This window comes from Desulfobaculum senezii (assembly GCF_054657395.1).
In genome coordinates, this window is record NZ_BAAHYU010000003.1 from 576,716 (window position 1) to 807,401 (window position 230,686).

General features: G+C 61.5%; 194 protein-coding genes and 1 tRNA gene (2 of these 195 cut by a window edge). 118 read left to right on the top strand and 77 right to left on the bottom strand.

What is annotated here, in order from left to right:
• Window positions 1–58 carry the end of a hypothetical protein gene (locus tag ACYQ2T_RS11655; RefSeq protein WP_459900744.1) on the top strand. Its footprint begins 143 nt before the window's first position, so the window shows 58 of its 201 coding nt (coding positions 144–201); the start codon falls outside the window, past its left edge; its stop codon occupies window positions 56–58.
• Between the two features lie 96 nt (window positions 59–154).
• Entirely contained in the window at window positions 155–1,801 is a 1,647-nt protein-coding gene (locus ACYQ2T_RS11660) for a Na/Pi cotransporter family protein (RefSeq protein WP_459900746.1), read from the top strand.
• A gap of 359 nt (window positions 1,802–2,160) precedes the next feature.
• Here ACYQ2T_RS11660 and ACYQ2T_RS11665 read toward each other — a convergent pair whose 3' ends face one another.
• Window positions 2,161–3,138, bottom strand: coding sequence for a glycosyltransferase family 2 protein (locus ACYQ2T_RS11665; RefSeq protein ID WP_459900748.1), 978 nt, complete (start codon window positions 3,136–3,138; stop codon window positions 2,161–2,163).
• Between the two features lie 237 nt (window positions 3,139–3,375).
• Between ACYQ2T_RS11665 and ACYQ2T_RS11670 the strand changes: the two genes are divergently transcribed.
• From ACYQ2T_RS11670 to ACYQ2T_RS11685, 4 genes are all read left to right on the top strand, one after another.
• Entirely contained in the window at window positions 3,376–4,530 is a 1,155-nt protein-coding gene (locus ACYQ2T_RS11670; protein WP_459900750.1) for an MFS transporter, read from the top strand.
• Window positions 4,531–4,807: 277 nt separating this feature from the next.
• Window positions 4,808–5,293: a periplasmic heavy metal sensor gene (locus tag ACYQ2T_RS11675; RefSeq protein ID WP_459900752.1), complete on the top strand. Its 486-nt coding sequence runs from the start codon at window positions 4,808–4,810 to the stop codon at window positions 5,291–5,293.
• Between the two features lie 106 nt (window positions 5,294–5,399).
• A complete protein-coding gene (locus ACYQ2T_RS11680; protein ID WP_459900754.1) occupies window positions 5,400–7,202 on the top strand; it encodes a two-component system sensor histidine kinase NtrB in 1,803 nt (600 codons plus the stop codon).
• Complete coding sequence (locus ACYQ2T_RS11685) at window positions 7,195–8,661, top strand: sigma-54-dependent transcriptional regulator (protein ID WP_459900756.1); 1,467 nt, start codon at window positions 7,195–7,197, stop codon at window positions 8,659–8,661. Before ACYQ2T_RS11680 ends, ACYQ2T_RS11685 begins: the two co-directional genes overlap by 8 nt.
• Window positions 8,662–8,894: 233 nt before the next feature.
• Here the strand turns inward: ACYQ2T_RS11685 and ACYQ2T_RS11690 are convergent, their stop codons facing one another.
• From ACYQ2T_RS11690 to ACYQ2T_RS11730, 9 genes are all read right to left on the bottom strand, one after another.
• On the bottom strand, window positions 8,895–9,245 hold the full coding sequence (locus ACYQ2T_RS11690) for a ferredoxin-thioredoxin reductase catalytic domain-containing protein (RefSeq protein ID WP_459900758.1): 351 nt from the start codon (window positions 9,243–9,245) through the stop codon (window positions 8,895–8,897).
• 2 nt (window positions 9,246–9,247) lie between these two features.
• Window positions 9,248–9,502: a glutaredoxin family protein gene (locus ACYQ2T_RS11695; protein ID WP_404843623.1), complete on the bottom strand. Its 255-nt coding sequence runs from the start codon at window positions 9,500–9,502 to the stop codon at window positions 9,248–9,250.
• 114 nt (window positions 9,503–9,616) lie between these two features.
• Window positions 9,617–10,501, bottom strand: a complete 885-nt coding sequence (locus tag ACYQ2T_RS11700; protein ID WP_459900760.1) for an amino acid ABC transporter permease — start codon at window positions 10,499–10,501, stop codon at window positions 9,617–9,619.
• A gap of 54 nt (window positions 10,502–10,555) precedes the next feature.
• Entirely contained in the window at window positions 10,556–11,389 is an 834-nt protein-coding gene (locus ACYQ2T_RS11705) for a transporter substrate-binding domain-containing protein (protein WP_459900762.1), read from the bottom strand.
• A gap of 32 nt (window positions 11,390–11,421) precedes the next feature.
• Window positions 11,422–12,147: an amino acid ABC transporter ATP-binding protein gene (locus ACYQ2T_RS11710; RefSeq protein ID WP_459901625.1), complete on the bottom strand. Its 726-nt coding sequence runs from the start codon at window positions 12,145–12,147 to the stop codon at window positions 11,422–11,424.
• 46 nt (window positions 12,148–12,193) lie between these two features.
• On the bottom strand, window positions 12,194–13,009 hold the full coding sequence (locus tag ACYQ2T_RS11715; protein WP_459900763.1) for an amino acid ABC transporter permease: 816 nt from the start codon (window positions 13,007–13,009) through the stop codon (window positions 12,194–12,196).
• Between the two features lie 337 nt (window positions 13,010–13,346).
• The gene (locus tag ACYQ2T_RS11720; RefSeq protein WP_459900764.1) at window positions 13,347–14,120 is read right to left on the bottom strand and encodes a glycosyltransferase family 2 protein; all 774 of its coding nucleotides are present in this window, start codon (window positions 14,118–14,120) and stop codon (window positions 13,347–13,349) included.
• Window positions 14,121–14,210: 90 nt separating this feature from the next.
• Window positions 14,211–14,876 carry a dTMP kinase gene (gene tmk, locus ACYQ2T_RS11725; RefSeq protein ID WP_459900766.1) on the bottom strand — a complete coding sequence of 222 codons (666 nt, stop codon included), beginning with the start codon at window positions 14,874–14,876 and terminating at the stop codon, window positions 14,211–14,213.
• The gene (locus ACYQ2T_RS11730; protein ID WP_459900768.1) at window positions 14,852–15,883 is read right to left on the bottom strand and encodes a 3'-5' exoribonuclease YhaM family protein; all 1,032 of its coding nucleotides are present in this window, start codon (window positions 15,881–15,883) and stop codon (window positions 14,852–14,854) included. Before ACYQ2T_RS11730 ends, tmk begins: the two co-directional genes overlap by 25 nt.
• A gap of 396 nt (window positions 15,884–16,279) precedes the next feature.
• On the opposite strand from ACYQ2T_RS11730, the gene surE reads away from it, so the two are divergent.
• The 4 genes from surE (at window position 16,280) to ACYQ2T_RS11750 (ending at window position 20,632) form a co-directional block, all read left to right on the top strand.
• Entirely contained in the window at window positions 16,280–17,038 is a 759-nt protein-coding gene (gene surE, locus ACYQ2T_RS11735) for a 5'/3'-nucleotidase SurE (protein ID WP_459900769.1), read from the top strand.
• Between the two features lie 194 nt (window positions 17,039–17,232).
• A complete protein-coding gene (gene fba, locus ACYQ2T_RS11740) occupies window positions 17,233–18,156 on the top strand; it encodes a class II fructose-1,6-bisphosphate aldolase (RefSeq protein ID WP_459900770.1) in 924 nt (307 codons plus the stop codon).
• An 18-nt stretch (window positions 18,157–18,174) separates the two neighbouring features.
• Window positions 18,175–19,176: a type I glyceraldehyde-3-phosphate dehydrogenase gene (gap, locus tag ACYQ2T_RS11745; protein ID WP_459900771.1), complete on the top strand. Its 1,002-nt coding sequence runs from the start codon at window positions 18,175–18,177 to the stop codon at window positions 19,174–19,176.
• A 520-nt stretch (window positions 19,177–19,696) separates the two neighbouring features.
• A complete protein-coding gene (locus ACYQ2T_RS11750) occupies window positions 19,697–20,632 on the top strand; it encodes an IS110 family RNA-guided transposase (RefSeq protein WP_459898185.1) in 936 nt (311 codons plus the stop codon).
• 298 nt (window positions 20,633–20,930) lie between these two features.
• Here the strand turns inward: ACYQ2T_RS11750 and ACYQ2T_RS11755 are convergent, their stop codons facing one another.
• A complete protein-coding gene (locus tag ACYQ2T_RS11755) occupies window positions 20,931–21,554 on the bottom strand; it encodes a YigZ family protein (RefSeq protein ID WP_459900772.1) in 624 nt (207 codons plus the stop codon).
• Window positions 21,555–21,644: 90 nt separating this feature from the next.
• Here ACYQ2T_RS11755 and ACYQ2T_RS11760 point away from each other — a divergent pair, with 90 nt between their 5' ends.
• Window positions 21,645–23,552 carry a molybdopterin-dependent oxidoreductase gene (locus tag ACYQ2T_RS11760; RefSeq protein WP_459900774.1) on the top strand — a complete coding sequence of 636 codons (1,908 nt, stop codon included), beginning with the start codon at window positions 21,645–21,647 and terminating at the stop codon, window positions 23,550–23,552.
• Window positions 23,553–23,697: 145 nt separating this feature from the next.
• On the opposite strand, the gene ACYQ2T_RS11765 is transcribed toward ACYQ2T_RS11760, so the two are convergent.
• The 3 genes from ACYQ2T_RS11765 to ACYQ2T_RS11775 are packed head-to-tail and all read right to left on the bottom strand — an operon-like array spanning window position 23,698 to window position 28,077.
• Entirely contained in the window at window positions 23,698–25,707 is a 2,010-nt protein-coding gene (locus tag ACYQ2T_RS11765) for an ATP-binding protein (RefSeq protein ID WP_459900775.1), read from the bottom strand.
• A gap of 17 nt (window positions 25,708–25,724) precedes the next feature.
• A complete protein-coding gene (locus ACYQ2T_RS11770; protein ID WP_459900777.1) occupies window positions 25,725–26,870 on the bottom strand; it encodes an ABC transporter substrate-binding protein in 1,146 nt (381 codons plus the stop codon).
• Window positions 26,871–26,925: 55 nt separating this feature from the next.
• On the bottom strand, window positions 26,926–28,077 hold the full coding sequence (locus tag ACYQ2T_RS11775) for an ABC transporter substrate-binding protein (protein ID WP_459900778.1): 1,152 nt from the start codon (window positions 28,075–28,077) through the stop codon (window positions 26,926–26,928).
• 366 nt (window positions 28,078–28,443) lie between these two features.
• Between ACYQ2T_RS11775 and dnaE the strand changes: the two genes are divergently transcribed.
• The 16 genes from dnaE (at window position 28,444) to ACYQ2T_RS11855 (ending at window position 49,959) form a co-directional block, all read left to right on the top strand.
• On the top strand, window positions 28,444–31,896 hold the full coding sequence (dnaE, locus tag ACYQ2T_RS11780; RefSeq protein ID WP_459900779.1) for a DNA polymerase III subunit alpha: 3,453 nt from the start codon (window positions 28,444–28,446) through the stop codon (window positions 31,894–31,896).
• 39 nt (window positions 31,897–31,935) lie between these two features.
• Window positions 31,936–32,331 (top strand): 6-carboxytetrahydropterin synthase QueD, encoded by a 396-nt coding sequence (gene queD / locus ACYQ2T_RS11785; protein ID WP_459900780.1) that lies wholly within the window; start codon window positions 31,936–31,938, stop codon window positions 32,329–32,331.
• Between the two features lie 2 nt (window positions 32,332–32,333).
• Window positions 32,334–32,798 (top strand): D-aminoacyl-tRNA deacylase, encoded by a 465-nt coding sequence (gene dtd, locus ACYQ2T_RS11790; RefSeq protein ID WP_459900782.1) that lies wholly within the window; start codon window positions 32,334–32,336, stop codon window positions 32,796–32,798.
• Between the two features lie 20 nt (window positions 32,799–32,818).
• Window positions 32,819–34,420, top strand: a complete 1,602-nt coding sequence (locus tag ACYQ2T_RS11795; protein ID WP_459900783.1) for an ATP-binding SpoIIE family protein phosphatase — start codon at window positions 32,819–32,821, stop codon at window positions 34,418–34,420.
• Window positions 34,402–34,743, top strand: a complete 342-nt coding sequence (locus tag ACYQ2T_RS11800; RefSeq protein WP_459900784.1) for an STAS domain-containing protein — start codon at window positions 34,402–34,404, stop codon at window positions 34,741–34,743. Before ACYQ2T_RS11795 ends, ACYQ2T_RS11800 begins: the two co-directional genes overlap by 19 nt.
• Window positions 34,744–34,770: 27 nt before the next feature.
• Complete coding sequence (locus ACYQ2T_RS11805) at window positions 34,771–35,883, top strand: flagellar assembly protein A (RefSeq protein WP_459900785.1); 1,113 nt, start codon at window positions 34,771–34,773, stop codon at window positions 35,881–35,883.
• A 13-nt stretch (window positions 35,884–35,896) separates the two neighbouring features.
• Window positions 35,897–36,655: a motility protein A gene (locus tag ACYQ2T_RS11810; RefSeq protein ID WP_404843602.1), complete on the top strand. Its 759-nt coding sequence runs from the start codon at window positions 35,897–35,899 to the stop codon at window positions 36,653–36,655.
• Window positions 36,656–36,661: 6 nt separating this feature from the next.
• Window positions 36,662–37,408 (top strand): OmpA family protein, encoded by a 747-nt coding sequence (locus tag ACYQ2T_RS11815; protein WP_459900786.1) that lies wholly within the window; start codon window positions 36,662–36,664, stop codon window positions 37,406–37,408.
• 3 nt (window positions 37,409–37,411) lie between these two features.
• Window positions 37,412–39,112: a CgeB family protein gene (locus ACYQ2T_RS11820; RefSeq protein ID WP_459900788.1), complete on the top strand. Its 1,701-nt coding sequence runs from the start codon at window positions 37,412–37,414 to the stop codon at window positions 39,110–39,112.
• A 6-nt stretch (window positions 39,113–39,118) separates the two neighbouring features.
• Window positions 39,119–40,570, top strand: coding sequence for a glycosyltransferase family 9 protein (locus tag ACYQ2T_RS11825; protein WP_459900789.1), 1,452 nt, complete (start codon window positions 39,119–39,121; stop codon window positions 40,568–40,570).
• Window positions 40,571–40,599: 29 nt separating this feature from the next.
• On the top strand, window positions 40,600–41,394 hold the full coding sequence (locus ACYQ2T_RS11830; protein ID WP_459900790.1) for a LytR/AlgR family response regulator transcription factor: 795 nt from the start codon (window positions 40,600–40,602) through the stop codon (window positions 41,392–41,394).
• A gap of 131 nt (window positions 41,395–41,525) precedes the next feature.
• Window positions 41,526–43,235: a LytS/YhcK type 5TM receptor domain-containing protein gene (locus tag ACYQ2T_RS11835; RefSeq protein WP_459900791.1), complete on the top strand. Its 1,710-nt coding sequence runs from the start codon at window positions 41,526–41,528 to the stop codon at window positions 43,233–43,235.
• 380 nt (window positions 43,236–43,615) lie between these two features.
• Complete coding sequence (locus ACYQ2T_RS11840) at window positions 43,616–45,052, top strand: carbon starvation CstA family protein (RefSeq protein ID WP_459900793.1); 1,437 nt, start codon at window positions 43,616–43,618, stop codon at window positions 45,050–45,052.
• A gap of 317 nt (window positions 45,053–45,369) precedes the next feature.
• Window positions 45,370–47,520 (top strand): flagellar hook-length control protein FliK, encoded by a 2,151-nt coding sequence (locus tag ACYQ2T_RS11845; RefSeq protein ID WP_459900794.1) that lies wholly within the window; start codon window positions 45,370–45,372, stop codon window positions 47,518–47,520.
• A gap of 21 nt (window positions 47,521–47,541) precedes the next feature.
• Entirely contained in the window at window positions 47,542–48,291 is a 750-nt protein-coding gene (locus ACYQ2T_RS11850) for a flagellar hook assembly protein FlgD (RefSeq protein WP_459900795.1), read from the top strand.
• Between the two features lie 12 nt (window positions 48,292–48,303).
• Complete coding sequence (locus tag ACYQ2T_RS11855) at window positions 48,304–49,959, top strand: flagellar hook protein FlgE (RefSeq protein ID WP_459900796.1); 1,656 nt, start codon at window positions 48,304–48,306, stop codon at window positions 49,957–49,959.
• Between the two features lie 137 nt (window positions 49,960–50,096).
• On the opposite strand, the gene ACYQ2T_RS11860 is transcribed toward ACYQ2T_RS11855, so the two are convergent.
• Window positions 50,097–50,480, bottom strand: a complete 384-nt coding sequence (locus ACYQ2T_RS11860; RefSeq protein WP_459900798.1) for a flagellar protein FlaG — start codon at window positions 50,478–50,480, stop codon at window positions 50,097–50,099.
• A gap of 348 nt (window positions 50,481–50,828) precedes the next feature.
• Here ACYQ2T_RS11860 and ACYQ2T_RS11865 point away from each other — a divergent pair, with 348 nt between their 5' ends.
• Window positions 50,829–51,740, top strand: coding sequence for a flagellin N-terminal helical domain-containing protein (locus tag ACYQ2T_RS11865; RefSeq protein WP_459900800.1), 912 nt, complete (start codon window positions 50,829–50,831; stop codon window positions 51,738–51,740).
• A 99-nt stretch (window positions 51,741–51,839) separates the two neighbouring features.
• On the opposite strand, the gene rnc is transcribed toward ACYQ2T_RS11865, so the two are convergent.
• Entirely contained in the window at window positions 51,840–52,550 is a 711-nt protein-coding gene (gene rnc, locus ACYQ2T_RS11870) for a ribonuclease III (protein ID WP_404844110.1), read from the bottom strand.
• A 24-nt stretch (window positions 52,551–52,574) separates the two neighbouring features.
• Here rnc and acs point away from each other — a divergent pair, with 24 nt between their 5' ends.
• Window positions 52,575–54,680, top strand: coding sequence for an acetate--CoA ligase alpha subunit (acs, locus tag ACYQ2T_RS11875; protein WP_459900801.1), 2,106 nt, complete (start codon window positions 52,575–52,577; stop codon window positions 54,678–54,680).
• 62 nt (window positions 54,681–54,742) lie between these two features.
• The gene (locus ACYQ2T_RS11880) at window positions 54,743–55,804 is read left to right on the top strand and encodes a phosphotransacetylase family protein (RefSeq protein ID WP_459900802.1); all 1,062 of its coding nucleotides are present in this window, start codon (window positions 54,743–54,745) and stop codon (window positions 55,802–55,804) included.
• A gap of 135 nt (window positions 55,805–55,939) precedes the next feature.
• On the opposite strand, the gene ACYQ2T_RS11885 is transcribed toward ACYQ2T_RS11880, so the two are convergent.
• Window positions 55,940–57,496: a flagellar hook protein FlgE gene (locus ACYQ2T_RS11885; protein WP_459900803.1), complete on the bottom strand. Its 1,557-nt coding sequence runs from the start codon at window positions 57,494–57,496 to the stop codon at window positions 55,940–55,942.
• Window positions 57,497–58,012: 516 nt separating this feature from the next.
• On the opposite strand from ACYQ2T_RS11885, the gene ACYQ2T_RS11890 reads away from it, so the two are divergent.
• Complete coding sequence (locus ACYQ2T_RS11890) at window positions 58,013–59,983, top strand: methyl-accepting chemotaxis protein (protein WP_459900805.1); 1,971 nt, start codon at window positions 58,013–58,015, stop codon at window positions 59,981–59,983.
• An 82-nt stretch (window positions 59,984–60,065) separates the two neighbouring features.
• On the opposite strand, the gene rnhA is transcribed toward ACYQ2T_RS11890, so the two are convergent.
• From rnhA to ACYQ2T_RS11930, 8 genes are all read right to left on the bottom strand, one after another.
• The gene (rnhA, locus tag ACYQ2T_RS11895) at window positions 60,066–60,548 is read right to left on the bottom strand and encodes a ribonuclease HI (protein WP_404843586.1); all 483 of its coding nucleotides are present in this window, start codon (window positions 60,546–60,548) and stop codon (window positions 60,066–60,068) included.
• Window positions 60,549–60,557: 9 nt separating this feature from the next.
• Window positions 60,558–61,067, bottom strand: coding sequence for a hypothetical protein (locus tag ACYQ2T_RS11900; RefSeq protein ID WP_459900806.1), 510 nt, complete (start codon window positions 61,065–61,067; stop codon window positions 60,558–60,560).
• Between the two features lie 111 nt (window positions 61,068–61,178).
• Window positions 61,179–62,426, bottom strand: a complete 1,248-nt coding sequence (locus ACYQ2T_RS11905) for an ABC transporter permease (protein ID WP_404843584.1) — start codon at window positions 62,424–62,426, stop codon at window positions 61,179–61,181.
• Window positions 62,410–63,093, bottom strand: a complete 684-nt coding sequence (locus ACYQ2T_RS11910; protein ID WP_459900808.1) for an ABC transporter ATP-binding protein — start codon at window positions 63,091–63,093, stop codon at window positions 62,410–62,412. The genes ACYQ2T_RS11905 and ACYQ2T_RS11910 overlap by 17 nt, the downstream gene beginning before the upstream one ends.
• Complete coding sequence (locus ACYQ2T_RS11915; RefSeq protein WP_459900810.1) at window positions 63,094–64,329, bottom strand: efflux RND transporter periplasmic adaptor subunit; 1,236 nt, start codon at window positions 64,327–64,329, stop codon at window positions 63,094–63,096.
• 47 nt (window positions 64,330–64,376) lie between these two features.
• Window positions 64,377–66,128 carry an aldehyde ferredoxin oxidoreductase N-terminal domain-containing protein gene (locus tag ACYQ2T_RS11920; protein WP_459900811.1) on the bottom strand — a complete coding sequence of 584 codons (1,752 nt, stop codon included), beginning with the start codon at window positions 66,126–66,128 and terminating at the stop codon, window positions 64,377–64,379.
• Complete coding sequence (locus tag ACYQ2T_RS11925) at window positions 66,121–66,576, bottom strand: 4Fe-4S binding protein (protein ID WP_404843580.1); 456 nt, start codon at window positions 66,574–66,576, stop codon at window positions 66,121–66,123. The genes ACYQ2T_RS11920 and ACYQ2T_RS11925 overlap by 8 nt, the downstream gene beginning before the upstream one ends.
• A 60-nt stretch (window positions 66,577–66,636) precedes the next feature.
• Window positions 66,637–68,004 carry a phosphomannomutase/phosphoglucomutase gene (locus ACYQ2T_RS11930; protein ID WP_459900813.1) on the bottom strand — a complete coding sequence of 456 codons (1,368 nt, stop codon included), beginning with the start codon at window positions 68,002–68,004 and terminating at the stop codon, window positions 66,637–66,639.
• A 215-nt stretch (window positions 68,005–68,219) separates the two neighbouring features.
• On the opposite strand from ACYQ2T_RS11930, the gene hflK reads away from it, so the two are divergent.
• The 5 genes from hflK to ACYQ2T_RS11955 all read left to right on the top strand — a co-directional run bounded on the left by hflK (window position 68,220) and on the right by ACYQ2T_RS11955 (window position 73,586).
• Window positions 68,220–69,299 carry an FtsH protease activity modulator HflK gene (hflK, locus tag ACYQ2T_RS11935; RefSeq protein WP_459900815.1) on the top strand — a complete coding sequence of 360 codons (1,080 nt, stop codon included), beginning with the start codon at window positions 68,220–68,222 and terminating at the stop codon, window positions 69,297–69,299.
• Window positions 69,300–70,151, top strand: coding sequence for a protease modulator HflC (gene hflC / locus ACYQ2T_RS11940; protein ID WP_459900816.1), 852 nt, complete (start codon window positions 69,300–69,302; stop codon window positions 70,149–70,151).
• Between the two features lie 758 nt (window positions 70,152–70,909).
• Window positions 70,910–71,632, top strand: a complete 723-nt coding sequence (locus tag ACYQ2T_RS11945) for a LexA family transcriptional regulator (protein WP_404843576.1) — start codon at window positions 70,910–70,912, stop codon at window positions 71,630–71,632.
• 223 nt (window positions 71,633–71,855) lie between these two features.
• Complete coding sequence (locus ACYQ2T_RS11950; protein ID WP_459900817.1) at window positions 71,856–72,809, top strand: hypothetical protein; 954 nt, start codon at window positions 71,856–71,858, stop codon at window positions 72,807–72,809.
• A gap of 66 nt (window positions 72,810–72,875) precedes the next feature.
• Entirely contained in the window at window positions 72,876–73,586 is a 711-nt protein-coding gene (locus ACYQ2T_RS11955) for an aspartate/glutamate racemase family protein (RefSeq protein WP_459900818.1), read from the top strand.
• 81 nt (window positions 73,587–73,667) lie between these two features.
• Here the strand turns inward: ACYQ2T_RS11955 and ACYQ2T_RS11960 are convergent, their stop codons facing one another.
• The 4 genes from ACYQ2T_RS11960 to ACYQ2T_RS11975 form a co-directional block, all read right to left on the bottom strand.
• A complete protein-coding gene (locus ACYQ2T_RS11960) occupies window positions 73,668–74,807 on the bottom strand; it encodes a hypothetical protein (protein ID WP_459900819.1) in 1,140 nt (379 codons plus the stop codon).
• Window positions 74,808–74,850: 43 nt separating this feature from the next.
• Window positions 74,851–75,120, bottom strand: a complete 270-nt coding sequence (locus tag ACYQ2T_RS11965; RefSeq protein WP_459900821.1) for a cysteine-rich small domain-containing protein — start codon at window positions 75,118–75,120, stop codon at window positions 74,851–74,853.
• On the bottom strand, window positions 75,110–76,468 hold the full coding sequence (locus tag ACYQ2T_RS11970; protein WP_459900823.1) for a YhjD/YihY/BrkB family envelope integrity protein: 1,359 nt from the start codon (window positions 76,466–76,468) through the stop codon (window positions 75,110–75,112). The genes ACYQ2T_RS11965 and ACYQ2T_RS11970 overlap by 11 nt, the downstream gene beginning before the upstream one ends.
• Window positions 76,469–76,604: 136 nt before the next feature.
• Window positions 76,605–77,159 (bottom strand): HDIG domain-containing metalloprotein, encoded by a 555-nt coding sequence (locus ACYQ2T_RS11975; RefSeq protein WP_459900825.1) that lies wholly within the window; start codon window positions 77,157–77,159, stop codon window positions 76,605–76,607.
• Between the two features lie 180 nt (window positions 77,160–77,339).
• Here ACYQ2T_RS11975 and ACYQ2T_RS11980 point away from each other — a divergent pair, with 180 nt between their 5' ends.
• Window positions 77,340–78,629 carry a VgrG-related protein gene (locus ACYQ2T_RS11980; RefSeq protein ID WP_459900827.1) on the top strand — a complete coding sequence of 430 codons (1,290 nt, stop codon included), beginning with the start codon at window positions 77,340–77,342 and terminating at the stop codon, window positions 78,627–78,629.
• Between the two features lie 372 nt (window positions 78,630–79,001).
• On the opposite strand, the gene ACYQ2T_RS11985 is transcribed toward ACYQ2T_RS11980, so the two are convergent.
• Together ACYQ2T_RS11985 and ACYQ2T_RS11990 are read right to left on the bottom strand one after the other, a co-directional pair.
• Entirely contained in the window at window positions 79,002–80,045 is a 1,044-nt protein-coding gene (locus tag ACYQ2T_RS11985; protein WP_459900829.1) for an HDOD domain-containing protein, read from the bottom strand.
• 74 nt (window positions 80,046–80,119) lie between these two features.
• Complete coding sequence (locus tag ACYQ2T_RS11990; RefSeq protein ID WP_459900831.1) at window positions 80,120–80,893, bottom strand: SDR family NAD(P)-dependent oxidoreductase; 774 nt, start codon at window positions 80,891–80,893, stop codon at window positions 80,120–80,122.
• Window positions 80,894–80,978: 85 nt separating this feature from the next.
• On the opposite strand from ACYQ2T_RS11990, the gene ACYQ2T_RS11995 reads away from it, so the two are divergent.
• Window positions 80,979–83,870: an insulinase family protein gene (locus ACYQ2T_RS11995; protein ID WP_459900833.1), complete on the top strand. Its 2,892-nt coding sequence runs from the start codon at window positions 80,979–80,981 to the stop codon at window positions 83,868–83,870.
• 79 nt (window positions 83,871–83,949) lie between these two features.
• On the opposite strand, the gene ACYQ2T_RS12000 is transcribed toward ACYQ2T_RS11995, so the two are convergent.
• Window positions 83,950–84,591: a cyclase family protein gene (locus ACYQ2T_RS12000; protein WP_459900835.1), complete on the bottom strand. Its 642-nt coding sequence runs from the start codon at window positions 84,589–84,591 to the stop codon at window positions 83,950–83,952.
• 85 nt (window positions 84,592–84,676) lie between these two features.
• On the opposite strand from ACYQ2T_RS12000, the gene ACYQ2T_RS12005 reads away from it, so the two are divergent.
• Entirely contained in the window at window positions 84,677–85,123 is a 447-nt protein-coding gene (locus tag ACYQ2T_RS12005) for a Fur family transcriptional regulator (protein ID WP_404843564.1), read from the top strand.
• Window positions 85,124–85,285: 162 nt separating this feature from the next.
• Here ACYQ2T_RS12005 and ACYQ2T_RS12010 read toward each other — a convergent pair whose 3' ends face one another.
• The 5 genes from ACYQ2T_RS12010 to ACYQ2T_RS12030 all read right to left on the bottom strand — a co-directional run bounded on the left by ACYQ2T_RS12010 (window position 85,286) and on the right by ACYQ2T_RS12030 (window position 90,261).
• A complete protein-coding gene (locus ACYQ2T_RS12010; RefSeq protein WP_459900837.1) occupies window positions 85,286–85,783 on the bottom strand; it encodes an RrF2 family transcriptional regulator in 498 nt (165 codons plus the stop codon).
• A gap of 323 nt (window positions 85,784–86,106) precedes the next feature.
• A complete protein-coding gene (gene feoB / locus ACYQ2T_RS12015; RefSeq protein WP_459900839.1) occupies window positions 86,107–88,296 on the bottom strand; it encodes a ferrous iron transport protein B in 2,190 nt (729 codons plus the stop codon).
• Window positions 88,297–88,299: 3 nt separating this feature from the next.
• Window positions 88,300–88,539: a FeoA family protein gene (locus tag ACYQ2T_RS12020; RefSeq protein ID WP_404843561.1), complete on the bottom strand. Its 240-nt coding sequence runs from the start codon at window positions 88,537–88,539 to the stop codon at window positions 88,300–88,302.
• Between the two features lie 212 nt (window positions 88,540–88,751).
• Window positions 88,752–89,036: a FeoA family protein gene (locus tag ACYQ2T_RS12025; RefSeq protein WP_459900841.1), complete on the bottom strand. Its 285-nt coding sequence runs from the start codon at window positions 89,034–89,036 to the stop codon at window positions 88,752–88,754.
• A 103-nt stretch (window positions 89,037–89,139) separates the two neighbouring features.
• Window positions 89,140–90,261, bottom strand: coding sequence for an AMIN domain-containing protein (locus tag ACYQ2T_RS12030; protein ID WP_459900842.1), 1,122 nt, complete (start codon window positions 90,259–90,261; stop codon window positions 89,140–89,142).
• A 380-nt stretch (window positions 90,262–90,641) separates the two neighbouring features.
• On the opposite strand from ACYQ2T_RS12030, the gene ACYQ2T_RS12035 reads away from it, so the two are divergent.
• The 4 genes from ACYQ2T_RS12035 to ACYQ2T_RS12050 all read left to right on the top strand — a co-directional run bounded on the left by ACYQ2T_RS12035 (window position 90,642) and on the right by ACYQ2T_RS12050 (window position 94,151).
• Window positions 90,642–90,732, top strand: a tRNA-Ser gene (locus ACYQ2T_RS12035).
• Window positions 90,733–90,852: 120 nt separating this feature from the next.
• Window positions 90,853–92,601 (top strand): DUF6538 domain-containing protein, encoded by a 1,749-nt coding sequence (locus ACYQ2T_RS12040; RefSeq protein WP_459900843.1) that lies wholly within the window; start codon window positions 90,853–90,855, stop codon window positions 92,599–92,601.
• 299 nt (window positions 92,602–92,900) lie between these two features.
• On the top strand, window positions 92,901–93,257 hold the full coding sequence (locus tag ACYQ2T_RS12045) for a hypothetical protein (protein ID WP_459900845.1): 357 nt from the start codon (window positions 92,901–92,903) through the stop codon (window positions 93,255–93,257).
• Window positions 93,258–93,407: 150 nt separating this feature from the next.
• Window positions 93,408–94,151, top strand: coding sequence for a hypothetical protein (locus tag ACYQ2T_RS12050; RefSeq protein WP_459900847.1), 744 nt, complete (start codon window positions 93,408–93,410; stop codon window positions 94,149–94,151).
• Between the two features lie 180 nt (window positions 94,152–94,331).
• Here the strand turns inward: ACYQ2T_RS12050 and ACYQ2T_RS12055 are convergent, their stop codons facing one another.
• The 6 genes from ACYQ2T_RS12055 to ACYQ2T_RS12080 form a co-directional block, all read right to left on the bottom strand.
• Complete coding sequence (locus ACYQ2T_RS12055) at window positions 94,332–94,961, bottom strand: recombinase family protein (RefSeq protein ID WP_459900849.1); 630 nt, start codon at window positions 94,959–94,961, stop codon at window positions 94,332–94,334.
• A 1,287-nt stretch (window positions 94,962–96,248) separates the two neighbouring features.
• The gene (locus ACYQ2T_RS12060) at window positions 96,249–96,476 is read right to left on the bottom strand and encodes a hypothetical protein (RefSeq protein ID WP_459900851.1); all 228 of its coding nucleotides are present in this window, start codon (window positions 96,474–96,476) and stop codon (window positions 96,249–96,251) included.
• 1,702 nt (window positions 96,477–98,178) lie between these two features.
• A complete protein-coding gene (locus tag ACYQ2T_RS12065) occupies window positions 98,179–100,755 on the bottom strand; it encodes a putative bifunctional diguanylate cyclase/phosphodiesterase (protein WP_459900853.1) in 2,577 nt (858 codons plus the stop codon).
• 86 nt (window positions 100,756–100,841) lie between these two features.
• Window positions 100,842–101,243: a hypothetical protein gene (locus ACYQ2T_RS12070; RefSeq protein WP_459900855.1), complete on the bottom strand. Its 402-nt coding sequence runs from the start codon at window positions 101,241–101,243 to the stop codon at window positions 100,842–100,844.
• Between the two features lie 43 nt (window positions 101,244–101,286).
• Window positions 101,287–101,625, bottom strand: coding sequence for a hypothetical protein (locus ACYQ2T_RS12075; protein WP_459900856.1), 339 nt, complete (start codon window positions 101,623–101,625; stop codon window positions 101,287–101,289).
• 563 nt (window positions 101,626–102,188) lie between these two features.
• Window positions 102,189–102,443 (bottom strand): hypothetical protein, encoded by a 255-nt coding sequence (locus tag ACYQ2T_RS12080; RefSeq protein WP_404843556.1) that lies wholly within the window; start codon window positions 102,441–102,443, stop codon window positions 102,189–102,191.
• Window positions 102,444–102,551: 108 nt separating this feature from the next.
• Here ACYQ2T_RS12080 and ACYQ2T_RS12085 point away from each other — a divergent pair, with 108 nt between their 5' ends.
• The 16 genes from ACYQ2T_RS12085 (at window position 102,552) to ACYQ2T_RS12160 (ending at window position 115,893) form a co-directional block, all read left to right on the top strand.
• Complete coding sequence (locus tag ACYQ2T_RS12085) at window positions 102,552–103,016, top strand: hypothetical protein (protein WP_459900858.1); 465 nt, start codon at window positions 102,552–102,554, stop codon at window positions 103,014–103,016.
• A 60-nt stretch (window positions 103,017–103,076) separates the two neighbouring features.
• A complete protein-coding gene (locus ACYQ2T_RS12090) occupies window positions 103,077–103,508 on the top strand; it encodes a DUF5675 family protein (RefSeq protein ID WP_459900859.1) in 432 nt (143 codons plus the stop codon).
• Between the two features lie 600 nt (window positions 103,509–104,108).
• A complete protein-coding gene (locus ACYQ2T_RS12095) occupies window positions 104,109–104,528 on the top strand; it encodes a terminase small subunit (protein ID WP_459900861.1) in 420 nt (139 codons plus the stop codon).
• Window positions 104,525–106,057 (top strand): terminase large subunit, encoded by a 1,533-nt coding sequence (locus ACYQ2T_RS12100; RefSeq protein WP_459900863.1) that lies wholly within the window; start codon window positions 104,525–104,527, stop codon window positions 106,055–106,057. The genes ACYQ2T_RS12095 and ACYQ2T_RS12100 overlap by 4 nt, the downstream gene beginning before the upstream one ends.
• 38 nt (window positions 106,058–106,095) lie before the next feature.
• Entirely contained in the window at window positions 106,096–106,317 is a 222-nt protein-coding gene (locus ACYQ2T_RS12105) for a hypothetical protein (RefSeq protein ID WP_404843551.1), read from the top strand.
• Window positions 106,318–106,319: 2 nt separating this feature from the next.
• On the top strand, window positions 106,320–108,047 hold the full coding sequence (locus ACYQ2T_RS12110) for a portal protein (RefSeq protein ID WP_459900865.1): 1,728 nt from the start codon (window positions 106,320–106,322) through the stop codon (window positions 108,045–108,047).
• Window positions 108,044–108,292: a hypothetical protein gene (locus ACYQ2T_RS12115; RefSeq protein ID WP_404843549.1), complete on the top strand. Its 249-nt coding sequence runs from the start codon at window positions 108,044–108,046 to the stop codon at window positions 108,290–108,292. Before ACYQ2T_RS12110 ends, ACYQ2T_RS12115 begins: the two co-directional genes overlap by 4 nt.
• Window positions 108,289–109,080 carry a hypothetical protein gene (locus tag ACYQ2T_RS12120; RefSeq protein WP_459900866.1) on the top strand — a complete coding sequence of 264 codons (792 nt, stop codon included), beginning with the start codon at window positions 108,289–108,291 and terminating at the stop codon, window positions 109,078–109,080. The genes ACYQ2T_RS12115 and ACYQ2T_RS12120 overlap by 4 nt, the downstream gene beginning before the upstream one ends.
• Before the next feature lie 79 nt (window positions 109,081–109,159).
• Complete coding sequence (locus ACYQ2T_RS12125) at window positions 109,160–110,074, top strand: major capsid protein (RefSeq protein ID WP_459900867.1); 915 nt, start codon at window positions 109,160–109,162, stop codon at window positions 110,072–110,074.
• A gap of 8 nt (window positions 110,075–110,082) precedes the next feature.
• Window positions 110,083–110,469: a hypothetical protein gene (locus ACYQ2T_RS12130; RefSeq protein ID WP_459900869.1), complete on the top strand. Its 387-nt coding sequence runs from the start codon at window positions 110,083–110,085 to the stop codon at window positions 110,467–110,469.
• An 83-nt stretch (window positions 110,470–110,552) separates the two neighbouring features.
• Window positions 110,553–110,885 (top strand): hypothetical protein, encoded by a 333-nt coding sequence (locus ACYQ2T_RS12135; RefSeq protein ID WP_459900870.1) that lies wholly within the window; start codon window positions 110,553–110,555, stop codon window positions 110,883–110,885.
• 2 nt (window positions 110,886–110,887) lie between these two features.
• Window positions 110,888–111,448, top strand: a complete 561-nt coding sequence (locus tag ACYQ2T_RS12140; protein WP_459900871.1) for a phage connector family protein — start codon at window positions 110,888–110,890, stop codon at window positions 111,446–111,448.
• The gene (locus tag ACYQ2T_RS12145; RefSeq protein WP_459900873.1) at window positions 111,442–113,541 is read left to right on the top strand and encodes a phage tail protein; all 2,100 of its coding nucleotides are present in this window, start codon (window positions 111,442–111,444) and stop codon (window positions 113,539–113,541) included. The genes ACYQ2T_RS12140 and ACYQ2T_RS12145 overlap by 7 nt, the downstream gene beginning before the upstream one ends.
• Before the next feature lies 1 nt (window position 113,542).
• Window positions 113,543–114,004 (top strand): hypothetical protein, encoded by a 462-nt coding sequence (locus tag ACYQ2T_RS12150; protein ID WP_459900874.1) that lies wholly within the window; start codon window positions 113,543–113,545, stop codon window positions 114,002–114,004.
• Window positions 113,995–114,471, top strand: coding sequence for a hypothetical protein (locus ACYQ2T_RS12155; RefSeq protein WP_459900876.1), 477 nt, complete (start codon window positions 113,995–113,997; stop codon window positions 114,469–114,471). The genes ACYQ2T_RS12150 and ACYQ2T_RS12155 overlap by 10 nt, the downstream gene beginning before the upstream one ends.
• Window positions 114,472–114,528: 57 nt before the next feature.
• Complete coding sequence (locus tag ACYQ2T_RS12160) at window positions 114,529–115,893, top strand: hypothetical protein (protein WP_459900878.1); 1,365 nt, start codon at window positions 114,529–114,531, stop codon at window positions 115,891–115,893.
• A 41-nt stretch (window positions 115,894–115,934) separates the two neighbouring features.
• Here ACYQ2T_RS12160 and ACYQ2T_RS12165 read toward each other — a convergent pair whose 3' ends face one another.
• The 4 genes from ACYQ2T_RS12165 to ACYQ2T_RS12180 form a co-directional block, all read right to left on the bottom strand.
• Window positions 115,935–116,537, bottom strand: a complete 603-nt coding sequence (locus tag ACYQ2T_RS12165) for a MarC family protein (protein ID WP_404843539.1) — start codon at window positions 116,535–116,537, stop codon at window positions 115,935–115,937.
• 512 nt (window positions 116,538–117,049) lie between these two features.
• Entirely contained in the window at window positions 117,050–117,763 is a 714-nt protein-coding gene (locus ACYQ2T_RS12170; protein WP_459900879.1) for a hypothetical protein, read from the bottom strand.
• 96 nt (window positions 117,764–117,859) lie between these two features.
• Window positions 117,860–119,152 carry a (Fe-S)-binding protein gene (locus tag ACYQ2T_RS12175; protein ID WP_459900881.1) on the bottom strand — a complete coding sequence of 431 codons (1,293 nt, stop codon included), beginning with the start codon at window positions 119,150–119,152 and terminating at the stop codon, window positions 117,860–117,862.
• On the bottom strand, window positions 119,145–120,023 hold the full coding sequence (locus tag ACYQ2T_RS12180; protein ID WP_459900883.1) for a DeoR/GlpR family DNA-binding transcription regulator: 879 nt from the start codon (window positions 120,021–120,023) through the stop codon (window positions 119,145–119,147). The genes ACYQ2T_RS12175 and ACYQ2T_RS12180 overlap by 8 nt, the downstream gene beginning before the upstream one ends.
• 219 nt (window positions 120,024–120,242) lie before the next feature.
• Between ACYQ2T_RS12180 and glpA the strand changes: the two genes are divergently transcribed.
• From glpA to glpK, 9 genes are all read left to right on the top strand, one after another.
• Window positions 120,243–121,844 (top strand): anaerobic glycerol-3-phosphate dehydrogenase subunit A, encoded by a 1,602-nt coding sequence (gene glpA / locus ACYQ2T_RS12185; RefSeq protein ID WP_459900884.1) that lies wholly within the window; start codon window positions 120,243–120,245, stop codon window positions 121,842–121,844.
• Complete coding sequence (gene glpB / locus ACYQ2T_RS12190) at window positions 121,834–123,111, top strand: glycerol-3-phosphate dehydrogenase subunit GlpB (RefSeq protein WP_459900886.1); 1,278 nt, start codon at window positions 121,834–121,836, stop codon at window positions 123,109–123,111. The genes glpA and glpB overlap by 11 nt, the downstream gene beginning before the upstream one ends.
• Window positions 123,112–123,166: 55 nt before the next feature.
• Window positions 123,167–124,270 carry an ABC transporter ATP-binding protein gene (locus ACYQ2T_RS12195; protein WP_459900887.1) on the top strand — a complete coding sequence of 368 codons (1,104 nt, stop codon included), beginning with the start codon at window positions 123,167–123,169 and terminating at the stop codon, window positions 124,268–124,270.
• A 15-nt stretch (window positions 124,271–124,285) separates the two neighbouring features.
• Window positions 124,286–125,392, top strand: coding sequence for an ABC transporter ATP-binding protein (locus ACYQ2T_RS12200; protein ID WP_404843532.1), 1,107 nt, complete (start codon window positions 124,286–124,288; stop codon window positions 125,390–125,392).
• 93 nt (window positions 125,393–125,485) lie between these two features.
• Window positions 125,486–126,343, top strand: a complete 858-nt coding sequence (locus ACYQ2T_RS12205) for a carbohydrate ABC transporter permease (protein WP_459900889.1) — start codon at window positions 125,486–125,488, stop codon at window positions 126,341–126,343.
• A complete protein-coding gene (locus ACYQ2T_RS12210) occupies window positions 126,340–127,143 on the top strand; it encodes a carbohydrate ABC transporter permease (protein WP_459900891.1) in 804 nt (267 codons plus the stop codon). Before ACYQ2T_RS12205 ends, ACYQ2T_RS12210 begins: the two co-directional genes overlap by 4 nt.
• Window positions 127,144–127,146: 3 nt before the next feature.
• Window positions 127,147–127,446, top strand: a complete 300-nt coding sequence (locus ACYQ2T_RS12215; RefSeq protein WP_459900893.1) for a DUF2160 domain-containing protein — start codon at window positions 127,147–127,149, stop codon at window positions 127,444–127,446.
• Between the two features lie 154 nt (window positions 127,447–127,600).
• Window positions 127,601–129,310, top strand: coding sequence for an ABC transporter substrate-binding protein (locus ACYQ2T_RS12220; RefSeq protein ID WP_404843529.1), 1,710 nt, complete (start codon window positions 127,601–127,603; stop codon window positions 129,308–129,310).
• Between the two features lie 135 nt (window positions 129,311–129,445).
• A complete protein-coding gene (glpK, locus tag ACYQ2T_RS12225; protein ID WP_459900894.1) occupies window positions 129,446–130,957 on the top strand; it encodes a glycerol kinase GlpK in 1,512 nt (503 codons plus the stop codon).
• A 513-nt stretch (window positions 130,958–131,470) separates the two neighbouring features.
• On the opposite strand, the gene ACYQ2T_RS12230 is transcribed toward glpK, so the two are convergent.
• The 6 genes from ACYQ2T_RS12230 to ACYQ2T_RS12255 all read right to left on the bottom strand — a co-directional run bounded on the left by ACYQ2T_RS12230 (window position 131,471) and on the right by ACYQ2T_RS12255 (window position 138,811).
• The gene (locus ACYQ2T_RS12230) at window positions 131,471–132,682 is read right to left on the bottom strand and encodes a type IV pilus twitching motility protein PilT (protein WP_459900895.1); all 1,212 of its coding nucleotides are present in this window, start codon (window positions 132,680–132,682) and stop codon (window positions 131,471–131,473) included.
• A gap of 24 nt (window positions 132,683–132,706) precedes the next feature.
• Window positions 132,707–133,630, bottom strand: coding sequence for a hypothetical protein (locus tag ACYQ2T_RS12235; RefSeq protein ID WP_459900897.1), 924 nt, complete (start codon window positions 133,628–133,630; stop codon window positions 132,707–132,709).
• 25 nt (window positions 133,631–133,655) lie between these two features.
• Window positions 133,656–136,808 (bottom strand): CFI-box-CTERM domain-containing protein, encoded by a 3,153-nt coding sequence (locus ACYQ2T_RS12240; protein WP_459900899.1) that lies wholly within the window; start codon window positions 136,806–136,808, stop codon window positions 133,656–133,658.
• A 9-nt stretch (window positions 136,809–136,817) separates the two neighbouring features.
• Window positions 136,818–137,261: a type IV pilus modification PilV family protein gene (locus ACYQ2T_RS12245; protein WP_459900901.1), complete on the bottom strand. Its 444-nt coding sequence runs from the start codon at window positions 137,259–137,261 to the stop codon at window positions 136,818–136,820.
• Window positions 137,258–137,752: a prepilin-type N-terminal cleavage/methylation domain-containing protein gene (locus tag ACYQ2T_RS12250; protein ID WP_459900902.1), complete on the bottom strand. Its 495-nt coding sequence runs from the start codon at window positions 137,750–137,752 to the stop codon at window positions 137,258–137,260. Before ACYQ2T_RS12250 ends, ACYQ2T_RS12245 begins: the two co-directional genes overlap by 4 nt.
• A gap of 168 nt (window positions 137,753–137,920) precedes the next feature.
• Window positions 137,921–138,811: a DsbA family protein gene (locus ACYQ2T_RS12255; RefSeq protein ID WP_459900904.1), complete on the bottom strand. Its 891-nt coding sequence runs from the start codon at window positions 138,809–138,811 to the stop codon at window positions 137,921–137,923.
• A 419-nt stretch (window positions 138,812–139,230) separates the two neighbouring features.
• Between ACYQ2T_RS12255 and ACYQ2T_RS12260 the strand changes: the two genes are divergently transcribed.
• Complete coding sequence (locus ACYQ2T_RS12260) at window positions 139,231–139,653, top strand: type IV pilin protein (RefSeq protein WP_459900906.1); 423 nt, start codon at window positions 139,231–139,233, stop codon at window positions 139,651–139,653.
• Window positions 139,654–140,482: 829 nt separating this feature from the next.
• Here ACYQ2T_RS12260 and ACYQ2T_RS12265 read toward each other — a convergent pair.
• Genes ACYQ2T_RS12265 through ACYQ2T_RS12300 form a run of 8 tightly spaced genes read right to left on the bottom strand, consistent with a single transcriptional unit; the run spans window position 140,483 to window position 151,114 of the window.
• Window positions 140,483–141,805, bottom strand: a complete 1,323-nt coding sequence (locus ACYQ2T_RS12265) for a sigma-54 interaction domain-containing protein (protein ID WP_459900907.1) — start codon at window positions 141,803–141,805, stop codon at window positions 140,483–140,485.
• A 4-nt stretch (window positions 141,806–141,809) separates the two neighbouring features.
• Window positions 141,810–143,027 carry a type II secretion system F family protein gene (locus tag ACYQ2T_RS12270; RefSeq protein ID WP_459900909.1) on the bottom strand — a complete coding sequence of 406 codons (1,218 nt, stop codon included), beginning with the start codon at window positions 143,025–143,027 and terminating at the stop codon, window positions 141,810–141,812.
• Window positions 143,028–143,041: 14 nt separating this feature from the next.
• Window positions 143,042–144,754, bottom strand: coding sequence for a GspE/PulE family protein (locus ACYQ2T_RS12275; protein WP_459900911.1), 1,713 nt, complete (start codon window positions 144,752–144,754; stop codon window positions 143,042–143,044).
• A 47-nt stretch (window positions 144,755–144,801) separates the two neighbouring features.
• Entirely contained in the window at window positions 144,802–146,430 is a 1,629-nt protein-coding gene (locus ACYQ2T_RS12280) for an AAA family ATPase (protein WP_459900912.1), read from the bottom strand.
• Between the two features lie 27 nt (window positions 146,431–146,457).
• Window positions 146,458–148,101, bottom strand: coding sequence for a type IV pilus secretin PilQ (gene pilQ / locus ACYQ2T_RS12285; protein ID WP_459900914.1), 1,644 nt, complete (start codon window positions 148,099–148,101; stop codon window positions 146,458–146,460).
• Window positions 148,076–148,627, bottom strand: coding sequence for a hypothetical protein (locus ACYQ2T_RS12290; RefSeq protein WP_404843514.1), 552 nt, complete (start codon window positions 148,625–148,627; stop codon window positions 148,076–148,078). The genes pilQ and ACYQ2T_RS12290 overlap by 26 nt, the downstream gene beginning before the upstream one ends.
• Before the next feature lie 21 nt (window positions 148,628–148,648).
• Entirely contained in the window at window positions 148,649–149,182 is a 534-nt protein-coding gene (locus tag ACYQ2T_RS12295) for a hypothetical protein (protein ID WP_459900915.1), read from the bottom strand.
• Window positions 149,183–149,188: 6 nt separating this feature from the next.
• Window positions 149,189–151,114 carry a hypothetical protein gene (locus ACYQ2T_RS12300; RefSeq protein WP_459900917.1) on the bottom strand — a complete coding sequence of 642 codons (1,926 nt, stop codon included), beginning with the start codon at window positions 151,112–151,114 and terminating at the stop codon, window positions 149,189–149,191.
• Between the two features lie 660 nt (window positions 151,115–151,774).
• Between ACYQ2T_RS12300 and ACYQ2T_RS12305 the strand changes: the two genes are divergently transcribed.
• The 12 genes from ACYQ2T_RS12305 (at window position 151,775) to ACYQ2T_RS12360 (ending at window position 172,957) form a co-directional block, all read left to right on the top strand.
• On the top strand, window positions 151,775–154,426 hold the full coding sequence (locus ACYQ2T_RS12305) for an ATP-binding protein (RefSeq protein WP_459900919.1): 2,652 nt from the start codon (window positions 151,775–151,777) through the stop codon (window positions 154,424–154,426).
• Complete coding sequence (locus ACYQ2T_RS12310; RefSeq protein WP_459900920.1) at window positions 154,416–155,882, top strand: sigma-54-dependent transcriptional regulator; 1,467 nt, start codon at window positions 154,416–154,418, stop codon at window positions 155,880–155,882. The genes ACYQ2T_RS12305 and ACYQ2T_RS12310 overlap by 11 nt, the downstream gene beginning before the upstream one ends.
• Window positions 155,883–156,291: 409 nt before the next feature.
• The gene (gene nifJ / locus ACYQ2T_RS12315; protein ID WP_459900921.1) at window positions 156,292–159,948 is read left to right on the top strand and encodes a pyruvate:ferredoxin (flavodoxin) oxidoreductase; all 3,657 of its coding nucleotides are present in this window, start codon (window positions 156,292–156,294) and stop codon (window positions 159,946–159,948) included.
• Window positions 159,949–161,060: 1,112 nt separating this feature from the next.
• Window positions 161,061–162,773 (top strand): L-lactate permease, encoded by a 1,713-nt coding sequence (locus ACYQ2T_RS12320; protein WP_459900923.1) that lies wholly within the window; start codon window positions 161,061–161,063, stop codon window positions 162,771–162,773.
• A gap of 136 nt (window positions 162,774–162,909) precedes the next feature.
• Window positions 162,910–164,289: an FAD-binding oxidoreductase gene (locus tag ACYQ2T_RS12325; RefSeq protein WP_459900925.1), complete on the top strand. Its 1,380-nt coding sequence runs from the start codon at window positions 162,910–162,912 to the stop codon at window positions 164,287–164,289.
• Window positions 164,290–164,293: 4 nt separating this feature from the next.
• A complete protein-coding gene (locus ACYQ2T_RS12330) occupies window positions 164,294–165,589 on the top strand; it encodes a (Fe-S)-binding protein (protein ID WP_404843506.1) in 1,296 nt (431 codons plus the stop codon).
• A gap of 54 nt (window positions 165,590–165,643) precedes the next feature.
• Entirely contained in the window at window positions 165,644–167,758 is a 2,115-nt protein-coding gene (gene pta / locus ACYQ2T_RS12335) for a phosphate acetyltransferase (protein WP_459900927.1), read from the top strand.
• Window positions 167,759–167,785: 27 nt separating this feature from the next.
• The gene (locus ACYQ2T_RS12340) at window positions 167,786–169,003 is read left to right on the top strand and encodes an acetate kinase (protein WP_459900929.1); all 1,218 of its coding nucleotides are present in this window, start codon (window positions 167,786–167,788) and stop codon (window positions 169,001–169,003) included.
• Window positions 169,004–169,125: 122 nt separating this feature from the next.
• On the top strand, window positions 169,126–169,752 hold the full coding sequence (locus ACYQ2T_RS12345; protein ID WP_459900930.1) for a LutC/YkgG family protein: 627 nt from the start codon (window positions 169,126–169,128) through the stop codon (window positions 169,750–169,752).
• A gap of 1 nt (window position 169,753) precedes the next feature.
• The gene (gene ldhH, locus ACYQ2T_RS12350) at window positions 169,754–171,913 is read left to right on the top strand and encodes an L-lactate dehydrogenase (quinone) large subunit LdhH (RefSeq protein ID WP_459900931.1); all 2,160 of its coding nucleotides are present in this window, start codon (window positions 169,754–169,756) and stop codon (window positions 171,911–171,913) included.
• Window positions 171,914–172,122: 209 nt separating this feature from the next.
• Window positions 172,123–172,617: an acyl-CoA thioesterase gene (locus ACYQ2T_RS12355; protein WP_404844108.1), complete on the top strand. Its 495-nt coding sequence runs from the start codon at window positions 172,123–172,125 to the stop codon at window positions 172,615–172,617.
• A gap of 34 nt (window positions 172,618–172,651) precedes the next feature.
• A complete protein-coding gene (locus ACYQ2T_RS12360; protein ID WP_404843501.1) occupies window positions 172,652–172,957 on the top strand; it encodes a Dabb family protein in 306 nt (101 codons plus the stop codon).
• 86 nt (window positions 172,958–173,043) lie between these two features.
• Here ACYQ2T_RS12360 and ACYQ2T_RS12365 read toward each other — a convergent pair whose 3' ends face one another.
• Together ACYQ2T_RS12365 and ACYQ2T_RS12370 are read right to left on the bottom strand one after the other, a co-directional pair.
• Entirely contained in the window at window positions 173,044–173,823 is a 780-nt protein-coding gene (locus ACYQ2T_RS12365) for a hypothetical protein (protein ID WP_459900932.1), read from the bottom strand.
• 163 nt (window positions 173,824–173,986) lie between these two features.
• Window positions 173,987–174,448 carry a YbhB/YbcL family Raf kinase inhibitor-like protein gene (locus ACYQ2T_RS12370; RefSeq protein WP_459900933.1) on the bottom strand — a complete coding sequence of 154 codons (462 nt, stop codon included), beginning with the start codon at window positions 174,446–174,448 and terminating at the stop codon, window positions 173,987–173,989.
• Between the two features lie 347 nt (window positions 174,449–174,795).
• Between ACYQ2T_RS12370 and ACYQ2T_RS12375 the strand changes: the two genes are divergently transcribed.
• Window positions 174,796–176,994, top strand: coding sequence for a sensor domain-containing protein (locus tag ACYQ2T_RS12375; protein ID WP_459900934.1), 2,199 nt, complete (start codon window positions 174,796–174,798; stop codon window positions 176,992–176,994).
• A gap of 115 nt (window positions 176,995–177,109) precedes the next feature.
• Here ACYQ2T_RS12375 and ACYQ2T_RS12380 read toward each other — a convergent pair whose 3' ends face one another.
• The 4 genes from ACYQ2T_RS12380 to ACYQ2T_RS12395 all read right to left on the bottom strand — a co-directional run bounded on the left by ACYQ2T_RS12380 (window position 177,110) and on the right by ACYQ2T_RS12395 (window position 181,406).
• Window positions 177,110–178,087, bottom strand: coding sequence for a mechanosensitive ion channel family protein (locus ACYQ2T_RS12380; protein ID WP_459900935.1), 978 nt, complete (start codon window positions 178,085–178,087; stop codon window positions 177,110–177,112).
• A gap of 172 nt (window positions 178,088–178,259) precedes the next feature.
• Complete coding sequence (folD, locus tag ACYQ2T_RS12385) at window positions 178,260–179,120, bottom strand: bifunctional methylenetetrahydrofolate dehydrogenase/methenyltetrahydrofolate cyclohydrolase FolD (protein WP_459900937.1); 861 nt, start codon at window positions 179,118–179,120, stop codon at window positions 178,260–178,262.
• A 104-nt stretch (window positions 179,121–179,224) separates the two neighbouring features.
• On the bottom strand, window positions 179,225–180,517 hold the full coding sequence (eno, locus tag ACYQ2T_RS12390; protein ID WP_459900939.1) for a phosphopyruvate hydratase: 1,293 nt from the start codon (window positions 180,515–180,517) through the stop codon (window positions 179,225–179,227).
• Between the two features lie 91 nt (window positions 180,518–180,608).
• Window positions 180,609–181,406 carry a type III pantothenate kinase gene (locus tag ACYQ2T_RS12395; RefSeq protein ID WP_459900940.1) on the bottom strand — a complete coding sequence of 266 codons (798 nt, stop codon included), beginning with the start codon at window positions 181,404–181,406 and terminating at the stop codon, window positions 180,609–180,611.
• Between the two features lie 206 nt (window positions 181,407–181,612).
• Between ACYQ2T_RS12395 and ACYQ2T_RS12400 the strand changes: the two genes are divergently transcribed.
• The 20 genes from ACYQ2T_RS12400 to ACYQ2T_RS12495 all read left to right on the top strand — a co-directional run bounded on the left by ACYQ2T_RS12400 (window position 181,613) and on the right by ACYQ2T_RS12495 (window position 199,280).
• Window positions 181,613–182,680: a hypothetical protein gene (locus ACYQ2T_RS12400; RefSeq protein WP_459900942.1), complete on the top strand. Its 1,068-nt coding sequence runs from the start codon at window positions 181,613–181,615 to the stop codon at window positions 182,678–182,680.
• Window position 182,681: 1 nt separating this feature from the next.
• Entirely contained in the window at window positions 182,682–185,330 is a 2,649-nt protein-coding gene (locus ACYQ2T_RS12405; RefSeq protein ID WP_459900944.1) for a cytochrome ubiquinol oxidase subunit I, read from the top strand.
• Window positions 185,331–185,626: 296 nt separating this feature from the next.
• Window positions 185,627–187,159, top strand: coding sequence for a signal recognition particle protein (gene ffh / locus ACYQ2T_RS12410; RefSeq protein ID WP_404843491.1), 1,533 nt, complete (start codon window positions 185,627–185,629; stop codon window positions 187,157–187,159).
• Window positions 187,160–187,291: 132 nt separating this feature from the next.
• Window positions 187,292–187,540: a 30S ribosomal protein S16 gene (gene rpsP, locus ACYQ2T_RS12415; protein WP_404843490.1), complete on the top strand. Its 249-nt coding sequence runs from the start codon at window positions 187,292–187,294 to the stop codon at window positions 187,538–187,540.
• 72 nt (window positions 187,541–187,612) lie between these two features.
• Window positions 187,613–187,846, top strand: coding sequence for a KH domain-containing protein (locus tag ACYQ2T_RS12420; protein WP_404843489.1), 234 nt, complete (start codon window positions 187,613–187,615; stop codon window positions 187,844–187,846).
• A gap of 90 nt (window positions 187,847–187,936) precedes the next feature.
• Window positions 187,937–188,578 carry a ribosome maturation factor RimM gene (gene rimM / locus ACYQ2T_RS12425; protein ID WP_459900947.1) on the top strand — a complete coding sequence of 214 codons (642 nt, stop codon included), beginning with the start codon at window positions 187,937–187,939 and terminating at the stop codon, window positions 188,576–188,578.
• 51 nt (window positions 188,579–188,629) lie between these two features.
• Window positions 188,630–189,919, top strand: coding sequence for a tRNA (guanosine(37)-N1)-methyltransferase TrmD (gene trmD / locus ACYQ2T_RS12430; protein ID WP_459900949.1), 1,290 nt, complete (start codon window positions 188,630–188,632; stop codon window positions 189,917–189,919).
• Between the two features lie 42 nt (window positions 189,920–189,961).
• Window positions 189,962–190,312: a 50S ribosomal protein L19 gene (gene rplS / locus ACYQ2T_RS12435; RefSeq protein WP_404843486.1), complete on the top strand. Its 351-nt coding sequence runs from the start codon at window positions 189,962–189,964 to the stop codon at window positions 190,310–190,312.
• Window positions 190,313–190,375: 63 nt separating this feature from the next.
• Window positions 190,376–191,014 (top strand): ribonuclease HII, encoded by a 639-nt coding sequence (locus ACYQ2T_RS12440; protein ID WP_404843485.1) that lies wholly within the window; start codon window positions 190,376–190,378, stop codon window positions 191,012–191,014.
• On the top strand, window positions 190,996–191,391 hold the full coding sequence (locus ACYQ2T_RS12445; protein ID WP_459900951.1) for a YraN family protein: 396 nt from the start codon (window positions 190,996–190,998) through the stop codon (window positions 191,389–191,391). The genes ACYQ2T_RS12440 and ACYQ2T_RS12445 overlap by 19 nt, the downstream gene beginning before the upstream one ends.
• Window positions 191,392–191,472: 81 nt before the next feature.
• Window positions 191,473–192,357 (top strand): 16S rRNA (cytidine(1402)-2'-O)-methyltransferase, encoded by an 885-nt coding sequence (rsmI, locus tag ACYQ2T_RS12450; protein WP_459900952.1) that lies wholly within the window; start codon window positions 191,473–191,475, stop codon window positions 192,355–192,357.
• Window positions 192,358–192,366: 9 nt separating this feature from the next.
• Window positions 192,367–193,188: a PTS system mannose/fructose/sorbose family transporter subunit IID gene (locus ACYQ2T_RS12455; RefSeq protein ID WP_459900954.1), complete on the top strand. Its 822-nt coding sequence runs from the start codon at window positions 192,367–192,369 to the stop codon at window positions 193,186–193,188.
• A gap of 63 nt (window positions 193,189–193,251) precedes the next feature.
• On the top strand, window positions 193,252–193,551 hold the full coding sequence (locus ACYQ2T_RS12460; protein ID WP_459900956.1) for an HPr family phosphocarrier protein: 300 nt from the start codon (window positions 193,252–193,254) through the stop codon (window positions 193,549–193,551).
• Window positions 193,551–195,332 (top strand): phosphoenolpyruvate--protein phosphotransferase, encoded by a 1,782-nt coding sequence (gene ptsP, locus ACYQ2T_RS12465; RefSeq protein WP_404843480.1) that lies wholly within the window; start codon window positions 193,551–193,553, stop codon window positions 195,330–195,332. The genes ACYQ2T_RS12460 and ptsP overlap by 1 nt, the downstream gene beginning before the upstream one ends.
• Window positions 195,333–195,336: 4 nt before the next feature.
• Window positions 195,337–195,807, top strand: a complete 471-nt coding sequence (gene smpB, locus ACYQ2T_RS12470; protein WP_404843479.1) for an SsrA-binding protein SmpB — start codon at window positions 195,337–195,339, stop codon at window positions 195,805–195,807.
• 146 nt (window positions 195,808–195,953) lie between these two features.
• The gene (locus tag ACYQ2T_RS12475; protein ID WP_459900959.1) at window positions 195,954–197,321 is read left to right on the top strand and encodes an FAD-binding oxidoreductase; all 1,368 of its coding nucleotides are present in this window, start codon (window positions 195,954–195,956) and stop codon (window positions 197,319–197,321) included.
• Between the two features lie 205 nt (window positions 197,322–197,526).
• The gene (locus tag ACYQ2T_RS12480; protein WP_459900961.1) at window positions 197,527–197,973 is read left to right on the top strand and encodes a hypothetical protein; all 447 of its coding nucleotides are present in this window, start codon (window positions 197,527–197,529) and stop codon (window positions 197,971–197,973) included.
• Between the two features lie 27 nt (window positions 197,974–198,000).
• Complete coding sequence (locus tag ACYQ2T_RS12485) at window positions 198,001–198,441, top strand: hypothetical protein (RefSeq protein ID WP_459900963.1); 441 nt, start codon at window positions 198,001–198,003, stop codon at window positions 198,439–198,441.
• A gap of 114 nt (window positions 198,442–198,555) precedes the next feature.
• Window positions 198,556–198,831: a hypothetical protein gene (locus ACYQ2T_RS12490; RefSeq protein ID WP_459900965.1), complete on the top strand. Its 276-nt coding sequence runs from the start codon at window positions 198,556–198,558 to the stop codon at window positions 198,829–198,831.
• Complete coding sequence (locus ACYQ2T_RS12495; protein WP_459900966.1) at window positions 198,828–199,280, top strand: hypothetical protein; 453 nt, start codon at window positions 198,828–198,830, stop codon at window positions 199,278–199,280. The genes ACYQ2T_RS12490 and ACYQ2T_RS12495 overlap by 4 nt, the downstream gene beginning before the upstream one ends.
• Here ACYQ2T_RS12495 and ACYQ2T_RS12500 read toward each other — a convergent pair.
• Entirely contained in the window at window positions 199,252–200,145 is an 894-nt protein-coding gene (locus ACYQ2T_RS12500; protein ID WP_459900968.1) for a DMT family transporter, read from the bottom strand. The genes ACYQ2T_RS12495 and ACYQ2T_RS12500 overlap by 29 nt on opposite strands.
• A 204-nt stretch (window positions 200,146–200,349) precedes the next feature.
• On the opposite strand from ACYQ2T_RS12500, the gene ACYQ2T_RS12505 reads away from it, so the two are divergent.
• The 4 genes from ACYQ2T_RS12505 to ACYQ2T_RS12520 all read left to right on the top strand — a co-directional run bounded on the left by ACYQ2T_RS12505 (window position 200,350) and on the right by ACYQ2T_RS12520 (window position 206,101).
• Window positions 200,350–201,546 carry a (Fe-S)-binding protein gene (locus ACYQ2T_RS12505; protein WP_459900970.1) on the top strand — a complete coding sequence of 399 codons (1,197 nt, stop codon included), beginning with the start codon at window positions 200,350–200,352 and terminating at the stop codon, window positions 201,544–201,546.
• Between the two features lie 46 nt (window positions 201,547–201,592).
• Window positions 201,593–204,112, top strand: coding sequence for a preprotein translocase subunit SecA (gene secA, locus ACYQ2T_RS12510; RefSeq protein ID WP_459900972.1), 2,520 nt, complete (start codon window positions 201,593–201,595; stop codon window positions 204,110–204,112).
• A 140-nt stretch (window positions 204,113–204,252) separates the two neighbouring features.
• Complete coding sequence (gene argJ, locus ACYQ2T_RS12515; protein WP_459900974.1) at window positions 204,253–205,431, top strand: bifunctional glutamate N-acetyltransferase/amino-acid acetyltransferase ArgJ; 1,179 nt, start codon at window positions 204,253–204,255, stop codon at window positions 205,429–205,431.
• A 22-nt stretch (window positions 205,432–205,453) separates the two neighbouring features.
• Entirely contained in the window at window positions 205,454–206,101 is a 648-nt protein-coding gene (locus tag ACYQ2T_RS12520; protein ID WP_459900976.1) for an HD domain-containing protein, read from the top strand.
• Window positions 206,102–206,154: 53 nt separating this feature from the next.
• Here ACYQ2T_RS12520 and ACYQ2T_RS12525 read toward each other — a convergent pair whose 3' ends face one another.
• Together ACYQ2T_RS12525 and ACYQ2T_RS12530 are read right to left on the bottom strand one after the other, a co-directional pair.
• Complete coding sequence (locus tag ACYQ2T_RS12525) at window positions 206,155–208,248, bottom strand: PocR ligand-binding domain-containing protein (protein ID WP_459900978.1); 2,094 nt, start codon at window positions 208,246–208,248, stop codon at window positions 206,155–206,157.
• 75 nt (window positions 208,249–208,323) lie between these two features.
• Window positions 208,324–209,631, bottom strand: coding sequence for an HD domain-containing phosphohydrolase (locus ACYQ2T_RS12530; protein WP_459900979.1), 1,308 nt, complete (start codon window positions 209,629–209,631; stop codon window positions 208,324–208,326).
• Between the two features lie 196 nt (window positions 209,632–209,827).
• Between ACYQ2T_RS12530 and ACYQ2T_RS12535 the strand changes: the two genes are divergently transcribed.
• From ACYQ2T_RS12535 to ACYQ2T_RS12555, 5 genes are all read left to right on the top strand, one after another.
• Window positions 209,828–210,598: an MlaE family ABC transporter permease gene (locus tag ACYQ2T_RS12535; RefSeq protein ID WP_404843466.1), complete on the top strand. Its 771-nt coding sequence runs from the start codon at window positions 209,828–209,830 to the stop codon at window positions 210,596–210,598.
• A gap of 6 nt (window positions 210,599–210,604) precedes the next feature.
• Window positions 210,605–211,360: an ABC transporter ATP-binding protein gene (locus ACYQ2T_RS12540; protein ID WP_459900980.1), complete on the top strand. Its 756-nt coding sequence runs from the start codon at window positions 210,605–210,607 to the stop codon at window positions 211,358–211,360.
• A gap of 46 nt (window positions 211,361–211,406) precedes the next feature.
• A complete protein-coding gene (locus tag ACYQ2T_RS12545; RefSeq protein WP_459900982.1) occupies window positions 211,407–212,924 on the top strand; it encodes an MlaD family protein in 1,518 nt (505 codons plus the stop codon).
• A 1-nt stretch (window position 212,925) separates the two neighbouring features.
• Entirely contained in the window at window positions 212,926–213,450 is a 525-nt protein-coding gene (locus tag ACYQ2T_RS12550; protein WP_459900984.1) for a metallophosphoesterase family protein, read from the top strand.
• Between the two features lie 90 nt (window positions 213,451–213,540).
• On the top strand, window positions 213,541–214,956 hold the full coding sequence (locus ACYQ2T_RS12555; RefSeq protein ID WP_459900986.1) for an aspartate ammonia-lyase: 1,416 nt from the start codon (window positions 213,541–213,543) through the stop codon (window positions 214,954–214,956).
• A 548-nt stretch (window positions 214,957–215,504) separates the two neighbouring features.
• Here ACYQ2T_RS12555 and ACYQ2T_RS12560 read toward each other — a convergent pair.
• From ACYQ2T_RS12560 to ACYQ2T_RS12585, 6 genes are all read right to left on the bottom strand, one after another.
• Window positions 215,505–216,386, bottom strand: coding sequence for a flagellin N-terminal helical domain-containing protein (locus ACYQ2T_RS12560; protein WP_459900987.1), 882 nt, complete (start codon window positions 216,384–216,386; stop codon window positions 215,505–215,507).
• 472 nt (window positions 216,387–216,858) lie between these two features.
• On the bottom strand, window positions 216,859–218,028 hold the full coding sequence (gene hemW, locus ACYQ2T_RS12565; RefSeq protein ID WP_459900988.1) for a radical SAM family heme chaperone HemW: 1,170 nt from the start codon (window positions 218,026–218,028) through the stop codon (window positions 216,859–216,861).
• A 90-nt stretch (window positions 218,029–218,118) separates the two neighbouring features.
• On the bottom strand, window positions 218,119–218,565 hold the full coding sequence (locus ACYQ2T_RS12570; protein WP_459900990.1) for a hypothetical protein: 447 nt from the start codon (window positions 218,563–218,565) through the stop codon (window positions 218,119–218,121).
• Window positions 218,566–218,568: 3 nt separating this feature from the next.
• Window positions 218,569–219,123 carry an epoxyqueuosine reductase QueH gene (locus tag ACYQ2T_RS12575; protein WP_459900992.1) on the bottom strand — a complete coding sequence of 185 codons (555 nt, stop codon included), beginning with the start codon at window positions 219,121–219,123 and terminating at the stop codon, window positions 218,569–218,571.
• A gap of 66 nt (window positions 219,124–219,189) precedes the next feature.
• Window positions 219,190–220,644 (bottom strand): Rne/Rng family ribonuclease, encoded by a 1,455-nt coding sequence (locus tag ACYQ2T_RS12580; protein ID WP_459900994.1) that lies wholly within the window; start codon window positions 220,642–220,644, stop codon window positions 219,190–219,192.
• A gap of 56 nt (window positions 220,645–220,700) precedes the next feature.
• Entirely contained in the window at window positions 220,701–221,696 is a 996-nt protein-coding gene (locus tag ACYQ2T_RS12585; RefSeq protein WP_459900995.1) for a radical SAM protein, read from the bottom strand.
• Between the two features lie 100 nt (window positions 221,697–221,796).
• On the opposite strand from ACYQ2T_RS12585, the gene ACYQ2T_RS12590 reads away from it, so the two are divergent.
• From ACYQ2T_RS12590 to ACYQ2T_RS12620, 7 genes are all read left to right on the top strand, one after another.
• On the top strand, window positions 221,797–222,741 hold the full coding sequence (locus tag ACYQ2T_RS12590; protein ID WP_459900998.1) for a tRNA (adenine-N1)-methyltransferase: 945 nt from the start codon (window positions 221,797–221,799) through the stop codon (window positions 222,739–222,741).
• Window positions 222,742–222,956: 215 nt separating this feature from the next.
• The gene (locus ACYQ2T_RS12595; RefSeq protein WP_404843454.1) at window positions 222,957–224,222 is read left to right on the top strand and encodes a phenylacetate--CoA ligase family protein; all 1,266 of its coding nucleotides are present in this window, start codon (window positions 222,957–222,959) and stop codon (window positions 224,220–224,222) included.
• Between the two features lie 14 nt (window positions 224,223–224,236).
• Window positions 224,237–225,466, top strand: a complete 1,230-nt coding sequence (locus ACYQ2T_RS12600; protein ID WP_459901000.1) for a ChaN family lipoprotein — start codon at window positions 224,237–224,239, stop codon at window positions 225,464–225,466.
• 6 nt (window positions 225,467–225,472) lie between these two features.
• The gene (mutM, locus tag ACYQ2T_RS12605) at window positions 225,473–226,315 is read left to right on the top strand and encodes a bifunctional DNA-formamidopyrimidine glycosylase/DNA-(apurinic or apyrimidinic site) lyase (RefSeq protein ID WP_459901002.1); all 843 of its coding nucleotides are present in this window, start codon (window positions 225,473–225,475) and stop codon (window positions 226,313–226,315) included.
• 18 nt (window positions 226,316–226,333) lie between these two features.
• Window positions 226,334–227,860 carry a murein biosynthesis integral membrane protein MurJ gene (gene murJ, locus ACYQ2T_RS12610; protein ID WP_459901004.1) on the top strand — a complete coding sequence of 509 codons (1,527 nt, stop codon included), beginning with the start codon at window positions 226,334–226,336 and terminating at the stop codon, window positions 227,858–227,860.
• Between the two features lie 57 nt (window positions 227,861–227,917).
• Window positions 227,918–229,132 carry a phosphoserine phosphatase SerB gene (serB, locus tag ACYQ2T_RS12615; RefSeq protein WP_459901006.1) on the top strand — a complete coding sequence of 405 codons (1,215 nt, stop codon included), beginning with the start codon at window positions 227,918–227,920 and terminating at the stop codon, window positions 229,130–229,132.
• 3 nt (window positions 229,133–229,135) lie between these two features.
• Window positions 229,136–229,918: a tRNA1(Val) (adenine(37)-N6)-methyltransferase gene (locus tag ACYQ2T_RS12620; RefSeq protein ID WP_459901008.1), complete on the top strand. Its 783-nt coding sequence runs from the start codon at window positions 229,136–229,138 to the stop codon at window positions 229,916–229,918.
• 76 nt (window positions 229,919–229,994) lie between these two features.
• On the opposite strand, the gene ACYQ2T_RS12625 is transcribed toward ACYQ2T_RS12620, so the two are convergent.
• On the bottom strand, window positions 229,995–230,686 hold the 3' portion of the coding sequence (locus ACYQ2T_RS12625) for a M48 family metallopeptidase (RefSeq protein WP_459901010.1). 178 nt of this gene lie beyond the right edge of the window; the window shows 692 of its 870 coding nt (coding positions 179–870); its start codon lies beyond the right edge, outside the window; its stop codon occupies window positions 229,995–229,997.

The following is a 230,686-nucleotide window of genomic DNA, read 5'->3' on the forward strand; positions in this document are numbered from 1 at the left end:
GGACGGCACCTGCGAACGCCCCCAAGAGCGCGAGATGGACCTGCCCACGCCGTGGTAGGCTGAAAATCCGTCCTTTTCCCCGGCACGCGTCTCATCTATACTCTCGCGGCGAATCGACACTTCTTGCGTGACATTCGGCCATATAGGGAGGCGCATGAACACAACGGACCTCATTACTCTCGCTGGCGGGCTTGGCCTGCTCCTCTTGGGCATGAAGCTCATGACGGACGGTCTCAAGCTCGCCGCAGGCGGCTTTTTGCGCCGCGCTCTTACTGCATCCACCAAAACGCCGCTTCGCGGCATCCTTTCCGGCTTTGTCATGACATCCGCCGTGCAGTCGTCGTCGGCGGTGACCGTGGCGGCCATCGGCTTTGTCAACGCGGGCATTATGGCCCTGACGCATTGCGTGTGGGTGGTGTATGGCAGCAACGTTGGCACCACAACCACGGCGTGGCTGGTGGCGATGCTGGGCCTGAAGGTCAGCATCAAGGCCCTTGCCCTGCCGCTTATCGCCGTCGGCACCGCGCTATGGATTGCCGGCTCGGTGTCCCGCCGCGCCGCTCTTGGCGAGGCCCTTGCCGGGTTTGGTCTCTTTTTCCTTGGCATTGAATATCTGCAAGGCGCCTTTCTGGACCTTGGGACCTCCTTTGACCTGACGAGTATCGCTCTGCCGGGGCTGGCCGGGTACGCCGCCTTTGCCGCGGTGGGCTTTGCGCTGACGTGCCTTATGCAGTCGTCCAGCGCCACGATGGCGTTGGTGCTGACGGCTACGGCTGGGGGGATGATTCCTATTGAGCAGGCGGCCGCTGCGGTCATTGGCGCCAATGTGGGCACCACCAGCACCGCCGCCCTTGCCGTCATTGGAGCAACGCCGCAGGCGCGGCGTGTGGCGGCGTTGCATATGGTCTTCAACCTGCTGACGGGGTGTGTGGCTATTGCGCTGCTGCCCGTGTTGGTGGACAGCATCATTTCCGCGCGCGCCGCCCTTGGCATGGATGCGGAGCCGGCGTCGGTGTTGGCGCTGTTCCACTCGGTGTTCAATGTGCTTGGCGTGCTGGTGATGGTGCCTATTACGCCTGCTTTGGTGCGCTTTTTGGAGAATCGCTTCCGCACCGCGGAGGAGGACGAAGGGCGCCCGTGCTACCTTGACCGCAACACCCTGAGCACCCCTGCGGTGGCCGTTGGCGCGCTGGGCAAGGAGACGGAGCGCATGGCCGACATCGCCCGCCGGGTGATGCATAGCGCGCTCAACTGCACCACGGGCCATTGCCGCGAGGTGGACCGAAGCCGCGCCATTATGGACAAACTGCACGCGGCCATTGCGGACTTTGCCACGCGGGTGTCCAAGGCCGGACTGTCGCAGCGCGCGGCGGAGGTGGTGCCGGATATTTTGCGCTCCGCGCGGTACTTTGCCATGGCGGGAGAGCAGGCGCAGGAGGCCGTGGCCATTGTGGGCCAGCTGGAAGACCTGGAAGGCGCTTCTGTGCAGCCGCTGTGGCTGGACGTTTTGGAGCAGGCGCAGTCCATTATCCTGCACGCCGACCCCGTGGATGAACGCTACGACGAGCGGCGGCTCCTTGCGAGGGAGCGCGAATTCGAGACGCGGTATCAGGAACTGAAGCTTGCGCTACTGGACGCCGGAGCGCGGGCGGGCATTGGCATTCCGGTGATGGTGGCGCATTTGGACTATATGTCCTGCGTGCACCGGATGGTGGATCAGGTGGTGAAGGGCGCGTGCCAGCTCAGCGAGGTGCGCGCCGCCTCCGTGGTGCGCAAGGCCCGGTCTGCGATGAAGGGGTAGCGCCCGGCTCCTCAGCGGCGCCAAGCTGCGCCTGCGCGCTGCGCCCGTTCGTGCCGCGGTCTTGAGCGCGGGCTGTGGGCGCTTGGCGCTGCGTTATGGGCCGCGTGCGCCTTACCTTTCAGACTGGGGGAGCCACGGCATGCGTGTCCCGCCGCCGGGTGGGGCGTCTCCCACGCCGAACGGTCTGGGGTCTGCGTCCGGACGCGGGGCGTTGGCGGTAAGCCCCCCCTGCAACGCCCCAGCGTGGCCACGAAAAAGCCCCCTTTCGGGGGCTGTGTGTCCGGGGCGGGCGGATTTTTGGAAAGTGTGCCGCATCTCCCCTCCCGAAGATCCGCACCGCCAGTCTCTGGTTATCGCCGTCAACTCAGAAGACGGAGTTCACGGTCCCTCATGAGTTTGCGCAGCTTGAGGTTGCGCGTTCCCGGCAGCCTTGGGGACAGGTCGTTGCTGTCCTTATAGGCCGGGTTTTCATCCAGAAATGTCATGTGCCACCAGATGTCATCCATGCTGATGTGCCGGCGCAGGTAGGCTTCTGATTCCATGTGGCTGAAGTGGTGCACCACGGCGTTGGTGATGACGGCGGCTTGGAGCTTTTGCGAAGCCAGCGCGCTGTTGATGATGTATTCCTCCACGCGGTGGTTGCCCTGCACGGTTTTGAGCGGCATGGGCAGGATGAGGTCCATCAGCCGCCGGTCGTAGATGACGCATTCCGTGGACAGCCGCGGGACGTAGGAGAATTCTGGGCGCTTCAGGTTCAGGAACTTTTCCTCAAAGCCGTCAAAGAGTACCTTTTCCCACAGAAAGCGGTGCAGGATGGCGTTGTGCGCCACGCTGGTGCCCGGCAGGCGCGAGCGCTCGCGCTGGTAGTGGGCGCGCAGGGCGCGGTCCATCACTTGCCGCCCGGTCACGCTCACGGGCGCCACGGTGGAGGCCAGCACCACGCGGGGGTGGTTCTTGTGCATCTTGTACGCGGCGATGAGCCGTTCCAGCCAGCGGGGCGTGACAAAGACGTCCTCGTACATCTTGATGATGACGTCGTCGATGTGGCGGGCCATGATGATGTTTTGCATAGCGACCACGGCCGGCACGTAGCCCCGCGGCGTGGTGTACACGTCAATGACGCCGGGGTGGCGCTGCTGAAAGGACTTGATGAGCAGGGAGTGCTCGTCCGAAACATCGTTGGCGAGGATATAAATCTTCTTGAAGCGGGAGAGGTCGGTGTACAGCTCAAGGCACTTCAGGCACAGGACAAAGCAATCCATGCGGTGCGATGTGATGAGCATCAGCACTGGATGGACGTCTCTCGCCCTTGGGGTGATGTCGATAATCTGTGCCATGTGCCCGCTCCCGGCGGCCTACGGTGAATCACGCTGACAAAAAGGGTGGAGTCTGCCTCTTTGTCAAATATGTGATCGGCCGTTACGGAAAATTTCTTTAGGGAAAAAATTGGAGCGGAATGAAAAAAATCCGGAGGGGTGTTCAACTGGTTGGAACACTACACGAATCCGGTGGAAAAAAATAGTGCTTTGGGAGAGAAATGTGCGTTCTTCCCCCTGCATGATGAGGTGCTTTGCATGAACATGTCTCCTTCTGCCCGTCGTCTGTACATATTCCTGATGATACTCACCCTTGCAGGTGCGGTGGGCTTGCAGGGCTGGCGGACGCTGGTCAACAACTTCGCCGTTGATGTGGTGGGTGTTGATGGTCTGGAAATGGGCATTATCCAGTCCATTCGAGAGGTTCCGGGATTTTTGGCCTTTCTGGTGGTGTATCTGCTGCTGTTTATTACGGAGCGGCGGCTTGCGGCATTTTCCATAGCCGTGGTGGGCCTTGGTGTGGCGCTGACGGGCTTTTTCCCCACCACGTGGGGATTGGTGGCCACCACGCTCATCATGTCCTTTGGCTTTCATTACTTTGAAACGGTGAATCAGTCCCTGACGTTGCAGCATTATGACCTTGCCACCGCGCCGCTGGTGTCCGGGCGGCTCAAGGGGTTGACCTCGGTGGGCAACCTTGCCGTGGGCGGGGCGATTTTTGTTTTGGCCGAGGTGTGGGACTACCCCATGCTCTTTGCCGGAGTGGGCTTGGTGGTTGTGGTGGCAGGCCTTGGGGCGCTCTTTGTCCCCATTGCCGACGTGGAGGCGCGCCCGCAGCGCAAGGGCATGCTCCTGCGCAAAAAGTACTGGCTGTATTACCTGCTGACCTTTTTCGCCGGAGCGCGGCGGCAGATTTTTGTGGCCTTCTCCGTGTTCCTGATGGTGGAGCGCCTTGGGTTTACCGTGCAGGAAGTGACGGCGCTGTTCATCTTCAACAACGTGGTGAACTGGTTTGTCTCGCCGCGCATTGGCCGCGCCATCAACCGCTTTGGCGAGCGCGCCGTGCTGAGTGTGGAGTACGCGACGCTTATTGTGGTTTTTGCCGCCTACGGCGTGGTGGAAAGCAAAATGGTGGTCGCCATCCTGTATATTCTGGACCACGTGGTGTTCAACTGCTCCATCGCCATCAGGACCTACTTTCAGAAAATTGCGGACCGCGAGGACATTGCGCCCAGCATGGCTGTGGGCTTTACCATCAACCATGTGGCGGCGGTGGTTATTCCGTTTTGCGCCGGGGCGGTGTGGCTGCTGCACCCCTCGTGGGTGTTCTTTAGCGGGGCGGTTTTGGCGGCGGTTTCGCTGGGATTTGTGCAGTGCATCCGCATTCCCAAAGCCGAAGACGGCGCCGCTTAGGCTGACCACAATGCCGCGCCCGGCAGGGGTTTTGGGCGCGGCCGTGGCGGCGGGGCCGTAGGGCAGTGGCAGAATGTGCACATGCCGGCGGTAGGGATTGCACAAGTGCACGCCCTTGCACAAAGTGCACTGATGTGGTGCAATCAACTTGCACAACGGCAGAGTGGCGGGTGAAGGCTTTTCGCGTAATTGCTTGAAAAGATTGCAATTTCAGTTTTGGCACGCCTCGTGCTTTAACTTAAGAAAACGCAAAAGCCCCAAACAAGGAGCACAAGCTATGACGAAGAAGAACACCACCATCGCAGCATTTGTCGCGGTAGCGGTTTTGACCCTCGCCGCTGTGGCATACGCCGGACCGCATCACGGACAGATGCGCGGCCAGATGGGCGGCCACGGCTGGGGACAGGGGTACTGCGGCCAGGGCTATCAGGCACTGAGCCCCGAACAGCAGCAGAAGGCCGACGCCATCGCGCAGCAGTTCTATCAGGACACCAAGCCCCTGCGCGAGCAGATGTACGCCAAGCGCGCCGAGCTGGAAGCTCTACTGGCCAGCCCCAATGCCGACCAGAGCCGTATCGACGCCGTGACCAAGGACATCGCCAATCTGCGCAGCCAGCTTTTTGAAAAGCGCGTGAAGTTCCGCCAGCAGATGGGTAACGAAACCGGCATCCGTATGCCCATGGGCCGCGGCTACGGCCACGGCGGCTACCACCGCGGTGGTGGCGGTGGCGGCTACTACGGCAACTGCCCCGCTCTCGACTAGCCCCGAACCTTCGCCACGTGGCGGAGGACAACATTACAGCCCCTCCTCATAGCGTCCCCGGGGTCGGTACAGACTGGCCCCGGGGTTGTTATTACAGGATGACCCAATGGAACTTGGTCTCCGGTCAAACAAGGATTCGAATCCCCTCCTCGTCGCCGCCATCGCCCTTGTGGTGCTTGGTCTCGGCATCAGCTACGTCACGTGGCACAATCTTCGCCAGCAGCGCGAAACCATCAACGAACACATGTTTTTGTCCTCCCGCGTAATCCTGCGTGGGATCGAGACAAGCCTCATGCGCGAAATGCGCGGGCACAGGCGGCACGGCATGCGCGGCATGATGCAGCAGCAACAGCCCCTGCCCAGCATCAAGCCGCAGGTGGTGGAGATGCTCTCGGACCTCGTGAATCAGAGCGAGGTGGAATTCCTGTCCCTGTACGCCCAAAATGGACGCATGCTGCTGTCCGTTGGCGCGGAGGGGCTCAATTATCCGGAGATTCCCGGCCACGGGTGGGATGTGCTGCAATCCACCGGCGAGTGGCAGGCCTTCTACTCCGGAGACAAACGCAATATTTTCGTGGCGGCCCTGCGCTCGCGCCGTGGCCTTGGCCAGCTGTGCGAGATGGATTCCGGCATGGGCACTGCCGGAGTTGGCGTGCCGTACCTCGTTGTGGGGCTGGATGCCACGCGCCATTTGCAGCAGTTTAAGAAATTTCGCTCCACGGCCATGTATCAGACGCTGTACGTGCTGCTGGTGGCCCTCTTTTTGTGGGGGCTGGCCATTGCCTACCTGCGCCGCCGCGACCAGGGCCGCCGTCTGAACCGTTTGGAGCGCTTCCACTCCCGGCTGCTGGACACCATGCCCGACGGCCTTGTCACCCTTGATGACGACGGTCTCATCCGCGCCGCCAACCCGGCGGCGGAGAACATCCTTGAGGTGGAGGGCAAAAAGCGCCTTGTCGGGCGCATGTGGACGGACCTGCCCCTGCGCAGCGCAGGGGGCCGCGACATTTCCGCGCAGGACAAGTGCGGCTCCGGGCGCACATGGGTGCAGTACGAGTATGCCGGACGCAGCCTTGAAGTGCTGTGCCTGCCCATTCCGCCCTCGGAGCGCGGCGCGGACGAAGCCAGTGAGCGCTTGGTGCTGGTGCGCGACAGAACGGAAATCAAGGCCCTTGAGGACGACCTTGTGGAGGTGCGTCATCTTGCGGCGGTGGGCCGCCTTGCCGCCGGATTGGCGCATGAAATCCGCAATCCCCTGAGCGCCCTGCGCGGCTTTGCCCAGTTCTTTGCGGACAAGCTGCGCGGCCAATCGCCCGAGGAGCAGTACGCCGACACTATGGTCCGCGAGGCGGACCGTTTGGACAAGGTGGTCTCGGACCTGCTGTTCCTGTCGCGCCCGCGGACGCCGGAGCGCTCCGCTGTGGACATGCAGCAGCTGACGGTGGACCTGCGGCATCTGCTGTCGCGCGATTTTGAGCTGCGCGGGGCGGAGTTTGGCACCCAGCTGAGCGATGCGCCCGTCCATGCCGACCCGGACATGCTGAAGCAGGCGCTGCTGAACCTTGTCATTAATAGCCTCAACGCCGTGCCGGACGCCGCCTCTGGCGAGACGGGCCGCGTGGAGGTTGCCACTTATCAGGAAGGCAACGCCACCATTGTGGCGGTGCGCGACAATGGCCACGGGATGACCGATGAAGACCGCGAGCACGCCCTTGAGCCGTTTTTTACCTCCCGCAAGGAGGGGACGGGCCTTGGACTCGCCATTGTGCACCGCATCATGCGCGCCCATGGCGGGCAGGTGTCCCTTGTCTCCACCACGGACGAGCGCGTGCATGGCACCGAGGTGCGCCTGAGCTTTCCGCTGGTCATTGAAGAAGAACGCTTAGACGGAGTCGACAACGATGCGTGAATATGGGGAAGCCAGAAGGGTTCTCGTCGTGGATGACGAGCCGGCTCTTCGCCTGCTTGTGGGCGCTGTTTTGCGCGATGCGGGCTGGCACGTCATGGAGGCCGAAAGCGCCGAGGATGCCCTTGGCATGTTGCCCGATGCCGGACCGGACGTGGTCCTGCTGGACATGCGCATGCCCGGTATGGACGGCCTGGAGGCTCTTGGCGCCATCCGCGCCGCCGTGCCCGGTGTGCCGGTGGTGATGCTGACGGCCTACGGGACCGTCGGGTCCGCCGTTGATGCCATGAAAAAGGGTGCCTTCGACTATCTGACCAAACCCGCGGATAATGAGGAACTCAAGGCCGTTCTCGACAAGGCGTGGGACTACTCCCGCCTTGTGGCCGAAAACCGCGAGCTGCGGCAGGAGACGGGCATCAGCGAGGGCTTCATCGGCCAAACGCCGCAGATGGAGCGCGTGCGCGACCTTATCAGCCAGACCGGTCCCACCGAGGCCACGGTCCTCGTCATGGGCGAATCCGGCACCGGTAAGGAACTGGTGGCCGCGGCCCTGCACGACGTCAGCGCCCGCGCCAAAGGCCCGCTTATTAAGGTCAACTGCGCGGCGCTGCCCGGCGATTTGCTGGAGAGTGAACTCTTTGGCTACGTGAAGGGCGCCTTTACCGGCGCGACCCGCGATAAACCCGGCCGTTTTCAGTTGGCCTCGGGCGGGACGCTGCTGCTGGATGAAATAGGCGAGATGCCCCTTGAGCTGCAGGCCAAATTACTGCGCGCCTTGCAGGAGCGCATTGTGGAACCCCTTGGCGCTGTGGGCGCCGTGCCCGTGGACGTACGCATCGTGGCCGCGACCAACCGTGACCTTGCCGCCGAGGTGGCGGCGGGGCGCTTCCGTGAAGATTTATATTACCGCCTGAACGTGCTGGAGATTCGCATCCCCCCCTTGCGTGAGCGCATGGATGACATGCCGCTGCTTGTGGCGCACCTGCTGGAAAAGCTGGGGCGCAAAAACCGCAAGCAGATGCGCGAGGTTAGCCCCCGTTTTCTGGAGGTGCTGTCGCACTACGCGTGGCCCGGAAACGTGCGCGAGCTGGAAAACGCCCTTGAACGCGCCCTCGTGCTGTCGCGTACCGATTCCCTGCGTGAGGAGGACCTGCCCCCGCAGGTGCGCGCCGGTGGCACGCCGGAAGGCATGCAGCCTGTTGCCGCGCCCACGCCCGCCGCGCGCGGTGTGATGAGCGCCGCGGCCATGGACGCCGCCCAGCCTGCGCCCCGGCCTGCAGAAGACGCGTCCGGCTTTGGCCGTCCCGGTCCCACGTCCCTTGACGATGCGGAAAAGCAAGCCCTTGTGGAAGCGTTGGAGGCCCACGGCGGCCACAGGCAGAAGACGGCGGACGCCCTTGGCATCAGCCGCCGCACCCTGCAGTACAAATTGCGCAAGTACGGATTGACCCGGCGCGCCTAGCAGGCGCGCTAATGCGCATTGGGGCGCAGAGATGACGGCCGCTCCTTGCCCCCGCATCTTTCCCCGCCGCGCGGGCAGTGAAGGCCACCCGCAACAGGGGCCTGCATGGGCAGAACAGCCTGAATGGTTTTTGACAGGCGCGCGGAAGCCGCGCCGAATCTGCGCAGGAAGACGATAGAACAAAGCGCCCGGTCCATATGGACCGGGCGCTTTTGCATTGCGAAAGGGCGCGGTTAGTCGTCCACGCCAAGGGCGGCGAGGAGCTTTTCCGGCGGGCGGCGTTCGGGCACGGTTTTGTGGGGGACGGTGCCGTCAATCCATGCCTTGGAGACGTACAGCCCGCAGTAGCATGAGCCGTATTCCTCAACGTCCGGGTCGCGGTAGACGCAGGGACAGATGATGTCGCGGTCCGCATCAAAGCCGCCGCTGGCCAATCTGCACGGACAGGCCATGTACCCGTAGCGGTCACGGTTATCCAGCAGGCTTTGCAGCAGGGGCATGGTCATGTCCATGTCCGGGTTGAAGTAAAATCCCTTGGCCTCCTGAATGGGCCCGAGGCGGGAGAAGAGTTCCTTGGCATCCATAATCAGACTCCGAGCAGGTCTTTGAGCTTGTCCTTGCGGAAGCCGACGACGACCTTGTCGCCGTCGATGACGATAGTGGGAAAGGAGACGGCGGGGTTGTGGCTGCGGACCTCGTCGATGCACTTGGTGCGCTCTTCGCCCTTGAGGTCGTCAACGTGGATGCAGTCGTATTCAACGCCGCATTCATCAAGAAATTCTTTTGTTTTTCGGCAGTGGACGCAAGTCGTAAGCGCGTAGACCTTGACGTGGCTGGCCATTGAAACCTCCGTGCCCGAAGCATGTGTGCGGTGTCGCAACGTGGGGGCGGTTGATGTCAGGTTGTCCTTCTTGTGTAAAAGCTTGCCAGTAGAAGGTCAATGGGGGACGCCGGGCTAGGCCAGTCCGCGTCTGGCACGCCGCTCCACCTTGGCCGCAAGCACGGAGCAGGTGCTGGTCAGCAGCAGGTACAGCACCGTCACGGTAATCCACGTTTCAAAGGTCATATACGTGGCGGCCATAAGCTCCATACCCTGAAAGGTCAGCTCCTGAATGGAAATGATGGAGACGATGGCGGAGTCCTTGATAGTGGAGATAAACTGCCCGGTCAGCGGCGGCACAATGCGCGACAGGGCCTGCGGCAAAATGACGCGGCGCATGCGCTGCCAGCGCGACAGCCCAAGGGCGTAGGCGGCCTCGTACTGCCCGCGCTCCACAGACTGGATGCCCGAGCGCACGTGCTCCGTAATGTAGGCGCCCTCGTACACCGCAAGGGTCATAAGCCCGGACAGAAAGGCCGAAAAGCGGTTCACCGGGGCGGCGGTGAAGGCAATAACGCCCTGCGCCCAGTCCGGTGCGGCGCGCACAAGGCTGTCCACATGCAGCGCCATGAGCAGCTGGTCCGACAGAAAAAAATAAAAGATGAACACCAGCACAAGGGGCGGCGTATTGCGCACAAGACCGACGTAGACCTTGCCCGTCAGCCGCCAAAACAGGCTGTGGCTGGTGCGCGCCAGCCCCATGGCCGTGCCGATGATGGTGGCAAACAGCATGGTCCACAGGCTGAGGCGGATTGTGGTGAGCAGTCCCTGCGTCAGTAGGCCGGGCACCCAGCCCTCCTGCGCGTCGTGGCGCAAGAGAAACTGGCCGATGCGCTCCCAGTGCCATTCGTAGTCGAGGCGGGTTTCAATGCGCCAGCCCATGTAGGCCACGCCGGCGGCGATAAGCGCCAGCAGAATGACGTCAAGGACGCCGAAGCGGGTGGATTTTTCTGGAATCACGGTGATGCTTTTGTGCGGATGGCGCGCCGCCGCCGAAGCGGCGGCGCGGGATGGCTACTGGAGCTGGTCCTGCCAGTCCATGGTGTTGAACCAGTAGTACTGGCGCTCCTGAATCCAGCCCTCGGCGCGGACCACGCGAATCCAGCTGTCGAGGAAGTTCAGGATGTCGATGTCGCCCTTGCGTACGGCAATGCCGTTGGGTTCGTTGGTGAAGGGCTCCTCAAAGGGCATGTAGAGCTTGTTCGGGTGTTTGATGGCTTCCTGCGCGGGCAGGGGGGCCATGCTCACAAAGGCGTCGGCGCGGCCGTTCAGGAGCTCCTGCACGGCCTGCGGCTCCTTGTTGAACAGCTTCATGCGGGCGTTTGGCATGTATTTCTTGGCGGCCTTGGCAGCCGTGGTGCCCTTGCGCGCGGCGATGGTGATGTCCTTGGAGTTGAAGTCCTCAAGGGCGGTGAGGCCCGGTGCGTTCTTTTTGTGCGCCACGATGGACATGCCCGTGCTGTAGTAGGGGATGGTGAAGTTCACCTTCACAGCGCGGTCCGGGCGGATGCTCATGCCGCCGATGAGCAGGTCGAACTTGCCGGCGAGCAGGGCGGGGATGATGCCGTCCCACGAGGTGGGTACAAATTCCACGTCCACGCCCATGTCCTTGGCGAGGCGGCGGGCCACGTCGATTTCAAAGCCGATGAATGTTCCGGTTTTATCCTTCATGGCCCATGGCACAAAGGTGTCCATGCCCACGCGCAGGGTGCCGCGCTTTTGGATGGTGGTCAGGGTGCTCTCCTCGGTGAGCTGCCGGGAGGTGTCCCCCGCGTGTGCCGCCACGGCAAACAGCAGAAGGACAAGGGCCATGAGGACCGCGCAGATGCTTTTGGCTTGGGTGTTCATCAGGGTCTCCTTTGCGGTGATGTGGTGCCGGACTACAGAATTTGGCTGAGGAACAGGCGGGTGCGTTCCTCGCGCGGGGTATCGAAGAAGACGTCGGTGGAGGCCTCCTCCACGATGCGTCCATCCTCCATAAAGATGATGCGGTCGCCCACCTCGCGGGCAAAGCCCATTTCGTGGGTGACGACAACCATGGTCATGCCTTCGCGGGCGAGGTCGCGCATGACTTCAAGCACCTCGCCGATCATTTCGGGGTCCAGGGCGCTTGTGGCTTCGTCAAAGAGCATGACGCCCGGATGCATGGCCAGGGCGCGGGCAATGGCCACGCGCTGCTGCTGGCCGCCGGAGAGCTGCGCCGGATAGCTGTCGCCCCGGTCGCCAAGCCCTACCCGCGTGAGCAGGTCCATGCTGGTTTGGGTGGCGTCGGCGTCGGATTTGCGGCGGACAAGGGTTTGGGCAAGGTTCACATTCTCCAGCACCGTCAGGTGCGGGAACAGATTAAAGGACTGAAAGACCATGCCCACGTCCTGCCGGATGGCGTCGCGGTTTTTCCGGTCGCCATTCAGGGGAATGCCGTCGATGACGATGTGGCCCTCGTCAATGTCCTCCAGCCCGTTGAGGCAGCGCAGCAGGGTGGACTTGCCCGACCCGGACGGACCGATGATGACGACCATTTCACTGCGCATAACGCTGAGGCTGACGCCCTGCAGGGCGCGCACGCCGTTGGGAAAGGTCTTGGACACGCCGTCCACGGTGATGATGGGCGACTCGTCCTGTGCGCCGCGTTTGGCGGATTGTGTGGAGGTATCAATGAGCATGGGGCTCCTCGCTATACAGCCGGCGTTCAAGGACGGAGGCGACCCACGACAGGCTGATGGTGACGGCCAGATAGATGGCGGCCACAGTGAACCAGATTTCGAAGGTCAAAAACGAATCCGCAATGACGAGCTGGCCCTGCTGGGTTAGCTCGTACACCGCAATGGTGCTGGCGAGGGCGGAGTCCTTGACGAGGGACACGGCAACGCCCGTCAGCGGTGGCAGAATGCGGCGGATGGCCTGCGGCAGAATGATTTTACGGTAGGTGTCAAAGCGTGACAGGCCAAGGCTGTATGCGGCCTCCCACTGTCCGATTTGCACGGACTGGATGCCCGCGCGGAAAATTTCCGATGCATAGGCTCCCTCAAAAAGGGACAGCGTGAGCACAGCGGCGGTAAAGGCCGAGATGTCCAGTACAGGAGCAATGACGAAATAGATGAAAAACAGCTGGATGAGCAGCGGTGTGTTGCGGATAAGCTCCACGTACCCCTGCGCCACCACGCGCCCCATAAAGGAATCCGACAGGCGCAGTACGGCGGCGGTCAGCCCAAAGACAAGGGTCAGGCCAAGGCTGAGGCCCGTAATCTGGAGCGTGACCCACAGCCCCTGAAGGAGCGGCCCCGGGGTGAAGGTGCCCCCGGAGAAGGAATACAGATAGCGCGGCACAAGGTACCACTGCCACTGGTACCCCAGCCCGCCTTCGCCAAGGAACAAAAGCCACAGGATAAAGGCCCCAAGGCCAAGGAACTTGGCGATGTCGATGGCGGAGCGCCGCAGGGTTGGTCTGGTGAGGGTGGCCGTGGTCATGCCTGCGTCCCCCTGCGTTGCGGCGGGGACAGGCGGGGCATGATGCTGGCGGAAAGAGAGAAGGCATGCCGCCCGCACGCGCCGGGGCGCGGCGCATGCAAACGTGGTGCGGACAAAGGGCGGAGCAGGGCGGCGGGGGAAGGCATGGGCTAGTGCTCCGTGTCCGCTATGGCGCACAGTTCACCGCCGGGGCCGTAAAAGACCACGGACGTCTGTGGCGCGTACTGCAAGCGCTGTGTCTGGCGGGTTCGCATGATGGGCATCCTTTCGGTATCGGCTTTTCAGCGTAGCAGAACCTGAGGCATTTGCAAACGCGGGGGCGCGTGTCCCCCGGCATCTACCCGCTATGGTCGTCCGGCGTGGGTGGGCAGGAGCGCTCCACCAGTTTCATATACTTGTGGAAGGCATAAATAAAGGCGTGCACGCCCAGCACCAGCCCCGCGCGTCCGTCGCGGAAGCCCTGCTTAAGGATGTACTGCTTCAGGAACTTGCCAAAGGCATGGGCCAGCGCCGTGCCGACACCGGCGCGGCGGCCCTTGGCCTGCATCTCGCGCGCGGCAAGGGAGGTGTAGCTGTTGATCTTGTCCAGATGCTCGGCAAGGTCGGCGTAGGGGTAGTGGATGATGTCGCCCTCAAGGGGGCGCGTCGCGGCCGTGGGGTGGAACTCCTCGTGTGGGAGCATGCCGCGGATTTCCACGCTGTCCAGCCGGAAAACGCGCAGCAGGCGGTCAGGATACCAGCCGCTGTGCATGATGAAGCGGTCCAGATACCACGAGCGGCGCGGGCACCAGAAGCCCCCCGCGCCCTGCGGGTCGGCAAGGGCGCTGAGGACGGAGGTACGCAGCTCCGGCGAAAGGAATTCGTCCTGATCAAGGGTGATAATCCATGGCGATTCCACCTGCTCAAAGGCAAAGCGGAACTGCGGGATGGTGCCTTCCCAGTCGCGGTGCAGAATGTCCGCCCCCGCGGCTTTGGCGATATCGAGGGTGGCGTCGGTGCTGCCGGAGTCCACCACCAAAAGCCTGTCGCAAAAGTCGAGGCTGGCAAGGGTCTTGGCGAGCCACTTCTCGCCGTTGAAGGTCAAGATAACGCCGGTGATGTTTTGGTTCATGCGTGCTTTTGGGGGATGCCGCGCCGGCGTGGGGGTGCCACGCCGACGGGCAGTGAAAAAGTGTTCGTGAAGGGCCGCCGCGCGGAGGCGCTAAAAGTCCGGGGCCTCGGCTTCGCTGTCGTCGCCTGCCAGCTTTGCTTCAATGATGGCGATGGCGTCGGCCACCACGGCATCCAGCGGCTGAGAGGCATCCACAATGCGGAAGCGCTTGCGGTGCAGGGCGGCCAGCGTCAGGTAGCCTTCACGCACGGTGTTGTGAAAGTTCAGGCTTTCGGCCTCAAAGCGGCCCTCGGTGTCGCACTTCTGCTCCTGCATATTGCGCGAAACCGCGCGGCCAAGGCCGACCTCGGCGGGCAGGTCGAAGAGCAGGGTCAGGTCCGGCCACATGCCGGAGACGGCCACATCGTTGAAGCTGTGCAGCTGCTTGGGGTCCAGCCCGCGGCCGTAGCCCTGATACGCCACGGTGGAGTCGGCGTAGCGGTCCGAAATGACAATCTTGCCCGCTTCAACGGCAGGGCGGATGACCGTGGAGACATGCTGGGCGCGGTCCGCAAGGTAGAGGAACAGCTCGCTCGGGCCGGTCAGGTCCGTGCTCTCGATGTCGAGGAGCAGCTTGCGCAGTTCGCGGCCGATGCGGCTGCCGCCGGGTTCGCGGGTCAGCAGGACCTCGCGCCCTGTTTCCTCCAGATGCTTCTGGACGGCGCGCAGCACACTGGATTTGCCGGAGCCTTCTATCCCTTCAAAGGTAACAAACATAGCTGGTTGCTTTCCTCTTTGTCGCACTCGGGGCGCGGCTTTGGCGTGTGAAATGGGCGGTAGACGGGGCGCGACAGAGCACGCAGATACTGGCTCCAGCCGGTTTCGCCGTCGGGGATGTCTTCCAGAGCGCCGGAGACGGTGTTCATCTTGGCGTCCATGTTGTCCGCAAAATGCAGGGCAAAGGCCTCGGCTGTCTTGGGCCGCTTGGGCGAGCCGAATTCCAGCTCGCCATGGTGGCTGAGAATCAGATGCTTCAGGTGTATCTTCAGCTCCGGCTCAAGGTCCTTGGCCTTCAAGAGGAACGGTTCCAGAACGTCCAGCCCCAGCTGGATGTGGCCCAGAAGCCGCCCCATGTCTGTATGCTCCCGCGCGGGGCCTTCCGCGTATTCCCACGCCTTGCCAAGGTCGTGGAAAATGGCGGCGGCTAGCAGTACCTGCCGGTCCAGATTGGGGTACAGGTCGCAGTAGCTCATGCACAGGTTGCACACGGCAAGGGTATGCTCCAGCAGTCCGCCCGCGTAGGCGTGGTGGATGCTGATGGCGCCGGGAGCCTTCATGATGCGCGATTTGACCTCGGGCGCGGTGAGCACCTTGCGGCACAGGGTGCGCCACGGCTTGTGCTCCAAGTGGCGTTTACACAGGCGCTCGATGTCCGCCAGCATGTCTTCCGGCTCGCGCTCGCTGGAGGGGATAAAGTCGCCAATGCGCAGGCCCTCGGCGTCGGGGTCGAGGATTTTGACGGCATCGGCCACAACCTGCGGTTGGTCGCGGTAGGTGCCGACCTGCCCGCGGATGCGGACAACCATCCCGGCGGCAAGTTCCGGACAGTTTTGGCTGTGCGGCGAAAAAATCTTGGCGGGAACCTCTCCGGAGTTGTCGGCGAGCGTCAGGCCCCAGAAGGGACCGTTTTTTGCCTGCCCGAGTCGGGCTTCCGTCAGGACGAACACGTCGTCCACCGTCTGACCGGGGGAGAGGTCGTGCACGAAGGTCTGCTTTCGGGTCATGGTTCCGTCTTGTCGTGTCAAGGTGTCTCTCTATAGGGAGCGGCCCCGCTTTGGCTGTGCGGCCGCGTCATAGTCAATTGCGGCGGACGGCTGTCCCCACAGCACCGAGGCATAGCAGAGTCCCCGCGGGGGCGCAATGTGCGCGCCCGCCGCGCGCGGCGCATCGCGCCGGAGTTTTGGGCGTTTTTGTGGCTGGGGTCCTCAGCTTTGGCGGCGCTGTTTCGCCGCGTTCTTTTGCCAGCACAGGCCCACGCCGGTCCCTGCGTTTCACACCGGGATGAGGGGATTTCCCCTTGGGCGTTGCGGGTCATCTGCGCTTGGGCTATCGTCGGCTGGACTGCGTCGGCGCAGCCGCGCCGACGGCCATCCGTTCACGTTTAACCGACCAAAAAATCCATGAATATTCTTCTTACCAACGACGACGGCATTCAGGCCCCCGGCCTCCGGGCCATCTACAAGGCGCTTTTGGACGCCGGGCACACCGTGCAGGTTGTGGCCCCCGTGTCCGAGCAGTCCGCCGTTGGACACGCCATTACCATCGCCATGCCCCTTAAAGTAAAAAACTTCAGGGAAAACGGCTTCAAAGGCATTGGCGTCTACGGCACCCCCGCAGACTGCGTCAAGCTGGGTCTGACCACGCTCCTCAGCGGCCAGCGCCCCGACCTTGTGGTCTCCGGCATCAACAGCGGCTGCAACGTTGGCGTGGATATCATCTACTCCGGCACCGTCAGCGCCGCCACCGAAGGCGTGCTGGAGGGCATCCGCGCCATTGCCGTGTCCTACGACGATTGGACGCCGCAGGATATGACCGGGCAGGCCAAATGGGCCGCAGACTTCATTGGCCGTACCGACTGGGACGCCCTGCCGCCGGATGTTCTGCTGAACCTGAATCTACCCAAAGGCCCCATCGAAGAGGCCAAGGAACTTGTCCTCTGCCCGCAGACCAGAACCTCCTACCGCGACTGGTATCAGGAGCGGCATGACCCGCGCGGCAGCGCCTACTACTGGCTGGAAGGCGAAATCCCCCACGAGCGCGTTGGTCCGGAGACGGACCGCGGCAAGCTGAGCGAAGGGCACATCACCCTGACGCCCCTGCAATTTCGTCTGACTGACGAGGCATTGCTCAAGCAGCTGGATGCCCTTGGCGTTCGTTGACAGCAAGCCCCTGACGGGACTATATAATAGTGGTTTCACAGTCAGTCCGCCCGGACCGGTAGACCGGTCCGGGTGGGTTTGTAGTGCGCAAGGCAGGGCAGTGTCCCACTGCTGACACGGCAAAAGAGCCTGAAAAAGCAGACGGTTGCCCGTACCCATATCTTTTATCAAAACAGGATACCGAGGAGGACTTCATGCCACTTACCGGACCCAAGGAGATGTTCGAGAAGGCGTATGCTGGTGGTCACGCCGTTGGCGCTTTCAACGTGAACAACATGGAGATCATTCAGGGCATCATCGCCGCGGCCGAGGAGGAGCGCGCCCCGCTTATTCTCCAGGTCTCCGCCGGGGCACGAAAGTACGCCAGCCAAGTGTACCTGATGAAGCTGGTCGAGGCCGCGCTTGTTGAGTCCGACCTGCCCATCTGCGTGCATCTGGACCACGGCGCCGACTTCGATATCTGCAAGGCCTGCATCGACGGCGGCTTCACCTCCGTGATGATCGACGGCTCGCATCTGCCCTTTGAAGAAAATATCGCCGTCACCAAAAAGGTTGTCGAATACGCCCACGACAAGGGCGTGTGGGTCGAGGCCGAACTCGGCCGTCTGGCCGGCATCGAAGAGCATGTTGTCTCCGAGGAAAACGTCTACACCGAGCCTGATCAGGCCGTGGAATTCGTTGAGCGCACCGGGTGTGACTCCCTCGCCATCGCCATCGGCACCAGCCACGGCGCATATAAGTTCAAGGGCGAGCCGCGCCTCGACTTTGAGCGCCTGGAGACCATCACCAACATGCTGCCCAAGTACCCGCTGGTGCTCCACGGCTCCTCGTCCGTGCCGCAGGAATTTCTCGACATGGCCAATGCCTTCGGCGGCGAAATCCCCGGCGCCAAGGGTGTGCCCGAGGACCTGCTGCGCAAGGCCGCCAAGTACGGCGTCTGCAAGATCAATATCGACACCGATATCCGCCTTGCCATGACCGCCGTCATCCGTAAGACCCTCACCGAGCAGCCCGCTGTGTTCGACCCCCGTAAGTACCTTGGCGCCGCACGACAGGCCGTTAAGGACATGGTGCAGCACAAGATTAAGAACGTGCTCGGCTCTTCCAACGCCATCTAAGCTGAGAAGGATTATACAATGGCAGTTAAAGTCGGTATCAACGGTTTTGGCCGTATTGGCCGTTTTCTTACCCGCCTCATCGCCAAGGATGAGAATCTCGAACTGGCAATGATCAACGCCCGTGCGGACAACGAGTCCCTCGCGCATCTGCTGAAGTACGACTCCGTCCACGGACGTTACGACGGTGAAATCGTCGCCAACGAAGAGGGCTTCGTCATCGACGGCCAGCAGGTGAAGGTCACCCGCCACGCCATCGGCGAGTGGACCTGGAGCGACTGCGACGTCGATATCGTCGTGGAAACCACCGGCCGCGTGAAAGACGGCAAAGGTCTCGCCGAGCACATCGCGTGCGGCGCAAAGAAAGTCATCATCGGTGCCCCCGGCAAGGACGTGGACCTCACCGTCGTGCCCGGCGTCAACGACGACCTCTACGACCCCGCACAGCACAACGTGCTGTCCAACGCCTCCTGCACCACCAACTGCATGGCCCCCGCCACCAAGGTGCTGAACGACACCTTCGGCATCAAGCACGGCCTGATGACCACCATCCACTCCTACACCATGAGCCAGCGCATCCTCGACGGCTCCCACAAGGACCTGCGCCGCGCCCGCGCCGCAGGGATGAGCATCATCCCCACCACCACCGGTGCCGCCAAGGCCGTGACCGCCGTCATCCCCGAGCTCAAAGGCAAGCTCGACGGCATGTCCATGCGCGTGCCCACCCCCAACGTCTCCCTCGTGGACCTCGTTGTGGAAGTGGAGAAGGACGTCACCGTCGAAGAAGTCAACGCCGCCCTCAAGGCCGCCGCTGAAGGCCCCATGAAAGGCAACATGGGCTTCTCCGAAGAACCCCTCGTCTCCATCGACTACGTGTCCAGCTCCTACGGCGGTATCGTCGACTCCCTGCTGACCTCCGTCATGGACAAGCGCATGGTGAAACTCATCATCTGGTACGACAACGAAGGCGGCTACTCCAACCAGCTCCTTCGCTTCATCCGCCGCGTCGCCAAAGACCTGTAAAAGGTCACCGCGCACCGCCGCGAATGAACGAGAATTCAAAAGGGAGGCTCCCCAAAGGAGCCTCCCTTTTTTTGCGTTTTGTGGGGGAATGTGTGGGTGGGGTCTGTGGTAGGTGGTTTGGCAGGGGCTATTTTTGCCTCCGGCGGGTTAAGGACTACCGTCCTTAACGATCCTGCGTGCGCACGTGCCGGCTGCCTTTTTCTGTGGCGGTCGTCACCCCTGTGGTGCTCTCGTCCGTGGAGAAGGGGGAAGAAGGCGGTCGGCCGGTGGGTGTGGTTTGGCAGGGGCTATTTTTGCCTCCGGCGGGTTAAGGACTACCGTCCTTGTATATTGACCCTCAAGCCGAAGGCGGAGAAAAAAGGAAGCCGCCTCCATGACTGGCATGAAGGCGGCTGTTGCGGCAGACCGTACGTCCTTGAGTAATGAGCTCGTTGTTAAGCTGGGTCGCCGCAATATGTAGTACAAACTCGAATGATTGTTAGAGCACAAAGCTCGAATTTGCAAGGAAGAGTGAACTACGATGAAACGCACCATGGGCATTGACGTATCGAAGGCCAAGCTTGATGTCGCCATTTCTGGTGACGACAGCACGTCCACTGTTGAAAATACCCCTTCGGGTTTTCAGCAAATCGTTGAGACGGCAGAAGCGCATAATGTTGAGCTCGTCATCGTGGAAGCGACAGGTGGATATGAGTCTGACGCCGCAGATTTTTTGATGGAGCAAGGCATTCCCGTCGCTGTTGTGAATCCTCGCCGTGTGCGTGACTTTGCCCGGAGCCTCGGAGTGTTGGCGAAGACGGATCGTATTGATGCTCTTGTTCTTGTTCAGTTTGGGGAAGTCGTCCCTGTCCGGGAAAATCAAAAAGTCCGGGCAACTCAGCGCAAGCTGGAAACTCTAGTTAACCGTCGTCGGCAGGTCGTCGAAATCCTTTCCCGGGAGCGCGTTCGCTTGCAGCGAGCTTCGTCTGATGTGCGCCCTTATATTGAAGACGTCATTGCTACTCTAAGAACGCAAGAAAAGAGTTTGTCACTTGAAATCAAGAAACACATTCTCAGTGACAAAGATTTTAGCGATAAGGCAACGTTGCTTGAAACCACGAAAGGGATTTCGTCAGTAACCTCTGCGACTCTTCTTGCTTTCTTTCCTGAGTTGGGGACGTTAACGCCGAAGCAAGCAGCTTCTCTAGCAGGCCTGGCACCATTCAACAGGGATAGCGGCAAGAAAACGGGGCAACGTTGCGTTTGGGGAGGACGAATAAAAGTACGTAGCGCCCTTTACATGAGCGCAATCTCAGCGACTGTCTGGAACCCTGCAATTCGAGCCTTCTACCAGCGTCTTTGCGATGCGGGCAAACCTAAAAAGGTCGCCCTCACTGCCTGTGCAAGGAAGCTTCTCGTGATTTGCAATGCGATTTTACGGACGGGAAAACCTTGGGATCCTGCACTTAACGCTTGATTGCCAATACGATTGCTTAACGATCCTGCGTGCGCACGTGCCGGTTGCCTTTGTCTGTGGCGGTCGTCACCCCTGTGATGCTCTCGTCCGCGTGGATGGGTGAGATTTTTTTGGGGGGGGAGGTGTGTGAAGGGCGGTGAGAATCCCTGTTGGGGACGTGTACGAAGAAAAAGGGAGAAGGCAAAAGGACCCGCCCGCCCACCCCTATTTTTCGGGCGGCTTCCGCCCGAAAAATCCTGGGGATTCTCAAGGGTGTCACACCCTTGAGCCGCCGGAGGCCCTCTTTTTCTTGCTCTTCCTACTCTCCTTTCACCTCATGAATCCGCGCGGTGCCGTCGGTGAGTTCGGTGGTGTATTCTTGCAGGGCTTGGGCGTTGTCTTTGGGGAGGGTGAGGGTGAAGGTGGCGTCACGGGCGTAGGTTTCGTTGTCGATGGTTGCTTCGAAGGTTGGCAGGGCGCGTTTGAAGAGGGTGATGTGCTTGTAGTCGATGCTGATGCTGAGGCGCACGGCATCGAAGCGCCGTGTTGTGGGCAGGGAGTCGAGGGCGAGTTGCACCATGCTGGAGTAGGCGCGCACGAGGCCGCCGGTGCCGAGCTTGATACCGCCGAAGTAGCGGGTGACCACGGCGGCTATTTCGCCGACGCCGGAGTGCATGAGCACGTTCAGCATGGGCCGTCCGGCGGTGCCGGAGGGTTCGCCGTCGTCGGAGCAGCCGACAAAGGCGGAGTCGCCGGCGGGTCCGGCGTTGAAGGCCCAGCAGTTGTGGTTGGCGTCGGGGTGCTGGGCTTTGATGTCGGCGATGAAGGCGCGTGCTTCGTCCACGGTGGTCACGTGGGCGATGGTGGTGATGAAGCGGCTGCGCTTAATGGAATCCTCGGCGCTGTGGCGGGGGATGGCGGGTATGGCGTATTCCTGTGACATGGGTGGATGCATACCGGGATGCGCGCGGAAGTGCAATCGGGGGCGCTTGGGGCTTTGACGAGTGCGGCTGACCTGGGCTAACGAGGCAGGATGAAGAACGAACGATGCATCACGGCGTGTACATTGGACTGTCCCGATACGTGTTCCCTTGTGGCGCAGCGGGACGAGGACGGGGCGATACGCCTCCGGGGCAATCCTGATCACCCTTTCACGCGCGGCTTTATGTGCAGCAAGACGCAGCGCTTTGGCGAGCGCCTGACGCATGGCGAGCGCATTACGCAGCCATTGGTCCGCGAGGGCGGCAATTATTGGCCTGTGACGTGGGACGAAGCGTTTTCGCTTATTGCGCGGCGTGTGAACAAGCTGCGGCGCACTCCGGAGTCCATCCTGCATGTGCGCGGCTTTGGCTACCGCGGGGTGCTGGCGGATGCATCGAAGTATTTTTTCCGCTCGCTCGGGGCGTCGGCCACCAGCGGTTCTGTGTGTGATGAAGCGGGCATTGCCGCGTGCGAGCAGGACTTTGGCGAGCTGGCGCAGAATGCGCCGGATGACCTGTTGCGTGCCCGGCGCATTGTGAACTGGGGGCGTGATTTATCGCGGAGTTCCGTGCACTTGGCGGCGCTGGTGCGTCAGGCGAAGAAGGGCGGCGCGCAGGTGCTGACCATTTCGCCGGGCGGCGATGGCAACGGGGACTTTTCCGACGCGTTGGTGCGCATCCGGCCGGGGACGGACCGCTTCCTTGCGGCGGCGCTGTGCAAGGGGCTGATGGAGCACGGCGTGGACGCGGCGGTGGCGCGCGGGTGCGCCAATCTGGACGCCCTGTCGCGCGGGCTGGAACGCTGGACCGTGGCGGAATTGCTGGCGCGGTGCGAGGTTACGCCCAGCGACTACGCGGAACTGCTGCGGTGGTACGTGGAAGAGGGGCCGACGGCAACGCTGATTGGCTGGGGCCTGCAACGCTACGTGCACGGCGGCGAGAATGTGCGGTTTATTAATGCGGTTGCCCTGCTCTCGGGGAATATTGGCGTGTCCGGGGGCGGGAGCTATTATGGCATTTCCTCCAGCAGAAATTTTGTGAAGTGGGCAAAGGCCGCGGGAACGCCGCCGCGCAAGCTGCCCATCCATGACCTTGGCCGCGCCATCCTGCGGGCGGACCCGCCTGTGGAAATGATATGGGTGGACGGCATGAACCCTGTGAATCAGATTCCGGCTGGCGATGTCCTTGAGGAGGCGTTCGGCAAGTGCGGGTTTGTCGTGGTGGTGGAGTCGTTCTTTACGGACACGGCGCTGCGGGCGGATTTGATTTTGCCGTGCGCGCTGATGATGGAGCGCGAGGACGTGGTTGGCTCGTCCATGCACAACTATGTGAACTGGTCGGCCAAATGCTTTGACCCGCCGGGAGAGGCGCGGTGCGACTGGGATATCTATGCCGAGCTTGGCCGTAGGCTCGAGAAGCCCATCCACCTGCCGGACCCGGAAGAGGTCTTGAAAACGGCGCTGGATTCGCCGTCCCTTGGAGTGACGCCGGATGCACTGCGTGAGCGCGGCTTTGTTGAGGGGCGGTGGCCCAAGGTCGCGTTCGAGGGGCTGACGTTCAGCCACGCGGACGGCCTGTACCGCTTCCCCGAGCATCTGCACGAGGAGCCGGCCGTGGACGCGGAGTACCCCAGCCAACTGCTGACGTTGGTCAGCAAGCGCGCCATCCACTCGCAGATTCCCTTTGACGAGGACCCGGAAGCGCCGGAGGCGTTCGTCTCGCCGCAGAATCCGGAACTCCGGGGGCTGGACCTTGAGCGCCAGGTGTACGTAGCCACGGCGCGCGGACGCGTGGCAGTGCGCGTGCGGCTGGACGAGAGCCTGCACCCGGGGGTGATTGTGGTGCGCCGTGGCGGCTGGATGCGCCACCAGCGGTGCCTGAATCCGCTTATTACGCCGAGTGAAACCGACCTTGGCGGCGGCACCGCATACTACAGCCAGCGCGTGCGGCTGGAGAATTAACGCGGCGCGTCTGCGCGCATAAGTTGATGTTCAGGGGCGGCCCTTCCTGCGGGAGGGGCCGCCTTCTTTTGTGGGACGGGGCGGTGCGTTAAAACGACAAAAGATTCAAGATTTGAGAAGGCGCGCCGATGCGGGGGGGGACGGGCTAGGCCCGGTGGGCAAGGTTGCCTTCGCCGGTTTGGCGCTCGCCAAGGGGCAGGCGGATGATGAAACAGGCGCCGTGGCCGGGTTCGGAGCGCACGTGGAATTCGCCGCCGTGGTTCTGGGTGATGATGAAGTACGATACGGACAGGCCAAGGCCTGTGCCCACACCCGGGGGCTTGGTCGTGTAGAACGGCTCAAAGATGCGCTTTTGCAGGGCGGTGTCCATGCCGGGGCCGTTATCCTGCACCTCGATGACGGCCATGGTGCGTTCCTTTTTTGTGCGCACGGTAATTTGGGGCGGCGCGCCGTTTGTGCCGTGGATGGCCATGGCCTGTGTGGCGTTGCGCAGTATGTTCAGCAGAACCTGCTCGATTTCGGTGCGGATGCAGACCACGTCGGGCAGGCCGTCGGCGTGCTCGCGCACGATGTCCACTTTGCGGAAGTCGTACTTTTTTTTCATGTCGTAGTCGTTGGCGGCAAGCTCGATGGTGTCGGCGACGATGTCCTCCAGCCGTGCGGGGAGCATGCGCGATTCGCTCTTCCGGCTGAAGTCCAACATGTTGGAGACGATGCGCGCCGCGCGCTTGCCTGCATCGCGGATGCCGGTGAGCATGCGGAAGATTTTGCGGCGCTCCATATACTCGCGCACGGTGTCCAGCGTGGTTCCGGATTCGTCCGCCGCGCGGATGTTGGCGGGCAGGTCCGGCGACAGGCGGCGCTCGACGTTTTGCACGCCTTGGAGGATGGCCCCAAGGGGATTGTTGATTTCGTGCGCCATGCCTGCGGCCAAGCCGCCAACGGAGAGCATCTTCTCCGTCTGAATCATCATTTCCTCAATGCGGACGCGGTCTGTGACGTCGTCCACGCGGATGACCGCGCCGGCCTCGCGGCTGGAGAGCAGGGGATAGATGGCGATATCCTCGTAGCATTCTTCGCCATCCACGGTGTGGGGGCGACGGCGCATGACATAGGGCGACCCTTCGTTGATGGCGGCAAGGACGTTGCTCATCTCTGGCGCAAGGCGGGGGAGCACTTCGGCAAGGGGGGAGCCGATGGCCTGTATGGGGGAGAGGCCTGTGTCGTCCGTGGCGCGGCGGTTCCACTGGTTGACGACGCCCTCTGGCGTCACGCTGACGAGGATGGAGGGCATGGAGTCAAAGACGCTGGTCAGGCGCTGTTGCAGGCGTTTTGCTTCCTGCTCGGCCTTGCGGCGGTCGGCTATTTCGTTGCGCAGGGCGGCGTTGCGCTCGCGCAGTTCGGAGTTTTTGGCGTCGATTTCTTCGTACGAGGCCGCAAGTTGGTCGGACATATGGTTGAACGCCGTGCCCAGCTCGCCGATTTCATCGTTGCTGGTGATGGCGACACGGTGGCTAAAGTCGCCCCGGCGCGTTTCGTCAATGGCGTCGCGCAGGTCGTGGATGGGGTGGATGATGGTGCGGATCATGCTGAGGTTGAGGACGATAACCATCACAATCAAAATGCCGGAGATGAGGAGCAGGATGTTGCGGTGCGCGGCGGCAAGGGCGGTTTCCACCTCCTGCAGGGAGTAGGTGAGCGCGATGACGCCAAGGCTGGTGCCAATGATGCGGATATCGCGCGCAAAGTACAGTGCGCTGGTGTCCTGCCACTGCGTGCGGCGGGTGATGGCGCTGTTTTGAACCTTGATAAGGTCCTCGGCGGGCAGCTTGTTCACGCCGCTGCGTTCGGGTTGGTGCGTGCTGACAAGAAGCTGCCCGGACGCATCGAAGATGGAGACCTCCAGCATTCCCGGTACATCAAGAATTTGGTTGATGCGCAGGTCCAGCGCCCGGATGCGGCCTTCAAAAAGTTCGTTGGCGAGGGGTTCGAGGTCGCGCTGGACGAGGGTTTCCAGCAGCAGGCTGACGTTTTCGATGGTGGTGGCGATGCGTTTGTTGTTGAGGTCGGTGAGCACGGCTGTGGAGACCACAGCGATGAAGACCACGGTGGCGGCGATGGTGATGTTGAGTTTGTTCTTTAACGTCAGCCGCATGGATTGGTCCGGTGTGCTCAGGGTTTTCTGGGGGGAATACTCTTTATGTACTCTATCGTTTTATTGCGCCCCACGCCAAGCAGAACGGCGCCTTTGATAGGGCTGCCGTGGCTGCTGAAGGTGATGGGCCCGGTGGCCCCGGGGTAGGCGATGGTGGAGGCGAGGGCTGTGCGGATGGCGGCGGGGTTGCAGCTGCCGGCGCGGCGGACGGCATCGGCAAACAGGCCCACGGCGTCATAGGTGATGATGTGGGCGCCGTTGATGCGGGCGGCGGCCTCCGCACCTCGCGCGGCGGTAAAGCGCGCCAGCATGGCGCGGCTGGCCGGAATGGGCACCTGTGGATGCCAGTGCGAGATAAAATAATGCCGCCGGGAAAGGTCCGTGCTGAAGGTGCTTGATTGAAAGAGGTTGGACCAGCCATCCCCGCCGATGAAGGTGGCGGTAAGGCCCATGCCTTCGGCCTGGTTAAGGATAAGGGCCGCATCGCGGGAGTGGCCGGGGACGAAGACAATGTCAGGGTGGTGGGCTTTGATTGCCTTAAGCTGTGCGGAAAAATTCGCCGTATCCATGAGGTATTCACCGCGGTGGACGATACGTCCTCCGGCGCGCTTGAATTGGGCGCTGAAGTGCTCCGCCATGCCGGTGCTGTAGGGCGTGCTGATATTGGTGAGAATGGCGGCTGTTTTTGCCCCAAGGGTGGTACGGGCGACATCGGCGGCAAGGGCGGCCTGGAAGCTGTCCAAAAAACCTGCCTGAAAAATAAAGTCGCCAATGCGCGATATTCCGTCGCTGGTGGCGGCTGCGGCAATCATGGGCACCCCGGCCTTTTGCAGCACGCGGGCCATGGCGTAGGCTTGTGAGCTCCAAAACGGCCCCACCACGGCGCAGACGCCGTCCTGTATGGCGCGCTCTGCCGCGGCGCGGGCACCAAGGGCGGAGCTGCGGTTGTCATATTCCAGCAGAACAACGCGTCGGCCAAGCAGGCCGCCTTGGTCGTTGATTTCTTCTACGGCAAATCGAGCAAGGGTGTAGTTTTGGACATTGGGATTGGCGGCAAGGCCCGTCTTGGCGAACACCGCGCCCAGCAAAATGGGGCCGTCCTGCGCGGCAAAGGCGGGGCAGGAGAGCGTCAGGAAGACGAACCAAATACACAGAGAGCGCATCAGGGTGTTCCTCTGGTTACGAATCGTTTGAGAGTCCCCGGCTGCGTGGCGGGGACTACTGGGGCGCCCCGTCAAAGCCGGAGAGCGTTTTCTTGTAGATGAGGCGTGTTGGAGTCAGTTCAAGGACGACGGCGTCCTTGTGGGGGCTGCCGTCCTCCATGTAGTCAAAGCGTCCGGTGACGCCGACAAAGTCCGTGGTGGCGGCAAGGGCGTCGCGCACGGCCTTGGGGTCGGTGCTTCCGGCCCGCCCGATAGCGCGGACCAGCAGGTTGAGCGTGTCGTAAGCGAGAACGTTTCCGGCTTCCAGTTCGGTGCCGTGCGGCGCGTAGGGCGATGCGGCATAGGCCTTTATGAAGGTCTTGCTTTGGGGGATGGGAGCGTCGGCGTGCCAATGGGAGATGCAGTAGGCCGTGATGGTGTTGTCGAACTCCAGCGGCAATTTATACATCGGTCCCCACGAGTCGCCGCCAAGGAATATTTTGGTGATGCCCATGCGTGCGGCCTGGGCGATGGCCGCCGCCGAGTCGCGGGGATAGCCGGGCATAAAGATGACGTCGGCTTCTGTGGCGTTGAGCGCCGAGAGCTGTGGGGTAAAATTGCGGGTGGAGGAATGGTACTCGCCGGTGTAGATGATGGAGCCGCCGCCATGCAGAAAGTTGGCGCCAAAGGACTTGGCAAGGCCGATGCTGTAGGCGTTGCTCACATTGACGAGGAGGGCCGCGCGTCTTGCGCCAAGGTCCTCAAGGGCAAAACGCGCGGCAACGCGTCCCTGAAAGGCGTCCGTAAAGCAGGCGCGGAAGATGAAATCCCCGGTTTGCGTAACGGCGTCTGCCGTGGCGGAGGTCGCCACCATGGGAATCTCCGCCCGCTGGAGGATTTGCGCGGCGGCAAGGGCGTGCGAGCTCCACGATGGCCCTATAACGGCTGCGACATCGGTCAAAATGGCTTGCTCTGCCATAAGGACGGAGCCAATGGACGTACTCTGATTGTCCAGCTCAACCAATTCCACAGGGCGGCCCAGTACGCCGCCTGCGGCGTTGATGCGGGCCACCCCGAAGCGCAGCGCGCCAAAGCTGGGCAAGTTGCTGATGGCGGCTTGCCCTGTTTTGGCAAGAATAACGCCGATGCGGACGGAGTCATGGGCGCGGGCATGCGCGGTGGGAAGAAACAAGGCCAAAAGGCACAAAATGATGAAAATGCCGCGCATTATTGCCCCTTGCTGAAAGGTGAAAGGGGAACCGCCGTGAGCGAGGGGAGGAGGCAACGTGACGAGGGCAGGGGGGCGTGTTCCAGCCTCCACAATGACAAAGCCACGGCCCGAAGGCAAGGCGCAAGCCCGCCCAAGGGCGAAAAGCCGTGCGCAGCAGGCGTTGGCGGGGTATGGAAAATTGCACGGCGCGGAATTGGCGCGGCGGGGTGCGCCGCTGTAATGGCTTGAATTCAATGGTGAAAAAGGAGGGGTGTCCAGTAACGCCCCGGCAAAGCGGGTGTTTGTTGCCGGGGGCGTTTTCTGCTACCTCATGGCCGTACACAATCCACCAACGATCACAAATTTTCAGAGATACATATATCGATGTCCGATTTCGTCCATTTGCATTGCCACACGGAGTTCAGTCTTCTTGATGGCGCCATACGCCTCGGCGACTTGTGCTCCAAGGCCATAGAGTTTGGTATGCCCGCCGCCGCGGTGACCGACCACGGCAACATGTTCGCCGCCGCCAAGTTTTTTCAGGAAGCCAAAAAAAAGGGTGTGAAGCCCATCATTGGCTGTGAGGTCTATGTCTCCAAGGGGCCGCACACCAATGTCGAAGGGGCGGACGCGAAGAAGCGCTACCACTTGGTGCTCCTTGCGCAGAACCTTGTGGGCTATCACAATCTGTCCAAAATCGTCTCCGAGGGCTACCTGCGCGGCTTTTATTACAAGCCCCGCGTCAGCCATGAAATCCTCAAAAAGTACAGCGAGGGCATCATCGCCCTGTCCGCCTGCCTGCAGGGCGAGGTGGTCCAGCATGTGCTCCACGAGGGCATGGACAAGGCCATCGAAACGGCGCAGCTGTACGAAAACATTTTCCCCAACCGCTTTTATATTGAGCTTCAGGCCAATGGCCTGAAAGAGCAGGACCACGCCAACACCCTGCTGCGCGAGTTGGCAGGGCACACCAAGCTACCGCTGGTGGCCACCAACGACTGCCACTACCTCACTGCGCAGGACCACGAGGCGCACGACATCCTGCTGTGCGTGCAGACCAACGCCTGCGTCAGCGATGAAAAGCGCATGCGCATCAACACGGACAAGCTGTATTTCCGTCCGCCGTCCGAGATGAAGGCCGCCTTTGCGGACTGTCCGGAGGCCATTGAAAATACGGTGCGCATTGCCGAGCAGTGCAACGTGGAAATCCGCATGGGCAAGTACTTCTTCCCCGTGTACGATGTGCCGCCCGGCAAGAGTCTGGACGACCAGATGTGCGACATGGCGCGCGACGGCCTGCGCGAGCGTCTGGAGAACCTGCCCTACGAGGTGGACGAGAAGGTCTATTGGGACCGCCTTGAGATGGAGCTGGGCGTCATCATGGAGATGGGCTTCCCCGGCTACTTCCTCATCGTGCAGGACTTTATCAACTGGGCCAAGCGCAACCGCATTCCCGTTGGGCCGGGCCGTGGGTCGGCGGCGGGGTCCATTGTGGCCTACGCCCTGCGCATCACCAACCTTGACCCCATGCCGTACAATTTGCTGTTCGAGCGCTTCTTGAACATCGAGCGCGTGTCCATGCCTGATATCGACGTGGACTTCTGCGAACGCCGGCGCGGCGAGGTCATCAAGTACGTGGGCGACAAGTACGGCCACGACGCTGTGGCGCAGATTACCACCTTCGGCACCATGAAGGCCAAGGCCGTCATCCGCGACGTGGGCCGCGCCCTTGGCCTGTCCTTCCCCGAGGTCAACGAGATCGCCAAGCTCATCCCCGAAGACCTCAAGATGACCATCGACAAGGCGCTGGACATGGAGCCGGAGCTGCCGGAACGCATGGAGAACGACTCCCGCGTTGCCAAGCTCATTGACATTTCGCGCCGCCTTGAGGGCATGCACCGCCACGCGTCCACCCACGCGGCGGGCGTGGTTATCTCCGACGGACCCATGTGGGACTATCTGCCGGTGTACAAGGGCAAAAAGGGCGAAGTTGTGGCCCAGTTCGACATGAAAAATGTCGAAAAGGTGGGCCTTGTGAAGTTCGACTTCCTTGGTCTGCGCACCATGACGGTGATTCAGGACGCCGTGGACATCATTGCCGAGCGCGGCAAGGAGCCGCCGGACCTTGATACCCTGGGCCTTGATGACCAGGAGACCTTTGACCTGTACGCCCGCGGCGACACGGACGGCATTTTTCAGGTGGAATCCGACGGCATGCGCAAGTACCTGCGTATGCTAAAGCCCAGCTGTTTTGAGGACGTTATCGCCATGCTCGCCCTGTACCGTCCGGGACCGCTGAGTTCCGGCATGGTTGAGGAGTTCATCAAGCGTAAGCACGGCGAGGTGGAGGTCGTGTATCCGCTGCCGGAGCTGGAGCCGGTGCTGCAGGATACCTACGGCGTCATCGTCTATCAGGAACAGGTCATGAAGATTGCGCAGGTGGTTGCCGGCTACACCCTTGGCGGCGCTGACCTGCTCCGCCGCGCCATGGGTAAAAAGAACGCCGAAGCCATGGCCGAACAGCGCGAAATCTTCAACAAGGGCGCGCTGGAAAAGGGCGTTTCCGCCGAGAAGGCCACCGAAATCTTTGACCTGATGGAAATGTTCGCGGCCTACGGCTTCAACAAGTCGCACTCCGCGGCCTATGCGCTCATTTCCTACCACACGGCCTACCTCAAGGCGCACTACCCGACGGAATTCATGGCCGCCATGATTACCTCGGAAGTGAACAACACGGACAAGGTGCTGAAATACATCGCCTCGTGCCGTGATATGGAAATTGAGGTGCTGCCGCCGGACGTGAACAGCTCCATGCGCCACTTTACCGTGCCGGCCGACGGGCAGGTGCGGTACGGTCTGGCGGGCATCAAGAACGTTGGCGACGAAGCCATCCGCGAGATTGTGGACGCCCGTCAGGAGGGTGGCCCCTTCAAGAGCATGCTGGACCTGTGCGAGCGGGTGAATCTGCGCAAGGTCACCAAGCGCGTGCTGGAGAATCTCATCAAGGCCGGCGCCATGGACGGCTTTGACGTGCCGCGCGCGGGTCTTATGGACGCGCTGGACCGGGTGGTCTCCGTGGCGCAGAAAAAGGCCAAGGACAAGAACTCCGGCCAGATGTCCCTGATGGCTGTGGCTGGCATGGAAATGCCCGCCCTGCCCGGAACGGGCATCCATACCGACGGCCCGCCCATTGAGGAATGGCCCGACGATGAAAAGCTGAAGCTGGAAAAGGACGCCCTCGGCCTCTATCTGTCCAGCCATCCGCTGCTTTCCTTCCGCCATGAGCTTGCGCGCATGCGCCTGCCTAGCCTGCTTCAGGTGGCGGATTATGGTCCCGGCGCGGAAGTGCGCACGGCGTTTTTGGTAACGGGCCGCAAGGAACACATTACCCAAAAGGGCGGCAAGATGGCCTTTTTGGAGGTGGAGGACCTGACCGGTTCGGGCGAGGCCGTGGTCTTCCCCGAGGCCTACGCCAAAAACCGCGAAATGCTGGACTCCGAGCAGCCGCTTCTCTTCATCGGCAAGGTCAGTGACCGCGACGGCGGCCCGCAGGAAGAGGAAGGCGTGCCCAAGCGCGCCAAGCTTATCCTTGATGAGGTCAAGCTCCTTGCCGACGCCTTGGCGGGCAATCAGGAGCCTGTGATGCTGGTCATGGAGGCCGAACGCCTTACCGAGGATGGCCGCAAGCGCCTGAAGGACGTGCTGGCGCAGCACACCGGGCGCATCCCTGTGCAGATGCTGCTGCGCGTGGACCAGTACGAGTGCAAGCTTCAGCTGGGTCCCAAGTACAGTGTGACGCCCACCCGTGAATTTTGGAAGGATGTCGAGGCGCTGTAGCCCGGCACTCCCGACGACGAGAAAAAGGAACCAGACGATATGACGACGCAGAAAACTGGCAAGTGGCGCCTGACCGTGCGCACGGACTTTGCCGCGGCCCATCAGCTCCGCCACTATGAAGGCAAGTGCGAGCGTATGCACGGCCACAACTTTGGCGTTGAGGCCGTTGTGGAAGGCGGCGCTCTGCAGCCCAAGACTGAAATGCTCATCGACTTCAAGGTGCTCAAGACCATGCTGAAGGACATCCTTTCCGGGCTGGACCATTGCCACCTGAACGAGCATCCGGCGTTTACCGAGCACAATCCGTCCTCGGAGAACATCGCCCGCTTTATCTACAAGGAGATGGAGCAGCGCCTTGAGGGCAGCGGCGTGTGCATGAAGAGCATCACCGTCAGCGAAAAGCCCGCCCAGTCCGCGACGTACTTCGAGGAGTAGCCATGCGCCTGCATCTGCAACGTGTGCGAAACGCCAGCGTGGTCGTGGATGGCGAGACCGTGGGCGAGATTGGCGAAGGCCTGCTGGCCCTTGTTGGCCTCAGCCGCGACGACGGCCCGGACCTGCCGGGGACGCGTACCTGGAAGACCATGCTCGGCAAAATGCTGGACCTGCGCATCTTCCCCGACGAGGCGGACAAGCTGAACCTGTCCCTGCGTGACTATGGGGGCGAGATTTTGCTGGTGTCGCAGTTTACCCTGTACGCCGATTGCCGCAAGGGCCGCCGTCCGTCGTTTCACCTTGCGGCGCAGGGTGATAATGCCCTACAGTTGTATGAGCGACTTGTGTCCGATGTGCGCGGCATGCTCCCCGGCAAAGTGCAGGAGGGCCGCTTTGGCGCCATGATGGACGTGAGCCTGACCAACTGGGGACCGGTGACCATTTTGCTGGACAGCGAGGAGTTTTAGAGACGGTCCGGGAGGCCGCATTGGACGAACATACCGGTGGTGATGCCATACGCGTCCTCGTCATTGAGGATGAGGAGGACCTGCGAACCTCGCTGCGCGAGATGCTGGCGAACTTCGCCTACGCCGTAGAGGTGGCCGCCGATGGCGTGGAAGGCCTTGTGCGCTACACCGCGTTTCGTCCGCACATCATCCTGCTGGACATGAATATGCCTCGCCTTGATGGGTTTGGGGTTATCCGCCGCATCCGCGAAACCTACGGCGACGACGAGGTCAACATCACCATGATGACCTCGGCCAAGGCGCCGGAAAGTAAGATGCGGGCCTTTGGTTCCGGCGCCAACGACTTTTTGTACAAGCCCTTTGACCGCGCCGAGCTTTTGGCCCGCGTGGGCGTTGGCGCGCGGCAAGTGCGCCTGACGCGCCGCCTGCGCCGCGCGCGTGATGAAATGGGGCGCGAAATCGCCCACGTGGCGTCCCTGCAGGAGCGTCTGCTGCCGCAGGGCGATTCCACCGCACATTGCGCCGCCTGCGCGGACCTGCCCGGGGTGCACGTCTCCAATGTGTACCGCCCCTCTGGCCGCGCCAGTGGCGATTATTTTGACTACTTTACCACCCACGACGGCCTGTTGCGCGTGGTGGTGGCGGATGTGTCGGGGCATGGCGCGCGTGCGGCGTTTATCATGGGCATTGTGCGCACGCTGTTTCGCGTTTCGCGCGAGAGCGGGATGACGCTGGAGGACACCTTCGAGCAGATTAACCGCCACCTGTGCGACATCATCGGCAGCGAAGAGGATTTCGTCACGGTTTTGGCCGTGGACCTTGATGTGGAGGGGCAGTCGCTGTCCTATATCAACGCCGGACATTGTCCGGCATTTTTGCGCCACGGCGACAATGTTGACGAGTTGCCCGCCACGGCCAGCGTTCTTGGCTTTTTCCGTACTATGCCCTTTGCCGAGACGCGCCGGGATTTGCCGCCTTCCGGTGGCCTGCTGCTCTACACAGACGGGTTTTATGACTTTGAGCAGCTGGATGGCGGGTTTTTTGATTTTGACGCCTTTCGCGATGTGGTCCGGTACGTCACGTGCATGCGTGGCGATGTGCCGGAACTATTGCAGGCGCAGATAGCGCGCCGCAGCGGCAACGCCGCCACATGGCGCGACGACGCCACCGCCCTGTGGGTGGAGTTTGGCGTGCACGGCAAGGAGAAATTGTTCACCTGCAGCGCGAATCCTGAGGCCTCGCGGGCGTTGGTGAAGGATGCCATGCAGGAGCTTGCCGCTGTTTTGCATGACGGCAGTCTGTTGTATGATATGGAATTGGCGCTGACCGAGGCCTGCGCCAACGTGGTGGAGCACGCCTACTCCGGCACCGAGCCGGAGGGGGTTGCCGTGAGTGTGCGTATAGACCATGGCTCCGCCGTGGAGATGGACGTGATCGACACCGGCCAAGGATTTGAGCCGTCCGCCAAGGAGGACGTGCCACAGCCGCAGGCCGAATGCGGACGGGGACTGTACATTATGCGCAAGGTCATGGACGAGGTGCGCATTTGCTCCGGTCCGGGCAAGACCCTTGTGACGCTGAGGAAAACCATAGGGAAGGACGCATGGAAAACCTACAGATAGAAAAACGCAACAAGGCCGTGCTGGTGACCTGTTTCGGCGAGATTACCCTTGATGTGACGCCGCGCCTGCGGGAACGCATTGAGGCCGAACTTGGTGGTGGCGGGTACAGCTTCCTTGTGCTGGACCTGTCGGAGGTGCGGTTTATCGACAGCTCCGGCATTGGTTTTTTGGTGGCGCTGTCCACCCGCATTGAGGAGCAGGACAAGTCCTTCTACCTGCTGCGTCCGGGCGCTCAGGTGCTGAAAACACTGGAACTTGTTCAGCTGAAACGCTACTTCAAGATTCTGCGAAGCGACGAGGAACTTGCGGCACTGACCATCTAGCGACACCGGAACCAACAGGCAACGCCTATGCCGTACTATTTGCTGCATCATTTCGACCCAACATTCGACTATCAGAATTTGAAGCCACGGCAGCTTTCCGACGGCAATGTGGATTTCTACAACCTTGGCTACGTGCAAAACGTCCGCACCGGAGACCTGCTTGCCGAGTGGTGCGACGAGCCGCTGGACGACGACTCGGGCGTCATCCAATGCGTGTACGATGAGAAGGTTTTTCCCGCCGGAAAAAACACCGTCGTCGATCCGGAGAACCCGGACAGACTGCTTGCGGCGGCGGATGGTTACGTCTTTTACATGGACGGCTTCATCACCGTAAAGCGCACCCTTAATGTGCGCCGTGACGTTGATTTCCACACAGGCAAGATTTTCTTCCTCGGCAATGTTATCGTGCATGGCAGTGTGCGTTCGGGCTTTGGCGTGCAAGGCGTCAACGTCATGGTGAAGGACATTGTGGAGGGGGCCAGCATCCGCGCGGAGAATTCCATAGTCGCCGAGACGGGCATCAAAGGCGGCGGCAAGGCTGTGCTGCGGGCCAAGAACAATGTGCGCGCAGCCTTTGTGGAGAACGCCCAAATCCTTGCCGGCAAGTGCCTGCTGGTGGACGGCGCGTGTATGCACAGCGACGTCTACTCCGTGGGGCAGCTTGCGGTGAAGGGCATGCTTGTTGGCGGCAAGGCTGTCAGCTCGCGCATCATCTATGTGGAGGACCAGCTTGGTGGCGGTCTGTCCACGGAAACGGTGCTTATTGTGGGGTACGACGCCGCGCTGCTGCACAGGGTGAACGTGCTGCGGCAGAAAATCATCGCCCTGAACGCCAGCATTGAGGAAAGCCGCCTCAAGCTCAAAAAACGCCATAACCTGCGCAGCGGCACGTTCCCCGAACTTGCCAAGCAGGAAGATAAGCTCGAACGGCTCAAGGAGCGCCACCGCGCCGTGTGGAACGACATCAACAAGGTGCGCAACCTGGAGTCGTGCCGGGTGCTTGTGCCCGGCCGCGTGCGTCCGGGGGTGGAAATCAACATCGGCGAGGCGCGGTACGTGGTTCGTGATTATATGGAAAATGTGTGCTTTCGGTACCGGGACTATGAAGTGATCGTCGAATCGCCAGCATTGCAGAAATAAGGTCTGATCATCAATGGATATAGGAACTCTTCTTGGACTTCTGGCCGGTATGGGCCTCATCGTCGGCTCTATCATGTTTGGGGGCGGCGCAATCGGCGGCTTCCTCGACGTGCCGTCCGTGCTGGTCGTTGTGGGTGGTACCATGGCGACGGCGTTCATCATGTTCCCCATGAAGGTCGTCTTTGGCTCCTTCAAGGTGGCTATGAAGGCCTTTTTTGCCAAAAGTTCCGACGCGTCGGCCATGATTGACCAGTTGGTCATGCTGGCGGAAAAGGCGCGTAAGGAATCCCTTGTGGCGCTGGAAAAAGTAGCCATCGAGGATGAATTTATCAAAAAGGGCATCCTGCTGGTGGCCGACGGCACCGAGGAGTCCCTTGTCCGCGCGGTGATGGATACCGAAATTTCCTTCATGAAGCAGCGCCACAGGCAGGGGCAGGGCGTGTTTAAGGGGATGGGCACCATGGCTCCGGCCTTTGGTATGATTGGTACCCTTATCGGTCTGGTGAAGATGCTCCAGAATCTGTCCGACCCGGCCTCCATTGGTCCGGCCATGGCGGTTGCGTTGTTGACGACCTTCTATGGCGCGGTGCTGGCCAACGTGATTTTTCTGCCCATTGCCAAAAAGCTGGAGGAGCGCTCGCAGGAGGAGTCGCTGTACATGGAAATTGCCATGGAGGGCGTGATATCCATCCTGCACGGCGAGCACCCGCAGATTGTGCGCGAAAAGCTCCTTGCCTTCCTGTCTCCCGCCATGCGCGGGGCCGATAAGTAGGACGCCATGGCCGACGCTGTAAACGCACCAAAACGCAAGGACGAAGAGCCGCAGGAAGAGGGGTTGCCGGCATGGCTGGCGACCTTTGCGGACATGATGACGCTGCTGCTGTGCTTCTTCGTGCTTATGTTGTCCTTTGCCAATCAGGACCTTGCGAACTTCCGCACCCTGATGGGCTCCATCCGCGACGCCTTCGGCGTGCAGCAAAAGCGCCCCGAGGCAACCTTTGCCGCCTATTCCCCAACGCGGCTTGAGAGTAAGGGCGTCAAGCTCAATCAGGAGCAGCGCGTGGTGCTGGACCTGACCATGCAGCTGCGGGCCATGATTGAGGACGACACCGAGCTGAAGCGCTCCACCGGCGTCACTGCCGAGCGCGAGGGCGTGCTGGTGCGTGTGGAGACGGCCTTTCTCTTTGCCCCGGGCAAGGCCGAACTGCGCCCCGGCGCGGAAAAAATGCTTGAGAATGTTTTGAAGATTATGAAGGAGCATAACTTTAACTGTGTTATCCGCGGGCACACCGATGACCGCGAGGAAGCAGGCTCCATCTACCCCTCCAACTGGGAACTCTCCTCGGCGCGCGCCGCAGCCGCACTACGCTGGCTGGTGGAGAAGGGCGGCGTGGCCCCCCGCCGGCTCAAGGCCGTGGGCTACGCCGGAACGCGCCCCCTTGTGCCCAACGACAGGGCCGAGGACCGGGCGCGCAACCGCCGCGTCGAATTCCTCCTGCACAGACCTGATAACGAAGCCTGGTAAGCCATGCCCCACTCGGAACCGCTCTACACAGCCGAGGCCGTCCGCGACGGCGAGGCCCTTGTCGATGTCCGCATCCGAAAGGATTCCCGTGAATTTTCCCTGTTTGGCCGCAGCCCCCGCGAGATGGAGGAGCGCGTTGTCGCGTCCTATGACGGCGGGCGCTCGCTCCCTGTCCTTGTGGGCAGTGGCGCGGGCTATGCCTTGCGGCGACTGCTTGCCGCAACGGACGGCCCCGTTGCCGTGGTGGACCGCGAGGCGCCGATTCAGGACCTCACTGGCCTGCGCGCGCAGTACGCGGGGAACGACCGCGTGCTGTGGGTAGACGCCCCGGACGTGGACACCGCCCTTGGCGCACTGACCCGCTGGCAGATGCAGGAGGGCGGCGCGCCCCTCGCGCCCTTGCCCCTGCCTGCCTACCGCCGGCTGGACCGCGCCTTTTACGGCGAGGTGGCCGAGCGCCTGCAGGCCAGCGCGTCCTATGACTTTTGGGCCAAGGCGGACTACCCCAAGTTCCAAAGCTGGCCGCCGCGCGTTTTGTACCTCACCAGCGATTATTTTCTTGTGGGCGAACTGGTGCGCGCCAGCGAGCGCCTTGGCACCCCGCACTATTTTTTGAATATTGGCTCCAGCGAGACGGGCTGCACGGACTTCGTGAAGATGCTCCTCAAGGTGGTGGTGGAGTTCAAGCCGGACTTTGTGTTCACCATCAATCACCTTGGCGTGGACCGCGAGGGCGTGCTGGTGGACCTGCTGCAGCGGCTGAAGCTGCCGCTGGCCTCGTGGTTTGTGGATAATCCGCACCTTATCCTCTACATGTACAAGCGCCTTGTCAGCGACTGGACGGCCATCTTTACGTGGGATGCGGACAATGTTGCCTCCCTGCGGCAACTGGGCTTTGAGCATGTGCGCTATCTGCCGCTGGCGACGGACGCCACCCGGTTTACTCCGCCAAAGCGTCCCCTGCCCGCAGGGCATGAGTGGGCCTCGCGCGTGTCCTTTGTGGGCAACTCCATGGTCTACAAGGTGGGGCACAGGATGAAGGCGGGCAAGTTTCCGCGGGAGCTGCTGGTCAGCTACCGCAAGGTGGCCGCAGGGTTTGGCGAAAGCGACGAGCGCAGCGTCAGCGCGTACCTGCGCGCCCAGCATCCGGACCTCGCCACCGTGTTTGACGCCTTGCCCGACGACGAAAACCGCCTGACCTACGAGACCATGATTACGTGGGAGGCCACGCGGCAGTACCGTCGCTCCTGCGTCGCGGCGACGTTGCCGTTCAATCCGCTCATCGTGGGCGACGACGGCTGGCTGCGGACCTTCGACGACGAGGGTGAAGGCTGGCGCTGGCACGATACCCTCAGCTACTACGACGATTTGCCGGACTTTTACCCCCTCTCCGAAGTCAACTTCAACTGCACCAGCAAGCAGATGAAGGGCGCGGTGAACCAGCGCATCTTTGACGCGCCCGCCGCCGGAGCCTTTGTCCTGACGGACCAGCGCGACCAGATGGACGCCCTCTTTGAGCCGGGGCGCGAAATCGCGTCCTATGCCTCGCCGGAGGAAGCCACGGACCACATCGCCTACTATCTGGAGCATCCCGAGGAGCGCCAGCGCATTATCGCCAATGCCCGCAAGCGCATCCTTGCCGAACATACCTACGAGCACCGCCTCGAAGCGCTCTTTACCGCCATGCGCGACATCTACGGGTAGGGCGGCATGGCGGAGCAGAAAAAGCCAATCCTCGTGCTGCAAACCCTGCGCATGGGCGACCTTGTCATGTCCTTTCCCCTCATGCTGTGGCTGTCGCGGCAGTATCCCGGTCATCCGGTGTGGGTGGCCGCCGAGGAGATGTTCTCGCGCCATATTATGCCCATTGGTCCCAATGTGGTGTACTTTGGCTGGGATGACGCGGCCCTGCGCCATTTGCGCCAGCAGAGCTTCCATCTGGTGGTCAACCTCAGCTACGACGCCCGCGCCGCGCGCCTTGCCCATGACCTGCGCGCCGACGAGACCCTTGGCCCCGTGCAGAGTGCGGACGGCTCGCACTATGTACGCGGGGCGTGGCAGCTGTACCGGACCACGCTTGTTGGCGGCAACCGGCACAATCTTTTCCATTGGGCGGACCTGAACGCGCTGGACTGCGTGCCGACGTCCCTGATGGGGAGCACGCATTGGCCCGCCCCCCGGACCCTGACGCCCGAGTCCCAGCGCACGGTTGGCCTCTTTCTTGGTGCCAGCGACGCGCTGAAGCGTCCGGACGCGGCGTTTTGGATTCGTCTTGCCCGCCATCTGCTGGACCGGGGCATGCGCCCCATCCTGCTTGGCGGTCCGGCGGAAAAGGCCCTTGCCGCGGAGGTCGCCAAGGGCTTGCCCGCAACGCTTTTGAACCTTGCGGGAACGCTGTCGCTGTCCGAGCTTGTTTACACCGGTCAGGCCATGGGACTGCTTATCACGCCGGACACCGGCCCGATGCACCTTGCCGCGTGGAGCGGCCTGCGGACGCTGAATCTGTCCATGGGCAACGTGAGCGCGTGGGAGACCGGCCCGTATCAGCCCGGGCACTACGTGGTGCGCCGACGCATGAGCTGTGTGGGATGCTGGGAATGCACACGGCCCGGCCCGTGCTGCAAGGATGGCATGCGGGCGCGGGATATTGCGGTCATTGCCCACCGCATTGCCACACGCGGCGGCGCAAGGCTGGACAGCCTGCGCTTTGCCGGGCTGGAGGTGCTGCGCACGGCGCATACGGCGGACGGCCTGTACGACCTGCGTCCGGTTTTGAAGGACCATACGCCCACCACGCGTGAGCTGGTCAGCCGCTTTTGGCGGGCCTTTTGGGGCGAGCGCTTCGGGGCGTGGGATGACGGACGAGCGGCGCGTGCGTATGCTGAGCTTGCCGCTGCGGCCCCGCGCGTGCGCGAAGCTATGGCCGCGTCCGTTGTGGGCTTTAGCCGCGACCTTGGTCCGGCACTGCGGGACGGCGCGCGCCTTGATGCAGGCTTCTGGAAGGCCTCCATCCCCGCGATGCTGCCCCTGCGCAGTTGGTGCCAGATGCACCTTGCCAACAGCGACTGGTCGCGTCCGGCCTTCCGGGAGTGTTTGGAGGCCGCAGAGCACCTTATTGCGCTGGATGAACCGTACAGAAGCCGCGCAGACGCGGCGCGGTAACTGAGACTCGCCAACGCGTGGAGCAGACGATGACGGATATGAAGCACATTCGGGTTGTCATAGTGGACGATGAGCCGCCCGCGCGGGACGAGCTGGCCTATCTGGTGTCCCAGTTCGAGGATGTTCAGGTGGTGGGCGAGGCCGCTTCGGCCACGGAGGCAGTGGCGCTCATCGAGGCCGAAGAGCCGGACGTGGTGTTTTTGGACATCGAGATGCCCGGGCGGAACGGCTTTCACGTTGTGGCCGAAACCATGCACATGGAGCCGCGGCCCTTGTTCGTTTTTGCGACGGCCTTTGACGAATACGCCATCCGCGCCTTTGAGGCCAACGCGGTGGACTATCTGCTCAAGCCTGTCTCCGAGGAGCGCCTTGAGCAGTGTCTGGAGCGTGTGCGCGAGCGTACGGGCGAGGCCGGAGCCGAAGCTGCGGGCGAGGTGCAGCGCAATCTGGAACGCGTGCTGGAGGGCATGGGCCTGTCCCAGCAGTTGACGCGCATTGCACTGGAGCAGGGCGGACGCGTGGTGCTGGTGGCCCCGGAGGACGTGGTGCTCATCCGCGCCGACGGCAAAAAGGTGGTGGCGCATACCAGAGCGCTCAGCGCCCCATGCCACGGCGGCATGACCCTCGACAGGCTGGAGTCGCGCCTTGAAAACCATTCCTTTTACCGCGTCAACCGCAGCGTTCTGGTGAATTTGTCCCATGTGCGCGAGTTCTCGCCGTGGTTCCACGGCAAGTACAATATCGTCCTTGACGACGCCGAGGGCACCGAGGTGACGGTGAGCCGCGCGCGTGTGGCGGGCTTCAAGGAGCGCCTCGGGCTGTAGGGCCTGCCTTTTTCCTGTGTTTTCGGGCCGGTGTCCACGGCCTTGCGCGCGGCGCGCCGGTGGTGGTATTCCTGCCTTCCGGTGCGGGACGCGTGTGTCCCCCTGCCCAACGTTTTTCCCGGAGCAAATCTATGACAATCGGAGTCCTTCTCTTCTCCCTTGTGGAGCGGTTCGGGCTCATCATTGCCGCTGCCTTTTTGCTGCTGCACTTCAACCCCGTCCGCCAGATGGGGCTGAAGCATCCCGGCAAGGCCAACCGGGTGTTCCAGATTCTGCTGTTCGGCGCGTTCGGCATCATGGGCACCTACAGCGGTAACATGGTGTTCAACAGCGTAGCCAATCTGCGCGCCATGAGCGTGGTTCCGGCCGGGTTGTTTGGCGGGCCGCTTGTGGGCATGGCCGCCGGGCTGATTGCGGGCGGACACCGCATTCTCATCGACGTGGGCGGGTTTTCGGCGCTGCCGTGCGGGCTGGCCACCATCATTGAGGGGACGGTGGCGGGCTTTATGGCGACGCGCCTTGGCGAGCGCCGCCTCGACTGGCGCTACGCCGCGGGCATCGCCTTTGCGGGCGAGGTGCTCCACATGACCCTCATCCTCATCATTTCGCGGCCCTTCCACAGCGCTGTGGAACTGGTGGAACTCATCGCCCTGCCCATGATTTTGGTGAATACCATCGGCGCGGGGCTGTTTGTACAGACCATCAAGCTCCTCTCCCGCCACCGTGAGAAGAGCGACTCCAGCACCGCCCACGATATTCTTTCCATCGCCAACCACACCGTGGGGCATCTGCGCACGGGCCTGAATCCCGACGCCGCCAACGCCACGGCAAAGATTATCTACGAGCGTGTGGGCGTGGCCGCTGTCGCCATTACGGATACGGACAACGTGCTTGCCCACGTGGGCGAAGGTGCGGACCACCACCTGCCCGGACGCGCCATCAGAACGCAGTCCACGCGCGAGGTACTGCATACGGGCACTCCCGTGTACCAACAGCGGGCCGGGAGCATCGGGTGCGACCATAAAAACTGTCCCTTCCGCTCCGGCATCATCGTGCCCCTGCAAAAGGGCGGGCGTATCGTGGGAACCCTCAAGTTTTACGGCAGCCGCCGCGCCATGCTGGACGAGGTGCGTTTTGAGCTGGCCAAGGGCCTTGCCCAGCTGTTTTCCACCCAGCTGGAGCTGGAGGATATCCAGATTCAGTCCCAGCTGCGGGCCAATGCGGAAATCCGCCACTTGCAGGCCCAGATTAACCCGCACTTTCTGTTCAATTCCCTCAACACCATCGCCTCGTTTTGCCGCACCAGCCCGGAGCGCGCGCGGGAACTGCTCAAGAATCTTGCCAGCTTTATGCGCAAGAATCTCGACTCGCGCGGGTTTGTGGGCCTTGACGAAGAGGTGGAGCAGGTGCGCTCGTACCTGACCATTGAGCAGGCGCGCTTTGGCGAGCGCGTGCGGGCGGAGATTGATATTGCGGACGAGTGCTACCAGTGGCGCGTACCGTCGCTGCTTATTCAGCCGCTGGTGGAGAATTCCATCCGCCACGGCATCTCCCGCAAGGAGGAGGGCGGCCTTGTACGGCTTGTCGCCCGTGTGGAGGGGGACGAGCTTGTGGTCACCGTGGAGGACGACGGTCTTGGCATGTCCGCAGAAAAGGCGGCCAAGGTCTTGGCAGGCGGGCTTGGTTCCCGTCGCGATTCCATTGGCCTGTCCAACTGCAACAACCGCTTGGAGCAGCTTTTTGGCGTGCGCTATCGCCTGCGTATTGCCAGCAGTCCCGGCAAGGGCACCGTGGTGAGCTTCCGCATTCCCCGGTGCAGCGAGACCGTGGCCAACACCTAGCGGTCCCGCCATAGTGTCCGCCGCCTAGTGCGGCGGCCCAAAGCGCCCCGGTTGCGCCTTCCCGTTGGGGAAGGGCCGCCGGGGCGCTTGGCGTTGGTTGCATGGTGACCGGGCGGCGCGTTGCATGGTTGCGGCCCCGGCGCGCTGCGCGGAGCGGATGGGCAACGAGGCCCGTATGACGGGAGTCGACGTGCTTTTCTGGCCCCGCTGTGACGCCTGCGTGAAACGGCCGTGCATTTCATTCCCGGCTGCGTGCAGTTCAGCCCCTCGAAGCGACACTTCGCGCTTTGGGTCTTGCGCCTTTTTTCACTGGTTGTAGAAGGAGAGCGTAAGAAGAAACCCCCGGCGCGGCCGGTGCGAGATGCTTTGAGGAGGCAACTATGCTGTTCTTTTTCGCGTGTTTGATCGCCCTTATTGTGGGCTACTTTACCTACGGCAAGATTGTGGACCGTATTATGGGTCCCGATCCGAACCGCACCACTCCTGCCTACACCAAGCAGGATGGCGTGGACTTCATGCCCCTTCCCAAGTGGAAGCTCATTTTTATTCAGGTGCTGGATATCGCGGGCATCGGCCCCATCTTCGGCCCCATCCTCGGCGCCCTGTACGGCCCGGTGGCGCTTGTGTGGATCGTCATCGGCTGTATCTTCGCCGGCGCTGTGCATGACTACTTCAGCGGCATGCTCTCCGTGCGCAACGGTGGCGCCAGCGTGCCGGAGATTGTGGGCGAATACATGGGCATGACCGCCCGTCAGGTCATGCGCGTGTTCTCCGTTGTGCTCCTGATGCTGGTTGGCGTGGTGTTCGTCCTCGCCCCGGCCAAGCTGCTCACGGGCCTGACCGGCTACAACACCGGCATCTTCGTGGCGTGTATTTTCGCGTACTACTTCCTCGCCACCATCCTGCCCATCGATAAGATTATCGGCCGCCTGTACCCCGCCATGGGTCTGCTGCTGCTGGTGATGACGGCTTCCCTGTGTGTAGCCCTCTTTGTCGGCGACTACACCATTCTGCCGAACCTCGACATTACCGCGAACCTGCACCCCGGTGGCAAGCCCGTGTGGCCGCTGCTGTTCATCACGCTGTCCTGCGGCGCGATTTCCGGCTTCCACTCCACGCAGTCTCCGCTGATGGCGCGCTGCGTGAAGAACGAGCGCGAAGGCCGCTCCGTGTTCTACGGCGCAATGATTATTGAAGGCATCATCGGCCTCATCTGGGCCACCCTTGGCATGTCCTTCTACAACTCCCCCGAGGCTCTGAGCGCCGTTATCGCCGCTGGCAGCCCCTCCGCCGTTGTTGACGAAGTGTCCCGTACACTGCTCGGCCCGGTGGGCGGCTTCCTCGCCGTTATCGCCGTTATCGTGCTGCCCATCACCTCTGGCGACACCGCCTTCCGCAGCACCCGTCTCATCCTTGCGGAAGCCTTTAAGGTGGACCAGGCAGAAGTTGCCAAGCGTCTGATGATCGCCGTGCCGCTGTTCGCCCTCGGCTACATCATCTCCACGCAGAACTTCTCCACCATCTGGCGCTACTTTGGCTTCTCCAACCAGACGCTGGCCATGCTGGTGCTGTGGTCTGCCGCGGTCTTCCTCGTGAAGAGCGGTAAGCTCCACTGGATTGCCACCATCCCGGCAACCTTCATGACCGCCGTGTCCGCCACCTTTATCCTGCAGGCGAAGATTGGCTTCAATCTGCCTCTGGATGTGGCCTACATCGGTGGCGCTGTCATCGCCGTGGCCGCCCTGATTCTCTTCCTCGTGAAGTACTGCTTCGGCAAGGGCGCGCAGCTGGCCGCCGCTGGCAAGTCCGGCAACTAGAACGTGACGACGTTCTGATTCCATAGCTCGCAGGGCACCGCGCCCTCCGCCTCTCATAAGGCCGCCGTTCCACGGAACGGCGGCCTTTTTTGCGTGGTGCTTCGGGGGATTGCGGCGCGGGGGCGGCATGCGCTCCTCTGCGCGGTGCCCGTGCAGGCAAACTGTTCCAACTGCCCGGTCTTGTGGAGGATCCTGCCGCGGGATGCGGTGGCTATGGGCGGCAATATCTGCCTCTGTACGTGATCTAACATCTTGAAATCATATGTTTTAAGCATTTGGCACGCACCTTGTAACATAGGGGGCGAGGTACACGACATATGCAGATATTTCCTTCCATGAGTGATTTGGCAAACGACGTCTTCGGGACCGACGCCCAGCTCAAAGCGAGCTACGAGCGACGCCCCGGGGACTTTGCCAGTTATTTCGATACACAGATGTCCCAATACGACGCCTTTGCTCTGGACCGCATGGAGCGCGGTTTGACGGAGTCCGTTGGCAATCACCTGTACGAGGAAGGGCGCAGCCTTGATTCCTTTGCCAGCGACGAGGACCTGCGCCGCTCGCGCGAGGCCGCGCAGTATGCCGCCATGGACGCCCGGGCGCTGATGAGCGCTGGCGAGGCCTTTGCCGGTGGCGGCTCCCGCGCCTCGGGCGGCAAGGATGCCGTGGTGCTTCTGCAGGCGCTGGCCGGTGCTGGCACGGAAAAGGGCGTGGGCAAGGGCAAGGCAGGGCTGCTTGGCTTGCTGGGCAAAGGCGGCGCGGAAAAGCTTTCGGACATCAAGAGTCTGAAGGTGACGCGGGAAGACTTTGCCGACCTGAAGGACGACCTGAAGGCCCTTGGGCTGACGAACAGGGAAATCCGCGCCCTTGGCGACAAAATTGCCAGTGACGCCGGCGTCACGTGGGGACAGCTTGTCTCCGCACTGGCGTCGCGCCTTGGCGCGCTGAACTCCGCCGTGGTGAAGCTCTCCGCCGATGAATCCCGCCAACTCCAAAGCCTGTTCCAGAAGATGGGCTTTACGCCCGGCGCGGCCGAGGGGCTGGTGGGTGACCTGACGCAGGGCAAGTTCTCCAGCGTGTGGAAGCAGGTGTCGGACAAGCTGGCCTCGGTTCCGGCCGGGACGCAGATTGATGTTTCCAGCAGCGAATTGCAGCTGCTTGGGCAGGTGGTGAAGCTGTCGGAAAAGGGCATAGCCCGCCTGAAGTCGCTGATTGGCGATAAGCAGAACGTTACACTCACTGCCGACGGACTGCGTCAGGTTATGGCGCAGCTCAAGTCGGAGGTGGCCGCGGACGTGAAGGGCGACACTCTCACCGCCGGAAAGATGCAGGAATCTCTTGGCGCTGTTTTGGAGAAGGCCCTTGAGCGTGCGGAGCATGCCAAGCTGGCCGATGCCGGAACGGACAATGACGCCAGAAACAAGAAGGTTCTGGCTGAGCATGAGCGGCGCACCCGCGCCGCCGAAGGGGACAAGGCCGCCAAGGCAGGCGCAGACGGCGATGAAAGCGTCGCCGAGCGCGTCCTGAAGGCTGACCCCAAGAACGTGGACGGCAAGAAGGCCGCCGCAGCCGCGGCGGGCAAGGGCGCAGAAGCCTCGACCAAGGCCGACCACAGCGGCAAGACCACAGTGTCTGCCGACGACGCGGCACGGACCGCTCAGGACAAGGACGTCAAGAGCGCCGTTCTCGCGGGCAAGAATGCTGATGCTGGCAAGGACGCCGGTGTTCGATCCGCCACGGAAGGCAAGGCTGGTCATGGAAAGACCGGTTCGGACAGCGGCGCGGGCCGATACGGCGGCGAGGGCTTTTCAGGAGGAAAGGACTCGGGTGCCGGAGCCAGCGCTGGCGAGCGGAATCCATGGATGGATTTTCTCGGCAAGGTGAAGACCGATGGCAACGGTGCGGAGCAGGCCTTTGTCGCCAACGAGGCCATGAAGGCCGCGGAAGCGACCAAGAACCTGCTCAAGGCCGAAACCGTTGGAAGCGGGGAGAGCGCCTTTAATAAGGAGCTGTCTTCCCGCCTGATGCGTCAGGTGGAAAACGCCATGCTGCGGAATCTGTCAGGAGGACGGAAGCAGATGACGTTGAAGCTGGACGCCGCTGACCTTGGCAAGCTCAACGTGGTGCTGTCGGTTCGGGACAAGGAAGTCTCTGCCGTCATCCGTGTTGATTCGCACGAGGCCAGCAAGGTGCTGGGCGATCAGATGGCCCACCTGCGGCAGACTTTGCAGCAGCAGGGCCTTCGGGTGCAGAAGCTGGAGGTGCAGACCCAGCTTGCCGGTGACCAGTTCGGCCAGAATTGGCAGGGCGCCGGACACCACAATACTGCACAACAACAGAAGAATTCCGGACAGTTACGTGGAATGTGGAAGAGCCTCCAAGATGGCGGCGAAGGATTGGCCCGGGAAATGCAAAATACCATGCATCAGGTAAATAATTCCCAGGGCGGATTGGATATTTTCGCCTAGTCATACACGAGGTTACAGATCATGCAGCAGTACGACGCAGGAAACATCATCGGCAGAGCGGAATCGGAACTCTACGATACCAGAAAGTTCACCGGTAAGTCCGAACTGGACAAGGAGGACTTCCTTACCCTGCTGGTTGCCCAGCTGCAGCATCAGGATCCGCTGAACCCCATGGACGACAAGGAATTCACCTCGCAGCTCGCACAGTTCTCGAACCTTGAGCAGCTCCAGTCCATCAACAAGGGCGTTTCCTCACTGTCCCAGCAGACCATCCATCAGGAAATGGTCAACGCCGCCAACTTCATTGGCAGGGAAGTCAGGGCCCTTGGCGACAACCTGAGCATCCGCGAGGATGGTTCGGTCAGTACAATGTACTACGCCCTCAAGAACGAGGCGCAGAACGTGTACATGAACATTTTCGACAAGGACAACAACATCATCCGCACCGTCCAGCTTGGTGCACAGGCGGCGGGCGAGCACGAATTCCAGTGGGATGGAAAGGACTGGAAGGGCAAGGATCTGCCGGAAGGCCTCTACTACGTCGCCCTGGCGGCAGAGGGCAAGGACGGCGAAGCCATCATGACCCAGACGGAAGTTTCCGGACGAGTGGAAGGCGTGCAGTACTCCAACGGGCAGAACTACCTGCGCCTGTCGGACGGTCGAGTAGTCGGATTCAACTTTGTGAAGGAAGTCGTGGAGTCTGGAACTGATACGGACGGAGACCAGGACGGTTCCGACACCGGTCAGGACGGCTCCGCAGATGACGAATAAGGAGGTTCGGTAATGGGTCTGTCATCATCCATGTGGACAGGTGTGTCGGGTTTGCAGGCACACGGTGAGAAGATGGGCGTCATTGGCAACAATATCGCCAACGTCAACACCGTGGGCTTCAAAGGCTCCCGGATGCATTTTGAAGATTTCATCAGTCAGGACATCAATACCGCCGCAGGCATAGGCCAGATTGGCCGAGGCGTTGGCATCGGCGCCATCTACGCCGACTACGGTCAGGGCGGTTTTGAGACCACCACCGAGGCGACGGACCTTGCCATTGGCGGCGAGGGCTTCTTCAAGGTGAAGGTCAAAAACGAGGACACCAACTACTACACCCGGGCGGGCAACTTCCGCTTCGACAAGGACGGCTACCTTGTCGACCCCCACGGCTACGTGCTGCAGGGCTGGGAGATTCCGCAGACTTCAAACACCACCATCGCTACGGGCCTGACCACGGGCAGCTCGTCCTCCACATCGAACATTAAGGGTACCGGTGCGCCCAAGGACATCCGCCTTGAGGACTTCACCGCCAAGCCCAAGGCGACTGAAAACATCAACATGATTGTGAACGTTGATGGAACTGGCGGACAGGACAACTCCACCCTCGCCTCGGACCCGTTCTTCAGTATGTTCAGCAACTGGGACGGACAGGCCGAAGTGCCGCTGGCCGACTCGCAGTACACCTACCAGAGCACCATCAAGGTCTATGACGAAGGCGGCACCGCGCATGAGCTGACCGTCTACTTCGACCAGGTGTCCGTTGGCGCCGACGATGGCAAGCAGTACTGGGAATACATGGTCACCGTGCCGCCCAGCGAAGATGGCCGCGTGTTTGACAGCGTGGACATGGACACGACGTCTGCCGCAGGCGTTATGATGATTGGCTCCTTGACCTTCGACTCCGCTGGTCAGCTCAAGGGCCAGAGCGCATTCACGCTCAATTCCAGCGCATCCGATCCCGGCGACAAGGATTTGGGCAACTGGCAGCCCGCGAAGTTTAACACAGATGGGCAACCTATCTTTGCGCCAAACTTCACCAATCAGCCTGGTGGGAGTGACATCAACAACTCCAACGCGCATCCCGTTGCGGTGAACTTTGGCCTGACCAACAACAGCCCGAGTGGCGGCACAGATCCTGCTGACAATCCTGGGTGGGATACGGTCAATACGACATTCTCTAATGCCGGGGAAATTGGCAACAATGTAGACAATCTGCCGGACTTTGCTGATGTGGAGGTCAACTCCAAGGCGTCCACCAGCTTCTCCGGCTCCAGCTCCACCGAGTTCCAGTCGCAGGACGGCTACACATTCGGCTTCCTGCAGAACGTCTCCGTGGACCGTGACGGCATCCTTACCGGCAGGTACTCCAACGGCGAAGTGCTGGAACTCTACCAGATCACGCTCTACGACTTTGTGAACCCGTGGGGCCTGAGGCGCGACGGTTCCAACCTCTTCGCGCAGACGAGAGAGTCCGGCGAAGCCGCCGCAGGACCGGCCAATGCCAACGGCTACGGCAGCATCGCGTCCAACTCGCTGGAACAGTCCAACGTGGACCTTGCCAAGGAGTTCGTGACCATGATCTCCACGGAGCGCGGCTTCCAGGCCAACTCCAAGGTCATCACCACCACGGACAACATGATGCAGACTGTTATCATGATGAAGCGCTAACGCAGCGCAGCATACAACCGATCTCCTTCACTCACAGTCGGCCGGGGCACTGCCCGGTCCCGGCCGACGCCCGAAAAAAACGCCCCCGGCACATTCTGCCGGGGGCTTTTGCGTTGTGTGGGAGGCGGCGGACGCGCTTAAAGCGAGCGGTCGAAAAAGCTGTGCGATAGCTCCTTGATGGACGCGGCAAGGCGCAGCACTTCATCAGCGGGCACCTTGCGGATGACCTTTTGGCCCGAGGCGTCGCGCACTTCGGCCTGCATTTCGCCGGTTTCCGTATTGATGTGGAATTTCAGGTCCACGCCAACGTTTTCGGCAAAGCGCTCCATGGGTTCAAGTACCTCGCGCGCCGCCTGAACGGACTGCTTGCGTGAGGTTTGCGCCTGCGTTTCCTTTGTGGGCGCCTGCGTGGGCGCGGCGTCGTCCTGCCGCGCGTCCGGGCGGTGCTGCGCCGGGCGAAGCTGCGTGCCGCTGCTGCCGTAGGCCTCTGCTGCCGTAATGTGGATGTTCTTGATGTTCATGGTCCACCTCCCTTTCCATGTTCCGGAAGCTGTTCCGGAAAGAAAAGGTCCTCAGTTGTCACATCGGCACACTGCGGGGGGGGCTTTAGGGGGTATTGTGGCGTGTTTTGCAGGCGTGGCGGGCCCGCGGGCGGGAACCAGGTGGGAATTATCTGCAACTTCACCGCCTTGCCAGGGGCAGAGCGGCGTCAGGGAGATGACCTGAAAAGGGAAAAAAAATCCCGAAATGACGATTTTTTGCGGAAAAACGGTGGAGAAGAAAAGTTAAGTCACTGGTTTTGTTGGAGAAAAGTGTTTTGGCACAGGGGGTGCTTAATACTAGGCAAGCCAAAACAAGGAGGTTTTGCAATGTCTTTGGTCATAAATCACAATCTGATGGCCATGAACGCGGCCAGAAATCTGAATCACAGCTACGGTCAGCTGGCGACATCCACCCGCCGTCTGTCCTCTGGTCTTCGCGTGGGTACTGCTGCTGACGACGCCGCAGGCCTTGCCATCCGCGAGCTGATGCGCTCCGACGTGTCCACTCTGCATCAGGGCGTGCGTAACGCCAACGATGCCATCTCCATGGTGCAGACCGCCGACGGCGCGCTGCAGGTCATCGATGAAAAGCTCATCCGCATGAAAGAGCTTGCCGAACAGGCCGCCACCGGTACCTACAACTCCGACCAGCGTCTGATCATCGACTCCGAGTATCAGGCCATGGCGTCGGAAATTACCCGTATCGCCAACGCGACGGACTTCAACCAGGTGCACCTGCTGGACGGTACCCTTACCGGTGGGATTCCCGATGACCACGATGGTTCCGGACTCCAGCCTTCCGGTCCCATGAAGATCCACTTCGGTACGGGCAACGATTCGTCCGAGGACTACTACTTTATTTCCATCGGTGGTGCCACGGCCAGCCACTTTGGCCTTGGTTCCGGCGCGGACACTTCCAATCCCGCGGGTAACACCATTTCCACCCAGTCCTTGGCGCAGGCTTCCTTGGAAGCTCTGGACGCCGCCATCGTGTCCAAGGACAAGATCAGGGCCAACCTCGGTGCGTTGCAGAACCGCTTGGAGAACACCATCTCCAACCTGCAGATTCAGGCCGAGAACCTGCAGTCCGCCGAATCCCGCATCTCCGACGTGGACGTTGCCACCGAGATGACGGAATTTGTGCGCCACCAGATTCTCACCCAGTCCGCAGTCGCCATGCTGGCACAGGCCAACAGCCTGCCGCGTATGGCTATGCAGCTCATCGGCGGCGGCGCGTAAGTCGGCCGCATCCGGCGGCGCGTTGGCGCATGTGGCCATCTGTTGCCGGACCAAAGACGTATGCCGGGGAGGCTGTACGGCCTCCCCGGGATATGCGTCTTATTTTTTCTTCGTCTCTTCCTTTTCCTGCAAAAACTCCAGAGCCTTGGTCGCTGCATTCTGCTCGGCCTTTTTGACGCTGGTTCCCTCGGAGGAGAGCACCGTGCCGTCGGGCAGGGTGACCTGCACCACAAAGGTCTTGGCATGCTCCGGCCCCACGCTGTCGGCCAGCGCGTACACCGGGCGCTCCTTAAAGAGCTTTTGCGTGAGTTCCTGCAGCCTGCTTTTGGCGTCCTTCACCCGTCGCACGTCGCAGTGCTCGGGCCAGCGGTTTTCCAGCATGGTGTTGACCACGGCTTTGGCCGGGTCGTAGCCACCATCAAGAAAAACCGCACCAAGGATGGCTTCCACAGCGTCGGAGAGCAGGGAGTCCCTGTCCCGTCCGCCTTGCATTTCCTCGCCTTTTCCAAGCCGCAGTATGCGGTCCAGCTCCAATTCTCGCGCAACTTCAGCCAGTGCGGGTTCACTCACCAGCTTGGCGCGCAGACGCGTCATTTGACCTTCAGGCGCTTCGGGAAATTTTGCAAAAAGCATTTCCGAAGTGCTAAGCTCCAATACCGCGTCCCCGAGGAATTCCAGCCGTTCATTGTCTTCTGTATCGTTGCCGTGTTCATTGGCGTACGAACTGTGCGTCAACGCTGTTTGCAGAAGCTTGACTTGTGAAAATCGATAGGAAATAGTCGTTTGCAGTGTTTCGAGGTCCTGTTTCATCATGTTCTCCACATGTAGGTCGTCATGCCCGAGCACAATCTTGAAGCGCTATTCACGCCTGCGGCCGTTGCGGTTATTGGTGCATCGGCTACGCCGGGCAAGGTTGGTCACAGTGTTGTGGCCAATCTGGTGGAGGCCGGATACCAGGGGAAAATTTTCCCGGTCAACCCCAAGGGGGGCGAGGTTCTCGGCCTGCCTGTGGTTCAGGACATCGCGTCCTTGCCTTCGCCGCTTGATCTGGCCGTGGTCTGCATTCCACCCCGTGGCGTGACGGATGCCGTGCGGCAGCTGGCCCAGCTACCGGTGCGCGCCGTCATTGTCATCACTGCGGGCTTTAAGGAGACCGGCCGGGAAGGGTACTACCTTGAACAGGAACTCACGTCCATTGCCCGCGAGAAGAATATCGCGCTGCTTGGGCCAAACTGTCTTGGACTCAATAACACTGCCTGCGGCCTGAACGCTACCTTTGCCGCGGGGCAACCCCGGCAGGGGAATATCGCCTTTTTTTCGCAGTCCGGGGCGCTGTGCACCGCCATTCTCGACTGGGCCCTTGGCGAGAATATTGGCTTTTCTTCGTTTATCAGCCTTGGCAACAAGGCTGTGCTGGACGAGTCCGACATGCTGGAGCACATGCGCGACGACGCGCAGACCAACGTTATTCTTGGGTACATGGAGAGCGTGGACGACGGGGTGCGCTTTATGCGGGTGGCGCGCGAGGTCACGCGCGAGAAGCCCGTCATCGTCATCAAGTCCGGCACCACGGCGGCGGGGGCCAAGGCGGCCTCCAGCCACACCGGAGCCATGGCCGGGTCCGAGCAGGCCTATGCCGCGGCCTTTGCACAGTCCGGCATCATGCGCGCGCGGGATGTGGCCACGCTGTTCAATTTGGCGCAGGCCTTTTCCATGCAGCCCCTGCCGGAAGGGCCGAACCTGTGCATCGTAACAAATTCCGGCGGCCCCGGCATTATGGCCGCCGACGCCTGCGAGCGGAGCAATCTGCTTATCAGTCCGCTGTCCGCCGCTACGGTGGAGCGCCTGGGGACGTTTTTGCCGCCCTTTGCCTCCTTTTACAATCCCGTAGACATCATTGGCGACGCGGACGCCGAGCGCTACAGAAAAACCCTGGAGGCCGTGGCGCAGGATGAGCTTGTCCACGCCGTGCTTGTGCTGCTGACGCCAACGGCCTCGGCGCAGATTGAGGAGACGGCAAGGGCCGTGGCGGATGTGGCCGCCACCAGCGACAAGCCCGTGTTTGCCTGCTTTATGGGGCAGGAGCGCGTGGGGCCGGGGCGGGAGCTTCTGCTGAAGGCCGGGGTGCCGTGCTATGGTTTTCCTGAGCCAGCCATCCACAGCATTGAGACCATGTACCGCCACGCCATGTGGAAGGCGCGCCCCAAGGCGCTGGAGATGAGCATTATCCGCGACGCGACCCGCGCGGCGGAGGTGGTGGACAAGGCCCGCCGCCGTGGGTGTGTGGAGATTGTGGAATTTCAGGCGCAGGAATTGTTGAAGGCCTACGGTCTGCCCCTGCCGGAGACGGAGCTTGCCCGGACCTCGGAGGAAGCCGTAGCCGTTGCCGAGCGCATCGGCTATCCCGTTGTGGTGAAAATCGCCTCGCCGCAGATTTCGCACAAGAGCGATGTGGGCGGCGTGCGCGTTGGCCTTGCCGACGCCGGGGCGGTGCGCGGGGCCTTCATGGACGTGACGTCGCGGGCCCAGCGCCTGCGCAAGGACGCGTTCATCTCGGGCTGTCTGGTCCAGGCCATGGCCCCCAAGGGGGCCAAGGAGGTCATTGTGGGCTTTAAGCGCGACCCGCAGTTTGGCCCGCTGGTGATGTTTGGCCTTGGCGGGGTGTATGTGGAAGTGCTGAAGGATATCGCCTTCCGCCTTGCGCCGCTGTCCAAGACCGACGCCCACGATATGATACGCGAAATCCGATCCTACCCCCTGCTGCGCGGCGTACGCGGGGAGGCTCCGGTGGATTTTGGCGCCATAGAGGATATCCTGCTGACTATGTCTCAGCTTGCGGTGGACATCCCGGACATTTTCGAGGCCGAGTTCAACCCCATACTGGTGGACAACAATGGAGCGACGGTGGCGGATGTGCGCGTCACCCTGTGCACCAATTGATGGGCCGGCCATACACGAAGCAGCAAACGACAACAGGCCATACGAACGATGAGGAGGACACAATGTCAGGCATCTACATAGGCTCGACCTCCGGGTTTTCCGGCAAGAACATGGTCGTGATGGGGCTCGGCCTGAAGCTGCAAAAGGACGGCTACAGCGTCGGCTACATGAAGCCCGTCGGGGCCATGCCCACCGAGATTGACGGCAAACCCTGCGACGAGGACGCCTATTTCGTGCAGGACATTCTGGGCCTGAAGGACGACCCCGCAGACGTCACCCCCGTGCTGGTGACGCAGGATTTTAAGGTCCGCGCCTTTTCCGGCGAATGCGGCGACCTGATGGGCGACATTGAGGCCGCCTACAAACGCGTCAGCGCCGGGCACGATGTGACCATTGTTGCTGGCTCGGGCAGCATGTACTCGGGCAAATATTGCGACGTGGACGCCATCAATGTGGTCAAACGCCTTGGCCTGAAGACCATCATCATCGACAGGTATCAGGAAGAATTGAAGTACGACTACCTGATGGCCATGCGCGAGGCCCTTGGCGAGTCGCTCCTTGGCGTTATCCTGAACGACATTCCGCCGTCCTTTATGGACGAGGTGGAAGGCATGCTGCGCCCCTGTTTGGAGCGTGCGGGCGTGCGCGTTTTGGGCGTTATTCCCAAAGACCCGCTCATGGGCGCCATCAAGGTGTCCGACCTTGCGGAGCGCCTTGGGGGCAAGGTGATTTCCGCGCAGAACAAGGCGGACAAGGTGGTGGAGAATTTCCTCATCGGCACCATGCAGGTGGAGAACTTCATGACCCACTTCCGCAAAAACAAGAACTCCGCCATCATCGTTGGTGGCGACAGGTCCGACGTGCAGCTTGTGGCCCTTGAGGGCAACTGCCCTTGCCTTGTGCTCACCGGCAATCTGTACCCCAACGACATCATCCTCACCCGTTCCGAGGTGCTGGAGGTGCCCATCGTCATCGTGCGCGAGGATACCTATTCCGTGGCGAAAAAGATGGAAAGCATCCTCTCGCGCCACAAACTGCGCGACATCATCAAAATCCGTCAGGGCGCGCAGTTGGTGAGTTCCAGCATTGATTACGAATTCTTTAAGTCCTCACTTGGTTTATAGCCAGACGGCCTTTTGTCAGAGTGGAGACGGGGCGTCCCCTTGGGGGCGCTCCGTTTTTTTATGGCACAAAACACGACCGCCCCCACAGCAGCAGAGTGCGGTGGGGGCGGTCTTTTTCGCTGTGCGCTTGAAAGATTAGCGCTTCATGTTGATGAGCATCTCCAAAATGGAGTCCGAGGTGGTGATGACCTTGGAGTTGGCCTGGAAGCCGCGCTCCGTGGAAATCATCTTCACGAACTGGTCGGCCATGTCCACGTTGGAGGTCTCCAGCGTGCGTTCTGAAAGGACGCCGAAGTTGGCTTCGCCGGGCGTCCCTTCGACGGCTTCGCCGGAGTCCTGCGTGGCGCTGAAGTGGTTGGCGCCTTCGCGCCTCAGGCCCCATTCATTGGTAAAGGTGAACAGGGAGAACTGGAACAGGTCCTTGTTTACGCCGTTGGAGAAGTTGCCGACCATCACGCCGCTGCGGTCCACGCTGATGCTGGAGAGGAAGCCCTCGGCGTAGCCGTCCTGCGCCTTGGTAATGGTGGAACTGGTGCCCATGAAGTTGGTCGTCGGCCTGCTGGCCGGGGTGGCCCCGGTCATGGTGGGCAGCAGGGACGCGTCGGTCCCGATGTCCGCCGCCGAGGCGATTGTTCCGCTGTCAAAGCCCGTGCCTGTCAGGCCAAGGTCAAGACTGATGGTGCTTGGCCCGGAGGTTACCGTGGCCCCGGTTTCGTCGGCGCTGAGGAAAGTCATGTCGAAGGTGGGCGCGCCATCTTCGGAGACGCCTGCCGGAGTCCAGTTGGCGGGGTCGTTGGCGTCGCCTGTGCCGCTGTAGTTGAAGGCCGACATGCCCTTCAACTGGCCCGAGGAGTCAAAGGTCAGGGTGCCAGCCATGGCAAGGCCTGCGCCCTTGGTTCCCGCCATTGCGGCGCGGCCGTCTTCGCCGGGGTCGAATCCGGCAACAAATTCATATGTGGTCTCGCCGCCCGCGTTGCTGGCGGAGACAGGGTCAAAGTGCACGTTGAGGGTGTGGGCGTTGCCCTGGTCGTCATACACCTTTACCGCGGCGGAGTAGGCCGTGGCTTCGGTGCTGAGGGGACCGTCCTCATTGGTGCCGTCCCAGCTCTTGAGCAGGGCAAAGAACGGGTCCGTGGCGTCGGAGGTGCGCTCTTCGTCGGCGGCAAGGCCAAGATTGACGTTCAGCGATACGGCGGAGGTGGCCTTTGGCGGCACGGTCACAAGGCCGCCCTCGCCCATGGTTAACTGGATGTCCGTGGTGGCGGCGGCAACGTTGCCGTTGTCGTCAATGGTCTTGCCCTGCACGTGGTAGCCGTTGGGGTCCACAAGGAAGCCCTCTTTGTCGAAGCGGAAATTGCCCGCGCGGGTGTAGCGGACCTTGTCGTCCTGCGTCACGCGGAAGAATCCGTCCCCGGCAATGGCGAGGTCCGTGGCCTCGGCCCCCGGCTGAAAGCCGCCAATGTTGAAATCCGTGAGGATGGCGCCAAGCCCGACGCCAAGCCCCTTTTGCGACATGCTTACATCCGGGGAGGACCCCGTGGATGCAAACTGGCTCATCAGCGTCTGGAAGTGAACGTCCGCGCTCTTGTAGGCGAGGGTGTTCACATTGGCCAGATTGTTGCCGATATTGCCCATGCGTTCGCCGTGGGACTTCATGCCCGTCGTCCCTACGTACATGGATGAAAAACTCATACGTGTTCTCCTTCACTACCGATTTTTGCCCGGAAGGCATTTTTTGCCTTCGCAGGGGTATATCGCAAAGGCCGTGCCAGAATGTGCAGGAGTGTGCGACGGATGCGCAGCGCGCGCCGCCAATGCACGGCGCATAAGGGTTTAATGCGTTAAAAGGCCCGGATTGCGGCTGTTTTCGCAGAGGTTGCACCTTGCAAGAGTTGCGCTTTTGTGCTGAGTGAATGCGTGCGCTCACGCAGTGAGGAGGCACGTTTTGCATCATCGTTATGCAGCGGATGATGGTGCGTGCTTGCGGCCTGCGTCCCGAGTGCGCGGCCGGGCACAAAGATGCGCGGGGCGGCAAAAAGCTTTTGATTTCAGATGATAAAGTTGTTTGTATAGATTCGCTTAAGCGTATTGAAGTCATACTGCGCCTGAGGGATATGCAGTACGGCTCTGGAGCAATCTGCGGATAGAGTGTTCACAGACAATTTTGCATTGGGCTGAAGGCTCTTCGGCCCGTTAGGGAGAGAGGACATGTCTGTACGGATGAAATTGACCAGCATCGGGGCCATCGCCCTTGTCGGGCTGGTCGCGGTGTTCGCCATTAGTGTGTATGGCGGCTGGAGTGTGCGGCAGACAATGCTGCTGGAGAAGGAAGCGAGCAGCGCCGGGGCGGCCATGCTTCAGGCGCGGCGGCATGAAAAGAATTTTATCTTGCGCATGGAGCGCCAATGGGCGGACAAAGCCATAGACGCCCTGGGCGATGTGCGCGCGCGGCTGCGCCATCTGCAGCACAACGACCCGGACTTTGCGGCGCGCGCCGGAAAGGCGCTGAGCTACCTTGAAAGCTATGAGGGCAGCTTCAAAACGGCGGTCATGTACGAAGAGCGCCTTGGATTCAGTGAGGATCAAGGCCTGCGCGGCGAGATGCGCCGCAGCGTGCACGACATGGAAAACACCTTTGCGCGTGTGGACGTACCGGAGCTGCAGTACCGCCAGCTGATGCTGCGCCGGTACGAAAAGGACTTCATCATCCGCGGCAGTGAAAAGGCGGAGCAGAAATTTGCCGGGGCCGTCCGCCAGATGCGCACGGCTCTTGATGCCTCTGCGGACATTGATGCCGCCCTGCGCTCGCAGCTGACCAGCGACCTTGACGCCTATGTGAACAGTTTTGCCCAGTTGGTGAAGACGCGCCACGCTCTGAACGACCAGCGGGCCGCCTTCATCAACGCCGCCCGCAGTGTGGAGCCGCTGGTGCTGAGCATTGCGCAGGACGCCGCCGCGCGGCAGGATTCGGCCTTCAAGGCGGGCGTCATTGTGTCCGTTGTGGCGGCGCTGGCTACGGCGCTGGCGCTCATTGTGTGCATCTATCTTGTTGGACGCTCCATCCTGCGTCCCCTTGCGGCGTTGCAGGACTGTTCCGACAAAGTGGCGCAGGGCGATTACGAGGCGGTGTCCAAGGTGGGCTTTACCGGCGAGTTTGAGGCGCTGCGGGCGGATGTGGAACTGATGGTTGCCAGCATCCGCAAGGCCATGGACGACGCCCACGCCAAGAGCGGGGAGGCCGCCCAGCAGGCGGTCAAGGCGCAGAAGGCCATGGACGAAGCCCACGAGCGCGAAGCGCAGGTGCGAGAACTCCTCGGCACCATTACCGATGTTGCCAAGCAGTCTGTGGAGATTACCGAGGCGTTGTCCGCCGCGTCTGCCCAGCTGGCCGCCGAAGTGGAGCAAACCACCGAGGGCGCGGCGCTGCAGCAGCAGCGCGTGGGGCAGACCGCCACGGCCATGGAGCAGATGACGGCGTCCATCCTTGAGGTGGCGCGCAATTCCGCCTCCGCGGCGGAGATGGCGCACAAGAGCCGCGAGGATGCCATGGAGGGCCGCCAGCGCGTAGAGAATACGGTTAAGGACGTGGCAAAGGTGCAGTCCAGCACCGAGGAACTTTCCGCCGTCATGGACGACCTGAGCGAAAAGGCCAGCTCCATTGGCGAGGTGATGAACGTCATCGCGGACATTGCGGACCAGACGAACCTGCTTGCCCTGAACGCCGCCATTGAGGCCGCCCGCGCGGGCGACGCCGGGCGCGGCTTTGCCGTTGTGGCCGACGAAGTGCGCAAGCTGGCGGAGAAGACCATGGCCGCCACGCAGGAAGTGGGCCGGGCTATCTCCGGCGTGCAGGAATCCGTGCAAAGCACGGTGGCCAAGCGCCGCGTGGCCGAGGATGCCCTGCAGGCCACAGTCCAGCATGCCCGCGAAGCCGGAGAGATGCTGGAAGGCATTGTGGAGAGCGTGGAAGGCACGGCCCAGATGGCGCAGAACATCGCCACCGCAGCCGAGGAGCAGTCCTCCGCCTCCGAGCAGATTAACGGCTCCGTGGAGGAAATCAGCGTGGTGACGGACGAGACGGCCAAGGGCGCTGTGGAGTCCGCCGAAGCCATCCGCGGCATTGCCGGACGCGCCGAGCAGTTGCAGCGCCTTATTCAGCAACTGCGCGCCGCCAGCTGATACATCGTACCGGAACTATAACGAACGGCCCGGAAGGAGATGTCCTTCCGGGCCGTTTTTTTTTCGCCGGGGCGGGGGGAGGTTAGCCGGGGTAGCCCTCGTCAACGGGCAGACCGGACTGCTGGGCGGCGGCTTTGGCAAGCTCGTCACAGCGTTCGTTGTCCGGGTTGCCGCTGTGGCCTTTGACCCAGTTGTAGGAAATGTTGTGCTTGGCGATAAGCGGCAGGATGCGCTGCCACAGGTCCTGATTTTTTACGGGCTTTTTGGCGGCGGTTTTCCAGCCGCGCTTTTGCCAGTTGCCAATCCAGTTCTGCCGGATGGCGTCCAGAAAGTATTTGGAATCGGAGTGCAGTTCCACGTCGCAGGGGCGCGTGAGGGCGGAGAGCGCTTCGATAACGGCGGTAAGCTCCATGCGGTTGTTGGTGGTTTCCCGGAAGCCGCCGGAGAGTTCCTTTTTGGTGTCGCCAAAGCGGAGCACCGCGCCCCAGCCGCCGGGGCCGGGGTTGCCGAGGGCGGAGCCGTCGGTATGGATGATGACGGTCTGCCCGTCTGGTGTGTCGGTCATGCTGTATCCTTATGGGGTCGTCGTGTGGTTCAGGTCCATGAGCCGCTGCCACGTCAGGGCGAGGGCCTTGATAAGGCCTGTGGGCCAGCTGTCGCTGGCAAAGTACGGCGCCATGTGCGTTGTTTGCAACTGCGTGATGAATTCCGGCCCAAGGGCGCGCTCCACCAGCGGCGGGAAGAAGACGATGAGCTTTTCGTTGGCGGTATCAAGGCCGAAGAATATGGTCTTGGAGTCCAGCGCCGGGATTTCCACGGGCCCGTCCTGAATGGACAGGCGTAGCTCCACGCCGAATTCCTCTTCGAACATGCTGGAGAGCTCGTAAAGGTGCTTCTTTTGCGCCTTGCTCATAAGGCCCGTGGCGTCCTGCAGGGTACTGCGGGATTTGATGTCCTCTATGGTTCTGTCAAAGTGCTGCATGTACAGCCAGCCCACGCCGAGAAAGACGCAGATGAGGAGCATGATGCGCAGAAAGCGGATGCCGCCCGATTCCGACTGGGGCGGCAGGATGTTGAGTCGCATGGGGTTCTCCTTGAAGCAGCCCGGCCCGCTGGAGGGCGGTGCCATAAGGGCGTCGTGGACGATGCCGCACGGTATGCGCAGGGTGGTTGCGCCGTCAAGGCGGCAGGCGGTCTAGTTTTCCTCGCCGCGCAGGGCGGCAACCGGGTCCATGAGCGCGGCGCGCCGCGCCGGACGGATGCCGAACACCACGCCAATGGCCGACGCGGAGAGGAGCGCCAGCACAAAGACCTTGGCCGAGAACTGAATCTCCAAAATGCCAAGGCGGGACAGCGTTTGCCCAAGGCCCATGCCAAGAGCCATGCCGATGAGCGCCCCGGCGCAGGTGAGCAGTAGCGCCTCCATGAGGAATTGCGCCGTCAGCACCCACGAGGACGCCCCAAGGGCCTTGCGCAGGCCAATTTCCGTAATGCGTTCGCTGACGCTGATATAAAAGAGGTTGGCAAGGACAAAGCCGCCCACCAGCATGGCCACAGCGGCGGTAACGCCCAAAAACGCCACCAGCCCGCCCTTGAGGATGCTGATGAATTTGAGAATTTCATCGGCGGTGAGGATGGTGAAGTCGTCCGGTTCATCGGCGCGCAGGCCGTGCAGGTGCCGCAAAAAGGAGCGCAGGTTCTCCACGTGGGCACTCATGTGCTCCGGGTCGTGGAACTTGACGCGGATGGCGCGGAAGTATTTGCGGTCCATATTGAAGCGCTGGGTCAGGGTGGTCAGGGGCAGGACCATGCGCTCGTCAATATTGCCGCGCCCGCCCGTGAAGCCCCGGTACGACAGCCGCCCGATGATTTGCACGGGCAGGTCGTCCAGAAACACCACCTTGCCGATGGGCGATTCGTCGCCGAACAACTCCTGCGAGACGGCCTCGCCGATGAGGCCGACCTTGGCCCCGCGCGTCACGTCCTCCTTGGTGAAGTCGCGCCCGGCGGCCAGCGGCCAGTTCCAGACCTCGGAGTAGCCCTCAGTGGCGCCGACGACCACGGGCACTTGCATATTCTTGTTGCCGGACTTGGCCGTGATGTTGCCCTTGCCGCGCATGGGCACCACCAAATATGCGCCGGGCAGGGACTCGCGCAGGCGGCGCACGTCTGTCCACGACAGGGTGAGGGTGCGCTTGCCCACGGCGCGGCTGCGGATGTCGCCGCCAAGGATGAAGGCGGCGTCCGGGCCGAACATTTCCATGATTTCCATGGTGCGCCGCTCCGCGCCGTCAATGGCGGTGACGATGATGGTCAGCGCCGCAATGCCAAGGGCGATGGCGGAGACCACAAACGCACTGCGCAGTTTGTAGGCCCACACGGCTTCGGCGGCAAAGCCGAGGGCGCGGTACAACTGGCGGCAGGCCCTACAGGTTGGACGCAATCTGGCCGTCCGCGAGGAGGATGCGTGTTGAGGCATGGCGTGCTGTGTCCTCGTCGTGGGTCACCATGACGACAGTGGTCCCCTGCTGGTTGATGCGGGAGAGCAGGTCCATGATTTCCGTGCTGGTGGCGGAGTCCAGCTGGCCTGTCGGCTCGTCGGCAAAGATGACCGCCGGGCCGTTGATGAGGGCGCGGGCCAGGGCCACACGCTGCTGCTGGCCGCCGGAAAGCTGGGACGGGCGGAACGAGGCGCGGTCTTCAAGCCCCACAAGGCCCAGAAGCTCATGCGCCCGCGCCGTGAGTTCGCGGCGCGAGGTGTCGCCGTACAGGCCGGGCAGGATGACGTTTTCAAGGGCCGAGGCGTAGGGGATGAGGTAAAAGCTCTGAAAGACGAAGCCAAAGCGCGTGCCGCGCAGGCTGCTGGCTTCATCGTCGTCCATGTTCGCCACGTTGGAGCCGTCGAGCAGGTAGCGCCCGGAGGAGGGGCGGTCCAGCAGGCCGAGGATGTGCAGCAGGGTGGACTTGCCGGAGCCGGACGTCCCCTGCAGCGCCACAAAATCGCCGTGGTCAATGGTCAGGGACACGCCCTTGAGGACGTTTGTGACCATATCCCCTTGCGTGTAGTCGCGCCGGATGTCGTCAAGCTGGATAAGCGGGGCGTCTGTCATCTACTTGGACGCCTTTTTCTTTTTGGCGCCGGGCAGCACCAGCTGGGTGGCGACGGTGTCGCCGTCGCTGAGGCCCTCAAGAACTTCCGTCCGCTGGCTTCCGGCGAGGCCGAAGGTCGGCGAGGTGCGCCGCGTTTCGCCCTTGTCCACCACGTATACCGCCTGCTCGCCGCTCACCCACTTGATGGCGCTGTTGGGCAGGGAGAGAACGTCGTCCTTGGTCTGGACGATGATGCGACACTGGGTGGTCATCTCCGGGCGCAGGCTCAGGGCCGTGTCGCTGCCAAGGGTAACGAGGGCCTGATAGTACACGATGTTGTCGCGGACCTCCGGCTCCGGGTAGATTTGGTCGATGCTGCCGTTGAAGACCGTGTCCGGATAGGCGTCCACAAGGAATTCTACGGGCATGCCCTGCTTCACCTGCCCGATGTCCGTTTCATCCACGTAAATCCACATTTCAAGGCGCGTTGGGTCCAGCACGGTGATGAGGTTCGTCACCTGCAGGCCCGAGACCACGGTTTCGCCTTCCTGCGCGGTGACTTTGCTCACCACGCCGGTGATGGGGCTTTTGATGCGGGTGTAGGACAGGCGCGTGCGGATGGAGTCCAGATTGGCGCGGGCTTCCTGCACGGCCTTTTCGGCCTTGCGCCGCTCCTTGATGAATTCCTTGCGCAGGCGGGCGAGGGCGGCCTTGCGGGCGCGCAGTTGGTTGCCCTTCACGTCCGCGCTTTGGACGGCGCTGTCCAGCGTATCGCGGGCGATGAGGTTTTTGGCGTACAGGCGTTCTTGCCGCTCCAGATTCTGGATGGCGTAGTCGGCTTCTGCTTCGGCGGCGGCGTAATCGGCCTCGGCCTCGGTAATTTGCAGGGGGTAGACCGTGCGCACGCGGTCCAGCTCGGCCTTGGTGCGCTCAAGGCGCGCCGTGGCTTCGGTTTGCGTGGCGTTGAGTTCGCGGTCGTCGATGATGGCGATCAGGTCGCCTTTGGTGACGGCGTCGCCCACTTTCACGCGCATGCTGGTGATGCGCCCGGTGGCCTGCGCGCCGATTTTGACAATGGCACCCACCTGCGCCTTGACGATGCCGGTGGCGTCCAGCTGTTTGCGCACTTGTCCTTTGCGGACGGTGTCAGTCTTCAGCACGGTAATGGCGCCGCCGCTGTTGCCGGAGAACCAAAGAAAGGCCCCACCAGCCAAGAGCGCCAGCGCCAGAGTGATAAGCAGTAGTCTTCTACGCACGTGAATCCTTGTCGCGTCGAGGGTCTATGGGAAGTCGAAAGCGCAGGTTACTCTGCGGAGTTGGCGAGGTCCAGTATCGCCGCGGCGTATTTCTCCTTGATTTCATTCAGATAGGCTTCGTCCATGCCGCCCTTCCAGGTGACGACCTCAAGAAAACGGCGGGGGATTTTTACGGCGCGCGGGTCGAAGCCGCAGGCCAGCTTGTGCCGCCAGCGCAGGATTTGCATCTCGCGCGCGAGGTCGTCCAGGCGGTCAGCCGCGTCCGCAAGGCCCACGGAGGTCAGCGCCTGCTGCAGGCGCTCTGTGCTGTAGACCTTGCGCGCAAACAGGCAGGACACCATGCCCGTCAGCATCACGCGTTTGCGCTCATCCTCAATCATGAAGGCGACGGCGTCGTCGGCGTCCTGCTCGCCGGGTTTGGCCTTTTGGTCATAGGAGTACGCGCCGCTGTCGAGGTGCGAATGCCGAAAGCCCAGCGCCTGCGAAACAAAATACACTTCGCCCGTGGCGTAGCCCGCCATCTCCTGCCCGAGGACGCAGGCGAACTCTTCGCCGCCGTAGTGCTTGGCCGCGGCCAGTGCGCCCTGCCCAAGGCGGGCGTAGAATTCGTTGGCGCGGCTGCCCAGCAGGGGCACGGCGTCGATGAAGCCGCTTTTTGTGCCGCTGACGAGGGGGACGATGGTGTCCTCCTGACGAATGAGACCTTTGTCCAGTGCTTCGGCGGCCCACGCCAGCGCCACGCCCGCGCTCATCACGTCCAGCCCTTGGCGCTCGCACTCGTCGAGAATGGCCAGCACGTCGGACGCCGAGGTCAGCCCCAGCATGGACCCGCAGGCAAAAATAGGCTCGTAGTCGTAGGAGACCTGCCGGTAGAGGTATTCATTTTCGTCGGCAAATTTTTCGCGCAGCAGGCCGATGTGGATGCAGCCCACCGGACACCCGGCGCAGGCCGTCTGCCGCAGCAGGAGCTGTTCTGCAAAGCGCTCGCCGGAGATGCCGTCGATTTCCGGGCGGGTGGTCTTGCGCAGGTTGTCCCACGGCAGGGCCTTGAGTTCATTGAGGGCGAGCAGGTTCTCGGCAGTGCCAAGGTTGTGGTACTTGCTCATCATCCCGGAGTCCGTGACTTCCGTGTAGATGTCTTTGAACAGGTCCTTGTAGTCCTTGCCGCCGGGCAAATCGAGTTCGCGGTCACCGATGACGGCGAGGCCCTTGAGGTTTTTAAAGCCCATCACCGCACCGGAGCCAAGGCGGCCAAAGTGGCGGAAGGAGTCCACATTGATGCAGGCGTAGGCAACGCCGTTTTCCCCGGCGGGACCGATGCGGATGATGCTGCCGTGCCCGTGGGTGGGGCGGCGCTTGCGCAGGTACTTGCCGGTGCTGAACACGTCGCGCCCGCGCAGGTATTCCACGTTTTCGACGTCGATTTTCCGTCCGCCCACGGTGAGGAAGGACAGCTCCTTTGCCTTGCCCGTGACGACAATGGCGTCGTACCCCGCAAAGCGCATGGACAGCGCAAGGCGTCCGCCCGCGTGGGATTCGGCGTATTCGTCGTTGTAGGGCGATTTGAAGGCGCACACCACTTTGCTCATCAGCGGGAACATGCCCGTCAGCGGGCCAATGGCAAAGATAAGGGGCTGGGAGGGATGCTCCGCCGGGTGGTCCGGACTGCCGAAGTGCTCAAACAGCGCGGCGGCAAGGCCGGACCCGCCAAGGGTTTCGCTGACCGGGGCAAAGTCCGAGCGCTTGCCCTTTCCGGTGTCCAGATTCACGTGCAGGATGTGGAACATGCGGTCACTCATCGGACGCCTCCCTGCGGCTTGGGGTGGCGGAGGAGGGCTGCGGCGTTCCCGCGTCCACAAGTTCCAAACAGTCGTGCGGACAGAAGGGGACGCACCGCCCGCAGTGGATGCAGACGTAGGGCAGGCCGTCCTCGTCGCTCATGGCAATGGCGTCCACGGGGCAGGCGGCCGCGCATTCGCCGCAGCGGATGCACAGCTCGCGCTTGACCTTGACGCCGCCGTCCTTGCGTTGGCTAAAGGCCCCGGTGGGGCAGGCAATGGCGCATGGTGCCGGGTCGCAGGCAAGACAGTAGCGGGCTTCAAATCCTGTAGTGAGGCCGCCTGCCGAGCCGATGCGGATGCCCGCACGGGACCAGGACAGGCTGCTGTGGACGAGACGGGAACAGGCGAGAGAGCAGGAATGGCACCCGATGCAGCGTTCCATATGGCTGGCACGGAGTATCTTCATGGTGCGTGGCTCCACCATGCCGCCGGGTCGTATGCCCCGGCGGCATGGATTCGGTCGGAGTTAGGCCATTTCGGCAATCCACTCGGCGAGCGGAACCTCGATGACCTTGCGGATTTCTTCCAGACGCTCTGGCGACTGCGCCTCAAAGCGCAGGACGAGCACGGGCTGCGTGTTGGAAGCGCGCAGCAGGGCCCATCCGTCCGGGAAAGTGATGCGGACGCCGTCAACGTCGATGATATCATACTTTTCCCGGAAGTAGTCCTGCGCGCGGCGCACCACGTCAAACTTGATGGCGTCGGGGCAGTCCTTGCGGATTTCCGGGGTGTTGTAGGTCTTGGGCCAGTCGCTGAGGTAGGTGCTGATGGGCACGCCGGGCTTCTCGCTCATGATTTCCACGATGCGCTGGGCCGCGTAGCAGCCGTCGTCAAAGCCGTAGTAGCGGTCGGCAAAGAACATGTGGCCGCTCATTTCGCCGGCCAGCTGCGCGCCGGTTTCCTGCATGCGGGCTTTGATGAGGGAGTGCCCGGTCTGCCCCATGATGGGCACGCCGCCGTGCTCGGCAATGTCGTTGTACATGAGGTGGGTGCACTTGACCTCGCCAATGATGGTGGCGCCGGGAATGTTGTCCAGCACGGAGCGGGCGTAGATGGCAAGGAGCTGGTCGCCGTAGATCATGTTTCCGGTCTCGTCGATGACGCCGATGCGGTCGCCGTCGCCGTCCAGACCGATGCCAAGGTCCGCGCCTTCGTCCTGCACGCGCTGGATGAGGTCCGCCATGTACTTGGGCACGATGGGGTCGGGGTGATGGTTGGGAAAGTCGCCGTCCGGGTCGCAGTACTGGTCGATGACCGTTGCGCCGATGCGGGTGAGCAGCTCGCGGCATACTTCGCCCGCCGCGCCGTTGCCGCCGTCGAGGACGACCTTGACCGGATTTTTCAGCGTGGTCTGGGCGGCCAGTTCGTCGAGATAGGCGGGCACGATGTCGTGCTCGCTGGCGACGCCGGAGCCGGTTTCAAATTCACCGGCCTGCATGATGTGGTAAATTTTTTGGATTTCCTCGGAGTGGATGGTGGTCTCACCGGCCCAGACCTTAAAGCCGTTGAACTCCGGCGGATTGTGGCTGGCGGTGATCATGACGCCGGCCTTGCGCCCCAGCGTTTTACAGGCGAAGTAGAACAGCGGCGTGGCGACCATATTCAGATAGACAACATCAATTCCCGTCTCGGTAAGGCCCTTGATGATGCTCTTTTGGTACAGGGGAGAGGAGTGCCTGCAATCGTGGGCCACAACGGCCTGCGTGTGCCCCAGCTGCCTAAAGTAGGTGCCGCAGGCGCGCCCGAGGGTCTCGACCCATTCTGCATCGAAGTCGGTGTCCACGATGCCGCGGATGTCATAGGCCCTGAAGATCTCCTGATTGACGGGTTTCATTTGTCCTCCGTATTTCTTGGCATTTTCTTTCGTATATTCATTGCGGAACCCGGCACTACCATACTACACTTAGGGTTGGGTGTACGACATTTTTCGGGACGGACGCAAAACGTGTGCGGCCCGGCCCACGCCGTTTCCATGGCACTGCGCCGGAGGGCGACATGTTCAGGAGGTCTGCTTGACCTCTGAAATCATTGAACGTAATTGGTGTTATTATGAATTGGGATTGGGAAAAACTCCAGGAAAAACGGAAAAGGCAGCCGGGCGGCGGAGGCGGAGGCCCCAATTTCGGCGACGTGAACGTCGATTGGGACCGCTTCAAGAATTTCAAGTTCCCGGCATGGCGCATTGTGCTTCTTATAGCCCTTGTGCTGTGGCTTGCCTCGGGCATCTACATCGTTGGACCGGATGAGGTCGGCGTTGTGCAACGCTTTGGGGCTTTTGAACGACAGTCGGAACCCGGCCCGCACTACAGGTGGCCCTTCCCCATCGAGTCCGTGCAGACGCCGAAGGTGACGCAGATTCGCCGCGTTGAGGTTGGCCTTCGTACCGTAGGCCGCCGCACGCAGTTCTCCTCGGGGCAGTTCCAGGACGTGCCGCAGGAATCGCTCATGCTCACGGGTGACGAGAACATCGTCGACGTGCAGTTCATCGTGCAGTACCTCATCCGCGATGCGAAGAACTACCTCTTTAATGTGCAGAATCAGCACGAGACTGTAAAGAGCGTGGCCGAAGCCGGAATGCGTGAAGTCATCGGTCGCAACAAGATCGACACGGTGCTTACTACGGACAAGCTCGCCATCCAGAACGAAACCCGCGAGCTGATGCAGGAAATGTTGGACCGCTACGAGGCTGGCGTACGCGTTGTGGCTGTGCAGCTGCAGAACGTGCATCCGCCCAAGGAAGTCATCGACGCCTTTAAGGACGTGGCATCCGCGCGCGAGGACAAGAGCCGCTTCATCAACGAAGCCGACGCCTACCGCAACGACCTGCTGCCCAAGGCGCGTGGTCAGGCGGCTGTGCTCCTGAACAAGGCCGAGGCCTTTAAGGAGACGCAGGTACGCAAGGCCAAGGGTGACGCTGCACGCTTCCTCGCCGTGCTTGAGGAATACAACAAGGCCAAGGACGTGACGCGCAAGCGCCTGTACCTTGAAACCATGGAACACATCCTCTCCAACCCCAACACGGAAAAGATCATTATGTCCGACGAAGCCCTGCGGGGTGCGGTGCCCTATCTGCCGCTGTCCCCCAGTGGCTCTTCCGCGCGGCCTTCTGGCAAGGGAGGGAGCAACTAAATGTCTTCCAACAAATCCGTAGCCCTTATTGTGCTGCTGGTGGCGCTGTTCGTCGGCGCAACGCAGACCGTGTATACCGTGGATGAGACGGAATCGGGCATTGTGCTCCAGCTTGGTAAGCCCGTTGGCGGCATTATGGAGCCGGGGCTGCACTTTAAGCTGCCCTTTGTCCAGAACGTCATTTTCTTCGACAAGCGCGTGCTCGAATACGACGCCCGCCCCGAGGAAATCCTCACCAGCGACAAGAAAACCATGCTGGTGGACAACTATACCAAGTGGCGCATCGTGGACCCGCTGGAGTTCTACCGGACTCTGCGGACCGTGAACACCGCCCGCTCGCGTTTGGACGACATCATCTACTCCCAGCTGCGCGCTTCCCTTGGCCGCTACACCCTCGGTGAGGTTGTGGCCCACAAGCGCGCGCAGATTATGGAAGAGGTGACCAAGCGCTCCTCCACGCTCATCAGCGAATACGGCATCGAGGTTGTGGACGTTCGCATCAAGCGCACCGACCTGCCCCCGGAGAACGAACGCGCTATCTTTGGCCGCATGCGCGCCGAGCGTGAACGTCAGGCCAAGCAGTACCGCTCCGAAGGTCAGGAGGAATCCGCAAAGATCAAGTCGCAGGCCGATAAGGAACGCGCCCTCATCCTCGCCGAGGCCGAGCGCAAGGCTCAGGTGCTGCGAGGTGAAGGCGAAGCCGAAGCGACCAAGATTTTCGCTGGTGCCCTCAAGCAGTCGCCGGACTTCTACTCCTTCAAGCGTAGCCTTGAAGCGTACGAGAAGAGCTTTGACGACAAGACCAGAATCATTATGACCCCGGACAACGAGTTCATGCGCTACATGCGCTAAACTGCTCCGCTTTGAAACATAGAACGCCCCATCTCGCCGAGGTGGGGCGTTTTTTTGGATATGGATGGCAAGATAGACATGTGGTAAATTGATTGACAATATCGGCGGGGCCATTCAAAAAGGGGTTGCTTTTTCCGCGTGGGAATTGAATGATTACTGCGCAAGCAACAAAACGAGATGGCGAGAACGATAGGGATTTGACAAACTGGACCAGATTAGTATGATTATTGCCTACGCCGCTCCGGCTGAATAGGACAATGCACACAAGGGCGCGAGTGCATATAGATTAAGGCGCGCCTGTGTCGACATTGGCAGAATTCTGATCGAATGGTTCCGTGTGGATATACGACCTCACATTTTTCCTTCCACCCGCGCGTTTTCACTTCGATGCGCTGCCTGTCTCCCTTTCGTCTTCAGTGGCTCTTGATTCGGTGGGCGCCCCGGCGGCCGTGATGGCTCCGGCAGCAGGTGCCGTGGAATTCCAAGTGCCACAAGCTGCTCAATGCGCTTGGCAGGAGAGCGGTTGCCCTTGACGATGTGCGTCATCATCGAGGGATGAACCCCTATCATGCGCGCCAGCTCCTTCATTGGGATGCCGTGGTACGCCAGCCAAGCCCGTAGAGCCGCCTGTCGGCCGCAGGGGTGTTGGTCCAAGGATGTGTGAATTTTTTGTTCCATAACGATGTCCTAGCGAGTTGACTGTATAGACTAGCTGATAGTCTTGTCAATACTCTGCTATGGAAAAGAAGGGTTTATTAATGAGTAAGACAGGTTCCAAGTACGGACAAGGGTTCGGACCGGTCGTTGAACGGATAAAGGAAGCAACCGGAACGAGAACGCAGGTCGAGCTGGCCAGTGTTCTGGGTATCCGCCAGTCCAGTATTTCCGATGCCAAGCGCAGGGACTCCGTCCCCGCGGATTGGTTTTTGACGCTGTTCCGCAAGTACGGTCTCAACCCCGATTGGCTGGCCATGGGCCGCGGTCCTGAGCACATCAAGACCAAGGAAGGCTACCAGCCCTTTGATCAGCCTGCGCTGTCCGAGACGCTGCATGAAGAGGGCGCGCCCTATGGCGACCCGCTGGCCTCCGGCAAGGTGGTCACCTATTACGGTATGGCAGGCGAACTGAGCGAGCAGGGCCAGTGGAAGCCCACCGCCGCAGGACAGATTATCATCCCCTCCGCCTTTGACCGCGAGTCCTTGCTTGTGGTGCAGATGGATGGTGCGGGCATGGAGCCCCTGCTGCGCCGCGGCGCTTTTGTGGGCCTGGACCGCGACCAGAAGGCCATCACTTCCGGCGAAGTCTACGGCGTGCTGGTTCCCTACGAGGGACTGGTCATCCGCCGCGTGTACTTTGACGCCCAGCAGAATCTCTTCGTCCTCAAGTCGGAGAACCCCAATCATGTGGACCAGCAGCTGTCCATCGACGAATACGGCGAGAAGGTCGTTGGCCGCATGATTTGGTCTATGCAGGAAGCGTAAGCCAAGCATTCCCCGGATATCCACCGCATCAGCGGTTTCACAAAGCCCCCGTCACCGGGGGCTTTGTTGTTTTTTGCGGGGTGTTGTGGGCGGTGGGCGATGCTGATAGGCTAACACGCCGCATCCGCCGCACGGGTGGCGGAGCGGCCCCTCCCGGCCCGATTTGCGCCTGTTGAGCTTTGCCGGAAGCTCCGCAACGATGAGACATAACGGATGACACCCCATGGATTTTGACCTGCTCTGGAATGGTTTGGGCTGGCCGCTGTGCCGCCTTATTTTCTATATTTCCCTTGGCCTGATGATTGGCAACCTTATTGAGGCGCTGAACTGGACGCGCGCCGTGGCGCGCGTGGCCGAGCCTATTACGCGCATCGCCCGCCTCAAGGACGTAACCGGAGCCAGCTTTTCCATGGCGTTTTTCTCGGGCATTGCGGCCAACACCATGCTGGCCGAGGCGCACGAGAAGGGCACCCTGTCGGACAAGGAGCTGATGATCTCCAACCTGTTCAACAGCCTGCCGACGTATTTTTTGCACATGCCCACGCTGTTTTTCATCACCGTGCCGTTTATTGGCAGCGCGGCGGTGGTGTATGTGAGCCTGACCCTTGGCGCGGCGTTTTTGCGCACGGCCTTCATCATTCTTCTCGGGCGGCTGGTCTTGCCGCCGTTGCCGCCGGGCTGTGTGACGTGCCGCTTGGACGAACAGCGCAGCGCGGGCTGGCGTGAAGCCCTCAAGAAAACGTGGAGCCGCTTCAAAAAGCGCATCCGCAAGATTTTGCGCATCACAGTGCCCATCTACATCGCCATCTACCTGCTGAACCGCTACGGCGCGTTTGGAGTGTTTGAAGACTTCTTGGCCGAGCATGTGTCCTTCTTCTCGTGGCTGCCGACAGAGGCGCTGTCCATTGTGGTCTTCCACGTGGCGGCGGAGTTTACGGCCGGGCTGGCAACGGCTGGCGCGCTGATTCAGGACGGGGCGCTGACCACGCGGGAAATCGTCCTCGCATTGGTGCTGGGCAATGTGCTGTCCTCGCCCATGCGGGCGTTCCGCCACCAGTTCCCGTACTATGCGGGCATCTTTAAACCGCGTATCGCCCTGCGGCTTATCGCCGCCAACCAGACGCTGCGCGTCCTGTCCATCATCACCACGGGCACGCTGTATTATTTCTTTGGATAAGAGGAGCCGGGGGGTGCCCGGACCTTCTCTCGCACACACGACATATTGACCACACCGGAGCCGACAATGCGACGTATTGGCCTTCTTGGCGGCATGAGCTGGGAATCCACCATTGAGTATTACCGCATCATCAACGAGGAAGTGGCCCGCAGGCTGGGCGGCGTGCATTCCGCCGACATCGTGATGCAGTCCTATGACTTTCAGGAGGTCGCGGACCTTATGCATGCCGGGCGCTGGGACGATGTCGCGGCCAAGCTGACGGCGACGGCGGAGTCCCTGATTGCCGCCGGCGCTGAGTGCATGCTCATCTGCACCAACACCGTGCACAATATTGCCCCCAAGCTGGAGTCCGCCATTTCCGTGCCGCTTTTGCACATCGCCGACGCCGCGGGCCGTGAATGCACGGCGCGCGGGTGGTCGCGTGTGGGCCTTTTGGGGACGGCCTTCACCATGGAGTACGACTTCTACCGGGGCCGCCTTGCCGATGCCCATGGCGTTGAGGTGTGCGTGCCGGATGAGGCCGAGCGCAAGGAAATCAACCGCATTATCTTTGAAGAGCTGGTGAAGGGCGAACTGCGCGACGACTCGCGCGCCACCTACCTTGAGGCCATCAGCCGCTTGCAGGACAACGGCGCACAGGCCGTGGTGCTTGGTTGCACGGAAATTCCGCTGCTGGTCGGCCCCGAGCACACCGACGTGCCGCTGCTGGATACCACGCGCCTGCACGCCCTTGCGGCGGTGGAATTCGCCCTTGCGGGCGAAGGCGCGGCCAGCTAGCCGCCGGCTCCAGAGCACAGCACAAAAACAGCCCGGTATGCGTGACGCATACCGGGCTGTGTGTCGTTGTATGGGCCGGGGCTACTGCGCGGTGGCGCTGGCGGCATCGGGTGCGGGGGAACTGGCGGCATTGGCCGCAAGGGCGGTGGTGTCAAAGCCCTTCAGGTCCATGGCCAGCTCCTCGCTGAGGGAGGCAATGGCGCCGATGGCGTTGATGTATTCCTTGTCCGTGGTCAGCCGCCGGGAAATCCACGTGGCGATGTCCATGACGTCGCCTTCGGACAGAAGCTTGCGGGTTTTCTTGGGGGAGGCCATGGACAGGATGGTGGCGCGCATGCTGTCGCGCTCCACAAGGGCCTTTTTGATTTCTGCGGAGATGCGGTCCAGCTGCTTGGCCGGTGCGTCCTGCGCCTCAAGGTCGGCGTAGGCGCCGTAGGCGTCGGTGACGCGGCGGGCGGCGCGGCTGTAGCGCTCCATCACGTCCACAAGGTCGCGGCGCTTGGCAAAGGCGCGGAAGGTGCTGCCCACCTCGCGGACCATGGCCGCGTAGACGTCCAGCATGTTTTCGGCTTCCTTGGCGGTGAGGGCGCGGAAGGCGTAGCCGCCTTCGGGGGCCTTGAATTCGCGGGTCTGGTGCATGCCTTCTTCGGCAAGGGCGGCCACAAAGGCGTCGCCAAACAGGGCGTACACGGTGCGCAGGACGATGGGCGACATCAGGTGGCGCAGCACGGCGGTGCGGCCCTCTAGAACATCGCGCGAGCCGGTGCGCAGGCCCGTCAGCTCAATGCCGTAATGCATGTTGAGCTTCTTGAACGTGAGGGTGGTGAGGCCGCTGCCGGAGGGATTATGCCGGGTCCGCGGGGGGTGGTAATTGGTGGCGCACAGGCGGGCAAGGTCGCGGATAAAGTCCGGCGTGACCACGGCGTCCGTGCGCTGCTCGCTGGGGGTGGCGTTGCCGCGTACCTGCGAGGCGTTGGTCTCCTGCGCGGGGGCAGCGGGCTGGGGCTGGGCCGTCGCCTCTGCCGTGGCGTTGCCGTCGTCAGTCACGGGCACGCGGGGCAATTCGGACAGATACGAGGCCGCGCCGTCGGCTTCGTCCTGCCGCGATTCGGTCTGTGCGTCCGGTGCTGGGGCGGTGCGGGCATTCCACTGCCAGAATCCGGCACCAATGGCAATGAGGACCACTGCGAGGGTGAGGAGCGATTTGCGTTGGGCGTTCATGTCGGTCTGTCCTTTGGTTGCGCTGTTGCTGCCGAGGTGCTGGTTAGCTTTCGTCGTCGGATGCGGCGCGCATCCGTTCGAACTCGGGTTTCAGACGGGCGAGGACATGCTCGTAGCCGCCGGGGGAGTGCGGGACGGTGCAGTGGGTGCAGTCCTTCACCTTGCCGCGCCATGTGGGATTGCCGCCGCAGTCCTGCAGAAAATACAGGGGACAGAAGCAGAACAAGCAGTTGAAATGCTCTGGGTCTGCGCCCTTGTGGCAGGGAAAGTATCGGCAATCCGTGTTGCGGAAATACTTGTGGTTATGTTCCATCTGTGTGTCGCGTCTCTTCATCGTGCCGAGATGTATCGCAAAAGGCGTGCCCTGCGCAATGCGTTGCAAAGGCGTCCAGGGTCAGGTTGCCGTCGCTTGCCCGCGCGGCCTGCCCGATTTGCGCAAATATGGGAGCCAGAAAGTCGGCGTTGCTTTCAAAGGGCTCGCGTCCTGTGGTGTCCCTGTACAGGGCCAGCGATTGCATTACGTCCACGATGCGAACGCTCTGCGGGGGACGGGCAAGGGTGTATGCCTCGCCGCGCTCGCGGTCAACTTTAACCACCACGCCGCTTTGGGCAAGCATGAACATCACATGGTTCACCAGCTTCACCGGCGCGCCAAGGCGGTGGGCGATGTCCTCATTGGTGGGTGTGGGCCGTCCGCTTTGAAACATATGCGTGATAAGGGCGAGGACGAGTACCCCCAGCTTTTGCCTGTCGTCAAAGCTGTACTCGTTCATGCGCGCCTCGCTGTAGTAGCTTTCGCTATACTGGAGGGCGAAGCAGATTTCCGCGCCCAGCAGGACGATAATCCAGCTGATAAAGGTCCAGATGAGAAACAGCGGCACCTGCGCAAAGCTGCCGTAGATGGCGTTGTAGTTGGTGGAGGTGGCTTGGTACTGGATGTAGGCCATTTGCACCAACTGCCACAGGCTGCCAGCGATGACCGCGCCGCCGAGGGCGGCGGGAAAGCGCACCCGCGTGTTGGGGATAAAGACATAAATAAAAATAAGCGCCAGCCACGTGGTGAAATAAGGCAGCAGCTTGAGCAGGGCGATGTACAGCGTGCTGAAGACCGAAACGCTCAGAATCTGTTGCACCACGTGCGTACTCTGGAGCGACGCCGTGGAGCTGATGGCGACGATGATGAGCAGTGGGCAGACCATGGTCACGGCCAGATAGTCCGAGAACTTGCGCCACAGGCTGCGCTGGCTCTTGACGCCAAAAATGGAATTAAAACTGGCCTCAATGTTCCCCAGCAGCGAGATAACCGTCATGAAGAGCAGTGTCACGCCGGCTACGCCCAGCGTGCTGACGTTGGTGTTGTTAATGTAGCCGATGATGGTTTCCACCACCTCGGGGTTGCCTGTGGTGGCCTGCATGAGCAGGGTGCGGATGAAGGTAGAGTTCTGGAACCCAAAGCCCTTGGAAATGGAGAACGCCACGGCCAAAAGCGGCACCATGGAGAGGACGGTGGTATAGGCCAGCGCCGAGGCGCGCAGCAGGCACTGGTCGGCCACAAAGCCCCGGCCGATCATATACAGCCAGCGCATCAGGCGCGCCAGCTGCTTTTCGGCAAAGGAGCTGGTTTCATCAAGTGGGTCGTGAACGCGGGGGAGGCGGAACACGGCGTCCTCCAGTGGTGGCGCGGATGCGGGCATCCGCTGGGTGAGCGTTTGGCGGGCACGAAGGGCGCTGTGGCGGCTTCGTGCCCGTGTTTGGTTTTCGTCAAACTGGCGCGGGGTGGGCGCGCGCCATAGGGGGCTAGGCGATGCCGGTTTCCTCGGCCACACCGGCCATAGCGGTGATGGACAGGGTCAAAAACGCGCCAAGGTCCATGCCCAGCTTGTCACACTCGTGGATGCGCTCGCGGTTGACGCTGGCGGCGAAGGATTTGTCCTTCATTTTCTTTTTCAGGCTTTTGGCCTTCATGCCGTCCATGCGGGTGGGGCGCACAAGGGCGGCGGCGGAGATGAGGCCGGTGACGGTCTCTGCCGCGCGCAGGGCGTAGTCGAAAGTGCTCTCGGCGGCAACGCCGGTGCATTCTTCATTGTGGGCAATGATGGCGTGCAGGGCGTCTTCTGGCATTTTCCCGTCCAGCATATCTTTGGCCATGGCGCCGTGTTGTTCGGGGGTGTCTTTGGTCATGGGGTAGTCAAGGTCGTGCAGCAGGCCGGTGATGCCCCACAGCTCGGCGTCCGCCTCAAACTGCGGCGCAAGGGCGCGCATGATGGCTTCGGTCTGCTTGGCGTGATTGATCAGGTGCGGTTCGGGATTTTGCGTGGTAATAAGGGCCAGCGCTTCGTCTCGTGTCATCATTGGTATCTCCTCAAAAAGATAATGTATGCGGCAAGCCTACAGGAAAGACGCCAAAAAGGGCAAATGCTTCGCTGGAATTGCGGTGTTTCAGTATCTAGGCATGCTTATTGCTTAATACCCTGCTGAGAGGGGGAATCGTCGGTTTTTCGACGTCGTCATTCCCGTTAGGAGAGCGTGTACATGAATAGATTAAGTAGCATAACCAAACAGATTGCGGCGCTTCAGAAGATATCGCAGTTCCGCGGCGGGCAGGGCCTGCCGCTAGGGGATGCGGCCTTTGGCAGTATGTTGCAGAGCATTCTTACCGGCGGCCCGGGAACATACACGGGCGTTGAAGGCCAGCTGATGCTGGGCCGGGAATTCATAAACGGTATGACCGGTGAGGGCGGGGCGCATCAGGCCAGCGAATTCGCAGGGCTGACGGACGCCTCCATGCTCATCGACACGTTGTCGGACTCTGGCGGCGACGCGCGGAGCGGCGGCGAGGGAACCTTCCCCGGCGCGCTGGGCGGCGCCAATGCGTTGGCAACCATGCTGGAGACCCTGCGTAACGTCCACCACAGACAACGCGCCGAGGCCATGACCACGGCGCAACACCACGGCGCTGCGGGCGATTCCTTTGCCACAGTCAGCGCCAAGACCGACGCCGGCGCCCAGCCAGGCAGTGCGGCCGTGCAGGCCGCCAAGGCCGGGACCACAGCTGACGCCGACGCTGCGGCAGGCGCTGTAATGGCGCAGGCCGCAGGCCACACGTCCGCTGAATCGCCCTCACGGCAGGCGGCAACGCAGGCTATGGAAAATAAGGCCTATGGCAGTCGCGAGGCCGCGCGCCTTGCAGGCTTGCTGGCGGCGCGTTTTGAATCCAATGGCGACCCCGGCGTGATCGGGTATGACCGGGTGGGCGGCACGTCCTACGGCATGTATCAGATTTCATCGCGCGCGGGGACCTTTGACGGTTTTCTGACATACCTTGACCGCCACGCGCCCAAGTGGGCCGAGGCCCTGCGCGGTGCGGGCAAAGCCAACACTGGTTCCACCACGGGAGCCGTTCCCGCCGCGTGGAAGGATATTGCGCAGGCGGAGCCGGAGCGCTTTGCCGATGTGCAGCACGAGTTCATCCGCGAGACGCACTTCCTGCCGGCGGCGCGTAAGGTGGCCGAGCTGACAGGGCTGGACCTTGAAGGCGAGGGCGGCGTGCTGGCGCAGGTGCTGTGGAGCACCGCCGTACAGCACGGGGCATCCGGCTCGGCGCGCATCTTTGCCAGCGCCGTGGATGCTGTGAACAGAAATGGCGCCGATGACTTTGGCAAGTCGCTTATTCAGGAAGTGTACGCCCACCGCAGCGGCCAGTTTGGCTCCTCCACGGAGCGGGTCCGCAGTGCGGTGCACAGCCGCTTTGCCAGCGAGATGGAGCTTGCGCTGTCGCTGTTTGACGGCGGGGATACGACCCTGTCCGGCATGCTTGCCTAGAAGGGCGGAGACCGGCGGCGTTTTGGCCGTGTAACGCGGTCATCCTGTGGGCGCGGACTGTCCGCGTGCCTTGCGCCGCGTTCTGTTAGAATCGTCTGCAAGACAACGGGCCAGCTTGGCCGGAAAAAATACGCGGCGCGTCAGCTTTATGGCGCGCTTGTGGCGGCGGGCCACGCTTTTCAACCCCGGATGCGGCAACGCGTCCGGGGTTGGTGCATGTGGGGCTGTGGCGGACGCCGCGCGCCATAGGGCAGGGGAAGGTTCCCGGCCGTGCGGCGGCGGAGCGGCAGAGGGCACTGTCTGGGCGCACTGTTCGGGCGTAAGAGCTGGGCGCGATAGCTGGGCGCGGCACCTTGGACGACCCGTGCGGGGTTAGGCTCCATCGTGCAAGAGAGCGTGGAGGGTTTCGTCAATCTGCTCCTGCGCGCCGTTGACGCAGGCGGGTAGGTCATCCGGGGTAAGGCGCAGGGCGTCCCACGCTTCGCTAGAGAGCGGCGGCACAAGGCGCTCTGTGGTGTGGCCGTGGAACAGCGCGCAGGAGAGAATATCCGCAAGGTGGATAACGGCGGAGGCCTCGGGCTTGGAGGCGCGCGCCGGGTCGTGGTGGTAAAGCACGGCGTTGACAAGGCTAAAGGGCAGGTTCCACTTGCGCAGCAGCATGCCGCCAAGGGTGGCGTGGTCAACGCCAAGGGCCTCGCGCTCGGCCTCGTAGAGCAGTATGCCCTTGGCCCGGGCGGTGGCAATGGCGTCGCCAAAGCGGTCCGGGGCGACCTTGCACAGGGCAAGGCGCCCCACGTCGTGCAGCAGCCCCGCGACGAAAAAGCGTTCCGGCTCGCCCGTGGCGCTGCGCACGGCAATGGCGCGGGCCAGCACGCCCACACTGATGCTGTGCCGCCAGAAGTCCTCCATATTGGTAAGCTCTTCCGGAATGCCGGTGAACATGGTCATGACCGAGGTGCCAAGGGCCAGGGTGGACAGCTGCGCCGTCCCCACCACGGCCACAGCGCGCGAGATGGTGTCAATCTGCGAGGGAAAGCTATAGAACGCGCTGTTCACCAGCCGCAGCAAAAAGGCCGTCAAACTGGTGTCCGACGAGATAACCCGCGCCACGTCGCTGGCTGAGGAACTGGTGTCGGCGATGACCGTTTGCAGTTCGGCATAGACCGAGGGCAGGGACGGCAGGGAGATTTCATCGCGCAGCAGGTCTATGGCGCTGAGCGGGGCCTGCGGTTGAGGCAGGGGCGGCGTGCTGCCCGGCTTCGGCGGGGTCAGCGCGCCGCTTGCGAGGGCTTCTGTGGTATCGGTCATGGCGAGGCTCTGGAGCATGGCCATGGCCGGATGCGAAAGGTCCGCAAAGGCGAATTGGCGGTCAACAAGTGCCTGCGCGGTGGTGTGGTGTTCTGTCTGCGTGGTCATGGACTGTCTGTTCCTGCGTGGTGTCGTTGTGGTGTGCGCCGCGCCGTGCGGCGAGGCGGTGGGCATGCGGGGCGTTAGCCCGAGGCATCCGCGACGGTGGCAATGCCGCCATGAAAACGCCGGACGCCGCCCTCAATGAGGGAGACGAGGGCGCAGGCGGATTCTTGCGGCGTCAGCAGCTCGCCGCGCTCGTGCCAAGCGCTGAAAACGGCGCTGACCTTCTCCGCCATTTCGCCCGTGCTGGCGCGGGCCTTGGTCTGCATGGGCGTGTCCACAATGCCGGGGCGGTAGACCATGGACGCCACCTGCGGCAATTCCACAGCCAGCTGGCGGACCATGTGCTCCTCCGCGGCCTTGGCCGCGCAGTAGGCGGCGATGCCGGGCTGGGTGATTTCCGCCGCACCGGAGCCAAGGAAGACGGCAAAGCTGTTTTCCACATGCCGCAGGGCGGGCATGGCCGTATGGATGAGCATCCACGCGCCATGCACGCTGGCGTCAAACACGTCCTGAAAGCGGTCCGGGTCCAACTCCCACAGCGCGGGGCCGGGGGCCAGCACGCCCGCCGCGTGGATGAGGCCCGTAAACGCGCCCATGTTCATGGCCGTGGCGACAAGGCTTTCTGCGACCTTGGCCTTTGCGACACTCCCGGCTATCATGGCGTGATCGCCGGAGAACCCTGCCTCGTGCGAGGCGTTTGCGCACGCCTCCAGCGCGGCTTTGAGCGGATCAACAGCTCTGGCGGACAGCACAAGGCGTGCTCCGCGTTCGGCCAGTTCCTGCGCGGTGGCGCGGCCCACGCCGGACGACGCGCCGGTGACGATGACGGTTTTATTTGCGAGAAAGCTCATGTACAACACCCTTCGTGGCTAAAAAAACGACAAAGTACCGCCGCCTTGGCTCCCTTTAGCCCTTGGCGCAAAGCGGGAGGAATGGATGACGATTATACACGGATTCGAGTTGCTTGTTGAGAAGGAAATTGCCGAACTCGGCGTGAAGGCGCGGCACTTCCGCCATCAGAGGACCGGCGCGGAACTCATGAGCCTGACCTGCCCCGACGAGAACAAGGTCTTTGGCGTCAGCTTCCGCACGCCCCCGCGCGATTCCACAGGCGTGCCCCACATTCTGGAGCATTCCGTGCTGTGCGGCTCCGCCAAGTACCCGGTTAAGGAGCCGTTTGTGGAACTGCTGAAGGGCTCGCTCCAGACCTTCCTCAACGCCTTCACCTATCCGGACAAGACCTGCTACCCCGTGGCCAGCACCAATGTGCAGGACTTCTACAACCTTGTGGATGTCTACATTGATGCCGTGTTCCACCCGCGCATCACCGAGCAGATTTTCCAGCAGGAAGGCTGGCACTATGAGCTGGATTCCCCAGAGGGCGAGCTCACCCGCAAGGGCGTGGTCTTCAACGAAATGAAGGGCGCGTACAGCTCTCCGGATAGCCTGCTGCACGAATTCTCCCAGCGCGAGCTGTTCCCGGATACCACCTACGGGCTGGACTCCGGCGGCGACCCGCGCCACATCCCGGACCTGAACCATGAGATGTTCATGGAGTTCCACCGCACGTTGTACCATCCCTCCAACGCGCGGTTCTGGTTCTATGGCGATGACGACGAAGACACCCGTCTGAAGATTTTGGCCGACGCCCTCAGCGGCTTTGAGGCGCTGACCGTGGACTCCGAGGTGGAGGTGCAAACGCCCACCAATCAGCCCGCCGTGGTGGAGCGCCACTACGCTGGCGGCGCGGACGCCAAGGCCATGTTCACCATGAATTGGCTGCTGCCCGAAACCTCGGACCGTGACCTTGCCCTGCGCCTGCAGGTGCTGGAGCATGTGCTCATTGGATTGCCGTCCTCGCCGCTGCGCCGCGCGCTGATGGAATCCGGCCTTGGCGAGGACCTCGCCGGAGTGGGCCTTGAGGACGAACTGCGCCAGATGTCCTTTTCCGTTGGCCTCAAGGGCATGGACGCCGAAAACCGCGAAAAGGCCGAAGGCATCATCCTTGATGTGCTGCGCGGTCTTGGCGAAAACGGCCCCTCGGACGAGATGGTGGAAGCAGCCCTGAACAGCGTGGAATTTGACCTGCGCGAGCAGAACACCGGGCGCTTCCCCAAGGGCCTGTCCATGATGCTCATGTCCCTGACCACGTGGCTGTACGATGGCGACCCCTTTGCGCCGCTGGCCTTTGAGGGCCCCCTTGAGCGCCTCAAGGCCGAACTGGCCGAGGGCGTGCCCGTCTTCCAGAACCTGCTGCGCGAGTACCTGCTGGGCAACGGCCACCGCGTGACCGTACTCCTGACTCCGGACCCGGAGCTGGCCGAACGCCGCGACCGCGAGGAACGCGACGAGCTGGCCGCCATCAAGGCCGGAATGAGCGAGCAGGACGTGCAGGCGGTTATCGACTCCGCCCGCGCCCTGAAGGCCGCGCAGGAGGCCCCGGACAACCCCGAGGACCTCGCCACCATCCCCATGCTGGGCATTGACGATTTGCCCGAACAGGAAAAGGCCATCCCCACAGCCGAAACGGATGTGGCCGGTGTGCGCGTCCTGAGCCACGACCTGCCCACGCAGGGCATCGTCTACCTTGACGCAGGATTTGACATCCGCGGTGTGGCGCAGGCCGATGTGCCGCTTATCCCGCTGTTTGGCCGCGCGCTGCTTGAGATGGGCACCGAGAAGGAGGACTTCTCCACCCTGACCATGCGCATCGCCCGCAAGACCGGCGGCATTGACCCCGACACCTTCGTGGCCGAGACCGTGGACGGCGACACCGTGGCGCGCCTGTTCCTGCGCGGCAAGGCCATGGCCGCCAATACCGGCGACCTGCTCGATATTTTGACGGATGTTCTGCTCACCGCCCGCTTTGATGACAAGGACCGCTTCCGCCGCATTGTGCTGGAGGAAAAGGCGCGCATGGAACAGCGCCTCATCCCGGCTGGGCATATGGTGGTCATGTCGCGCCTGCGCGCCCGCGCTGGTCTGGCGGGATGGATGAACGAGGCCATGGGCGGCGTGGAGGAGCTCTTCTTCCTGCGCCAACTGCTCAAGGATATTGACGCGGATTGGGACAGCGTGCGCGCCCGCTTGGAGGGCCTGCGCTGCGCTATCATCACCCGCCGCGACATGCTGGTGAACGTGACGGCGTCCACAGAGGCGCTGGCTGGCGTTAATGGCGCGCTGGGGGATTTCCTTGGCGGGTTGCCCGAAGCCTCGGGAACGCCCGCCGCGTGGACGCCGCAGGCCCTTCCGGCCCGCGAGGGGCTGACCATCCCCGCGCAGGTGAACTACGTGGGCAAGATTGTGGACCTCAAAAAGGCCGGCTACGCCTTTAGCGGCGCGCACCTGTGCGTGAACCGCTACCTGCGCATGGACTACCTGTGGGATCAGGTGCGTGTGCAGGGCGGCGCGTACGGCGCGTTCAGCGCGCTGGACCGCTTTAGCAAGACCATGGCCTTTGCCTCCTACCGCGACCCGAACCTTGACGGCACATTGTCGGTGTACGACGGCGCGGCGCAGTATCTGCAGAGCCTCAGCCTCGACAAGGACGAACTGGTCAAGAGCATCATCGGCGCCATGGGTGAAGTGGACGCCTACATGCTGCCCGACGCGCAGGGCTACACCGCCATGGCGCGCATTCTGGTGGGCGATACGCCAGAGCGCCGCAGCGCCATGCGCAAGGAACTGCTAGCCACCACGCAGGCGGACTTCAACGCCTTTGGCGAGGTGTTGGCCGCATTGATGCAGGACGGCGATGTGGCGGTCCTTGGCTCCAAGGACGGCATCACGGGGTCCGCCGCCGGACTTGCGGTGACGGACGTCATGTAAGCTTCCGTCTCCTCTGCCGGAGCACGGCCAAAAAATGAACAGGGCGGCCCGGAATGCATTCCGGGCCGCCTTTTTTGTGTTACGTGGCGGGGAGAAGGACCGCCCGGACGGGCGAGGCCTCAAGGTCCGGCATGGACAGAGGCAGACAGCATAGAGTGTACAGCCCCGGCGCGGCGTGGTGCAGGTTCAGGTTTTCCAGCAGCAGAATGCCGCGCGAAAGCAGCGCATGGTGCACCGGCAGGTCATGAGCGCTGGCGGCGTCAACGGACGGGGCGTCTATGCCCACAAGGCGCAGGTCCCGCCCGGCGAGGGCGCGCCCCGCATCCGGAGTGAATGCGGCAAAGTCCGGCGAAAACTGCCCGGGATGCGCGAGGCCGTTTCGGGTGTTGCGCGTGCGGAACAGGACCGCCTGCGGGCCGCCCTCAGGCAGTGCGGCGATATGCTGGGCGGTGACGTGCGGGGCGTCCTGAATATCCACCACCAGCGCGTGGAGGATAAAATTATTCGGGGCGTAGTCCCCAAGGCGCGCGCCGCCATCCAGAATGTGGGCGGGGGTGTCGATGTGCGTGCCGCTGTGCGCGCACAGGCTAAGGCTTGACGTGATGCCGCCTGTATCCGATGTTGCGGCAGCAGTTGTTGAGAATGTCGGGTCCCCGGGCCACGGGGCATCCTCGCGCCCAAGGGCGAGGGAGATGTCGATGCAGTTGGCGTGGGGATTCATGAGTGCTCCGGTATGAGTTGTGCAGCCAGCTTGACAGAATGCTTCTAGCTTGAATAAATGCGAAAAAATGCCAAGGGGACGTAGCATGAAAGAGGCGCTCGAAGTTTTTTCCGATTACCTCAACAGAAAGAACCTGAAAATGACGCCGCAACGGCGGTTGATTTTGGACATCTTTCTGGAGGAGAAGGGCCACCATACCTCCGAGGATCTGTACACTATCGTCAAGAAGGCCGATAAGTCCATCGGGCAGGCCACGGTGTACCGCACCCTCAAGCTGCTCTCGGAATCCGGGCTGGCCAAGGAAGTGAACTTTGGCGACGGCGTCACCCGCTACGAGCGCAAGTACGGCCACTCCCATCATGACCACATCATCTGTCAGGAATGCGGCAAGGCTCTTGCCGTGGTGGATGAACGCATTGAAGAGTTGCAGGAAAAGCTGGCCGAGGCCCACGGCTTCATCCTGACCGGACACGAGATGTATCTGTACGGCATCTGCGCGGACTGCCGCAGCAAAAAGGCCGAACACGGCTAACACGTCGTCCGCGCCACCACGCCAGTACCCCATATGACCACACTGCGCCGCTTCGTTCCGAGGCGGCGTTTTTTTTGTGCGCACCTGCGAGGCGCGGGGGCGCACGCAAAGACCCCGGGCGAGGCTGAGGTTGCGGGGATGTGGAGGGGGAGAGGTGGCGCCTTAGCTGGCGGCGTCCACGGGGTCGGCCATGGCGATTTTCGTTTCGGAAAGTGTGGGGTCTGATGCGGGGCCAGAGGGCAGGCCCTCCGCGCGGGAGATTTCCTTTACCATGTCGGCAACGCTGACGGCGTTGAGGGTGTCGAACATGCTGCGCGCGGCGTTGTCCCACAGCTTGCGGGTGGGGCAGCTGTTTTGTGCTTCACAGCACTGAGGGTTCGCGGTGCAGTCGATGATGTGCCGGTCGCCTTCAAGGGCGCTGACAATGTTGCCGATGTGGAGGTCTTCTTGCGGCAGGGCAAGCATATGCCCCCCGCGCGGCCCACGCTTACTGAGGATGAAACCGTGGTCCTTGAGGATTCTGATGAGCTTTTCAAGATACTTGACCGAAAGTCCTTGGCGTGCAGCGACATCGTGTATCCGGACCGGTGAGGACTGACCGTTCACGGCGATGTCGAGCACCATTCGCAACCCGTAGCGGCTTCGGGTCGAAATGCGCATGGTCGGCTCCTTGGACGGGGTGAGGCATGGGGTGCACAGTAGCTCCAAAGGGAAAATGCAAAAAATCAATGCAATAGAGCATGTTTTTCGTATGCAAAAGCGGCAATGGCGTCAAGTGGTGCGTTGTCCTACTTAGTCAGTAGGGTGTGGGGTGGTGCTGGAAAACATCCTTGTGAGGTATGGATATGCTGGCGCAACGATTAGCTGTAACGCAACAGGGGGTGTGCCCGCGTTGCGGTACATGCGTTTTGTCAGCGCTCTGACGGAAAAGGCCCCCGCCTGGAGAGGCGGGGGCCTTTTATGCATTTGTGGCGAGGCGTCAGCTAGCCGAGGCCAACGAGGCGGCCGCCCTGATAGACGGCTACGGCTATGAAGTAGGCAAAGGCCGTGTTGAAGCCGAGGGAGAAGAGCGCCCATTTCCATGATCCGGCCTCGCCCTTGATGGCGACGAGGGTGACGAAACATGGGGCGTAGAGCAGGATAAAGAGCATCAGCGCCGAGGCGCGCAGCGGGTTCCAGTCCTGCGAACCGGCAAGGCGTTTGGCAAGGGAGCCGGATTCCTCGGCGGCGTCGCCGAGGGAGTAGGCCGTACCCAGCGTGGAAACGATGACTTCCTTGGCCGCAACGCCGCCGACGAGGGCGATGTTCACGCGCCAGTCAAAGCCGGCAAGGGAGCCGATGCCCTCAAGGGCGGTGCCCATGCGTCCGGCAATGGAGCCGCGCAGGCGGGCTTCGTCGCGCTCGGCGTCCAGTCCGCGCAGGTTGGCGCGCAGAATCATGGCGCGGGAGGAGTCCTCGTGCACGGTGGCCAGCTCGGCCGTCATGTCCTGCCGTTTCTGTTCAAAGGCGGCCTGCTGGTCGTCCGACAGTCCCGGGAAGGTCATAAGCGCCCACAGCAGGATGGAAATGGCAAGGATAACCGTGCCCGCCTTCTTAATGTACTGCCATGTGCGTTCCCACGTATGGATAAGCATGCCCCGCAGGGTGGGGAAGCGGTAGGGCGGCAGTTCCATGACAAAGGGAGTGCTGGGGCCCTTGATGATGGTTACGCGCAGGATGCGCGCCACAATAAGGGCGGCGGCCCACCCCGCCAGCGTGATGAGAAAGAGCGCCTTGGCCTGATGGCCGGGGAAAAAGACGCCTATGAGCAGGATGAACACCGGCAGCTTGGCCCCGCAGGTCATAAACGGCGCGGTGAGCAGTGTTGCCAGCTTTTCCCTGCGGCTTCGCAGGGTGCGCGCGGCCATAACGCCGGGAACGGCGCAGCCACCGGCAATGCCGCCGGAGACAATAAACGGCATTACCGAGCAGCCATGCAGGCCAAAGATGCGAAACAGCCGGTCCAGCATATAGGCGATGCGCGCCATGTATCCCGAGTCCTCAAGGAACGAGATAAACAGAAAAATGAGCAGGATGAGCGGCACAAAACTCAGCACGCCGCCCACGCCGTCGATAACGCCGGAAACCAGCAGCGACTTGAGCAGGCCGTCCGGCAGGGCCGCGGACGTGGTGTCCGACATCCAGCCAAAGAAGGCCTCCACCCAGCCCATGGGCACTTCCCCAAGGGTGAAGGTGAGCTTGTAGACGGCCATCAGCACAAGGAACATGCCCAGCGGGCCAAAAAAGCGGTGCGTGAGCACGCGGTCCAGCTGGTCCGAGAAATCAATGCGCTGATGGTCCGTGCTGCGGGTCAGGACGCCCTGCTTGAGGAGCGAGGTGATAAAGCCGTAGCGGTAGTCCGCAATGATGGCTTCGGGGTAGGTGCTGAGTGTTTTTTGACAGTGCTCGCTGACCTCGGCTGTCATCTCCTCAAGGGAAGCGGCGACGGCCTCATTGGCGCTGCGGCCCACGGCGAGGATTTCCTCGTCGCTTTCAAGGTACTTGAGGGCGAGCCAGCGCGAGGGGTAGCGGCTGGTCAGGAAGGACTCCGCCTCGATGAGGTCCGTCATGCGCGTGAGCACCGGATCAAGGTCCGGACCGTAGGAGATGGTCAGCGGCGTCCAGCGGCCATCACGCTTTCGGGCGAAGGTCGCGGTCTGCGTCAGCAGTTCGGGCACGCCCTCGCCAGTGCGGGCCACGGTTTCCACCACGGGCATGTCGAGCAGCTCGGACAGGCGCTCTACGTCAATGGTCATGCCGTGTTTGCGAGCCTCGTCCATCATATTAAGGGCAAGGGCCACGGGGATGCCCATCTCCATCACCTGCACGGCAAGGTACAGGTTGCGCTCAATGGCGGAGGCATTCAGCACGTTGACGACGATGTCGGGCTTATCGTCCACCAGCACGTTGCGGGCGACGATTTCCTCCTGCGTGTAGGCCGTGAGGGAGTAGGTGCCGGGCAGGTCAACGATGTGGAAGCGCGTGCCGTTGATGTCGGCGTAGCCTTCCTTTTTCTCAACGGTGATGCCGGGGTAGTTGCCCACATGCTGGCGCGCGCCGGTAATGGCGTTGAACATGGTCGTCTTGCCGGCATTGGGGTTGCCGGCAAGGGCCATGGAAATGGTTTTGGGCATGGGCTACTCCACGATGTCCACGGTGATGTGGTCGGCTTCGTTGTTGCGCAGGGAGAGGGTGAAGCCTTTCATGCGCAGGGCGACAGGGTCCCTGAGGGGCGCACGGCCGACGACCTGAACTTCCGTCCCCGGAACAAGACCCATGTCCCGGATGCGGCGACCCAGTTCGCCGTTGGCTCCAACGGTTTTGATGATGGCCCTCTGGCCGACCTTGAGCTGGCGCATATTGATGATGGTGCCCATGGGGTCTCCTTATAGCATCCCCCGCGCCGTGCGGCGTGAGGGTGATATTCGTTCTCATTTTTTCCGGCTCCGCTATACACTAAGACGCGGCGGACCGCCAGTGAAGAGGCGGGAGAAAAAATTCCCGCCTTGCCCCGCAGGGCAATGAAAAACGGCGCTGAACCAGAGTGGTTGAGCGCCGTAATAGAGCTAAGGGGTGGAGACGTGTCCGGCTAGGAGGCAGAGGCCTGGTTCTTCTGGCCGGAGAGCGGGGTGGCAAAGATGTTCTGCGCCATATCATCACCAAGGATGAGGTCGCTGTTGCGCACCCGCAGGCAACATGAGCCAGCCGCATGGGAGCAGACTTCGGCCTCTGTGCCCGGGGTCAGCCCCATGGCGAGGAGCCTGCACCGCAACTTGGGACAGCCTTGGATGTCCGCAATGGCGACCCGGCTTCCGCAGGGGTAGTCACACAGGGTTCGTCCGTGTCGCCGACGATGGCATTTCCGTTTCCACATGTCTTGGAAGTATGCCTGTTGATAATGAATGTCAAGTGCTCATGTGTAATAAAGAGCAAAATGGTCGGAATACCGTGGCAGTGCTTGGCGTGAAGGGCTGGTATTATTGGAGAATTGTGACGTGAAGGCCAGAGCCGTTGGCGCTGATTGTGGGCGCTCTGTGCAGAGGTTTGGCGAGGTCAATGACCATGCGGAGCTTGTCCGCGTGCACGCCGGTGCGCACGCTTTTGACGCCGCCGGTGTTGACGTGGGTGGTGGTATCGCCCTTGTAGTGCCAGCGTCCGGGCACGTCGATGACAAAGCGGCTGGGGCCGCCAAGGGAAAAGGTGCGGATGTCGCCAGGAGCGTGGGTTGTGGGCAGGGTGAGGCGCAGGGCATCCGGGGTGGTGGAAAAGGTTACAGGTGTCGCGACGGCAGGACGCGCCGGAGGCGCGGCTTCAGCGACCTGCGGGGCGGGGATGGTTTCCAGTGGCTCTTCCGGTGGCAGGGCGTTTTGCGGCAAGGCGTCCGGAGGCAAGGTGTCTGGAGGCTTTGGGGCAGTGGCTGCAACGGTTGGCGCAGGCGCGTTGCCGGGCTGGGCGCCTCCAGCCGTGGCGGGAGTTCCTGTGCCGGACTCGGGCGCAGGCGTGGGCGGTGTGGCCGGAGAGACGGGTTTGGGTTTGGCGGCGTCCGGCGTGAAGGTGTGCGGATTGGGCACAGCTCCGGCAGATGAGGGCGGAGGGGCGGCGCTCCCTTGTGCGGGGGGCGTGCCGGGGGCGACCTTGGGGCGCGAGTCCTTGAGCACGGCGTTCGGGCTGGGAATGGGGGCACTTATTGGGGCGGCCTTGGCGACGCGTGTCGCGGGGGCTCCGGTTTGGCGGCTTTTCTTGGCTGCGTTGACCGATGCGCCCTGCACGCTTTCCGCGCCGGGGGGCGTCATACGTACTGTGGTGGCGTTTGTGGCTGTCATGGGCTGAACGTTGCGCCGTACGGAGTTTGTGCCGGTGAACTCCTCGCCATTGATGGGCAGGTAGCCCGAATGCCACAGGGCGGCGCCAATTCCGGCAAGCAGAACGACAAGGCCCAGCGTCCGCGTCAGCGGGGCGGCGCTGTCACCGGCGACCCAGTTGCGCTTGCCGCACCGCAGGCAGGTGTAGGGCTGGACGGGGAGCAAGGACAAAAGGCGCTTTACCCCCTTGTGCCGCAGGCCTATGACAAGGTCGTATCCACATTCACTGCATTGCATGCGCTTCTCCGTCCGTCTGCTGTGTCGACGCCATGCGCCGGGTGGAAGGATAGTCCGCATTGTAGCGGCTTTGCATCTTTGCGCAAGGGGTTTTGCCGTGGCTTGGCTCTGCTGGCATGTTGGGGGCGTCTTTCTCGATTATGCTGGGGCGCGGTGGTTTTTGCGGCGGCATGTGCTGGGCAACATGGGGAGCCGTGCTGTTTTGGCGTCGCGCAGGGGCCGAGGGACTTTGTGGGATAATGCTGGGGCGCTAGCGAGGATTTTTCAAATTTGATGTTGACAAACAGGCCGAGAAACACCTATTTGAAGCGTCAGCCGACGCCAATGGCGCTGGCATCGCTCCGCATGGAGCACCCAAGGCGCGCAACGCGTGCACACTTGGAGAGGTGGCCGAGCTGGCTGAAGGCGCACCCCTGCTAAGGGTGTATAGGGGGAACCCTATCGAGAGTTCGAATCTCTCCCTCTCCGCCATAGTGAACAGAACCCCCTGAAATTCAGGGGGTTTTTCTTTTTGGGCCTCCCCCAAAATCCCTCCTAGTACAATGCGGTAGTACAAAGCCGTCTCCCAATGGACGGGAAGGATTTCCTTCAATGTACTCCACAGCCCCATCGTATTTGCTCCGTCAGGGACAGGTGTTCTATTTCCGTATGGCACTTCCCAAAGACATGAAGTACCTCATCGGTAAGTCTGAAATTCGTCGTTCTCTCAAAACTAGACTTGTCCGCGAAGCCCGTCTAAAAGCCTCACGGTTGGCTAATGGGTTATATGAAGTATTTGAAGCCGTGAGGGATTCTATGAGCAATAAATTAACCCCTGAGGTAATCCGCTATATCGTTGAGAGTTATATTAAGCGACAGCTTGATAATTATGAGGCGTACCGCTTGGAGCATGAGGGTCCAATTCCGTTGGACAGGGCTTCTGTGATGGGACACGAATCAGATTGGAGCAAGCTCAAGAGGGAATTTACGAAGCATGTGGAGCGAGGCAAGCTTGATGAGGTTGATGACCTCGCACAGGATTACGTCTCAGAGTTTGGAGTTGAAGCTGATAAGTCCTCGCTGGAGTACAAAAGCCTCCAAAAGGAACTTCTTAAAGCCCGTGTCAAATGGGTCAGTATTGAGGATAAGCGAAGTCACGGGGACTATAGTGACACGGATTCAGGTCTAAGTTTTTTAACTCAAACAGCTTCCTCCGGCATACCTACTCAGCCTGTTCCCCCGGTAGGGTTGGGGAGTATCCCTCAGCCTTCCAATCATATTCTTCTGTCCGATGCCGTAGAGAAGTACATAGCGACGAAGACGGAAAGTGGTGCATGGCGCAAGTCAACCATTAAGGATATTCCGCCACATCTTCGTGAATTTGCTCGTGTGATTGGTGGTGTGCCAGTTTCGGAGCTTAGCAGGGACCATATGCGGTTCTACCGCCAGTATATTTCCAGTAGGCCTGCTCGAATGAGTAGTAAAGAGCTTACAAAGGCGACACCTCAACAAATCGTTGACAGGAATGTTCCGCCAGATAAGCGACTCCAACCGAAATCCATCGACAACAGGTTTGTGAACGTCCGTGGCTTTCTGAATTGGTGTGAGGAAGAGGAATACACTTACAAAGCTCGGAATTTGAATGCGATTCTTAAGCTTGAGAAGGCTCAGAAGAAGGAAATGAAGTCCTCAGGGCGAACGCATTTTTCGCTTGATGATTTGAAGTCTCTTTTAAAATCTCCGGCATATGCTCAGGATTCTCATGGGGCGGCCTCAAGACACTGGGTGCCGCTCATCGCCCTTCATACCGGTGCACGTATCGAAGAAATCTGTCAGCTCACTTTGTCTGACATCTGCCAGAAGGACGGGGTGTGGGTGTTCGACATCAACGACCGAGACGGGAAGGGTCTGAAGAGTGAGGCGGGTGAGAGGCTGATTCCGATTCACCAGACTCTGATTGATATCGGTCTGCTTGAACGAGTGAAGTATCTTAAGGCTAAGAAGCACTCTCGACTCTTTCCTGAGCTTCAGACAAGAAAGAGTACGGAGAAATATAGTGACAGAGTGTCCACATGGTTCACCCGTTACAGGCGTGAGTGTGGGGTTACAGGTTTAGGAAAGGTGTTCCATTCGTTTCGGCATACGTTCATTACCGAATGTCTCCGGAATGGAGTGAGCCGTAATCTGTACAAGGAAGTTGTGGGCCATCAGAAGGGTGATGCAAGCGATGTAACAGCCCTGTATGAGCACGGTTATCGTATTGAGACTCTACGCGATGAAGTGGTTGCCAAGGTAGATTTTTCTGAGGCTCTTGATGTTCCGACGTTGAGAGCAAGTAGGTGGGTGAAGAGTATAAAGTAGTTTTTGTGGCTCGTAGAAGAGAAGAGGTATGTAGCCGGAAAACAGAGTCTTCTCTTGTTCGGATGACTCATAGTACCTGCTACTCCATAGAGTTCAGTTTTTCCGCCTCTACTGGGGTCTTTTGAGCAAAGAATGGGGCGAATCAGGTGCGCTCGGGAGGATTTGCGGTATTAGGTCGAAAGGTTTACCTTTTGTGATGTATGTTGAGTAAGATAACTCGTCAGGATGACGGGATGTTCTTCCAGCGAACTCACTCAGGGACCTGCGACACAACTATATCCACAGAGGTGCACATCATAATGACTCTTGATGAACCAAAGTCTACCGAGTTGAGGGAAGTCGTTGCGGCACAGTCGGACCTGATTGCCGGACAAAAGGAACTCATCAACCAGCTTCAAAAAAAGTCAGTGAAAGACTACCTCGTAGGCGGTGCAGTTGGTGCCGTGGTGGGCATCATTATCGGATGTGTGCTGTATGCCTCGCTGGTGTCTCCTTCGGCAGGGCCTACCCTTGGCGTGGCTGGTTCTGGCGGGGGTTCTGGATGGGCGATGCACGTCTTCTCGGTATTCGTGCTTACGGTTGTCGGACTTGTAATATGGGTAAACACCTTGGCGAACAAAAAGAACAGTAGCCCAAAGGGCAACAGCGCATCATAAGCATGAGCTAACGTGCCTCTTGGCTCCTGCCCCACCTCGAAATGAATAAGCCGAATTTTGAGTCGTTCCTCTTGGGGATGACTCACAGTGCCTGCTTCTCTATAGAGTTCAGTTTTTCCGCCTCGACTGGGGTGTTTTGAGGAAAGAAGAATGACGACAAAGAAGGACCGCCAGACCAACAGCATTACCCCGGCGCAAAGAAAGCAAGCGTATGCCGCTCGATACCGTCGCGCAAACCGAAACAATGTTCTCTTTCACTACCTCCTCTCGGTATTCAAAGACGACGAAGAACACGGCAAAGCAACATCCAGAGAGACACTGGCCACCCTTGCAGATGAATTTATGTTGGACCGGAAGGAGCAGCGTGGGATTGAGCTTCTTCCCAAGAATGAGGTCCGGGATACGATTACCTCTATTCTGAAGAACGGTCACAAGTACTACAGTCAAAATTGGGCAACCCGCAACTTCGGCGCGATGGACCTCCCGGAAATCGACTGGTCCGCAATGAGTGACAGCGAACGCGAGAAGGAAATCCGGAGGCGGCAGAGTGAGGGGGCTAAGTTCTCCCGCCAAAAACACGCAGAGAAGTCCAAGGACGCCGTCCTAAGGACTTACAATGGCCTTGCCCAAGCAACAGGCCAGATACCGTCTAAAAAGGCCGTGGCGCGCGAGTCTGGCGTGTCCCTACCTACCGTGCGGAAGTATTGGCCGACTACCCCTGAGCCTGAAGCAGTTCCGGCTGAGGTCAGAGTGGATTCCCCTGAAGGAGTCACTCTTTCCCCATCTATGAGGGGAGAAAACAAAGTTAGTAGTATTACCGCGAAGCGGCTCTCCCCGAAAAAAGAAAAAATGCCTTCTCTTCCTCTTAGGGGGGTGTGGGGTACTAAGGACTGACGGCAAGCAATTGGAAGTGAAGCAACAAACTTCCCTCAAGGTTTTCCTCAGTATTCTTTGGGGACCACAGATACAGACATACGAAACTATACCCCTGTAAAATAGTAGGAATTGAGAAAGACCAAGAAAGCACTCCCGACGAGCCGGATATACCCTCCCGGTTGAATTACACTTCTACCCTTAGCCTAGGTAACTGTAGAGTGTCTGGCGACTGATACCGTACTCACGGGCAAGCTGGGCTTTGGAAATGGTCCCTTCGGACGCCTTGGCTTTCAGTTCCCTCACCTGTTCAGCCGTAAGCTTTGCCTTCCTTCCCTTATACTTCCCTTGGGCCTTGGCCTTAGCGATGCCTTCCTTCTGCCTTTCCAGAATCATACTCCGCTCGAACTCAGCGAATGCCCCAAGGATTTGGAACATAAGCTTCTGGTAGGAGTCATCACCTCTTCCGCCAAACAGCATGTTCTCTTTGTGGAACTGTACCGAGATGCCACGCCCATTCAAGGTAGTGACGACCTCCTGTAGCTCTCTCAGATTCCTTGCGAGTCGGTCGATGCTGTGGACATGTAGGGTATCCCCTTCCCTCAGATACTCCATGCAAGCCTGTAATTGCGGCCTGTTGGTATCCTTGGCGGATGCCTTATCTTCAAAGACCTTGTGGAGGCTGATACCGTCCAACTGCCGCTCGGTATTCTGAATGACCGTTGAGACTCGGATGTAGCCTATGTGGTGTCCGCCGTGGGGATGGGTGACAGGAACAGCATCAATGTCGCGGTCCGTCGCGTGTTCGGTGGCAGTAGTCATTATGGTCATGGTAGGCGTAGCTCTCCCTTAAAAGAAGAATGAAGGTAGTCCAGAGTTGAGGGGATAGTCCCACTCGACATGTCTTCTTGGGGTCTAAGGGATGGCTTTACACATGTCAAGAAAATACAAATTGGAATCCTATCTTGACGGAGTTCTGGTAGATACACGGTGTAAGGTTAGGGTATAGTCTAAGTTGACAAAATCATCGCGGCCTTGGTTCTCGTATGTCACTTTAAGCAAAGCCAAGGCAAAGGGGGCGCATTATGCTGTGCTGTTTTAAAAAGAGTTGCCTTAACTGTGGCTTTCTTGCAAAAGACAATTGTGACGGATACAAATTTTCACTAAAAGACTCAGAGAGATGTTCTTTCCGAAATCAATCAAGACCTGATAGTGAACACTTTTCTGTTGGATGTCATAAAAAGCTTTGGAATGAGGGGTATGATGAATTCAACTTGACTGAAGAAGAGTTGTGCAGGTCAATTACAAGATTCAGACTTTGTCCTTTCTTTGTACGATACAAACCACCTGTGTCACTTTTGGGGTACTCTGAACTCCTTGAACATAAACATAAACACAGAGGGCTTATACTCGGCGGGATAATAGGCACCATTAGTTCTATTTTGTCCTCTTTTGTGATGTACATGATATCCCACTGATTGCTAAATAAAAACAACGAGAACCTGAACTGTGTGCGTCTTGCTATATTGAAACTTTACAGTGCCCTGCTCTCCCCCCCACCCCACGGGGGAAACCAGAACACACGCAGAGGAAGAGATAGCCCCTCAGAAATTTCTGTCGGATTTCACCGTTCGGTCTGGCTCTAGCCAGTGTGGGTACCTCTTCCTTTCTTGCGTGCGTATGCTGGCTCCTAGAGGCTTTATCGACCTCCCGTCAGCTCCTACCGTGTTTCCTTCTGGTAGACATCGTATCCCTTTCTGTGGGCTACTCGTGGATGCATCCCGAATCGGTATTGCCGTGCGGGACATTTTTTAGCAGGGCACAGACGGACCTCCTTCATGTAGCCTCCACAACACTCCAAGCAGTAAGCTCTGATAGCCTCCATAGGTGTCAGATACCCCTCGCCCCTGTCTTCCAGCTTGACTCGCTTGCCCAAACGGTAGGGATGTAGTGGGCAATCTGTAGAGTCACACTTTTTCACCTCGCTACAGCTTCCAGCACATTCGTGGCATTTTGCCTGTATATCCTTTAGGGCTGTTTCGTAATGGACCTCCAGCGGCTCCAACTTGAATGTGGCGCGCTTCTCTTGTCGGGAATTCATGGCTTTCTCCATTCTCCCTACCCTCCGAATCCGCTGGTCTTTGGTTCATGGGAGCCTTCATGATTGCCTTCAAAATTCCTAAGGATTGCTCGCGCAAGTGCATCAAAGGCCGCAGCGAATTCTGCTCTGAGGGCTAAGTCTTCGTCCGCGTCATATATTGCTTCTATGGTGGTCTTGTCTGAGACCGTGGACGTCGATGTTGCGGTTGCTGTTCTCTCTTTAAGTTTTACGATGGACTTTCTCATTGTTGGTTCATTCTCCTGTGCATTTTTTTGATTGAAGTCTTTCTGACGATACTGAGTATATAAATTGGAGCTACTGCAAGGCGTTAGGCATTGGAGCAGAAACACGACCAAGCCTTCCTCGGCTGGTGCCGTAAGGAATACTGGTGGCGGAATACCGTTCAGGTCTGCGGTGGCTCTTTGATTGCAAATCAGCGCATAAAAAAAGCCCCTGCGAATGGTAGTCACAGGAGCGTTCGGTGGAATTGGGTTATACCGTGTGGTATCAGCTTCTCAGCTAAACCTTGGGCGGACATTTTTAAATGGAATCATCTGGTTGAGATGGGCGAAGACGTTTGGCACTGAAAGGTGAGGGCCGCTACGGCATGCCCAGAGCATGACTCCTACTCTTCACTCTGCCCATTACAGGATGATTAGGGGGGGTATAGGAGTATGGTCCCCTAGATGTCTATCTTCTTCATAACGAAGTCCCTAGCATGTCACTAGTAGGTCCTGTTGAACCCCTTAGATAGTTTATATCTATAAGCAGTACCTAAAAAAGATTCAGTATTTCAGCTACTTACGAAGGCCATTTCGGGGATTCCGAGGGTCCGAGGGGTCGAGGGGGAGGGGGAAGGGAGAAGTTTTGGAGGGAATTCGTCGGGATTGTATCTCGCTTGCCCAAAATTCACGGTGACGCCACATCGCATGCAAGGCTATGCAGGGCTACACTGGGGACGCCCCATGAAGCCCTACTCGACTTCGTAGTGCCATAAGCAGTACCTAAAAAATGTTCCTGCTTTGAAAGGGACTTACGAAAGCCCAAAACCTGCCCCAACAAATCACACGGCGTTATTCCGAGCGAATTTCTGAGCTAACTTTTCCCAGATGACTTGTACCTCCTGATTGCTGGCAGAAGTCTAAAATTCGCCCCCTACTCCCACTCTTTGTGGAAAGAATGAGCCTCCACACGGAACGCTGGGCTGTTCGCTGAGGACATGGCGGGATTCAAGCCGGAAGTGTGAGTCGCTTAAATGTAGTGAGTCCCAAGACGTGCTGGACAAGGGGGATGCGAGATTGCTAAAGACACGTTGTACGTCACACAGGTCATACATGCCTACCGCTAGCCTCTCAATTTTGAGACAATGATTTCAGTAGGTTATGTTTCATTTAACGCAGAGGAAGGAATCTCTCCCTCTCCGCCATAGTGAACAGAACCCCCTGAAATTCAGGGGGTTTTTCTTTTTGGGCCTCCACGAAAATCCCTCCTCGTTCAGTGCGGGAGTACAAAGCCGTCTCCCAGTGGACGGGAAGGATTGCCTTCTCTGTCCTGCACTCCTCTGTCTTTTCTGCTCCGTCTGGGGCACGTCTTTTCACTTTTGCATGGCATTTTCCTGAGGCGTGACGCGGCGCATCAAGGCGCCTGACGCTGCTTTTACGTACTCTGATGTGTCTGGCAGACGCCTCCTCGTTCCCTCATGTCTGGAGTGCGCGAGCGCATGGGCGGTCCTCGGCGCTGCGTGCTGTGGGCCGTGTTTCCTGCCGTCTTCCCTCTCGTTTTTCATGAGCATTGCCTGAGCGGCTTCAACAGCCTTTTGCCCTGCGCCTCGCACCCTGGCGTGTGGTGCGTGGGCTTTTTTGTTTCTCCTTTGCGAGAGGGGGGCTGGACGCCCGGTCCGCGCGTGGATTGGACGCCGCGCGAGGGGGCAGGTGAACCACGGCGGGGCTACAGGGGAATATCGCGCAGGAAGTAGGTGGCAAGCTCGTGTTGCCGCAGAGGATGGCTGAAGTAGAACCCCTGAATTTCATCACAGCGGTTGGCGAGGAGGAAGTTGTACTGTTCCTTGGTTTCCACGCCCTCGGCGATGATGCGCTTGTTGAAGTTGCGGGCGAGGAGAATCATGGTGCCCACAAGGTCTGCGGCGCTGGAGTCTTTGGTAATCTCGCGGACAAAGCTTTGGTCGATTTTCAGGCACTGGATGGGGAGGCGGCGCAGGTAGTTGAGGGAGGAATACCCGGTGCCAAAGTCGTCAATGGCGAGGCGGATGCCCATCTCCGTAATTTCCGACAGTTTTTTGATGACGGTATCCAGGTCGCTGATGAGCATGGATTCGGTGATCTCCAGCTCCAAACAATGGGCGGGGAAGCCCGTACGCGAAAGGATGCTGTCTATTTTCTGCGCGATGCCATGCTGCTGGAATTGCTTGGGGGAGAGGTTCACGGACAATTGGAAGGGGGCGTGTCCCGCCTCGACGATGGCCTGCGCCGAGGCGCAGGCGGTTTCCAGCACGTAGTCGCCAAGGGGGACGATGAGGCCGGTCTCCTCGGCGAGGGGAATAAATTCGCCCGGACTGACGATGCCTTCGGAGCTTCTGTTCCACCGCACAAGCGCTTCGGCGCCCGTAACGGCAAGGGACATGGTGTCGTGCTTGGGTTGGTAGAGCACGAAGAATTCGTCGCGCTCAAGAGCGGTGCGCAGGCTTCCCTCCAGCGACAGACGCCGCACCACACGGGTATTCATCTCCGGTGTAAACAGACAGTAGTTGTTGCGCCCCATTTCCTTGGCCTTGTACATGGCAAGGTCCGCGTTCTTGATGAGGGTGTCCGGCGTGGCGCCATCGTTAGGGAAGAAGGAAATGCCGATGCTGGAGGTAATGAACAGCCGCCGGTCCTGAATTTGGAAGGGCGTCTCCAGCTCCTTGAGGACGCGTGCGGCCAAAAGGACGGCCTGCCGCGAGTCCTGCAAATCTTCCTGCATGATGACAAATTCGTCGCCACCAAGGCGCGAGAATGTGTCCTCGTTGCGGAGGATGGTTTTAACGCGGCGCGCCACAGCCTGCAGGAGCAAGTCGCCCGTGGAGTGCCCAAGGCTATCGTTAATGGTTTTGAAGTTATCAAGGTCGATGAAGATGACCGCCAGCAGCAGGCGGTGGCGCTTGGCGCGGGACAGGGCAAGCTGCATGCGGTCCGTCAGCAGTTGGCGGTTTGGCAGGCCTGTGAGCGCGTCGTGATAGGCCTGATGGGTGATGAGCGCTTCCTTGTGCTTGATGTCCGTAATGTCGTGGAACACGGCGGTGTAGTGGGTGGTTTCGCCGCTGTCGTTGGAGATGGCGGTGATGCTCATTTGCTGGGCGAATTCCTCACCGTCCTTACGCTGCGCCCAAAGTTCACCCGCCCAGCGGCCGTGGATGCGGATGCTGTTGAACAGGTCGCGGTAGAAGGCGTCGTCGTGCAGGCGGCAGCGGAAATTGGTGACCAGTTGCCCCAGAATTTCCTGTGCGGAGTAGCCGGTAATGCTTGTGAACGCGGGATTGACGGCGGCAATGGTCCCGTCGCGGTTGATAAGGGCAATGCCCTCCAGCGTGCTTTCGAAAATCTTTTCATACAGGGGCAGGCGGCAGGTGGCGTTGTCGCTGTGGATAACGCCCACATCGCCGGTGCTAAGGCGGAAAATGTACGCGGGATGGGTGCCGGTATCCGTGGTGAAGGACGTCATGAGGGGCAGGCCGTTTTCCCATACCTCGCGGATGCGCGCCTCCAGGTCGAGTGCGGCTCCGGAGGGGCCGCTGTCCATGCTGGACGATGCGCACAGCAGATGCGCGGTTTCCGGGGCGTCCGGGGAAAAGAATGTGGCTCCGCCGTCGTTGGTGGTGAAGACGGTGATGACTCTATTCGTCCCCAGTTTCAGGGAGGAAAGGAATGGGTTATCCGTGGTTTCGGCAATGGTGGTGCGCCGGTGTTGCTCCATGTCGCTCTCTGTTGGGGCGGCTTCCGGCTTGTCCGGCACCTTGGGCGCGTTGGAGGAGCGCTCCGGTGGCCGCAGCAGGGAAAAAAGCGCTAGCCCAACGGCCAAGAGTGTTGCAGAGGCGAGAAAGAGGGGGACAACCGCGCGGCGAAGTGGCGCCGTGGGCTCTGGGGCGCCTGCGGCAAGGGCGCTTTGTGCTTGGCTGATGAGCCGGCGGTAACGAGCTCTGGGGAGCGGGTGAAGCACCGGATTCGTTTCGCTTTGGGCGAGCAGTGTGGATATCTGTTGCAGTGCGTCCTTCGCCTTGGGAGGCGCTTCGGCGATGAAACGCTCCAGCTCCGTGCGCAGGGCGTGAGTGCGGTCCTGCGGCAGGGTTTCCTCGAAAGTGACGTGCTCCAATTGGGTGGTCAGGGTGAGGAGCGCCGCGTGGGAGGCAAAGCGGTGCGCCTTGTCGCGGTCAACGCTCCATGCGAAGAGTCCCGCCGCACACAGCGCAGCCGCCACACACGCCAAAAGCCCGAGAAGGCGCGCTGAGGACATGGCTGGGATGATGCGCATGGGGCAATACTCCATGAAAAGGGTGCATCCGCACAGGCGGAATCCGGCTCATCATCGTACCACGGGTGCGCGGGCACCGTCATGCATCAATGTGTATATTGTGACGGGGCGGAGCGTGAGGCGCTCTGTAGGGTGAACGTGCTTTGTATAAAGGAGGGAAGGGGGATGCCCTCAAGGGCGCGCCCCATGTCCGCCGCATGCTCCATGCGCGAGGCGCGGCGGCCGCAGGCCCGGCATACCAGCGCGTCAGCCCATGCGGGCAGGCCGGGCCGGAGGCGCATGCGCTGGTATGGGCGCGTTGGCGAACAGTCGAGGCAGTCCGGGCACGGGTAGGGGCTGGGCAGAAACAGGGGGCAGTGTTCTGCGGGGCGGCGCTTAGGGCGCGTTTCGCCGCAGGGGAGGGTGTCCACGGTGCACAGCCACAGGGCCTCAGCGTCTTCCCATGATCTGTAGGTGCAATAGCGTCTGCTGAAAATATGTGTTTTCATGTATTGACAGCTAGGCGTAAATTGCCTAGCTGTCAAGGGGTGGTTAGGCGCAGAAGTGTCGCGAGGACCGTGTGCGGTGCGTACTTGTGGGCAGCCGTTTTCCGGCTGCAGGCCTCGGGCGCAGCATGGTGCTGCGGCTGGGGGTGGCGCGGGGCTGGGTGGATTTCTCCTCTGCCGGCGGGGTTTCCTCAGCATCCCACAGGGTGGATGCAATGGAGGATGCGCGGTCGCTGAGCATGCCAGCTATGACGGCGGCGCCGGGGTGCCCGCCCCCGTCGGCGGGGGCTGTGCCCAGTGTGTCATGCAAATAGCGCAATGCGTCGGCAAGCTCGAAGAGGGACGTGATGGGATCGGTTGAGGTGGGTGAAGATGCGGTACACATACAAACTCCATATGGACAGTTGTTCGACTGATACGCGTTGCTATGGCAACGTCCTTGCTCTGTTGTGATGGCAATGGCTAACGCACTGTTCTATACCAGTCGAGCTATAAATATAAATTTACTTGTAAAATTAGAAATTTGAGTTCATATGGGGCTTTTTCTACCCTTTACTATTTTTTCTTTGTCATGCCTAGCGCCTGTGCTGTGTTCTGCTTCTTGTGTATGGCTGGAGAATAGCATGGAGTAGGCGTTGTACATGAGCAGCGCAGAGAGCGGGGACCGTGCGGCGCGAGTGGGGTGGCGCGGTATGATGGAGGGGGTGCGGGAAGAAAAATGCGTTTTGCGGAGGCTATAGTGTCATCTATTGTGCGGGTGTCGTCGCCTCCGGCGCATGATGCGTCGCAGAAAAGGTGGAGGCCCGGCACTGTGGAGGGCGTATACAGCGGGCGGGAGCGCGGCGGCGAACCGAAAACGCCGCGGCCCAGTGCCTGCCAGGTGGATGAGGATGGCCCTGGCGGGCAGCAGCAAATGAGCGGGGTGGAAAACGAGCGGAGCTCCACAGCTTAGGACACGCCGGCGACCTGCATGGCCTTCCAGCACAGGGATGGGAAATCCTGATGCACAGCCTTGGCAAGGCGGAAGGCGTCCGGCAGACGGAGTGATTGGCCGGAGTTGCGGATTTTTCGATAGGCCCCCACCGGGTCGCGCAGGTCGGGAAAAGCGGACCTCGCGATGTCGGAATGGGTGCGCCCTTGGGTCTTTCTGGCGTCCTCAATGGCGTCGAGGAAGGCGTGGGTAAAGGAGATGGCGTCTTGCATATGTGTATTTATGCAGGAAGTCGTCCATCTTGCAATAGGCGATAAACGCCTAATTGGCGGGTGTGGTGTGTTTGGAGTTAGGCAAAATGCGCCTAGCAAGGAGGCGACATGCAAAATGGTGGAAGTGGAGGGTTGCGTTTTGTCCCCGTGCCCGGCACTGGCGGCGCGTTCGAAATGTGCGCCGCAGGGCTGGTCCGGCGCTGCGAGGCGGCGGAGTCAGATGAATTGGCGTGGCAATGGCCGGTGCTTCCGGCTTCGGAGCGAGAAGCGGTGTCGTACCGGCTTCGGCTGGAGGGGGGCGGGGTGCTGACCCTGGCCGTATCGGAGGTGTTTGCGGCGTTTGGTGGCAGCATGCCGGACCCTCGGGTGTGGGTGCGCGGCGCGCGGCAGTTGGTGTGCCGCCTCAACCGCGCCCATGCCCAGAGCGTTTTGTGGCAGGAGCGCGCGCCGGAGGATGAGGACGGGGACGACGCCAATTACGCCCTGCCAGAGCATGTCATGACGGCGTGTCCGTGGGCCAGTGGCGCCATTGGCGGCGATGCGGCCGGGGCGGACCCGGTGTGCGGATTCTAGCCACAGTTCATACACAGCGCGCGGCGTGAGAAACGGGCGCCGCGAACACAGGGAGGCATCATGACAAAGCGGGATGACGGCGCAATGTGGCACACGCCCGTGGTGGAACTCATTCGGCTTGAAACCTCGGCGCAGGGGACCTTTGGCGTTGTGCGCGTGGACAAGCGGCTGTGCTGTTGCACGTTGGAGCCGCCGGAGCGCGCCAATGCGGTGAATCGGTCCTGCATCCCCGTTGGGCAGTACCTGTGCCGCAGGCGGCACAGCGCCCGGTTCGGCAATGTGTACGCCGTGCAGGATGTGCCGGGGCGCACCGGGATTGTCTTTCACGCGGGGAACACTGCGCCGGATACGGCGGGCTGCATTCTGCCCGGTGAGCGGGTGGGCCGTGTTGGCGGGGCGCGTGGGGTGCTGGCTTCACGCCGGGCGCTGGCGGCGCTGGCGCAGGCCATTGGTGAGGAAACGTTTCATTTGACCATTACCCGCGCCTACTAGCGCGCAAGGAGAGACGCCATGTATTGCCCTGATTGTGCAGGAAAGACCCGGGTGCTGCGGACCAGACACTGTGGCAATGACCTGATGTTTCGCATCCGAATCTGCCGCGTGTGCGAGCGCGTGTTTCGCACGGAGGAGCGCATGTGCACGCTCGCTGACGAGGAGCGCGCCGCCGCTGTTGATACCGCTGCGGAAAATTTGGGCTTGTGGTGCCACATGGCACATGTGCCCCACCCTGACGAACGAAGGTGCTAACAGGAGGACAGGAACGCTGAAAGGGCCTGATACGGCGGGAAAAAGGCGGAGCGCCCGCGCGGGCTGACGAAGGCATGAAAAAGCCCGGGAGCACCGCGGATGACGTAATCCAGAACGCACTTTTTTGTAATGGGGAGCTACCCCCTGCGTGCTCCCCCCGAGACGGCAAAGCCGAACGGCGGGGACGTCGCGTACTGCTTGTGTTCATTCTCAAGATCGTCACATCTCGCCTGTGTCCCAGGCACTTTCAGTATGGATGATTTTCCGGCGCGGTGCAAGTGGGGCAGGCATGGAAAACCCCATCAGGCGGGAAATTCGGAGGAAACGAAAGAATGAGGGAGAACAATGCTCACAAAGCGGCAGGAGCGTTTTGCAGCGGCGTACGCCGTGCTGGGGGACGAGGAGCAGGCCGCCGTGCAGGCCGGGTATGCGGAGCGCACCGCATCCGCCACGGGCAAGCGTCTGCTGCGGCATTCTGGGGTGGCGCAGGCCGTGACCACCATGCAGGAGGACGCGCGTATGCACGACGCGGTGACGCGGCAGTGGGTGACGGCGCGCCTGAAGGAAGTGGCGGAGCGGTGCATGCAGGCCGCCCCGGCCCCGGCAGGGCGCAGCGCGGTAGAGGGCGGCGAATACCGTTTTGACGCCTCCAACGCCAACAGAGCGCTGAGCCTGCTTGGCAAGTATTTGCAGATGTTTTCGGACAAGGCCGACCCGGCACGGACCGGCGGCACACATGAACAGCGGCTGGAAGAACTGGAATGACGGAACGTGAACGCAATATTCGCAGGCGCCTGAAAACTGACTTTCCGCACTACGCAGAGCGGTGTCTGTGGGTGCGGACCAAGAGCGACGGGCTGACGCCCCTGCGGCTCAACAAGGCCCAGCGTACCCTCCACGCGCGCCTTGAGGACCAACGCCGCAGCGCAGGGCGGGTGCGGGCGCTGATTCTCAAAGGACGGCAGCAGGGGTGCTCCACCTATGTTGCGGCCCGGTATTTTTGGCGGGTGACGCACGCCCGCGGCTGTCACGCGCTGGTTATGGCGCACGAGATGGAAGCCGCGCGCGGACTGCTGGGGATGGTCAAACGCTACTACGACCATTGTCCCGCAGCAGTCCGCCCCGTCCTTGGGCACGACAACTCGCGTGAGCTCCAGTTCCCCCGCCTTGATTCCGGCTACCGCGTGGCAACGGCTGGCGCACGCGGCGCGGGCCGTTCCCAGACCATCCAGTACCTGCACGGGTCCGAGGTGGCGTTTTGGAAGAACGCCGCCGAGCACGCCGCGGGCATGCTCCAGACCGTGCCCGATGCCGAAGGGACCGAGGTGGTGCTGGAGTCCACAGCCAATGGCATGGGCGATTTTTTCCATCAGGAGTGGCAGCGGGCCGAGGCTGGGGAATCGCCGTTTATGGCGGTGTTTATCCCGTGGTTTTGGCAACCGGAATACCGCCGCGAAGTGCCCGAAGACTTTATGCCCACTGACGAGGAGCAGCAGTACCGCGCCGCCCATGGGCTGGACATGGAGCAAATCGTCTGGCGGCGCAACAAAATTGCGGAACTGCGCGATGCGGTGCTGTTCCGGCGCGAGTATCCGGCCACGGCGGCGGAGGCGTTCAGCTTTACAGGCGTGGAGCCGTTCATTGCCCCGGAGGTGGTGATGCGGGCGCGCAAGGCGGACGCCGCAGGGTGCGGCCCTGTGGTGTGCGGCGTGGACCCCGCCCGCTTTGGCAATGACGCCACGGGCGTAATGTTCCGGCAGGGGCGCTTGGCCTTTGGCCAGCGGCGGCTGGTGCGGCGCGACACCATGCAGGTGGCCGGGGAGTGCGTACGCATCCTTGAGAGTGAACGCCCCTACGTGGCGCGGCTGTTTGTGGATGCTGGCGGGCTGGGCGCTGGGGTGGTGGACCGCCTGCGCGAGATGGGCCTGAGCGGCCGCGTCAGCGCAGTGAATTTTGGCAGCCGGGCCAACAGGCCGGAGCGCTACGCCAACAGACGCGCGGAGATGTGGGGCTTGATGCGGCAGTGGCTGGGGGACGCCGCGCAGGCGGACATTCCCGATGATGACGCCCTGCACGCGGACATCGTGGCCCCGTCGTATTCCTACGACAGCTCCGGGCGGCTTGTTCTGGAGTCCAAGGACGACATGAAACGGCGCGGCCTGCGCAGTCCCGACCTTGCCGACGCATTGGCTCTGACTTTTGCCCACCCCGTGCGCGGGGGCGGCATGCGCCAGCGCTACGCCGAGGTTGGCGAAAGCGGCATGCAGAGCGCCATGCAGACCCACGCCTGCTGAAGCGGGCATCACCACGACAGTACAAGGAGGAACGCAGCATGGGTGGAGTGATTTTTTCCAAACCGTCCAAACCGGACTTGCCGCCACCGCCCCCGCCACCGGAGGAGCCGGACACCGCGGAACTGGAGGCGCAAAAGCGCCTTGAGGCCGCGCGGCGGCGCGAAGCAGAGCGCCGCAGGCGCGCTTCGGCATCCACAATCGCCACCAGCGCAACGGGTGACAGCTCGTCCGCGCGGGTGCGCAAGACCACGCTGGGGTGAGCATGCAGACACAACGCGACACGCTGGCCGCCCCATCCCGGAGCGCACCAGAACGCGGCGGCGCACAGCGCGAAACTGCGCGGGAAGTGCTGCGGCGCTTTGACGCCGCGCGGCAGGCGCGCCAGCCCTTTGATCCCGTGTGGGAGGACGTCGCCACCTTTATGGGGCCGGAGTACGCGGGTTTTTCCGGCAGTGAGCCGCAAATCCGCCGCCGCCCCGAAATCGTGGACGCCACGGCAACGCGCGCGGCGGGCGTCTTTGCTGCGGGCATGCTCTCCGGCGCGTGTTCCCCGGCGCAGCGGTGGTTTTCGCTGGAGCTGGACGACCCCGATGTTGCGGACCGTCCGGACGTGCGGACGTGGCTGCAGGATGTGGAGGACGCCTTTTACGCGGCGCTTGCCGAGGGCGGCTTCTACCGCGAGCAGGCGCTAGCCTACCACCAGTCCGGTCTCTTCGGCTGGCAGTGCATGTATTTGGACGAGGGCGCAGACGGCGGGGTGCGCTTTAAGGCGCTGCCCCTGTCGGAGGTGTTCATTGAGGAAAACGCGCAGGGCGTGGTGGATACGGTGTTCCGCCGCTTCACCCTGACTGCGCGGGATGCGGCGTCGCGCTGGGGGCTGGAGAATATGCCGGACACCGTGCGCCGCGCGGCGCAGGAGGTGCGGCGGCAGGGCGAGCGGTTTGATTTCCTGCATGCGGTGTTTCCGCGCGGCAGCGCCGCGTCGGGCAACGCAGGCGGGGCGCTGCCCTTTGCGTCAGTCTATATGGAGCTTGGCTCCCGGAACATCGTGTCCACCGGCGGCTATGAGGAATTGCCCTACATCGTCGCCCGCTACCACCGCCTGCCGGGCACCGCCTATTCCACCAGTCCGGGCACGGAAGCCCTTGCCGACGTGAAGATGCTCAATGAGATGAAGCGCCTCATCCTTGAGGCTGGTCAGTTGGCCGTTGCTCCGCCCTATCTGGTGCCGGACGACGGGTTCGTGGGCCGCTTCTCCTTTGAGCCGCGGGCCATGAACTACTACCGCCGCGCCGAGGGCAACAGCCTTGCGGACTTTGGCCCACTCTCCGTTGGCGGCGACCCGCGCTTTTCGTGGGAACTCATGCAGGCCACGCGAAAGGACATCGACGCGGCGTTCTTTGTGGACCTGTTCCTGACCATCCGCTCCCGCAGCAGCGCCGGGGCCACGCCCACCGCGCGGGAGGTGGCGGAGCTTGCCAGCGAGCGCATGTTCCTGCTGGGGCCGCTGCTCGTCAATCAGCAGCAGGAGAACTTCGGCAGGTTGTTCGACAGGCTCCACAGGCTCTTGGAGCGGCGCGGTGAACTGCCGCCCCCGCCCCCGGAACTTGTGGGACGGCGGCTGCACGCGGAGTACGTCAGCCCGCTGATGCTGGCCCAGAAGGAGGGCCGCGCCCAGACCGTGCTGCAAACCTACGCGGATGCCGGACAGCTGGCCGCGGTTGCGCCCGAGGTGCTGGATAACTTCGATCACGACGAGAACCTGCGGCGGCTCATGGAAAGCCGGGGCTTCCCGCAACGGGGCATCCGCTCCCGCGCGGCGGTGCGCCGGGTGCGGCGAGAGCGCGACGAAAACACCGCCAAACTCGCCATGAAGGAGCAGCTGTCGGAACTGCGCGAGGCCGCGAAGGTCTTTCCGGACCTTGCCAGCGCGCCTGAGGAGGGCAGCCCGGCCAAGGCGCTGCTCACGGGTATGGAGGACGCCACATGACCCTGGACGGCATGACGGAACAGGACATTGCAGCGCATGTACGTGCGGCGCTTGGGACGCCCTCGGGCCGCGTCTTGCGGGAGGTGCTGCGTACCCACTGTTTTATGGCGCCCACCGGAGCGCCAACGGACTGGCACAGCGGCGAACAGGTGGCCTTCCGCTACGGCCGCATGACGCTTTTTCAACTTCTCGAATTTCTTGAAACCGCACAGGACACTGCTGCGAAAGGAGCTGACGGACCATGAATATGGAAGCCTCCCCCGCCCCCGAGACCGGAAACGGCATTGAGACACCTTCCACACCGGCTCACTGGATAGAGGATGTCATTCCCGAGGACGCCGCCATTGATGTGGACGGCCACAACGTGCCCCTGCGCGAGCATCCGAGCCTGCGGGAGTTCAAGTCCCCGGCGGATATGGCGCGCTCGCTTCTGCATGCGCGTTCTCTGGTGGGGCGCAAGACCATTGGTCTGACGCCGCCCAGCGAGGACGCCACCGATGAGGAGCAGGCCGCCTTTGATGCCCAGCTGCGCAAGATGGTGGGCGTGCCCGAAGCCCCGGAAGGCTACGAACTGGATATGCCCGAAGGCGTAGAGGCGGACGGGACCTTTGTGGATTGGTTCCGCGCGTCCGCCCACGAGCTTGGCCTGTCGCCCCAGCAGGCGCAGGGCCTGGCCGACCGCTACAACGCTCTTGTGTCGCAGTTTGCCGAGGGCGACGAGGCCATGGCCGGAGCGCGCCGCGAGCAGACAGGCCAGCAGCTGCGCCAGTTGTGGGGCGAGCAGACGGACAGAAACCTTGACGTAGCGCGGCGCGGATTTGGGCGCGTTGCCGAGCAGGCGGGCCTGACGCAGGACGAGGCGCGCGGCGTGCTTGACGCCTTTGGCGACAATGCCGCCATGGTGCGCCTGTTCCACAGCGTGGGAATGGCCTTCACGGAGGACACATGGGCGGCGGGCAATGGTGGTCCGCAGGGCCGCCGCCCCACCATGTCCACGGAACGGTTCTTCGCCGAAGAGGTCTTCGGCGGCTGACCGGGGCGGCCCGGAGACGCTTCCGGGCCGATGAACACGGGGGCCAAGCCCCAACAGACGTGCGAAAGGAGCACATTTCATGAGCATTACCGGAACACTGCGCGAGATTTCGGCGGCCTACGCCAAAAAGCAGCCCAAGCAGGTGGACTGGCTGACCGAGGAGACTCCCGTCCTTGACGTGATTCCCTTTGAGGAAGCCTCCCACGCCCTGTGGAACGTGTATGAGGAAGTGGCGGAAGTCTCCGGCGGCGGCTTTGTGGATATGGACGCGCCGCTGGACTCCATTGATGTGGATTCCCGCCTGCGCAAGGTGGACCTCTCCATCATGGGCGCCAAGATGTTTTGCCCGGAGGACAAGGCCCGCGCCTTTGGCGGCAGGGACAAGTACTTCGCCAAAAAAACCCCCAAGGCCCTGCGCAAGCTGGGTGTGGATGCGGAAAAAGCCATCATCTACAGGAACCTGCGCCAGTTTGCCCTGGACAATAACGCCCTAATCAATGCCGGCGGCTCCTCTGGCGGGTGCTGGTCCATCCTTGCGGTGCGTTTCGTCTCCGGCGAGACCACCGGCCTCTACAGCCCCGTGGGCTTCAAGCAGGGCGGCCTGCTGAATGTGACCGCCATCAACAACGGCGGCCTGTACGAGAACGAAAACGGCATCCTTGGCTACGGCGTGCGCTACAAGGGCTACTTCGGCATGCAGGTGGCCAACCCCAACACCGTGGCGGGCCTTGTGAACATCACCGAGGACAAAAAGCCCACCGCCGTGATGGTGGATAATCTGCTGGACATGGTCCGCGCCCAGAAGGGCACCTTCCTGTTCTGTCACCGCAAGGTGCTGTCCATCCTCGCCGAGGCGGGCAAGGGCGCAGCCTTCCAGATGGCCCCCAGCGACCGCAATGTGGACCGCCGCATCGCCGAATGGAATGGCGTGCCCATCATCACCAGCTACAACTTCGAGGACGCGACCGAGCAGAGCGTCACGGTCAAGAAATAGGAGGACGCATGTACACGCAGACCCTGAAGATGCACGACGGCTATCTGGCGAAGGATATGCCCCTGCCCAAGGACACCACGGCCAACGGCAACGGCACGCCGCAGGACTACTCCGGCACCCTGGGCGCGGCGCAGGTGGTGGTGGAGGCCGCCTCCGAAATTGCCCTTGCCGAGGGCAAAACACTGACGGTGAAGCTGCTGCATGGCGGCAGCATGCCTGAGGAGCTGGGCACCGTGTGCACGGTGTATGGGGGCGCGCCCATTGGCGCTGGTGAAGTGCTGGGCCGTTTTGCCGTCCCCACGGATGCGCAGCCCGGTGTGAAGGCGCTGGTGCAGACCTCGGACCCGTCCGCCAGCGGCTCCATTTCCATCTACGGTGAATATCTGGCCCGATAGCGGGCGCAGGGCGGGCCGCCACGTGTGGCCCGCCCATACGACGACGCAGCCCCGCCGCCATGTGGCGGGAAGGAGAACGACATATGCAGTTCAGACGCTTGGATGATGCGGCAGGTCCGGGTCAGCGGCAGGGTGAGCAGGGCGGCGCGCCCCGGCAGGGTGCGGAGCGTTCCGCCCGTTTGATGCTGGACGCCACGGCCCTGCGCCGCCTTGGCGTGGAAGAGGCCCCCGCCCCCGGTGATGTGTTTGCCCTTGCGGCGCGGGCCACAGCGGGCGAGCCGCAGGGCCATGGCGATGGGCGCGGCGGCGTGACCTTCGCCCTAGAGGTCACCCGCCTGACCCCGCAAAACAGCGGGCGCCCGGAGCGCGACGAGGACGAGGACTTCTTCCGCGGCGTGTTTGACGGAGGGATGTAGCCGTGCCTGCGCGGATTTTGTCCGCGGCCCTCATCGAATTGGGTGAGGACCGCATCACATCGGCGGATCAGGATACGGAGCGCGCCCGCATCGTCTCGGCCCTCTATGAGGAGGAGCGGGACGCCCTGCTGGAGGAGCATCCGTGGAACTTCGCCATCGCCCGGGCCGAACTGGCCCGGGCGGCCGAAGGGCCGGGCTTTGGGTACGGCAGGGCCTATGTGCTGCCGCCGGATTGCCTGTACGTCATGGAGGTGCAGCCGGATGTGCCCTTTAGCATTGAAGGGCGCGCCCTGCTGGCCGACAGCGGGACCATGAAGGTGCGCTACGTGCGCCGGGTGACCCGCGTCAGCGAAATGCCGCCCACCTTCCGGGTGGCGCTGGCGACGCGCATTGCCGCCCACGCGGCCAAGAAGATTACCGGCTCCTCGGCGGAGAAGGAGCGCATGGAGGACCTGTACCGCCAGCGTCTGCGTACGGCCAAAAGCCGCGATGCGCAGGGTGGCGGGCGCCCCGTCACGCGCCGCCCGGACGGTTTCATCACTGCGCGGGGCGCGTCATGCTAACGGCAACCCCCATCATCAACGCCTTCACCGCGGGCGAACTCTCCGCGCATATGGATGGCAGAACGGACCATGAAAAGTACTATTCCGGCTGCCGCAGGCTGGAGAACTTCATCCCCCGTCCCCACGGCAGTGTGTTCCGCAGGCCGGGCACGCGGTTTGTGGCTCCTGCCAAGCACGCGGACCGTCCGGCGCGGCTTATCCCCTTTGACTTCAACGCCACCCAGTCCCAGAGCTACGTTCTGGAGCTTGGTGACAAGTATATGCGGTTCTACACCGACGGCGGCGTCATCCTTGGCGAGGACAATGCGCCCTACGAAATTGCAACCCCGTGGACGCAGGACCAGATTCATGACGTGAATGTGGCCCAGAGTGCGGATGTGCTCTATCTGGTGCATCCGCACGTGCGTCCGCACAAGCTCACGCGCCACGGGCATGACGATTGGACCATTGCGCCGCTGGAGTTTCACGCTCCGGGCTGGGACATCGACATCTACGAAGGCGAATTGTGCGGCGGCAAGGGGTTTCAGGGCGATACCTTTACCCTGCCCGAAGGGGCGCTGTTTGAGTGCTGTTGGCTGCTCAGGCGCGTTGCGTTCACGGTGACCTACTGGTTCAAGTACATCGGCACGCGGCAGTTTGATGCGCTGGATGGGGAACTCAAGGTGACCTTCAAGGACTCCCCAAACGAGGATGCCGACGACGAAATTGAAAGCATTTACGCCAACGACAAGCTGCAAACCAAGTACTGGAAGGAAATCTCCAAGGGCCACACCATGCCTGAGGCGTGGAAGGATGGCTGCTGGCCGTCGTGCATTGGCTTCTATGAGGACCGGCTTGTGCTGGCGGCCACGCCCGAAGCCCCGCTGACGCTGTGGCTGTCGCGCACCGGCGAGTACGAGGACTTTCGCCTGAATACCAGCCTCTTTGACCATGGCATTCAGGGCGAGCCCCTTGACGATGACGCCATTGAAATCACGTTGTCCGGCTCCCGCGTCAATCCCATCCGATGGCTGATGGATCAGGAGCATCTGCTGGTGGGGACCAATGCCTCGGAGGTGAAGGTCTGGTCCGGCGTTGAGGGCGAAGGCATGACCCCCGCCAAGTGCCAGCGCAAGCGTCAGTCCGCCCACGGCAGTGCGTCCATGCCCGCCCAGCTCATCTCCAACGCCGTGCTCTATGTGACCCGCTCCGGGCGCAAAATCCGTGAAATGACCTTTGATTACGCGTCCTTTAGCTACGCCGCGCCGGAGCTGACGCTGCTTGCGGAGCACGCCACAGGTCCGGGGCTGTGCGAGATGGACTACGCCCGCGAGCCTGACGGGGTGCTGTGGTGTGTGCGCAGTGACGGCGCGCTGGTGGGGTGCACCTACCTGAGCGAGGAAAATGTGCGCGCATGGCACCGGCATCCCCTAGGCGGGGACGGGCGTGTGGAGTCCGTGGCCGTCATCCCCGGCGCGTGGGGCGACGAGGTGTGGCTGCTTGTGCGGCGCACGGTTGCTGGGCAGGTTTGCCGCTATGTGGAGCGTATGGACCCGGGCTTTGCCGCTCACGGCGCGCCCGATGCCAGCGAAGCCTTCTTTGTGGACTGCGGCCTGTCCTACTCGGGCGAGGCTGTGGACCATGTGGACGGCCTGTCCCATCTGGAGGGCGAGAGCGTTCAGGTGCTGGCCGATGGCTGCGTGCTTGGTGAGCGCGTGGTGCGCGGCGGCGGTGTGGACCTGCACCGCAATGCGCGGCGGGTGCACGTTGGGCTGGGCTATTCCAGCGTGTTGCAGCCCATGCGGCTGGAGGTTGGCGCCGGGGGCGGCACCTCGCAGACCAAGCGCAAGCGCGTGATGGGCGTGACCCTGCGCTTTTTGGAAACCGTGGGCGGGCGTGTGTGCTCCGGCGACGACCGTGAAGGCCGCTACGAGACCATCCTCTCCCATGTGCATGATGTGCGCGCTGGCGTGGCTCCTGGGCTGTACTCCGGCGATAGGTTGGTGCGGCTGTCCGGCGGGTTTGACCGCGACGGGCTGTTTACGGTGCGGCAGGACGACCCCTTGCCCATGACGCTCATCTGCTGCGTGCCTGAAGTGGTGGGAGGAAACTGATATGCGGCTGGAGATTGTTCCCTTTGTCCCTGAGCATGCGGCGCGCATCCGGCTGCGGCCCTTGGATGCACTGGGGCTGGAGGGCGCGCCTGGCGCGGCGGACCCATTGGAGACGGGGCGGATGTATGCGGCCAGCGGTCCGGCCTTTAGCGGACTATGGCAGGGGCGCGTTGTGGCGAGTGCGGGCATTGTGGTGTCGCGCCCGGGCCTTGGCGATTGCTGGGCGCTGACCAGCCCGCAGACCCCGCGCTTTGCCCTGTCCTTTCAGCGGGCGGTGGTGCTTATGTTGCCGCGCCTTGTGGCCGAGGCGGAGATTGAGCGCCTGCAGGCCCTTGTGGTGAGGGGCCACGCCACCAGTTGCCGCTGGCTGTCGCGGCTGGGCTTTCGGCGCGAGGGACTGCTCCGGCGGCTGTACGGCGGCAGGGACTATTACATTTATGGGAGGATAGAGACATGTCAGTGATGCTCCCCGTGGCGGCAATTGCCGGACTGCAGGCAACATCCACTTGGACGCAAATCAAGAGCGCCCAGCAAAGTGAGCGGCTGGCCAAACAGCAGGCTGAAAATGCCCGCATTGCCGGGGAATACGAAGCAAAGCGCATCAAGGGGCAGGCAAAGCACAACGCGCTGAGAATGCGCGACGCGTCCCAGCGCGCGGCGGCGCAGAGCATGGTGGATTATGGCGTTCACGGCCTTGATGCCTCGGGTGGTTCCGCCGTGGAGGTGCTGTCCGGACAGGCTGCGGCCCATGAGCGCAGCATGCTCGATATGGAGCGTGACGCCGAATACCGCGCCCGGCAGGCGCGCTACGGCGGCATGTACTCGGCTGGGCAGTACGACCTGCGCGCCGATGCGGCGCGCCAGCGCCAAGGCAGTATTATCCGTGGCAAGATGATTGGCCTTGGCTCGTCCCTGCTTGCGGCCAGATAGCGCGAATCCAGCGCCACTGTGGCGCAAGACATGAGCAACGTATAGGAAGGTGCCGATATGGCGGAGATTGCACAGAGGGCCGCGCACGGCGAACGCCCGCTTGAGCAGGTGGCGACGCAGGACATGGAGCGGTTGGATGAATTCCGCGCCGTGGACGATGAAGCCTCGCGCCGGGTGGATGTGGAGCGCGACGTGGTGCGCATTGTGTCCGAAGCGGCGGAAAAGGGCGACATCGACGGCGCGTGGGACGCCCTTGAAACCTACCACGATGACGTGGTGGCCGATGAGGGCACGGACCCGCGAATCCGCGAGCGTCTTGGGCGGTATTGCCGCTATCAGGCGCGGCGCGTTATGGCGCTGAACCGTCAGCGGTCCATTGCGCGGGAGCGGGAGGACCGCGTGGAGCGCCTTGGGACAGATTTGCGCTTTTATGTGGAAGCCGTGGAGCAGGGCGAGATGGCGGTGGAAACCGCTGAAGCCGGTTTGCGCGAGCGCCTTGACGCCGCGCGTCCGTGGCTCCGGAGTGGCGAGGTGGAGCGGCTTTCGGCGTCCTTTCAGCAGCAGCTCTCCGTCAGCCGCCTGCGCCACGGTATAGTGGCTTCATCCGGCGCGGTGGAGGATGAGCAGGCCCTTGCCAGCCTGCCCGAGGCTGAAGCGGCGGGGCTTCGCGCCCTTGCCCAGCGGCTGAGCTTTGACGCCCTGGTGCATCATGTGGTGGCCCTTGTGGAGCAGGATGCCACAGGCGCGGACGGAGAGGTGGACTATGACGCCGCGTTGGAGGCTCTGGAACCGTCGTCGGCGCTTCGTGCGCAGGGGATTGACGACACCTGCGCCCAGCGCGCCGCGTCCCGCGTGCGATCGCGGCGGGCGGCGGCGGAGCGGGTGGCCCTTGCCCAGCGCGAGGCCGCGCGGGTGGCGGCCATTGAACAGATGATGACGGCTTATGAGCAGGGCGACTGTGCCGCGGCGTTTGCGGCGGTGGATGACGCGCGCGGCGTCTTTGGCGAGGAGGAATACACAACCCTTCTGGACGTGCTGGAGGAAGAGCAGTGGACCACGTATCCCGGGTCCATGGTGCGCGGGGTGCTGCTGTGCCTGCGCGGCGAGTGGCGCAAGTCGCAGATGCTGTGGTGCGTTGGCACCATATACAGCGCGGACGACGCCCGGCGCATTGCGGGGGTCTTTGCCCTGGCGCAGAAGCCGTGGAGCGTGCTTCTTATGCGCGGGGTGGAGCGTGTGGACGCCGCCTTTGGCGCGGACGAAACCGGGCGGAAGCTGGCGGACGCGGCAACGCGTGATATGTTGGCGCGGCTGGACGTGTGCGGCGCGAAGGCGGAAGCGGCCTTTGACGCGCTGACGCCGGGGAGTCCCGGATACCTTATGGAGCGCATCATCAGCGCGTACGGCGGCACAGCCGCCTGATGAAAAAAGCGCCCCGGCCGAAAGGCTGGGGCGCTTTTGCGTTACTGCATGAAATTTTTAATGCCTGTGAAGACGATTTGCGCGGCGAGGGCCGCCAGCACAAGGCCCGAGAGCTTGGTGAGGATTTCAATCCCCACATTGCCAAGGGCGCGCTTGATGCGCGAGGCCATAAAGAGAATCACGCCAAGGCACACCACCGCGGCGGACATGGCGGCAAAGCCGATGGCCTTTTCCAGCGAGGAGCCAAGCCCAGCGCCCATAACCATCATAACACCCACCGTGGCGGGGCCGACGGCGATGGGGATGGCAAGGGGCACAACGCTGATGTCGCCTTCGCCGGGGTCAACCTTGTCGTCCTTCTTTTTGTCCTTGTTGCCCTGCACCAGTGCGACAGCGGACAAAAACAGCAGTGCGCCAGCGCCAATGCGGAAGCTATCCAGCGTAATACCCAGAATCCGGAACAGCGGGTTGCCGAAAAAGAAGATGATGCCGCACAGCACAATGGTGGAGATGGTGGTGCGGATGGCGATGCCGTGCTGCTCCTGCTTGGTCATGCCCTTGGTGAGGGCAAGGAACATGGACAGCACAAAAAAGGGGGCCAGCACGAAGAAAAACTTCGTGAAGATGTTGATGAAGAGACTCATTCCCATACCTCATGCGAAAAAAAGGAAGTAGCGCGGCCCCGGCGCAGTGTTGCGGGTGCGGCGGGGCCGATGTGTGTCAAGGCGCGCTCACTACTGCCTTGATGCCCTCCGCGTCAACAACAATGTGCGGATGCCGGGGCGCCGCCGCAGGATAATGCGCAGAAGGGCGAATGGAACGGCTTGAGATGCCACAGCATTTTGTATGATTCGCATAAGGAGAAAGATGCAGAGACGTGTGAAGGAATGGCTGGGGGACAGGGAACGCAGAGTGATGCGCGGGGCGGTGGGAAAAGAGTGATTGATGTGACGGTGGCATCGGGGGCAGTACGCCGGGCGGGGCGGTGGACGAAGGAGAGAGGCCGGGAGTGTTGTGCTGGTGGCGCGCGGCGCAGAGTGGGCGCACAGTGGGCGGAGAACACTCCGGCGGGAGCGCATGGCGCAGCGTGCAAAGGGACATTGAAACGGGGCGTTGGTTCGCTGGGCAGATGACGACTGGGCGTGCGCGAAACGGCTTACACCGGGGCTTCGGCTCCGGTAACGTGTAGGGCGCGGCGGTAGCGCAGGCGCAGACGCAGGCCGTCGGCTTGGGCTTCCATCTGGGCGCTGTGGATGAGGCGGCGGTCTTCGGCAAGTTCGGCGAGAATGCGGCAGTGCGGGGCGTCTGGCGGGGCGTTCCAGCCAAGGGCGAGGGTGAGGGGGAGGTCTTCGGGCGGCAGGGAAAAGGCGCGGTCGCCAACGGCGGTGCTGGCCATGTCCATGGTGCACCACGAACTGCGCAAAATGGGGCTGGTGAGGATATAGCGCCGGGGTGGACCGGGGAGTTTGCGGATTTCTATATGACCTTGGGGGAAGGGGAAAAAGCGCAGAAAGTCGAACCGGGGCGGACGGGGAAAGCCTGTTGAGGGAATGGGGGGCGAGGCGGCCAGCGCGGCGGCAAAGCGCTTGGCGATGAGGGTGAGCAGGCTTTCGGGCAGGGGCGAGTCCACACCGGAGACAAGATGCCATGCCCATGCGTGACAGCGTTCCTCGTGGGTGGTGAGGTCCCGCAGTACCGCAGGGGTGAACGGCTTGTAGCAGTGCCGACAATGCGCCCTGATGGCGTCGTTGTACGCATTCCGCGCGGCCTTCATCACGTCGTGGAGGACAACCTGCTTCACGTCGCACAGGTAATCATCCTGTTCGTGAATGGCGACGGGGATGATTGCTTCCGCTGTGGGAATGTCCATGTGTGAAGTTGTATGGCGAAACGGGATGCATTGTCAAAAGAACAATGCATCCCGTTTCGAATTTTACAGGTTTTTTGCGGTGTTTCGTTCTGCGCGCTACAGACACTGCGATTGCAGTTCCTGCCCCAGATACGTGCGCTCGGCTTCGCCAAGGATGCCAAGGGACAGGCAGATAAGCGTCCACAGGTGCACGGTGTGCCACGCACCATTGTACACGGAGCGCAAATCGTGGATTTGCGAGTGGCAGTTGTGGCAGGGGGTGATGACATAGTCCGCCCCGGTGGCCAAAATCTGCTGCGCTTTGAATTTGCCGTAGGCGCGGCGCTCTGCGGCGTAGCCCGATTGGAGCGCGCCGCCGCCCCCGCCGCAGCAGTAGTTGCTGGAGCGGTTGGGGTGCATTTCAATGAAGTTTTCCTCGCCAACCACGGCCTTGGTGACAAAGCGCAGATCCTCGGCCACGGGATCGCCAAGGGTCTTGCGCACCAGCTGGCACGGGTCCTGTATGGTAAAGGTCAGGCCGAGGTCGCGGTTCCAGTCCGCGTTGACGGGCAGCTTGCCCTCGCGAATCCAGCGCGCGTACCACGGGATGATGCTCTCCAGTCGAAACGATGGCGTAATGCCAAATTTTTCCAGTCCGGCCCGGACTGCGTAAAATTCGTGGCCTCATTCAGTGTTGAGCCAGACTGAACAGCCCAGCGCTTCAACCGCCTCCACCTTTTTTCGGACGATGCGCTCCCAACTGGCGTCGTCCGCTGCAAACATGCAGTAGTTTTCCGCGGCCCAGCCAACAGAGCCGTAGGTCCAGTCCGCCCCCACCACGTTCAGAATCTTCCACAGCGGCACCATTTCGTCAGGCTCGGTGACTGGTTCGCGGGAGTTTTGGTTCAGGAAGAACATGGCGCCGTGCTTGTCTATGGGCGCGTCCAGTGCGGCTTGGCCGTCCTGCGTGTCGCGCACTTCCTCCAAAACGTCCTCGACAACGAAGGCGAAGTCCTCGGAGCTGGCGCCCATGGCGCTGGCCCCGGGGGTGCGCAGGGCTTGGTCGCAGGAGCCGATAATCCCGCGCGGGCGCTCCTCGCGCGGCCATGCGGCGCGGGCGGCATAGACCAGCGCGGGGATGTCGATTTGCATGGGGCATACGTGCACGCAGCGGCGGCACATGGTGCACATCCACACCCACGGCGTGCGCGCCAGTTCGTCGTCCATGCCCAAGGTGGCCATGCGCACGAACTTGCGCGGGTCCAGCCCTGCCAGCCCCGTGGCCGGGCAGGCCGAGGAGCACATGCCGCAGGTCAGGCAGGTGTCAAAGCTGCCCCCGGTGGGGAACAGCTGGCGCGAGAGGGCGCGAAAGGCGGGAATGTCCCGCGCCCTCGTGGCAGTATCAGTCATTGTGCCCTCGCTTGTCGGGGCCGGGGGCGTCCTCGTCGCCAGCGGCGGCAACGTGCAGGCAGACTCCGGCCTGTGAGAGAATTTCCCGGAAGCGTCCGGGGGGCGCGCCGTCGGTAAACAGCGCGTCCACGTCGGAAATATGGCCAAGGCGCATCATTGCGCCGCGTCCGAACTTGCTCTTGTCCGCCGCCAGAAATGCGCGGCGGCAGGTGCGCATAATGCACCGCGTAATGCGGATTTCGCGCTCGTCAAAGTCCAGCAGGGTGCCGTCGGTGTCGATGCCGCTGAGGGTGACCACGCCATAGTCCGGGCGAAACTGCTTGAAGAATTCCACGGCGCTTTCGCCGATGATGCCGTTGTCGCGCTGGCGCAGCCGTCCGCCCGCGACCAGAATGTCCACGTCGCGCGCGCCGCGCATCAGGGCGGCAACGTTGAGGTTGTTGGTGATAATGCGCAGGCCGGTGTGCCCGGCCAGCGCCTCGGCGATGAATTCCGACGTGGTGCCGATGTCCAGCACCACCGAGGCATGGTCCGGGATGCGGCTGGCTACAAGGCGCGCAATGCGCCGCTTTTGCGGGGCGCATAGCTCGCGCCGGACGCCATAAGCGGCATTGTGCGAACCGGAGGCCGGACCCGCGCCGCCGTGGTAGCGGCGGATAAGCCCCTGCGCGGCAAGGGCGCGGACGTCGCGCCGGATGGTCTGTGTGGAGCAGGAAAAATGCTCGGCCAGCGCGTCCAGCGGCATAAAACCACGGCTGAGGAGGCCTCGGAGGATGCCTTTTTGTCTGGCGGACAGCGCGAGGGTGGCCGCATCGGTAAAATTGCCCGTGGCTGTAGCGCTGTTGTGTGTTGCCTCTGAGGTGTGTGGCATATGTACCGCTGTGTTTGAGTGGTTAATCAATATGTATTCGGAATGCAGTATGCCACATGTGGCGGTTCTTTGTCACTGCTGGTCGAAATGTGACATTGCTTTGCCGAGTGTGGTGTTCTTTTTGCGGTGCTGTGTTGACAAATTGTGCGTATGGGGTACATTTGCTTGGCAATTTCTTGTACTTTAGAAAGATGTCGGCAAATAGCCAACGGGGCGCGCATGCAGACACAGGTGCTGATTATAGGCGGAGGAGCGACGGGCACCGGCCTCGCAAGGGATTTGGCCCTGCGTGGTGTTCGGAGCATCGTTGTGGAAAAACGCGATGTGAACGCCGGCGCCTCGGGCGGTAACCATGGCCTGCTGCATAGCGGTGCGCGCTACGTGCACAGCGATCCGCATTCCGCTGCGGAGTGCCGGGAAGAAGCCGAAATTATCAAACGTATTGCCCCCCAATGTGTCGAGGACACAGGGGGGCTTTTTGTTGCCGTGGCGGGGGATGATGAAGACTACATCGCCCGGTTCCCCGGCCTGTGCGAGGCCAGCGGCGTGCTTTGCACGCCCATGGCAGTGCAGGACGCCTTAGAGCGGGAGCCGGAACTCTCGCCCAAGACCATCGCCGCCTACGCCGTGCGCGATGCCTCCATCGACCCCTTCCGCCTGTCCCTAGAAAATTTGTACCACGCCCGGGATATGGGCGCGGGGTATATGCGCCGTACCGTTGTGGAGAAGTTCGAGATAGACGGCGGGCGCATTGTGCGGGTGCACCTGCGCCACACGCGGTCCGGGCGGGAAACCATTGTGGAGCCGGAGTATGTGGTCAGCGCGTCTGGCGCGTGGGCCGCGTGGGTGGCGGCCAAGGCGGGCATCACCATCCCCATGCGCTACTCCAAGGGCACGCTTCTCGTCACCCACGAGCGCATGACCGACCACGTCATCAACCGCCTGCGTCCCCCCGGCAACGGCGATATCGTGGTGCCGGGAGGTACGGTGTCCGTCCTTGGGACCACGTCGGAGCGCGTTCACAACCTTGACACCATCCGTCCCACCATCCCCGAAGTTGACGAAAATATCATCGAAGGCGCGCCCATGGTGCCGCGCCTTGCCACAGCGCGCTATGTGCGGGCCTACGCCGGAGTGCGCCCCCTCATCGACCTTGGCGGCAGCGGCGATGACCGCACCGTGAGCCGCGGCTTTGAGCTTTTTGACCATGCCGAGGACGGGGTGGAGAACTTTTTCACCGTGACCGGCGGCAAGCTGACCACCTATCGCCTGATGGCCGAGAAGACCGCCGACCTTGTGTGCCAGCGCCTTGGGGTGGACGCCCCGTGCCGCACCCACGAGGAAGCGCTCCCCCCGGCGGACCGGTGCCGCTGGACCGAACCGGGCCTGACCCCGCGCGAATGGGCGCGCCGCCATAGCCCGGACGACGCCCTGCTGTGCGAGTGCGAAATGGTGCCCCGCAGCACTGTGGACGACATTATGTCCGGCTGCCGGGAATATGCCTCGCGCCCGGCGCTGCGGGCCATTGGCCTGCGCAGCCGCGTGGGCAAAGGCGCCTGTCAGGGCGCGTTCTGTGGCATCCGCGTTGGAGCGCACCTGTACGACGCCGGGGAGTTTGATTCCCCCGAGGGGTTGGTGCGTATGCGCGAATTTTTCTCGGAGCGTTTCAAGGGCCAGCGGCCCGTCCTGTGGGGCGTGCAGCTTGCGCAGGCGGAGTTGGCCGAGGCCCTGCACTGTGGCCTGATGGGGTTGGATATGGTGCAGACCGGGGAGCCTGACGGCACTGACGACAGCGGGGGAGGTGACGGCCATGACCACTGAGCATGTGCGCGCGGACCTTGCGATAATCGGGTGTGGCCTTGCCGGCGTGGCGGCGGCGGTGAGCGCCTCGCGCCGTGGTATGGACGCCGTGCTTCTTGGTAGCACTGGCGGCATCGTTTTTACCAGCGGCTATCTGGATGTTTTTGGCCTCTTGCCCGGAACGCAGGATGTTTTTGGCGACCCGTGGCAGGGGCTGCGGGGCATGGTTGCGGCCAATCCCGAGCACCCTTACGCGCGCATGGCGCCATCGGACGTTCGCGCGGCCATGGAACAGTTTGTGGCATTTCTTGGCGATGCCGGGCTGGACTACGTCCACGGCGGCGACCGCAATTTGTCAGCCCTGTCCCCGGCCGGCACCTTCAAGCCCACGTGGGCCATGCCCGCCACCATGGCCAAGGGGCCGGACATTCTCGCCTCGGATGCGGCCTGCGCCATTGTGGGCATTGAGGGGCTGAAGGGCTTTTCCGCGAAGCAGGTGGCCGCCAATTGTTGCGGCCCGGAGCGCGCCCTTCGCGCCGCTCAGGTGTCTTTTCCGGGGCTGGAGGGCTACGACGAAGTCTTTGCTGAGCACGTCGCCCGCGCGCTGGAGGTCCCCGCCAACCGTGAGGCCTTTGCCGAGGTGCTGCGCCCCCACTGCGAGGGCGTGCAGGCGCTCGGTCTGCCCGCCATATTGGGCATCCATGCACCGGGAGAGGTGCTGGCGGCCATGGAGGCGCTCCTTGGTGTGACGGTGTTTGAAATTCCGTCCATGCCGCCGTCTCTTGCGGGCATCCGCCTGCGCGAGGCCTTTGAGGAATCCATGCCCCGGTTGGGCGTGCGTCTGTTGGCGCGCAAGGATGCGCTGTCCGTGACGCAGGTGCCGGATGGGCTGGAGATTTTGGCCGGTGCGCGCACGCCGGAGGTGCGGGTGACGGCCACGGGCGCGGTGCTGGCGACGGGGCGTTTTCTTGGCGGCGGCCTGCGGGCGCTGCGCACTGGTGTGGAGGAAACGGTGCTGGGCGTGCCCGTCACGCAGCCGCCCACGCGGTCGGACTGGCACCGTTTGGAATATTTTGATCCCGGCGGCCATGACATCAACGCCGTGGGCGTGGAGGTGGACGGAGACATGCGCGTCATCGGCGCGGATGGCCGTCCTTATCACCCGCGGATGTATGCTGCCGGGTCCATCCTTGCGCATCAGGATTGGGTCCGGACGCGAAGTGGTGCTGGGTTGGCCGTGGCAACTGCCGATAGGGCGGTGGCCAGTTTCGCAGAACAGGTTGGATAAGCCGGTGCGGCGCGGCCGCACGATGCGCACGCCGGTAAGCAAGGAGAGTGTCGCTTTGGGCATACGAGTCGAGAACGTCACCATGACTTACGACGGTGTCGATGTCCTGAAGGACGTATCTGTCGATATCGAGGATGGTTCGTTCCTCACGTTGCTCGGTGGGTTGGGGGCTGGCAAGACGACGCTATTGCGCATCATGGCTGGCATCGACAAACCCACGCGGGGCCGTGTGTATTTCAACGGCAAGGACGTGACGCGTGAACCTGTGCAAAAGCTGCCGGTGGCTATGGTCTACCAGCAGTTTATCAACTACCCGTCCATGACGGTGTACGACAACATCGCCTCGCCTCTGTTGGCGGGGCGCGGGCCGAAACCCGGCAAGGACGAGCTGGACCGCAAGGTCCGCCAGTACGCCGAGCTTCTCGGCCTGACCGCCGTGCTCAGTCACCATCCGGAAGAAGTCAGCGGCGGCCAGCGCCAGCGCACGGCCATCGCCCGCGCCCTTATCAAGGAGGCGACCTTCACCTTCTTGGATGAGCCGCTGGCGAACCTGGACTACAAACTGCGCGAGGAACTTCGTGGCGAGCTGAAAAACATCCTCTCCGACAAGGGCGGCGTCGTGGTCTACGCCACGCCGGAGCCTGTGGACGCCCTGTCCATGGCGACCCACGTCGGCTACATGCAGGATGGGGAAATTCTCCAGTACGGCGACCTTGAAAGCGTGTACCGCTATCCCGGGCTTGCCGATGTGGGGCGCTATTTCAGCTATCCCACCATGAACATTCTGCCCGGCCAGTGCGTGAAGGAGGAGGGGCGGACCTTTATCCACCTTGCCGACGAGCTTGCCGTGGAGGTCAGCCACTTTAGCGACAAGCTCACGCGCGGGGAGTACCTCGTGGGCATCCGCGCCTACAACCTCTACACCAAAAAGGTGCGCGACGACCTTGTGCATCTGGAGGCGGAGGTCGCCCTGTCCGAAACACTGGGGTCGGATACGGAACTGCACTGCACGTTCCACGACAAGCCCATGGTTGTTCTGGAGCAGGAGGTGGCGCGTTATCACCTTGGCGAGCAGGTGGATTTGTATCTCGATCCGAACCGGCTGTTCCTGTTTGATACCGACACCAGAGAGCTGGTGGTGAAGACGTTCGTCGAATAGGCGAGGGGGGTGCAGATGGCTACGGTTGAACTTGTTAATGTCTCCCATTCCTACAATCCGCCCGGAACGCCCGACAGCGAGCGCACATGGGCGGTGAAGGACTTGTCCATCGTCTGGGAGGACGGCAGCGCCAACGCGCTTCTTGGCCCTTCCGGCTGCGGCAAGACCACACTCCTGAATATCATCTCGGGCCTGTTGCCGACGCCAACGCGCGGCAAGGTGCTCATCGACGGGCGCGACGTCACGGGTATGAAGCCCCGCGAACGGGGCATCGCGCAGGTGTTCCAGTTCCCGGTGGTTTACGACTCCATGAACGTCTACGACAACCTTGCTTTTCCCCTGCGCAACGAAGGCCGCCCCAAGGCCGAGGTGGACGCCAAGGTGCACGAGGTGGCGGGCATACTGGGGCTGGAAAAGATGCTCCGCACCCACGCCACGCGCCTCAATCCCGCCGACAAGCAGAAAATCTCCCTTGGCCGCGGCATTGTGCGCGAGAGTACGGCGGCGGTCCTGTTGGATGAACCGCTCACCGTCATTGACCCCAAGCTCAAATGGGGCCTCAGGCGCCAGCTGCGCGAAGTGCAGCGCGCCCTTGGCAAGACCATGATTTACGTCACCCACGATCAGCACGAGGCCCTGACCTTTGCCGACGACGTCACTGTGGTCCGGGGCGGCGTGCTGGTGCAGAAGGGCAGCCCCAAGGACCTGCACGACGATCCGTCCTCGCCGTTTATCGGCTACTTCATCGGCTCGCCGGGTATGAATGTGTTGTCATGCACGCTGGATGATTCCGGCCTCAATTGCGGCCCGTTCAGCATCCCCGTGGACGCCCCCATTCGCGAACATGCGGCGTCCGCTGTCGGCGAATTGGAACTGGGCATCCGCCCGGAGTTCGTCCAGCCGCGCCATGCGCCGGATGATGAGAGCGTCGCCTTTACCGTCTCCGTCATTGAAGACACGGGGGCCTACCGCATCCTGACGCTGCGTCAGGGCGACATGCGCATCAAGGCCCGCGCGGCCAATGACTTTGCGGTGCAGGAGGGTGACGAGATTGGCGTGCACTTCCCGCAGAGCGGCATCAAACTCTTTGCCGGCGGCAAGCGCCTTGCCGCGCCGGACTGACGGCCCGGGCGGGCGCAAGCGCGCCGTGCCCCGGATTGACGGCGCTGTCAGAGGTTCACGCTCCGAGTCCTTCGTCCCCCTAGAGAGGCGTTTATGAAAAACAGAGCCTGGCTCTTCCTCATACCGGCACTGGTCCTTATGTCCATCAGTGCGTTCATCCCGCTGATGACGGTCATCAACTATTCCCTGCACTACATCTTTTCCGGCTCCGCGCCGACGTTTGTCGGCTTTGAAAACTATGTCGAGGTGCTGAACGACCACGCCTTTTGGGGCGCGTTTCTGCGGCAGATGGGTTTTAGCCTGATGGTGCTGCTGGTGGAGATTCCCCTTGGCATCCTCATCGCCATGGCTGTACCGCGCAAGGGCATCGGCCTTGCCGTGAGCCTTGTGCTCCTCGGCATTCCGCTACTCATCCCCTACAACGTGGTGGGCATTATCTGGCGGCTGTTTACGCAGGCGTCCATCGGCGTGGTGCCCAGCCTGTTCGGCCTGTTTGGCGCATCCTACAACGTGGCGCTGGACCCCGTGGACGCGCCGGTGACCATCTTCGTCCTGGATGTGTGGCACTGGACGCCGCTGGTGGCGCTGTTGGCCTTCGCGGGATTGCAGGCTATCCCCGATGCCTACTATCAGGCCGCCGAGATTGACGGCGCGTCCGGCTGGAGCACCTTCCGCTACGTGACCCTGCCCAAGCTCAAGCCCGTGCTCATCCTAGCCGTGCTGCTTCGGTTTATGGACTCGTTTAAAATCTACGCGGAGCCGCTGCTGCTGACAGGCGGCGGGCCGGGCAGTTCCACAACGTTCTTCAGCCTGCACGTGGCGCGCAAGGCGCAATCGTATGAGCTGGGCTACGCCGGGGCCGTGTCCATCATTTATCTGTTCATCGTCATTCTGTTCAGCTTCCTCTTCTTCCAGGCCATGACCAATACCGGCAAAGGAGAGCAGTCATGAAAATGAAAAAGCGCACCATTTTGCTCGTCCTCTACTTCATTGTGCTGTTCATCCCTATTTATTGGATGATTATCACCTCGCTCAAGACCGACAATGAGATTTTGAAGGAACTCACCTTCTATCCCCACGAGCTGACCTTCAAGAACTACGTGGAGATATTCACCAATCCCTTCTGGCGGGCCAGCTTCCAGAACTCCCTGACCTATGTTGGCCTCAACGTCATCATCACGCTGTTGGCGGCGGTACCCGGCGCGTACGCCTTCTCGCGCTGGACCTTCCGCGGCAGCCATCATTTGTTCTTCTGGCTGCTGACCAACCGCATGGCGCCTGCCGCCGTCTTCATGGTGCCCTTTACGGAGCTGTATTACATCCTGCATCTGTACGACACCTGCTGGGCCGTGGCCCTTGCGCACTGCCTGTTCAACATTCCCCTCGCCATCTGGATTCTGGAAGGCTTCATGTCCGGCATCCCGCGCGAGATTGACGAAACCGCCTTTGTGGACGGCTACACCTTCCCGCAGTTCTTCCGGAAAATCTTCTTCCCGCTCATTGGTCCCGGCATTGGTGTGACGGCGTTCTTTAGCTTCACCTTCTCGTGGGTGGAACTCATCCTTGCCAAGGCGCTCACCGTGACCAACGCCAAGCCTGCGGTGGTGCAGCTAACTGTTGGCATTGGCGCAGAGGGCGTGAAGTGGGGCCTGTTGGCCGCTGCGGGCTTCTTGACCATCATCCCCGGCGCCATCGTGGTCTACTTTGTCCGTAACTACATGGCCAAGGGCTTCGCCCTCGGGAGGGTCTAGCGCATGTGGAATTGGATAGTTGATCAGACGGCATGGATGTACTGGACGGTGCCAAGCGGCATTGCCATCGGCACGCTGTTTCTGGCCATTGGCGGCATGGCGGCGTGGGACGCCGCGAGCCCCAGCATTCCGCGCCGGGGCTTTTACCCCATGAAGACGCGGCGGGGTGACAGATTCTTCATTGGCATCATGTCCGCCATTCTCATCTTCCTTATCTGGCTCGGTGTGGTGGGCGACACGATGTTGCTCGTCCCCACGGCCATTGCCCTCGGTTGGGGGCTTGTGCAGGGGCGCTGGGGCTGACGCCCGGCCGCCTTCAAAGAGTTCAAGCGGCCTGTGCGCCGCGGTGAAGTGATGTACCAGCACGGATTTCTGCAAGGAGGTTCTGTCGACACGATTGGCAGCGGATTTGGTGGAGAGCAAATACTCAATCACGACTTCAAAAGGAGACTGGGACATGCTGAAACGGTCTATAAGTCTGTTTGCCGCACTCTCGTTGTGCCTGACCTTGGTCGTTCCGGCGGCGGCCGCGTCCAAGGACGCCGTCATTGAAAAATGGATCGAGGTCTTCCAACCCTGCGCCGTGGACAAGGAGCAGCAAAAGAAGGAACTGGAATGGTTCGTCGAGGCCTCCAAGCCTCTGCGCGGGATGGAAATCAAATCCGTGGCCGAAGGCATCGCCACCCACAAGTGGGAATCCGAAGTGCTGGCCAAGGCCTTCTATGAACTCACGGGCATCAAGGTCACTCACGACATCATCGGCGAAGGCGAGGTCGTGGACCGCGTCCAGCGTCAGATTCAGACCAACCGCCCCATCTATCACATCTACGTCAACGACGCGGACCTCATCGGGACGCATCTGCGCGCTGACAGCGCCCTGAACTTCACCGAGTACATGAACGGCGAAGGCAAAGGCGTCACCGACCCCTATCTGGACATGGCCGACCTCCTGAACCCCGAATTCGGGCAGGACTACGACGGCAACCAGCTCCAGATTCCGGACCAGCAGTTCGCCAACCTCTACTGGTTCCGCTACGACTGGTTCACCAACCCCGAATTCATGAAGGAATTCAAGGCCAAGTACGGCTATGAACTCGGCGTGCCCGTGAACTGGCAGGCCTATGAGGACATCGCGGAATTCTTCACCGGCAAGACCATCAACGGCCAGAAGGTGTACGGCCACATGGACTACGGCAAGAAGTCCCCGTCCCTCGGCTGGCGCTTCACCGACGCGTGGCTGTCCATCGCCGGTACCGGCGACAAGGGCCTGCCCAACGGCTACCCCGTGGACGAATGGGGCATCCGCTGCGAAAACAAGATCCCCGTTGGCGCTTCCGTTGAGCGTGGCGGCGCTGCCAACAGCCCCGCCGCTGTGTACGCCACCACCAAGTACGTGGAATGGCTCAAGAAGTACGCCCCGCCCTACGCCGCGTCCATGACATGGTCCGAGGCCGGTCCCACCCCCGCGCGCGGCAACGTGGCCCAGCGCGTGTTCCAGTACATCACCTGGCTGGCCGACCCCGCGTTTAACGATCCCTCCAGCCCCGTCACCGACGACAACGGCAAGCCCCTGTGGCGTGTGGCTCCCACACCCCACGGCAAGTACTGGGATGAAGGCATGAAGGTTGGCTATCAGGACGCTGGTTCCTGGACCATCCTCAAGAACTCCGTTAAAGGCGACGAGCGTAAAGCCGCATGGTTGTGGGCGCAGTTCTGCATCTCCAAGACCGTGAGCCTGAAGAAGTTCGTGGTTGGCCGCACCCCGGTGCGCAAGTCCACCGTCTTCTCCGACTATCTGGCTAAGGAAGAGGAAAAGGGCACCTACGGCGGCATCGTGACGTTCTACAAGTCTCCCGTGGAGAACATGTGGACCGACTCCGGCCCCAACGTGCCGCATTACCCCGTTCTGGCCGAGCAGTGGTGGAAGCACGTGGCCCTCGCCGTTACCGGTGAGTCTACGCCGCAGGAAGCCATGGACCAGCTTGCGTATAAGATGGACGAACTCATGGGTAAGCTGCGTCTGCCCAAGTATTCGCCCAAGCTGAACCCCAAGAAGGACCGCGAGTACTGGCTGAGCCAGCCCGGTTCGCCCAAGCCCGAGCGCCCCGACGAAAAGGGCGAGACCATGCCCTACGACGAAATGCTCAAGGCCTGGCGTTCCCAGTAGTACACAACTCCAGACGGCGGGCCGGTTATCCGGCCCGCCCCTTTCCATCGGGAGCCGTCCGTCCCCGCGTGCCGCGCGCCTGTGGCGACCGACGCCCTCCGATGGGCCGGTAAACGACAACCGAGGAGAGAACGCATGGCACAATATATCGGTGCGGTTGACCAAGGCACCACCAGTACCCGATTCATCATCTTCGACAAGAGTGGCCGCATCGTCGGCATGGACCAGAAAGAGCACACCCAGATTTACCCCCAGCCCGGGTGGGTTGAGCACGACCCTATGGAAATCTGGCAGAACACGCAGGAAGTCATCCGCGGCGCGCTGGTGAAGTCCGGCATCAAAGGCTCCGAGCTCGCCGCCATAGGCATCACCAACCAGCGCGAGACCACCGTCGTGTGGGACCGGAACACCGGCCAGCCCTATTACAACGCCATCGTCTGGCAGTGCACAAGGACCCACAGCATCTGCAAGGACCTCATGGCCGATGGCGGGCAGGACCGCTTCCGCGAGGTCACAGGTCTGCCCATCGCCACCTACTTTTCCGGCCCCAAGATCAAATGGATTCTGGATGAGGTTCCCGAGGCCCGCGCCGCCGCAGAGCGGGGCGACGCCTGCTTTGGCACCATGGAGACGTGGGTCATCTGGTGGCTTACCGGCGGTCCGCAGGGCGGGGCGCACGTCACCGACGTCACCAACGCCAGCCGGACCATGATGATGGACCTGCGCACCCTCACGTGGGACGACGATATTCTCAAGGTGCTTGGCGTGCCGCGTCAGGCGCTGCCGCGTATTGTTCCTTCCTCCGACGAAGGCACATGGGGCACCACTGACGAGCACGGCCCGCTTTCCGCACGCGTTCCCGTCTGCGGCGCCCTCGGCGACCAGCAAGCCGCCCTCGTGGGGCAAGCCTGTTTCGAGCCGGGGCAGGCCAAGAACACCTACGGCACCGGCTGCTTCCTCCTTCTGCATACCGGGCACGAACCTGTCGTCTCGCGCCACGGGCTCATCACCACCCTTGCCTATCAGTTCAGCGGGCGCGAGCCGTCCTATTGTTTGGAAGGCTCCATCGCCATCGCCGGGGCCCTTGTGCAGTGGCTGCGCGACAACCTTGAGATGTTCAAGGATGCCGCAGAGGTCGAAGAACTCGCCGCCAAGGTCGAGGACACCGGCGGCGTCTACGTCGTTCCTGCCTTTTCCGGCCTTTTCGCGCCGTACTGGCGGCCCGACGCGCGCGGCGTTATCGCGGGCCTTACCCGCTACGCCAACAAGCACCACATCGCCCGCGCTGTGCTTGAAGCCACAGCCTATCAGACCCGCGACATTGTCGAGGCCATGAACAAGGACTCCGGCGTGCCCCTCACGGCCCTCAAGGTGGACGGCGGCATGGTGCGCAACAATTTGCTTATGCAGTTCCAGTCCGACATTCTCAGCGTGCCCGTCATTCGCCCCCGCGTCACCGAGACCACCTGCCTCGGCGCCGCCTACGCCGCAGGCATCGCCTCCGGCTTCTGGGTCGACCGCAGCGAACTCATCGCCAACTGGGAAGAAGACTACAAGTGGACGCCCAAAATGGACGACGACCGCCGCAAGGAAGGCTACGCAGGCTGGAAAAAGGCCGTGGAGCGGACCTACAACTGGGTGGAATAGGCCCTAAACACGCGCGCAGGCGGGGCACGCTGGCGGTCACCGCCGCGGCCCGCGTATGGCACTCTATCTCGCGACTAAAGCGGCCCGGCTGGGAACAGCCGGGCCGCTTTTTGTGGGCGAGGGGGGGGGGGACGAAGGACTTTTTGTGCTCCGCAGGCCAAAGGGCCGTGGGCCCTTTGGAATCCCATTTGCGCACAGACCGGGTACGTGTGGAAGGGGCGGTCGTCACCCCTGACGGCTCCCGTCCGTGTTGATGGGGAGACTTTTTTGGGGGGCGGCGCTGAGTGATGGACGGTGAGGATCCCTGTTTGGGGTGTGTAAGAAAAAAGAGAAAGAACAAGAGAACCCACCCACCCCTATTTTCGGGGCGGCTTCCGCCCCGAAAATCCTGGGGATTCTCAAGGGTATCATACCCTTGAGCCGCCGGAGGCTCTCTTTATTTCTTTGCCCTTCGTCCTTTCAGGCCGAACGAGCGAAAAGCTCAAGCCGCCGGAGGCTCTCTTCCCTCTTCCGCTACCTGTCGGTAATCCGCTGAATGATTTCGTCGAGGGGGGCGGAGTCGTCGATGGTGTATTGGTGCTGGCTGTCGTAGTTTGCGGCATCTTGCGGGGCGACGGCGACGCCGATGGGGGCGGCGGGCACGCGTCCGGCGTTGTAGTCGATGAGCGGGGAGCGGTGTTCCTCTTCGGTGTCGTTTGCTTTAGAGGGCCGCAGGCTGACGGTTGGCGGGGTGAAGTTGGGCTGGCGGCGGAGGTAGTCTTCCTCGTAGCGCCTAAAGGAGAACATGCCCGCGTTTTTGCTGGTCTCCATGATGTTTTCAATCTGCGAAAATTTATTTTCACGGATGGTGTTTCGCAGGGCGTCGTTGCTTCTCATGACGGAGAGGTGCGGCACGCGGTAGCCGATGTTTGGCTGCATGACGAGGTGCTGCACAATGATGCCTGCAAGGCACGAGGACAGTTGGAGCCGGACGAACTCCTGCGCTTCGAGGGGGAAGGAGTTGCAGATGCGGTAGATGGCTTCTTCCGGCGTACTGGAATGGAGCGTGGTGATGACCAGATGCCCGGACTCGGCGGCATTGAGGGCGAGGCGCATTGTCTCGGACTCGCGCATTTCGCCGACGACGATGACGTCCGGTGCTTGGCGCAGGACGTCGATGAGGCCTTGCTCGTAGCTCTGAAAGTGCAGCCCCAACTCGCGCTGTTCGATGAAGGACTGCCCGGAGCGGAAGCGGTATTCCACGGGGTCCTCAAGGGTGACGACGTGGGCGGAGCGGGTACGGTTAATCTCGCCCAGCATAGCCGCGATGCTGGTGGTCTTGCCGCTGCCTGTTGCGCCGCAGAAGAGGAGCAGGCCAGAGGAGAAGGTGCAGAAGTCCTTGATGGACGGGTGCAGATTCAGATTCTCAATGGTCGGGATGGTCCCGGGCAGAAAGCGGATGGCCAGAGACAGCCCGCGCGTTGTGGAAAAGATGTTGATGCGCAGGCGCGCGCCGCATTCGGTGATGGCGAAGTCCACGGACCAGCGGCTGCGGAGAATTTCCTTTTGCCGCGCGTTGAGGAGGGCGGTGGCGAGGCTGTCCACTTCGGCGGGGGAGAACAGGGCGTTTCGCTGCGGGAAGACCTGCCCGTGGCGGCGAAAAACCACGGGATGTCCGCCCGTAATGTGCATATCTGTAATGCCTTCCTTGAGGCATGCGGCGACGAGTTTTTTGAATTTGTTCATGATGGTGCTCACTTGAAAGGACGGTTAATTTTCGGGCGGTGTGTAGTCGATAAGTGCCCGAAGCGTCGAGGGAAAAGCCTTTTCCGAGGCAATGTCGATGGCTGTTTTGCCGCTCGCGTTGGTCGTACTGAGGTCAAGCGCGCCAAAGAGCAATGGCGTGATGTCCTTGACGGGGTCAGTCTCGGCGGCGCCAAGGATGGCGAGGAGAATATCGTCGCGTGAATTGGTGATGGTGGTGTCCGGCAGGGTGACGGCAAAAATGTCAGCCCCTTCAATATGGCGCGCAACCATAAGGCACGTGGCCCCGTCATTGGCGAGGTGTACTTGAACGGGCATGGCGTAGGGCGGTTCGGCAACGCCGTAGCGCGTCAGCGCGCCGATTGTGGCGGCAAAGCGCGAATGGTCCACATAGTAGGACATCTGCGCGCGGACCATTTCCTTGAGGGCATCCTTGGTGAAGCGGTCGAACTCGGGGGCGATGTCGCCGTCAAGGACGGCGGTCTCGATGAATGGGGCGAGAATGCGCTCCCAGTCCTCGGGCGTTGGGGCATGCTGGTCTGCTGCCGCGCCAATGCGGATGAGCTTATAGGCCGAGCGCTCGGCATCAACTGGGCGGAACTCCAGCACGTAGGGCCGCGCCGCCTTGTCGCCGTCCTGGAGTTTCCCCGCGATTCGCGGACCGTTGGGGTCGGCCTCGCCGAAGGATGTCGTGGCGGTAAAGTGCTCATGGCTGTAGGCGACGACAGTTTCGAGCGTGAGGCGCTTCTGCACGATGTCCGGGTCAACAAATGCGGCGAGGGATACGCGCCGCAGAATGTCTTCGGGGACGACGACGCGGGCGTCCTCCAGGGAGGAGCCAGTGCACCCGCCAAGGGCGAGGAGCAGGCAGGAGAAAAGAAAACAGAGCACCGTCCGAAGACGGTGCTTGATATATGTTACGTGAGCCATAGTGTGCTGCTGAATCCCTAAGGGGTTAGTTGGATTGAACAATCGGTGGTCGGAATCCTTTGGTATGACCTTTGACCCACGCTTGTACGCCAAAGTCATCGAATTGAATACCACGAGAAGAAGAACCTTTTGTGTGGAGGCCAACCTCATGCTGAGGTGCTTGGGCGTTTTGTTGTCCATTCCAAGAAATATACAGATCATGATCAATGACTGCATTGTCAAAGTAGTTAAAATCATCGAATGACCAAAGCCAACGCGAAGAAAATGTGTGATCCCAGTCAATAAGTGTCAGAAAGTCTGAGTCTGGAGTTACATCGCGCTCGTGGGTTGGTGTCCATTTGTATAAATCGTTTTGTGATGTTCGACGGGGGGATGCAGACCGCCGGTTATCACGTGCATTGGCGTTTGATGCGCCCCCAACGCTCGTCGGGCTACCGTAGTACACACGAATAAAGTTTGTAGGCTCGTACCGATCACTTGCGTATTTTATAACACCGCTTCCTGAAGAGCTTTCTCCTGGAATTGTGTAAGTGATATTGTATCGAGAGAAGTCTTTTGAAAATTCAGAAGAGTTGAATCCTTTGAGTAATATTGCGTATTTATTCCCTTCGATAGGGACTGGGTCGCCGGAAACAGATGCGGTGAAAGCATTGCCATCAGGTTTTTTAATTCGAATTTGTGAGTCTTTCCTGATTAAAGGAGATCCCGCATCAGGACTGAATGTATAGGGGAGCCCTTCCTCAATCCTTGTATAGATCGTTGACCAAGGTTTAAAACGAGGTGTGTAAAACCAAGGATGATAATTGACTATAATGCCTGAATCTCTTCCCAACACCTTATAGGCTATGGGGGTATACTTGGGGACTATTTGGCCCCAACGATTTGTTCCCCATCGTAACTGCCATAAAAGTATGATCGGTGGGGAATATACGAGTGTCTTTTGCCAACTTATTTCCTTTACGAGAGATAGTTCTTCGTAATTGTCGCGTAAATCGCGACGTAATGATGGAAAAGGGGGGAGTCCGTCCTGTGGGGAGTAAGATTCGAAAAAAAAAGGAAGTGACACAGTGATAAGTGTCTTAAGCCTTGCAAAAGAGACACCATAGGTTGCATATCTTCCTTCGCTGTCGTGTCGTAAACGAAAATTTATTCCCGCCATCCAGTATTCTTTGTCCTGTGGGATGTTAATTTTTGTTTGAACATCGTAGGTCAGTGTTCTGCCGTTGGCGTTCCAGATGTCATTCCAGTTAAATCCCCCAGAGGGGGAAAAGGCGATGTGTGACCAACCGTTTGAAGCTGTATCTGTTACTTCTAGTGCGCCATTATTATTGATGTGCGAACCCATGTGATAGGGGGCGTTGGGGGCGCTCTCGAGGTATGCGAGCGGGGAATTCACGTCTTGCTCCGCACGAACAGCGCCATTGGCGCCAGTTTGCTGGAGCCAGCCGATGGGGGTGTTGTACGTTAGAGTGTGTGCTGCTTGGCCAAAGTGGCCTGTAGAGCGGATGATAACGAATTTATCCAAGATAAGGTCGGTCTCGGACTCCCAGTTGATATTAAGGTTGCCATCTGGGTCATCGGCCCTGCGTACCCCCTTAAGCGTGCTTCCATCGCGTTTTGTATAGGTATACGAGATGCCGCTAGATTTGTCGTAAAAAGCACCGTTGAGTTGAGGGAACGCGTTCGCTCCGGAGGAGAGCGTAATGGAGCGGCCATGCACACCGGCGTTGTTCGCTGTGGCAACCAGAGTGATGTAGTCGCCTTGTGATACGGCGCCAAAGTTCCCGCTTCGCGGTGTGAAGGTGAACGTTGGCTTCACTCCGCGCTGGGAGGGAGTAGAAGAGAGGGTGTATTCGAAAACTCTTGTATTTATCGCCAGTTTTCCGCGGCTTGGTGGAGTAAAAATTGAGGAGTCCCAACCTCCTGGAATTTGGGCAGTGATGGCCGATGGAGAGGCTGTTTGAATATTGAACCACTGCGGATAGACCTCAAGAGTGAAGGTGCCATCTTGCCCTCCCTGTATTGTATACTCCCTGTCATGCATATCAACGAGGGCTTGATCTTTGTCGTCACTGTGTAAAAATTCATGCGCGGCAATATTGTATCCAGATTCTGCAATATAGAAAGCTCTGCTACCAACATTCATGACCGCTTGATCTTGGATTGCCGTTGAAAACATAGGTACAAGTGCGCTCCCAACGATTCCAACAAAAACAAGAGCTCCAATAGTTACAAGCAGTATACTTCCCTGTTGTGTGTTGAAGGGGCTTGGGCGACAATGGCGACGGCTATTGGGTATGACTTTTTGCATTGCAAAATGAAGAAGTAAAAAGAAGAGTGCAGTCCCAAGTGGTGACCATAAAAGAAGTAGCGCTAGGCCAGTAAGGGGAAGCAATGCCAAGTAGCTGAGGTCGCGTGCCCAAGGGCGCTCAGCAATATAACGGGCTGCGTAGGGTCCATAAGAGTAGTAGAAGTCAACAAAAGCCCGGCCACCAGACCAAGTAAGGAGGCACTTGTCACGGAAAGCTCTCAGTGTTGCTACAAGGGGATGCGTTAATTTGCCACAAGCGGCTGTAGCAACAAAACATTGATCAGGGTCAGGTATTTCGTAGTTGTCAGGAACGACAGCTCCACCAGTATTGTTATTGTTGCGTGGGAGTACAGTTGTGTTTACAGTTAATGCTTGTGCTGTTAGTTCGTGATTGTAGTCCATACGCACTCGAAACGCACACAGATCCTCTATGGGGTCGCTGAGTGTCCATTCATTGTCGTTACCATCTCGGGGCGAAATTTCAAATTCTGAGATATGATCAATCAAAATGTTTCCACCAGAGAAGCTGCTGGAAGTGTTTTGAGTAGAATCTACTGATATGGCGCCACCGCTAAAATAGATTGATCTAGGACCAGCAGGTCGTTCGAAAGAAACACCGGTGATGCTTCCATCTGTTTTTTGGAAGGAATGAACAGCGATGGCTTCGCGGAGCTCTCGTTCGATGCGCATGATGGCAATGTCTAGCTTTTGGCTGGCTTCGCTGTTTTCACGTGTCATAATGTACCCTCGAGTTGTTTCTGTAAGAAACATTCCACCGGTGACAGCAATAATGCCAAGTAAGACAGTGGTTGCGATGATTTCAATAAGCGTGAATCCGTTCTTGTGCGCACTTTGGGATGGAAGCATGGTATCCCCTTAGTTGCTGAAAAGCGTTATAACAGTCTGGTCTTGAACTGTTATGCGAATTTTAAGTATGTTCGATTGCCCTGATGTCTCTATGACATTCGATCCGGAAAGGCGCATAAAAGTTGTTTCATATTCGTATGGAGTTGCTCCATAGTACTCATTAGAGTTTGCCCCAGCAGCAACATGATTTTGCAACGTGTTAAGGATGTCACCGTCAGTGTTTTGATCCAATAGCTCATCTACTTTAAGTGCTCTATAATCTGAGTTGATTGCTTCAATAATGCCCTGAACCGCCCCGCGGGCTAGAACGCGGTTGACGGGCCGGGCGCTGTTGGCCACGGCGCTGGTCATGTAGCTGGCGACCATCGTTGCCACAAAGGCGAGGATGACGATGGTGACAATGATTTCTATGAGCGTGAAGCCGCCATTGCGGCGCGGGCTGCGCGTGGTCATGGGATGAACCCCGTGTCTTCGGTGATGGTGAGGGTTTCGCTGTCGCCGTTGCCGTCAGAGAGGCTGATGCTCCAGCCTTCGGCTGTGGGCGGTGCGCCGTCGCCCGTGACTGTCGGCACGCCGTCGGCGTCGAAGCTGACGGACCACGTTTCGGTGGTGACGCCGCGTTCCAGCTCGTGCGGAGTGCCATCGTCTCCGGGGAGCGCCGTCGCGGCGGAGGTGGCAACGGGGGCGGCATGCAGGGCGTAGGCGGCACCGCCTTCGGCGGTTCGGATGCCCCAGACGGAGCTGGTGCTGAGGGCCATGTGCTGCGCGTACCGGATGTGGCGCGCCAGCACTTCGCTTTGCGCCTGCAGGTCTATGCCAGCCATATTTCTGAAGCCAATAATGGCCGTGGCGGCGAGAATGCCAAGAAGCACAATGACCGTGACGAGTTCAATCATGGTGAACCCGGCGGCGTGGTGTGAGGATGTGACGGGGCGTCTGCGCATTGCGTTGTGCTCACTGCGAAAGGATGCGGATAAAAAGTGCGGAATCATGTCCTTAAGACTACCGGGGAGTATGCAATACCAATACCATTGGGCAAAATGCGGCGCAATGGTATGCGGTGGCTGCATTGTGTGGTCTGCTCGGGATGCTGGCGCGTCATTTAGTCTGTCCTATGGGGCAATCTGCGCCTGCTCCATCTTTTGATGTTTCGTTTGCGCCTTCGGAGCATCTGATGAATACCAGCCTGTGGTCGTCATCAGCGGCAGATTGTGCGAGCCGAAACGTTTGAACTGCATTGTGTTGAAAAAAAGTCGGAGCCGCAGGCGCAATGTCTCCCACGAACTGAGGTCATCCGGGATTTCCGTCGCGGCGAGGGCGTCGTCCACGGCTTGCGGGAGCGGCGTACCGGCCTCCACGGCGCGGGCAACCAACACCGTGCGTATGACGTCGCCGCCGTTTTTGGGAACGGGGATATAGGCTACGCCGGGGTTGGAGGCGAGGTCCGCGAGCGCTTTGCGGCAGGCCGGGCAGGACGGGGAAAAATACAGGTGCACCGGGGACGTTTCCGGTCCTGCCAGAATCCATGGGTCAATGCGCTCTTGCGCGATGGTCACGAGGTTTGGCGACAGGGCTACAAGCCACACGACGGCGATGGCGAGGGCCTTGGCGTTTTTCTGCATGCGTCCGAGGAAGAGGCAGAGAAAGGTCAGGGCAAACAGCCCGCCAGCCAGCACGCAGTTGGTGCAGGTGGCAGACAGGGCCATCCACCCCAGCAGAAAGGCGTCCACACACACGGCAAGGGCGGCAAGCAGGCGCGCGGCGGGAAACAGCCGCATGACGCAAAGCCCAGCAAGAGCCAAGAAACACGCCGCGCCCCACCACCACAGGGACAGGCCGAGAAACGCCGTGCCCTTGAACACGGCGCACCCGGAGGTGACGCACGCGGCGTCGAGCAGGCCGAGCGCAGCAAGGACGCAGAAGAGCGCTCCGGCAAGGCTGGAAAGAATGGCCAGACGGCGGTTTGTGTCCGGAGTTGTCCGTGGCGAAAGGGAACTGAGCATACTCTCATCCTATTGGGAGCGAAAATGTGGTGCAGAGTGGGAAAAACCAGCGTACAAGGCGGCGGCACACGACTCGCCGGATGGCCCGTTTTTACCCCAAACCAGCGGCCATTGTCATTAGTCTTCCCGCGCGTTTGCCGCAAAGAAAGGCCGCATCATTTCTTGAACGGGGGGTAATCTCCAAACTTTGGAGATGCGGCTCCACGTTGTGGAGATTGGGGCTGACGATCACGTGACAACACGTCTTTGTCCTTGCCTTTTTTTGCCGCACGGCGCTAGGGTGTTTCGTGATAAACGCTGCCCTGATGCCAACTTGGCACGCAAGGTGCTTATACAGAGGCAACAGCGTCTCGATTGGCTGTACAATTTTTGGAAAGGCCGAACACAACGTTTCGACACCAACACAAGAGGAGATGGAGATGAACTTGAACACTCGTAAGAAAAATGGCTTCACCATGATCGAACTCATCGCGGTCATCGTGATTCTCGGCATCCTCGCCGCCGCCGCTGTGCCGCGTTTTATGGATGCGCGTCGAGATGCAGAAGAAGGTGTGGCTCGTGGAATCGAAGCCGCGTGGCGGAGTGAATGCAGCATGGCAGTTTCTCGTGCGATGCTTTCTGGTGATGACTTTGCGTGCCCGACGTATTCAGATGGCGGACAAAACAACTCGTTTGACGTCGAACTCGCTGGAGCAACTTTCGATGTTACAGCTACAGCCGGAAATGATGACACGTGCACGCTGACGTTCACAGGGGGGCGCCTCGGTGATGATTTTTCAGGTGCTTTGACTTTTGATGTCCCAGAATCAGTGCTGTCTGAAAATACAGGTGGCGGCAACTAATAGTCACGTATCCACATATCTTCATGTCATAGACTGAATACAAAAGGCGGGGTGCGATCCCCGCCTTTTTGTTTTTAACCAAAGTAAAGATAAAGGCGTGAAGGGGTAATTTCTGAGCATCTTTTTATTGACCTGTCATTCGCTATCGATAGCCCTATATGGCTTGGGATATTCCTCCTAAGCAGACTGGAAAGAGCGGAATTAGTAAAGGCGCTTAGTTGATACTGTTGAGTTTGTACTCTAGTAGATTCTGAGGGCGATGCGAAATTGATAAGATAGCAGTTCATGGGCGTTAGGTTTGGATATTTATTGGTGGAAGCGCTTTTTACACAGCAATGTGGTACACAAGTACAAAATCTCCGGTGGTCGGCGTGACCGTGGCGGCAGGCAGCCCCTCAACGGCGGAGAGTGAATTGCAATTCAAAACTGTAAACAGTCCTCAAGCCCAAGCTGCTGCTGGGCGGCGTAGATGAATTGGTGTTCCATGACTGCGAGGTCATCGTCCAGCGACGTGCCGCCGTTGTCTTTGGGGGCGTGGTTTCTTGCTGCCCACTCTGTGCGCGCCGTGTCTGTCAACGGGGTGGGGGTGAGGCGAGTGGCGTTTTTAGGGGGGATGGGGGAGTGAATTTTGTTGTTTGCAGGGGCACCGATGTTGGCTCTTCGCCCTCTCGAAATAAAGAGGCAAGACACATTCGGCGTGATGATGTCTAGCCCTTCCTCTTCCCCAAAAACACTCCACAAAAGCGGCAGATCTTCTCCACGGCCGTAACCACAGGCGACCAGCCTCCCTCCTACGCCGCGCCCTCTTCCTAACGCCTCACTCCCTCAATCAGTTCTTATACTCCCCCACATCAATCTCGAATTTCTTCACCCTGTGCCACAGGCTCCGTGGCTTGATGCCCAGAATCTCTGCCGCCTTGGCCTGTATGCCGCCTGAGCGTTGGAGGGCGGCGCAGATGATTTGGCGTTCCATGGCTGCGAGGTAGGCGTCCAGTGACGTGCCGTCGCCGCCTTTGGGCGTGGTTTCTGCCGCGCATTCGGTGTGCGCCGAGTCTGCCAGCGGGTGGGGTGGGGCGGTGAGGGAGGTGTCGTCGCCAGCCAGCACGGAGGCGCGTTCCACGTGGTTTTTCAGCTCGCGGATGTTCCCTTTCCACTCCCGCGCCATGAAGAGGTGCAGCATCTCCGGCGGGCAGGTGTTGTCGCGGCCGAGTTGCTCCAGAAAGTGGTTCACAAGGGCGGGAATGTCCTCGCGCCGTTCGCGCAGCGGCGGCACGTGGATGGGGAAGACGTTGAGGCGGTGGTAGAGGTCTTCGCGGAAGGTGCCGTCCACCACCATCTGCGGCAGATCGCGGTTGGTGGCCGCAATGATGCGCACATCAAAGCGGCGGGCTTTTGTCGCGCCAAGGCGCGTGCACTCGCCGTTCTCAAGCATCCGCAGAATCTTGGCCTGTGTGGCCAGCGGCATGTCCCCGACCTCATCCAGAAACAGGGTGCCCTTGTGCGCCAACTCAAATTTGCCGGGCTTGGCCGATGTCGCGCCCGTAAAGGCCCCGCGCTCGTGCCCGAAAAGCTCGCTTTCCAGCAGTTGGTCCGGGATGGCCGCGCAGTTGACCGCCACATAGGCGGCGTCGGCGCGGCGGCTGCATTTGTGGATGCCTGCGGCGATGAGCTCCTTGCCCGTGCCGGATTCCCCGGTCACAAGCACAGTGGCGTCCGTGGGCGCGACCTTGGCGGATTGCGTCAGCACCTCGCGCATGGTGCGGCTTTGGCACACGATGTCCGGGAACAGGGATTTGGCGTCCAGCGCGCTGAGGACGTTGGACACCTGCATGAAGAGGTCATCGAGGATGGCGGGGTCGGTCTCGGGCGTGTCGCGGCCTTCGTCTTCGGCGACGTCCGGCAGGATGCTGATGGCCCGCGCACGCTTCAAAAAGCGCTGGAGTGGGCCCGTAAGCCAGCGAAAGGCCAGCAGGGAGGCTACAAAGCAGACCCCGCCCGCCACAATGCACAGCGCGGCAAGCCGCGCCTCGGGATTATGGGCAAACCCCGGGTGCACATAGGTCAGCACGCGGTCCGTGAACAGGACCGCAAACACCGTCGCCCCGGCAAGGACGAAGGGAACCAGAAAACCAAGACCGATGCGCAGCCGCATAGCATCACCCCGCCATTTTGGTGAGGTCCCACATGGGCAGGAACACAGCCAGCGCAAAGAAGCCCACGACAGCGGCCAGAACAAGGATAAGAATCGGGCCAATGAGTTCGGCCATCTTCTTCACCTGATATTCTACCTCGTAGTCGTAGTGAGCGGCGACTTCGCGTAGCATTTCATCAAGATTACCGGACTCTTCGCCGATGGCGATCATGTTGATGATGAGCGGCGTAAAGAACGGCGAGGAGCGCAGCGGCTTGGAAATGCCCTTGCCCTCTTGCAGTTCGTCCTTCAGCCCCTCGAAAACGCGCTCAATGGCGGCGTTGCCGATGGTCTTGGACAACACGTCCACGGAGTGGATGACGGACACGCCGCTGGATTGCAGCAGGGCGAAGATGGCTGCAAAGCGCGACATGGCGGCCTTGAGCATCACTTTGCCGATGAGCGGGGATTTGAGCAGCGCGGTGTCCTTCACAAGGCGTCCCTGCGGCGTACGTACGTACATGACAAGGGCGACAACGCCCAGCACGGTCCCGCCGAGGATGAACGGCCAGTAGGCGTTCAGTCCCTCGTACAGAAAGATGCACACCTTGGTGGGCATGGGCAGTTCAATGCCCGCGGAGCGGAAAATGCCCATAAATTTCGGGATGACGAAGGTCAGCAGGAACAGGAACGCGCCAAACAGCGCCGTGACCACGATGGCCGGGTAGGTCAACGCGGATTTGATCTGCTGTTTGATTTCGAATTCGTGCTGGATGATGTAGATGAGGCGTTCCAGCACCTCGGACAGGTTACCGCTGACCTCGCCGGCGCGGAGCATGCTGCAATAGAGGTTGTCGAAAATGTGCGGGAATTTGCTGAATGCCTCGTACAGCGAATAGCCTTGGCGGATGTCCTTTTCCATGCTGATGACGGCTTTTTTCAGCTTGGGGTTCTCGGTTTGCTGTTCCAGCACTTCAAGAACGCTGAGGATGGACAGACCCGCGTTGACCATGGTCCTGAACTGTTTGGTGAACAGGATAAGGTCGCTGGCCGTGACCGTGGCAATGACTTCGTCCAGCTTTTTCAGGCTGAGTCCGGTGCCGATGCCTGCCGGGCGCACATCCGAGGGGATGTAGCCCTGTGAGACGACCAGTTCCATGGCCATTTCCTGACTTTCGGCCTCCACCACGCCCGTGATGGAGGAGCCGCTATCCGTCAGTGCCTGATATTTGTACTTCTGCATACTGTGTGGACCTTTTAGATGAGGACGGTTGAGGCGGCCTCTTCAAGGGTTGTCACGCCCTGCAGGACCTTGAGCGCGGCGTCGTGCTTGAGGGTGTGCAGCGTTCCGGCGGCAACGGCCGCGCGGGTGATGTCCGCCGCCGAGGCGCGATTCATGATGAGATCCTGAATGGGTTCGTCGATTTCCAGCACCTCAAAGACGGCCACACGTCCGGCGTAGCCGGTGTTTTTGCACATGCGGCAGCCCTTGCCCCGGTAGTAGGTGTGTCCGGACTCGGGCAGGCCCATGGCGCGTAGGGCCGGCGCCGGGGGCTGGTATTCCTCAAGGCAGTGCGGGCAACTTTTGCGCACCAGACGCTGGGCAATGGAGACCAGCAGTGTGGAGGCGACGAGGAACGGCTCAATGCCCATGTCGATGAGGCGGGTGACGGCGCCTGCGGCGTCGTTGGTATGCAGGGTGGAGAGCAGGCGGTGGCCGGTCATGGCGGCCTGTACGGCAATGCCCGCCGTCTCCGCGTCGCGGATTTCGCCGACGAGGATGACGTCCGGGTCCTGACGCAGGATGGAGCGCAGGCCGCTGGCGAAGGTCATGCCCGCGCGGCGGTTCAGCTGCACCTGCCGAATCTTGGGCACGCGGTATTCCACCGGGTCCTCAAGGGTGACGATATTGATGTCCGAGTTGTTCAGCCGTTTCAACGCGGCGTAGAGGCTGGTGCTCTTGCCGCTGCCGGTGGGGCCGGTGGTCAGAATCATGCCGTAGGGCCGGGACAGCGCGTTTTGGACCTTGGCGTAGTCCGGCTCGCTCATGCCGAGGTCTTCCAGCTTGGCGACGTCGCCGTCGCGCGCCAGCAGACGCAGGATGATATTTTCGCCGTGGATGGTGGGCAGGCTGGACGCGCGGACGTGGATTTCCTTCTTTTCAAACTGGAAGGAAAAGCGCCCGTCCTGCGGAATGCGGGACACCGCGATGTCCATGTGCGCCAGAATCTTCACGCGAGAGACAATGGGCAGGAAATATTTTTTGGGCGGCGCGGGCACCTCGCGCAGTTTGCCGTCTACACGAAAGCGCAGCTGGATGAATTTCTTTTCCGGACTGATGTGAATATCGCTCGCGCCCTCGCGCACGGCCTGCGAGAGGATGGAGTTCAGCAGTTTGATGACCGGGGCTTCCTTGGCCGCGCCCTCCAGCGAGTCCACGGCAATGTCCTCGTCGGGGGCGGCGAGGTCCGGGCCTTCGTCGGTCTCCACGTCCAGATTTTCCATGGACTCCAGCACATCGTCGATGTCCGACTGGATGCCGTAGGTGGCGTAGGTCAGCTCCTGCAACTCGCGCTCGGTGCAGATGAGCGGGTCCACTTCCATATTGGCGTAGATTTCCACGGCATCAATGGCGTTGATGTCCATGGGGTCGGTCATGGCCACGGTGAGCAGGCGGCCCTTGCGGCTGAGGGGCACAAGGTGATGCTTCTGCGCCAGTTCGGCAGGCACGAGGGATTCCGCGCCAACCTCCAGCGGGTAGGAGTCCGGACGGTAGATGGAGATTCCCAGCTGTTCGCTGATGAGTTCCACCATCTGTGACTCTTTCAGGTAGCCCTTTTGGACCAGAAACTGCCCAAGGCGCATGCCGGAGGCCGACTGCTCCTTGAGGATGCCCGGAAGCTCGTTGTCGCCAAGCATTCCGGCCTGAACAAGCATTTCACCAAGTCGTAAGCGTTTGCGAACACTCATGTGTCTCTCCAGACGCGGGTTTCGCGTGTATGCCTGCCGGAGCAGGGTTAAGCGCCGGAACGGGCCGCAATGGTACGCGTAAAGCCCGTTCCGCCGAAATAGATCATGCCCGGTGTGTTGCCGCCAAGAATCTGCGCGGAAGCGCGCTGGTCCTGCGGCAGGGCGGTAAGGGCCATCTGCGCGGCGTCCTTGGTGGCGTAGGCGGCGCGGCGGATGACGCTGAACGTCAGCCCTGTGCGGGGCGAAAAATAGGCGAGGATGCGGCACGCAGTGCAGTCCTCGTGCAGCGCGGCGTAGGCATCGCGCAGGGTGGCCTTGCGGGCGAGTTCCACCCAGAAGACGGGCGGCAGACTCTTGGCCGGATAGCTGGCAATGCGCGGAAAGCGCAGGTACTGGCCCGGTTCGATAATGTCGGGGTCCGTCAGCTGGGCATTGGCCGTCAGCACCGGCGGCAGGTCTGCCTCGGCGTAGGCGCCGTAGATGCGCGCCATCATGATGGACAGCGACTCCCGGTGCGGCACCGGCACACTGCCCAGATACCGCGGCGGCTCAAAGGGGGCCGGGACCTCGGTTTGCGGGGCTGTGGTGGCATTGTCTGCCGCGGCGGTGCCGGGTGTGGTCCAGTCTTCGGCCCCTTCCGGCGCCGTGGCGTTGGCGGAAATTGCCACCGAGGGCGGCAGGGCCGAGGCCCGCATGGTGGTGTTGGCATCCAGCCGCTGGCCCGCAAGCGGGGCGGCATACTGCGCCACAAGGCGCGAGGCGCCGGTTTGAACCTGCGGCGTCAGCGCCGCGAGGGTGGCAAAGCCCGCAACGACAAGCGCCACCTGCGCCCAGCGGGGCATGCCGCGCCGCGCCGGTGCGGGGAGGCTTTTGGCGCAGGCGCGTACAAGGGCGGCGTCCGCCTTGGTGCCCTTATTCATGATAAGGGCGAGGATGACTTTGTGGCACAGGGAGACCACCTTGCGCGGGTGGCCGCTTGTGGCCTCGTACAGCGCGGCGTAGGCCCCGCGCGAGAACAGCACCGGCGTGTCGTACGTCTCCGCCGCGAGGGCGATGCGGTGTTCCACCATGCGCGTGGTCTCCGCAAGGGTGAGGGGGCGCAGGGTGATGTGCTCGTTCACGCGGTCGCGCACGTTGTCCATGGCGTAGAGCAGGGTGGTAAACTCGGGCTGGGCAAAGAGGACAATTTGCAGGAGTTTTGCGCTGTTGGTCTCGTAGTTGAGCAGTTCGCGCAGGATTTCCAGACAATCCGCGCTGATTTTCTGCCCCTCGTCCACGATGAGCACCACAAGGGCGCCCTTGTCCACGGCTTTGGTGAACAGGGCGTTTTTGATGGCTTCCTTCATTTCCCACGAGCCGGCCTCCGGGCCGGGGGCCTCGCCCGTAAACTCCGTGCACAGCCAGCGGAGCAGCTCGCGCGAGGAGTCGAAGGATGGGTCCAAAATGAGGTGGGTCTCGGCGTCCTCCACATCCAGATTCCGCAGAAGCTGGCGGCAGAGGGTTGTCTTCCCGAGGCCCACCTCACCGAGTACGATATTCAGGCCGCGCCGCAGGCGTATGGCTATCTCCACCCGGTGCAGGCAATCCATGTGCCCTTCGGACTGATAGAAAAAGTCCGGGTCCGGGGAGTTGGAGAAAGGCTCCCTGCCAAAGCCAAGTATGCCGTAGTATTCCATGGCGCGCGCTGGTGCGTCCTCCGGGGCCTAGAGGTCCCCGTCTGCGGCCTCGGCTTCTGCCTCGGCCTTTTCCTTGGCGACTTTTTCGTCGTATTCCTTTTCAAGCTGGTCGATGGTCTTGGTCTCGAAGTTGGGCGTCCATTCCGCGAGGATGGTCGGGGTGATGAAGATGAGCACCTCTTCGAGGTCGCTGGAGCTGCTGTCGCTGGAGAACAGCGCGCCAAGGCCGGGCACGTCCTTGAGGCCGGGCACGCCGGAGTCGCCCTTGCTGGTGCGGCGCTTGGTCAGGCCGGAGATAACCACCGTGTCGGAGTTGCGGGTGACGAGGGTGGTCTCGGTCTGCTTTTTGATGATGTAGGGGTTGCCCTGCACCTCGCGGGTCTGGTCCACTTCATCTTTTTTGACGAGGATTTTCAGCTTGAGGGTCTCGTCGTCGATGACGTGGGGGGTGATTTCCAGACGCAGGGTGGCGTCCTTCCATTCCACGTCGGCGTTGCCGGCTTCGTCCAGCGAGATATAGGGCACTTCCGCGCCGTTTTCGGTAAAGGCGGTTTGGTTGTCCAGCGTGGAGATGGACGGGCTGGAGAGGATGCGCAGCTTGTTGTCCTCTTCCAGTGCGGCAAGCTGGGCTTCAAGAATATTCCCGCCAAGGTGGCCGAACATCAGGCCAAGGTTCATGCCGCGTCCATCCTCAGGAAAGCCCTTGGGGATGAAGTTGGACACCATGCCGTGGCCGGAGTTGCCCGTTGCGCCGGAGTTCAGGTTCGGCGTGCTGCCGCCCGCGATGGGGTCGGTGTCTGTGGCGCCGCCGGACGCGCCGGGGAGCACCCACATGTTGTTGTTATGCCCGCCGAGGCCGTCGCTCTTGTAGGCGCCGCCCCACTGGATACCCAGTTCACGCGCGGTGTCGGAGTTGGTCTCCACGATGTGCGCTTTGAGGCGGATAAGGCGGCTTGGCCTGTCGAGATACTCGACGATTCTGACGATCTTGCGCAGGTCTTCGGGCACGGCTTGCACGATGAGGGAGTTGCTGTGCTCGTTGACCTCAACGTTGCCGCGGGATTTGCCTTCGCTGTCCTGCGTGAGGAGCTTGTTGAGGTTCTCCTTGAGGCCGGCGGCGTCGGCGTAGCGGACCTTGAGCAGGGTGGAGGCCAGTGGCTGGCGGTTTTTGAGTTCGCTCAGCTTGATGGCGGTTTCCAGGTCATCCGGCGTCATAACGCGCAGGATGTCGCCCTGCCACTCGTAGGTCAGGCCGTTGGTCTTGATGATGCTCTGGAAGATTTCCTTCCAGGGCTGCTTGACGATGTTGACGTTCACCGAGCCGGCCACGTTGGGGCTGACGATGATGCTTTGGTCGGCGATGCGCCCAAGGGCCTGCAGAACGGCCACGATGTTGGCGTCGTGCATTCTGAGGGACGCTTCCATGTCCGGGAGTTCGCGCTCCTCGATGACGGCGGTGTCCTCCTGAGCGGGGATGATGGCTTCCTGCTTGTGGGGTTTGTACGCCGGGGAGTAGCCCTGCGACTGCGACGCGATGGTCTTCCACTTGTCGAGGAAGTGCTTGGTGTCCATGGAGTCCTTGTCGTGGGCGCAACCGGTGATGACCAGTGCCAGACACAGGGTCAGGGCGCCGAGCAGAATGACCTTAGTGCTGCGGAGTTCTCTGCGCATCTCTGTCCTCGGTGAAGGTTATGGTGTCCTCGGTGATGGGGACGATGATGTGTTCTCTCATGCCACCTGCTGTTTCGGGGCGTTCCAGCCGGAGAGCATCTTCCCCGATGGCGACCACGAAGCATCCTTCCTCGTTCAGGCGTTCGCCCACGCCAAATTCCTCGCCGTTGACGATGGCCAGCCTGCGGCTGCCCAGCTTGACAAAGCCGCTGTACGTAAAGTCCGTGCTGTTGGTGGTCACCAGCACGTCTTGGGCTTTGACGTCACTATCCGACAGGACGACCTTGAGGAACGGGTCGGCGATTTCCGTGCCCTCGGCGAGGGCTATTTTGTACATATCCAGCTCGCTGGGGTGCTCTTTCGCCACGGAGGTGCGCATTTCGCGGACCATGGCCTTGAGGTCGGCGGCGGCCACGGCGTTGGCCGTGGCGTCCACGCGGGTGGTGGTGCCGAACAGGAGCGTATAGCCGCCATAAAGGATGGCCGCGCCCATGAGGCATATGAGTACGATTTCACGCTTTTGCATGTGTCTTCTCCCTCGTATCGGCTAGCCGCTTTGAACCGCGACCCATGTCTTGAGTTGGAAGCGGGTTTCGCCGGGGGCCTCGGTCACACGCATGTGCTCGATGCGCCGCAGGTAGGACAGGGCGCCAAGCTCCACGTAGAATTGCCGGAAGTCCTCAAGCGTGCCGGTGACGGTGATGTCCACGGCCATGCGCCCGGTCTCCATGGCCAGCGACAGCGGGTCGCACACCACGGACTGGGGCGTCAGGTTGCAGCTGCGGGCCAGCGCGCTGATGTCGGGCTGGACGCCGCCGATGCGGTCGTTGGTGAGGGTGGTTGGCTCGGGCAGCGGCAGGGTGGAGGCGCGCGTCTTGAGCGTTTTGGCGAACTCGGCGTACACCGGGAACAGAATTTTCTGGCGCTGGCGCGTTGCCTCGGCCTTGACGATGTCGTCCTTCAGGGCCGCTGTGCTGGCGGCGGTGCGGAAGTTGAGCAGCGCAAAGAACCCGGCGGCAATGGCCACGCAGATGACGGTCCGCAGGATGTTGCGTTTGGTGAGTGTGGGTGTGCTGGGCATGTCCGGCTACCTTTCCACGTTGACGTGCAGGATGAAGTGCAGGCCCGTATTGGCGCCACGGCCCACCAGTTCGCGGCTGTGGACCACGGGGTCCGAGAACAGCGGCGAGCTTTGCAGGGTGACGATGTAGGACGCCAGAATGGAGTCGCGCGACTCTTCGGCGTCGGGGATGGTGCCTTCAAGGACAAGCAGGCGCGGCGGCTCGGTGTTGCGGGCGCGGCGGGCGCGCTTGTCCTTTTTAGGCGCGGCTTCGGCCCCGAGGGTCAGGTCCAGCTGCCGGATTTTGATGGCCTCTGGCGTCAGGGTGCCGACCTCGCGCAGAACGGCCAGCCCCTCGTACTTGCGGGCGAGGGCCTTGAGGTCGCGCTGTTTGTTTTGCACCTGCGACGCCATCTTGAGCAGCAATTGCTCGTTGACGGGCGGGGCGTAGGCGGCAATTTGCCTGTTGACGGCGTCCAGCTTGGTCTGCACGGCGCTTTCCTGCATGCTCTGCCAGCCGAACACACCGCCCAGCAGGGCGATGGCGGCGAGGAAGGTCGCGTAGATGATGCGCGCCTGCCGTGCGGCTTGCCAGTCCCGGTCGCGCTGGGCGTAGTTGCGCAGCAGGTTCGGGGTGGTTGCCGTGTCCGAGAAAGCGAGGGCCGCAGGAAGGTTGAACTCCATGCGCCGCGCTTCGGAGCGGGGCGGCGCGGTTTCGGCGCTGGCAAGTGTGGACGACGCCAGCGGATCAAAGAGGCCGCAGTCCAACGAGAGCTGCTCGCACAGAAAGTTTCGGATGGGCGCACTGGCCGCCACTTGCCCGGACAGCAGGATGCGGCGGACCGCGTCGCCGCCTTCGGCGTTGACGTAGTGGTTGAAGGTGCGCTCAATCTGCCGCACAAGGCGGTCGAGGGCGGGGCGGATAAGGGCCATGACCTCGTCGGTGCTGAGTTCCGCGCCGGGGGCGTTGTCGTCGATGGACTCCCCAAGCAGCCGCGCGAGGATGAGCGCCTTGGCTTCGCCGTCGGTAAGCTCGGTGGCCGGGGCGGGAGCCGGCGCGGCGGGGGCTGGCTCCTCGGGGTGGACCTCAAGCTCAAAGTCAACGCCATCCAGCGAGGTTGGCGCGTCGTCTGTGGCTTCCATGTCCAGATCAATGACCGGAACATCGTCCTCCGCCGGCTGCGGGGCGACTGCGGGCATGGAGTAGGCGGCCTGAAGCTCCTCCACCATGCTGCCCAGACCGGCCTTGATGCCGCGGCTCATGACAAGGTTGTCACCGTCAAAGACATCAATGCGCGACCAGCCGCGGCCGATGAAGACCGAGGCGCAGGTTCCGGCGCCGCGCGCCAAATCCGTAGAGCGGATGGCGGTTTGCAGGGCCAGAGGCGGGATGGTCGCGCCTGCGGGCTCAAAGCCGGCATCGCGCAGCATATCCACGGAGCGTTTGAGGGCCTTGCGGGGCACGGTGTAGGCGATGGCCTGCAACTTGGGGATGCCCTTGTCCAGCACCTCGCCCTGCACTTCAAAGTCCAGAAGCTGTTCGGCTTCATTGATGGACTTGTCGCGTTTGATGGCCCAGCAGAATGTTTCGGATTCGCGCTTTTTGGGCACCTTGGGGATGCGCACGCGCCACAGGTCGGCCTCCGCAGTGGGGACAAGCACCCAGATGTCGGGATTGGCGCTGCCTGCAACGGCGGAAATTTGCATGCGAAGGAACTCGGCAAAGCCCGCGCTGCCCGGTCCGGCTTGCGGCGGGTAGGGGGTTTCGCGCAGGGTGCGGAGCATGGTGCGGCCGCCGCTGCGTTCCATAACGGCAATGCGCAGCGCGTACGGGGCAATGTCCAGCCCAAGGGTGATGCCCTTGGCCTTGCCGCCACGCAGTGCGCCGCGTGTGTCCTTTGGTGATGTGGAGCCGTCTGCCGATTGAACGGTTGACGCCGTCGTCTCAGCCACGTGAGCTGACGGTGCTGATGAGGCGTCCCCCCGGATCGTCCTCAGCAGGCGCTCCGTAGAGCTAGAGTCATTACGAGTCGCCAATTCCCCCTCCGTCTCAGCAAGCGGCCAGCGGCGCGCCCCTGCGATTGGGTGGTCGTGAACAGGATGTGGCCGACATGGCCACAAGGAAATATTTCCAAATTAATAAAAGCAAGGGGTGTGTCCCGCGCACCTTCCCCCCCCGAGATAGCGCGCAAAAAAGGAACGACCTATTACAAACACCGTTTACGTTATGTCAATGCCATTGCCAAGAAAATAGGGGTGTCTCCCTATTAGGCTGGGAATTGATAGGTATTTCCCATGGGAAAGGCTGGCTGGACTGGTGCGCAGGAGCGCGTCTTCCGCACGTCCAATGCGGGGGCCGCGGAGCCGTCTGCGACGCGGCTTCGCACAGCAGCGCGCCATAGACCCGTTGCCGTCCCCGGTGTGTGTCTTGGCCTTCCGTTTGCGCGCAAAAGCGGGCATGCTGAAGCTGACGCGTGTGGGCATGGGGGGTGCACTGTGGCACTGCCATTGCAAAAAACCACGGCGGGCCAACACTTTTCGTAAACGGCCATATCGTTGTAAGCGCAATTATATTGCGATGGCAATACATGAAATCAGCATCTGAGGTTTGGGATGAAGAGGCGTATTTTGCGGCTGGTGCTGCCTGTGCTCTGCGCGCTTGTGTGTGTGCTGCCGTTTGGCGGTGACGCGGGCGCGGCTCCGGTGCGGGGGAATATCCTGTACCTGAACTCCTACCATGACGGGTATTCGTGGTCCGACGATATATTCGAGGGACTGCGCGAAGGCTTGCAGGGCCACAGCGAGGTGGAGTTGCAGGTGGAGTACATGGACTACAAGAAGTACGAACTCGGCTTCCTGTCGTCCCTGCTTGGCGATTTGTACAAGCGCAAATTCCGGGGCATGCACTTTGACGTCATTGTCCTGTCCGACAATAACGCATTCAATTTCTATCTTGAGCGCGGGGCGGAGCTGTTTCCCGGCGTTCCGGCAGTATTCTGCGGCATCAACGACTTTTCGCCCGAGGTGATCTCCGGGCGCGACATGACGGGCGTGGTGGAAAACTTTGACGTGGCCGATACCCTCGGCATCGCCCTGAAGTTCCACCCTGAAAAGAAGCGCCTTGTCATTATCGGTGATGAATCCGTTACCGGTGTGGCCATCCGAAACCAGCTGCTGGACGCCACCCCCCGCTTCAAGGACCGGCTGGACGTTGAGTACTGGTCCGGATTCGACACCGACGAACTGCGCAAGCAGGTGCGCGAGGCCTCGGACGACACGTTTTTCTTCTTCATCCCCTTCTATCAGTCCATCAAGGGGCGCTTTTATTCCGCGGCGGAGCTATTGGAGATTGCGTCTCGGAATACGTCGTCGCCCATCTACTCCAGTTGGGAGTTTCTCCTAGGGCATGGGATTGTTGGCGGAAAGCTGCTTTCCGGGCAGGAGCATGGGCGCAAGGCCGCAGAACTCGCCCTTCGCGTGCTGGGCGGTGAGCGGGCTGGGGATATCCCCGTGGTGCATTCCACCCCCAGCCGTTTCGAATTCGACTACAACCAGCTGCAGAAGATGGGCATTGATGAGAGCGAATTGCCCGTGGACAGCATCATCGTCAACGCGCCGAAGGCGTTTTACGAGGTGGACCGCGGGCTGTTTTGGACCATCATGGTCAGTTTCTTCCTGCTGATGGTGACGACGCTGTTTCTTGTGCGCAATATCGCCCGCCGCCGCATGGCGGAGATGGAGATGGAAAAGCAGCTGTCCTTTCAGGAAATCCTCATGGACACCATCCCCATGCTGGTGACGTGGAAGGGCCGCAAGCAGATTTACCTTGGCGCAAACCGCTACTTTGCGGATTTCTTTGGCCTTGCCTCGCCCAGCAAGATTATTGGGCGCAAGGAATCCGCCATCCCGGTGCTCAATGACTATCTGCAATGGGATGAGCCGCTGGACAGGCAGGTCATGGAGACGGAGCGCCCCATCCGCCGCCAGCGCCGCACGGTCATCAACGCCAAGGGCCAGACCTGCGTGCTGGAAGTGAACAAGGTGCCCCTGCTCGACGAGAAGGGCAATGTCATGGGCACCCTGACCACGGGTGAGGACGTCACCAAGGAAGCCAACCTTGAAAAGCAGCTGCTCCAGTCGCAAAAGATGGAAGCCATCGGCACGCTGGCGGGCGGCATTGCCCATGATTTCAACAATATCCTGACATCCATCATCAACTCCACGGAGCTGGCCCAGCTGGATGTGGACACCCAGACCCCGGCGGGGCAGGATTTGGAGCGCGTGCTCAAGGCCGCGCAGCGCGGCAGTGGATTGGTCAAAAAAATTCTGACCTTCTCGCGCCCCTCGCAGGAGGGCTTCCAATATGTCAAGATTGAGGACGTGGTGCGCGACGCCGTGGGCCTGCTCAAGGCCTCTCTGCCGCGCAATATCAAGGTCACCACGCAGATAGGCAATGAAATGGGCACCTGCCTTGCGGACCCGACGCAGATTCATCAGGTGGTGATGAACCTGTGCACCAACGCCTTCCACGCGCTGCGGCCCACGGGCGGGCGGCTGGAGATTACGCTGGAGACCGAGGAAATCGACGTCTCCACCTCCGAGCTGCGCAACCTGCCGCCGGGCAGTTATGCGGTGCTGACCGTGGCGGACAATGGGCCCGGCATTCCGCCTGAGATTGTGGACAAGATTTTTGATCCGTTCTTTACCACCAAGGGCAAGGCCGAGGGAACCGGCCTTGGTCTCGCCGTGGTGCTGGGCATCATCAAGGTGCACAAGGGCAGTGTGGAAGTGACCAGCGCGCCGGGAATGCGGACCGCTTTCGTCGTCAGATTGCCACGCGTGGCAAAAGAGACTGGCGAGAGTGCCGGGAGCGTGGTATCCGCAACTCCCGGACAGGGACGCATCCTCTTCGTCGAAGACGACCCGGACCAGCTGGCCACCATCCCCCGCGTTTTGGAAATGCTGGGATACCGTGTGGTGCCCGTGCACGACGCGGCAGCCGGGCTGGACCGCATCGCCCACGACGACACGCCGTTTGACCTCGTCATCACGGACTATGACATGCCGGGGCAAAACGGTGTGGAATTGGCCCGCAGTCTTGCCGAGGTGTCGCCCGACATGCCCGTGCTCATGGTCTCCGGACGCGAGCGGGCGGTGCAGGCGGCGCAGGCCATGCCGAACATCGTGAAGGTTGTGCTTAAACCCTACGACAGAAACACCCTGTCCGAAGCCATAAGGGAAATCTTGCAGACCAATGCTCAATGACGAGAACATATTCGGGAACATCCTCGTTGTGGACGACGACCCCGAGGTCCGCGGGACCATGGAGAGCCTGCTGGGGCGTATGCTCCTGCACTGCGAAACCGCGGGCACGCTGGCTGATGGCCTGCGGGCCATGCGCGAGCGCGACTTCGACGTGGTCTTCCTCGACGTCCGTCTGCCCGACGGCAACGGACTGGATGCGCTTCCCGAAATCAAATCCATCCCCGGTTCGCCGGAAGTCATTATCCTCACCGGGCAGGGTGACCCGGATGGGGCGGAATTGGCTATTCAGGGCGGCGTGTGGGACTATTTGGTCAAGCCAACGCCCATCAAGCAGACCATGCTCAGCGTGCAGCGCGCCCTCAAATACCGTGAGGAAAAGCGCGCCGAAGCTCCGGTCATTGCCCTGAACCTTGAAAATGTGGTGGGCCATGGCCCCGGCATGCACACCGTCTTTGACCAGATGGCGCAGGCCGCGCGCTCGGCCTCGTCCACCCTTATCACCGGCGAGACCGGCACGGGTAAGGAACTCACAGCCCGCACCATCCACGAAAACGGTCCCCGCCGCGACGGGCGTTTTGTGGTGGTGGACTGCGCCTCCCTCACCGAAACGCTGGTGGAGAGTACGCTCTTCGGCCACCGCAAGGGCGCGTTCACCGGCGCGGATAAGGACCGTACCGGTCTGGTCAAAATGGCCGACGGCGGCACCCTGTTCCTCGACGAAGTCGGCGAGATGCCCCTTTCCCTCCAGAAGTCCTTCCTGCGCGTTTTGCAGGAAAAGCGCTTTAGGCCCGTGGGGTCTACGCAGGAGGAAAAGAGCGACTTCCGCCTCATTGCGGCCACCAACAAGGACCTTGAGTCCATGGTCCGGGACAGCGACTTCCGCGAGGACCTGCTGTTCCGCCTCAAGACCATCACCATTGAACTGCCGCCCCTGCGCAGCCGCGCCGAGGACATCCGCCCGCTGGCCATTCATCACATCAACAAGCTGTGCGAGGACTACAAGCTGCCCGTCAAGGGCTTTGGGTCGGACTTTTTTGATGTGCTTGGAGCCTATGGCTGGCCCGGCAACGTCCGCGAGCTGTTCAACGTGCTGGAGCGCGCCTTTGTGGCCTCCGGGCAGGAGAAGACGCTGTACGCCATGCATCTGCCGCAGGACGTGCGCATCAAGGTTGCCAAGGCCACGCTGGAGGGCGGCAAGGACGACCAGCCCGCATCCAGCGCGCCCGGCATGCCGCCTGCCGGTGGCCCGGCGCAGGACGCCGCCTCGTGGCTGGAGGCGCAGTTTGACGGCGAGGTGCCCAGCCTCAAGGACTTCAAGTCCCGCATGGAAAAGCATTATCTGGAGTATCTTCTCCAGCGCTATGACGGCGAACTGTCTACAATTCTTGAGATTTCCGGTCTTTCTCGCTCGCATTATTACGCGCTGCTGAAGAAGATGGGCATCTCCTCAAAATGATGTTTCGGCTGTCCTTTTTTTCAGACAGCTGACACTTTGTCCGAAAAAACAGACCGCGGGCCGGTCCCGGGGGGCGGATGCCGTCCACCCGTTGATTTCAGCGCTTCGGCGGATTTTTTGTGGACAACTTATACTCGAAATGGAAGGAAGAAGATGGTAGTGGCTGTATGCCACTGGTTGAGCGAATAAACAGGTGCGTGGGCATTTCGTCCGAAAAAACAGACTTTCCGGCCGCGGAAGTGGCCGGTGGGTTCGTACGGTTTATCGCCAATTTCCCGGTTTTGCAGGGAAAAAGAAATGGTAAGGTTCTGGCACGGTTCTTGTTGGCTTTGTGGCGCTTTTCCCACATGTCCGCGGGTTCCGTGCCGATGCATCGGAAACCGTTTCATGAATCTTAAGGAGAGGATTTATGCCTAAACACATGAAGACCATGGATGGCAATACAGCCACTGCGCATATCGCATATGCGCTGTCCGACTGTTCCGCCATCTATCCCATCACCCCGTCGTCCACAATGGGCGAGGTGGCTGATGAAATGGCAGCACAGGGCCGCAAGAACATCTTCGGCCAGATTGTGAACGTCAAGCAGATGCAGTCCGAGGCGGGCGCCGCTGGTGCCGTTCACGGTTCCTTGGCTGCCGGCGCGCTGACCTCTACGTTCACCGCGTCTCAGGGTCTGCTGCTGATGATCCCCAACATGTACAAGATCTCCGGCGAGCTGCTGCCCGGCGTGTTCCACGTCTCCGCACGCGCTCTTGCCGCGCACGCTCTGTCCATCTTTGGCGATCATCAGGACGTCATGGCCTGCCGCCAGACTGGCTTCGCCATGCTGGCCTCCGCATCCGTGCAGGAAGCCATGGACCTCGCTCTGGTCGCGCACCTGTCCGCCATCGACAGCAACGTTCCGTTCATGCACTTCTTTGACGGCTTCCGTACCTCTCATGAGATTCAGAAGATCGAAGTCATCGACTACGAGGACATCAAGAAGATCGTTAACTGGGAAGCCATCGAAGAGTTCCGCCAGCGCGGAGCCAATCCGGAACACCCCGAGATTCGCGGCACCGCCCAGAACCCCGATATCTACTACCAGGGTCGCGAGGCATGTAACTCGTTCTACAACGAGCTGCCCTCCATCGTTCTGGAGAACATGAAGAAGGTCGAGTCCATCACCGGCCGCCGCTACCGCCTGTTCGACTACGTCGGCCACGAGGAAGCTGAGCGCGTCATCATCGCCATGGGCTCCGGCTGTGAAGCCATTGAAGAGGTCATCAACCACCTCGTCGCCAAGGGCGAGCGCGTTGGCCTCGTGAAGGTGCGCCTGTTCCGCCCCTGGTCCACCGACGCTCTGCTGTCCGTGGTGCCGGCTACCGCCACCTCCATCACCGTGCTCGACCGCACCAAGGAACCCGGCGCACTGGGCGATCCGCTCTACCAGGACGTCTGCACCGCTTTCATGGAACGCGGCGAAATGCCCACCATCGTTGCCGGCCGCTACGGCCTGGGCTCCAAGGAGTTCACCCCCGGCATGGTCAAGGCCATCTTCGACAACATGAAGGTGAACCAGCCCAAGACCAAGTTCAACGTGGGCATCAACGACGACGTCACCCACACTTCCCTCGAAGTGTCCGACGTGGTCGACACCACCCCCGAAGGCACCGTGCAGTGCAAGTTCTGGGGCCTGGGTGCCGACGGCACCGTTGGCGCCAACAAGAGCGCCATCAAAATCATCGGCGACAACACCGACATGTTCGCACAGGGATACTTCGCCTACGACTCCAAGAAGTCCGGCGGTATCACCATCTCTCACCTGCGCTTCGGTGAAAAGCCCATCCAGTCCACCTACCTCATCAACCATGCCGACTACGTGGCCTGTCACAACCCGGCCTACGTGCACCAGTACGACCTGCTGGACGGCATCAAGGACGAAGGCGTGTTCGTGCTGAACTGCCCCTGGTCTGTTGAGCAGATGGAAAAAGAAATCCCCGCTTCCCTCCGCCGCGAAATCGCTGAGAAGAAGCTCAAGTTCTACACCATCGACGCCGTGAAGATCGCTGGCGAAGTGGGCCTTGGCGGCCGTATCAACATGGTCATGCAGACCGCGTTCTTCAAGCTCGCCAACGTCATTCCCTTCGATCAGGCCGTGAAGCTCCTCAAGGACGCTATCGTCAAGGCCTACGGCAAGAAGGGCGAAAAGATCGTCAACATGAACCACCAGGCTGTGGACAAGGCCGCCGACGCTATCGTCGAGGTCAAGGTGCCCGAGTCCTGGCTGACTGCTGCCGATGACTGCTGCCGCGGCGGCAAGGCCGAGCCCGAGTACATCACCGACGTGGTTCGTCCCATCCTCGCCCAGAAGGGCGACGATCTGCCCGTGTCCGCCTTCGAGGCTGACGGTCTGGCTCCTGTTGGCACCGCTGCCTTTGAAAAGCGCGGCGTTGCCATCAACGTGCCCGAGTGGATCCCCGAAAACTGCATCCAGTGCAACCAGTGCTCCTTCGTGTGCCCCCACGCCGCCATTCGTCCCTTCGTGGCCAATGAGAATGAGCTGGACGGCGCCCCCGAGACCTTCGCAACCATCGACGTGAAGGCCCCCAAGGAAATGAAGGGCATGAAGTACCGCATGCAGGTTTTCGCTCAGGACTGCCTCGGCTGCGGCAACTGCGCAGACATCTGCCCCGCCAAGGACAAGGCTCTCGTCATGAAGCCCCTGCACACCCAACTCGACGCTCAGGTGGAGAACCTCGACTTCGCCTCCGCCAACATCAGCGACAAGAGCGACCTGCTCGCCAAGCGCGACAACGTGAAGAACTCCCAGTTCTTCCAGCCGCTCATCGAGTTCTCCGGCGCCTGTGCTGGCTGTGGTGAGACCCCCTACGTGAAGGTGCTGACCCAGCTCTTCGGTGAGCGCATGGTCATCGCCAACGCCACCGGTTGCTCCTCCATCTGGGGCGCTTCCGCACCCACCACCCCCTACTGCACCAACCGCAACGGCCACGGCCCGACCTGGGGTAACTCCCTGTTCGAGGACGCCGCCGAATTCGGTTACGGCATGTCCATGGGTGTCATCCAACGCCGCAACAAGCTCGCCGACCTCGTGCAGGAAGCCATCGCTTCCGACATCCCGGCCGAGCTGAAAGAAACCATGCAGAACTGGCTGGACAACAAGGACGACGCCGACCTCTCCAAGAAGTACGGCGATCAGCTCCGCGGCCAGCTGTGCGAAGTGGCTCCCACCGCGCTCCTCGACGAGATCTTCTCCATGGAAGACCTCTTCACCAAGAAGTCCTTCTGGGTCTTCGGTGGCGACGGCTGGGCCTACGACATCGGCTTCGGCGGCGTGGACCACATCCTCGCTTCCGGCGAAGACGTCAACGTGTTCGTCATGGACACCGAGGTGTACTCCAACACCGGTGGCCAGTCCTCCAAGGCAACGCCCCTCGGCTCCATCGCCAAGTTCGCTGCCTCCGGTAAGAAGACCGGCAAGAAGGACCTCGGCCAGATGGCTATGACCTACGGTTACGTCTACGTGGCCTCCGTGGCCATGGGCGCCAACAAGCAGCAGATGATGAAGGCCATCAAGGAAGCAGAAGCTTACCCCGGTCCTTCCCTGATCATCTGCTACGCCCCCTGCATCAACCAGGGCATCCGTAAGGGCATGGGCCGCTCCCAGTACGAGCAGGAACTGGCCGTCAAGTCCGGTTACTGGCCCCTGTACCGCTACAACCCCGAGCTCGCAGAAGAAGGCAAGAACCCCTTCATCTTCGAGTCCAAGGACCCCGACGGATCCATCCAGGAGTTCATGGGCGGCGAAAACCGCTACGGCCTGCTGGAACGTACCTTCCCCGAGGAGTCCAAGAAGCTCCGCGCAGCCATCGAGCAGCAGTACATGCACCGCTTCGAGTACTACAAGTCTCTCGCAGCGCTCGAAGGCCCCAAGGTCGTCAGCCCTGACGACGTTGAGCTGAAGGGTGGCGAAGCTGGCGAACAGTGCGCCACCGCCGCAACCCCCGAGCATGCCCGCCCCGAATCCGGCGAAGCATGCGACGACGGCCGCAAGGGCAAATAAGCTCTCGTAAGCCATCGTCATACGACGCTCTCTAAGAGGGGCGCGGCATCAGCCGCGCCCCTCTTTTTTTGTGTCCAGCGCTTAGAGGCGTTGATGCGGGAGGAATGGGGCGGGCTGTGATGAGGGGGGGGTGGGGCGAGGGGAGAAGGCGGGAAGGCAGTTGCTCCGCAGGCTCAAGGGCCGTGGGCCCTTGAGAATCCCATGTGCGCACAGGCCGGGTGCCGGTATCGGGGGCGGTCGTCACCCCTGTGTGGCTCTCGTCCGTGGAGATGGGGAAGAATTTTTGGGGGCGTTGGGCTCAGTGAAGACCGGTGAGAATCCCTGTCTGGCTGTTCGAAAGACGAAAGGCAGAAGAATCCGCCCGCCCAGCCCTCTTGTTCGGGCGGCTTCCGTCCAAAAAAATCCTAGGGAATTGCAATTCACCTCTTTTCTTTGAGCAGCTCTGCTCTCTTGAGCTCCTAGGTCGTTCGGCCTGAAGGGACGAAGAGCCGTAGAGATCAAGTCGCCGGTGGCCCTCTTCCTCCCTGATTGTGGCCTTTCGGCCAAAAAAAGTGCACCTCAGCGCAAAATTTTTGCGTCGCGTTCGTTCGGATATTCGTACATGGCGGGGTTTTGTCCACTGCCGTGGACCTTCAAAAAGAGCCATTTTGTTCACTTTTGCGGGAAAAAGTGTCCCGCAAAAGTGAACGTCAACCCGTAAACCAAGGAATCATGCGGGAAATATGAAATTTCACCAGAAGGGGACTGTCGTCCGATTTTTCAGATTTTGAGGGACCGTCTGAATTGCCGGACACCCTTTAGAAATGGCACAAACCCGTGTAGTATACTGCGTAACTGGGATGCTGTCTGAGGCGCTTTGTGAAAAAGAGTAAACTATTTGAGCTGATTAGATGGATTGCGGAAAGTGAAGCGTCCTAGGGATGATCGGTGTTTTTGTGAGTCCTTTTTTTCAGACAGTGTGTTGATTTTTGTGCGCGGGATCACAAAGGGTGAATTTCGGTAACAAGCTGAAATCATTGCTAAAATGAGATGAACGCAGTTTTGGCACGCTATTTGTTGAAGAGGGTGTGGATTATCGTTCAACCTCTAACTCGCTTTCCAAGGAGCCTTCTATGTCCATAGGAGTTTTGGCCCTTGTCGCCGTTCTTCCCATAGCGCTCGCACTGGTGCTTATGGTGGGCCTTCGTTGGCCTGCAACCAAAGCTATGCCTCTGGCGTGGCTTGTTACCGCACTGGGCGCTATTTTGGCGTGGCAGCTGCCTACCGGGTACGTGGCCGCTCTGACTCTTCAGGGCTTTGTAACTGCCATTGGCATTTTGATCATTGTCTTTGGCGCAATCCTCATTCTGTACACGTTGCAGTACAGTGGTGGTATGGAAACCATTCAGTACGGCTTCCAGAATATTTCTCGCGACAGACGCGTGCAGGCCATCATCATTGGCTACATGTTCGCGGCGTTCATTGAGGGTGCTGCTGGCTTCGGCACTCCCGCTGCGCTGGCTGCACCGCTGCTGCTGAGCCTCGGCTTTCCGCCGCTGGCTGCCGCCGTTATCTGTTTGGTGTACAACTCCTTCCCCGTGACCTTCGGTGCTGTTGGTACGCCTGTCGTCCTCGGCCTGAAGTTCCTGAAGGACCTTGTGGAAGCTGCTGCCGTTTCCGGTCTTGCGGGTGTGAACTTTACCAGCATGGAGTCGTTCAACATGCTGGTTGGCAAGTGGGCTACGCTGCTGCACCTGCCCATGATCTTTATCCTTCCTGTGTTCACGCTGGGCTTCATCACCCGTGTGTTCGGCCCCAACCGCTGCTGGTCTGACGGTTTTAAGGCATGGAAGTTCTGCATGTTTGCGGCGGTGTCCTTCACCGTGCCGTACATGATTTTCGCATGGTTTGTCGGACCCGAATTCCCGTCCATGATTGGCGGCCTGATCGGTCTCGGCATTCTGATTTTTGGTGCCAAGCGTGGCTTCTGCGTGCCTGAGGACACGTGGGACTTTGGTCCTCACAGCAAGTGGGAGGCCGAATGGACTGGTTCAATCGCCCCTGACGAAAAGGCTGAGTTCCGCCCGCACATGACCCAGTTCCGCGCTTGGGTCCCCTACGTGCTTATCGGCCTCATCCTTGTCATCACCCGTATCCCCGAGCTTGGCCTGAAGGGCTTCCTCGCTGCCCAGAAGATTTCCTTCACCAACATCCTTGGATACGAGGGCGTTAACGGTGCCATCGCGTACCTGTACCTGCCCGGCACCATTCCCTTTATCCTTGTTGCCATCCTGACCATCTTCATCCATGGCATGAACGGTGATGGAGTGAAGCGGGCATGGACCGAGTCCATCGCAAAGATGAAGAACCCCGCCATTGCGCTGTTCTTTGCTGTGGCGCTGGTGTCCATCTTCCGCGGTTCCGGTGTTGGCAACGAGCTGTTCAACCCCAACGGCTACCCCTCCATGCCGCTGGCAATGGCGAAGATGGTTGCCGCCATGGTTGGCAATGCTTGGCCGATGTTTGCCTCCTTCGTTGGTGGTCTTGGCTCCTTCATCACTGGCTCCAACACGGTTTCCGACCTGCTGTTTGCTGAGTTCCAGTGGGGCGTTGCCACCACGCTTGACCTGCCCCGCCAGATCATCGTGGCCGCTCAGGCCGTTGGTGGCGGCATGGGCAACATGGTGTGCATCCACAACATTGTGGCTGTGTGCGCCGTGGTTGGCCTGTCCGGCATGGAAGGTCAGATCCTCAAGAAGACCGTTTGGCCCTTCCTGCTGTACGGTCTGGTCGTTGGCATTGTTGCCAGCCTGATGAGCTTCGTCTTCTTCCCGCACCTCTTCTAAGCGGCGAAGAATTGAAGGGTTTCTCGCCGCGAAAGTGGCCCGAAACCAATACAACGTGTGTATGTCGAGATGCCGGGGGCGGGCTTTCCGCCCCCGGTCCATCTCGTAACGTCAGCCCAGAGTTCAGGAGAGTACGATGAATGATGCCCTGATAAAGGAATTTCAAGCCGTAGTCGGCAAAGAGAACGTAATGGACGCCGAGCCTGACAAGCAGGCGTACTCGTACGACTCTGCCGTTCTTGATCCTGTAATCCCCGAACTGGTTGTTCGCCCGACCAATAGTGAACAACTTGGCAAGGTTGTGGCGCTCTGCAACGAGAACGGCATGCCTATTACGCCTCGCGGCGCTGGCACCAATCTCTCCGGCGGAACCATTCCGGGCCGCAATGGCGTGGTGATTCTCACCAATGCCATGAACAAGATTCTTGAGATTAACGAGGAAGACCTGTACGCAGTGGTCCAGCCCGGCGTTGTCACGGCGCAGTTCGCGAACGAGGTTGCCAAGCGCGGTCTGTTCTATCCTCCGGACCCGGGTTCTCAGAACGTCTCCACTCTGGCTGGCAACGTGGCCGAGAACGCAGGTGGCCTGCGTGGCCTCAAGTACGGCGTCACCAAAGACTATGTCATGGGCGTCGATTTCTTTGACGTAAACGGTGGACTGGTGAAAACCGGCTCCCGTACGGTCAAGTGTGTGACCGGATTCAATCTTTCCGCACTGCAGGTGGCGGGCGAGGGCAGCCTCGGCGTCATCAACGAGATTATCCTCAAGCTCGTGGCACCGCCGCAGGACAACAAGGCCATGATGGCCGTGTTCGATTCCATCGACAAAGCCTCCGAGACGGTTGCAGCCATCATCGCCAACAAGATCGTGCCCTGCACCCTTGAGCTGATGGACAAGAAGACCATCGAGCTGGTGGAAGCCTTCACCAAGGTTGGCCTGCCCACCGAGGCAGACGCCATCCTCCTCATCGAGGTTGACGGCCACCCCGCACAGGTTGCCGACGAAGCCGAAAAGGTTATCGAAATCGCCAAGAAGTGCGGCGCCATCGACGTGAAGGCCGCCAAGGACGCTGCCGAGCGCCATAACATTTGGGAAGCCCGCCGCGCGGCTCTGCCCGCGCTTGCCCGCGCCAGACCGACCACCGTTCTGGAAGACGCCACTGTGCCGCGCTCCCAGATCCCAAACATGATCCGCTCCATCAACGAGATTGCCAAGAAGCACGACGTGATGATTGGCACCTTCGGCCATGCTGGCGACGGCAACCTGCACCCGACCATCCTGTGCGACCGCCGCGACAAGGCCGAGTTCGAGCGTGTGGAAGCTGCTGTTGACGAAATCTTCGACGTGGCACTGTCCCTCAAGGGCACGCTGTCCGGCGAACATGGCATTGGTCTTGCGAAGGCCAAATGGCTGGAGAAGGAGACCTCCAAGGCGACCATCGACTACGCCAAGAAGATCAAGGCGGCCGTGGACCCGAAGGGTATCCTGAACCCCGGCAAGATCATAGGAGCGTAGAGGAATGGCTGACTTGCAAAAACTCGCAACCATGCTGCAGGAGCTGGATGACCAGATGGTCGCCTGCATGAAGTGCGGCATGTGTCAGGGCGTGTGCCCCGTGTTTGCGGAATCCATGTCCGAGGCCGACGTCACGCGCGGCAAGATCGCGCTGCTGGAGAATCTGGCGCACGAGATGATCAAGGACGCCGACGGCGTTAAGGAACGTCTGAACAAGTGCCTGCTGTGCGGTTCCTGCGCGGCTAGCTGTCCTTCTGGTGTTCGGATTATGGACATCTTCCTGAAGGCGCGCTGCATTGTGAACGGCTACCTTGGCCTTTCTCCGGCCAAGAAGGCTATCCTTCGCGGTATGCTCACCCGCCCGAAGCTGTTCAACGCCCTGCTGGACGTTGGCGGCAAGTTCCAGGGACTGGTGACCTCCAAGGCGGACGACATTATCGGAACGTCCTGCTCCAAGCTGATGAGCCCCATCATCGGCGACAGGCACTTCAAGCCGCTGGCGAAGAAGGCCTTCCACCGCGAAGTTCCGAGTTTGGATACCACGCCGGGCGCTTCTGGCATTAAGATTGCTTTCTATCCCGGATGCGCTGTGGACAAGTTCTTCCCCAGTGTCGGCATGTCCGCGCTGAAGATCTTCAAGCACCACGGCGTTGGCGTGTTCATGCCCGAAGGGCAGGCATGCTGCGGACTTCCGTCGCTGGCTTCCGGCGATATGGAGTCCTTTATGCGGCTGGTGCAGAAGAACGTGGAGATGTTCGGCAAGGTGCCGTTCGACTATTTGGTCACTCCCTGCGGCTCCTGCACGGCAGCATTCAAGGAAGTGTGGCCCAAGTTTGCCGCGGAGATGCCCTCCGCCATTCGCCACACGGCGATGGAGCTGGCCGACAAGGCCATCGACATCAACCAGTTCATTGTGGACAAGCTCGGCGTCGAGGTTGCGGAAGAGGCCCCCAAGGGCGGCACTCCCGTCACGTACCACGACCCGTGCCATTTGGATAAGTCGTTGCACGTCACCGCGCAGCCCCGTGCTCTGCTGAAATCAAACCCGGCCTACGACTTCCGGGAGATGAACGAGCACAACAGGTGTTGCGGGAATGGCGGCAGTTTTAACCTCTATCACTACGACGTTTCCAAGAAGATCGGTGAACGCAAACGACAGAACATCGTCGACTCCGGGGCCAAGGTCGTCACGACCGGCTGTCCCGCATGTATGCTGCAGATGAGCGATCTGCTCTCGCAGCACGGCGATGGCATCACCGTAAAGCATGTCATCGAGATCTACGCGGAAACGCTCGGCTAACAAACCGCGTACGGGCGGCGGCCATGGCCGCCGCCCGGAAACAGAGGAATCGCCATGTCGAAAAATCTGTACATCACCGCAACCGAGTCCCGGAGCGGAAAGTCGGCCATCGCCCTCGGCGTGATGCAGCTGCTCACGCGCGATGTGCGCAAGGTCGCCTTCTTCCGTCCCATCATCAACAATAATGCTGATGGTGCCCGGGACCACGACATCAACCTCATCCTCAAGCAGTTCAATCTGGACATCGCCTACGAGGACACCTACGCCTGCACGCTGACCGAGGCCCGCGAACTGACCAACAGCGGCCAGCACGCTCAGCTGCTTGAGAACATCCTTGCCAAGTACAAGGCCCTGGAGGCCGAGTACGACTTTGTGCTGTGCGAAGGCACGGACTTTCAGGGCAAGGACGCCGCTTTTGAGTTTGACCTCAACGCCGACATCGCCGCCAACCTCGGTTGCCCGGTGATGCTCATCGTTTCCGGCCGAGCCAAGAGCGACGAGGAGATTGTCGAATCCACCCAGCTGACCATCGACACGATGGAGGAGAAGGGTGTTGAAGTTGTTGCGGCTGTTGTGAACAGGGCCGAAAAGGATGCGGACATCGCCTCCATCAAGTCCGACATCGAATGCAAGGTGCGCTGCGCCCAGCCCCTGTCCGTCTACGTCATTCCGGAGGAGGAAGGCCTCGGCAATCCCACCATCAAGGACGTGATGAGCTGGCTGGACGCCAAGGTCCTGTACGGACATGGCCGCCTGGAAACGCTGGTGGACGACTACCTCGTCGCCGCCATGCAGATTGGCAACTTCCTCGACTATCTTTCCAAGGGCAGCCTCATCGTCACCCCCGGTGACCGTGAAGACATCATCATTACCGCTCTGGCGTCCCGGCTGTCTGGCGCCTACCCCGACATCTCCGGCATCGTCCTGACTGGCGGCCTGGAGCCTTCGGCCAACATGCACCGCCTTATCGAAGGCTGGACCGGCGTGCCGCTGCCCATCCTTTCCGTGAAGGGCCACACCTACCAGACCACGCAGAAGCTGGCCGAACTCTACGGCCGCATCGACCCCGAGGACCAGCGCAAGATTGCCCTTGCCCTCGGCACCTTCGAGAGCCACGTCAACGGCGCGGAACTCTCCGAGCGTCTGGTTGCCAGAAAGTCCACCAAGGTCACCCCGAAGATGTTCGAGTACAACCTTGTGGAAAAGGCCAAGAGCCACAGAATGCGCATCGTTATGCCCGAGGGCGAGTGCGACCGCATCCTGCTTGCCGCCGAAATTCTGCTGCGCCGCAATGTGTGCGAGGTCATCATCCTTGGCAACACCGCCAAGCTGAAGGCCAAAGTGTCCGAGCTGGGCGTCAACCTCGACGGCGCAACCATCATCGACCCCGCCACCTCCGACCTGCTGGACGAGTACGCGCAGACCTACTTTGAGGCGCGCAAGCACAAGGGCATCCTCATTGACGAAGCCCGCGACAAGATGCTCGACCCCACGTACTTCGGTACCATGATGGTGCACAAGGACCACGCCGACGGCATGGTTTCCGGCGCCATCAACACCACGGCCCACACCATCCGTCCGGCCTTTGAGTTCGTGAAGACCAAGCCCGAGGCGTCCATCGTCTCCAGCGTGTTCCTCATGTGCCTGAAGGACCGCGTCCACGTCTTCGGCGACTGCGCCGTGAACCCGAACCCCAACGCCCAGCAGCTGGCCGAGATTGCCATCGGCTCCGCCGAGACGGCCCGCATCTTTGGTGTGGACCCCCGCGTGGCCATGCTGTCCTACTCCACGGGCGCTTCCGGCAAGGGTGCCGACGTTGAAAAGGTGAAGGAAGCCACCGCGCTGGCCAAGGAAAAGGCCCCCGAACTGCCGCTCGAAGGTCCGCTCCAGTTCGACGCCGCCGTGGATCCCGACGTGGCCGCCACCAAGATGCCCGGCAGCGATGTTGCGGGCAAGGCGACCGTGTTCATCTTCCCGGACCTGAACACCGGCAACAACACCTACAAGGCAGTGCAGCGTTCCTCCGTTGGCGCGGTGGCCATTGGTCCCGTGCTGCAGGGCCTCAACAAGCCCGTGAACGACCTGTCCCGTGGCTGCACCATCCCCGATATCGTGAACACCGTGGCTATTACCGCCATTCAGGCGCAGGCTGAAAAAGGGCTCGTCTAGGCCCGTTTGAATAGAAAGGATAGAAACATGAAGATTTTGGTTATCAATTCCGGCAGCTCCTCCATCAAGTATCAGCTGTTTGACATGGCCGCCGACACCGTGCTGGCCAGCGGCGTTGTGGAGCGCATCGGTCTGGACATGGGTGTCCTCTCCCACAAGCGCTTCCCCGACACCGATCAGGAATCCAAGAGCGTTTTCGAACAGCCCATCGCGGACCATGAGGTCGGCATGGAGCTGGTCATCGAGAAGCTGGTCTCCAAGGAGATTGGCGTTATCACCGATACGTCCGAGATCGAAGGCGTGGGTCACCGTATCGTCCACGGCGGCGAAAAGTACACCACTCCCATGATCGTTACCGAGGAAGTGAAGAAGGGCATTGAAGAGGTTGCACCTCTCGCGCCCCTGCACAACCCCGGTCACCTCGCCGGCATCAACGTGGCCCAGCGCCTGTTCCCCAATGCCGGTCATGTGGTTGTGTTCGACACCGCCTTCCATCAGACCATGCCCCCGCACGCGTACCACTACGCGCTGCCCTACGAGATGTACGAGGAACTGCACGTGCGCCGCTACGGCTTCCACGGCACCTCCCACCGCTACGTGGCCGGTCAGGCCGCCGAGCTGCTGGAGCGCCCGCTGGACGAGCTGAACCTCATCACCGTTCACCTTGGCAACGGCAGCTCCGTGACCGCCATCAAGGACGGCAAGTGCATCGACACCTCCATGGGCCTCACCCCCACCGGCGGCGTCATCATGGGCACCCGTACCGGCAACATTGACCCCACCATCCTTGGCTTCATCGCCCGCGAAAAGGGCATGACCATCGATGAACTGGACGAAATGGTCACCAAGAAGTCCGGCCTGCAGGGCCTGTGCGGCATGTCCGACCTGCGCGACATCCACGCCGCCTGCGAAAAGGGCGACGAGCGCGCCCAGCTTGCTCTGGACATGCTGTGCCACCGTGTGCGCCAGTACATCGGTGCCTACATGGCCGAACTCGGCCGCGTTGACGGCATCGTCTTCACCGCCGGCATCGGCGAGAACGACGACATCGTCCGCGCCAAGACCCTGAGCGGTCTGGAGAACTTCGGCATCGAGCTGGACGCCGAAGCCAACGCCCAGCGCCCCGGCGACTGGATGCGCATCTCCACCGAAAGCTCCCGCACGCCTGTGTTCGTCATCCGCACGAACGAAGAGCTTGCCATCGCGCAGCACACTGAGGCCCTCATCGGCACCAAGTCTGCGTAATCCACTCACATAAGGGTAGGGACCTCCTCTGTGCCGGAGGTCCCTGCCTTTTCTTTAAGGAATCCGCGTCCTGACGGAGTGCGGAATGGACAGTAACGTGCCCGATATGGGGAGGAATACGTATGAGCTCAAATGAACAACTCGTTACGGAGTTCTCGGAGCGCGCCACCAAGGTCGGCGCTACCGTCTCCGAGGTGAAGAGCCTTTCCGAGGCTTTTGCCTACACCATGGATCTCTGCTCGAAGAAGGATGCTTGCCAGCTGCTGCTTTCCGGCTGTGGCGAGGCGCTGTCCGACGGCGCGCAGGCTGCCTGTGACGCCAAGCAGGACAAAGTTATTTCTGCCCCTGCCCTTGATGAAGATGCCTTTGCCGAACTCGCAGGCCTGTGCGAGGAGGGCGGCTTTACGCTGATCAAGGAAGGCATGCGCGACCATCTGGCCGGTATCGACATCGGCGTGACCGTGGCTGACTACGGCGTTGCGGACTCCGGCACCCTGGTGCAGCAGTCCTCCAGCGAAGAAGTCCGCCTGACCACGATGATTGCCGAGAACCATGTCGCCATTCTGCCCAAGTCCCGCCTGCGCGCCTCCACCTACGAGGTGGAGAAGGATTTCGTCTCCATGGTGGACGATTCCCCCAGCTACATGGCGTTCATCACCGGACCGAGCCGCACCGCCGACATCGAGCGCGTGCTTGCCATGGGTGTTCATGGCCCGCTGGAACTGCACATTCTGCTGCTGGAGGACTAGGATGCAGGACGTAAAGACGAAATCCCTCTCGGATTACCGCAAATTTTGTAAGGAAGCCCTCGACGACGACTTTCTGCGTCAGGCCATGGACAACTTCGCCACCGCTTACCGCGCCAACCGCATCAACGCCTTTGCCGATGTGAACGAGCGTGAGCTCATCGGCCACATTGCCGATGCCAAGGACGAAGCCATCCAGCGCTTGCCCGAGCTCTTTGAGGAGTTCAAGGCCAAGGCCGAAGCCGCAGGCGTGCACGTCCACCTCGCCAAGACCGCCCGCGAAGCCAATGAGCTTATCGCCAAGATCGCCCGCGACAACGACGTGAAGAAGATCATCAAGTCCAAGTCCATGACCGCTGAGGAAACCCACCTCAACCATCACCTCGAAGGTGAGTTTGAAGTGGTGGAGACCGACCTTGGCGAGTGGATCATCCAGATGCGCAAGGAAGGCCCCTCGCACATGGTCATGCCGGCCATCCACCTGTCCCGCTATCAGGTGCGCGACCTCTTCACCGACGTCACCGGCAAGCAGCAGGACTCCGACATCCAGAAGCTGGTGAAGGTGGCCCGCCGCGAACTGCGCCGCCACTTTGCCGAGGCAGATATGGGCATCTCCGGCGGCAACTTTGCCGTTGCCGAGACCGGCACCATTGGCCTCGTCACCAACGAAGGCAACGCCCGTCTGGTCAGCACGCTACCCCGCGTGCACGTTGCCCTGTGTGGTCTGGACAAGCTGACCCCCACCATCCACGACGCCCTGCGCGTGCTCAAGGCCCTGCCGCGTAACGCCACCGGTCAGGCCCTGACCTCCTACATCACGTGGATTACCGGTGCCAACGAGTGTGCCACCACCACGGACGGCAAGAAGGAAATGCACGTGGTCTTCCTCGACAACGGCCGCAGCGCCATGGCCGAGGACAAGGACTTTTCGCAGGTGATGCGCTGTGTGCGCTGTGGCGCATGCGCCAACGTCTGCCCCGTGTACCGTCTGGTTGGCGGCCACAAGATGGGTCACGTCTACATCGGCGCCATCGGCCTCATCCTGACCTACTTCTTCCACGGCCGCGACAAGGCCAAGAACCTTGTGCAGAACTGCATCAACTGTGGCGCATGTAAGGAAGTCTGCGCCGCGGGCATCGATCTGCCGCGCCTCATCAAGGAAGTGCACGCCCGCACCGTCGAGGAAGAGGGCCATCCCCTGTACTCCACGCTGCTTGGCAAGCTGATGAAGAACCGCAAGCTCTTCCACACCCTGCTGCGCACGGCCAAGGTTGGTCAGGTGCCCATGAAGGACAAGGAAGGCTTCCTGCGGCACCTGCCGCTGATGTTCTTCAAGGAGCACAACTTCCGCGCTCTGCCCACCGTGGCGGACAAGCCCTTCCGCGACATGTGGAAGGAGATTGAGCCCCGCCTGAAGGGCAGCGGCCTGCGTGTCGGCCTCTTTGCCGGCTGCGTGCAGGACTTTGTGTACCCCGAGCAGATGGACGCCGCTGTGAAGGTGCTGGAGAAGAAGGACGTCCAGATGGCGTTCCCCATGGACCAGTCCTGCTGCGGTCTGCCCCTGCAGATGATGGGCGAGATGTCCCACGCCGCCGAGGTGGCGGAGCAGAACGTGTCTGCCTTTGATCCGGCGGAATACGACTACATCATTACCCTGTGCGCCTCCTGCGCATCGCACCTCAAGCACAACTACCCCAAGCTGCTTGAAGACAACGCCGCCATGAAGGTGAAGGTGCAGCAGTTTGCGGACAAGGTCATCGACTTTAGCTCCTTTGTGCGCGACGTCCTCGGCTACGACACGGACGACTTCAAGACCGTGGCCGTCACCGAGAAGACCACCTACCACGCTCCCTGCCACCTGTGCCGTGGCCTCGGCGTGAAGGAAGCCCCGCAGGACCTCATCCAGAAGTCCGGCCTGGACTACGCCAAGGCCGACGAGGAAGACGTGTGCTGCGGCTTCGGTGGTACCTTCTCTGTGAAGTTCCCCGAGGAATCCCGCGAGCTGCTGAACAAGAAGCTCGACAACATCAAAAAGACCGGTGCCAAGCAGCTGCTGACGGACTGCCCCGGCTGCGTGATGCAGCTGCGTGGCGGTGCCCGCCGCCGCGGCGATTCCATCAAGGTTCGCCACATTGCCGAGGCACTGGCCGAACGCCTGAAATAATGCCTTGAAGCCGGAGCCATCCCGGTGGCTCCGGCCACGGCGTCCCCCGGTCATGCCCTGCATGGCCGGGGGATTGCCGTATCTGACGGGGCGCTCTGGAGCCCCCTGTCCGGATGGACGGGAAGCAGAGGACAACGGCGACGTTTCCCGCTATCCTGCATCCAGAAACGCCGGGGCCCACCCGCCGCGGCGATGCACAGGGAGGAATGATGAAAGGAAAGACCAAGCGCGAGTCCGCCACCACGCTGAACCAACGGATGCTCCCGCAGGATGCCAACCCCGCGGGCAATGTCCATGGCGGTGTTACGCTGAAGTACATCGACATCGCCGCCGGCACCGTGGCCATGCGCCATTGCCGTTCCAACGCCGTCACCGCGTCCATCGACCGCTTGAACTTTCTGCAGCCCGTGTACGTGGGCGAGATGGTCAGCTTTAAGGCCAGCCTGAACTATACGGGCCGTACGTCCATGGAAATTGGCGTACGCGTGGAGTCCGAGAACATGTTCACGGGCGAGAAGCGCTACTGCGCCTCGGCCTATGTGACCTTTGTGTCGCTCGATAAGGACGGCAAGCCCCGCGAAGTGCCGCCCCTGATTCTGGAGACCGATGAAGACCACCGCCGCTGGAACGAGGCCGAAAACCGCCGCCGCATCCGCAGGCAGGAGCGCCAGCGCGAGAGCGAATCCCAGCACGGCAACCCCTGACACCCAGCCCGCCCCGCGCGGCTTGGAGGCCCAAATGATCAAGCATATCGTGATGTGGACCCTGAAGGACGAAGCCGAAGGTGCGCCCAAGGCTGAAAACGCCAAACGTATGAAGACCATGCTCGAAGACCTGAGGGGCCGCGTCCCCGGACCGCTGGAGCTTGAGGTGGGCATCAATATCGACCCCGAAGGCGGCGTGAGCGATGTGGCGCTGTACACCACCTTTGAGGACACCGACGCCCTTGCCGCCTACGCTGTGCACCCCGAGCACCTGAAGGTGGTGGAGTTCATCAAAAAGGTCGTGACCGAACGCCGCTGCGTGGACTACCGCGTGGACTAGGTGATGTTTTTTCGTGCGGCGATGAGCGCTGCGCAAGACGCTTAAACGGCCCGCTTCTGGCGGGCCGTTTGTCGTTGTGGGGGGAGCTAGATGGTGCGCCGTGGGCGCAACTGCACGACGGCGATGCGCCAGCCGCCAAGGTCCAGATATTGGTCGTAGGACAGGGCCAGCGGTTTGCCGAGGCGGACGATGTCCGAGAGGTCGAAGGCCATGCGGACTTCGGCCACGGCGGGCAGTCGGTCCATGACAAAGACCACTAGCGTGTGGGTGGACAGCTGGTCGAAACTGGTCAGGCCGTCTTCGGGCATGACATTGAGGGCGCTGAGGGTATGATAGATACCGGTCCAGTGTTCTGGCAGTTCATCGGCCTGCGGCATGGCATCCTTGGGGATGAGCATGGCTGTAATGCGCGGATGCTCCACGGACACCGGCGCGGCCTGCGCGGCGTCGATGTGCAGGCCGCCGCGGCCTACGGTGTAGGTGGCGCTGTACATGATGCGTGCGGCGCGTCCGTTGGCGTCGGTAACGCGGAGTATGCCGCTGGCAAAACGCCCCTGTGGGCCGTCGCCCCGCTCGCGGGAGTCGTAGAGCGTATGTTCGGCCACGGTAAAGCCGGGGTAGTCGAAGTCGTCGTCAAGGGCGTCCGCGACTTCCGGCGGCATGTGGGCGCCGCTGAGGGGGGCGCCTTGTATGGCGGCGAAGATGGCGCGGGCGGCGTAGTCCGCATCAGCGGGAATGGCGTCACCGCGTGCGGGCAACTGCTGCGGCACGGGCGCAAGGCGCGTGGGATAGCCAGCGCATGCGGCCAGCGCCGCAAGAAGGACAAGGCCGATGTATAATGGCATCAGCCACGAGCGTATTGGCATGGAGCCCTCCGGGGATGGATGTCACGAAAGGCACACCATAGCACAGGACGGGCGGGAGTGCAGGGAAAAATGGCCCATGCGCGAAACCCGGGCGTGATGCCCTGCAATGCCGGGAGGGTAGAGCGCAAAAAAAAGCCGCTACCGGAAGGGCAGCGGCTGGCGGCTATCGGGAGTAGGTGCCCATGGTTTGGGCCGAGTCCAGAATGTGTCCGTCCATGGCGGCGAGGAGGGCGTCGCGCGTGGCCTTTTTGGGGTCAAGGTCCAGCTCGCAGTCCAGCGCGTACACGGTGAAGATGTAGCGGTGCTTGCCGTGGCCTTCGGGCGGGCAGGGACCATTGTAGCCGAGGTTGCCCCACGAGTTCAGCCCCTGCTTCATGCCGGAGGGGTGCTCCTCGGTGCGGGGAATCTTGGCCGCAAGGCGGAAGGCCACGCCGGGAATGCCATAGACCACCCAGTGCGTCCACGTGCCGCCCGGAGCGTCCGGGTCTTCGCAAAGCAGGGCAAAGGACTGTGTGCCCTCGGGGGCATTGTCCCAGTCAAGTGCTGGGGAAAAGTCGCTGGCGTCGCAGGTGAACTGGAGAGGGATGCGCGTCCCCTCCTGAAAAGAGCTGCTGTAGAGTTTCATGGGGCTAATCTCCTGCTGGTTGTAAGGTCGGCGCATCCTAGCAGAGGGGGCACCGGGTGGCAAAGGGGATGGATGGAGAGAAGGGCTTCTCAGCAAAATCAAATATTTCAGGATGTTGTAGGTGGATGGGACAGCATCGTCCAGTTGGTGTTTCCGGTTGTGCTATGATACCGGTAGGTTTTGCCAATGCGCGCAGGGGATTGTTGGTCTTTTCGGAAATGCGGGGAGAGGGAAACAACGTGGCGAACACGGATGAGAGGGCGCTTAGATGCGCCGCATGGCGAGGCCGGGCGCGTCTTGTGACCGCCGGGGCCGCCGTGCTTGGACTGGCGGGATGCCGCCTTGATATGTCCGTTGGGGCACATCCAACTGCGCAGGATTGGGTACTGGTCGTTGGTGCTGCGGCGGTGGTCGCTGTGGTGGTGGCTCTGGTGCTCCGCGTTTTCAGCTTATCCCGCTCCGTTCGCGAGCACAGCGCCGCCCGCCGGGATGCGGAGCGGCGTTTGGCCGTTTCCGAGGCCCGCCTTGCGGAGCAGAATGCACTGTTTTCCCTTGCCTCCATTGGCGCGTGCCGCTCAAATATGGACGGGACGCGTTTGCTTTCGGCCAATATGCCGCTGGCGAAGATGCTGGGGTTCGCCTCGCCGGAGGAGCTTGTCCGGGAGCAAAATGAACGCAGCTTCATTGAGAATTCCGAGGCTCGGGAGCGGGCTGTGGAGCAGTTGCGGCAGACCGGGCGCGTTGGCGGGGTGGCTATCCGCTTCCGCCGCCGCGATGGGCAGCTGCGCCATGCCGTCTTTTCCGGAACCGCCACTGGCGACGGCACCATTGAAGGCGTGTTTGTGGACATTACGGAGCAGATGCATTTCAAGTCCGCCCTGCGCAGCCGCAATGCCTTTATGCAGTCCCTTGTCTCCGCCTTGCCCATTGCGATTTTCTTTAAGGATATTCATGGCCGCATTGAGATGGTCAATAGCTGCTACGAGGACCTTGTGGGGCGTCAGGCGAGCGAGGTCATCGGCAAGACCGTCCGGGATTTGTTTCCGGCGGAGCATGCGGAAACATATGAACGTATGGACGCCGAACTCATTGCCAGCGGCGGCGCGATAACCCAGCGTTACGAGACCAAGGTCCAATCCCAGCGCGGCATGCTGCGCGACACCCTTATCACCAAGGAACTTCTGCTGGATGAGGCGGGCAGGCCCCTTGGCATTGTGGGGGTGGTGCTGGACATCACCGACAGCCGCCGCATGATGGACACGGTGCAGGAAAGCCGGAACCTGCTCTCCGCCCTTATCGATTCCGTGCCTGACATTGTCTATTACAAGGACACGGAACTGCGCTTTTTGGGCGTGAATAAAGCCTTTGCCGATGAGGCGTGCCTTGCTGTGGAGGCGTTCATAGGCAAGCGGAATCGTGAGATTTTCCCGGCCGAGATTTCCGCGCGTTTTGAGGTGCACGAGCGCGAGACGCTGCGCAGCAAACGCACGCTGGCGCGTGAGGAGTGGGTGAACTTTCCGGGCGGTGGTTTGCGCCTGTTCGAGACGCTGCATACGCCGTTTCTGGGGCCGGATGGCAACATTATCGGCGTGGTGGGCGTTGGGCGCGACATCACCGAGAGAAAGCGCATGGAAGACGCCCTGCGCAATGCCGAAGTTGTCTACCGCACCATCTTTGAGAACGCCGCCGAAGGGGTGTTCACGTCTCTGCCCCGCGGGCGCTATATCGCGGCAAACCGCGCCATGGCCGAGATGTTTGGCTACGCCGGACCGGAGGCCTTTGTGGCCGAGGTGCAGGACATTGGGCGCGAACTGTATGTGGACCCGCTTATGCGCGGGACGGTGCTGGACGCCGTACGCGAGCATGGCATGGTGCACGGCTTCGAGTACGAAGCCCGCCGCCGCGATGGCTCCACATTTTGGGTGCGCAGCAGTTATCGGGGCATCTTTTCAGATGATGGCGAACTGGAGCGCATTGAAGGCATCGTCACAGACGTGACCAGTTGGCACAGAAAGACCGAGGAACTCCAGCGCCTTGCCATGCATGACGACTTGACCGGACTGTCCAACCGCACGGTGTTCTACGAAAACTTGGAGCGCATGGTGGCGCAGTCGCGCCGTACGGGCGAGAATGTTGGTATTCTTGCCCTCGACCTTGATGGCTTCAAGCAGGTGAACGACCGCCACGGGCATCAGGTGGGGGATGAGCTGCTTGTTGTGTTGTCGGGGCGCATCACCACCCACCTGCGCAAAACCGACGTCGCCGCGCGCCTTGGCGGGGATGAATTCGGCATCCTGCTGTGGAATGTGGAGGATGCGGACGCCCTGAGGCGCTACGCCGAGGACTTGCTCGCGGCCCTGTCTGAGCCGTGCGTCTGTGGCGGGGTGTCGTGTCAGGTGGGCGCGAGCATTGGCGGCAGCCTGTGCCCCATGCATGGCGAGGACCCGGAAAAGCTGGTGCGCTGGGCGGACCGCGCTCTGTACGTGACCAAGCGGCAGGGCAAGAACGGCTTCACCCTTGCCGACGCCGAAGACACTGCGGACTAAGCCTGCCCTCGCGGCTGAGCGCCCTGCGCCCCAAAGCCCTGACAACACCGCCGCCAAGTTGAGACGGCCTCTGAAAAAAAGCGCCCCGTGTGGGGCGCTTTGTGTTTTTGCGTGATTAAAAGCGGGGGCGTTTGGGCGCCGCTGCCGTTTCGGTCTGCACGGTGTGTTCGCCTCCGGGGGCGGGCGGGGCGTCTTCTGAGTGGGGCGGTTCGTGCGTGATGCCGTGGCGCGTGTACTGCGTGGCGATGCCTTCCTCGCGGAAAAGGGTCGCCAGCCCGCGCGTCATGTCGCTCTTGAGGCTCCACGCGGAGGATGGATTTTCGGCCCATGCGGCAATCCAGCACACCACGCCGTCCGGCTCAAGGCGCATCACCCAGAATTGCGGGTCGTCGCGGTCGGAGAAGCTGTCGCTCTGGGTGGCGATTTTTTTGGCGTTGCGTTCCACGTATTCAAGGTCCACATCGTAGGCGACCTTGAACTCAATATACGCCCAGATGATGCGCTCAGTGATGGTCAGGTTCAGGAATTCCTTGGTCATCATCCGGCTATTGGGGATGACGTAGCGCCGCCAGTCCCAAATTTTGATCTTGGTGTGCGTGGGCGAGATGTCCTCCACGGTGCCGTAGTGGTCGTCGATGATGACCACGTCGCCAACGCGGATTTGGTTGGACAGCGAGATGACAACGCCGGAAATCATATTCTCCACATACGGTCGCGCGGCAATACCGAGGATGACGGTAAACGCCGTGATGAACAGGGAGAGCATGGTGGACGGGATGTTGCCGATAAACGGCAGCGCCCCGGCGATGACGGCAAAGGTGAGCACGCCGCCAAAGAGAAATTTTTGGATGACGGAGAAGCGGCGGTCCACCTGTTCCGTCATTTTGCGCTTGCGCTTGATTTTGGAGCGGCGGGTCAGCGCGTCGTTGGGCAGGGGGTCCAGACGTTTGATTTTGTCCAGACGTTCTAGTTTGCGCTCCTTGACCGATGTGACATGCCGCTGGGCGCGCCACAGGATGAGGATGGCGATAATGGCGACAATTCCCAAATACAGAAGCGGGATGTTGTCCTTGATGAGCGCGAGAAATTCCATGCCGTAACGGCTCCGGTGCTTGTGTGGTTTCGCAGGGCTACCCAGTTGTAAGTTTTCGCTGAAGCGGGCGCGGCGTCAAGAGCGCAGTTGCCGCTCTGCCAGCGAAGCGCGGGACGCAAGAGCGCCCCGGTGTTGCCACCGGGGCGCTTTGTCTTTGCGGAAAGAAAAGAGCCTAGGCGCCGACGCGGCTTTTGTAGGACTGCACCGTGTTTTTCAGGAGCATGGCGATGGTCATGGGACCAACGCCGCCCGGAACGGGAGTGATGGCGCTGACGCGGTCCTTGATGGCGTCAAAGTCGCAGTCGCCGACAAGGCCGTTGTCCGTGCGGTTGATGCCCACGTCAATGACGATGGCGCCGTCCTTGACCATGTCGCCGGTGACGAAGAGCGGGCGGCCGATGGCGGCAACGATGATGTCGGCCTCGGCGCACAGCTCCTTCAGGCCGGGCGTGCGGGAGTGCGCCACGGTGACGGTGGCGTTGGCAAAGTCGCCATAGCCCCACAGCATCATCGCCATGGGCTTGCCCACGATGTTGGAGCGGCCAATGATCACGGCGCGCTTACCGGCGGTGGTGACGTTGTGGCGCTTCAACAGTTCTATAACGCCGGCGGGCGTGCAGGGGGCGAATCCGGGTAGGCCAAGGGCAAGGCGGCCCATGCTGACGGGATGGAAGCCGTCCACGTCTTTGGCCGGGTCGATGAGGTCCAGACAGGCTTGGCTGTCCAGCCCCTTGGGCAGGGGGAGTTGCAGCAGAATGCCGTCCACGTCCTCGCGGGTGTTGAGGTCGCGGATGAGGTCTTCCAGCTCCTGCTGGGTCACATCCGCAGGCTTGCGGAAGGCCAGCGAGGTAATGCCCGCGTTTTCGCAGGCCTTTTCCTTGTTGCGCACGTAGACCTGTGAGGCCGGGTCGTCGCCAACAAGGATAACGGCGAGGCCGGGGGCCCTGCCGTGGGTTGTCGCAAGTTCAGCCACCTGCTCGCTCAGTTCGCTGCGAATTGCGGCGGCGGTCTTCTTGCCGTCCAGCAGAATCATGCTCGGTTCCCCCTTGAAAAGAGTCGGATGAACTGGATAGGGCGCGGAAACCGTGTTTCCGCGCCCCTGTGACGAATGTTGTGCAGCAGTCGTTACAACCGTATCTAGTCCATGTCAAACCACTGTTCGGCCATGATGGGGCCAAAGTAGATGGCTTCGTCTTCCAGATCTTCCTCAATGCGCAGCAGCTGGTTGTACTTCGCAATCCTGTCGGAGCGGCACAGGGAGCCGGTCTTGATCTGGCCGGCGTTGACGCCAACGGCGAGGTCCGCGATGAAGTGGTCCGCGGTTTCGCCGGAGCGGTGGGAGATAACGGTGGTGTACGCCGCCTGCTTGGCCATCTCGATGGTGTCCAGCGTTTCGGTGACGGTACCAATCTGGTTCAGCTTGATGAGGATGGAGTTGGCCGCACCCTCTTCAATGCCGCGGGACAGAATCTCGGGGTTGGTGACGAAGATGTCGTCGCCCACCAGCTGGATTTTGTCGCCGAGTTCATTGGTCAGCAGCTTCCAGCCTTCCCAGTCGCCTTCGGCCAGGCCGTCCTCAATGGAGATGAGGGGGAAGTCGCGGGTGAGTTCGGCGTAGTAGTCCACCAGTTCCTTGGCGTTGAAGGACTTGCCTTCGCCCGCGAAGGTGTAGGTGCCGTCTTTGTGGAACTCGCTGGCGGCGGCGTCGATGCCAAGGGCGATGTCGCGGCCCGGCGTGTAGCCTGCGGCCTCGATGGCGCGGATGATGTACTCAAAGGCCTCGCGGTGGCTCTTGAGGTTGGGGGCAAAGCCGCCCTCGTCGCCCACGGAGGTGACGTGGCCATCCTTGGCGAGGATCTTCTTGAGGTTATGGAAGGTTTCCGCGCCCATGCGCAGGGCTTCGGCAAAGGAGCCAGCGGACAGCGGCATGATCATGAACTCCTGGATGTCCAGGTTGTTCGGGGCATGCTCGCCGCCGTTGATGATGTTCATCATGGGAGCGGGCAGCACTTTGCCGTTGACGCCGCCAAGGTACTGGTACAGCGGCAGGCCAAGGTGATTGGCCGCGGCGCGCGCCACAGCGAGGGACACGCCAAGCATGGCGTTGGCGCCCATGCTGGATTTGTTGTCGGTGCCGTCAATGTCCAGCATGGTGTTGTCGATGGAGGTCTGGCGGGTGACGTCCATGCCGACAACGCCTTCGGCCAGCGGGCCGTTGACGTTTTCCACGGCCTTGGTCACGCCTTTGCCCATGTAGCGGGCGGTGTCGCCGTCGCGCAGTTCAAGGGCTTCGCGGGTGCCGGTGGATGCACCGGAGGGCACAGCGGCGACGCCAGTCGCGCCGGATTCGGTGGTGACCTCCACCTCGACGGTGGGATTGCCGCGGGAATCAAGAATTTCACGGGCCCATACGTTAACGATGGTGCTCATGGCTCGCTCCTTTTTATACGAAATGGTTGTTCATGGCGGAAGAATCGGGCCTGCGCCACAACGGGGCATGCCCGCAAACGTCAAAATACTATCAGAAGCGCGGGGATTCATCCATACAGGCATACGCCAGACCGCAAAAGAGCAGGTCCGGGCGTACAATGTCCAGCGAGGGGCAGACCCGGGCCACGCTTTGGGCCAGCCCGCCAGTGGCGAGCACGGTTCCGCCGCCGCCGAGGGCTCCGGTCATGCGGGTGATGAGGCCCTCAATCATGGCGGCAAAGCCGAAGATAAAGCCCTGATTGAGGCTGTGCATGGTGTCGAAGCTAAAGGAGAACTCCTCGCCCGGCAGGTCGAGGGTGAGTTCGGGCAGGCGGGCGGTGCCGCAGGAGAGGGCCTTTGCCGCGCTCTCCATACCCGGGCAGATAACGCCGCCCAGAAAGGTGTTGCCCTGCACGCAGTCCACAGTGGTGGCGGTGCCGAAGTCCACAACGACAAGGTTGCGCGAGTCCACCATACGGCGCGCGCCGTAGGCGGCCACAAGGCGGTCCGGGCCTACGTTGCCTGGCACGTCGGCAATGTTGTCGAAGGGCAGCGGCAGGTGGTCCGGGGCAAAGCGGGCGCTGACGCCAAAGGCGCGGTCTGCGGCCTCGCAGATGTGCGGAACAACGGCAGGCACTACGGAACACCCGGCAACGCCGGAAATACGCCGCGTATCAACGTCCCACACCCGCGCTGCGTGCAGCAGGCGCTGCGCCCACGCATCAGGCGAATCCGCAACGGTGGGCAGCGCAAGCGTTGCAACAGGAAAAGGGCCGGCTTCTGGTGACCAAAGCGCGACCTTCGTGTTAGTATTGCCTATATCTATAAAGATGACGTGGGATGCATGCATGGGTGTTTCATCCATTGAAACGAACGGGTGGCGTTTCCATGTCCTGTCACTCGTCAGCGACTGTAAAGGTTTGAGACGGAATTTCAAGCGGTTATTTTACGTAAAGTCGTGGGACCGCCTTGTCCTTTGGTGCATCGGCGTATAAGTATTACGGTTGAGAATATCAAGATTTTCAGAGCATAGAACCCGAATATCTGGAGGCTCGCATGGATCCGTCTGTACTTGTGCCGCGTCCGGGGGGATTGATGGTGGAGTGGGGCTGGTTTCAATTTTTCCAGCTGCTTACATTCATCGGTCACCTGCTCTTCATGAACACCCTGCTTGGCAGCGCCATCATGGCCTTTGCCGAGGGCATGCGGGAGGGCAGCAGCACCCCGGTTGGCCGCCACGTCTCGCGGAAGCTGCCCACCACTGTTGCCCTGACGGTCAACTTCGGCGTTGCGCCGCTGCTGTTTATGCAGGTGCTGTATGGGCATTTCTTCTATGTTTCCGACATTCTTATGGGCCCGTACTGGCTGGCTGTTGTTGGGCTGGTCATTCTTGCCTATTACGGGGCCTATATCTGGGACTTTCGCTTCGACAGCCTTGGGGGCATGCGTCAGGTGATATTGGGGGCGGTTATCGTCTTGCTGCTTGGCGTGGCCTTCCTGTTCACCAACAACGTGTCCATGATGCTGACGCCGGCGCGCTGGACGCAGTACTTTGAGGCACCGGGCGGCACGTTCCTGAACTTTGGCGAGCCAACCCTTGTGCCGAGATATCTGCATTTTGTGGTGGCGTCCATCGCTGTTGGTGGGCTGGTACAGGGAATCTACTGGTCGCGCAAGCGGCGGCGCAGTCTGCCCGGTGCGCAGGCCATTGCCGCGCGCGGCATGAATGTGTTTGCCTACGCCACGGCCGTGCAGATTGCTGTTGGCTCATGGTGGCTGGTGAGCATGCCCCGCGACGTGATGCTTGTCTTCATGGGCGGGCGTCCCTTTAACACCGCCGTCTTCCTCATAGCGCTGGCCCTTGTGGCCTGCTGTCTCATCTTCGGCTTCCGTGGGCGTGTGGTTCCTGCGGCGGTTGCCCTTGTCCTGACCGTGGTGACCATGGTGGGCCTGCGCGAACTGGCGCGCGTGGCGTACCTTGAACCCTTCTACAAGGTGGCGGAGCTGCCCTCGTCGGGCCAGCATTCGCCGCTTGTCATGTTTATCGTGTCATTGTGTGTGGGACTTGGCGTCATCGCCTATGTGCTCAGGCTTGCATCGGAAGTCCGGAAGGAGGAAGCGTAGCATGGACTATCCAGTCTGGCAGATTCCATTCTTTGGCGGCGGGCTGCTTGTGGCCATCATCGCCGTGGTGCATGTGTTTGTGGCCCACTTTGCGGTGGGCGGGGGCCTGTTCCTTGTGCTGACGGAAATGAAAGGCCACCGCGAAAACAACCCTGCCATCCTTGAGTATGTGCGGCGGCACACCAAGTTTTTCCTGCTTTTGACCATGGTCTTTGGCAGTCTGACGGGTGTGGGCATCTGGTTTATCATTGCCCTCACCAATCCGGCGGCAACCCTAACCCTTATCCGGACCTTCACCTTTGGGTGGGCGACGGAGTGGGTGTTCTTCGTGGGCGAGATTGTGACCCTGCTGGTGTACTACTACACCTTTGGGCGCATGGAGCGGCGCAAACACCTGACCGTGGGCTGGCTGTACTTTGCCTTTGGCTGGCTGTCGCTGTTTATGATTAACGGCATTATCGGGTATATGCTGACCCCCGGCCAGTGGGTGGAGACGGGCAACTTCTGGGACGGATTCTTCAATCCCTCCTTCTGGCCCGCCCTTGTGTTCCGTTCGCTGTTGGCCTTTACCATCGCCGGGCTGTTCGCCTTCCTGACGGCCTCCCGTGTGAAGGACGAGCCGGTGCGCCTCAATCTGATGCGCTTCTCCGCCATTTGGGCGGCTGTGCCGGTGCTGCTGATGGTGCCGGTGTCGTGGTGGTATTTTCAGGCACTGCCTGACGTGCCGCAGGCCATGATCACCGGGCGCAACAATGAAATTATGCCCTTCCTGCAGGCATTTATCACCGTGGCGCCTATCATCGTGGTGCTGAGCATGTTCCTGACCCTGCGCATGCCGCGCGAGCTCAAGACGCTGTTTGCCTCGCTGCTGCTGGTTGCGGGGTTTGTGCAGATTGGCTCCTTTGAGTGGATTCGCGAGGCCGCGCGCCGCCCGTACATTATCTATAACTATATGTTCTCCTCTGGTGTGACGTTGGCGGACGCTGCCGAGGCCAACGAGAACGGCTTCCTCAAGACGGCCAAATGGGTGCGCCATACCGATGTCACGCCGGAGAACCGCCTTGAGGCCGGGCGCGATTTGTTCATGAAGCAGTGTCTTAGCTGTCACAGCATTGATGGCCCCTCCAACGACATTCTGCCCCTGACCAAAAAATTCTCCGTGCTGGGCATGGATTCCCAGCTGGACGGGCAGGGCAAGATCAACAACTACATGCCGCCATTCTTCGGCACGGAGCGCGAGCGCTGGGCCTTGGCGTCCTATATTGTCGAGGGCCTGCACGGCAAAACCGAAACCGAGCCAGAGACGGAACTGGTGGAGGCCACCACGCCCGAGATGCCGCCCTTTGACGCGGAGAATGATGAATATGTGCTGCTGTCGTGGAACAACCTCGGCATGCACTGCATTTCAGACTCCGACCCGTACTGGATTCTGCTGCCGCCGGCCAATGACCTGTACTGCCAGCTTGTGCGCCGCGGCGAAATGCCCGAAGTGGTCAGCGATGGCGTGACCATCACCTACGAGGTGGAAGAGGGCTTTGAGAACCCCGCGCAGCATGTGCGCTTCTGGGAATTCGCCGAACAGCTCTTTGGCAAAAAGCTGCCCGAGAATGTGGGCGTTTCCGGCAACGGGCTGACCGGGGAAATGCACTACAGCGAATCCCTTGGCGCATTTGAAGCCGGACTGATCCCCGTGGTGCCGTATCCGGATTCCGGCGGCTATCACCCGTACCCTGTGTTCACCATCACCGCGCGGGACGAGGCCACCGGCGAAGTGCTGGCAACGACCAAGACCGTCGCCCCCACCTCAACGGAAATGGGCTGCAAGAACTGCCACGGCGGTGAGTGGCGCGTGGCCGGAGTGGCGGGCTTCTCGGATGAAACGTCGGCCGACGTGCTGGCCGTGCATGACCGCAACACCAAGACCAAACTCCTTGAGATGGCCGAGAAGGGCGAGCCGCGCCTGTGCCAGAGTTGCCACCCGGACCCGGTGCTGGCCGCCGAGGGCAAGCCGGAACTGCTGAACCTGCCCGCCGCCATCCATGGCTGGCACGCCAACTACCTGACGAACCGTGGTGCGGAGGCCTGCGCCTACTGCCACCCCAATAATCCCGAGGGCCCAACCAAGTGCCTGCGCGGCATCCATGCCGAAGTGGGGCTGGATTGCACCAGTTGCCACGGCACGCTGGAGGACCACGCCCTGTCGCTGCTGAAGCATGAGGATGCAGCGGGCAAGCCCGGGGCAAAGCGCCTGATGCAGCACCTGCGTCCGCGCGCTGTGGAGAGCAAGGCCGACATCAACCCGCGTGTACCGTGGGTGAATCAGCCTGATTGTCTCAACTGCCACGCTGGTTTCCAGCCGCCTGAGACCATGGACGCCTTTAATACGTGGACGGAAGGGGCTGATGGCCTGTTCCGCATGCGCAAGGGCTACATGGGCGCGCTGATGTGTGGCACCTGTCATGGCAGTCCGCATGCGGAGTATCCGGCGGTACAGGAAAACGGCTACGGTAAGGACCGTGACAATATCGCCCCATTGCAGTATATGGGACACGCCGGGCCCATAGGGTCGCGCGGGAATTGCGCGCTGTGCCACGTGGGAACCGAGATGACGCCGGAGGATTCCGCGCATCATCCCATGGGCTTCCGCTAGCATTGGCGGGCCCAGAGCCGATACAATCATAAAGCGCACCCCGGCCATGCCTATGGCGTGGCCGGGGTGTCTGTTGCCCACGGGGCACCTCGGCCTGTGGCGTTATATCCCTCGGCACGCACTGCATGCACCGTGCATAGCAGTGCCAAATGATGGACAAAGTGTCTCCTTGTGCTGAGCCTCTTGACCTTTGCATGTGCGTCGGGTAAACATCCCGCGCCAGTCAAGCTTGACTAAATGGGAGAGGTTCTTTAACAAGAACCTCTTTTATTTTTTTGGGACGGGAAACGTATATTATGTTCGACAGCCTTTCAGACCGCCTAGATTCAGTCTTTAAGAAGTTCAAGGGCCAGGGGCGCCTTGACGAATCAAACATCCAGCAGGGCCTGCGCGAGGTGCGTCTTGCGCTGCTTGAGGCCGACGTCAACTTTAAGGTCGTCAAGCAGTTTACGGACCGCATCCGCGAGCGCTGCCTCGGGCAGGAGGTGCTCGGCAGCCTGACCCCCGGCCAGCAGGTCATCAAAATCGTCAACGACGAAATGGTGGAACTGCTGGGCGGCGAAACGCAGGACGTTGACCTGCGCGGCACCCCCGCTGTCCTTATGATGGTGGGCCTGCAGGGTTCGGGTAAGACCACCTCGGCCGCCAAGCTGGCGCTGCATTTTCGCCGCGAGCGGAAGCTGAAGCCGTATCTCGTCCCCGCCGACGTTTACCGCCCCGCAGCTATCGACCAGCTCCAGACCCTTGGCAAGCAGCTTGAGGTGCCGGTCTATCCGTCCACTCCGGATATGAATCCTGTGGACATCTGCCGCGAGGGCATCAAGGCCGCGCAGGAAGCAGGATGCGACGTTGTCCTGCTGGATACCGCAGGCCGCCTGCACATCGACGAAGAGTTGATGCAGGAGCTGGCCAACATCAAGACGGCTTGCACGCCCGGCGAAATCCTGTTCGTGGCCGACGCCATGATTGGTCAGGAAGCCGTCAATGTTGCCGAGTCCTTTAACGAGAGGCTTGACATTTCCGGCGTTGTGCTGACCAAGATGGATGGCGACGCCCGCGGTGGTGCGGCCCTGTCCATCAAGTCCGTCACCGGCAAGTCGGTGAAGTTCGTGGGTGTTGGCGAAAAGGTGAGCGATCTGGAGGTGTTCCATCCGGACCGCGCCGCTTCGCGTATTCTGGGTATGGGTGACATGCTCACCCTTATCGAAAAAGCCCAGACCACGATGGACACGGAAGAAGCCGAAGCCATCGGCAAAAAATTTCAGCGCGCGGAATTCGACTTCGAAGACTTCCGCACGCAGATGCGCCGGCTGAAGAAGCTGGGATCCCTTGAGGGGATGCTGAAGCTCATTCCCGGCATGCGCGGGCTGAAGGACAAGCTCGGCGAGATGTCCATGCCTGATAAGGAAATGGCCCGCGTAGAAGCCATCATCAACTCCATGACGATGGAGGAACGCCGCAATCCCTCCGTCATCAATGTCAGCCGCAAGGAGCGCATCGCCCGCGGTTCCGGCGTCACTGTGAACGACGTGAACCAGCTGGTGAAGAACTTCGAGCAGATGCGCAAGATGATGAAGAAGATGATGGGCGGTGGCAGCAAGGGCAAAAAGCCCCGTATGCCCCGCATGCCCAAGGGGATGCCCGGCTTGCCCGGTGCACCCGGCGGGATGCCTGGTGGGATGCCTGGAATGCCCGGTATGCCCGGCATGGAAGGGATGGACGGTTTGGAAGGCATGGGCGCCCCCGGTGGCGGCTCATCCAAGCCCAAAACCCAGCGCAAAAAGCGTAAAAAGACCGCCGGCAAGAATAAAAAGCGGAAAAAGAAGTAATACCGGAGTAGACCGGGCCGCGGTGTGGGCCCGAATCCGGCTCGGATCGCGGTCAGGCAGGTGCGGGTTTTGCGCAGACTGCTTGCATTTTCTTTCAATTGTAATACTATCTATCAGAATGGGGGAAACCACATGGCTCTTAAACTGAGACTCACCCGTATGGGCTCCAAAAAGCGTCCCTTCTACAGGCTTGTCGCTATCGACAGCGCCACCCGTCGTGACGGTCGGCCGCTGGAATTCCTGGGCCACTACAATCCCATGGTCACGCCCGTGGAAATCAAGATCGACACCGAGAAGGTGCAGAAATGGGTGGAGCGTGGCGCTACGCCCTCCGATACCGTTCGTTCCCTGCTGAAAAAGGCCGAGTCTGCCAGCGAGTAGTATCCGTTCGTACGGACGTCACACGCGGCGATGTGTTCTGCAGTAAATCTGATTTCCCAGCCGGAGGTCATCATGTTGAAGGATCTGATTTCCTACATTGCGAAATCCTTGGTCGATAATCCTGATGCGGTCGAGGTTTCGGAAATTGAGGGAGAACAGACTTCGGTGATCGAGCTTAAGGTCGCCAAGGAAGACCTCGGAAAGGTTATCGGCAAGCAGGGGCGCACCGCCCGGGCTATGCGAACCATCATAGGCGCGGCTTCCACCAAGGCCCAGAAACGGGCTGTGCTGGAAATCATCGAGTAGGGCTGGGGCCTTTCTCCCGGCTCCCTCGCCCTGCGCTACGCGCCGTGCTGCGCGGCGACGTGCTGTACGCGGTTCATCGTGTGAATGCTTATGAGCAGCGCGAAATCGCAAGGCATGCCGGTTGGCAGCAAAGACCTCGTCGTCATTGGCGAGGTGACGAAGCCACACGGACTCAGAGGGGAAGTCTGCATACGCTCGTATGCGGACTCCCCTTCTCTTTTTGATCAGCTCTCCGCTGTGTACCTCCGCCCCGGTCCCCAGGCCGAAGAGGCCGAAGAACCGACGCCGCCACCCCGCAAGGGGCGCGGCAGACGCCCCATGCGTCCGCGAAAGCCCCGTCTGCGCCGCTACAGCGTTGCATCGTGGCGCTCGCACAAGGGCGCGGTGCTTGTCACCTTTGAGGGCGTGGCGGACAGAACAGCGGCGGAGGCCCTGCGCGGGTACGAAATGCTCGTGCGCGAGGCCGACCTGCCGGAACTCACCGACGAGGAACTGTATCTCTATCAGATAGAGGGCCTGAGTGTGGTTCTGGAAGGCGGCGAAGCGCTCGGCACCGTGCGTGAAGTGCAGATGCCCGCTGGTCAGGAGCTCTGGGCCATTGATACCCCGGACGGCAGGGAAGTGCTCTTCCCCGTTGCCGAGGAATTCGTGCGCGATGTGGACCTTGACGCCCGCGTCGTGGTCATTGCGCCGCCGCCCGGTTTGCTCGACCTGTATCTTGGGGACGACTAGCGCCCGCCGTCTCGCGGCGCGCGTCGTCCTGACCGGAAAGGATCATCCTACGTGCAGTTCCATCTTGTCTCTCTCTTCCCCGAGTTCTTCGATTCCCCGCTGTCCAGCGCCATGCTGGGCAAAGGCGTGGAGGAAGGGCTGGTGGGCTTTACCCGCATCAATCCCCGGGACTTTACGGAAGACCGGCACCGCACCGTGGACGACAGACCCTACGGGGGCGGTCCCGGTATGGTGATGATGTGCGACCCGCTGACAAAGGCGCTGGACAGCATTGAAACCCCCGGGCGCATGCTGGCGCTGACGCCGCGCGGCCGTCCTATGGACCAGGCCTTCGCGCGTGAGCTTGCCCAGGAGGAGAACATTACGCTTATCTGTGGCCGCTACGAGGGCATAGACGAGCGCGTGTTCGAGGAATATCCCATCGAGGGCGTCTCGGTGGGCGACTTCGTCCTCAATGGGGGCGAGGCAGGCGCGCTGTGCGTCGTAGAGGCTGTGTCCCGGCTGGTGCCGGAGTTTATGGGACATGAGGACTCCGGAGACGAGGAGAGCTTCTCCCATGGGCTTTTGGAGTATCCACACTACACGCGTCCTGCGGAATTTCGCGGACGCAAGGTGCCGGATATTCTGACCTGCGGCGACCATGGCCGTATTGCCGAGTGGCGGCGACGCAAGGCACTGGAAGTGACACTTGCGCACCGTCCGGACATTCTGGCTGATGCAGCATTGACCGAGGACGATATCCGCACCATGCGCGAAATTCGGGCTGCTGGCGGAGTTGGAACGCTTGGGCGCAATTTATACGTGGCGTTACTGCATGCGCCGGTGCTCAATAAATTTGGGCAAACCGTCGCTGTGTCTTTGACAAATCTCGACGTTCACGATATAGCCCGCGTTTCGCGCACCTACGGTCTTGGAGGGTACTACATAGCAACCCCCCTCGCCGACCAGCGGAGTCTGCTCGAAAGGCTGGTCGGGCATTGGCTCGAAGGTCCGGGCCGAAAGGCCAACCGCGACCGCACCGACGCCTTTGGCTCCATCACCACGGCGCACGATCTGCAAGAGATCATCGCCGACGTGGAGCGCAAGACGGGGCAGCGCCCGACAGTCGTCGCCACTTCGGCGCGCGGCGCAGGGAGCGCTACTGTTCCTGCTGTGCAGAATATGCTGCAGGAGAGCCCGGTGCTTCTGGTTATGGGAACGGCTTCCGGCTTGGCGCCGGAGGTGCTGGAGGATGCGGATGCAGTGCTTCGCCCTGTGCGGAGTCTTGGTGCCTACAACCATCTCTCCGTCCGTTCCGCCACAGCCATTATCGTTGACCGCGTCTTGGGCGACGCGTATTAAAAAGTTTCGGCGACGAAATATATCCCGCGAAGGAGTTTTGATATGGACGCTATCCGTAAAATCGAAAGTGAACACCTGCGCCTTGACCTCCCGAAGTTCAAGGGCGGTGACACCGTCAAGGTTCACCAGCGCATCATTGAGGGCGAAAAAGAGCGCATCCAGGTTTTCCAGGGTGTTGTGCTCCGCGTGAACCGTGGTGCCACCAACAGCACCTTCACCGTGCGCAAGGTTTCCGACGGCATTGGTGTCGAGCGCATCTACCCGCTGAACAGCCCGTTCATCGAGCGCGTTGAAGTGTTGAGCGAAGGCAAAGTCCGCCGCAGCCGCATGTACTACCTGCGCCAGCGCAAGGGCAAGGCCGCTCGCATCAAGACCAAGAACCAGTGGGATTAATCCCGCGCAGAGCCGTCCGGCCGTCCCGGCCGGGGGCGACGCAGACGGCAGGAGACGTTGTCCATGCCGTTGCTTGCATGTGAGACAATGGCCGGGGATTCCTATCCCCGGCCATTTGCTGGTGTAGACGAAGCTGGCCGAGGCTGCCTCGCCGGTCCCGTTGTCGCCGCCGCCGTCATCCTGCCGGAGGAATTTGACCTCCCCGGATTGACGGACTCGAAAAAGCTGACCGAGAAGAAGCGGTCCATGCTTGAACCCCGTGTCAAGGCGCAAGCCGTGGCGTGGGGTATTGGTGTTGGGTGGCCGGTGGAAATCGACCGCATCAACATCCTGCGCTCTACCCTGACGTCCATGTGCCGGGCCGTGACCGCCATGAAGGTGCAGCCCGTGTACCTCGCCATTGACGGCAACCAGTCCGTCCCTCTTGATATTCCCCAGAGTTCCGTTGTTGGGGGCGACGGCAAGGTCGCGGCCATCTCCGCCGCGTCCATCCTTGCCAAAACCTTCCGCGACCGGCTCATGACCTCGCTGGACCGCCGCTATCCCGGCTACGGCTTTGCCGAGCACAAGGGCTACGGCACCAAGGTTCATCTGGAGGCCATCCGCCGCCTTGGGCCGTGCCGCATGCACCGTCTCACCTTCAGGGGCGTGCGCCCGGACGAGAAGCCGAAGCAGGAATCCCTGTGTCTGCCTGGCATCTAAGCCTTGGCAGGCGCGGCGAAAGCGCTGCGTCCGACTATCTGCAAAAGCGCGGCTACCGCGTGCTGGAGCGCAACTGGCGCTGCCGCGGCGGTGAGCTGGACCTCATTTGCTCCCGGAAGGGCACCATCGTCTTTGTGGAAGTGAAAACCCGGACCGGCAGCGCACAAGCCGACCCTGCCGGGGCCGTTACCGCGGGCAAGCGTCAGCGCCTGTCGCGCGCGGCGGCGGAGTACCTGACCCGGACGGGCAGCTGGGATGTGCCGTGCCGCTTTGATGTGGTGACCATCCTCCGCGACGCCGAGGGCGAGGCCCCGCGCATCACCCATTACGAAAACGCCTTTGAGCTGTCCGCGGGGAGCGGATGGCAGCCGTGGTGACGCCCCCCTGTTGTGCCCGGCGGCGAAAGTGCGTAGAGAAAGAGCAAACCTCCGGCGCCGCTGCGTGCCCATCTGATAGCCATGACTGATGAAACTGCACAGAATACAGAATTGGACGCCGCGCTGTACGTGGTGGCGACCCCTCTTGGCAACGCCGACGACCTGTCGCCGCGGGCGCGCCGCATTCTCGCCGCCGCGGATATGGTGCTGGCCGAGGATACCCGCCGCACCGGGCAGCTCTTCCAGCGCCTCGGCATCCCCTCGCACGGCTTTGTGAGCTTTCACGAGCACAACGAGGAGAAGCGCACCGCGCGCGTGGTTGAGGCCCTTGAGGCCGGGCAGAGCGTGGCCATGGTGTCCGATGCGGGCACGCCGCTTTTGTCCGACCCCGGCTTTACGTTGGTACGCGCCTGCCGCGAGCGGGGCATCACCGTGGTGCCCGTGCCTGGCCCCAGCGCGCCGCTCACGGCGCTGAGCGCCTGCGGCCTGCCGCCACTGCCATTTACATTTCTTGGCTTTCCGCCGCGCAAGGCCGGAGACCGGCACAAATTTTTTGCCGCCCATGCCCAGACCGGGGCGACGCTGATTTTCTTTGAGCGCAAAAACCGCCTCATGGAGACGCTTCAGGCCGCCCATGACGCCCTTGGTCCGCGCGAGGTGTGCGTTGCGCGGGAATTGACCAAGACGCATGAGGAATTTATACATGGACGGCTGGACGCCCTGACGGCACTGGATGTGCCGCTTCTTGGGGAATTTACCGTTGTGATTGGCCCGCCAGCCGAGGAGGCGGAAGCGGGCCGCGAGGCCGTCCTCGCCGCCATTGAGGAAGAGCGCCGCGCAGGCGGCAAGCCCCGTCAGGTGGCGCGCCGCGTGGCCGAGCGCATGGCGGGATGGTCCACCAAGGATGTGTACGCGCTGATGACCGGTGAGGGACCGGCGGCGCAGGGCGACGAATCCACAGCGTAGGGGAAGGCAATGGCTGAGGGGCAGATGGAGCAGCGCGGAAAACAGGCGCAGCGCGGTGCGGGGAAGCGGCAGACGTTTCCTTCGGCCCGGGTCCTGCACGCCTGCTTTGTGCGCACGCTGCTGGTCGGCGCGGGGTTCAACACGCGTGGCATGCAGAACATCGGCCTCGCCAATGCCATGGACCCCGGACTGCGGGCGCTGTACGGCGGCGGAGAGCCGCTTCGCCAAGCCCGCCGCCGCTATGTGGGGCACTACAACACCCACCCGTTTTGGACGCCGCTGCTCGTTGGCGTGTTCCTTGGGGTGGAGGTGAAGATTTCACGCGGTCTCCTTGCGCCGGAGGCCTTTGACAGCCTGCGGGGCACCACCATTTATGCCCTGTCCGCCATTGGGGATTCGTTTTTTGGCGGCAGCGTGCTGGTGCTGTGGTCGCTGGTGACATTTTTACTGTGGGCCGCTGGATATGGCTGGCTGGCCATGATAGTAGGGGTGGTGTGTTTTGCGGCGCTTCAGGCGTTCAAGGCATACACCTTCCTTGAAGGGTTCAGGCAGGGGCTCCAGTTTGTTCCCACCCTCAAGCGGTGGGACCTCATCAACTGGGGCCAGCGCGTCAAGGTTTGCAACGCCGCACTTGTGGTGCTGGTGTGGGGCCTTGCGTGGCCGGAGCCGTTCCTCTGGTACGAATGGCTGGCCGCCGTGCTGGCCCTTGGCGGGTTGGCCGGGGTGGTGTTCACCGCCGGACTGTCCCGCGAGGTGATTCTTGCGCTTCTTGTGGCCGGATACCTTGGGTATCCTTGGCTGGAGCGCTTGGTCGCCGGTCTCTTTACCTGAATACGCAGCACATGCCTGTGACGACAGCACCCCCGTACGGGTGATGATATATTGGAGGATATCGTGATCGAACCGGAAGAAGACGCCGAGGGCTACCAAAGCGCCGAAGTCTGCGTGCGAAATGAACTGGGCTTGCATGCCCGTCCCGCAGCGCGCCTTGCTCAGGAGGCGCAGCGGTTCGCCGCCGAGATCACGCTCACCATGGATGAACAGGAAGTGGATGCCAAAAGCATCCTCGACATCCTGACGCTGGCCGCGCCGCAGGGGTGCGACCTTGTCGTCCGTGCTAACGGCCACGACGCCGCAGAGGCACTGAAGACGCTGACAGAACTGTTCCAGACGCGATTCGGCGAGGATAAATAGTGGCCCAAAAGGTCATCACCGGCATTCCGGTCTCTTCGGGCATTGCCATTGGCAAGGCCTTCTTCATGAACCGCAGGCTGCATGGCACCATCCCGCGCCAGTCCATCGCGTCGGCCATTGTCGCCGACGAGGTGTCGCGCCTTGATGAAGCCATTGCGCAGGCCGCGGCGGACCTTTCCGATGTGCGCGAAGGCCTGCCCGCCGAGTTGCGCGACCATGCCCTGCTCATTGACTCGCACATCACCATCCTGCGCGACCCCAAGCTCGCCAAGACGGCCAAGTTCTACATTGAGGACATGCGCATCAATGCCGAGTGGGCGCTGCTCAAGGCCGTGAAGGACATGGAGCAGGCCTTCTCCACCATCAAGGACGACTACATTCGCGAACGCATTCAGGATGTCCGCCTTATGGCGGACCGGGTGCTCTCCAAGCTGATGGGCCTGTCCACGGAGCTTCGGGCCATTGAGGGCCGGGTTATCCTGCTCGCTCACGACCTTGCCCCGTCGGACACCGCCGGGCTGGAAGTGGACAAGATTATGGCCTTCACCACCACCGAGGGCGGCAAGACCTCCCACACGGGCATCCTTGCCCGCTCCCTGCAGATTCCGGCCATCGTTGGCGTCAGCGGGCTGGAGGAGAGCGTGCAGGACGGCGCGTTTATTATTATCGACGCGCTCAAGGGCCGCATTCTTGTGGAGCCGGACGAGAGCGAAATTACGTTCTATTCCGACCTGCAAAGCCGCTTTGAGACCTACGAAAAGAGCATCCACAGCAACTGCCATCTGCCCGGCGAGACCACCGACGGCTACCGCGTGCAGGTGAATGCGAATATTGAACTTTTTGAGGAAGTTGCCGCCGTGCTCGACCACGGCGGCGACGGCATCGGCCTCTACCGCACGGAATACTCGTACATGAACCGCAAAACCCTCCCCACGGAGGAGGAACTGTACGAGGAATACCGCGACCTCGCCCTTATCATGGACGGGCGCAAGGTCACCTACCGCACGCTGGACCTTGGGTCGGACAAGAACATGACCCAGTACGCCCAGTCGCAGGAGCGCAATCCCGCCCTTGGTCTGCGGTCCATCCGCTACTGCCTGAAGCACCGCGAGATGTTCAAGACCCAGCTGCGCGCCATTTTGCGCGCCTGTCTGGAAGGCAACTGCGCCATGATGTACCCCATGATTTCGGGGCTACGGGAACTGCGCGAGGCGAACAAGGTCCTCTACGAGGTCAAGGCCGACCTGCGGCGCGAGGGCGTGCCCTTTGCCGAGAATGTTCCCGTGGGCATCATGATTGAACTGCCCTCGGCCGTGATGACCGCCGAACTGCTGGCGCAGGAAGTGGACTTCTTCTCCATTGGCACCAACGACCTCATCCAGTATTCCCTTGGCATCGACCGGACCAACAAGGACGTGTCGTACCTCTACCAGCCGCTGCACCCGGCTGTGCTGCGCTCCATTAAGCTTGTGGTGGACGCCGCGCACCAAAGCGGCATTGAGGTCAGCCTGTGCGGCGAGGTGGCCTCGGACCCCTTCTGCGTTCCCATTTTGCTCGGCATGCAGATTGATTCCATGAGCATGAACCCGCAGGCCATCCCGGGCATCAAGCGCATCATCAGGCAAACCACGCTGGACGAATGCAAGGAACTGCTGCGCCGTATATTGGACTGCCGCACCGTGACCAAGATCAATCATCTGGTCATGGATTCCATCTTCCAGCGTTTCCCGGAAGAACTCACATTCTACTCGTCATTGCTCGACGCGGACGAATCGATATAGACATATGGCAAAACCAGCACCATCCGGCATCAAGATTATCGCCCAGAACAAGAACGCCCGACGCAACTATGAAATCCTCGATACCTTCGAGGCGGGCATTTCCCTCATGGGCTCGGAAGTCAAATCCCTGCGCGCTGGCCGCGTGAACTTCAAGGACGGCTACGTCCGCATTATGGACGGCGAGGCTATCCTCATTGGCGTGCACATTGCGCCGTATGAGAACGCTGTGCATACCGGCCACGAGCCGGAGCGCGAGCGCAAGCTGCTGCTGCACCGCCGCGAAATCGACGCCCTGTCCGCCAAGGTGGACCAGAAGGGCCTGTCCGTGGTGCCGCTGAAGATGTACCTCAAGCGCGGCAAGGTGAAGGTGGAGATTGCCCTCGGACGGGGTAAAAAGACCTACGACCGCCGCGACGACATCAAAAAGCGCGACATCGCGCGGGACACCGCCCGCGAAGTGGCGCGCTACAAGTAGCCCGCCCGCGAGGACGACACCAATATAAAGCCGCCCCGTGCGGCTTTTTTCATGTGCTGTAGCGTGGTTGCCCCCGCGCCCGGCGCTTCGTACACTGATTGTGCCGCGCCCGCGAAGAGGGCGCTCTCTGTTGGAGGAGGTTTTTCATGCTCACATCGGCCCAAAGCCGTTTTCTGACCGGTCTGTTCCCCGGCGACGCCTGCGCGCTGTCGCCTGAGGAAACCTGCGCCTTTGGCGGCGACTCCAGCCGCCTGTTCCACCAGCCATGGGCTGTTGTGCGTCCGGAAGGGCGGGAGCAGGTGCGGGAACTGTTGCGCTGGGCCGATGCGGAGCGTGTGCCGCTGTTTTTCCGCTCCCGCGGGACCAATGTTGTGGGCGCGTGTGTGCCGCAGGGCGGCGGCGTGGTGGTCTCTACCCTGCGCATGAACCGCATTATCGACATTTCGGAGCGCGACTTTGTGGCCGTGGTGGAACCGGGAGCCGTGACGGCGGACGTGCAGCGCGCCTGCGCGGCCAAAGGACTCTTTTATCCGCCGGACCCGGCCAGCGTGCGCATTTCCACCATTGGCGGCAACGTCTCCACCAATGCCGGGGGGATGCGCGCCGTGAAGTACGGCGTCACCCGCGAGTATGTGCTGGGGCTTCAGGCCGTCATCCCCGGCGGCGAGGTTATCCGCATGGGCGGGCGCTGCCATAAGAATGTGGTGGGCCTTGACCTGACGCGGCTCTTTGTCGGCGCGGAGGGGACCCTTGGATGCCTGACGGAGGTGACGCTCAAGCTTCTGCCCCGGCCGCAGGCCACGGCATCGGTGCTGGTGGGCTTTGCCAGCCTCGAACAGGCGCTGGAGGCCGCGGCTGCGGTGTTTCGGGCGGGCATATTGCCCGTGGCCATGGAATTTATGGCCGCTGAGGTGCTGGCCGCGCTGGAGCACGTGACGGTGCCCCCGTGGCCCAAGGGCACGCAGGCCGCACTGCTGCTGCAAATTGATGGCTCCGAGGAGTCCTTGTCCGGCGAGTTGGCGCGCCTTGAGGCGGCCCTTGGCGCCGAGTCCCCCGCCTTTTTGGAGGCCGGGCAGGGCGCGGCCGAGGAAGGGCTGTGGGAGGTGCGCCGCCTCATCAATCCAGCGTCGTTCCGCGTGGCTCCGGACAAGATGAGCGACGACGTCACCGTGCCGCGCGGCGAGGTGGCGCGCGCCATTGCGGGCATCCGCGAGGCCGCGGGGCGGCACGGGCTGACCGTGCTCACCTTTGGGCACCTTGGCGACGGCAATATCCACGTGAACATCATGTACGACAAGGCGGGCGGAGAGCTGGAGCGCGCCACAGCCCTCAAGCGCGAGGTGCTGGGCGTCGTGCTGGGCGCTGGCGGCACCATGTCCGGCGAGCACGGCGTGGGGCTGACCAAGTATCCGTACTTTGACGAGCAGATTGGCGCGGCGGAGCGCCGCCTGATGCGCAGCATCAAGGCCAGCTTCGACCCCAACGGCATTCTGAATCCCGGCAAAGCCTACTGACCTGTTTTTGCAGGTTTTTTCTGTGAACGGGCCGTTCCATCCGTGGCGATGGGGCGGCCCGTTTGCCGTTTTTGCCCGCCCGCCCCGGCGCCGCGCGCACAGCACTGCGCGCCGGAGGCCGCGCCCGGGTTGCCCGTCTTCGTGAATTCACGTAATTATTGGATGATACGAGAAGTCCGTTTCCGCTATGGCTAGGGAGGGATGGATGCCGTTTTTCATTCTTGCTGGCGTCATTTTTGTGTTCGCCGTGATCTTTGCGCTGTATGTGCGCGGCGTGCGCGAAAAATATATCGAGACCATCCAGCGGCTGCGCGTGCAGCGCCGCCGCAAGGAAATCGATATGGGCGACGCGCAGAACGACATCGCCATCCGTAAGGAGAATGTGAAGCTGCTGGAGCGGCATTTGGAGACCCTGCGCCTTGAGCACGAACGGGAAAAGCGCCGTCTGGCCGAGGAGGCCGCCGCAGGCGAGGAGCGCACCGCCCTGTCTGTTCTGGAGTCCATGGGCCGCGTATCGCAGGAGGACATTGACCGAGCCGAGGAATTCCGCGCCAAGTCGGGCAGCGAAGCGAGCATTGAGGAAGTGCTCGTTCTCTTGGAGATTGTCAGCCCCGAAGAGGTGCAAAATGCCAAGGCCACATCCCGCCGCTAAGAGCGCCCCGCCCATGGAGTGTTGCCCATGACGGTCATCTACATCTCCATCCTTGTTTTGCTGTTCCTTATGATAGGTCCGGCCTATTACGCACGCATGACCAAAGGCTATACGGATATGATCCGCAAGCTGGAGTACGAGGTGCAAAAGCTGGACGATGAACTGGAAAGCATGCTGGCCGAGCGCGACGTTCTGCAGGAGCGTGAAGACGAACTCAAGGCCGAACAGATTGCCATTGTGCAGGCGCAGCACGGGCTGACGTCCTTTAGCGAATCCGCCGTAGAGTACGATTCCGCCATCGGCTACCTGATGCAGGCGGGCAAGATGCGGCAGGAGGACCTGCAAAAGGCGCAGGACTTCAAGGAAGGCTCGCAAAGTCCGTATGACTTAGAAGAAGTACTGATAATGCTCGATATCGTGTCGTCGTATGATATGGAGTTGGCCAAAAAGAAGGTGGCCGGGAAGTGAAAAGCGCGGCATTTGCATGCGCTGTAATACGTACTCTGTCGTTTTCGTGACTGTATTGATTCTTCTATGGCTGTTCTATACCATTGCGCGGATTTGAATCATCCGGGAGGGAGTATGGAACAGTTGCTTTGCGCAGCGGTGATTGCCGGAGGGGTGGCCCTGTGCGCCGCCCATGCGGTGAGCGTACGCAGCGAGTGCCTGCGGCGCCTGAACGAGGCACGCAGCGTTGTGGAACGGTTGCAGGACGATGTGACGCACCTTGGGGAGAGTGTGTCGCAGCGCCGCGAGGCCGTGACCAAGCTGGAGCGCGACGTTCTTGAGTGCGAGCGGGAAATCATCCGTAATGCGGAGCGCGAAAAGGCGCTGGAACAGACCGGGGGCGCTGCATGAGCTTGCTGGTGACCGCCGGTCTGTTGCTTTTCCTCGGTTCGGGCTGGGCGCTGTTTGTGTCGCGCATGCGGCGCGATTACCAGCGAGTGGTGCACATGGTGGAGCTGGAGCGCATGCGCCTTGAGCACCGCCGCGATGGTCTGCTTCGCGAGCGCGAGTGCCTTGACCAGCGCCACAGTGCGCTCAGGCAACGCATGGAGGAGTTGCGCGAGGAAGCCGGAACCGTGGCGGAGCGCCGGCAGTGCCGCGAGCAGTGCTCGGTGGCGCAGTGGCTGGTGCGCATGGGCAAACTCACCGAGGCAAACCTTCGCAAGGCCAAGGAGTATTGCTCCGGAACGCGGTGCGAGCTGCCCTTTGAGGAAGTGCTGGTCCTGCTGGAGATGGTGTCTCCGGCGGACGTGCAGGCCGCGCGCGGCGCTGTTAGCGCCGCTTCGCGTACTGACTCATAAGCACGCCGCACAGGACCAGAACGGACGCCGCCATCTGCTGCGGGTTCAGCCGCTCGCCTAGAATAACCCAGCCCATAATGACCGTGAACACCGGAATGAGATTGATAAAGGCCGTGGTCTTGCTGGCCGGAATTTTACTCACGGCGTAGTTGTGCATGCCGTACCCGCCAAGGGAAACGCACACGCCAAGGTAGACAATGGCCAAAACCGGCTCCATGGGGAAGCTGGTGGGCAGCTGCGTCCCCGGCAAAAAGAGCAGCGGGAAAAAGAACACCGCGCCCGCCACCGCCTGAAACGCCGTCAAAAAGTGCGGCGAATACCGATACGACAGCTTTTTCAGCGAAATGATGTAGCCCGTGGCCGCGCACATGGCGAGGCCCTCCAGCGCGTTGCCAAGGATGGGATTCGGCGCGCTTTCCGTGGCGGTGCCGGACAGGCTCAGCCAGATAACGCCGCCCATCGCCATGCAAAAGCCAATCATCATGGACCGCGAAATGGTCTCCCCCAGCAGGGGCACAGCGGTCACCGCCACAAGCAGGGGCAGTGTGGCCGTCACCATGCCCGCCTGCGAGGCGGAGGTGTACTGCAGCGCGTTGGACTCAAAGACAAAGTACAGGCACGGCTCGCACAGGGCCATAAAGCCAAGGGTCTTCCAGTCGCCGGGCTGGTAGCGCACGGTGCGCAGAAGTTTGTAGAATGGGGCGAGGGCGATGCTGGCTACGGTGAGACGGCCAAAAATCATGACGTAGGGGTCAAAGTACTGGAGGACGACCTTCATGGCGACAAAGGAGCTACTCCAGAGGAGAATGGCGGCGAAAAGAACGATGTAGGGCACGAGGGTGCCCGTGGTAGGACGAGACGGCATTCGAGGTCCTCTTGCGACGGGTTTGTGGGATGTGTTGCGGTTTGCCGTTGTCTATCGGCCCGGCATGTGGAAGTCCAGCGAATTCGGTTTTGCTGCGGGGCGCCGCATTGACTGGAGCCCGGTGCGGACGTATTGTCTTCTCTTGCGCTGCTGCCGCGTTTTTCCGCTGCCATATGACGCGGCGGCGCAAGGAACTCCCACCGCATGAAGACATCCACACTACCATCATCCACCACCGGCGCATGTCAGGCGCAGTGCATCCAGTGCGGGCGCTGCCTTGAGGTTTGCCCCCTTGTGGCGGCCACGGGCCGGGAAGAGCTTGGCCCACGGGGCAAAATGCTCCTGCTGGATCGCCTTGCCGAGGCCCCGGAAACCCTCACGGAAAAGGACGCCGCCCGCCTTGCTGGCATGTGCCTGACCTGTGGGCGCTGCGCCCGGGCCTGTCCGCAGGATGTGGACGTCCCTGCCGCTGTGGCCCGCGTGCGCGCCGCGCATCCCGGCTTTGCCCGGTGGCTGTGGAAGGCGTGGGTCGGCTCGGCGCGGCTGACATGGCCTGCTGCCGGCGGCCTTGGCGCGCTGCTTGGACGCGGCGAATCGCCCCGGCAGGGGCAGGTGGGCCGCGCTGTGGACCGCCTTGCCGCCATGGGGACCACGGGCGCTGTAACGCCATGGATTGTGCCCGAAACGCCCCCGGCTTGCGCTCCGGGCGATAAGGCCGTACTTTTCCCGGGATGTTTGGCCGCTTCGGTGCGCCGGTCGTGGACGGCGACGGCGGAGAAGCTACTGAGGTTTGCAGGCGTGGATGCGGCGCATATGCCGCGCTGGGACTGCTGCGGCGCCACCCTTGGCCACGCCGGATTGCCGGATGCCATGCAGGCCGCGCGCCGGCGCAATGTCTCGCAGTGGCGCAAGGCCGGGCGACCCCTCGTGGTTACCTTTTGCGCCAGTTGCCACGCCGGACTCGCCGCCTATGCGGCGGACGCCTCCCTCTTTGACAGTGAGGACGAGGCGCGGAACTTTTCTGGGGCCGTCACCCCCCTGAGCGCGCTCCTTGCCGGAGCCGTGTTTCGGGAGACGGACGACGCCCCCCGGCGTGTGGCCTATCACCGGCCCTGCCATGCGCCGCAGGATGACCCGGACGCCGCACTGCTTGACGCGGTTACAGACGGGCGGTTGCACCGCCCGGACCGGCCGCAGTGCTGCGGCATGGGCGGTGTGCTTCAGCTTGCCGCCCCGGACCTGTCCGCCACGGTGGCGGACGCGTGCTGGCAGGACCTTGCCGGAGAGGCTCCGCCCACGGTGCTCACGGGCTGTAGCGGCTGTGTGACGCAGCTTGCCGCCAGCGCGCCGGACGGCGTGGACGTCATCCACTGGCTGGATGCCGTCACTTTTCGTCAATAAGGCCCGCCCTGCGGGGCGCGGCTACTCATACATTTAGGAGAACTCTATGCTCGGTGCCATTGGCCGCAAACTTTTCGGAACCAAGAACGAACGCTTCCTCAAGCAGCTCACCCCCATTGTGGACCGCGTGAACAGCTTTGAAGACAAGGTGCGGGCGCTTGGTGACGCCGAGTTCCCCACCCACATCGCGGAGTTCCGCCAGCAGGCCGCAAACGGCCGCAGTCTGGACGACATGCTCCCCGAGGTCTTCGCCTATGTCCGCGAGGCCGGACGCCGCACTATGGAGATGCGCCACTTTGATGTGCAGCTCATCGGCGGCGCGGTGCTCCATCAGGGCCGCATCGCCGAGATGCGCACCGGTGAGGGGAAAACCCTTGTGGCGACCCTGCCCGTGGTGCTCAACGCGCTGTCCGGCAAGGGCGTGCACGTTGTTACCGTCAACGACTACCTCGCCCGGCGTGACGCCGAGTGGATGGGCAACATCTACAACTTCCTCGGCCTGTCGTGGGGCACTGTCCTCCACGGAATGACCGACGAGGAACGCAAGGCCGCCTACGGCGCGGACATCACCTACGGTACCAATAACGAATTCGGCTTCGACTACCTGCGCGACAACATGAAGTTCTATCTGGACCAACTGGTTCAGCGCGAACTGAACTTCGCCATCGTTGACGAAGTGGACTCCATCCTCATCGACGAAGCGCGGACGCCGCTGATCATTTCCGGTCAGGCCGAGACAGCCGTCGGCATGTACGCCCAGATGAACGACATCGTCGCCAAGCTTACGGCCGAGCGCGACTTTACCGTGGACGAAAAGGCCCGGTCCGTCTCCCTCACCGACGAAGGCGTGGCCCGCTGTGAGGAAATTCTGGGGCTGGACAACCTCTACGACCCGGCCAATATCACCTACCAGCACCATGTGCTGCAGGCCCTGAAGGCGCACAAGCTCTTCCGCCGCGACGACGCCTACGTGGTCAAGGAAGGCCAGGTGGTCATCGTTGACGAATTCACGGGCCGTCTCATGCCCGGCCGCCGCTTCTCCGACGGCCTGCATCAGGCCCTGGAAGCCAAGGAAGGCGTCAAGGTCGAGGCCGAGAACCAGACGCTGGCCTCCATCACCTTCCAGAACTATTTCCGCATGTACGACAAGCTGGCGGGCATGACCGGTACGGCAGACACCGAGGCCGTGGAGTTCAAGCAGATTTACGATCTGGACGTCTCCGTCATTCCTACACACCGTCCCATGGTGCGTAAGGACCATCCCGACGTCATCTATAAGGATCAGGAAGCCAAGTACAAGGCCATCGCCACCGAGGTCGCGGAGCTGCACCAAGAGGGTCGCCCCGTTCTCGTTGGTACCACCAGCATCGAAAAGTCCGAGCTGCTGGGTACGCTGCTGAAAAAGAAGCGCGTCCCGCACAGCGTGCTCAACGCCAAGCACCACGAGCAGGAAGCTGAAATCGTGGCCGAGGCCGGACAGCAGGGCAAAGTGACCATCGCCACCAACATGGCTGGCCGTGGTACCGACATTGTGCTGGGCGAGGGCGTCAAGGAGCTTGGCGGTCTGCATATCCTTGGTACGGAGCGTCATGAGTCCCGCCGTATCGACAACCAGCTGCGTGGCCGCGCTGGCCGTCAGGGCGACCCGGGTTCTACCCGTTTCTACCTCGCCCTTGACGACGAGCTGATGCGCCTGTTCGGCTCGGACAAGCTGTCCGGCGTCATGGACCGTCTGGGCCTGCAGGACGACGAGGCCATTGAAAACAAGATGGTCTCCCGCGCTATCGAGAACGCCCAGCGCCGCGTGGAAGGCCACAACTTTGATATTCGTAAGCAGCTGCTTGATTTTGACGACACCATGAACCAGCAGCGTACGGTCATCTACTCCCAGCGCCGCGACATTATGGCCGCCGGGCAGGAAGAGCTGGAGGCCATGGTCACCCAGTTCATCGACCAGACGCTGGAAGGCCTGTACGCGGAGCTTGAGGCCGCGAATGCGGACAATGAGGACGCGCAGGAGTTTGTTGCCGGACGGCTGGAGGAGGTCTTTGACCTTGGCCGCGCCGACGACCTCAAGGACGCCATGCCGGCCCTTGATGATGCGCGCAAGACCGTGCACGGCAAGTTGGCGCGCCTGAAGGTGGACGCCCCGGACATGTACTGGGAAATCTACCGCTACTTCCTGCTGGACAACCTTGACCGCAGCTGGAAGGAACACCTGCTGAACATGGACCACCTGCGCGAGGGCATTGGCCTGCGCGGCTACGGCCAGAAGGACCCCAAGCAGGAGTACAAGCGCGAAGGCTTCGAACTCTTTCAGGATATGCTGGAGCGCATCAAGGAAAACACCCTGCGCGCCCTGTGCCGCCTGCGCATCAAGAACGAGGTGCAGGAGGACGATTTCCAGCACAAGGAGCAGGTGGCCGACGTCAAGTACGCCGGTGCGGGCGATCAGGCCGCGGAGGCCAAGACCAAGCCCGTACGGCGCGACGCCCCCAAGGTGGGCCGCAATGACCCGTGCCCCTGCGGCAGTGGACGAAAATACAAGAAGTGCTGTGGCCGCTAGGTCCGCACAGCGGTCCTGACAGACCACGGCGTAGAAGGCGGAGGGCGAGAGCCTTTCGCCTTCGTCGGTTCCGGCGGCGCGGCCCTCTGCGCCGCCGCGGACCAGCATCCCCCCTCGACCCCTCACCACCGGAGACGACCATGCAGTTCCCTCAGGGATTTCGATGCGCCACCACCGCCGCGGGCTTTAAAACGCCCGGACGGGATGACCTTGCCCTCATCGTCAGCGATGTTCCGGCCGCCTCGGCCGGTGTGTTCACCACCAACCGCTTTCAGGCCGCACCCGTGCTCATCGGTCGCGAGCGCATGACGGAATCGAACACGGCGCGCGCCATCCTTGTGAATTCCGGTCAGGCCAATGCCTGCACGGGTGAGGAAGGCCTTGCCAATTGCCGCGAAACCCTCGCCCTTGCCGCCAAGGCCGCCAAACTGAAGCCCGACGCCATCCTGCCCGCATCCACAGGCGTTATCGGCGCGCAGTTTGCCATGGACACGTGGCGCGCGGCCACGCCCAAGCTGGGCAAGGCCCTTGGCAAGGTCGGCCCTGTGGAGGTCGCCAAGGCCATCATGACCACGGACACCTTCCCCAAGGTGGCGTGGGCTACGGTGGGCGAAGGGGAGAACGCGGTCCGCATCTTTGGCCTGTGCAAGGGCGCGGGGATGATTTCCCCCAATATGGCGACCATGCTCGGCTGTATCCTCACCGACGCCGAGGTGGACACCCCCGTATGGCGCCGCCTTGTGCGCCGCGCCGTGGACGGCAGCTTCAACTGCGTCACCGTGGACGGCGACACCAGCACCAACGACACCGTCTATGGCCTTGCCAACGGCGCAAGCGGCGTGTCGCTGGATGCAGTGGGCGAGGAGGCCTTTGCCGAGGCGCTGACTGAGGTCTGTCGCTCGCTGGCGTATATGATTGTGCAGGACGCCGAAGGCGGCACCAAGGTGGTGCGTATCACCATCAGCGGCGCCAAGACCGACGCCGAGGCCGATATGGCCGCCCGAGCCGTGGGCAACTCCCCCCTTGTGAAGACCGCCATGTTCGGGCAGGACCCCAACTGGGGCCGCATTGCTGCCGCCCTTGGCCGCTGCGGCGCGGTCTTCCAGCCGGAGGACGTGACCATCGCCATTGGCGGGCTGGTCATCTTCCGCGCCGGACAGCCCGTGGATGTGGACTTTGACAGCCTGTTGGCCTCGCACCTGCGGAAGCCCGACATCGACATAACCATTTCCCTCGGCGACGGGGAGGGGGCGTGCGAACTGCTCGCCTCGGACCTGACGCATGAGTATGTGAGCATCAACGCGGACTACCGCTCGTAGTCCGAAGGCAGAGCAGACGACAATGCATGATGATGAGAACACCTATGATTCCCCGGCCCTGAAGAATCTGGACATGGACCGCCTGAAGCGGCTGTCGGATTTTTTGTTTGAGGTCGGCATGCTCCGCAAAACCCCGCGCACGGGGTACCAGTTCCTTGGCACGGGGCAAGAAAATGTGGCGGAGCACAGCTTCCGCACCGCTGTTGTGGGATACGTCCTTGCCGAAATGGCCGGGGCCGACACCGCGCGGACCACGCTTTTGTGCCTGTTCCACGACCTGCACGAGGCCAGAACCGGCGACTTTAACTACGTGAACCGCATGTATAATGATTCCCGCCGCACCGACGCCCTGCGCGACGCCACGGCCGGAACCGGCCTGACCGAAGGCCTGCTGAACATGTGGGTGGAGCTGGAGGACGCCGGAACCAAGGAAGCCGAATTGGCGCAGGATGCGGACCAGATTGATTTCATCCTGAATCTCAAGGAGCAGGCGGACCTAGGCAATACCTACGCCACCAAGTGGCTGGAGGGGGCGCTCCAGCGTCTGCGTACGCCGGAAGGGCAGCAGCTTGCCGAAAAAATCAGCACAACGGACCACTCCGATTGGTGGTTCCTTGGGCCGGACCAGTCGTGGTGGAGCCGAAAAAACGGCCACGGCACAAAGGACTAGCCGCAAAACAGCACAGCGCCCCGCTCTCATGAGCCGGGGCGCTTTTTTCTGGGCTAGGGCTCGACGGGCAGGCGGATGATAAAGGTGGCCCCCTGTCCGGGCGAGGACTCCACGGTGAACAGGCCACCATGGTTGGTGGTGATGATAAAGTAGGACACGGACAGCCCAAGGCCGGTGCCGATGCCCGGCGCTTTGGTGGTGAAGAAGGGTTCAAAGATGCGTTTTTGCGTCTTTTCATCCAGTCCGGGGCCGTTGTCTGTTATTTCGATGCGTACACCGTCCGTGTCGCGCCGGGTGCGCAGGGTGATGCGGGATGTTGCTGTTATGCCCTGCTCCGACATGGCTTCTGCGGCGTTGCGCAGAACGTTGAGCACAACCTGCTCGATTTCCGTCTGGACCATGGAGACCGGCGGCAGGTCGCTGGCGTAGTCCTTTTCGATGGCGATTTGCTTGAAGTCGTAGCTTTTCTTCATGTCGTAGTCGCTGGCGGCCAGCTCCAGCGTGCGGTCCAGCAGGGCGTTGACGTCGGTCTTTTCGCGGTGGGATTCGCTCTTGCGGCTAAAGTCCAGCATATTGCGCACAATGCGCGCGGAGCGGGTGGCGGCGTCGCGGATGCCGGATATGTACCCCGTAATGCCGCGCTGCTCCATGTAGGTGCCCACGGCGGCGAGATCTACGCCCAAGGGGTCGGCCACGCGGATGTTGGCGGGCAGGGTGGGGGTCAGGCGGCGCTCCATATTTTGGATGCACTGCATGATGATGCCGAGGGGATTGTTAATTTCGTGCGCCATGCCCGCAGCCAGCCCGCCGACGGACATCATTTTTTCTGTTTGGATCATGATGTTGTCAATGCGCACGCGTTCGGTCACATCGTCCACGCGAACAACGGCCCCGGCGGACTCGCCGCCGCTGAGGGGAAAGACGGTGATGTCCTCGTAGAAGACGTCCTCGCCCACGAGGCGTTTGACTTTGGTTTGGCGTGACGGGGCGCCCTTGTGCAGGGCGCTTTCCAGCATGGGCTGGTATTCGTTCATGCTGGGGAAGATGTCCACAAACTGCTGGCCCTTGGCGGCGTCGGGCGGCACGGCAAGGCGCGACTCCGCCGCGGAGTTCCAGCTTGTCACCGCGCCCGAGGGACTGACGATGACAAGGGCCGAGGGCATGGAGTTGAAGGTGTTGTCCATGATGATGCGTAGGCGCCGGGCCTCGCGCTGGGCCGCAAGGCGCTCCGTCATGTCCAGAATGACGCCGATGATGCCTGCGGGCTGGCCGTCGGTGTGGACCATGGCGCGCGAGATGATAACGTCGCGGTCCGTGCCGTCCGGGCCGGGAAGGTGGGCCTCGTAGGTTTGGGCGCCGCCTTCGCGCAGGAGCTCTTCGTCCTTGCCCTCAAAGACATCGGCGTAGTGCTGGGGGGTAATTTCGGAGATGGCCGAGCCGATGATGTCCTCTTGCTCCATGCCATACAATGTCGCCAGCGCAGCGTTGCATTTGCGGTAGATGCCGTCCGTCGTCTTGAAATAGATGGGCACGGGCGTGGTATCCAGCAGGGTCTGGATGAAATTCAGCTCGGTTTCCAGTTCGTCTTCGGTCTGTTTGCGCCGCGCGATTTCCTTCTGGAGGCGGATGGTGGTCAGCCCCTGCGAGGACAGCATATTCACCAGCAGGGTGGAAAAGCGCATAATGCTTTCCACCTGCTCTTTGCTGTAAACGGGAACCTCGGCAAGGGCGGCCATGTAGTCCGCCTCGTCAAAGCCGAACTCCTGCGCCTGCTTGCGGAAGGCCTCTTCGTCAATGGTTTCAGTGTCGTAGAAAAATTGTCCGACGAAGAGGGACGCCAGGTGGACGCCGTCAATGATGATGGGGACGGCGACATCCCAGATTCCATTCTTGCACTTGTAGGCGACGTAGGGTTCGTCGCCAAGGCGTGTTGCAATGTAACTGTCGCTTTCGGTACAGCGCGTGCTTGTTTCCGGATTGGCGCGGTGAAACTGCGTGCAGATGCGCCGCCAGCCCGTTTCCACCAGCACCGTCCCGGCAACGTCCACAATGCCGATGGTAATGCCTGTGGCCGCGGAAAAGGCCTTGGCAAGTTCGCGCAGTTCATCGAGGTTGATGAGCTCGGTTAGTGTATGGTCATGCGTCACTGTGTCCTCGCGTGGTGCCGTCGCGGAGAGGTATGAGGGATGGGGGCGTAAAGCCGCGGCGGCAACAGGCAGACATCACGTATTGGGCGGCTTTGAGGGCGTCTGTTTCCCCTCGGGCGCCTTGGAATTGTCCGTAATGGGTTTTTCGTCCTCTGGCAGGTCCTCGGTGTATTTGGCCCGGATGGCGGAGATGACGTCCCATATGTCCAGAAAGCAGTCCACCACGTCGGGGTCAAAGTGCTGGCCCGATTCCTCCTTGATGACGGCGATTATCTTTTCGTCCGGCCACGGCGGTTTGTACGACCGGCGCGAAGACAGTGCGTCGAACACATCGGCAAGGGCGCAGATGCGCGCGGCGATGGGGATATTCTCGCCCTGCATGGGCTTGCCTGTGCTCTTGGCGTTGATGTCCATGCTCTTCACGCTGCCGGGGTAACCTTTGCCGTTCCATTTTTCATGGTGGCAGAGGGCTATTTCGCCGGACAGGGCGTCGAGCTCCGACGTGGCGTTGTTAAAGAGCTTGGCGCCAAACACGGTGTGAAAGCGCATGGTGGCGAATTCCTCGTCCGTGAGCTTGGCGGGCTTTTTGAGAATTTTGTCCGAGATGCCCACCTTGCCCACGTCGTGGAGCATGGCGGCAATGCGGATAAGGTCCTTGGTCTTTTTAAGTTCTTCTTCGGGGACGCCCTTGCGCTGCGCCCACAGGTGGTAGATTTCCGCCGAATACGCGCCAACACGCTGGACATGGGCGCCGGTTTCCGATGGATCGCGCAGCTCGGCCATTTGCATCATGCGCAGGATAAGCTCGCGCGTCATGATGGCGCGCTCAATGGCCACGGAAGCCGTGGTGGCAAACAGCGGCAGGTACTGCTTGGCTTCATCGGTAAAGGGCACGGACGCCCCGGTGTCGTCCTTGGCGTTAATCACCTGAATGACGCCCACCACCTTGTTTTGCGAGGTCTTGATGGGAATGGTGAGGATGGAGCGCGTGCGGTAGCCGGTTTTTTGGTCAAAGGCGGGGTTGAAGCGCACCGGAGAGTCGCTTGGCATGTCGTAGGCGTCGTCAATGGCAAGCAGTTCGCCGTGCCCGGCAACGTAGCCAACGATGGACGCATCGTTTATAGGCATAGCGAAGTTGCTATAGACTTCCTTGTTTACCGCGGTGGAAAACAGGGTGTCGTTGTGCACGTAGCTGAAGTGGAGCTTGCCTTCCTTGACCAGATAAATGGTTCCCGCATCCGCCTTGGTCACCTTGCGCACCCGGGTGAGGATGCGGTCAAGGATGGCGTCGAGGTCCTTGAGTTGCGACAGTTCATCGTTGACGCGGATAATTTCCGCGACGATGTCTTCGTGTGCCTTAGGGCACGGGCACGGATCGGCCATGGCTCCTCCAAATCGCTCGTCAGGTCGGGCAGTCTTTCATTGTAGATGATGGCGGGGGTGCGTCAAGATGCCGGGCGGAGAAAAGGGCCGCAGGCGCGTGCTTAACTGGTAAACCGTAGAGATACATGATAATGGATGAAGGCTGCCGGGACGTCCCGTTCCGGCCAATATTACGAGAGGACGGAAGCTACACGTAATGACCCGCTTTTTCGCCTGGATTGGTGCCGGAACCATCGCCCTCGTTCATGAGATGGGCAGTATGGCCCTGCTGTTTGCCGACGCGTGCGCGTGGCTGGTGCGGCGGCCGTTTCGGCTGTCCCTCTTTTTTCGGCAGATGGAGTTTGTGGGGGTGCGCTCGCTGTTTGTGGTGGCGCTGACCTCGCTCTTCACCGGTATGGTGCTGGCCCTGCAGACCTACTACGCCTTCCGCCTTTTTTCCGCGGAGTCCCTTGTGGGGGCCACGGTGGCGCTGTCCATGACCCGTGAGCTGGGGCCGGTTATCACCGCGCTGATGGTCACGGGGCGCGCCGGTTCGGCCATTGCGGCGGAAATTGGCACCATGCGCGTTACAGAACAGGTGGACGCGCTGACGGTAATGGCCATCAATCCCGTGCAGTATCTTGCCGTGCCGCGCATCATTGCGGGGCTGGTGATGCTGCCGCTGCTGACTGTTTTGTCCGACTTTGTGGGCATGGTTGGCGGGTATTTGGTGGGCGTGAAGCTCCTTGGCATCAATGCCGCCATTTTCATGAACAAGGTCTATGAACTTGTGGCGCTTGAGGATATTTATAACGGACTCATCAAGGCCGCCGTGTTCGGCGTTATTCTGACACTGGTTGGCTGCTACAAGGGCTTTACCACCACAGGCGGGGCCGAGGGTGTGGGCCGGGCCACCACGCAGTCCGTGGTGCTGTCCTCCGTGCTTATTTTGGCCAGCGACTACGTGCTGACGGCACTGATGATGTAGGACGATATGCAACCGATTATTACCTGCGAAAATCTCCAGAAGAGCTTTGGCGAGCAGGCCGTCCTGCGCGGACTGGACCTTGCCGTGAAGCCGGACGCCGTCAGCGTTATCATTGGCCGCAGTGGCGGCGGCAAGTCGGTGCTGCTCAAGCATCTTATCGGCCTTATGCGGCCGGATTCGGGGCGTGTGGTGGTGGATGGGCAGGACATAACGGCCTTTTCGGAAAAGGACCTTGTGCCCGTGCGCAAAAAGTTCGGCCTGCTGTTTCAGGAGGCCGCGCTGTTCGACTCCATGACCGTGGAGGAGAACGTGGCGTTTCCCCTTGTGGAGCACACGTCACTCTCGCGCAGCGACATCCGCGACATCGTGCACGACAAGCTGGCGGCGGTTGGGCTGTCCGGCGCCGGGGCCAAGATGCCTGCGGAGCTGTCCGGCGGCATGCGCAAGCGCGTCGGCCTTGCCCGCGCTGTGGCGCTGGACCCGAAAATCGTGCTCTTTGACGAGCCGACATCCGGGCTGGACCCGGTGATGTCTGCTGCTATCAATGACCTCATCCTGCGCACGCAGAGCGAATTTGGCGCAACGTGTGTGGTCATTAGTCATGATATTCAGGCCACTATGGCCATTGCGGACGATATTTTCATGCTGTACGACGGGCGCATCATTGCCAGCGGCACACCGCAGGACATTCAGAATGCGGATGATCCCGTGGTACAGCAGTTCATTCAGGGGCGCGCGGACGGCCCCATTGGCCTGACGTAACCCCGCCCCTTGTGCGGGACAATGGACCCAGACAAAGAGAGAGCGTATGGCTGGCAAAAGTGGAGCCGAGGTCAAGGTCGGCATCTTCGTATTCATTGCCGTGGTGCTGCTTGCCTTCATGTCAATGCAGGTGGGCGAAACGGATTTTTTGCGCGGCGGCGTGTATGACGTCAACGTCTACTTCGACAGCGTCACCGGCCTGAAACCGGGCGCACCCGTAGAGATTGCGGGCATTGAGGTAGGACGCGTCAGCGACATCCGTCTGGACGACGGTCGCGCGCGGCTGACCCTGGAACTGCGCGAGGATATCACCCTGCGCTCCGATGCGCAGGCAAGCATCATGACCCGGGGCGTGCTTGGCGACAAGTATGTCTCCCTGTCCGTTGGCTCGCGCGAGCTGCCCCAGATTGCCGAGGGCGGCGTTATTCAGCGTACGGACCGTTCGGCGGACCTTGAAGTGCTCATGAAAAAGGTCGGCCAGATTGCCGACGACATCGGCTCGGTGTCCAAGAGCGTGTCCAGCGTTATGGGCGGGCCTGATGGCGAACGCGACCTGCGGCGTACCTTCCACAGCATGCGCGACCTTGCCGTCACCCTGAACGACATGGTCCAGCGCAACGTGGAGAGCATTGACCTCATCGTCGCCAACATGCGCGACTTCTCCACGGACCTGAAGGATATCTCCTCGGCCAACAAGCAGAACATCAACTCCATCATCACCAATTTCGAATCCGCCTCCACGGGCCTCAAGGGGACCTTGAACCGCATGGACAGTGTGCTTGCCAAGATTGACGAAGGGCAGGGCACGGCAGGACGGCTGGTGAACGATGAAGAGATGGGCCAGAACCTGCACGAGGCCGTGGCCTCGCTGGAGAGTGTGACCCGTAAAATTGACGAAGGGCAGGGCACCCTTGGCAAGCTGGTCAACGACGATACCACCGCCCGCAAGCTGGACCGCGCGCTGGAAGGCATCAACACCTATCTGGGCAAGCAGGAGAGCTTTAAGACCAGTGTGGACTTTTCCGCCGAGTATCTGGCGGACTCCGGCGACACCAAAACCTACCTGAACATGCTTATTGAGCCGTCCGCGGACCACTTCTACATGGTGGGCGTTGTCTCCGACCCCAAGGGCCGCACCAAGGAGACCGAAACGACCACCACCCGCATCGACGGCAGCGGCAACCGCTCCACCGTGACGGAACTGGAAGAGAAGACCGAGCGCGACCAGATCAAGTTCAACGCGCAGATTGGCAAGCGCTGGGGCGACCTTGCCCTGCGTGGCGGTTTGTTTGAATCCACCGGCGGCGCGGGCGCGGACTACTACCTGTGGGACGACCGCGTGAAGCTGACCTTCGAGGCCTTTGACTTTGACGACGATGACCCGCCGCACCTCAAGGCCGGAGCCAAGCTTTTCTTCATGAAGAACTTCTACGCCATGGCCGGTGTGGACGACTTTGCCAGCGATTCCGGGGACAGCTCCTTCTACACGGGCCTTGGGCTGTACTTCACCGACGACGACATCAAGTACCTGATCGGCAACGCGCCGGTGCCCATGGGCGATTAGCATGAAGCTCGCCATTATTTCCGATACCCATGCCTACGACGTGACGCCGTGGATGGAGGCCGTGTACGAGCGGTACCTCGCCCCGGCGGATGTGCTGCTCCACTGCGGCGATTTTGCCAGCATGTCCGTGTGGGCGTGGCTGGCCCAGCATCCTGCCTTCCACGCTGTGGCGGGCAATATGGACGATTACAGCCTGTCGCAGGAGCTGGACGTGCGCCGCTCTCTGCGGCTGTCCGGCGTGGAGATCACCATGGTCCACGGTTTTGGCTACGGCCCGCGTGTGGGGCTTTCCGCTTCGCTGGCACGGGCCTTTGACGGGCAGGCGGACCTTGTGTGCTTTGGGCACACGCATCAGCCGGAATGGGCGCGCTATGGCGCGCTGCGCGTGGTGAACCCCGGCAGCCTGCGCGAGGGCGGGGCGGAGCCGACGCTGGCCTATGTGACCATTAGTCCGGATGGTGACCTGACGCATGAATCCGTGTCCGTTCCGGGCACGGTAGAGGCCGTGCGGCGCGGCGGCGCATAGCGCCCCGGCGCGCTGTGGCGGCGCAAACGTGAATCTGGCCCCGCCCATGCGGCGGGTCTGGCGTCCGGCAAGGACGCCGCGAGGGAAGATATGCAGTTTCGCACCGAAAAGGACAGCCTTGGCCCGCGCAAAGTGCCGCAGGACGCCTACTATGGCGTGCAGACTGTGCGCGCGCTGGAAAATTTTCAGATAACGGGTATTCCGTTTTCGCATTTTACTCGGCTGGTGCAGGCTGTGGCCTGTGTCAAAAAGGCCGCCGCCATGGCCAACCGCGACCTTGGCCTGCTGGATGACACCATCTGCGACGCCATCGTCCAAGCCGCGCGCGAGGTGCGCGAAGGCCACTTTGACGAGCATTTTCCCGTGGACGTTATTCAGGGCGGTGCTGGAACCTCGGTGAACATGAACGCCAACGAGGTCATCTGCAACCGCGCGCTGGAAATCATGGGGCATGAGCGGGGCGAGTACCAGCACATCCACCCCAACAACCACGTTAACCTGTCCCAGTCCACCAACGACGTGTACCCCACCAGCCTGAAAATTGCGCTGACGTGGTACTGCCATGACCTGCTCAAGGAAATGGACGCTCTTGTGGCCGCGTTTCAGGCCAAGGGCGACGAGTTTGCGGACATCATCAAGATGGGCCGCACCCAGTTGCAGGACGCTGTGCCCATGACCCTTGGGCAGGAATTTGCGGCCTACGGCGTGACCATTGGCGAAGACGCCGTCCGCTTGGAAGAGGCCGTGGAGCATCTGCGGGAGTCCAACATGGGGGCAACGGCCATCGGCACGGGCATCAACACCGTCGAAGGCTACGCCGCCGCAGTGTGCGGCAAGCTGGCGGACATCACCGGGCTGGACATCGTGCCTGCGGCCAACCTTATCGAGGCCACCAGCGATACGGGCGTGTTCGTGCTGGTGTCCGGCATTCTCAAGCGCATTTCCGTCAAGCTGTCCAAGGTCTGCAATGACCTGCGCCTGCTGTCCTCCGGGCCATACACCGGCTTTAATGAAATCAACCTGCCGCCCATGCAGCCCGGCTCCAGCATCATGCCCGGCAAGGTGAATCCGGTCATCCCCGAGGCTGTGAATCAGGTCTGCTATCAGGTCATCGGCAACGACGTGACCGTGACCCTTGCCGCGGAAGCCGGCCAGCTGGAACTGAACGTTTTTGAACCCATCATCGCCTTCAACCTGTTCCAGTCCGTGGATATGTTGGCCCGAGCGTGCTTTATGCTGCGCAAGCGGTGCATTGACGGCATCACAGCCAACAAGGAACGCTGTGAGGAGATGGTCCACCGCTCCGTTGGGGCGGTCACGGCCCTTGCGCCCTCTATCGGGTACGAGGCCGCCGCGGCCCTCGCCAAGGAATCTGCCTGCAACCAGCGCCCGCTGATTGATTTGGTGGTGGAGCATGGCCACATGAGCCGCGAGGACGCCGAACATGTCCTCGACCCCCTCTCCATGACCCGCCCGAAGCCCAGCGCCAAAAAGGGTGGCGAGTAGCCCCGCCGCTTGAAGGTGAGAGGGCAGCGCGCTGGCGCGAGTAGTGCCCGCAGAGACACAGGGAAATGCACGTCCTTGCAGGGCGTCACCCCGCGCGCTAGTAGAGGAAAACCACGCCGCTGAGGAACGTGACCCCAGCGCGCCGGAAGAGGCGCTATCCAAAATGAAGAGCCTTGGCACAAAGGGCGAGAGCGACGACATTTTGAGCGCCGCACCGTTTACGGTGCGGCGCTTTTTTGCGCCCAGCGTCTGGCGCCCTGTGTCTGTGGACTTGTCTTTTGCTGTGTTCGGCGCTGTGTCGGGGAGGCTGTGTCTGGGGAGAGGCTGTCTTTCGGGCGGTGTTCGTGCCCTCATCTGGGGGCCTGCGCGGGGCACTGTGCGCGTCCTGAATTGCCAAAGGTGCGGCCCCGGCGTGGCGGTTGACTGGTGAACGAGGACACATCGCGGCACTGCGCTGGCGGCCATGGGAGCGCGCGGCATACAAAAAGGCCCCCTCCGAAGAGGGGGCCTTGGAACTGCCGGTGTGGGCAGAGTGGTCAGCGCGTGTGCTAGCCCAAGAGCTGCATGGCCATACGCGGGAGCGAGTTGGCCTGGGAAAGCATGGCAACGCCGGCCTGCGCCTTGATCTGCTGGCGCGTGAACTCGGTCATCTCGGTGGCAACGTCCACGTCGGAGATGCGGGATTCAGCGGACTGCAGGTTCTCGGCCTGAATGGTCACGTTGGAGATGGTGGCGCTCAGGCGGTTCTGCATGGCACCGAGGTCGGCACGGATCTTGTCCTTGGACTGGATGGCGTTGTCGATGGCGTCCAGTGCCTTGGCGGCGTTGGCCTGAGTGGAGATGTTGTGGCCTGCATTGGTATTATCAATGTCGTTACCAAGGCCAAGGGCACTGGCAGTCGAGTCGCCAATCTTGACGTCGTAGAAGTCTTCAGCGCCGTCGTTCTTGGTGCCGAAGTGCACGCGCATGGCGCCGGAACCGTCGCTGGTGTCGTGCGCCGCGGACAGGTTGCCGTTGAGCAGGTGAATACCGTTGAAGTCCGTGGCGTTGGCGATACGGGTGATTTCAGAAGCCATGGACTGGTACTCGGAGTCGATGATCGCGCGCTGGTCGGCGTTGTAGGTACCGGTAGCGGCCTGCTCGGCGAGTTCCTTCATACGGATGAGCTTTTCGTCGATGACGCCGAGGGCGCCGTCAGCGGTCTGCACCATGGAGATGGCGTCGTTGGCGTTACGTGCACCCTGGTGCAGGGCGGCAACGTCGGAGCGCATCATTTCACGGACAGCCAGACCGGCTGCGTCGTCAGCTGCGGTGCCGACACGCAGGCCGGAGGACAGACGACGGGTGGAAGTGCCCAGAGCACCGTAGGATTCACTCAGGTTGCGAGCGGCATTGGCGGCCATCATGTTGTGGTTGATTACCAGAGACATAGTATTCCCTCCATAGATGTAATTTCAGCGTCCTTGCTGAGTTGGGCCCGTGCCCGTAATCACTTGCTAAGTATTTCGGCGGCTAAGGCGAAAGTGTTTAGGGAAAAAATGTCTTTTTTTCATGAAAGTCTAGAAAACCCGCGCCAGCTCTATGCTCCGAGGATGTTGAAAGTTTTGCGAAACGTTCTGTTTTGCATGCGCAATTGTCGTTAAAAAGCAGCAAATTGGCCCAAAACAGCCCATAAAGGCATGTTGAGACATTATCAAAAGAATGCGTGAAGCACCCCGGGCGGGGTTATGGTCTGCAAGGAAAAGGGGTTGGGAGAGGGGGGCGAAGAACGCTGGGTGGAGAAGGCGCAGGCGGCGGCATCTGCGCGGGGCGTCATACTGCCGGACGCGGCGGATGGATCATTATCATTAGAAGGACGGATTTGGCGGCGGACTGTGCCGCATCACGGGGAGAAAGGCGGGATTACTCGGCGGACTCCGGCTTTTGGACCGTATCCCAAACCGGGCTGTCGAAGAGATTGGCAAGAATGGTGTCCGAGACGACCATGCCCGTTTTGGACAGGCGCAGGTAGCCGCCGCTCATGCGGATGAGGCCGTTTTGCCGCAGGGCCTGCACCATGGGGGCGAAATCCTCGGTAAAGCTGCGGCCCGTCATGGCCTTGTACGCGCCAAGGCGCAGCCCGCGCGAGGTGCGCAGGCGCAGCATGATCATTTCCTTAAGGCGGGTGACGAAATCCAGTTCCTCGGCGTTGGCGTCAAGGGTTTCGCTGCGCAGGGCTGTGGCGTAGTCGCGCGGGGCGCAGGGCACCTGCCAGCGGCGGCCACGGATGGTGGAGACGGCGGACGGACCAACGCCGAGATAGTCGCGGCCCTCCCAGTAGCCAAGGTTGTGGCGGCTGGTAAAGCCCATGCGGGCAAAGTTGGAAATCTCGTATTGCAGGTAGCCCATGGATTCGAGGTATTCCGCGCCATAGATGAACATCTTGGACAGTTCCTCGTCTCCGGCGAATTCCAGCTCTCCGCGTTCGTCACTGTCAGCGAGGGGAGTGCCGGGTTCGATGGTCAGGCCGTAGCAGGACAGGTGGTCGGGCTTCCATTTCACCACGCGGCGCAGTTGGCCCAGCCATTCGGACAGGCGCTGGCCCGGCAGGCCCCAGATGAGGTCCACGCTGATGTTTTGAAATCCTACCATGCGCGCGGTGTCAAAGGCGGCGCGCGCCTCGGCGCCGCTATGCGGGCGGCCAAGCAGGCGCAGGGCCTCGTCGTCGGTGCTCTGCACGCCCATGCTCAGGCGGTTGACGCCAAGGGAGCGGATGCCGTGCAGATAGGACCAATCCGTCAGGGACTCCGGGTTGGCCTCGATGGTGAATTCCAGATTCGTCTTGAAGGAAAAGGAGTCGCGGATGGCGGTGACGATGTTCGTCAGCAGCGGCAAGGGGAGCAGGCTCGGAGTGCCGCCCCCAAAAAAAATGGTGCGTAGCTCAGGATGGTCGAGGCGTTGGCCCCAGTAGCGGATTTCCTTGCTGACCAAGGCGGCATAGCCGCGCATATCGCCGTCGGCAGGAGGGCCGGAATGAAAGGCGCAGTAGCGGCATTTGCGGGTGCAGAAAGGGACGTGGACGTACAGGAGCATGCGGCGCGAGTCTCGTGTTGGAGGTGGTGTGGGCGGTGAATCAGCGGATGATATACGCTGGTCGCGGCCGGCGGGCAAGCGGCGAAGTGGTTACGACCGCCGCTTTGTGGTGCGGCGCTGGGCCGGTGCGGTGCGCCGGGCGCGGCGCGGCGCACTGCGGCGCGGACCAAGGGCCGACCACGCGACAAGCCCAACAATAGCGGCCACCACGCCATGTACGGCGGCGGGCAGTACATAGGTGAGCAGGCGGTCGTTCAGTGCGGTGCTGACAATGGCCGTGTGGCCAAGGTCCGCCAGCGGACTGCACCATGTGAACAGGCTGTAGGCGTACTTGCCGGACGTCAGCTTCAGCAGGCCGATGAACAGCGCGCTGTGGGCTACGCCCCACAGGATGCCGGCGACAAGCCCCATCCCCCGCCTGGCAAAGGCCGCCCCCAGCACAAGGCCGGGCAGCCCCGCGGCGATAATGGCCGCGTACTTGGGCCACTCCACAGGGGAGAGGAACAGGGTGGAACGGTACAGAGTCTCTTCCAGCATGGGCTATTTGGATTCGGGTTTGATCTCGTGCTTGTAGCGCTCGTTTTCGCTGTAAAGGCAGCCGCAGTACTGCTGGCGGTAGATGCCCCACTCCTTGGACGTATCAATGCCTTCCTTCCAGCCTTCGCGGAAGTCCTGGTAGTGGAAGGCGGACGGGCATCCGGCCTGCATGTCGCGGCCCACCTGCGCGATGACGTCGTGCTTTTGGAACTTGCTGTAGAGCAGTGTGGTGGAGAACGCGTCAAAGCGCCCGCGTCCGGCGATTTGGGCCGTGCGTTCAAGGCGCATGGTGTAGCAGTGGAAACAGCGGTTCTGCTCGCGGAAGCTCACGGCGCGGAAGTACTTTTGCGTGTCGTATTCCTCGTCCTTGACGATGACCTTGAAGCCGAGGCGTTCGGCCACTTCCAGCGCGCCGTCGCGGCGGCGCTTGTACTCCATGAGCGGGTGGATATTCGGGTTGTAGAAAAAGCCCGTCACCTCAAAGCCCGCGTCCTGAAGGCGGCGCACAGGGGCAATGGCGCATGGGCCGCAGCACATGTGCAGGAGGATTCGTGGCATGGCGGTTCCTTTTGGCTGTTGGAGAAGCGGGGCGCCCGTGTGGACGCCCCGCCGTGGTTTGCGGATTTATTGCGGCTGGATGATGATGCTGACGCCGAACTCGTTTTCCAGTTCGCACAGCTTGGTGCGCTTGTGGTTGGAGAGGTAGGAGGCCAGTTCGCAGTCGCAGGGGTATTCAATGCTGTCGGTGGTGCCGTTTTTGCGCAGCAGGCGGAAGATATGCTTCAGGGCCTGCAGGGACTGCCACTCCAGATTGCGGCGCGTGCCGGTGCCGCCGCAGCAGGGGCACGGCTCCGTGCTGACGGACAGCGCGGAGGAGCCAAGGCGCTGGCGCACCATTTCCATAAGGCCAAAGCGCGACAGGCGGCCCACATCCGTGCGGGCGCGGTCCATTTTCACGGCGGCGCGCATGGTTTTTTCCACATCGCGGCAGTGGTTCTTGTCCTTCATTTCGATGAAGTCAATCACCACCTGCCCGCCGATGTCGCGCAGGCGTAGCTGGTGGGCGATTTCTTCGGCAGCCTCAAGGTTGGTCTTGAGGGCCATCTCGCGGAAATTCTTTTTGCCGCCGATTTTGCCGGAGTTGATGTCCACGGCGGTGAGCGCCTCGGTGGAATCAAACACCAGCCTGCCGCCGGAGGGGAGTACCACTTCGCGGTCGTACAGCGACTGAATCTGCTTTTCGATGTTGAAGCGTTCCCACAGGGTGCGCTCGTGGTCGGTGTGCAGTTTCACCAGATTGGGGCGCCGCGGGAAGACAAGGGCGGCCATTTCGGCCACGGTCTTGGACGTTTCCTCATGGTCCACCCAAATTTCGCCCACTTCGCTGGTGAGGTAGTCGCGTACCGCGCGGGAGGCGAGGTCCATCTCCTGATAGACGAGGGAGGGCGTCTTCTGGGTGGCGACCTTGCCGCGCAGGTCCTTCCACAGGCGCTTGAGGATTTTCAGGTCCTTGGTCAGGCGCGTTTTGCTTACGCTGGCGGCGGCGGTGCGCACGATGACGCCAATGCCGGGGCCGAGATTCAGCTCCTCAACCACCTTGCGCAGCATGGCGCGCTCTTTTTCGTCCTCAATTTTGCGGGAGATGCCAATCTGCTCGCGGCCGATGGTCAGCACAAAGTAGCGCCCGGGCAGGGACAGAAAGGTGGTGACGAAGGCACCCTTTTTGCCGGTGGGTTCCTTGACCACCTGCACAAGGACCTCGTCGCCGGAGCGCAGCACCTTTTGCAGGGGGGGATACTTGAATCCTTTCTGGGGCTTTAAATCGGAGTGGTAGTATTCGGGATGGACCTCATCCACCTGCAGAAAGCCGTTGCGCTCCGCCCCGTAGTTGACGAAGGCGGCCTGCAGGCTGGGGTCGATGTTGTTGATGACGCCTTTGTAGATGTTTCCCTTGGTCTTGGCCTGGTGCAGCATCTCGACGTAGTATTCTTCGAGCTTGCCGTCTTCCGTGATGGCCATTTCCACCTGTTCGCCGGGCAGAACGCTGATGTACATCTTCTGCCGTTTGCTTTTTGCCATAAAATATCGCCTCTGATGTAGAAATGTGCGGAGGCGCCGTGCATGCGGTGATTCGGCTAGTCCCGGAAAGCTCCGTAAAAGGCTTCTCCGCCATCGTCCTCGGCGGCGATGCGCCCTTGCTGCAGCAGGGCGTCCAGCGCGCGGCGGACGTCGGCGGGGGGCAGGACCAGTGCCTCGGCCAGTTGCCGGGCGGTCTGGGGCCTGCGGGACACGGAACCCAGCACGAGTTCCAGCACGGCAGTCTCGGAGAGGTTGCGCCGATGTGTGGCGGCCGCTCCAGTCTCCGTTGAAATGTTGTCTCCCTCCGCGGTGGAGGGGGTTGACCGCTGTGTCGTTTCGCCGGCGTGCTGCGGAGCAAGTTCCCTTCGCCACAGGGCGAGGGTCTCCGGCGGCACGGGCGAGGCGGCGCGCAGTGTGCCCGGACGGGTCATGGTGACAATGTCGACCCTGTCTGGCTGGAGCTCCGTCAGGAACTGCCTGAGTAGCGCGCGGTTTTCGTCGCTGTCGTTAACGCCCTGAACGAGCAGAACCTCTACATAGAGCTTGCCCGTATACTCGCGGGCAAAGGCCAGCAGGCCTTCGCGCAGCGCGGCGACGTCAAGACTGGGGTGCGGACGGTTGAGACGACGCATCTCGTCCGGGACGAGGGTGTCGATGGAAGGGAGCACCACGTCCGCCTCTGCGAGGTCACGGCGGACCGCCGGGTCCGTCAGGAGCGTGGAGTTCGTCAGCACAGCGACGGGAATCTTGGGAAAAATGTCTTTGACGCCGCGTATAATGGCGCCCATATCGCTGTTGAGGCACGGTTCGCCGCGTCCGCCGAGGGTAACGACGTCTGGCAGGCGGACGGCCTCGTCCTTCCAGTGTTTCAACTCATCCAGCACGTGCTGTGCCGGGACATAGGGCTGTCTGTCGCAGGTCAGGCTGGTGGTCCTGCCGACCTCGCAGTAGGTGCAGTCAAAGGTGCAGACCGCGTCGCCCAAAACATCAATGCCGAGGGACAGGCCGAGCCTGCCGGAGTGTACCGGACCAAAGACGAATGTGTATCCCAACGTAGCGTTTCCTCTTATACTCGATTTATGGACAGGGGGAAAGAGGCTTGACTTTCCTACCGTGTACCCATACCTCACGGGGTCTAATTTGGAGGATATTATGCTTGAACCCGGTCAACTGGTACTGCTCATCAGCCCGAAGGGCAAGCGTTACATGAAGGTTCTGGACCTTGAACAGGACCTGCATACGCAGGAAGGTAAAGTCGCCATGGCCGATGTGGCCGCGGCGGATTTCGGCTCGCTGGTGTATACTCATCTTGGCAAGCCGTTTCGGCTTGTACGCCCCACCTTGGCGGATATGGTCAAGGGTGTGAAGCGTCAGACGCAGGTGCTTTATCCCAAGGAGATCGGCTACTTGCTGGTCAAGCTGGGCATTGGCGCCGGCACGCGCGTTATCGAAGCGGGCAGCGGCTCCGGCAGCCTGACTGTTGCGTTGTCGCACACCGTGGGCGAAACGGGCAAGGTGTTCACCTATGAGCGCCGCCCCGAGTTTGCCAACCTGTGTCGCAAAAATCTGGAACGCTATGGCCTTGGCAAGAACGTTGAGCAAATCGTCGGCCACGATATCGCCGACGGCTTTGTGAAGAACACCGCCGACGAGGACACCCTCGCGGATGCGCTGTTTCTCGATGTCCGCACCCCGTGGGAATACACCCACCTCATCCCCGACGCCATCCGCCCCGGCTCGCCCGTGGCGTTTTTGCTGCCCACCATTTCGCAGGTGAGCGATTTGCTCAAGGCGCTGGAGAGCGGCCCCTACGCCGACCTTGAGGTGCTGGAGATTCTGGTCCGCCGCTGGAAGACCGTCCCCGACAGGCTGCGCCCCGAGGACCGTATGGTCGCCCATACGGGTTTCCTTGTCTTTGCGCGCCATCAGGAAGGCAGCGAGGACTACGAAAAGCACCGCCCCCGTGGCACCCGCGAGCGCAAGCAGGAGGCCGCGCGTGAAAAGCGCAAGGCCGAAGCCGCCAAGGCTGAGGCAGCCGCGCCTGCAACGCCGGAGAAGGACGCTTCCGCATCGGACGCATCTGTACCGGACGCGTAAACGCGTTTTTGGCTTGTTAGAGCCAGCTGCACTCGATTATGGCGAGTGAAAAACTATTCGTTTCGACTTTTCTCGATAAAGCGTGAAAAGTCGAAGCGAATTTTCGTGTTTTGGCAACATGGCTTGTATTGCGTAACGGAAATGTGATACTTCGTCTTGTTGCACTCACGCTTATATTCCCATCCATTCACTCCATATACGACGAGGTTAAGAACATGACCCGAAAGGACCGTACCGAAGGCATCTACAGCCGTCGCGAGGTGCTCGACGAGTCTGAACGACGCCAATACTATCAGATTCAGCTCAAAGAGCTTTTGACCTATGCCTACAGGTATTCCGAGGACGTCAAGAAGCGCTTCGACCGTGCGCAGTTCAACGTGGACAAGTTCAAGACGCTCTCCGACCTGAAGCACATCCCCATCATCAAGAAGAAGGAACTTATCTTTCTGCAGTCCATGGGGCCGCGTCTTGGTGGTCTGCTGACCAAGGACCTCGGCGAACTGCGCCGTGTGTTTCTGTCTCCCGGCCCCATCTTTGACCCCGAGGACCGCAACGACGACTACTGGGGATGGACCGAAGGCTTCTACGCGGCGGGCTTCCGCTCCGGCGACCTCGCGCAGGTGACCTTCAACTACCACCTGACCCCCGCAGGTCTCATGTTCGAGGAGCCGCTGCGCAACCTCGGCTGCGCTGTTGTTCCCGCTGGTCCGGGCAATACGAACACCCAGCTTGAGATCATGCAGAAGCTGCGCACCACGGGCTACGTGGGCACGCCCAGCTACCTGATGCATCTCGCGCAGAAGGCCGAAGAAGCTGGCCTGAACCTGCGTAAGGACCTGTTCCTCGAAGTGGCTTTCGTCACCGGTGAGAAATTCTCCGAAAAGATGCGCGCCACCATCGAGAAGAAGTTCGACCTCATCATGCGCCAGGGCTACGGCACGGCGGATGTGGGCTGCATTGGTTACGAGTGCTACCACTGCAACGGCCTGCACCTTGCCAACCGTGCCTACGTGGAAATTTGCCATCCCGACACGGGCATCCCGCTCAAGGATGGCGAGGTGGGCGAAATCGTCGTGACGGCGTTTAACCACACCTATCCGCTCATCCGTCTGGCCACGGGCGATCTGTCCTACATCGACCGGACGCCTTGCGCCTGCGGCCGAACCTCCCCGCGCCTCGGCAACATCGTTGGCCGCGTGGACACCACCACCCGCATCAAGGGTATGTTCGTGTACCCGCATCAGGTGGAGCAGGTGATGTCCCAGTTCGAGGAGATCAAGCGTTGGCAGATTGAGGTCACCAACCCCGGCGGCATCGACGAGATGACCATGAACGTCGAGGCCAGCAACTTCACGCGTCAGGACGAGCTGCTGCACGCCTTCCGCCAGCAGATCAAGCTCCGTCCGCAGCTGAACGTGGTTGCGCCCGGTACCCTTCCCGCACAGATCCGTCCCATCGAGGACAAGAGGAAATGGGATTAATCCCGGCCTCACATATGCGACACATACTCCGTCTTGGGGCCGCCGTCATTTTGGCGGCGGCCCTGAGCGGTTGCGCCGCGCTGTCCCCGCAGGAGGCGTCCCGCAGCGGGATGCCTGACTCTGCCGCTCTCCCGGCCGCCATGCCCGGCGACATCGTGACCGCCAGTGGCCAGCAGGTTGCCGCATCCGAACTCGCCGCTGCCGTGGCGGACGTGCGGTACGTGCTCCTTGGCGAGGGGCACACCAACCCCTGCGACCATAACGTTCAGGCCGATGTCCTCGCCCAGATGGCCGAGGCCGCGCGCGCCACTGGCCGCCCGGTCCCCGCCGTGGGGCTGGAGATGGTTCCGGTGACGCACCAGCAGGCGCTGGACCGCTTCAACGCCGGTGAACTCACTGCCGACACGCTTCCCGACGCCCTTGGCTGGGACGACGTGTGGGGTTATGCGTATTCCCTGTACCGCCCCATCTTCCGCGTGGCGGAGCAGTATGGCTTGCCCCTTGTGGCGCTGAACATCCCCAAGGATGTTGTCCGCGCCGTGGGTGCGGGTAAGCTGGAGGCCCTGCCCGCCAAGGAGCGGGCGCTGGTGCCGGAGCGCATCATCGGCCCCATGGACACCCAGCGTGAGTCCCTGCGCGAGGAGTTTGAACGGCACCGCGACATTATGGCTCATGGCGGCGAGGACTTCGACGCCCGTATTGAGCGCTTTGTGCGCGTGCAGTCCCTGTGGGATACCGTCATGGCGCAGCACGCCGTTGACGCCAGCCGCCGCCTGCACCGCCCTGTTGCCATTATCGTTGGCGCGGGGCACGTGGAGTACGGCTGGGGCATCCCCCACCGGCTGACGGTTCTTGCTCCGGACGCCCGTGTGACCACGGTTCTGCCGTGGCGCGGTCTTGAGCCGATTGACGCGGACGCCGCCGACTATTTCTTCCTGTGCCCCCTGCGTCACGAGAGCCGCCTCGGCTTTGCCGTGGAGCTGCATCCCGAGGGCGCGCTGGTGACGGCCATTGCCCCGGATACCCGCGCGGACCGCGCCGGAATGCGGCAGGGCGATGTTATCGTCAAGGCGCAGGGTATGCCTGTTCAGGCCCTGTGGACCCTGCACAAGGCCGCCGTGAAGGCCAACCGCGAGGACGACGGCCGTTTGCGCCTGACCCTTCGGCGCGACGGCGCAGAGCGCGACATTATCATTCAACTCACCAGACCCGGTCCCGGTGCACAGCCGCCCGGCACATCATAAAGTATCATGCCAGAACTTCCTGAGATTCAGACCATCGCCCGCGGATTGCTTCAAGAGCTTCGCGGGCGTCGCATCCTGTCCTTTGAATTGCTGTCCAAGGGCGCTGTGGAGAAAGGTCGCGGCGCACTGTCCCCCGCCCAAATCGAGCGCGCCCTTCCCGGCAGCATCATCCAGGGCGTATGGCGGCGCGGCAAAATGCTGTGCATCAATATCGCCAGCCCCAAGTACCCTCTGCTGCACGTGTGTTTCCACCTGAAGATGTCCGGCCGCCTGGTGGTGCGCCCCACAGGGGAAGCCCCGCACAAGCACACCCGCATTCTGTTTCGCCTGACCGAAGGCCAGAACCTGCACTTTGCAGACCCGCGCAAGTTTGGCTACTGCCGCGTTATGCCGCCGGAAGCCATGGAGCGCTGGCCCTTCTTTGCCAGCCTTGGCCCGGAGCCGCTGGAAATCACCGAAGACGCCTTTGTGAAGCTGTTTGACGGACGGCGCGGGCAGGTGAAGTCCCTTCTGCTGGACCAGCACTTCCTTGCGGGCGTGGGCAATATCTACGCTGACGAGTGCCTGTTCCGTGCGGGTATTTTGCCGCACGCTCCGGCCAGCAGCGTGGAGGAGGAGCGCCTGCGCGCCTTGCACGGTGCGTTGCAGGAGGTGCTGCTGGAGGCCATTGACGCCAACGGCAGTTCCATCAGCGACTACCGCGACGCCCACGGCGATTCCGGCGCCTTCCAGAATGATTTCAGGGTCTACGGAAAATACGGACAGCCATGCCGCAATTGCCAAACCACATTGGAGCGGCGTACAGTGGCGGGCCGTACTTCCACCTATTGCCCGACGTGTCAGCGATGACACCCTGACAGGACACCAATGAACAGTCATTCTCGAGGAATAGCCCGGAATGCCGCCGTTGTCGGCGGGGCCACCCTGCTGTCGCGCATTCTGGGCTTTTTGCGTGACCTTATCATCGCCTTTGCCCTTGGCGCGGGGCCGCTGGCGGACGCCTTTTTTGTGGCGTTCCGCTTGCCCAACCTCATGCGCCGCCTGTTTGGCGAGGGGTCGCTGACCATGGCCTTCGTCCCTGTGTACTCGCGCATCCGCGAGGAGCAGGGACGCGAGGCGGCCTTCACCACCGCCCGTTCGGCCCATATATGGCTGGCCATCGTGCTGGGCGGGCTCTCCGCCGTGGCGATGGTCTTTTCCAAACAGCTGACGCTGGCCATTGCCCCCGGCTTTGCTGCGGACCCGGAGCAGTTGGCCCTTGCCGCCGATTTGGTGCGCATCTGCTTTCCGTACACCATCTTCATCTGCGGCGTGGCCCTGAGCATGGGCATCCTCAACGCCGAGGGGCACTTTTTGACGCCGGCGCTTGCGCCGTGCGTGCTGAATGTGGTGCTTATTTGCGCGGCGCTGTCCGCCGTGGCGCTGGATGCTTCCGTGCCGCATGTGCTGGCCTACGGTGTGTTGGCGGCGGGGCACTTTCAGTTTGTGATGCAGCAGCCGGCCTTGCGCAAGCGCGGCTTTAGCTGGCGCGGGGCGTGGAGCTTTAAGGACGCGGGCGTGCTCCGCACCGGGCGGCTGATGCTGCCTACGGTGTTCGGCGCGGCTGTGTACCAGATCAATATTCTGATTGGGACGTTTTTGGCCTCGCTGCTCTCTGCGGGCAGTATTTCCTACCTGTACTACGCCGACCGGCTGGTGCAGTTTCCCTTAGGGGTGTTTGGCGTGGCCGTGAGCACGGCGGCGCTGCCCAGCCTGTCTAGGCTCAGCGCCCGCGCGGACATGGACGGCTTTCGCGAGGCCCTGAACGCCAGCCTGCGCCTGACCCTGTTCATTAGCCTGCCCGCCGCGGCGGGGCTGTGCGCCCTGTCCGAGCCTGTGGTGTCGCTGCTCTTTGAGCGCGGGGCCTTTGCCGACGGCGCTGTAGAGGCCACGGCCCTTGCCCTTATGGGCTACAGTGTGGGCCTGCCCGCCTTTGCCATTGTCCGCCCGCTGGTTTCGGCCTACTACGCCCTCGAGGACACGCGCACGCCCGTTATCGCCGCCACGCTGTGTGTGGCGCTGTACGTTGCCTGCGGCGTGAGCATGATGCAGACCCTTGGCCATGTGGGCCTTGCCCTTGCCACCACGGTGGCCTCGTGGGGCAATGCCGCTATTTTGCTGTGGGGCCTGCGGCGCAAGCTGGGGCAGTGGGCGACCTTCCAGAAGGGTGCGGCCCTGTTTGCCGTGCTGGGCGCGGCCATTGGCGGCGGCGCGTGGCTGACGGTGGACCTTGGCCTGTGGTCTGTGGCGCTTATTCCGCTGTGGGCTGCGGCCTACGCCGCATTGACCGTGCTCCTCAAGGTGCCGGAGGCGACCATGGTGTCGGATGTGCTGCGGCGCAAACTGACCCGGTGATGTGACTATCCTTTCCTGAGCCAACTGCCGCGCAAGCGGATTGCAGCGGAGAACGCAATGCACGAGATTGTTCTGATTCGCGTGACCGGGGACGACAGGCCCGGCATTCTCAATTCCCTGATGACGACCCTTGCCAGCTACGACGTCCACATTCTGGACATTGGGCAGGCCGTCATCCACAACACCCTGTCCCTCGGCATTATTATTGACATCCCCAAGGAGCAGGCCTCGGCCCCCATCCTCAAGGACCTGCTCTTCCGCGCCCACGAAATGGGCGTGACCCTGACCTTCTCCCCCGTGAGCGAAGACAGCCACGAGGCGTGGGTCGCCGGGCAGGGACGCAGGCGGCACATCGTCACCGTGCTCTCGCGCGAGGTGACGTCCTCGCAGATGCACCGGGTCTCCGGCGTCATCAACGCCCACGGCCTGAATATCGACTCCGTGACGCGCCTGTCCGGGCGGGCTTCCCTTGTGACGCCGGAGGAGAATCCCCGCGCCTGTGTGGAGTTTTCCGTGCGCGGCGAACCGGAGGACGTGCAGGCCATGCGCAGCGAGTTCATGGACATCTCCCGTGAGCTTGGCGTGGACATCGGCCTGCAGGAGGACAACGTCTTCCGCCGCAACCGCCGCCTTGTGTGCTTTGACATGGACTCCACCCTTATTCAGGGCGAGGTCATTGACGAGCTGGCGCGCCGCGCGGGCGTGGTGGACAAGGTCTCCGCCATTACGGAATCCGCCATGCGCGGGGAACTGGACTTCAAGGCCAGCCTGCGCGAGCGGGTGGGCCTGCTGAAGGGGCTGGATGCCTCGGTCCTGCCCGAGGTGGCGGCCAGCATTCCCATGACCGAGGGCGCAGGACGCCTTATCCGCAACCTCAAGAAGCTGGGGTACAAGGTCGCCATCCTGTCCGGCGGGTTTACCTACTTTGGTGAGCAGCTCCAGAAGGAATTCGGCGTGGACTACGTGCACGCCAACGAGCTGGAAATTGTGGACGGGAAGCTGACCGGCAACGTGGTGGGCGAGATTGTGGACGGCGCGCGCAAGGCCGCACTGCTCACGGAGATTGCGGGGAAGGAAGGCATTGACCTGCAGCAGGTGGTGGCCGTTGGCGATGGCGCCAACGACTTGCCCATGCTCCACCTTGCGGGCCTTGGCATTGCCTTCCACGCCAAACCCGTGGTGCGCGAGGGCGCGCGGCAGGCTATTTCCAACCTTGGCCTCGACGGCGTGCTGTACCTGCTGGGTCTGAGCGACCGGGAGGCCTTGGAGTAGGGCATGGACGCGGGCGAACACATGACGCCACAGGCCGCGCGGGAGTATTTCCCCCGCGGGCTGGTGCAACCGGAGGCGGGGTTTCGGTTCTCGGCGGATGCGCTGCTGTTGGCGTGTTTTGCCGGCCCGGGAGCTGCGCGGCGCATTGTGGACCTTGGCACCGGCTGCGGCGTGGTGGGGCTTGCCCTGCTGCTGCGAGATGGTGCGGGCACGGCCAGCGTTACCGGTCTGGATGTGAACCCGGAGATGGTCCGCGCCGCCACGGCCAACGCGGCGCGCCTTGGCCTTGGGGAGCACTTTTCGGCCATGCCGGGGAGCGTCAGCGAGGTGCGCGCCAGCGCCCTTGAAGGCGGCGCGCATGACCTTGTGGTCTGCAATCCGCCGTACCGTACGCCGGGGTCGGGACGCCGCCCAAAGGATGCCGGTCGCGACGCCGCGCGCTTTGAGGCTGTGGCGCCGGTTTCGGACTTTGTGCGGGCGGCGGCATATGCGCTGCGCACCAAGGGCCGCGCGTGTTTTATTGGCCTGCCGGAGCGCCTTGCGGGCCTTTTGGCCGACATGACGGCCAGCGGGCTGGAGGTGAAGCGCATGCGCTTTGTCCACTCCCGCATTGAGGACGCCGCACGGTTGGTGCTGGTGGAGGGTGTGCGGGGCGCCAAACCCGGTATGACCGTGGAAGCCCCCCTTGCTCTGTACACCGGACGCGGCGACGCAACGCTTTTGACGGACGCCGCGGTGGAGTTTTGCCCCTATATGGCGTGCAACGCCGGTCCGCGTTCGCGCTGACCGTTCTTTATATTTCAGTCTTTGCATAAAAAAACGGCCCGGATGAAGCGATTCATCCGGGCCGTTTGCGTGTGGGCTATATGGCGGGCAGGCTGTGCGCCGCATCGCCCAGTTCGGGCGGTACGGGCAGAAGGGGGCCTTCGGTCCCACCGTGACTGCGGGCATACTCCCGCAGGTGGTTGATACGGTCTTGCAGTTCCGGGTGTGTTGAGGTCAACCCGTCGAACCACCCCACGGTTTCGTTGTTTTCGGCAAGGCGCTCGAAGAAGTCCGTGATGCCGCCGGAATGGCCGTAGGCCCGCAGCATGGCGTCCACGCCGTATTCATCGGCGGCGGTTTCCTGCGTGCGGCTGTAGCCGAGTTCGGTGACGTTGAGCATCCCGGCGATGGTGGTGTTCAGGTCGTTCTCCACACCGCCGAAGCTGGCGGAGATGGCCATGAAGACGAGGGCGCGCCCCAGCTTGCGGATGGCGTCGCGATGGGCGATGTGCCCCATCTCATGGGCAATGATGAACGCCAGCTCGTTTTCGGAGCGGACGCTGTCGAGAAGGCCCTTGCAGATGACGATACGCCCGCCCGGCAGGGCAAAGGCGTTCACTATTGGCGCGGAGCTGCGGTAGACCTCCACGGGCATGTCCACCCCGTCCTCATGCAGCATCTCGGCGATATGCTGCAGGCGCGGGGCGGGCTTCATGGAGTCCTTGAGCTTTGGCGACGCGTCAAGGAGCAGGTCGCTGATGCGGCGTTCTGTGCTCAGGGGGATGTGCG

Excerpts from the sequence above, each read along its gene's own strand:
- tmk (WP_459900766.1), bottom strand. The coding sequence starts at position 14,876 with ATGTTTGTTACCTTTGAAGGGATAGAAGGCTCCGGCAAATCCAGTGTG.
- ACYQ2T_RS11755 (WP_459900772.1), bottom strand. The coding sequence starts at position 21,554 with ATGTCACAGGAATACGCCATACCCGCCATCCCCCGCCACAGCGCCGAG.
- ACYQ2T_RS12245 (WP_459900901.1), bottom strand. The coding sequence starts at position 137,261 with ATGACCACGCGCAGCCCGCGCCGCAATGGCGGCTTCACGCTCATAGAA.
- ACYQ2T_RS12130 (WP_459900869.1), top strand. The coding sequence starts at position 110,083 with ATGTACACGCAGACCCTGAAGATGCACGACGGCTATCTGGCGAAGGAT.
- ACYQ2T_RS11690 (WP_459900758.1), bottom strand. The coding sequence starts at position 9,245 with ATGGATGCCAAGGAACTCTTCTCCCGCCTCGGGCCCATTCAGGAGGCC.
- ACYQ2T_RS12270 (WP_459900909.1), bottom strand. The coding sequence starts at position 143,027 with ATGCAGAAGTACAAATATCAGGCACTGACGGATAGCGGCTCCTCCATC.
- ACYQ2T_RS11810 (WP_404843602.1), top strand. The coding sequence starts at position 35,897 with ATGGATATAGGAACTCTTCTTGGACTTCTGGCCGGTATGGGCCTCATC.
- ACYQ2T_RS12475 (WP_459900959.1), top strand. The coding sequence starts at position 195,954 with ATGCTCACATCGGCCCAAAGCCGTTTTCTGACCGGTCTGTTCCCCGGC.
- ACYQ2T_RS12540 (WP_459900980.1), top strand. The coding sequence starts at position 210,605 with ATGCAACCGATTATTACCTGCGAAAATCTCCAGAAGAGCTTTGGCGAG.
- ACYQ2T_RS12355 (WP_404844108.1), top strand. The coding sequence starts at position 172,123 with ATGAAAGGAAAGACCAAGCGCGAGTCCGCCACCACGCTGAACCAACGG.
- murJ (WP_459901004.1), top strand. The coding sequence starts at position 226,334 with ATGAACAGTCATTCTCGAGGAATAGCCCGGAATGCCGCCGTTGTCGGC.
- glpB (WP_459900886.1), top strand. The coding sequence starts at position 121,834 with ATGACCACTGAGCATGTGCGCGCGGACCTTGCGATAATCGGGTGTGGC.
- ACYQ2T_RS12620 (WP_459901008.1), top strand. The coding sequence starts at position 229,136 with ATGGACGCGGGCGAACACATGACGCCACAGGCCGCGCGGGAGTATTTC.
- rnhA (WP_404843586.1), bottom strand. The coding sequence starts at position 60,548 with ATGACCGACACACCAGACGGGCAGACCGTCATCATCCATACCGACGGC.
- ACYQ2T_RS12110 (WP_459900865.1), top strand. The coding sequence starts at position 106,320 with ATGCAGACACAACGCGACACGCTGGCCGCCCCATCCCGGAGCGCACCA.
- ACYQ2T_RS11885 (WP_459900803.1), bottom strand. The coding sequence starts at position 57,496 with ATGAGTTTTTCATCCATGTACGTAGGGACGACGGGCATGAAGTCCCAC.
- ACYQ2T_RS11900 (WP_459900806.1), bottom strand. The coding sequence starts at position 61,067 with ATGCGACTCAACATCCTGCCGCCCCAGTCGGAATCGGGCGGCATCCGC.
- ACYQ2T_RS12295 (WP_459900915.1), bottom strand. The coding sequence starts at position 149,182 with ATGCCCAGCACACCCACACTCACCAAACGCAACATCCTGCGGACCGTC.
- ACYQ2T_RS12290 (WP_404843514.1), bottom strand. The coding sequence starts at position 148,627 with ATGCAAAAGCGTGAAATCGTACTCATATGCCTCATGGGCGCGGCCATC.
- ACYQ2T_RS12080 (WP_404843556.1), bottom strand. The coding sequence starts at position 102,443 with ATGCAAGACGCCATCTCCTTTACCCACGCCTTCCTCGACGCCATTGAG.
- ACYQ2T_RS11705 (WP_459900762.1), bottom strand. The coding sequence starts at position 11,389 with ATGAACACCCAAGCCAAAAGCATCTGCGCGGTCCTCATGGCCCTTGTC.
- queD (WP_459900780.1), top strand. The coding sequence starts at position 31,936 with ATGACGACGCAGAAAACTGGCAAGTGGCGCCTGACCGTGCGCACGGAC.
- ACYQ2T_RS12235 (WP_459900897.1), bottom strand. The coding sequence starts at position 133,630 with ATGGCTCACGTAACATATATCAAGCACCGTCTTCGGACGGTGCTCTGT.
- ACYQ2T_RS11830 (WP_459900790.1), top strand. The coding sequence starts at position 40,600 with ATGACGGATATGAAGCACATTCGGGTTGTCATAGTGGACGATGAGCCG.
- ACYQ2T_RS12240 (WP_459900899.1), bottom strand. The coding sequence starts at position 136,808 with ATGCTTCCATCCCAAAGTGCGCACAAGAACGGATTCACGCTTATTGAA.
- ACYQ2T_RS12170 (WP_459900879.1), bottom strand. The coding sequence starts at position 117,763 with ATGGACATTCCCACAGCGGAAGCAATCATCCCCGTCGCCATTCACGAA.
- ACYQ2T_RS11990 (WP_459900831.1), bottom strand. The coding sequence starts at position 80,893 with ATGAGCTTTCTCGCAAATAAAACCGTCATCGTCACCGGCGCGTCGTCC.
- dnaE (WP_459900779.1), top strand. The coding sequence starts at position 28,444 with ATGTCCGATTTCGTCCATTTGCATTGCCACACGGAGTTCAGTCTTCTT.
- ffh (WP_404843491.1), top strand. The coding sequence starts at position 185,627 with ATGTTCGACAGCCTTTCAGACCGCCTAGATTCAGTCTTTAAGAAGTTC.
- ACYQ2T_RS12595 (WP_404843454.1), top strand. The coding sequence starts at position 222,957 with ATGACCCGAAAGGACCGTACCGAAGGCATCTACAGCCGTCGCGAGGTG.
- ACYQ2T_RS12005 (WP_404843564.1), top strand. The coding sequence starts at position 84,677 with ATGAAAGAGGCGCTCGAAGTTTTTTCCGATTACCTCAACAGAAAGAAC.
- ACYQ2T_RS12120 (WP_459900866.1), top strand. The coding sequence starts at position 108,289 with ATGAATATGGAAGCCTCCCCCGCCCCCGAGACCGGAAACGGCATTGAG.
- surE (WP_459900769.1), top strand. The coding sequence starts at position 16,280 with ATGAATATTCTTCTTACCAACGACGACGGCATTCAGGCCCCCGGCCTC.
- ACYQ2T_RS12100 (WP_459900863.1), top strand. The coding sequence starts at position 104,525 with ATGACGGAACGTGAACGCAATATTCGCAGGCGCCTGAAAACTGACTTT.
- ACYQ2T_RS12000 (WP_459900835.1), bottom strand. The coding sequence starts at position 84,591 with ATGAATCCCCACGCCAACTGCATCGACATCTCCCTCGCCCTTGGGCGC.
- ACYQ2T_RS12220 (WP_404843529.1), top strand. The coding sequence starts at position 127,601 with ATGCTGAAACGGTCTATAAGTCTGTTTGCCGCACTCTCGTTGTGCCTG.
- folD (WP_459900937.1), bottom strand. The coding sequence starts at position 179,120 with ATGATTCTGCTGGACGGCAAGAAGACCGCCGCCGCAATTCGCAGCGAA.
- rsmI (WP_459900952.1), top strand. The coding sequence starts at position 191,473 with ATGACTGATGAAACTGCACAGAATACAGAATTGGACGCCGCGCTGTAC.
- ACYQ2T_RS12505 (WP_459900970.1), top strand. The coding sequence starts at position 200,350 with ATGAAGACATCCACACTACCATCATCCACCACCGGCGCATGTCAGGCG.
- ACYQ2T_RS12155 (WP_459900876.1), top strand. The coding sequence starts at position 113,995 with ATGTCAGTGATGCTCCCCGTGGCGGCAATTGCCGGACTGCAGGCAACA.
- dtd (WP_459900782.1), top strand. The coding sequence starts at position 32,334 with ATGCGCCTGCATCTGCAACGTGTGCGAAACGCCAGCGTGGTCGTGGAT.
- ACYQ2T_RS12545 (WP_459900982.1), top strand. The coding sequence starts at position 211,407 with ATGGCTGGCAAAAGTGGAGCCGAGGTCAAGGTCGGCATCTTCGTATTC.
- ACYQ2T_RS12530 (WP_459900979.1), bottom strand. The coding sequence starts at position 209,631 with ATGGCCGATCCGTGCCCGTGCCCTAAGGCACACGAAGACATCGTCGCG.
- ACYQ2T_RS11680 (WP_459900754.1), top strand. The coding sequence starts at position 5,400 with ATGGAACTTGGTCTCCGGTCAAACAAGGATTCGAATCCCCTCCTCGTC.
- ACYQ2T_RS12360 (WP_404843501.1), top strand. The coding sequence starts at position 172,652 with ATGATCAAGCATATCGTGATGTGGACCCTGAAGGACGAAGCCGAAGGT.
- ACYQ2T_RS11930 (WP_459900813.1), bottom strand. The coding sequence starts at position 68,004 with ATGAAACCCGTCAATCAGGAGATCTTCAGGGCCTATGACATCCGCGGC.
- ACYQ2T_RS12150 (WP_459900874.1), top strand. The coding sequence starts at position 113,543 with ATGCGGCTGGAGATTGTTCCCTTTGTCCCTGAGCATGCGGCGCGCATC.
- ACYQ2T_RS12365 (WP_459900932.1), bottom strand. The coding sequence starts at position 173,823 with ATGCCAATACGCTCGTGGCTGATGCCATTATACATCGGCCTTGTCCTT.
- ACYQ2T_RS11825 (WP_459900789.1), top strand. The coding sequence starts at position 39,119 with ATGGCGGAGCAGAAAAAGCCAATCCTCGTGCTGCAAACCCTGCGCATG.
- ACYQ2T_RS11910 (WP_459900808.1), bottom strand. The coding sequence starts at position 63,093 with ATGACAGACGCCCCGCTTATCCAGCTTGACGACATCCGGCGCGACTAC.
- ACYQ2T_RS11890 (WP_459900805.1), top strand. The coding sequence starts at position 58,013 with ATGTCTGTACGGATGAAATTGACCAGCATCGGGGCCATCGCCCTTGTC.
- ACYQ2T_RS11685 (WP_459900756.1), top strand. The coding sequence starts at position 7,195 with ATGCGTGAATATGGGGAAGCCAGAAGGGTTCTCGTCGTGGATGACGAG.
- ACYQ2T_RS12040 (WP_459900843.1), top strand. The coding sequence starts at position 90,853 with ATGTACTCCACAGCCCCATCGTATTTGCTCCGTCAGGGACAGGTGTTC.
- ACYQ2T_RS12125 (WP_459900867.1), top strand. The coding sequence starts at position 109,160 with ATGAGCATTACCGGAACACTGCGCGAGATTTCGGCGGCCTACGCCAAA.
- ACYQ2T_RS12085 (WP_459900858.1), top strand. The coding sequence starts at position 102,552 with ATGCAAAATGGTGGAAGTGGAGGGTTGCGTTTTGTCCCCGTGCCCGGC.
- secA (WP_459900972.1), top strand. The coding sequence starts at position 201,593 with ATGCTCGGTGCCATTGGCCGCAAACTTTTCGGAACCAAGAACGAACGC.
- ACYQ2T_RS11730 (WP_459900768.1), bottom strand. The coding sequence starts at position 15,883 with ATGACCCGAAAGCAGACCTTCGTGCACGACCTCTCCCCCGGTCAGACG.
- hemW (WP_459900988.1), bottom strand. The coding sequence starts at position 218,028 with ATGCTCCTGTACGTCCACGTCCCTTTCTGCACCCGCAAATGCCGCTAC.
- ACYQ2T_RS12520 (WP_459900976.1), top strand. The coding sequence starts at position 205,454 with ATGCATGATGATGAGAACACCTATGATTCCCCGGCCCTGAAGAATCTG.
- hflK (WP_459900815.1), top strand. The coding sequence starts at position 68,220 with ATGAATTGGGATTGGGAAAAACTCCAGGAAAAACGGAAAAGGCAGCCG.
- ACYQ2T_RS12135 (WP_459900870.1), top strand. The coding sequence starts at position 110,553 with ATGCAGTTCAGACGCTTGGATGATGCGGCAGGTCCGGGTCAGCGGCAG.
- ACYQ2T_RS12305 (WP_459900919.1), top strand. The coding sequence starts at position 151,775 with ATGAAGAGGCGTATTTTGCGGCTGGTGCTGCCTGTGCTCTGCGCGCTT.
- ACYQ2T_RS11720 (WP_459900764.1), bottom strand. The coding sequence starts at position 14,120 with ATGAACCAAAACATCACCGGCGTTATCTTGACCTTCAACGGCGAGAAG.
- ldhH (WP_459900931.1), top strand. The coding sequence starts at position 169,754 with ATGCAGGACGTAAAGACGAAATCCCTCTCGGATTACCGCAAATTTTGT.
- ACYQ2T_RS12260 (WP_459900906.1), top strand. The coding sequence starts at position 139,231 with ATGAACTTGAACACTCGTAAGAAAAATGGCTTCACCATGATCGAACTC.
- ACYQ2T_RS12600 (WP_459901000.1), top strand. The coding sequence starts at position 224,237 with ATGCGACACATACTCCGTCTTGGGGCCGCCGTCATTTTGGCGGCGGCC.
- ACYQ2T_RS12205 (WP_459900889.1), top strand. The coding sequence starts at position 125,486 with ATGAAAAACAGAGCCTGGCTCTTCCTCATACCGGCACTGGTCCTTATG.
- eno (WP_459900939.1), bottom strand. The coding sequence starts at position 180,517 with ATGAGCACCATCGTTAACGTATGGGCCCGTGAAATTCTTGATTCCCGC.
- ACYQ2T_RS12200 (WP_404843532.1), top strand. The coding sequence starts at position 124,286 with ATGGCTACGGTTGAACTTGTTAATGTCTCCCATTCCTACAATCCGCCC.
- ACYQ2T_RS11845 (WP_459900794.1), top strand. The coding sequence starts at position 45,370 with ATGCAGATATTTCCTTCCATGAGTGATTTGGCAAACGACGTCTTCGGG.
- ACYQ2T_RS11840 (WP_459900793.1), top strand. The coding sequence starts at position 43,616 with ATGCTGTTCTTTTTCGCGTGTTTGATCGCCCTTATTGTGGGCTACTTT.
- ACYQ2T_RS11820 (WP_459900788.1), top strand. The coding sequence starts at position 37,412 with ATGCCCCACTCGGAACCGCTCTACACAGCCGAGGCCGTCCGCGACGGC.
- ACYQ2T_RS11695 (WP_404843623.1), bottom strand. The coding sequence starts at position 9,502 with ATGGCCAGCCACGTCAAGGTCTACGCGCTTACGACTTGCGTCCACTGC.
- ACYQ2T_RS11980 (WP_459900827.1), top strand. The coding sequence starts at position 77,340 with ATGAATAGATTAAGTAGCATAACCAAACAGATTGCGGCGCTTCAGAAG.
- ACYQ2T_RS11815 (WP_459900786.1), top strand. The coding sequence starts at position 36,662 with ATGGCCGACGCTGTAAACGCACCAAAACGCAAGGACGAAGAGCCGCAG.
- ACYQ2T_RS12075 (WP_459900856.1), bottom strand. The coding sequence starts at position 101,625 with ATGTGTACCGCATCTTCACCCACCTCAACCGATCCCATCACGTCCCTC.
- ACYQ2T_RS12405 (WP_459900944.1), top strand. The coding sequence starts at position 182,682 with ATGGACTATCCAGTCTGGCAGATTCCATTCTTTGGCGGCGGGCTGCTT.
- ACYQ2T_RS12065 (WP_459900853.1), bottom strand. The coding sequence starts at position 100,755 with ATGCGCATCATCCCAGCCATGTCCTCAGCGCGCCTTCTCGGGCTTTTG.
- ACYQ2T_RS12145 (WP_459900873.1), top strand. The coding sequence starts at position 111,442 with ATGCTAACGGCAACCCCCATCATCAACGCCTTCACCGCGGGCGAACTC.
- ACYQ2T_RS11975 (WP_459900825.1), bottom strand. The coding sequence starts at position 77,159 with ATGATGACACGAGACGAAGCGCTGGCCCTTATTACCACGCAAAATCCC.
- ACYQ2T_RS12375 (WP_459900934.1), top strand. The coding sequence starts at position 174,796 with ATGTCCGTTGGGGCACATCCAACTGCGCAGGATTGGGTACTGGTCGTT.
- ACYQ2T_RS12255 (WP_459900904.1), bottom strand. The coding sequence starts at position 138,811 with ATGCTCAGTTCCCTTTCGCCACGGACAACTCCGGACACAAACCGCCGT.
- acs (WP_459900801.1), top strand. The coding sequence starts at position 52,575 with ATGCCCGAGCACAATCTTGAAGCGCTATTCACGCCTGCGGCCGTTGCG.
- fba (WP_459900770.1), top strand. The coding sequence starts at position 17,233 with ATGCCACTTACCGGACCCAAGGAGATGTTCGAGAAGGCGTATGCTGGT.
- ACYQ2T_RS12045 (WP_459900845.1), top strand. The coding sequence starts at position 92,901 with ATGACTCTTGATGAACCAAAGTCTACCGAGTTGAGGGAAGTCGTTGCG.
- ACYQ2T_RS12275 (WP_459900911.1), bottom strand. The coding sequence starts at position 144,754 with ATGAGTGTTCGCAAACGCTTACGACTTGGTGAAATGCTTGTTCAGGCC.
- ACYQ2T_RS12055 (WP_459900849.1), bottom strand. The coding sequence starts at position 94,961 with ATGACCATAATGACTACTGCCACCGAACACGCGACGGACCGCGACATT.
- ACYQ2T_RS11865 (WP_459900800.1), top strand. The coding sequence starts at position 50,829 with ATGTCTTTGGTCATAAATCACAATCTGATGGCCATGAACGCGGCCAGA.
- ACYQ2T_RS11675 (WP_459900752.1), top strand. The coding sequence starts at position 4,808 with ATGACGAAGAAGAACACCACCATCGCAGCATTTGTCGCGGTAGCGGTT.
- ACYQ2T_RS12550 (WP_459900984.1), top strand. The coding sequence starts at position 212,926 with ATGAAGCTCGCCATTATTTCCGATACCCATGCCTACGACGTGACGCCG.
- ACYQ2T_RS11860 (WP_459900798.1), bottom strand. The coding sequence starts at position 50,480 with ATGAACATCAAGAACATCCACATTACGGCAGCAGAGGCCTACGGCAGC.
- ACYQ2T_RS11925 (WP_404843580.1), bottom strand. The coding sequence starts at position 66,576 with ATGAAGATACTCCGTGCCAGCCATATGGAACGCTGCATCGGGTGCCAT.
- ACYQ2T_RS12115 (WP_404843549.1), top strand. The coding sequence starts at position 108,044 with ATGACCCTGGACGGCATGACGGAACAGGACATTGCAGCGCATGTACGT.
- serB (WP_459901006.1), top strand. The coding sequence starts at position 227,918 with ATGCACGAGATTGTTCTGATTCGCGTGACCGGGGACGACAGGCCCGGC.
- smpB (WP_404843479.1), top strand. The coding sequence starts at position 195,337 with ATGGCAAAACCAGCACCATCCGGCATCAAGATTATCGCCCAGAACAAG.
- ACYQ2T_RS12490 (WP_459900965.1), top strand. The coding sequence starts at position 198,556 with ATGGAACAGTTGCTTTGCGCAGCGGTGATTGCCGGAGGGGTGGCCCTG.
- ACYQ2T_RS12095 (WP_459900861.1), top strand. The coding sequence starts at position 104,109 with ATGCTCACAAAGCGGCAGGAGCGTTTTGCAGCGGCGTACGCCGTGCTG.
- ACYQ2T_RS12025 (WP_459900841.1), bottom strand. The coding sequence starts at position 89,036 with ATGTGGAAACGGAAATGCCATCGTCGGCGACACGGACGAACCCTGTGT.
- ACYQ2T_RS12400 (WP_459900942.1), top strand. The coding sequence starts at position 181,613 with ATGGATCCGTCTGTACTTGTGCCGCGTCCGGGGGGATTGATGGTGGAG.
- ACYQ2T_RS11945 (WP_404843576.1), top strand. The coding sequence starts at position 70,910 with ATGAGTAAGACAGGTTCCAAGTACGGACAAGGGTTCGGACCGGTCGTT.
- gap (WP_459900771.1), top strand. The coding sequence starts at position 18,175 with ATGGCAGTTAAAGTCGGTATCAACGGTTTTGGCCGTATTGGCCGTTTT.
- ACYQ2T_RS11800 (WP_459900784.1), top strand. The coding sequence starts at position 34,402 with ATGGAAAACCTACAGATAGAAAAACGCAACAAGGCCGTGCTGGTGACC.
- nifJ (WP_459900921.1), top strand. The coding sequence starts at position 156,292 with ATGCCTAAACACATGAAGACCATGGATGGCAATACAGCCACTGCGCAT.
- ACYQ2T_RS12280 (WP_459900912.1), bottom strand. The coding sequence starts at position 146,430 with ATGGAATACTACGGCATACTTGGCTTTGGCAGGGAGCCTTTCTCCAAC.
- ACYQ2T_RS12370 (WP_459900933.1), bottom strand. The coding sequence starts at position 174,448 with ATGAAACTCTACAGCAGCTCTTTTCAGGAGGGGACGCGCATCCCTCTC.
- ACYQ2T_RS12060 (WP_459900851.1), bottom strand. The coding sequence starts at position 96,476 with ATGAGAAAGTCCATCGTAAAACTTAAAGAGAGAACAGCAACCGCAACA.
- ACYQ2T_RS11805 (WP_459900785.1), top strand. The coding sequence starts at position 34,771 with ATGCCGTACTATTTGCTGCATCATTTCGACCCAACATTCGACTATCAG.
- pta (WP_459900927.1), top strand. The coding sequence starts at position 165,644 with ATGTCGAAAAATCTGTACATCACCGCAACCGAGTCCCGGAGCGGAAAG.
- mutM (WP_459901002.1), top strand. The coding sequence starts at position 225,473 with ATGCCAGAACTTCCTGAGATTCAGACCATCGCCCGCGGATTGCTTCAA.
- ACYQ2T_RS12395 (WP_459900940.1), bottom strand. The coding sequence starts at position 181,406 with ATGCATGCATCCCACGTCATCTTTATAGATATAGGCAATACTAACACG.
- ACYQ2T_RS12555 (WP_459900986.1), top strand. The coding sequence starts at position 213,541 with ATGCAGTTTCGCACCGAAAAGGACAGCCTTGGCCCGCGCAAAGTGCCG.
- pilQ (WP_459900914.1), bottom strand. The coding sequence starts at position 148,101 with ATGCGCAGAGAACTCCGCAGCACTAAGGTCATTCTGCTCGGCGCCCTG.
- ACYQ2T_RS12070 (WP_459900855.1), bottom strand. The coding sequence starts at position 101,243 with ATGAAAACACATATTTTCAGCAGACGCTATTGCACCTACAGATCATGG.
- glpK (WP_459900894.1), top strand. The coding sequence starts at position 129,446 with ATGGCACAATATATCGGTGCGGTTGACCAAGGCACCACCAGTACCCGA.
- ACYQ2T_RS12105 (WP_404843551.1), top strand. The coding sequence starts at position 106,096 with ATGGGTGGAGTGATTTTTTCCAAACCGTCCAAACCGGACTTGCCGCCA.
- rnc (WP_404844110.1), bottom strand. The coding sequence starts at position 52,550 with ATGAAACAGGACCTCGAAACACTGCAAACGACTATTTCCTATCGATTT.
- rpsP (WP_404843490.1), top strand. The coding sequence starts at position 187,292 with ATGGCTCTTAAACTGAGACTCACCCGTATGGGCTCCAAAAAGCGTCCC.
- ACYQ2T_RS12420 (WP_404843489.1), top strand. The coding sequence starts at position 187,613 with ATGTTGAAGGATCTGATTTCCTACATTGCGAAATCCTTGGTCGATAAT.
- ACYQ2T_RS12345 (WP_459900930.1), top strand. The coding sequence starts at position 169,126 with ATGAGCTCAAATGAACAACTCGTTACGGAGTTCTCGGAGCGCGCCACC.
- ACYQ2T_RS12570 (WP_459900990.1), bottom strand. The coding sequence starts at position 218,565 with ATGCTGGAAGAGACTCTGTACCGTTCCACCCTGTTCCTCTCCCCTGTG.
- ACYQ2T_RS11670 (WP_459900750.1), top strand. The coding sequence starts at position 3,376 with ATGAACATGTCTCCTTCTGCCCGTCGTCTGTACATATTCCTGATGATA.
- ACYQ2T_RS12535 (WP_404843466.1), top strand. The coding sequence starts at position 209,828 with ATGACCCGCTTTTTCGCCTGGATTGGTGCCGGAACCATCGCCCTCGTT.
- ACYQ2T_RS11775 (WP_459900778.1), bottom strand. The coding sequence starts at position 28,077 with ATGCGCGGCATTTTCATCATTTTGTGCCTTTTGGCCTTGTTTCTTCCC.
- ACYQ2T_RS12575 (WP_459900992.1), bottom strand. The coding sequence starts at position 219,123 with ATGCCACGAATCCTCCTGCACATGTGCTGCGGCCCATGCGCCATTGCC.
- ACYQ2T_RS12250 (WP_459900902.1), bottom strand. The coding sequence starts at position 137,752 with ATGCGCAGACGCCCCGTCACATCCTCACACCACGCCGCCGGGTTCACC.
- ACYQ2T_RS11950 (WP_459900817.1), top strand. The coding sequence starts at position 71,856 with ATGGATTTTGACCTGCTCTGGAATGGTTTGGGCTGGCCGCTGTGCCGC.
- ACYQ2T_RS11985 (WP_459900829.1), bottom strand. The coding sequence starts at position 80,045 with ATGACCACGCAGACAGAACACCACACCACCGCGCAGGCACTTGTTGAC.
- ACYQ2T_RS12020 (WP_404843561.1), bottom strand. The coding sequence starts at position 88,539 with ATGGGCACCATCATCAATATGCGCCAGCTCAAGGTCGGCCAGAGGGCC.
- ACYQ2T_RS12485 (WP_459900963.1), top strand. The coding sequence starts at position 198,001 with ATGACGGTCATCTACATCTCCATCCTTGTTTTGCTGTTCCTTATGATA.
- ACYQ2T_RS12325 (WP_459900925.1), top strand. The coding sequence starts at position 162,910 with ATGAATGATGCCCTGATAAAGGAATTTCAAGCCGTAGTCGGCAAAGAG.
- ACYQ2T_RS11880 (WP_459900802.1), top strand. The coding sequence starts at position 54,743 with ATGTCAGGCATCTACATAGGCTCGACCTCCGGGTTTTCCGGCAAGAAC.
- ACYQ2T_RS12590 (WP_459900998.1), top strand. The coding sequence starts at position 221,797 with ATGCTTGAACCCGGTCAACTGGTACTGCTCATCAGCCCGAAGGGCAAG.
- ACYQ2T_RS12050 (WP_459900847.1), top strand. The coding sequence starts at position 93,408 with ATGACGACAAAGAAGGACCGCCAGACCAACAGCATTACCCCGGCGCAA.
- ACYQ2T_RS11660 (WP_459900746.1), top strand. The coding sequence starts at position 155 with ATGAACACAACGGACCTCATTACTCTCGCTGGCGGGCTTGGCCTGCTC.
- ACYQ2T_RS11665 (WP_459900748.1), bottom strand. The coding sequence starts at position 3,138 with ATGGCACAGATTATCGACATCACCCCAAGGGCGAGAGACGTCCATCCA.
- ACYQ2T_RS12455 (WP_459900954.1), top strand. The coding sequence starts at position 192,367 with ATGGCTGAGGGGCAGATGGAGCAGCGCGGAAAACAGGCGCAGCGCGGT.
- ACYQ2T_RS12440 (WP_404843485.1), top strand. The coding sequence starts at position 190,376 with ATGCCGTTGCTTGCATGTGAGACAATGGCCGGGGATTCCTATCCCCGG.
- ACYQ2T_RS12495 (WP_459900966.1), top strand. The coding sequence starts at position 198,828 with ATGAGCTTGCTGGTGACCGCCGGTCTGTTGCTTTTCCTCGGTTCGGGC.
- ACYQ2T_RS12500 (WP_459900968.1), bottom strand. The coding sequence starts at position 200,145 with ATGCCGTCTCGTCCTACCACGGGCACCCTCGTGCCCTACATCGTTCTT.
- rplS (WP_404843486.1), top strand. The coding sequence starts at position 189,962 with ATGGACGCTATCCGTAAAATCGAAAGTGAACACCTGCGCCTTGACCTC.
- ACYQ2T_RS11955 (WP_459900818.1), top strand. The coding sequence starts at position 72,876 with ATGCGACGTATTGGCCTTCTTGGCGGCATGAGCTGGGAATCCACCATT.
- ACYQ2T_RS11965 (WP_459900821.1), bottom strand. The coding sequence starts at position 75,120 with ATGGAACATAACCACAAGTATTTCCGCAACACGGATTGCCGATACTTT.
- ACYQ2T_RS11835 (WP_459900791.1), top strand. The coding sequence starts at position 41,526 with ATGACAATCGGAGTCCTTCTCTTCTCCCTTGTGGAGCGGTTCGGGCTC.
- ACYQ2T_RS12480 (WP_459900961.1), top strand. The coding sequence starts at position 197,527 with ATGCCGTTTTTCATTCTTGCTGGCGTCATTTTTGTGTTCGCCGTGATC.
- ACYQ2T_RS11855 (WP_459900796.1), top strand. The coding sequence starts at position 48,304 with ATGGGTCTGTCATCATCCATGTGGACAGGTGTGTCGGGTTTGCAGGCA.
- ACYQ2T_RS12310 (WP_459900920.1), top strand. The coding sequence starts at position 154,416 with ATGCTCAATGACGAGAACATATTCGGGAACATCCTCGTTGTGGACGAC.
- ACYQ2T_RS11995 (WP_459900833.1), top strand. The coding sequence starts at position 80,979 with ATGACGATTATACACGGATTCGAGTTGCTTGTTGAGAAGGAAATTGCC.
- ACYQ2T_RS11960 (WP_459900819.1), bottom strand. The coding sequence starts at position 74,807 with ATGAACGCCCAACGCAAATCGCTCCTCACCCTCGCAGTGGTCCTCATT.
- ACYQ2T_RS12560 (WP_459900987.1), bottom strand. The coding sequence starts at position 216,386 with ATGTCTCTGGTAATCAACCACAACATGATGGCCGCCAATGCCGCTCGC.
- ACYQ2T_RS12030 (WP_459900842.1), bottom strand. The coding sequence starts at position 90,261 with ATGCAATGCAGTGAATGTGGATACGACCTTGTCATAGGCCTGCGGCAC.
- argJ (WP_459900974.1), top strand. The coding sequence starts at position 204,253 with ATGCAGTTCCCTCAGGGATTTCGATGCGCCACCACCGCCGCGGGCTTT.
- ACYQ2T_RS11770 (WP_459900777.1), bottom strand. The coding sequence starts at position 26,870 with ATGCGCTCTCTGTGTATTTGGTTCGTCTTCCTGACGCTCTCCTGCCCC.
- ACYQ2T_RS11765 (WP_459900775.1), bottom strand. The coding sequence starts at position 25,707 with ATGCGGCTGACGTTAAAGAACAAACTCAACATCACCATCGCCGCCACC.
- ACYQ2T_RS12160 (WP_459900878.1), top strand. The coding sequence starts at position 114,529 with ATGGCGGAGATTGCACAGAGGGCCGCGCACGGCGAACGCCCGCTTGAG.
- ACYQ2T_RS12580 (WP_459900994.1), bottom strand. The coding sequence starts at position 220,644 with ATGGCAAAAAGCAAACGGCAGAAGATGTACATCAGCGTTCTGCCCGGC.
- ACYQ2T_RS11715 (WP_459900763.1), bottom strand. The coding sequence starts at position 13,009 with ATGACCACGGCCACCCTCACCAGACCAACCCTGCGGCGCTCCGCCATC.
- ACYQ2T_RS12210 (WP_459900891.1), top strand. The coding sequence starts at position 126,340 with ATGAAAATGAAAAAGCGCACCATTTTGCTCGTCCTCTACTTCATTGTG.
- ACYQ2T_RS12090 (WP_459900859.1), top strand. The coding sequence starts at position 103,077 with ATGACAAAGCGGGATGACGGCGCAATGTGGCACACGCCCGTGGTGGAA.
- ACYQ2T_RS12330 (WP_404843506.1), top strand. The coding sequence starts at position 164,294 with ATGGCTGACTTGCAAAAACTCGCAACCATGCTGCAGGAGCTGGATGAC.
- ACYQ2T_RS12380 (WP_459900935.1), bottom strand. The coding sequence starts at position 178,087 with ATGGAATTTCTCGCGCTCATCAAGGACAACATCCCGCTTCTGTATTTG.
- ACYQ2T_RS12010 (WP_459900837.1), bottom strand. The coding sequence starts at position 85,783 with ATGCGCATTTCGACCCGAAGCCGCTACGGGTTGCGAATGGTGCTCGAC.
- ACYQ2T_RS12165 (WP_404843539.1), bottom strand. The coding sequence starts at position 116,537 with ATGAGTCTCTTCATCAACATCTTCACGAAGTTTTTCTTCGTGCTGGCC.
- ACYQ2T_RS12230 (WP_459900895.1), bottom strand. The coding sequence starts at position 132,682 with ATGAACAAATTCAAAAAACTCGTCGCCGCATGCCTCAAGGAAGGCATT.
- ACYQ2T_RS11760 (WP_459900774.1), top strand. The coding sequence starts at position 21,645 with ATGAAGAACGAACGATGCATCACGGCGTGTACATTGGACTGTCCCGAT.
- rimM (WP_459900947.1), top strand. The coding sequence starts at position 187,937 with ATGAGCAGCGCGAAATCGCAAGGCATGCCGGTTGGCAGCAAAGACCTC.
- ACYQ2T_RS12340 (WP_459900929.1), top strand. The coding sequence starts at position 167,786 with ATGAAGATTTTGGTTATCAATTCCGGCAGCTCCTCCATCAAGTATCAG.
- ACYQ2T_RS12265 (WP_459900907.1), bottom strand. The coding sequence starts at position 141,805 with ATGCGGCTGCGCATCGGTCTTGGTTTTCTGGTTCCCTTCGTCCTTGCC.
- feoB (WP_459900839.1), bottom strand. The coding sequence starts at position 88,296 with ATGCCCAAAACCATTTCCATGGCCCTTGCCGGCAACCCCAATGCCGGC.
- hflC (WP_459900816.1), top strand. The coding sequence starts at position 69,300 with ATGTCTTCCAACAAATCCGTAGCCCTTATTGTGCTGCTGGTGGCGCTG.
- ACYQ2T_RS12215 (WP_459900893.1), top strand. The coding sequence starts at position 127,147 with ATGTGGAATTGGATAGTTGATCAGACGGCATGGATGTACTGGACGGTG.
- ACYQ2T_RS12320 (WP_459900923.1), top strand. The coding sequence starts at position 161,061 with ATGTCCATAGGAGTTTTGGCCCTTGTCGCCGTTCTTCCCATAGCGCTC.
- ACYQ2T_RS11850 (WP_459900795.1), top strand. The coding sequence starts at position 47,542 with ATGCAGCAGTACGACGCAGGAAACATCATCGGCAGAGCGGAATCGGAA.
- glpA (WP_459900884.1), top strand. The coding sequence starts at position 120,243 with ATGCAGACACAGGTGCTGATTATAGGCGGAGGAGCGACGGGCACCGGC.
- ACYQ2T_RS11750 (WP_459898185.1), top strand. The coding sequence starts at position 19,697 with ATGAAACGCACCATGGGCATTGACGTATCGAAGGCCAAGCTTGATGTC.
- ACYQ2T_RS11920 (WP_459900811.1), bottom strand. The coding sequence starts at position 66,128 with ATGAGTGACCGCATGTTCCACATCCTGCACGTGAATCTGGACACCGGA.
- ACYQ2T_RS12180 (WP_459900883.1), bottom strand. The coding sequence starts at position 120,023 with ATGCCACACACCTCAGAGGCAACACACAACAGCGCTACAGCCACGGGC.